At 69.6% G+C, this 230,686-nt stretch carries 180 protein-coding genes, 1 tRNA gene, 3 rRNA genes and 2 pseudogenes (2 of these 186 cut by a window edge); 98 read left to right on the top strand and 88 right to left on the bottom strand.

Annotation, left to right across the window (positions count from 1 at the left end; all coding sequences use genetic code 11):
- A protein-coding gene (locus VT85_RS10695; RefSeq protein WP_068414485.1) for an SAM-dependent methyltransferase crosses the window boundary here: on the bottom strand, positions 1-778 show its beginning. The gene continues 1,085 nt to the left of window position 1, outside the view; only the first 778 of its 1,863 coding nucleotides appear in the window; it begins with the start codon at positions 776-778; the stop codon falls past the left edge of the window.
- Between the two features lie 106 nt (positions 779-884).
- Positions 885-1,781: a decaprenyl-phosphate phosphoribosyltransferase gene (locus tag VT85_RS10690; RefSeq protein ID WP_068414482.1), complete on the bottom strand. Its 897-nt coding sequence runs from the start codon at positions 1,779-1,781 to the stop codon at positions 885-887.
- A gap of 417 nt (positions 1,782-2,198) precedes the next feature.
- Here VT85_RS10690 and VT85_RS10685 point away from each other — a divergent pair, with 417 nt between their 5' ends.
- A complete protein-coding gene (locus VT85_RS10685; protein ID WP_068421796.1) occupies positions 2,199-4,367 on the top strand; it encodes a prolyl oligopeptidase family serine peptidase in 2,169 nt (722 codons plus the stop codon).
- Between the two features lie 108 nt (positions 4,368-4,475).
- On the top strand, positions 4,476-5,069 hold the full coding sequence (locus VT85_RS10680; protein ID WP_068421793.1) for a DUF488 family protein: 594 nt from the start codon (positions 4,476-4,478) through the stop codon (positions 5,067-5,069).
- Between the two features lie 135 nt (positions 5,070-5,204).
- On the opposite strand, the gene rrf is transcribed toward VT85_RS10680, so the two are convergent.
- From rrf to VT85_RS10665, 3 genes are all read right to left on the bottom strand, one after another.
- Positions 5,205-5,312 (bottom strand): 5S ribosomal RNA (gene rrf, locus VT85_RS10675).
- 227 nt (positions 5,313-5,539) lie between these two features.
- Positions 5,540-8,343, bottom strand: a 23S ribosomal RNA gene (locus VT85_RS10670).
- Between the two features lie 789 nt (positions 8,344-9,132).
- Positions 9,133-10,655 (bottom strand): 16S ribosomal RNA (locus tag VT85_RS10665).
- Together the 16S, 23S and 5S rRNA genes form the textbook arrangement of a ribosomal RNA operon.
- A 1,243-nt stretch (positions 10,656-11,898) precedes the next feature.
- Between VT85_RS10665 and VT85_RS10660 the strand changes: the two genes are divergently transcribed.
- The gene (locus tag VT85_RS10660) at positions 11,899-12,216 is read left to right on the top strand and encodes a hypothetical protein (protein WP_197491207.1); all 318 of its coding nucleotides are present in this window, start codon (positions 11,899-11,901) and stop codon (positions 12,214-12,216) included.
- 88 nt (positions 12,217-12,304) lie between these two features.
- A complete protein-coding gene (locus VT85_RS10655) occupies positions 12,305-13,351 on the top strand; it encodes a helix-turn-helix domain-containing protein (RefSeq protein WP_068414479.1) in 1,047 nt (348 codons plus the stop codon).
- A 249-nt stretch (positions 13,352-13,600) separates the two neighbouring features.
- Here the strand turns inward: VT85_RS10655 and VT85_RS28395 are convergent, their stop codons facing one another.
- Positions 13,601-13,867, bottom strand: coding sequence for a hypothetical protein (locus VT85_RS28395; RefSeq protein WP_068414476.1), 267 nt, complete (start codon positions 13,865-13,867; stop codon positions 13,601-13,603).
- A 32-nt stretch (positions 13,868-13,899) separates the two neighbouring features.
- On the bottom strand, positions 13,900-15,120 hold the full coding sequence (locus tag VT85_RS10645) for a ParB/RepB/Spo0J family partition protein (RefSeq protein WP_197491206.1): 1,221 nt from the start codon (positions 15,118-15,120) through the stop codon (positions 13,900-13,902).
- 242 nt (positions 15,121-15,362) lie between these two features.
- On the opposite strand from VT85_RS10645, the gene VT85_RS27565 reads away from it, so the two are divergent.
- The 8 genes from VT85_RS27565 to VT85_RS10605 all read left to right on the top strand — a co-directional run bounded on the left by VT85_RS27565 (position 15,363) and on the right by VT85_RS10605 (position 20,961).
- Positions 15,363-15,833 carry a hypothetical protein gene (locus VT85_RS27565; protein WP_156512801.1) on the top strand — a complete coding sequence of 157 codons (471 nt, stop codon included), beginning with the start codon at positions 15,363-15,365 and terminating at the stop codon, positions 15,831-15,833.
- Positions 15,834-16,083: 250 nt separating this feature from the next.
- The gene (locus VT85_RS10635) at positions 16,084-16,794 is read left to right on the top strand and encodes a hypothetical protein (RefSeq protein ID WP_156512800.1); all 711 of its coding nucleotides are present in this window, start codon (positions 16,084-16,086) and stop codon (positions 16,792-16,794) included.
- 334 nt (positions 16,795-17,128) lie between these two features.
- Positions 17,129-17,515 carry a DUF2500 domain-containing protein gene (locus VT85_RS10630; RefSeq protein WP_068414464.1) on the top strand — a complete coding sequence of 129 codons (387 nt, stop codon included), beginning with the start codon at positions 17,129-17,131 and terminating at the stop codon, positions 17,513-17,515.
- Positions 17,516-17,595: 80 nt separating this feature from the next.
- Positions 17,596-18,228 (top strand): hypothetical protein, encoded by a 633-nt coding sequence (locus tag VT85_RS10625; RefSeq protein ID WP_068414461.1) that lies wholly within the window; start codon positions 17,596-17,598, stop codon positions 18,226-18,228.
- Positions 18,225-18,557 (top strand): hypothetical protein, encoded by a 333-nt coding sequence (locus VT85_RS10620; RefSeq protein WP_156512799.1) that lies wholly within the window; start codon positions 18,225-18,227, stop codon positions 18,555-18,557. The genes VT85_RS10625 and VT85_RS10620 overlap by 4 nt, the downstream gene beginning before the upstream one ends.
- A 66-nt stretch (positions 18,558-18,623) precedes the next feature.
- The gene (locus tag VT85_RS10615; protein WP_068414456.1) at positions 18,624-19,571 is read left to right on the top strand and encodes a DUF1559 domain-containing protein; all 948 of its coding nucleotides are present in this window, start codon (positions 18,624-18,626) and stop codon (positions 19,569-19,571) included.
- A 315-nt stretch (positions 19,572-19,886) separates the two neighbouring features.
- On the top strand, positions 19,887-20,381 hold the full coding sequence (locus tag VT85_RS10610; RefSeq protein ID WP_068414452.1) for a GNAT family N-acetyltransferase: 495 nt from the start codon (positions 19,887-19,889) through the stop codon (positions 20,379-20,381).
- Positions 20,382-20,517: 136 nt separating this feature from the next.
- A complete protein-coding gene (locus VT85_RS10605) occupies positions 20,518-20,961 on the top strand; it encodes a nucleoside deaminase (protein WP_068421785.1) in 444 nt (147 codons plus the stop codon).
- A gap of 120 nt (positions 20,962-21,081) precedes the next feature.
- On the opposite strand, the gene VT85_RS10600 is transcribed toward VT85_RS10605, so the two are convergent.
- The 4 genes and pseudogenes from VT85_RS10600 to VT85_RS10585 form a co-directional block, all read right to left on the bottom strand.
- Positions 21,082-23,235, bottom strand: coding sequence for a redoxin domain-containing protein (locus tag VT85_RS10600; RefSeq protein ID WP_068414448.1), 2,154 nt, complete (start codon positions 23,233-23,235; stop codon positions 21,082-21,084).
- 376 nt (positions 23,236-23,611) lie between these two features.
- A pseudogene (locus VT85_RS10595) lies at positions 23,612-23,812 on the bottom strand (alpha/beta fold hydrolase); the annotation flags it as partial.
- A 100-nt stretch (positions 23,813-23,912) separates the two neighbouring features.
- The gene (locus VT85_RS10590) at positions 23,913-24,560 is read right to left on the bottom strand and encodes a cysteine hydrolase (protein WP_068414442.1); all 648 of its coding nucleotides are present in this window, start codon (positions 24,558-24,560) and stop codon (positions 23,913-23,915) included.
- 19 nt (positions 24,561-24,579) lie between these two features.
- Positions 24,580-25,515, bottom strand: a complete 936-nt coding sequence (locus tag VT85_RS10585; RefSeq protein WP_068414439.1) for an alpha/beta fold hydrolase — start codon at positions 25,513-25,515, stop codon at positions 24,580-24,582.
- Between the two features lie 190 nt (positions 25,516-25,705).
- On the opposite strand from VT85_RS10585, the gene VT85_RS10580 reads away from it, so the two are divergent.
- The 3 genes from VT85_RS10580 (at position 25,706) to VT85_RS30005 (ending at position 28,838) form a co-directional block, all read left to right on the top strand.
- On the top strand, positions 25,706-26,350 hold the full coding sequence (locus tag VT85_RS10580; protein ID WP_068414436.1) for an MOSC domain-containing protein: 645 nt from the start codon (positions 25,706-25,708) through the stop codon (positions 26,348-26,350).
- 247 nt (positions 26,351-26,597) lie between these two features.
- Positions 26,598-28,196 carry a hypothetical protein gene (locus VT85_RS10575; RefSeq protein WP_156512798.1) on the top strand — a complete coding sequence of 533 codons (1,599 nt, stop codon included), beginning with the start codon at positions 26,598-26,600 and terminating at the stop codon, positions 28,194-28,196.
- A gap of 42 nt (positions 28,197-28,238) precedes the next feature.
- The gene (locus VT85_RS30005) at positions 28,239-28,838 is read left to right on the top strand and encodes a sugar O-acetyltransferase (RefSeq protein ID WP_068414430.1); all 600 of its coding nucleotides are present in this window, start codon (positions 28,239-28,241) and stop codon (positions 28,836-28,838) included.
- 226 nt (positions 28,839-29,064) lie between these two features.
- Here the strand turns inward: VT85_RS30005 and VT85_RS10565 are convergent, their stop codons facing one another.
- Complete coding sequence (locus tag VT85_RS10565) at positions 29,065-29,331, bottom strand: hypothetical protein (protein WP_068414427.1); 267 nt, start codon at positions 29,329-29,331, stop codon at positions 29,065-29,067.
- A 979-nt stretch (positions 29,332-30,310) separates the two neighbouring features.
- Between VT85_RS10565 and VT85_RS29095 the strand changes: the two genes are divergently transcribed.
- Entirely contained in the window at positions 30,311-30,823 is a 513-nt protein-coding gene (locus VT85_RS29095) for a thioredoxin family protein (RefSeq protein ID WP_068414421.1), read from the top strand.
- Positions 30,824-30,864: 41 nt separating this feature from the next.
- Positions 30,865-32,481, top strand: coding sequence for a bifunctional metallophosphatase/5'-nucleotidase (locus tag VT85_RS10550; protein WP_068414418.1), 1,617 nt, complete (start codon positions 30,865-30,867; stop codon positions 32,479-32,481).
- A 228-nt stretch (positions 32,482-32,709) separates the two neighbouring features.
- Here the strand turns inward: VT85_RS10550 and VT85_RS10545 are convergent, their stop codons facing one another.
- From VT85_RS10545 to VT85_RS10525, 5 genes are all read right to left on the bottom strand, one after another.
- A complete protein-coding gene (locus VT85_RS10545; RefSeq protein ID WP_068414415.1) occupies positions 32,710-33,051 on the bottom strand; it encodes a hypothetical protein in 342 nt (113 codons plus the stop codon).
- A 233-nt stretch (positions 33,052-33,284) separates the two neighbouring features.
- Positions 33,285-35,747 (bottom strand): choice-of-anchor Q domain-containing protein, encoded by a 2,463-nt coding sequence (locus VT85_RS10540; protein WP_068414412.1) that lies wholly within the window; start codon positions 35,745-35,747, stop codon positions 33,285-33,287.
- Positions 35,748-36,252: 505 nt separating this feature from the next.
- Entirely contained in the window at positions 36,253-38,109 is a 1,857-nt protein-coding gene (locus VT85_RS10535; RefSeq protein ID WP_068414409.1) for an ABC transporter permease, read from the bottom strand.
- Between the two features lie 702 nt (positions 38,110-38,811).
- The gene (locus tag VT85_RS10530) at positions 38,812-41,496 is read right to left on the bottom strand and encodes a caspase domain-containing protein (RefSeq protein WP_068414407.1); all 2,685 of its coding nucleotides are present in this window, start codon (positions 41,494-41,496) and stop codon (positions 38,812-38,814) included.
- A gap of 50 nt (positions 41,497-41,546) precedes the next feature.
- A complete protein-coding gene (locus tag VT85_RS10525) occupies positions 41,547-42,758 on the bottom strand; it encodes a M12 family metallopeptidase (protein ID WP_068414405.1) in 1,212 nt (403 codons plus the stop codon).
- A 1,226-nt stretch (positions 42,759-43,984) separates the two neighbouring features.
- Between VT85_RS10525 and VT85_RS10520 the strand changes: the two genes are divergently transcribed.
- From VT85_RS10520 to VT85_RS10510, 4 genes are all read left to right on the top strand, one after another.
- Complete coding sequence (locus tag VT85_RS10520; RefSeq protein ID WP_068414398.1) at positions 43,985-46,603, top strand: right-handed parallel beta-helix repeat-containing protein; 2,619 nt, start codon at positions 43,985-43,987, stop codon at positions 46,601-46,603.
- Positions 46,604-46,792: 189 nt separating this feature from the next.
- On the top strand, positions 46,793-47,206 hold the full coding sequence (locus VT85_RS10515) for a hypothetical protein (RefSeq protein WP_068414395.1): 414 nt from the start codon (positions 46,793-46,795) through the stop codon (positions 47,204-47,206).
- A 79-nt stretch (positions 47,207-47,285) separates the two neighbouring features.
- Complete coding sequence (locus VT85_RS29645; protein ID WP_255376994.1) at positions 47,286-47,414, top strand: hypothetical protein; 129 nt, start codon at positions 47,286-47,288, stop codon at positions 47,412-47,414.
- A gap of 458 nt (positions 47,415-47,872) precedes the next feature.
- Positions 47,873-48,445 carry a carboxymuconolactone decarboxylase family protein gene (locus VT85_RS10510; RefSeq protein ID WP_197491204.1) on the top strand — a complete coding sequence of 191 codons (573 nt, stop codon included), beginning with the start codon at positions 47,873-47,875 and terminating at the stop codon, positions 48,443-48,445.
- A 31-nt stretch (positions 48,446-48,476) separates the two neighbouring features.
- Here VT85_RS10510 and VT85_RS10505 read toward each other — a convergent pair whose 3' ends face one another.
- The gene (locus VT85_RS10505) at positions 48,477-49,493 is read right to left on the bottom strand and encodes an acyltransferase family protein (RefSeq protein ID WP_068414389.1); all 1,017 of its coding nucleotides are present in this window, start codon (positions 49,491-49,493) and stop codon (positions 48,477-48,479) included.
- 616 nt (positions 49,494-50,109) lie between these two features.
- On the opposite strand from VT85_RS10505, the gene VT85_RS10500 reads away from it, so the two are divergent.
- The 3 genes from VT85_RS10500 to VT85_RS10490 all read left to right on the top strand — a co-directional run bounded on the left by VT85_RS10500 (position 50,110) and on the right by VT85_RS10490 (position 53,674).
- A complete protein-coding gene (locus tag VT85_RS10500) occupies positions 50,110-51,399 on the top strand; it encodes an O-acetylhomoserine aminocarboxypropyltransferase/cysteine synthase family protein (RefSeq protein WP_068414387.1) in 1,290 nt (429 codons plus the stop codon).
- Positions 51,400-51,617: 218 nt separating this feature from the next.
- The gene (locus VT85_RS10495; RefSeq protein ID WP_068414385.1) at positions 51,618-52,781 is read left to right on the top strand and encodes a homoserine O-acetyltransferase; all 1,164 of its coding nucleotides are present in this window, start codon (positions 51,618-51,620) and stop codon (positions 52,779-52,781) included.
- Between the two features lie 62 nt (positions 52,782-52,843).
- Positions 52,844-53,674: a DUF1080 domain-containing protein gene (locus VT85_RS10490; RefSeq protein ID WP_068414382.1), complete on the top strand. Its 831-nt coding sequence runs from the start codon at positions 52,844-52,846 to the stop codon at positions 53,672-53,674.
- Positions 53,675-53,908: 234 nt separating this feature from the next.
- On the opposite strand, the gene VT85_RS29855 is transcribed toward VT85_RS10490, so the two are convergent.
- Both VT85_RS29855 and VT85_RS10480 read right to left on the bottom strand, forming a co-directional pair.
- On the bottom strand, positions 53,909-55,114 hold the full coding sequence (locus VT85_RS29855) for a fused response regulator/phosphatase (protein ID WP_068414379.1): 1,206 nt from the start codon (positions 55,112-55,114) through the stop codon (positions 53,909-53,911).
- Positions 55,115-55,185: 71 nt separating this feature from the next.
- The gene (locus VT85_RS10480; protein WP_068414376.1) at positions 55,186-56,241 is read right to left on the bottom strand and encodes a chemotaxis response regulator protein-glutamate methylesterase; all 1,056 of its coding nucleotides are present in this window, start codon (positions 56,239-56,241) and stop codon (positions 55,186-55,188) included.
- Between the two features lie 447 nt (positions 56,242-56,688).
- Between VT85_RS10480 and VT85_RS10475 the strand changes: the two genes are divergently transcribed.
- From VT85_RS10475 to VT85_RS10465, 3 genes are all read left to right on the top strand, one after another.
- Positions 56,689-57,252 carry an ECF-type sigma factor gene (locus VT85_RS10475; protein WP_068414374.1) on the top strand — a complete coding sequence of 188 codons (564 nt, stop codon included), beginning with the start codon at positions 56,689-56,691 and terminating at the stop codon, positions 57,250-57,252.
- A gap of 105 nt (positions 57,253-57,357) precedes the next feature.
- Positions 57,358-57,798, top strand: a complete 441-nt coding sequence (locus VT85_RS10470) for a hypothetical protein (RefSeq protein ID WP_068414370.1) — start codon at positions 57,358-57,360, stop codon at positions 57,796-57,798.
- Entirely contained in the window at positions 57,741-60,443 is a 2,703-nt protein-coding gene (locus VT85_RS10465; RefSeq protein WP_068414367.1) for a serine/threonine-protein kinase, read from the top strand. The genes VT85_RS10470 and VT85_RS10465 overlap by 58 nt, the downstream gene beginning before the upstream one ends.
- A 109-nt stretch (positions 60,444-60,552) precedes the next feature.
- On the opposite strand, the gene VT85_RS10460 is transcribed toward VT85_RS10465, so the two are convergent.
- The gene (locus VT85_RS10460; protein WP_068414364.1) at positions 60,553-62,379 is read right to left on the bottom strand and encodes a GTPase; all 1,827 of its coding nucleotides are present in this window, start codon (positions 62,377-62,379) and stop codon (positions 60,553-60,555) included.
- 446 nt (positions 62,380-62,825) lie between these two features.
- Between VT85_RS10460 and VT85_RS10455 the strand changes: the two genes are divergently transcribed.
- Together VT85_RS10455 and VT85_RS10450 are read left to right on the top strand one after the other, a co-directional pair.
- Entirely contained in the window at positions 62,826-63,356 is a 531-nt protein-coding gene (locus VT85_RS10455) for a hypothetical protein (RefSeq protein WP_068414361.1), read from the top strand.
- A 372-nt stretch (positions 63,357-63,728) separates the two neighbouring features.
- Complete coding sequence (locus VT85_RS10450) at positions 63,729-64,238, top strand: hypothetical protein (RefSeq protein WP_068414356.1); 510 nt, start codon at positions 63,729-63,731, stop codon at positions 64,236-64,238.
- Between the two features lie 85 nt (positions 64,239-64,323).
- Here the strand turns inward: VT85_RS10450 and VT85_RS10445 are convergent, their stop codons facing one another.
- From VT85_RS10445 to VT85_RS27555, 3 genes are all read right to left on the bottom strand, one after another.
- Positions 64,324-64,572 carry a hypothetical protein gene (locus VT85_RS10445; RefSeq protein WP_068414353.1) on the bottom strand — a complete coding sequence of 83 codons (249 nt, stop codon included), beginning with the start codon at positions 64,570-64,572 and terminating at the stop codon, positions 64,324-64,326.
- A 124-nt stretch (positions 64,573-64,696) separates the two neighbouring features.
- Positions 64,697-66,337, bottom strand: coding sequence for a DUF4838 domain-containing protein (locus VT85_RS10440; RefSeq protein WP_068414350.1), 1,641 nt, complete (start codon positions 66,335-66,337; stop codon positions 64,697-64,699).
- Entirely contained in the window at positions 66,304-66,570 is a 267-nt protein-coding gene (locus tag VT85_RS27555; protein ID WP_068414343.1) for a hypothetical protein, read from the bottom strand. Before VT85_RS27555 ends, VT85_RS10440 begins: the two co-directional genes overlap by 34 nt.
- A 208-nt stretch (positions 66,571-66,778) precedes the next feature.
- On the opposite strand from VT85_RS27555, the gene VT85_RS10430 reads away from it, so the two are divergent.
- The gene (locus VT85_RS10430) at positions 66,779-67,603 is read left to right on the top strand and encodes a J domain-containing protein (RefSeq protein WP_068414340.1); all 825 of its coding nucleotides are present in this window, start codon (positions 66,779-66,781) and stop codon (positions 67,601-67,603) included.
- Here the strand turns inward: VT85_RS10430 and VT85_RS10425 are convergent.
- Together VT85_RS10425 and VT85_RS10420 are read right to left on the bottom strand one after the other, a co-directional pair.
- Positions 67,578-67,985, bottom strand: coding sequence for a type II toxin-antitoxin system death-on-curing family toxin (locus VT85_RS10425; RefSeq protein WP_068414337.1), 408 nt, complete (start codon positions 67,983-67,985; stop codon positions 67,578-67,580). The genes VT85_RS10430 and VT85_RS10425 overlap by 26 nt on opposite strands.
- Positions 67,982-68,233, bottom strand: coding sequence for a hypothetical protein (locus tag VT85_RS10420; protein ID WP_068414335.1), 252 nt, complete (start codon positions 68,231-68,233; stop codon positions 67,982-67,984). The genes VT85_RS10425 and VT85_RS10420 overlap by 4 nt, the downstream gene beginning before the upstream one ends.
- A gap of 318 nt (positions 68,234-68,551) precedes the next feature.
- On the opposite strand from VT85_RS10420, the gene VT85_RS10415 reads away from it, so the two are divergent.
- The 8 genes from VT85_RS10415 (at position 68,552) to VT85_RS10380 (ending at position 80,173) form a co-directional block, all read left to right on the top strand.
- On the top strand, positions 68,552-70,069 hold the full coding sequence (locus VT85_RS10415) for an urea ABC transporter substrate-binding protein (RefSeq protein WP_082858510.1): 1,518 nt from the start codon (positions 68,552-68,554) through the stop codon (positions 70,067-70,069).
- Positions 70,066-72,123, top strand: a complete 2,058-nt coding sequence (locus VT85_RS10410; protein WP_197491203.1) for a methyl-accepting chemotaxis protein — start codon at positions 70,066-70,068, stop codon at positions 72,121-72,123. The genes VT85_RS10415 and VT85_RS10410 overlap by 4 nt, the downstream gene beginning before the upstream one ends.
- Positions 72,124-72,152: 29 nt before the next feature.
- A complete protein-coding gene (locus tag VT85_RS10405; protein WP_068414330.1) occupies positions 72,153-72,665 on the top strand; it encodes a chemotaxis protein CheW in 513 nt (170 codons plus the stop codon).
- A gap of 92 nt (positions 72,666-72,757) precedes the next feature.
- Entirely contained in the window at positions 72,758-73,624 is an 867-nt protein-coding gene (locus VT85_RS10400; protein ID WP_068414327.1) for an FkbM family methyltransferase, read from the top strand.
- A 22-nt stretch (positions 73,625-73,646) separates the two neighbouring features.
- Entirely contained in the window at positions 73,647-74,972 is a 1,326-nt protein-coding gene (locus VT85_RS10395; RefSeq protein WP_068414325.1) for a CheR family methyltransferase, read from the top strand.
- A complete protein-coding gene (locus VT85_RS10390) occupies positions 74,965-75,729 on the top strand; it encodes a chemotaxis protein CheW (protein WP_068414323.1) in 765 nt (254 codons plus the stop codon). The genes VT85_RS10395 and VT85_RS10390 overlap by 8 nt, the downstream gene beginning before the upstream one ends.
- Positions 75,726-78,119, top strand: a complete 2,394-nt coding sequence (locus tag VT85_RS10385; protein WP_068414321.1) for a hybrid sensor histidine kinase/response regulator — start codon at positions 75,726-75,728, stop codon at positions 78,117-78,119. The genes VT85_RS10390 and VT85_RS10385 overlap by 4 nt, the downstream gene beginning before the upstream one ends.
- 143 nt (positions 78,120-78,262) lie before the next feature.
- Positions 78,263-80,173 carry a GTPase domain-containing protein gene (locus VT85_RS10380; protein ID WP_068414319.1) on the top strand — a complete coding sequence of 637 codons (1,911 nt, stop codon included), beginning with the start codon at positions 78,263-78,265 and terminating at the stop codon, positions 80,171-80,173.
- A 17-nt stretch (positions 80,174-80,190) separates the two neighbouring features.
- Here VT85_RS10380 and VT85_RS27550 read toward each other — a convergent pair whose 3' ends face one another.
- Positions 80,191-81,180 (bottom strand): hypothetical protein, encoded by a 990-nt coding sequence (locus VT85_RS27550; protein WP_156512795.1) that lies wholly within the window; start codon positions 81,178-81,180, stop codon positions 80,191-80,193.
- A gap of 196 nt (positions 81,181-81,376) precedes the next feature.
- Between VT85_RS27550 and VT85_RS27545 the strand changes: the two genes are divergently transcribed.
- Positions 81,377-82,087 carry a hypothetical protein gene (locus VT85_RS27545; RefSeq protein ID WP_068414313.1) on the top strand — a complete coding sequence of 237 codons (711 nt, stop codon included), beginning with the start codon at positions 81,377-81,379 and terminating at the stop codon, positions 82,085-82,087.
- Positions 82,088-82,103: 16 nt separating this feature from the next.
- Here the strand turns inward: VT85_RS27545 and VT85_RS10365 are convergent, their stop codons facing one another.
- A complete protein-coding gene (locus VT85_RS10365; RefSeq protein ID WP_068414310.1) occupies positions 82,104-82,547 on the bottom strand; it encodes a hypothetical protein in 444 nt (147 codons plus the stop codon).
- Between the two features lie 89 nt (positions 82,548-82,636).
- A complete protein-coding gene (locus VT85_RS10360; RefSeq protein ID WP_068414307.1) occupies positions 82,637-83,506 on the bottom strand; it encodes a DUF1559 domain-containing protein in 870 nt (289 codons plus the stop codon).
- Positions 83,507-83,784: 278 nt separating this feature from the next.
- Here VT85_RS10360 and lon point away from each other — a divergent pair, with 278 nt between their 5' ends.
- The gene (lon, locus tag VT85_RS10355) at positions 83,785-86,325 is read left to right on the top strand and encodes an endopeptidase La (protein WP_068421779.1); all 2,541 of its coding nucleotides are present in this window, start codon (positions 83,785-83,787) and stop codon (positions 86,323-86,325) included.
- A 533-nt stretch (positions 86,326-86,858) separates the two neighbouring features.
- Here the strand turns inward: lon and VT85_RS30000 are convergent.
- The 7 genes and pseudogenes from VT85_RS30000 to trpC all read right to left on the bottom strand — a co-directional run bounded on the left by VT85_RS30000 (position 86,859) and on the right by trpC (position 91,777).
- Entirely contained in the window at positions 86,859-87,137 is a 279-nt protein-coding gene (locus VT85_RS30000; RefSeq protein WP_068414300.1) for a hypothetical protein, read from the bottom strand.
- A 264-nt stretch (positions 87,138-87,401) separates the two neighbouring features.
- Complete coding sequence (locus tag VT85_RS26690) at positions 87,402-87,857, bottom strand: SMI1/KNR4 family protein (protein ID WP_082858507.1); 456 nt, start codon at positions 87,855-87,857, stop codon at positions 87,402-87,404.
- 173 nt (positions 87,858-88,030) lie between these two features.
- Positions 88,031-88,803, bottom strand: a pseudogene (locus tag VT85_RS26685) (IS5 family transposase); the annotation flags it as partial.
- Positions 88,804-88,868: 65 nt separating this feature from the next.
- Positions 88,869-88,976: an HNH/ENDO VII family nuclease gene (locus VT85_RS29995; RefSeq protein WP_082858505.1), complete on the bottom strand. Its 108-nt coding sequence runs from the start codon at positions 88,974-88,976 to the stop codon at positions 88,869-88,871.
- Positions 88,977-89,640: 664 nt separating this feature from the next.
- Positions 89,641-90,378, bottom strand: coding sequence for a hypothetical protein (locus VT85_RS10335; RefSeq protein ID WP_068414293.1), 738 nt, complete (start codon positions 90,376-90,378; stop codon positions 89,641-89,643).
- A gap of 89 nt (positions 90,379-90,467) precedes the next feature.
- A complete protein-coding gene (locus tag VT85_RS27540) occupies positions 90,468-90,737 on the bottom strand; it encodes a hypothetical protein (RefSeq protein ID WP_156512793.1) in 270 nt (89 codons plus the stop codon).
- 251 nt (positions 90,738-90,988) lie between these two features.
- On the bottom strand, positions 90,989-91,777 hold the full coding sequence (gene trpC, locus VT85_RS10325) for an indole-3-glycerol phosphate synthase TrpC (protein ID WP_068414283.1): 789 nt from the start codon (positions 91,775-91,777) through the stop codon (positions 90,989-90,991).
- Positions 91,778-92,156: 379 nt separating this feature from the next.
- Between trpC and VT85_RS10320 the strand changes: the two genes are divergently transcribed.
- Both VT85_RS10320 and VT85_RS10315 read left to right on the top strand, forming a co-directional pair.
- Positions 92,157-93,527, top strand: a complete 1,371-nt coding sequence (locus VT85_RS10320) for a serine/threonine-protein kinase (protein WP_068414280.1) — start codon at positions 92,157-92,159, stop codon at positions 93,525-93,527.
- A gap of 133 nt (positions 93,528-93,660) precedes the next feature.
- Positions 93,661-94,632 (top strand): response regulator, encoded by a 972-nt coding sequence (locus VT85_RS10315; protein ID WP_068414279.1) that lies wholly within the window; start codon positions 93,661-93,663, stop codon positions 94,630-94,632.
- A 38-nt stretch (positions 94,633-94,670) separates the two neighbouring features.
- On the opposite strand, the gene VT85_RS10310 is transcribed toward VT85_RS10315, so the two are convergent.
- A complete protein-coding gene (locus tag VT85_RS10310; protein WP_068414275.1) occupies positions 94,671-95,186 on the bottom strand; it encodes a hypothetical protein in 516 nt (171 codons plus the stop codon).
- 357 nt (positions 95,187-95,543) lie between these two features.
- Here VT85_RS10310 and fdhD point away from each other — a divergent pair, with 357 nt between their 5' ends.
- The 6 genes from fdhD to VT85_RS10280 all read left to right on the top strand — a co-directional run bounded on the left by fdhD (position 95,544) and on the right by VT85_RS10280 (position 103,495).
- On the top strand, positions 95,544-96,389 hold the full coding sequence (fdhD, locus tag VT85_RS10305; RefSeq protein ID WP_068414269.1) for a formate dehydrogenase accessory sulfurtransferase FdhD: 846 nt from the start codon (positions 95,544-95,546) through the stop codon (positions 96,387-96,389).
- Positions 96,379-98,727: an FdhF/YdeP family oxidoreductase gene (locus VT85_RS10300; protein WP_082858504.1), complete on the top strand. Its 2,349-nt coding sequence runs from the start codon at positions 96,379-96,381 to the stop codon at positions 98,725-98,727. The genes fdhD and VT85_RS10300 overlap by 11 nt, the downstream gene beginning before the upstream one ends.
- A gap of 252 nt (positions 98,728-98,979) precedes the next feature.
- A complete protein-coding gene (locus VT85_RS10295) occupies positions 98,980-99,840 on the top strand; it encodes a leucine-rich repeat domain-containing protein (RefSeq protein WP_068414264.1) in 861 nt (286 codons plus the stop codon).
- Positions 99,841-100,015: 175 nt separating this feature from the next.
- Entirely contained in the window at positions 100,016-100,894 is an 879-nt protein-coding gene (locus VT85_RS10290; protein WP_068414261.1) for an alpha/beta fold hydrolase, read from the top strand.
- 268 nt (positions 100,895-101,162) lie between these two features.
- The gene (locus VT85_RS27535; protein WP_156512792.1) at positions 101,163-101,906 is read left to right on the top strand and encodes a hypothetical protein; all 744 of its coding nucleotides are present in this window, start codon (positions 101,163-101,165) and stop codon (positions 101,904-101,906) included.
- A gap of 239 nt (positions 101,907-102,145) precedes the next feature.
- Positions 102,146-103,495, top strand: coding sequence for an alpha/beta fold hydrolase (locus VT85_RS10280; protein ID WP_068414254.1), 1,350 nt, complete (start codon positions 102,146-102,148; stop codon positions 103,493-103,495).
- A gap of 603 nt (positions 103,496-104,098) precedes the next feature.
- On the opposite strand, the gene VT85_RS27530 is transcribed toward VT85_RS10280, so the two are convergent.
- Positions 104,099-104,854, bottom strand: coding sequence for a hypothetical protein (locus VT85_RS27530; RefSeq protein ID WP_156512791.1), 756 nt, complete (start codon positions 104,852-104,854; stop codon positions 104,099-104,101).
- Positions 104,855-105,427: 573 nt separating this feature from the next.
- Between VT85_RS27530 and VT85_RS27525 the strand changes: the two genes are divergently transcribed.
- Positions 105,428-105,973 (top strand): DnaJ domain-containing protein, encoded by a 546-nt coding sequence (locus VT85_RS27525; protein WP_068414249.1) that lies wholly within the window; start codon positions 105,428-105,430, stop codon positions 105,971-105,973.
- A 47-nt stretch (positions 105,974-106,020) separates the two neighbouring features.
- Here VT85_RS27525 and VT85_RS10265 read toward each other — a convergent pair whose 3' ends face one another.
- The gene (locus VT85_RS10265) at positions 106,021-106,440 is read right to left on the bottom strand and encodes an ankyrin repeat domain-containing protein (RefSeq protein WP_068414247.1); all 420 of its coding nucleotides are present in this window, start codon (positions 106,438-106,440) and stop codon (positions 106,021-106,023) included.
- Positions 106,441-106,610: 170 nt separating this feature from the next.
- Between VT85_RS10265 and VT85_RS10260 the strand changes: the two genes are divergently transcribed.
- A complete protein-coding gene (locus tag VT85_RS10260; protein WP_082858503.1) occupies positions 106,611-107,825 on the top strand; it encodes an FG-GAP repeat domain-containing protein in 1,215 nt (404 codons plus the stop codon).
- A 132-nt stretch (positions 107,826-107,957) separates the two neighbouring features.
- Here the strand turns inward: VT85_RS10260 and VT85_RS10255 are convergent, their stop codons facing one another.
- Positions 107,958-109,292, bottom strand: coding sequence for a PepSY-associated TM helix domain-containing protein (locus tag VT85_RS10255; RefSeq protein ID WP_068414246.1), 1,335 nt, complete (start codon positions 109,290-109,292; stop codon positions 107,958-107,960).
- 270 nt (positions 109,293-109,562) lie between these two features.
- On the opposite strand from VT85_RS10255, the gene VT85_RS10250 reads away from it, so the two are divergent.
- Positions 109,563-111,137: a carboxylesterase/lipase family protein gene (locus VT85_RS10250; RefSeq protein ID WP_068414244.1), complete on the top strand. Its 1,575-nt coding sequence runs from the start codon at positions 109,563-109,565 to the stop codon at positions 111,135-111,137.
- Between the two features lie 46 nt (positions 111,138-111,183).
- On the opposite strand, the gene VT85_RS10245 is transcribed toward VT85_RS10250, so the two are convergent.
- The 3 genes from VT85_RS10245 to VT85_RS10235 form a co-directional block, all read right to left on the bottom strand.
- On the bottom strand, positions 111,184-112,422 hold the full coding sequence (locus tag VT85_RS10245; protein WP_082858502.1) for a glutathionylspermidine synthase family protein: 1,239 nt from the start codon (positions 112,420-112,422) through the stop codon (positions 111,184-111,186).
- A 141-nt stretch (positions 112,423-112,563) separates the two neighbouring features.
- A complete protein-coding gene (locus VT85_RS10240; RefSeq protein WP_156512790.1) occupies positions 112,564-112,815 on the bottom strand; it encodes a hypothetical protein in 252 nt (83 codons plus the stop codon).
- Between the two features lie 196 nt (positions 112,816-113,011).
- Positions 113,012-113,464, bottom strand: coding sequence for a hypothetical protein (locus VT85_RS10235; RefSeq protein WP_156512789.1), 453 nt, complete (start codon positions 113,462-113,464; stop codon positions 113,012-113,014).
- 312 nt (positions 113,465-113,776) lie between these two features.
- Here VT85_RS10235 and VT85_RS10230 point away from each other — a divergent pair, with 312 nt between their 5' ends.
- The 3 genes from VT85_RS10230 to VT85_RS10220 all read left to right on the top strand — a co-directional run bounded on the left by VT85_RS10230 (position 113,777) and on the right by VT85_RS10220 (position 122,540).
- Positions 113,777-118,843, top strand: coding sequence for a PVC-type heme-binding CxxCH protein (locus VT85_RS10230; protein ID WP_197491201.1), 5,067 nt, complete (start codon positions 113,777-113,779; stop codon positions 118,841-118,843).
- 553 nt (positions 118,844-119,396) lie between these two features.
- On the top strand, positions 119,397-120,971 hold the full coding sequence (locus VT85_RS10225; protein WP_068414224.1) for a sigma-70 family RNA polymerase sigma factor: 1,575 nt from the start codon (positions 119,397-119,399) through the stop codon (positions 120,969-120,971).
- A gap of 117 nt (positions 120,972-121,088) precedes the next feature.
- Positions 121,089-122,540 carry a hypothetical protein gene (locus VT85_RS10220; protein WP_068414223.1) on the top strand — a complete coding sequence of 484 codons (1,452 nt, stop codon included), beginning with the start codon at positions 121,089-121,091 and terminating at the stop codon, positions 122,538-122,540.
- A 40-nt stretch (positions 122,541-122,580) separates the two neighbouring features.
- On the opposite strand, the gene VT85_RS10215 is transcribed toward VT85_RS10220, so the two are convergent.
- Positions 122,581-123,264, bottom strand: coding sequence for a peptidoglycan recognition family protein (locus tag VT85_RS10215; protein ID WP_068414222.1), 684 nt, complete (start codon positions 123,262-123,264; stop codon positions 122,581-122,583).
- Positions 123,265-123,440: 176 nt separating this feature from the next.
- Positions 123,441-124,838: an MATE family efflux transporter gene (locus tag VT85_RS10210; protein WP_082858501.1), complete on the bottom strand. Its 1,398-nt coding sequence runs from the start codon at positions 124,836-124,838 to the stop codon at positions 123,441-123,443.
- A 352-nt stretch (positions 124,839-125,190) separates the two neighbouring features.
- On the opposite strand from VT85_RS10210, the gene VT85_RS10205 reads away from it, so the two are divergent.
- Positions 125,191-125,655 (top strand): hypothetical protein, encoded by a 465-nt coding sequence (locus VT85_RS10205; RefSeq protein ID WP_068414216.1) that lies wholly within the window; start codon positions 125,191-125,193, stop codon positions 125,653-125,655.
- Between the two features lie 18 nt (positions 125,656-125,673).
- Here the strand turns inward: VT85_RS10205 and VT85_RS27520 are convergent, their stop codons facing one another.
- From VT85_RS27520 to VT85_RS10185, 4 genes are all read right to left on the bottom strand, one after another.
- Positions 125,674-126,132 (bottom strand): hypothetical protein, encoded by a 459-nt coding sequence (locus tag VT85_RS27520; RefSeq protein ID WP_156512788.1) that lies wholly within the window; start codon positions 126,130-126,132, stop codon positions 125,674-125,676.
- Positions 126,133-126,252: 120 nt separating this feature from the next.
- Positions 126,253-126,660, bottom strand: a complete 408-nt coding sequence (locus VT85_RS10195) for an SMI1/KNR4 family protein (protein ID WP_156512787.1) — start codon at positions 126,658-126,660, stop codon at positions 126,253-126,255.
- A 246-nt stretch (positions 126,661-126,906) separates the two neighbouring features.
- Positions 126,907-128,256 carry a DUF1501 domain-containing protein gene (locus VT85_RS10190; RefSeq protein WP_068414209.1) on the bottom strand — a complete coding sequence of 450 codons (1,350 nt, stop codon included), beginning with the start codon at positions 128,254-128,256 and terminating at the stop codon, positions 126,907-126,909.
- 647 nt (positions 128,257-128,903) lie between these two features.
- Positions 128,904-130,013, bottom strand: coding sequence for a tRNA adenylyltransferase (locus tag VT85_RS10185; protein ID WP_068414205.1), 1,110 nt, complete (start codon positions 130,011-130,013; stop codon positions 128,904-128,906).
- 287 nt (positions 130,014-130,300) lie between these two features.
- On the opposite strand from VT85_RS10185, the gene VT85_RS10180 reads away from it, so the two are divergent.
- Complete coding sequence (locus tag VT85_RS10180; RefSeq protein WP_068414201.1) at positions 130,301-133,117, top strand: hypothetical protein; 2,817 nt, start codon at positions 130,301-130,303, stop codon at positions 133,115-133,117.
- A gap of 26 nt (positions 133,118-133,143) precedes the next feature.
- Positions 133,144-134,211 carry an ankyrin repeat domain-containing protein gene (locus tag VT85_RS10175; RefSeq protein WP_068414198.1) on the top strand — a complete coding sequence of 356 codons (1,068 nt, stop codon included), beginning with the start codon at positions 133,144-133,146 and terminating at the stop codon, positions 134,209-134,211.
- Positions 134,212-134,284: 73 nt separating this feature from the next.
- Here the strand turns inward: VT85_RS10175 and nth are convergent, their stop codons facing one another.
- Complete coding sequence (gene nth / locus VT85_RS10170) at positions 134,285-134,974, bottom strand: endonuclease III domain-containing protein (RefSeq protein WP_068414195.1); 690 nt, start codon at positions 134,972-134,974, stop codon at positions 134,285-134,287.
- A 216-nt stretch (positions 134,975-135,190) separates the two neighbouring features.
- On the opposite strand from nth, the gene VT85_RS10165 reads away from it, so the two are divergent.
- The 4 genes from VT85_RS10165 (at position 135,191) to VT85_RS10155 (ending at position 138,230) form a co-directional block, all read left to right on the top strand.
- A complete protein-coding gene (locus VT85_RS10165) occupies positions 135,191-135,583 on the top strand; it encodes a DUF983 domain-containing protein (protein WP_197491200.1) in 393 nt (130 codons plus the stop codon).
- Between the two features lies 1 nt (position 135,584).
- Complete coding sequence (locus VT85_RS27515) at positions 135,585-135,755, top strand: hypothetical protein (RefSeq protein ID WP_156512785.1); 171 nt, start codon at positions 135,585-135,587, stop codon at positions 135,753-135,755.
- A gap of 75 nt (positions 135,756-135,830) precedes the next feature.
- Positions 135,831-137,000, top strand: a complete 1,170-nt coding sequence (locus VT85_RS10160) for a hypothetical protein (protein WP_409999945.1) — start codon at positions 135,831-135,833, stop codon at positions 136,998-137,000.
- 174 nt (positions 137,001-137,174) lie between these two features.
- A complete protein-coding gene (locus tag VT85_RS10155) occupies positions 137,175-138,230 on the top strand; it encodes an NAD(P)-dependent alcohol dehydrogenase (protein ID WP_068421768.1) in 1,056 nt (351 codons plus the stop codon).
- A gap of 18 nt (positions 138,231-138,248) precedes the next feature.
- On the opposite strand, the gene VT85_RS10150 is transcribed toward VT85_RS10155, so the two are convergent.
- From VT85_RS10150 to VT85_RS10125, 6 genes are read right to left on the bottom strand one after another with little or no spacing between them, the layout of a single operon-like run.
- Complete coding sequence (locus VT85_RS10150) at positions 138,249-139,475, bottom strand: MFS transporter (RefSeq protein WP_082858500.1); 1,227 nt, start codon at positions 139,473-139,475, stop codon at positions 138,249-138,251.
- A complete protein-coding gene (locus VT85_RS10145) occupies positions 139,472-139,699 on the bottom strand; it encodes a DUF6755 family protein (protein ID WP_068414193.1) in 228 nt (75 codons plus the stop codon). The genes VT85_RS10150 and VT85_RS10145 overlap by 4 nt, the downstream gene beginning before the upstream one ends.
- A gap of 55 nt (positions 139,700-139,754) precedes the next feature.
- Positions 139,755-140,240, bottom strand: a complete 486-nt coding sequence (locus VT85_RS10140) for a Rieske (2Fe-2S) protein (RefSeq protein WP_068414192.1) — start codon at positions 140,238-140,240, stop codon at positions 139,755-139,757.
- A complete protein-coding gene (locus VT85_RS10135) occupies positions 140,240-140,941 on the bottom strand; it encodes a 4Fe-4S dicluster domain-containing protein (protein WP_082858499.1) in 702 nt (233 codons plus the stop codon). The genes VT85_RS10140 and VT85_RS10135 overlap by 1 nt, the downstream gene beginning before the upstream one ends.
- A gap of 25 nt (positions 140,942-140,966) precedes the next feature.
- Positions 140,967-143,213, bottom strand: coding sequence for a molybdopterin oxidoreductase family protein (locus VT85_RS10130; RefSeq protein ID WP_068414191.1), 2,247 nt, complete (start codon positions 143,211-143,213; stop codon positions 140,967-140,969).
- Positions 143,214-143,233: 20 nt separating this feature from the next.
- Positions 143,234-144,304, bottom strand: a complete 1,071-nt coding sequence (locus tag VT85_RS10125; RefSeq protein ID WP_156512784.1) for an MFS transporter — start codon at positions 144,302-144,304, stop codon at positions 143,234-143,236.
- Between the two features lie 346 nt (positions 144,305-144,650).
- Here VT85_RS10125 and VT85_RS10120 point away from each other — a divergent pair, with 346 nt between their 5' ends.
- Together VT85_RS10120 and VT85_RS10115 are read left to right on the top strand one after the other, a co-directional pair.
- Positions 144,651-145,019 (top strand): DUF488 domain-containing protein, encoded by a 369-nt coding sequence (locus tag VT85_RS10120; RefSeq protein ID WP_068414186.1) that lies wholly within the window; start codon positions 144,651-144,653, stop codon positions 145,017-145,019.
- Positions 145,020-145,307: 288 nt separating this feature from the next.
- Positions 145,308-146,297: a YiiX/YebB-like N1pC/P60 family cysteine hydrolase gene (locus tag VT85_RS10115; protein ID WP_156512783.1), complete on the top strand. Its 990-nt coding sequence runs from the start codon at positions 145,308-145,310 to the stop codon at positions 146,295-146,297.
- A gap of 55 nt (positions 146,298-146,352) precedes the next feature.
- Here the strand turns inward: VT85_RS10115 and VT85_RS10110 are convergent, their stop codons facing one another.
- Entirely contained in the window at positions 146,353-147,459 is a 1,107-nt protein-coding gene (locus VT85_RS10110) for a DUF3500 domain-containing protein (RefSeq protein WP_082858498.1), read from the bottom strand.
- Between the two features lie 271 nt (positions 147,460-147,730).
- On the opposite strand from VT85_RS10110, the gene VT85_RS10105 reads away from it, so the two are divergent.
- Positions 147,731-148,735, top strand: coding sequence for a 6-bladed beta-propeller (locus VT85_RS10105; protein ID WP_068414184.1), 1,005 nt, complete (start codon positions 147,731-147,733; stop codon positions 148,733-148,735).
- 114 nt (positions 148,736-148,849) lie between these two features.
- Positions 148,850-149,314, top strand: coding sequence for a hypothetical protein (locus tag VT85_RS10100; RefSeq protein WP_068414178.1), 465 nt, complete (start codon positions 148,850-148,852; stop codon positions 149,312-149,314).
- A gap of 67 nt (positions 149,315-149,381) precedes the next feature.
- Here the strand turns inward: VT85_RS10100 and VT85_RS10095 are convergent, their stop codons facing one another.
- The 5 genes from VT85_RS10095 to VT85_RS10075 all read right to left on the bottom strand — a co-directional run bounded on the left by VT85_RS10095 (position 149,382) and on the right by VT85_RS10075 (position 155,607).
- Complete coding sequence (locus VT85_RS10095) at positions 149,382-150,269, bottom strand: isochorismatase family protein (protein WP_068414176.1); 888 nt, start codon at positions 150,267-150,269, stop codon at positions 149,382-149,384.
- Positions 150,270-150,438: 169 nt separating this feature from the next.
- Positions 150,439-150,921, bottom strand: coding sequence for a fasciclin domain-containing protein (locus tag VT85_RS10090; protein ID WP_068414173.1), 483 nt, complete (start codon positions 150,919-150,921; stop codon positions 150,439-150,441).
- A gap of 267 nt (positions 150,922-151,188) precedes the next feature.
- Positions 151,189-153,639, bottom strand: coding sequence for a prolyl oligopeptidase family serine peptidase (locus tag VT85_RS10085; protein WP_068414170.1), 2,451 nt, complete (start codon positions 153,637-153,639; stop codon positions 151,189-151,191).
- Positions 153,640-153,662: 23 nt separating this feature from the next.
- The gene (locus VT85_RS10080) at positions 153,663-155,126 is read right to left on the bottom strand and encodes an MFS transporter (RefSeq protein ID WP_068414167.1); all 1,464 of its coding nucleotides are present in this window, start codon (positions 155,124-155,126) and stop codon (positions 153,663-153,665) included.
- Between the two features lies 1 nt (position 155,127).
- Positions 155,128-155,607: a flavin reductase family protein gene (locus VT85_RS10075; protein WP_068414165.1), complete on the bottom strand. Its 480-nt coding sequence runs from the start codon at positions 155,605-155,607 to the stop codon at positions 155,128-155,130.
- Between the two features lie 301 nt (positions 155,608-155,908).
- On the opposite strand from VT85_RS10075, the gene VT85_RS10070 reads away from it, so the two are divergent.
- Complete coding sequence (locus tag VT85_RS10070; RefSeq protein WP_197491197.1) at positions 155,909-156,526, top strand: RNA polymerase sigma factor; 618 nt, start codon at positions 155,909-155,911, stop codon at positions 156,524-156,526.
- Positions 156,501-156,725 carry a hypothetical protein gene (locus VT85_RS10065; protein WP_068414159.1) on the top strand — a complete coding sequence of 75 codons (225 nt, stop codon included), beginning with the start codon at positions 156,501-156,503 and terminating at the stop codon, positions 156,723-156,725. The genes VT85_RS10070 and VT85_RS10065 overlap by 26 nt, the downstream gene beginning before the upstream one ends.
- A gap of 371 nt (positions 156,726-157,096) precedes the next feature.
- Here the strand turns inward: VT85_RS10065 and VT85_RS29850 are convergent, their stop codons facing one another.
- Complete coding sequence (locus VT85_RS29850; protein ID WP_197491196.1) at positions 157,097-158,566, bottom strand: collagen-like protein; 1,470 nt, start codon at positions 158,564-158,566, stop codon at positions 157,097-157,099.
- 285 nt (positions 158,567-158,851) lie between these two features.
- Here VT85_RS29850 and VT85_RS10055 point away from each other — a divergent pair, with 285 nt between their 5' ends.
- Positions 158,852-159,958, top strand: coding sequence for a glycosyltransferase (locus VT85_RS10055; RefSeq protein WP_068414156.1), 1,107 nt, complete (start codon positions 158,852-158,854; stop codon positions 159,956-159,958).
- A gap of 18 nt (positions 159,959-159,976) precedes the next feature.
- On the opposite strand, the gene VT85_RS10050 is transcribed toward VT85_RS10055, so the two are convergent.
- The 3 genes from VT85_RS10050 to VT85_RS10040 form a co-directional block, all read right to left on the bottom strand.
- Complete coding sequence (locus tag VT85_RS10050; RefSeq protein ID WP_082858496.1) at positions 159,977-161,317, bottom strand: MFS transporter; 1,341 nt, start codon at positions 161,315-161,317, stop codon at positions 159,977-159,979.
- 241 nt (positions 161,318-161,558) lie between these two features.
- A complete protein-coding gene (locus tag VT85_RS10045; protein ID WP_068414151.1) occupies positions 161,559-162,587 on the bottom strand; it encodes a Gfo/Idh/MocA family protein in 1,029 nt (342 codons plus the stop codon).
- 30 nt (positions 162,588-162,617) lie between these two features.
- Complete coding sequence (locus VT85_RS10040; protein ID WP_068414149.1) at positions 162,618-164,894, bottom strand: M48 family metallopeptidase; 2,277 nt, start codon at positions 164,892-164,894, stop codon at positions 162,618-162,620.
- Positions 164,895-165,148: 254 nt separating this feature from the next.
- On the opposite strand from VT85_RS10040, the gene VT85_RS10035 reads away from it, so the two are divergent.
- Positions 165,149-168,115 carry a sugar-binding protein gene (locus VT85_RS10035; RefSeq protein ID WP_156512782.1) on the top strand — a complete coding sequence of 989 codons (2,967 nt, stop codon included), beginning with the start codon at positions 165,149-165,151 and terminating at the stop codon, positions 168,113-168,115.
- A gap of 12 nt (positions 168,116-168,127) precedes the next feature.
- Here the strand turns inward: VT85_RS10035 and VT85_RS10030 are convergent, their stop codons facing one another.
- Complete coding sequence (locus tag VT85_RS10030; RefSeq protein WP_068414142.1) at positions 168,128-170,062, bottom strand: ABC transporter ATP-binding protein; 1,935 nt, start codon at positions 170,060-170,062, stop codon at positions 168,128-168,130.
- Positions 170,063-170,213: 151 nt separating this feature from the next.
- Between VT85_RS10030 and VT85_RS28380 the strand changes: the two genes are divergently transcribed.
- Together VT85_RS28380 and VT85_RS28375 are read left to right on the top strand one after the other, a co-directional pair.
- Entirely contained in the window at positions 170,214-171,626 is a 1,413-nt protein-coding gene (locus tag VT85_RS28380; RefSeq protein ID WP_068414139.1) for a hypothetical protein, read from the top strand.
- Positions 171,623-172,492: a spermidine synthase gene (locus VT85_RS28375; RefSeq protein ID WP_068414136.1), complete on the top strand. Its 870-nt coding sequence runs from the start codon at positions 171,623-171,625 to the stop codon at positions 172,490-172,492. The genes VT85_RS28380 and VT85_RS28375 overlap by 4 nt, the downstream gene beginning before the upstream one ends.
- Before the next feature lie 201 nt (positions 172,493-172,693).
- Here VT85_RS28375 and VT85_RS10015 read toward each other — a convergent pair whose 3' ends face one another.
- Positions 172,694-174,394, bottom strand: a complete 1,701-nt coding sequence (locus tag VT85_RS10015) for a porin (RefSeq protein WP_068414133.1) — start codon at positions 174,392-174,394, stop codon at positions 172,694-172,696.
- 350 nt (positions 174,395-174,744) lie between these two features.
- Here VT85_RS10015 and VT85_RS10010 point away from each other — a divergent pair, with 350 nt between their 5' ends.
- From VT85_RS10010 to VT85_RS09985, 6 genes are all read left to right on the top strand, one after another.
- Positions 174,745-177,273, top strand: coding sequence for a PSD1 and planctomycete cytochrome C domain-containing protein (locus VT85_RS10010; RefSeq protein ID WP_068414130.1), 2,529 nt, complete (start codon positions 174,745-174,747; stop codon positions 177,271-177,273).
- 57 nt (positions 177,274-177,330) lie between these two features.
- Entirely contained in the window at positions 177,331-178,788 is a 1,458-nt protein-coding gene (locus VT85_RS10005) for a DUF1501 domain-containing protein (protein ID WP_068414127.1), read from the top strand.
- Between the two features lie 71 nt (positions 178,789-178,859).
- Positions 178,860-180,104, top strand: a complete 1,245-nt coding sequence (locus tag VT85_RS10000) for an HAF repeat-containing PEP-CTERM protein (RefSeq protein WP_068414124.1) — start codon at positions 178,860-178,862, stop codon at positions 180,102-180,104.
- Positions 180,105-180,197: 93 nt separating this feature from the next.
- Positions 180,198-180,953, top strand: a complete 756-nt coding sequence (locus VT85_RS09995) for a hypothetical protein (protein ID WP_068414121.1) — start codon at positions 180,198-180,200, stop codon at positions 180,951-180,953.
- Positions 180,954-181,248: 295 nt separating this feature from the next.
- Positions 181,249-185,682, top strand: coding sequence for a PVC-type heme-binding CxxCH protein (locus VT85_RS09990; RefSeq protein WP_068414117.1), 4,434 nt, complete (start codon positions 181,249-181,251; stop codon positions 185,680-185,682).
- Between the two features lie 351 nt (positions 185,683-186,033).
- Positions 186,034-187,221: a transposase gene (locus VT85_RS09985; RefSeq protein ID WP_068414114.1), complete on the top strand. Its 1,188-nt coding sequence runs from the start codon at positions 186,034-186,036 to the stop codon at positions 187,219-187,221.
- A 57-nt stretch (positions 187,222-187,278) separates the two neighbouring features.
- Here VT85_RS09985 and VT85_RS09980 read toward each other — a convergent pair whose 3' ends face one another.
- Positions 187,279-188,043 carry a copper homeostasis protein CutC gene (locus VT85_RS09980; protein ID WP_068414113.1) on the bottom strand — a complete coding sequence of 255 codons (765 nt, stop codon included), beginning with the start codon at positions 188,041-188,043 and terminating at the stop codon, positions 187,279-187,281.
- 14 nt (positions 188,044-188,057) lie between these two features.
- Positions 188,058-189,788, bottom strand: a complete 1,731-nt coding sequence (poxB, locus tag VT85_RS09975) for a ubiquinone-dependent pyruvate dehydrogenase (protein WP_068414110.1) — start codon at positions 189,786-189,788, stop codon at positions 188,058-188,060.
- 392 nt (positions 189,789-190,180) lie between these two features.
- Here poxB and VT85_RS09970 point away from each other — a divergent pair, with 392 nt between their 5' ends.
- Positions 190,181-191,488, top strand: a complete 1,308-nt coding sequence (locus VT85_RS09970) for a Gfo/Idh/MocA family protein (RefSeq protein WP_068414105.1) — start codon at positions 190,181-190,183, stop codon at positions 191,486-191,488.
- A 364-nt stretch (positions 191,489-191,852) separates the two neighbouring features.
- On the opposite strand, the gene VT85_RS09965 is transcribed toward VT85_RS09970, so the two are convergent.
- Positions 191,853-192,554 carry a HEAT repeat domain-containing protein gene (locus tag VT85_RS09965; protein WP_156512781.1) on the bottom strand — a complete coding sequence of 234 codons (702 nt, stop codon included), beginning with the start codon at positions 192,552-192,554 and terminating at the stop codon, positions 191,853-191,855.
- Positions 192,555-192,778: 224 nt separating this feature from the next.
- On the opposite strand from VT85_RS09965, the gene VT85_RS09960 reads away from it, so the two are divergent.
- From VT85_RS09960 to VT85_RS09945, 4 genes are all read left to right on the top strand, one after another.
- Positions 192,779-193,435 (top strand): hypothetical protein, encoded by a 657-nt coding sequence (locus tag VT85_RS09960; protein ID WP_068414096.1) that lies wholly within the window; start codon positions 192,779-192,781, stop codon positions 193,433-193,435.
- Positions 193,432-193,668, top strand: coding sequence for a hypothetical protein (locus VT85_RS09955; RefSeq protein WP_156512780.1), 237 nt, complete (start codon positions 193,432-193,434; stop codon positions 193,666-193,668). Before VT85_RS09960 ends, VT85_RS09955 begins: the two co-directional genes overlap by 4 nt.
- 123 nt (positions 193,669-193,791) lie before the next feature.
- Positions 193,792-194,637: a hypothetical protein gene (locus VT85_RS09950; RefSeq protein ID WP_068414089.1), complete on the top strand. Its 846-nt coding sequence runs from the start codon at positions 193,792-193,794 to the stop codon at positions 194,635-194,637.
- A gap of 98 nt (positions 194,638-194,735) precedes the next feature.
- The gene (locus tag VT85_RS09945; protein ID WP_068414086.1) at positions 194,736-197,522 is read left to right on the top strand and encodes a M16 family metallopeptidase; all 2,787 of its coding nucleotides are present in this window, start codon (positions 194,736-194,738) and stop codon (positions 197,520-197,522) included.
- A gap of 76 nt (positions 197,523-197,598) precedes the next feature.
- Here the strand turns inward: VT85_RS09945 and VT85_RS09940 are convergent, their stop codons facing one another.
- Positions 197,599-198,270: a hypothetical protein gene (locus VT85_RS09940; protein WP_068414083.1), complete on the bottom strand. Its 672-nt coding sequence runs from the start codon at positions 198,268-198,270 to the stop codon at positions 197,599-197,601.
- Positions 198,271-198,600: 330 nt separating this feature from the next.
- Here VT85_RS09940 and VT85_RS09935 point away from each other — a divergent pair, with 330 nt between their 5' ends.
- Entirely contained in the window at positions 198,601-198,810 is a 210-nt protein-coding gene (locus VT85_RS09935; protein WP_068414080.1) for a hypothetical protein, read from the top strand.
- 143 nt (positions 198,811-198,953) lie between these two features.
- Here the strand turns inward: VT85_RS09935 and VT85_RS09930 are convergent, their stop codons facing one another.
- Positions 198,954-199,667, bottom strand: a complete 714-nt coding sequence (locus VT85_RS09930) for a hypothetical protein (RefSeq protein WP_068414077.1) — start codon at positions 199,665-199,667, stop codon at positions 198,954-198,956.
- A 232-nt stretch (positions 199,668-199,899) separates the two neighbouring features.
- Between VT85_RS09930 and VT85_RS09925 the strand changes: the two genes are divergently transcribed.
- The 4 genes from VT85_RS09925 to VT85_RS09910 all read left to right on the top strand — a co-directional run bounded on the left by VT85_RS09925 (position 199,900) and on the right by VT85_RS09910 (position 203,032).
- Positions 199,900-200,979, top strand: coding sequence for a twin-arginine translocation signal domain-containing protein (locus tag VT85_RS09925; protein WP_068414075.1), 1,080 nt, complete (start codon positions 199,900-199,902; stop codon positions 200,977-200,979).
- A gap of 118 nt (positions 200,980-201,097) precedes the next feature.
- On the top strand, positions 201,098-201,655 hold the full coding sequence (locus tag VT85_RS09920) for a YqgE/AlgH family protein (RefSeq protein WP_068414074.1): 558 nt from the start codon (positions 201,098-201,100) through the stop codon (positions 201,653-201,655).
- A gap of 103 nt (positions 201,656-201,758) precedes the next feature.
- The gene (locus VT85_RS09915) at positions 201,759-202,775 is read left to right on the top strand and encodes an LLM class flavin-dependent oxidoreductase (protein ID WP_082858493.1); all 1,017 of its coding nucleotides are present in this window, start codon (positions 201,759-201,761) and stop codon (positions 202,773-202,775) included.
- Positions 202,776-202,807: 32 nt separating this feature from the next.
- The gene (locus VT85_RS09910) at positions 202,808-203,032 is read left to right on the top strand and encodes a hypothetical protein (protein WP_156512779.1); all 225 of its coding nucleotides are present in this window, start codon (positions 202,808-202,810) and stop codon (positions 203,030-203,032) included.
- A gap of 12 nt (positions 203,033-203,044) precedes the next feature.
- Here VT85_RS09910 and VT85_RS09905 read toward each other — a convergent pair whose 3' ends face one another.
- Positions 203,045-204,481, bottom strand: a complete 1,437-nt coding sequence (locus tag VT85_RS09905) for a DUF1501 domain-containing protein (RefSeq protein WP_068414071.1) — start codon at positions 204,479-204,481, stop codon at positions 203,045-203,047.
- A gap of 31 nt (positions 204,482-204,512) precedes the next feature.
- Complete coding sequence (locus tag VT85_RS09900; RefSeq protein WP_068414068.1) at positions 204,513-207,326, bottom strand: PSD1 and planctomycete cytochrome C domain-containing protein; 2,814 nt, start codon at positions 207,324-207,326, stop codon at positions 204,513-204,515.
- A gap of 293 nt (positions 207,327-207,619) precedes the next feature.
- Here VT85_RS09900 and VT85_RS09895 point away from each other — a divergent pair, with 293 nt between their 5' ends.
- The 5 genes from VT85_RS09895 (at position 207,620) to VT85_RS09875 (ending at position 213,954) form a co-directional block, all read left to right on the top strand.
- Positions 207,620-208,729: a DUF1559 domain-containing protein gene (locus VT85_RS09895; protein WP_409999939.1), complete on the top strand. Its 1,110-nt coding sequence runs from the start codon at positions 207,620-207,622 to the stop codon at positions 208,727-208,729.
- A gap of 35 nt (positions 208,730-208,764) precedes the next feature.
- A complete protein-coding gene (locus tag VT85_RS09890; RefSeq protein WP_068414062.1) occupies positions 208,765-209,085 on the top strand; it encodes a hypothetical protein in 321 nt (106 codons plus the stop codon).
- Positions 209,086-209,336: 251 nt separating this feature from the next.
- Positions 209,337-211,472, top strand: a complete 2,136-nt coding sequence (locus VT85_RS09885; protein ID WP_068414059.1) for a S41 family peptidase — start codon at positions 209,337-209,339, stop codon at positions 211,470-211,472.
- Positions 211,473-211,495: 23 nt separating this feature from the next.
- Positions 211,496-212,707 (top strand): hypothetical protein, encoded by a 1,212-nt coding sequence (locus tag VT85_RS09880; RefSeq protein WP_068414056.1) that lies wholly within the window; start codon positions 211,496-211,498, stop codon positions 212,705-212,707.
- A gap of 80 nt (positions 212,708-212,787) precedes the next feature.
- The gene (locus VT85_RS09875) at positions 212,788-213,954 is read left to right on the top strand and encodes a hypothetical protein (protein WP_068414049.1); all 1,167 of its coding nucleotides are present in this window, start codon (positions 212,788-212,790) and stop codon (positions 213,952-213,954) included.
- 27 nt (positions 213,955-213,981) lie between these two features.
- On the opposite strand, the gene VT85_RS09870 is transcribed toward VT85_RS09875, so the two are convergent.
- The 5 genes from VT85_RS09870 to VT85_RS09850 form a co-directional block, all read right to left on the bottom strand.
- Positions 213,982-214,239, bottom strand: coding sequence for a hypothetical protein (locus tag VT85_RS09870; protein ID WP_068414046.1), 258 nt, complete (start codon positions 214,237-214,239; stop codon positions 213,982-213,984).
- 95 nt (positions 214,240-214,334) lie between these two features.
- Complete coding sequence (locus VT85_RS09865) at positions 214,335-215,693, bottom strand: DUF1501 domain-containing protein (RefSeq protein ID WP_231871487.1); 1,359 nt, start codon at positions 215,691-215,693, stop codon at positions 214,335-214,337.
- 144 nt (positions 215,694-215,837) lie between these two features.
- Positions 215,838-216,506: a hypothetical protein gene (locus VT85_RS09860; protein WP_068414039.1), complete on the bottom strand. Its 669-nt coding sequence runs from the start codon at positions 216,504-216,506 to the stop codon at positions 215,838-215,840.
- Positions 216,507-216,523: 17 nt separating this feature from the next.
- Positions 216,524-217,300 carry an amidohydrolase family protein gene (locus tag VT85_RS09855; protein WP_068414036.1) on the bottom strand — a complete coding sequence of 259 codons (777 nt, stop codon included), beginning with the start codon at positions 217,298-217,300 and terminating at the stop codon, positions 216,524-216,526.
- Positions 217,300-218,196, bottom strand: coding sequence for an amidohydrolase family protein (locus tag VT85_RS09850; protein ID WP_197491195.1), 897 nt, complete (start codon positions 218,194-218,196; stop codon positions 217,300-217,302). Before VT85_RS09850 ends, VT85_RS09855 begins: the two co-directional genes overlap by 1 nt.
- 131 nt (positions 218,197-218,327) lie before the next feature.
- On the opposite strand from VT85_RS09850, the gene VT85_RS09845 reads away from it, so the two are divergent.
- Positions 218,328-219,656 (top strand): DegT/DnrJ/EryC1/StrS family aminotransferase, encoded by a 1,329-nt coding sequence (locus VT85_RS09845; RefSeq protein WP_068414031.1) that lies wholly within the window; start codon positions 218,328-218,330, stop codon positions 219,654-219,656.
- Between the two features lie 450 nt (positions 219,657-220,106).
- Entirely contained in the window at positions 220,107-220,508 is a 402-nt protein-coding gene (locus VT85_RS09840; RefSeq protein WP_082858490.1) for a Dabb family protein, read from the top strand.
- Positions 220,509-220,584: 76 nt separating this feature from the next.
- Here VT85_RS09840 and VT85_RS09835 read toward each other — a convergent pair whose 3' ends face one another.
- A complete protein-coding gene (locus VT85_RS09835) occupies positions 220,585-221,046 on the bottom strand; it encodes an RrF2 family transcriptional regulator (protein ID WP_197491194.1) in 462 nt (153 codons plus the stop codon).
- A complete protein-coding gene (locus tag VT85_RS09830; protein ID WP_068414028.1) occupies positions 221,037-221,246 on the bottom strand; it encodes a hypothetical protein in 210 nt (69 codons plus the stop codon). The genes VT85_RS09835 and VT85_RS09830 overlap by 10 nt, the downstream gene beginning before the upstream one ends.
- Before the next feature lie 279 nt (positions 221,247-221,525).
- On the opposite strand from VT85_RS09830, the gene VT85_RS09825 reads away from it, so the two are divergent.
- Entirely contained in the window at positions 221,526-221,999 is a 474-nt protein-coding gene (locus VT85_RS09825) for a hypothetical protein (RefSeq protein ID WP_197491193.1), read from the top strand.
- Between the two features lie 86 nt (positions 222,000-222,085).
- On the opposite strand, the gene VT85_RS09820 is transcribed toward VT85_RS09825, so the two are convergent.
- On the bottom strand, positions 222,086-222,535 hold the full coding sequence (locus VT85_RS09820) for an RrF2 family transcriptional regulator (RefSeq protein WP_068414025.1): 450 nt from the start codon (positions 222,533-222,535) through the stop codon (positions 222,086-222,088).
- Positions 222,536-223,501: 966 nt separating this feature from the next.
- On the opposite strand from VT85_RS09820, the gene VT85_RS09815 reads away from it, so the two are divergent.
- Positions 223,502-224,347 (top strand): hypothetical protein, encoded by an 846-nt coding sequence (locus VT85_RS09815; RefSeq protein WP_197491192.1) that lies wholly within the window; start codon positions 223,502-223,504, stop codon positions 224,345-224,347.
- A 48-nt stretch (positions 224,348-224,395) separates the two neighbouring features.
- Here the strand turns inward: VT85_RS09815 and VT85_RS09810 are convergent, their stop codons facing one another.
- Positions 224,396-225,289, bottom strand: a complete 894-nt coding sequence (locus tag VT85_RS09810; protein ID WP_068414022.1) for a hypothetical protein — start codon at positions 225,287-225,289, stop codon at positions 224,396-224,398.
- 433 nt (positions 225,290-225,722) lie between these two features.
- Between VT85_RS09810 and VT85_RS09805 the strand changes: the two genes are divergently transcribed.
- Both VT85_RS09805 and VT85_RS29640 read left to right on the top strand, forming a co-directional pair.
- Positions 225,723-226,274 carry a hypothetical protein gene (locus VT85_RS09805; protein ID WP_068414018.1) on the top strand — a complete coding sequence of 184 codons (552 nt, stop codon included), beginning with the start codon at positions 225,723-225,725 and terminating at the stop codon, positions 226,272-226,274.
- 156 nt (positions 226,275-226,430) lie between these two features.
- Positions 226,431-226,559, top strand: coding sequence for a hypothetical protein (locus VT85_RS29640; RefSeq protein ID WP_255376993.1), 129 nt, complete (start codon positions 226,431-226,433; stop codon positions 226,557-226,559).
- A 118-nt stretch (positions 226,560-226,677) separates the two neighbouring features.
- Here VT85_RS29640 and VT85_RS09800 read toward each other — a convergent pair whose 3' ends face one another.
- From VT85_RS09800 to VT85_RS09785, 4 genes are all read right to left on the bottom strand, one after another.
- Positions 226,678-226,911, bottom strand: coding sequence for a PF20097 family protein (locus VT85_RS09800; protein ID WP_156512777.1), 234 nt, complete (start codon positions 226,909-226,911; stop codon positions 226,678-226,680).
- 325 nt (positions 226,912-227,236) lie between these two features.
- Positions 227,237-227,323, bottom strand: a tRNA-Ser gene (locus VT85_RS09795).
- Positions 227,324-227,498: 175 nt separating this feature from the next.
- Positions 227,499-230,042, bottom strand: coding sequence for a magnesium-translocating P-type ATPase (gene mgtA / locus VT85_RS09790; RefSeq protein ID WP_082858489.1), 2,544 nt, complete (start codon positions 230,040-230,042; stop codon positions 227,499-227,501).
- A gap of 82 nt (positions 230,043-230,124) precedes the next feature.
- A protein-coding gene (locus VT85_RS09785; protein ID WP_068414013.1) for an aldo/keto reductase crosses the window boundary here: on the bottom strand, positions 230,125-230,686 show its 3' portion. It continues 404 nt past the right edge of the window; only the last 562 of its 966 coding nucleotides appear in the window; its start codon lies off the right edge, out of view; its stop codon occupies positions 230,125-230,127.

Raw genomic sequence — 230,686 nt, 5'->3', positions numbered from 1 at the left:
AACCGATCGTGAGGAGGGCCAGCATCGCCCAGAAGGAAGGACGCCGCCACCTCTCCCAGCGCAGCAGGACGTAGGCCATGATCAGCAGGAGCGACGTCTCCTTGGAGTACACCGCCGCCGCGAACGCCAGCAGGAACCACCACCGCTCCAGGATGAGCGCGTTCAAGGCCAGCGAGAACACGAAGGCGTTCGGGATGTCGTACGGATACTGGCTCCATCGCCCGAATCCACCGAGCAGGGCGACCCCCATCAGGGCGCCGACGAGCGCGGCCGTCACGTCCGGCACGTCGTATAGGATCGAGGTCAGCTTCTTGGCCTGATACATGAACCCCAGGGTCGAAAGCCAGATGAGGAAGTAGCCCGAGAAGAGCAAGGGATAATTCTCGGGACGCCAGTTCAGGACCGTGCCGAGGTAGTGATTCACCGCGCGCCGCCACGGCTCCGGGCCCTCCAGGGATCGGGTGAGAGCGTCCCAGAAGGATGCGGGGACGAGCCGACTGAGCGCCAGGGACGCCTCCGGCAACAGACGCCGCTTCACGAACGGCGCCATCGCCGTCCCCTGGATGCTCTGCACCAGGTTCGGCTTGGTGGGGATGAACGGTTCCGGCGCGTTTCCCACCGCGCCTGCCGCCGGTCCCGATCCCGATCCCGATCCCGAAGGCCGAGCGTCGTCGCGAGGGATCACTTTCCTTTCGGTCTTCGCGAAGGTCGTCCAGAAGAAGAAGATCGCCAACGAGAGGACCACGTAGCAAAGGGCGACGACGCTGCGGTGTTTCATGAGGTTCGGCTCCGCGAATGACGGTCGGGCGGGCCGGGGCGGAATCGCTCCGAAACCGTCGCTTCAAATAACGAGGGCGGCTCGCCCTGCGGCGCCCGAGTCGAGATCAGATGAGGTAGAGGACCCCCGCGCTGATGGCCATCCACGACAGGCCGTTGAGGAGGAAGACCGGATCCTTCAACAGGACTTCCACCGGCCCGTCGTAACGCCCCTCCTGGATCTTGAAGATGTAGCGGAAGATCCCATAGACGACCGGCGGAATCGTGTAGATCAGCTTATCCGTCCGATGAATCTGGATCGTCGTCGGGGCCGTCGTATACATCGCGTACGAGATAAGGCAAAGCGCCGCGGAGACCGACAGGAGGACGTCGATCTTCTCGCGGGAATACGATTCCAGGGTCGCCCGGTACTCGACGGGGGCCGCAAGCTGGGTGAACTCCAGCCGGCGCTTTCCGAACCCCAGGAGCATCGCGAGCGAGAACCCGCACAGGACCATCCAGGACGACGCGACGACCCCGATCGCCTCGCAGCCGGCGATCAGCCGGAACACGAAGCCAAGGGCGATCGACATCACGTCCACGATCACCCGGTATTTCAGGAACAGGCAGTACCCCAGGCTGTTCGCCGCATAGAGCGCGACGAACAGGACGACTCCCCTGGAAAGGAAGACGCCCGCGATCCCCAACCCGAGCACGGCCAGCACGGCCGACAGGATGAAGGCAGATCGGACGGAAACCCGCCCCGAAGGGATCGGCCGCCGGCGTTTGCGAGGGTGTCGCGAATCCGCGCCCGCGTCCAGGGCGTCGTTCAGGCAATACACCGCGCTCGACATCAGGCAGAAGCAGGCCGTCGCGATCAAGGCCCGACCGATCGCCCACGGGTCCTCGCCCAGGCCGCTGAAGAGGAGGGGGAGAAGGACGAAAACGTTCTTCACCCACTGACGCGGGCGCATCAATTCGACCAAAGCCGCATGCGACTCCATCTGGGTCAGCCTCTCGTCCATGCGACATCGGCCCTCGCGCATGTGTCGTTCCGGCCTCAAACCAAATCAGAAGCACAGAATACCATACTTGCAATCAAAATCCACAATACCAAGACACGTTGTTTGTTTTCGGCCTCTTCTCGACCTTCTCGCGCATTCCTCGACAGGGCCCCTTGAATTCGCGACGAAACAGGGGGACCGAGACGCCGTATCGATCCCTCCGAGCCTCGAATCCTCCGTCCCCGTCGCCATGAAATGCGGGAAGCCCCGCGCCGAGGCCCGCCCCAGGCGGCCGGGATGGTGACGGGGCCCGAACCGGGCCTTATGATCGGGGGCGAGACGGACTCGGGCCGCGGCCCGGCCCCGCCCCTCCGGGCGCTCTCCCGATCATCCCCGGCCGGGACGACGCTCGTCGTCCCAGGAAAGGACGAACCGCCGATGTCCCACCGCCGCCCGCGCCTTGATCTCCGCCTGGGCCTTTGCTTCGGTCTCGGCCTCCTGCTCGCCGCGTCCTCGCCGGTGCGGGCCGAAAGTCCGGCCGAGAAGATCCGTCCGGTCCCTCCTCCGGGCGTCGCCGTCCCCGACGCCGACCGGGCGTCCCTCCAGGGCGACCTCGACGCGCTGGCCGGGCGGATCGAGGGGCTTCGCGAGGCCCTCAAGGATCGGCCGAAGCTCCTGGCGTTCCTCCCCGACGTCCAGATCTTCCACGCGGCGGTCGACTCGGCCCTGCGATACGGCGAGTTCTTCGACCTCAAGGAGGTGGAGTGGGCGCGTTCGCTCTTGAAGCAAGGCGTCGAACGCGCGGAGGCCCTGGATCGCGGCGAGACGCCATGGAATTCGGCGGCCGGCCTGGTCGTGCGGGGCTACACGTCGAAGATCGACGGCTCGATCCAGCCCTACGGCCTGGTCGTGCCCCGGTCCTACCGGGCGGATTCGCCGCATCGGTTCCGGCTCGACGTCTGGTGCCACGGCCGGGGCGAGACCCTCAGCGAGCTGAACTTCCTGCGGCAGCGGACCACGTCGATCGGCGAGTTCGCGCCGGCCGACGCCTTCGTGCTCCACCCCTACGGCCGGTTCTGCAACGCCAACAAGTTCGCCGGCGAGGTCGACCTGTTCGAGGCGCTTGAAGACGTGAAGGCCCACTATCCCATCGACGACGACCGCCTCGTCATGCGCGGGTTCTCGATGGGGGGCGCGGCCGCCTGGCAGTTCGCCACCCACTTCCCAAGCGTCTGGGCGGCGGCGGCCCCCGGCGCGGGCTTCGCCGAATCGGCCGACTTCCTGGGCGTCTTCCGCAAGGGCTCGACGTCAACGCCCCCGCCCTGGTACGAGCAAACCCTCTGGCGGCTCTACGACAGCACCGGCTACGCCGCCAACCTGTTCAACCTCCCGACCGTCGCCTACAGCGGGGAGAAGGACGGCCAGAAGCAGGCCGCCGACCTCATGGCCCGCACGCTCGCCGAGGAGAGCGGCCTGAAGGGCCTCCAGAAGCTGGCCGACGACCTCGCCGGCCAGGTGCTCCCCGAGGATGGAATCGACCTGGTCCACGTCATCGGCGCCGGGGCGGGCCACAAGTACACGCCCGAGGCCAAGGCCGAGATCGACCGCCGGATCGACGCGATCGCCCGCAAGGGCCGCGACCCCGTCCCTGCGGAGGTCGACTTCACCACCTACACCCTCCGCTACAACGAGTCGTCCTGGGTCCGGATCGACGGGCTGGCGCGGCACTGGGAGCGGGCCCGCGTCCGGGCGCGCCTCCGCTCCTGGTTCGACGGCTCCTTCTCCATGATCGGGGACGACCGCCTCGGGCCCGACGTCCACAGCGAGAACGTCACCGCCCTGACGCTGACGGTCCCCGCCGGCCACGCGCCGTTCGACCCCCGGAAGGCTTTCAAGGCCCGGATCGACGGCGACGTCGTGAAGGTTCCCAAGGCCGGCTCGGATCGGTCGTGGACCGCCAGCTTCCGCAAGGTGGACGGCCGCTGGACCCTCGCCGGCCCCGACGACGACGGCCGGCTCGTCAAGCGGCACGGCCTCCAGGGGCCGATCGACGACGCCTTCTACGACTCGTTCCTGATGGTCCGACCCACCGGCCCGGCGTCCAATGAGCAGGTCGGCGCCTGGACCCAGGCCGAGCTTTCCCGCGCCCTCGACCGCTGGCGCCGCCAGTTCCGGGGTCAAGCCCGCGTCAAGGATGATACGGACGTGACCGAGGCCGACATCGCCTCGTCCAACCTCGTCCTCTGGGGCGACCCGAGCAGCAACGCCGTGCTCGCAAAGGTCCTCGACAGGCTTCCCGTGAAGTGGAACGCCGACCGCGTCGAGCTGGCCGGCGAGTCGCACGATGCCAGGACGCACGCCCCGACCTTGATCTTTCCGAACCCGCTCAACCCTCGTCGCTACGTCGTGCTCAACAGCGGTTTCACTTACGGCGAGTTCGACGACCTCAATAACGCCCGACAGACCCCCAAACTCCCCGATTTCGCCGTCGTCGACGTCACCTCCCCTCCAACACCGCGCGAGCCCCGCAAGATCGTCCAGGCCGGCTTCTTCGACGAGGCCTGGCGGCCTCGCGCCGAAACACACCAGCCCAAATCTCACCCCTGAACCATCACCCGAAGGGCGGCGGACCGTCGGGACCGGTTGGGGGTGACGAGCCCACAGCCCCAGAAGATGGATGACCTGGGCCGATGGCGACGTCGAACCGAGACGCTCATGAAACTCGAGCCCGCCGAAGCCATCCTCTCGAAGACCGCCCCATTGACGCTATTCACCATCGGCCACTCGACCCATCCGCTCGACGAGTTCCTCAGACTCCTCGCCGAACATAACATTCAAGCCCTGGCGGACATACGGAGGTTCCCCGGATCGCGGAAATACCCGCACTTCAACCGGGAGAACCTCGCCTCCACCATGCCCCAGGCAGGCGTCGAGTACCGCTGGATCGAATCTCTGGGAGGGCGTCGCAAGCAACCAGGCGGATCGACCACGAATCTCGGCCTGCGAAACCAGAGCTTCCGGAATTACGCCGATTACATGGCCACCCCGGACTTCCACGAGGCGATCGAGAGTCTGCTAGAACTGGCCCGGCAAAAGCGAACCGCGTTCATGTGCTCCGAGGGCGTCTACTGGCGCTGCCATCGGCGGCTGGTCAGCGATTACCTGGGCGTCCGAGGTATCGAAATCCGCCACATCATGCCCTCCGGCACATTGCGGCCCCACATTTTGACCGAAGGGGCCCGGGTGGAGGGAGGCGAACTGAGCTATCCGTCGCCGCGAGAGGACGAAAGGGCGAGCCTGTTCGAGTGATCGAAGGCCAGATTCCAGTCTTAGCCCTCCCGGAATTGCGTCTGACGGCCGAGAGGAGTGGCCGGTTCGGAGGCGGGGCAGCGGGGTTCGAAACGAAGACGCCCCCGCCTTGGGGGCGGGGGCGTCTCTGGGGGATTCCGGCGATGACCGACTTTCGCGCCTGAGCACTATCATGGGCCCGTCGGGCTTAACGGCCGTGTTCGGAATGGGAACGGGTGTGGCCCCGACGGTATGGTCGCCGGAAAAACGGCCGGCGGGGGTTTCGCCCCGCCGGGCGTGGATCTCGGTGGGTCGGTCGATACGTCACGAGGCGAGCGGTTCGTCCACTCCAGCTTCCGATCTCGAGGATCACGGACCCGGGGTCCGGACCGGGAGTCGGCCGGTTTCACTTCGGCGAGGCTCGCCGTGCGGAGGATCTTGCAGCCGCCGCGACCCGGGCCCGGCTCCGCGTGCGGAGGGGACGGATCGGGGTGGTCAAGCCGCTCGGCTGTTAGGACCGGTCGGCTGAGGCGGTCGCCCGCCTTGCACTTCCGGCCTATCGACCTGGTCGTCTTCCAGGAGCCTGTGCGGGACATGCCCGCTGGAGACCTCATCTCGGAGAGGGCTTCGCGCTTAGATGCTTTCAGCGCTTATCCCGTCCCGACCTGGCTACCCGGCGGTGCCGCTAGCGCGACAGCCGGCACACCAGAGGTCGGTCCTCCCCAATCCTCTCGTACTAGGGGAGAAGCTCCTCAAGTCTCCTACGCCCACGGCAGATAGGGACCGACCTGTCTCACGACGGTCTGAACCCAGCTCGCGTACCGCTTTCATTGGCGAACAGCCAAACCCTTGGGACCTTCTCCAGCCCCAGGATGCGATGAGCCGACATCGAGGTGCCAAACCTCCCCGCCGCTAGGGACGCTCGGGGGAGATCAGCCTGTTATCCCCGGAGTACCTTTTATCTGTTGAGCGACGGCCTTTCCATCCAGCACCGCCGGATCACTAACGCCGACTTTCGTCCCTGCTCGACCCATCGGTCTCGCAGTCAGGCGCCCTTCTACGTTTGCGCTCGCGTTGCCCGATTGCCGACCGGGCTGAGGGCACCATTGCGCTCCTCCGTTACTCTTTGGGAGGAGACCGCCCCAGTCAAACTGCCCGATGAGCACGGTCCCGGTACGGGCTGCGTACCGGTGAGGGCCGACGATCATTCAGGGTGGTATTTCACCGTTGGCTCGCCGACGGCTGGCGCCGCCGGGTCGAAGCCTCCCACCTATCCTACACAGAACGAGCATCGGACCAGTGCCAACCTGCAGTAAAGGTTCACGGGGTCTTTCCGTCTAACCGCGGGTACGTGGCATCTTCACCACGACTACAGTTTCACCGGGTCCCTCGTGGAGACAGCGCTCCAGTCGTTACGCCATTCATGCAGGTCGGAACTTACCCGACAAGGAATTTCGCTACCTTAGGACCGTCATAGTTACGGCCGCCGTTTATCGGGGCTTCGGTCGCCGGCTTCGCTTGCGCTGACCGCCTTCCTCAACCTACCGACACCGAGCAGGCGTCAGACTCTATACGTCCTCTTGCGAGTTGGCAGAGTCCTGTGTTTTTGATAAACAGTCGCTAGAGCCGATTCTCTGCGGCTCCCCCCTCGCGGAGGGAGCACCCCTTGTACCGAAGGTACGGGGTCATTTTGCCGAGTTCCTTCACGAGGGTTCTCCCGAACGCCTTCGGATTCTCACCTGGCACACCTGTGTCGGATTGCGGTACGGGCCGGCGGATCGTCCCGAGGGGGCTTTTCGCGGCCGGATTCTCTCGAGCTTCCAGATCGAATGCTGTCGGCCTTGCGGCACGGGGGCGTCTACCACCCCGACTCGAGAATCCTCCGGCGTCCTCCCTCGTTCAACCTCCCCGCCGGGTGACGGAATATTAACCGTCTGCCCATCGACTACGCCTTTCGGCCTCGTCTTAGGACCCGACTGACCCTGGGCGGATTGACCTTCCCCAGGAAACCTTGTGCTTTCGGCGGACGGGCTTCCCACCCGTCTTGTCGTTACTCGTTCCGGCATGCGCACTCGACGCCGCTCCACGGCTCCTCACCGGTGCCGCTTCGACGCTGGCGTCGACGCTCTCCTACCATTCTTGCGAATCCGCGACTGCGGCACGACGCTTAGTCCCCGTCATTTTCGGCGCGGGATGGCTCGACCGGTAAGCTGTTACGCACTTTTGAAATGGTGGCTGCTTCTAAGCCAACATCCCGGCTGTCACGGCGATCCCACTTCCTTTGCCACTGAGCGTCGCTTTAGGGGCCTTGGTCGGCGGTCTGGGTTGTTTCCCTCTCGAGCATGAAGCTTATCCCCCACGCTCTGACTCCCGGGGTCCGACGCACGGTATTCGGAGTTGGGTTCCGATGGGTAGCCGGGGAGGCCCCCAAACGGATTCCGTCGCTCTACCCCCGTGCGTTACTTCCCGAGGCTGGCCCTAAAGCCATTTCGGAGAGAACGAGCTATCTCCAGGTTTGATTAGACTTTCACTCCTCCCCACGGGTCCTCCCCCAGTTTTTCAACACTGGTGGGTTCGGTCCTCCACGGCCGGTTAGGGCCGCTTCAACCTGCCCATGGGTAGTTCACCTGGTTTCGCGTCTATCGCGCCCGACTGAGTCGCCCTGTTCAGACTCGCTTTCGCTGCGGCTCCCCCCCTGAAGGGGTTAACCTGGCCGGACACGATAACTCGCCGGATCATTATGCAAAAGGCACGCGGTCAGCCCGACTTGCGTCAGAGGCCTCCCACCGCTTGTAGGCGCGGGGTTTCAGGTTCAGTATCCTCCCCTTGTCGGGGTTCTTCCCACCGTTCGGTCGCCCTACTGGGTTCGCTATCGGTCGTCGTCGAGTACTTAGCCTTGCGGGATGGTCCCCGCGAATTCAGGCCGGGTTTCCCGTGCCCGACCCTACTTGGGCGACCGGATGAGGAACCGCCGCTGCACCTACGGGGCTGTCACCCGCTCCGGCGCGATTTTCCAAACGGCTTCGGTTCGCGTTGGTTCCTCGTGATTCCGGGCCCTCGACCCCGGACGGTGACCCGTCCGGTTTGGGCTCTTCCCCGTTCGCTCGCCGCTACTGAGGGAGTCTCGGTTGATTTCCTTTCCTCCGGGTACTGAGATGTTTCAGTTCCCCGGGTGTTCCTCGGGCATTCCGGGATCGACGCTCGTTATGCAGCTCCCCCGGACTTATCGCAGCCTTCCACGCCCGAATTCCTGACGACGCCTAGGCATTCCCCCCGCGCCCTTAGGGGCTTGACCACGCCGATCGGGCCCCCGCGCCTGGGAAGGCGCGGGCCTCTCGACGGGCAGCCGCTCGATTCTTCGCTTCGCGATTCCTCGCCAAGCCGGACAGGGGATTCGACCCCGGCGTCTCGCGACGCGGAAGTCGGCCCCAGGCCCGATCCAGATCCTAAAGGGTTCGTGTTCTTCGAGCCGCCCCGACTCGCGTCGCGGCGGCGTGAAACTGTAGTGGAGTATGCCACTCGCCCTTCCCGCCGGCGCGTGCCGCCCGCGTCCGAGGACGCCGACCGCACGACCCGCGTTGGGGCTCGTGTCGAATCCGCCCCGCCTTCGACCCCCCCGCCCCGAGGGGCGAAGCGGCCGGCCGCGGCCGGATTCGTGTATCGACCAACCACCGAATTGTCAAAGAGGCTCGCGGCCGGCGGACCTGCGTCCGCCGTCCGGGCCCTGGCGCCTGGCCAGGGGGCGAGGCCGTCCCCGGGGGAGACGGCCCCGCCCCGCGTCCAGGAGGCGAGGGTCGGAACGTCGACCCGCCCGGCGGAGGCCGGGCGGGCGACGCGTATGCCGATCGATCGTGGCCCGGTCCGCCTTGCGGCGGATCCGGAGGGCCGGGCTCGGGGCCCGGCGTGGTCGGAGAGGCTCGATGCGTGAGCCGATTCCGGCGTTCAAACCCTCGGGGGGAGCAGGCGTACGGGCGTCTCCTCGGGGTCCGAGGCGGCGCCGACGAGCCGTGGGGGCCGACGAAGGAGGCCTGGCGGCAACCTTCGCGATCCGGCGTCCCCGGCTTGGTTTTCCAAGTTTCCTTAGAAAGGAGGTGATCCAACCGCAGGTTCCCCTACGGTTACCTTGTTACGACTTAGTCCCCATCACGGGTTTCATCTTCGGCGCCTGCCTTTCGGCTCCGACGACTTCGGATGCCCCCCGCTTTGGTGGCTTGACGGGCGGTGTGTACAAGGCTCAGGAACACATTCACCGCGGCAATGCTGATCCGCGATTACTAGCGATTCCAGCTTCATGCGGGCGAGTTGCAGCCCGCAATCCGAACTGAGGGACGGTTTTTGCGATTAGCGCGGCCTTGCGGCCTGGCGACGCTTTGTCCGCCCCATTGTAGCACGTGTGCAGCCCTGGGCATAAGGGCCATGATGACTTGACGTCGTCCCCGCCTTCCTCCGGCTTGACGCCGGCGGTCTGATCAGAGTCCCCGCCATGACGCGCTGGCAACTGATCACAGGGGTTTCGCTCGTTACGGGACTTAACCCAACACCTCACGGCACGAGCTGACGACAGCCATGCAGCACCTGCACAGGTTCCACCTTGCGGCGTCGCCGACGTTTCCGCCGGCTAATCCCTGCATGTCAAGCCCAGGATAAGGTTCTTCGCGTAGCCTCGAATTAAGCCACATGCTCCACCGCTTGTGTGAGCCCCCGTCAATTCCTTTGAGTTTCAGCCTTGCGACCATACTCCCCAGGCGGAGCACTTCACGGTTTCCCTGCGGCAGGGAGCCCATCGGCGAGCCCCCTACCCAGTGCTCATCGTTTACGGCTAGGACTACCGGGGTATCTAATCCCGTTCGCTCCCCTAGCTTTCGCGTCTCAGCGTCAGTAGACGTCCAGGGTCTCGCTTTCGCCACGGGCGTTCCTTCCGATCTCAACGCATTTCACCGCTCCACCGGAAGTTCCAGACCCCCCTACGTCCCTCCAGACCGGCCGTTTCGTGCCGCGTTCCCCGGTTGAGCCGGGGGATTTCAGGCGCCGACGCACCGATCCGCCTACACGCGCTTTAAGCCCAGTGATTCCGAATAACGTTCGCACGGTTCGTCTTACCGCGGCTGCTGGCACGAACTTAGCCCGTGCTTCCTCCAGGGATCGATCAAGCCCCTTGCAGGGCCTTTCTCCCCCTCGACAGGAGTTTACAACCCGAAGGCCTTCGTCCTCCACGCGGCGTCGCTCGGTCAGGCTTGCGCCCATTGCCGAAGATTCTCGACTGCAGCCTCCCGTAGGAGTCTGGGCAGTGTCTCAGTCCCAGTGTGCCGGGCCACGCTCGCACGCCCGGTAGGCATCGAAGGCTTGGTGGGCCGTTACCCCGCCAACGACCTAATACCACGACGGCCCGTCCCGAGGCGGACGGATCCTTTGGCGAAGCGTCGATGCCGACGCCCTCGCATCGCTGGGGATTACCCGCAGTTTCCCGCGGCTATACCCATCCTCGGGGTTGGTTGCCGTCGCCTTACTCACCCTTCCGCCACTGGCCCCTTGCGGGGCCCGTGCGACTTGCATGCCTAATCCACGCCGCCAACGTTCATTCTGAGCCAGGATCAAACCCTTCACAATGGTCCTCGGACCGTTCGCCCCCCCGAAGGAGGCCTTCCCGATCTCCGGTCCCCATCCTCGAAGAGGTCTGAGGAATGCTCGGCGATCCGTCCTTCATGACCCCCCGCCCCGCCCGAAGGCGTGACGGCTGGCCGCGAGTCCGGATGCGCCACCGGTCCTTGCGGCCGCCCCGACGTCGTTGCGAGGTCCAGGACCTGGGCCTCCGACGTCCCGATGGGACGATCCCGCACGCCGGCTCCCCTCAAGGGTTCGCCCGCGGTACGCGTTCCGAGGGGCTGGTGGCCCCTTCCCGCGTTCCGCACTCGCTACGCATCGTTCTCTCCGCCCCGCGTCCTGCGACGCGAGGCTCGTTCCACGATCGACCGGATTGTCAAAGAGCGGCGATCCGCTTCGCCCCGGCCCTGCGGCCGTCCCGAAGCCCCCGCCTTCCGAGCCTCCCCCCGCCGCGACTCGACGTTTTCGGCCGACCTGGTCGTTGTTGGCGACTCGGTCGGCCGTTCGTTTCGTCTCGGCGTCGTTCGTCTCGACAGGCAGATATTAAGGCATCCCCCCCACCGGGTCAACGGTCTGGTCCCGCGTGCCCCCCAACTCCGCATCTAATCTTCACTGAGTCAACATGTTACGACTTCCAACTTTCTCGAAGACGGCTTTGAGACGACTGCCGTTTTGCGGTCTTCCAGTCCTCCATTTCCGCTTTGAATCGGGCGGTGACGGCGTTTCACACGCTTCTCCGCTCGTTTCCCGTGTCCGCTGTTCTGCTCTATAGGGGATTCGATCCCCGTGGACGGCCTGGAGGTCCCCCCCTGCCCTGGCTCTTGGCGTCGGGAACCTCGCGATTCAGGCGCGGGCCTCGGGATCCTCTCACTTGATATAGAGAGCGGCGGGATGGTTGCCGGCGGAAGGACGGATCCGAGGAGCGGACGATCCGGGGAGGTAGAGGTGAGGAATGAGACCGATTCGGGCAGTCCCGGCCCACCGCGCCCAGTCGCAACGGTTTCGCCGGAATCCCGGGCGGCACCGCCTTCAATGAGGAGAATGCGTCCTGAGCGACTTGTAAATCGGGCGATCTGTATCCGATAAGCCAAGCTGAGGAAGCCAGGGAATGGCCGCAAGAACAGAAGGAGCGACATCGACCATGGACGTTGGCACGGCGGTCATGAGAGGAAGGCGGTCGAACGGACGCCGAGGGATGGTCGGCGGGCGGAGCGGGCCGAGGCGGCTCGAGACAACGGAGTGCCCCGCGATGATGACGGACGTGGACGAGTCGACCCAGCTCGACTGGGTGCAGAGCGTGCTCTTCGATCGCGGCTATCTTTCTCGGATCCGCGGCGAGGCCATCAAGGTCTATCTGGTGATCATCGAGGCGGTCGGCGGCGAGCCCGATCGCAGCGTGACGATCAGCCTGAGCCAACTCGTCGCCCGGACGAGGCTCTCCACGCCGACGGTGATCGACGGCCTCGCGCAGCTTGAGAAGCTGGGGCTGGTCGTTTCCACCACCGGGCCTCGCGGCAAGGTGAAGACCTATTACGTCGCCGATCCGCCGGCCGTCGAGTCGGACTGATCGCCCCGGCGCGTGCGGCGTCGCGGGCGAGGGCCGCTGGCGGGAGGGATTTTGTCAGGGCGATCTCGAGGCAAGGTGGCATCCGGCCATGGCATCGTATTTCTTCCGGGTCGAGCACGACCTGCTCCGGTCCGACGCCTTCCGATCGCTGGGAGGCTCGGCGATCAAGGTCTATCTCGTGATCGGCCTCTATACGGACTTCGGCACGGACTGGGGATATCCCAGCACGCGGACCATCGCGCGCCAATCGGGCCTGAGCCGGCAGACGGTCATCGACGCCATCGCCGAGCTGGTCCAGGCCGGGCTGTTGATCGCCAACAAGTCGAAGGGGAGGTCCACGGCGTACCGGGTCCTCCGTCAGGCGGCTCCCGAACATCGGCCGACGGGCGACCGGGCCAAGCCCCCCTCGTCCAAGAAAGCCAAGCCGGCCCCGCCGACCGGCCGAGATCTTTTAGACGAGCCCCGAGAAACTGGACTGGATTCTTTAGTCGACCCCTCGAAATCCGGTCTATTTTCTTTAGTCGAGCCGGTCCAGAAGTTGGACCGCGCCGGCCGTGAGGATGGGCCCAAACAAGAGACAGGAACGAAAGAAGACACAGCGTCCGTGCCGATCCCGGGCACTCCGTTCCGCCTGAGCGCCGACGGACGCCTTCTTGTTGCTGTCGATTTGCAGGGTTTGTTGACCAATCAGGGACTGCCCGAGAACCTCGCGAACCGCCTAGTTACGCAGAAGGATCCCGAGGCAGTCGCGAAGGTGCTCCTCAACGCCCTCTATTTGCAGAGCCAGGGTAAGCTGCAAAACGGTCCCGGCTATATCCGCGCGGGGATCGAGGACGGCTACGAACTGCTCCCCCAGGTGGCGAACCGGCTGGAGAGCCGTCGCCGCGAGCTGGCGGAGCGGCTGCGGCGCATCGAAACCGAGAAGAAGCAGGCCCGGGACGTCGACTCGCTGGCGTCCCAGGAGGCGGCGGTCTCATACGTCCTCGAGAAGCTCCATCCCGATGAGCTGAAGCGACTTACGGCCGCAGCCCTGGACTCTTTGCCGGAGCCGGTGGTCCGTCGGAACCCGACGCTCTCGAATCCCTTCGTGCGGGGGAAGGTCTACGAACTGGCGTGCGGCGAGCCGGTCGAGTAAGAGCAAGTCGTTCGCCGGAAATAGGTTGGGTCGATCGAAACGCGGCTTCGGGCCGCGTTTCTTTTTGCGCCCGCCGGGAGCCGAAATTCGGGAGTCGCGAGACGCGAATCGGCCTCCCGTTGACGCAAATGGCAGGCGAAGCCCGTATGCCAAAATGGCTGCTGTCGATTTGGCAGTATCTTGATTGCGAACTCGGGGCAGGCGAGGTTGATTCAAAGCGAGGCAAGGTCGCGTCTTGCGGCGTCCCGTTTACGGGAATTGCGTGTTCGGGATGCCTGTACTGGCCGTCTCGCCTTCGCACGGCTTCCGAAGGATGAGCAGGTCGCGCACCTGTCCCAGGAGTCGGCCTTCGACCCGGGCGCGGCGGACCTGCTGGGGGGTGTAGTCGCCACTCATCGGGCAGCTGATTCGGCGCTCGGGGAGGAAGCCGGCGTCCAGGCCCGCGCGATAACCGAGGAAGACGTGGTCGATGTAGCCGTGTCCGCGGGGCAGGTCCTTCTCGGTCTGAGTCGCCAATAAAAGCGCAAAATGGCCGCCGGGCCTGATCGTTAAAAAGGCGTTCTCGGCCAGCCGGGCGAGGAACCGGACCCAGTCCTCCAGGGGGCCGCCGCCACGCTCGATTTGGGGTACTTGCGGGCGAGCATGGAGTGGTAGGGCGGGTCGCAGAAGAGGAGGTCGCAGCCGAGGGCTTCCGGGGGGAGTCCGAGGCGGACGTCGTGGGGGGCGATCTCGGGGCGCGTCGGTTCGAGGTCGTAGGCGAGGCATCGTCGGCCCATGGCGAGGGCGACGTCGAGGGTGGTGCCGCCGCCGGCCATCGGGTCGACGACCAGGGCGCCGGGCTCGGTGAAGTAGTGGAGCGTGTGGGCGACGAGGGCCGGGGGGATGGAGCCGGGGTGGGGGATGCCGAAGGCCCGGTCGTGGCGGAACGACCAGACGTCGTACGGAGTGGGCTGGAAGTCGCGGGCGAACTTGTCGCGACGGCGGAGGTCCTTGTAGGCCGCGTGGATGGTCTTCGTCCCCGCGTCGAGCTGGGCGACCCCCGCCCTCGCCCGCGCGTCCCCCTCGCCGGCGACCTTCCAGACGGCCCGGGCCTGGCGGTACAGATCCTTGCCCCCCAGGCCGATCCGCTCGGCGACGGCGGCGTCGGTGCGGCCCGCTCGAGGGGGCGTCGCCTCCCCCTGCCCATCATCCTCTCGAGCGTCGGAATTCCGACGCTCGACCTGGCCCCCGTCCTCCAGCCACGACGGATGATCGGGAAAGGGGAGGGTTCGGGGGCCGGAGCCGACTGGCTGATGCGCCGCGGCGACGTTCCGCAGGTTGCCCCGGCTTCGCAGCTTCGCGTCGGCCGACCAAAGCCGTTCGAGCGCGTCGGCTTCCCGCATGAGTTGGCTGAACGTCTTGCGTCTCTGGCGGTTGTATTCCAGGATGGCGACCCGGCGATCGTCGTCCGAATCGAACCGGCGGATCGTGCAGGGGACCGTTGCGAACCCCAGTTCGATCGCGCAGGCCATTCGGCGATGTCCCGACACGACCTCCCAGCGTCCCCTCGCCAGCCCCGGCGCGACGACCAGGGGCACCAGGATCCCGTGTTCCCGCACGCTCCCGATCAGGTCGTCCACCTGGCTCGCCGGGTCGCCGTAGACTTCCAGGTTGAACAGGTTCTGATCGAGCGAACGGACGTCCAGCATCGCGTAAGGTGGGGGCGAGGCGGCGGGGGGGTCGCTTGGGGTCGGGCTCGGCCTGGCGGCTCGGCGCGCGGGAGAAGCCATGGGGGACGTCCTTGTCCGTGGGGCCGTTCGGTCGATGATCGCCGGGAATCTAGCAGAGGCGCCGAATCCTGTCGAGTCGTGGAGGCGGACGGCCGGGGGCCGCGGGAAGGTCGCCACCGTCACAGGGCGACGGCGAAGTCCGGGCGAAGCCGCTCGACGTCTTGACCGATCGGGGTGAAACGTCTAGGGTTCAGGAGTCGATAGATCACGTCCTGATCGAACCTCCGTATCGGAGACGCCCCTTGAACTCCGCCCTCGCACGCCGCCGAAGCCTCTGGGTCGCCTTGACGGCGATCCTCATGGCGTGGGCGGTCCCGACCGGGGCGAAGGCGTGCTCCCCGGCGAAGATGGCCATCGGGAGCTGCGTGGCCGCTTGCGGCTGTTGCGAGAAGGCCCCGGCCCACGTCGAGCCGTCCCGCGACTTCGCCGGGGCGGTGCTCGCCCCCGGGAGGGCCTCGGCCGCCGACGCGGAAGGCTCGTGCAGCCCGTACCGCGGCTGCGCCTGCCGCGCCGACCGATCCGAGGCCCTCGAACCCAACGGCTCGAATCGACGCACCACGAGCCCGAGGAAGACCGACCTCGGTCGCATCTCGCCCCAGGCCGCGACGGACTTCGATCCGTCCCCTCGGCCCCCTTCCCTCCCGGTCGGGCCTGCTGAGAGTCCGCCGCGAGGGTCCCCCCTCTACCTGCGGCACGCCCGACTCCTGATCTGAACCGGCCCTGCATCGAGGTCGCCGGTCCTCCTGCGCACCCCGTCCGTCCCCGAGCGACCCTCGGGCCGACGCGGTCGATGCGCGGTGAAGACCGATCGGTCCCGATGCCGGGGGCGAGGAGGACGGTCCGCGCCGCGCGGGTCGTCCTCCCCTTCCCTGTCAACGGGAGTGGGGGAATGCTCGTCCGCGTCGTGCGGGGGCCGCCATTCGGGTCATCGAGTTGGGAGAAGAACCTATGGATCGTCGTGGAATGCTAGGCTTGGTCGGGGCACTCGCGCTGGCCGTCGTGATGGGCGCCGCCGGGGCCGCCGAGGTGAAGAAGGCCGAATGTGACGCCAAGGCCGCCGCCTGCGAGAAGAAGGACGCCGCCTGCTGCGACGCCAAGGCCGCCGCCTGCGAGAAGAAGGCCGCGTGCGAGAAGAAGGCCGAGTGCGACAAGAAGGCCGCCGCGTGCTGCGACGCCAAGGCCGAGTGCTGCGACGCCAAGGCCGCCGCCTGCTGCGCCGCCAAGGCCGCCGCCTGCGAGAAGACCGCCGCGTGCGAGAAGAAGGCCGAGTGCGACAAGAAGGCCGCCGCGTGCTGCGACGCCAAGGCCGCCGCCTGCTGCGCCGCCAAGGCCGCCGCCTGCTGCGACGCCAAGGCCGCCGCCTGCTGCGCCGCCAAGGCCGCCGCCTGCGAGAAGACCGCCGCCTGCGAGAAGGACGCCAAGGCCGCGTGCGAGAAGAAGGCCGAGTGCGACAAGAAGGACGCCGCGTGCTGCGACGCCAAGGCCGCGTGCTGCGAGCAGAAGGACGCCGCGTGCTGCGCCGCCAAGGCCGCCGCCTGCGAGAAGACCGCCGCGTGCGAGAAGAAGGCCGAGTGCGACAAGAAGGCCGCCGCGTGCGAGAAGAAGGCCGAGTGCGACAAGAAGGACGCCGCGTGCGATAAGGACGCCAAGGCCGAGGCGGCGGACGCCCGCTGATCGCGGTCGGGAAGGGCCGAGCCCGGTGGCCTGGAGGCCGGCCGGTCGGGGCGCGAAGGTCGGACGCGGAAGAGGCGGGGCGACATCGCCCCGCCTCTTCCGCCATTGTGCGACCACAAGGCAAGGATGGGGGTGACGCAACGTCCGGGACCGGCGACGATCGAGGTCGACGACCGGCCGGGGGGCGGTCCCGGGCTCCGGATCGCGCGGGAGCCATCGGGCTCGTTTCGGCGGAATCCGGCCGGGAATCTCGCAAGAGAAGCGAACCGCCGACGAATGCCGTCCACTACCACGGCGCGGCGCGATCGCCGTCCCTCCCCGGGAGGACGACCCCATGGGCTTGATGTTCGTGATCGTGTCCGTCTTCCTCGCCGTCGGCTTCCTCGCCGTCTTCGCCACGCTCGCGGTTCAGGCGGCGTCCGGGATCGCGGAGTGGTCGCGCAACAACGCCTTGACGGTGCAGGAGTCCCCGGCCCGCGTCCTGGCCAAGCGGACCGAAATGCGCGGGGGCGGGCCTCGTCACGGCCACGGACGCGGTCGGGTCCGCACCTATTATTATGTCGCGTTCGACCTCCGATCGGGCGAGCGCCAGGAGTTCGAAGTCCCCGGCCCGGAGTACGGCGTCCTCGTCGAAGGCGACGAGGGGACGCTCACCCACCAGGGGACGCGCTACCACGGGTTCCGCCGGCCCGGTGCCAAGGGGATCGACCGGGATTTCTAAGAAGAGGAAGTGGGCGTCGCGGGATGATCGGGGGTTTCACCGGACGGCCTGCCCGCTCCGGGCGAGGACGGCGAGGAGCGATGGGCACCCGGATCAATCTCCTGCTCGACCACGACCTGGCCGACTTCCGAAACTCGGGTGAGATCCTCACAAGGCTCTCGCCCACCACCAGGGCCGCACGGGAGGTCCGCGCTGACTGGCTCGCGTCCGAACCCGATCGGTTGCACGACCCACTGCCCGTGTGGGAGGTCTATCCGGCGTCGCCCCGAGAACCGGACCTGCGGCGTTTCACCGGCCCCGGGAGCCTGCTCCTGAGCGTGACGGCCTCGGCGGCGCGTCTCCGCGCCGGCGGCCGGTGGCGGGGCTTCCTCGCCGTCGAACCGCTGCGTCGGGCCCACCTCCTCGCCTTCCGGGCGATCGCTGGCGCGCTAGGGGCCGGATTCATGGCCCTTTACGCCGACTCGGACGAGATGGACGACCTCTTCTTGAGCGGGGCCCCACCCTGGGAATGCGTGGAGCGGATGGAGCGGAAGTGGGGGTCGCCGCAGGGAGGCGTCGCTGACGTCGATCCGAGCCTCGCCGCCGCCGCGCGGCTGTACCTACCCAACTCGGTGTGGTTTCTGGAAGGAGTCCCGAAATCTCCGGCCGGTCCGGAACGTCCGCCGCCGGGACTCGACTCGAACGGCGACCTCCGGATAGGATGGCCGGCATGAAGTGGACCCCGGCCTGGCTGGTCCTGATCGCGGCGCTGACGGGGACGCCCCTCCGGCAGTCGGAGGCGTGGGGCGACTTCACGCGGTCGCTCGTCGAGTCGTCCCCGGCCGCCGTGCTGGAGGCGCCCGACGGCGGCGTGGGGGACGACGCCGACCTGGGCGTGCCGGTCGATTCGCCGGCCGACCCGGACGGAACCGCCGCGCCGGACTTCCACCCCTTCCATCTCCGACCCCCATTCGAGGGCCCGACGCGCCTTCGCGAGTCGATCGGGCCGCCGCCCGAGCCTCCCCCGCGCCGCCGGTCCCGGCTGCAAGTCTTCCTGTTCTGAGCCCGCGTCCGGACCCGCCTTTCGTGTCCCGGATACGGCTTCGAACATTCGAACAGGAGGATCCCCATGCGCCTTCCCGTACCCCCTCGGCCTCGTCGCGCGTTCACGTTGATCGAGTTGCTGGTGGTGATCGCGATCATCGCGGTTTTGATCGCCCTGCTCTTGCCGGCCGTGCAGTCGGCCCGCGAGGCGGCCCGACGCATGCAATGCGCGAATAACCTGAAGCAGATCGGCCTGGCGATGCATGCGTATCATGCGTCCTACGAGACGTTCCCGCCCGGCTACATCACCGGCGTCGAGAGTCCGGCTCCGAACAGCCCGGAGACCGGACCCGGCTGGGGATGGGGGGCGATGCTGTTGAGCGACCTGGAGCAGCGTTCCCTGACCGGCGCGGCCAACTTCAGCCTGCCGATCACCGCGCCGGGGTCGCGGACCGTCCGGACGACGAGCCTTTCGGTCTTCCTCTGCCCCAGCTCGACGGGCGCCGACGGCCCGATCCTCCTGAAGGACGCGGCGGGCGCCACGCTCGTCGCCGACCTCTCGCCGGGGCAGTACGTCGGCTCGGCGGGCCAGTGGGAGATCGAGGAGTTCCCCGCCCATAACAACGGCCTGTTCTACCGCAACAGCCGCAACGGCGTGCGCGACGTGACCGACGGAACCAGCACGACCCTGATGGCCGGCGAGCGCTCCCGAAACGTGGCCGACGCGACCTGGGTCGGCGTCATCCCCTACTCCCGGGTCTGCACGAACCCGAGGTGGCCGGTCCAGGACTGCGAGACGGCCAACGTGATGGTCCTCGGCCACACCGGCCCGTCGCCCGACCAGCGCTGGGTGGACGTGCCCAACTACAAGGGGGCGGGCGCGGACGATTTCTGGAGCCTCCACCGCGGCGGCTGCAACTTCCTCTTCGCCGACGGCTCCGTCCGCTTCCTCAAGGAGACCATCGACCCGCGCATCTTCAGCTTCCTCGCCACCCGCGCCGGCGGCGAAGTCGTCTCCTCCGATCAGTTCTGACTTGCACCGATGTCGGCCACGCCCCTAAGAGGCTCGTCGACATCTCGACATCGGCTAGGCACTCGATGCTCGGACGAAACCTATCCATTGGTCGGGTTTAAGGGTCTGGCCGACGTCTATTCGATCAATGTTCGTCTTTGTTTCAAATCATTCAAACGACCCTTCCTGAGTGCCTGGCCAACGTCTGGGCCCAAGGCAGGCGAGAGGACTGAACCTGACCCGTTCAAGGATTGTCCGCGAATCGAAGCGGCGTTCCGGCCTCTCACAGGTGGATTACTCCCCTGCTCGATCGACTAACAGACCCATGGACACCACATGCCCAGGCTTGTCATCCCCACCGCCCGGCTCGAACTCGTCCTTCAGACGCCTGACGAAGCGCTCGCGTGGGTCGAATCGTTGCCCCCTGAAGTCCAAGCGGAAGTCTCGCCGGACTGGGTGGCGCGGGTGCATTCGACGCTTCCCGGCGATCCGTGGTCGCTCAGCTACACCGTGAAAGAGCGAGCCGGTCAAACTTCGGTCGGAGGCTGTGCGTTCAAAGGTCCGCCGGACGCGAACGGCATGGTTGAACTGGCCTATGGCATCGACGAGGGATGCCGAGGACGCGGATACGCCACCGAGGTGGCTGCGGCTCTGACCGAGTTCGCCATCGCCGACGAGCGGGTCCGGATCGTGAGGGCCCATACCAAGCCTGAGAACGGAGCGTCGGCCCGCGTGCTGGAGAAGTGCGGCTTCACGAAACTCGGAGAGGTCGTCGACCCAGAGGACGGTCTGGTGTGGAGGTGGGAGCGGGTGCGTGTGTTGGATGCGTAGCGTCGGATCTCTTGCCAGGCGCTCAAGATAAAGGGTGTGGGAAGAGCGCGGCGGAGACATCGATCGCCTGACAACCCAGATCCTTCAAGCTGCCGTTTTTACGTGTTCGGCCGACGGCCAGGCCAGGGGGTTCGGGATGAACGTGGACCACGAGCCGTTCATGCGGCGGTGCCTGGAGCTCGCCACCGTGGCCCGCGATCGGGGCGACACTCCGGTCGGGAGCGTCGTCGTGCTCGACGACGCGATCATCGGGGAAGGGGTCGAGGCCCTGCCCACAGGCCCTTCCATCACCGGCCACGCCGAGACGCTCGCCTGCCAGGCGGCGCTCGACGCGACCGGACGCAGGGATCTCGCCGGGTCGATCCTCTACACCACGGCCGAGCCCTGCTTCATGTGCGCCTACGCGATCCGCCAACTGCGCATCGGCATCGTCGTCTACGGGATCGACACGCCGATCATCGGGGCCGTCACGTCGGCCCATCCCATCCTCACCGACCCCGTTCTCGACCGCTGGCGACCGGCTCCGACCGTGATCGGCGGGGTGTTGCGCGAGGAGTGCGAGCGGCTTATGGCAAGGTGAGCAGCTCGACCCCCGCTCCGTACGGGGTGGGCATGCTTCTGCTGGGAGCCTCAATCCCCGCAAAGGTCATCACGAAACCCGGCACGTTCCGACTTCCCGGCGTGGAGAGCGGTGCGACCCCTACCGCGACCCGCGCCTCCGTTGTCCGAGCCACTCGAACAGGTCGGCGCGCGTGTAGGCCCGATCCCAGCAGTTGTGGCCGACGCCGGGGAATTCGGTATAGATCGACCGGCCCCCCGCCTGGCGGAGGGCGCGGACCATCTCCCGCGAGAGGCTCGGGGGGATCATCCGGTCGTCAGCCCCCTGGAAGCTCCAGCACGGGACGCGGGCGAAGCGCGCGACGGTCTTCGGGTCTCCTCCCCCGCAGAGGGGGACGATCGCCGACCATCGCTCGGGATAGACGGCGGCGAGCGCCCACGTCCCCTCGCCGCCCATGGAGACGCCGGTCAACGCGACGCGGTCGGCATCGACCGAGTATTGCCGCAGCACGTCGTCCAGGACGGCGATCGCCAGGTCGCCGTGGCCGGAGCCCGGCCGCCAGTCCCCGGAAGGCGCCTGCGGGAACACGGTGACGAACGGGAACGGGCCGTCCCATCGGGCGATCGCCTTCGCCAGCGCGCCGATATGGCCCCGGCCGTCGGTCCCGATCGCGCCGGAGCCGTGCAGGAACAGGATCGCCGGTGACGGCCGGGCCGCGTCGTAATCGCCGGGGATGTAGACGACGTAGCGGGATTCCCCCCCATCGGTGCGACGCAGCACCTTCGCGACGAATCCGGTCGCGCCCGGGGAATCGGCGACGACCTCGACCGGGACGTTCGCCGCGGCGCTCCCGCCGTTCGTCGCGGTCTCGCGGGGGGCCGCCTCATCCGCCGCGGGGGGGTCGCGTTTCTCGCCGGGGCGCGCGATCCGGTTCTCGATCATCCCCGCGAGTTCGCTCTGCGCCGGCATCCCGAGCCACGTGCCCAGGATGACGCCGTCGGCGTCGATCAGATACAGGGTCGGGTAGCCCGCGACGTGCCAATCGTCGGCGATCGAGCCGCCGTCCGGCTTCTTGACGCGGAACGATCGCCACGGCACGTCGAGACTCGCGACGGCGTCCCTCGCGATCGCGGGGTCCTCGTCGGCGTTGACCCCGACGATCGCGAAGCGCTCAGGGCCGAAGCGCTCGAGCAACGCCTTCTCGTGCGGGATCGCCTTCATGCAGGGAAAGCACCACGTCGCCCAGAAGGTGACCAGCACGACCTTGCCGCGGTACTCCGAGAGCGAGAGGGGCCGGCCCTCCAGGTCGACGCCCGCGATCTCGGGCGCCGACGCCCCCAGCGCGTGGGTTCGGATGGTGTCCAGGATCTGTCGGGCCGTGTCGCCGTACACCTGCTCGATCCCGGAGGCGTGATAGGCGGCCTTCCCGTCGAATTCGGCCAGGAACCCCTCGAAGAGCCGCCGCGCCTCGGGTTGCCGCCCGACGCCCCCGGCCCGCACGACCGAAGCGAGCGCCAGGCTGGCCGAGCAGCGCACGAACCGATCGCGGTTCGCCGCGAGGATCGCGCGCAGGTGAGGCTCGAACGGCCGCCCCCAGCCCGGGGCCCGCGCCGACGGCAGGCCGCCGACCTGCTCGCAGAAATTGGCGATGTCCGGGCTCGCCGCGTAGTGCGACCGGATCAGGTCGGCGACCGCGACGAACTCCTCCGGCGCGGCCTCGGCGGCCTCATCGGGGGCGACGAGGTTTCCCGCCTGGCACGTGAGCCGCGCGGCATCGGGATGGCCGGCCTGCTCCCTGACGCGACCCGTCAGGCGGGCGATGATCGGGCGCCAGCGCCCGATGTCCGCGTCCGAGGCCCTGATCCCGCCGAGCGCCTGCGCCCAGGCGCCGATGTCGGCGGCCGGCGCGAGACGCAGCAGTCTGTCGCGGGCCGATCGTCCCTCGGCGGAGTCCGGCCAACGATCCGCGACGAAGAGCAAGCAGCCCACCTCCGCGCGCGTGCCCGGATTCTGGTCGGCGATCTCCAGGCAACGCCGGCTCGCCTCCTCCTGCCAGGCGGCGAGCCGCCTCTTCGCGGCCTCGCGGTCCGACGCGGACGAGAGACGCTGTCGCGCGTGCGATCGCCGGAGCCGGACGTCTTCCTCTTGGACCTCCTGGAATGCCCAGTCCGCCCGCGTCCCCCCGTAGAAGAATGTGAGGAAGATCGGCCCCCAGAGGAGGTATCCGCCGACGATCAGGAGGCCGGACCCGATCAGGACCCCGCTCAACCAGCGACGCTTCGACCGCTCGGGCATCGAGCACCTCCCGCTTTTTTGATCAAGCCCCGTCAGGGCTATTCGCCGCCGGGTTCGGGATCTTCGGCGGGGCGGTGAACCAGCATCCAGGCGTCGGCCAGGCACCCAGAAAAGGCGGGCCGGGAGGAGCGGGATTCAGGGCCGGGAGCGGCTGATCGAATACTCGCGACAGCGAGGCCGGACGTCCGTCCGCCGTTCCGGCGCGGGATCTGGCGCCCGGTCGATCGGGCGACTTCGCCGGGGTCGGGGCCTTCCCGGTGGTTTGTCGAAACGGGCGGGATTATCCTGGCGGTCTTCGCGGTCTGACGTTGGCCAGGCACCCAAGCAAGATCGTCCAAGAACTTCAGGTGTGGGTGCCTGGCCGATGTCAGCTCCCCATGTCCTGGCTGTCGGCCGCCTTGGTCGAGCGCCCGTGGCCACGACGGTCGTGGGCGATGACGCGGCAGCCATGATTGAGGAAGCAGGGTCGCTGCGCGTTCCAGTCATGGGCCGAGAGCGGCCAGCCGTGGCTGAACACGGTCGGCCGGCCCGAGCCTCGATCCTTGAAGGAGATTTCCGTCTCGTCCTTCACGGTGATCTTGTCTACGGCTTCACCTCGGGTGCGGGGTTGTTGGGCTCACTGGAAGAAGGCGGCGTTGTGGATGCACCGATGGTTTTCCAACGGGCAAGCACGAACTTTACCGCATCGCGCCGACCGCCTCGTTGGTGGTCATGACCGCGTTGGCGACGAAGTTGTAGTTGACGACGGCCGCCTTGTAACCGTCCCCAAGTTCGGGATGCCGGGGGCCGGCCGTCGCGTCCTTGACCACGGCGACCTCGAAGCCCTGCTCGATCAACTCGCGAAGGTGGCTCTCGACGCAGAGATTGGCGAGCATCCCGCAGAGTATGATCTTGTCGACCTGTCGTTTTCGAAGCTGGAGGACCAGGTCGTTGGTCTGCGGACCCCAGACCTTGTGGGTGCTCACCACCACCGTCTTGCCGTCCTCGATATACGGCTTGTAGCGGTCGAGCCAGTCGGCCCCCGAGCCCGTGAACCCTTCGAGGCTGAGCGGATCGGCTCGGAAGAATTCCTTGCTTTCAAGCATCATTTTCTCAACCGCTCCGCCGAACCCCCAGGCCTGGTCAGCCGGGTAGAGATAGTGGGGCGAGATGAAGACCCCGTAATCGCCCTCCTTCGCGGCCATGAAGAGGCGCTCGAGGTTCTCGACGGTGTTGTTCTCCCGGATGCTTTCGCCGACCAGCCCCCAGGAGACTCCCTTCTCGCTCAGGACGTCGTTCTGGGGGTCGATGACGACCAGTGCGGTATCGTTCTTGTTGAACACCATCGCGGTGCTCCTGTTCGGGTTATTTCGTCACATACTTGCCGAGGAAGTCCCGGATCAGCTTGGCGATCTCGTCGCCGTTGGTCTCCAGGGCGAAGTGGCCGGCGTCGAGGAGGTGGAATTCCAGCGTCTTCAGGTCGCGCTTGTACGGCTCGGCTCCGGCGGGCGGGAAGATCTGGTCGTTCTTCCCCCACACGATCAGCATCGGCGGCTGGTGCTTGCGGAAATACGCCTGCCAGCTCGGGTAGAGCGGCGGATTGCTGCCGTAGCTCAGGAACAGGTCGAGCTGGATCTCATCGTTGCCCTTTCGGTCGAGCAGGAACTGGTCGTGGGCCGCCCCGTCCGGGCTCACCAGCTCGGGGTTTTTCGCCCCGGTCATGTACTGCCATTTGGTCGCCTCGTAGGTGACCAGGTTACGGATGGCGTCTCGCTTCTCCTTACTCTTCGGCTCCTTCCAGTACGCCTTGATCGGCTTCCAGAAGTCGTTGTCGAGCCCCTCGTCGTAGGCGTTGCCGTTCTGGACCACGATGGCGGTGATCCGCTCCGGATGCTTGACCGCCAGCCGGTAGCCGACGGGTGCGCCGTAATCCTGGACGTAGAGGGCGTATTTGGTCAGGCCGACCTTCTCGGTGAACTCGTCAATCACCTTCGCCAGGTTGTCGAAGGTGTAGGCGAACTCGTCATGGGTCGGCATCGAGCTGTGGCCGTAGCCGGGGTAGTCGGGGGCGATGACGCGATACCGCTCGCCCAGCGCCGGGATCAGGTTGCGGAACATCTGCGAACTGGTGGGGAAGCCGTGCAGCAGCAGGATCGCCGGCGCGTCTTTCGGCCCGGACTCACGGTAGAAAAGATCCAGGTCGTCGATCTTCACGGTCTTGTGATATACGGCAGGATTCTGTGCGTAGGCCGGAACGCCGAGGGCGAACGCCAGAGCGGTGAGCAGGAGCAGGCGGATCATGAACGTGTCTCCTGAAAAGGGAACGGACCCGGCTCCGTTCTGGTTCCCCTGGCCGAACCAGGCTGATTCCCCCAAGATGATATGGCGGACGGTCAGGACGTCTCCAGTCTGGACCAATATTCGGAGTCCCATTGGGCCAGGCTGATACCAACTCCTCGGGAGCCTTGCCGTGCAACCGGAAGGAGGACCTATGAAAGTCGTGTCGCTGAGCGTTGGGCTCCCGCGCGAGATTGAAGTCGAGGGCGGGTCTGTGCTGACCTCGATCTTCAAGGCGCCGGTCGACCGCCGCCTACGGGTGACGACCCTCAACTTCGAGGGCGATGAGCAATCCGACCTGACGGTCCACGGCGGGGTCGACAAGGCCGTCTACGTGTATCCGTCCGAGCACTACGACAAGTGGGGGCGGGAGCTTCCGGGCGTGGAATTCCCCCAGGCCGTCTTCGGCGAGAACCTGACTACCGAGGGCCTCGACGAGGATGTGCGGATCGGCGACCGATTTCGCATCGGGACGGCCGAGTTCGTCGTCACACAGCCACGCCTGCCTTGCTACAAACTCGGCCTCCGTTTCGGCCGGATGGACATGCTCAAGCGGATGCTCAGGAACGGTCGGACGGGCTTCTACTTCGCGGTCACGACCGAGGGCGAGGTCGGCGCGGGCGACGCCATCGAGCCGATCGAGCGGTTGGACGAGGGATTGACCGTCGCGGACGTCGTCAGGCTCTACACGGTCGACGCGAAAAACCAGGAGCTCCTCCGCCGCGCGACGCAGACCTCCGGGCTTCCCGACACCTGGAAGGACTACTTCCGCAAGCGGCTCTGGGATCCCGACGCTTGAGGGAAGTGTTTCGCGTGCCTGGCCATTAATAGTTATAATGAAATTACATATATAAAACGATGTGAAATCAGCGACGTGGGGGGCGGACGTTCAGGCCGGGGATCTGGCGCCTGGTCGATCGGGCGACTTCGCCGGGGTCGGGGCCTTCCCGGTGGCTTGTCGAAACGGGCGGGGTTATCTTGGCGGTTTTCGTGGATGGATCTCCGCATTCGATTCGAGCGAAGCCTACCGGCACCGAGGTCATCGTATGACGATCGCGACTATTCGCATGTGGTCCTGGATGCGTCCCGCGCTCGCGGAGTCCGTCGTGCGAGGCTTCCAGGGACTGCTGTTCGCCTCGACGGTCGCGGCCGCCGCTGCGGCGGCCGGTCCCGATGACGTCGCGCCGACGCCTTCCGGCACGGCGGTCCGGCTGATCGGCGGCGAGGAGGTGGAGTTCGGGCCGGAGAGCGCGCCGGTGGCCGGCGTCAAACTGAACCGCCCGCTGGGGAAGTCCGACTTCACGATCGGGCTGTCGTTCCAAACGGAGGCTTCCGGCGTGCGGGATCTCGGCGACCTGGTGAGCCTCTGGGACGCGAGGCGGCGGATGGGGTTCACCCTGGGCCTTCGCGACAACACCGGCGTGACGACCAGCCAGGCCAATCGGCGCCAGCTCCAGTTCGGGATCGACGCCGGGACCACGCCGAGCTGGCGGGCCGAGGGCCGGCCGGGCGAGGCGCTGCTCGGGTTCTCCATCGCCGTGCACGAGGGCCGGCTCTACGTCGGGACGTGCGAGCCGGAACTCCCCCATCGGGGACAGGTCTATCGGTACGACGGGCCGGGCCGCTGGGAGCCGCTCGGCGCGCCGGACGGTTCGAATTCCGTGACGGCCATGGCCGTGCACGAGGGCCGGCTCTACGTGGCCACCGGCAAGTATCTCACGGCGGGCTCGGCGCTCCCGGCGTCGGACAACCTGGAGCGCGGGGGCCGGGTCTTCCGGTTCGTCGGGCCCGGGGTGTGGGAGCCGGCCGGCGACCTGGACCCCACGCCCGCGGTCGCCGCGCTGGTGTCGTTCGGCGGTCGGCTCTACGCCTCGTCGCTGTACCGTCCCGCCGGCTTCTTCCGATATGAGGGGGGCGAACGGTGGACCTCGATCCCCACCCCGGGCGGGCGTCGCGTCCAGTCGCTGGCCGTCTTCGACGGGGCCCTGTACGCCAGCAGCTACGACGGCGCGACCGTCTCCCGCTTCGACGGCGAGTCCTGGACCGACCTGAAGCCCGTGGCCGACGACGTCACCCAGACTTACTCCTTCGCCGTCTACAACGGGTCGCTCCACGTCGGGGCGTGGCCCACGGGGAAGGTCTACCGGCTGGAGGGCGACGGGAGCTGGGCCGACGCGGGCCGACTCGGCGCCGAGACCGAGGTGATGGGGATGCTCGTCCACAACGGCAGCCTCTACGCCGGCTCGCTCCCCCGCGCGGAGGTCTACCGTTACGAGGGGGACGCCTCCTGGTCGCTGCTGAAGCAGCTCGACGCCACCCCGGACGTGACGTACCGACGAGCCTGGACCATGGCCACCTATCAGGGCCGATTGTTCGTCACCACGCTCCCCTCCGGCGAGGTCTGGTCGATGTCGGCGGGACGACTCGTCACCCACGACCACGAGCTGTCCCCCGGCTGGCACGACGTCGTCGCCCAGCGAGCCTCCGGCGCCCTCCGACTCTTCCTCGACGGCCGCCTCGTCTCCCAGGCCGACGACGCCGACCTCGACCTGGCCACCGAAGGCCAGGAGCTGACGATCGGAAACGGCCCCCGCGGCCGATTCGTCGGCTCGATGAAGAACGCCTGGATTGAAACCGCGCCCTGACCCGACCCGACGCCCGGACGGACCTCATCCTGGACGCCGCCCATGGACCTGGCACGGCAACTCGCCCACATCCGCTCCGGGCGCATGTACGACGACCTGACGCCCGAGCTGGTCGCCGCCCGCGAGAGCGCCGTGCTGCTGGCGGATCGTTACAACGCGCTGTTCTCCGGCCCGACTCCTGGGCGCGAGGCGATCCTCCGGCAGCTCCTCGGCGGCGTCGGCGCCCGCGCCCACTTCGAGCCGACCTTCCGATGCGAGTTCGGCCGCCACATCTTCATCGGGAACAACTTCTACGCCAACTTCGACTGCGTCATGCTCGACGGCGGCGGCATCCACATCGGGGACGACGTGCTGCTCGGGCCTCGCGTCGGGATCTACACCTCCAACCACGCGATCCACCCCGACGAGCGAGCGGCCGGCGGCTGCTACGCGAAACCCGTCCGCATCGGCGACAAGGTCTGGATCGGGGCGGGCGTGCACATCAACCCGGGCGTCGCCATCGGCGACGGGGCCGTCATCGGCTCGGGCAGCGTCGTCACGAAAGACGTGCCGGCCCGGGTGATCGCCGCCGGCGTCCCCTGCAAGGTGATCCGCGCCATCACGGAGAGCGACCGGACCGGGTTCCCCGGCCCGAGCGCTTGAGCCTCGGGGAAGTCGGCCACTGTTTATTTTCCCGCTCGGGCTCCTCGCTCCCCACCGAGGGCAGGCGCCCGAGAAGGAGGGCCCGGGGATACCGGGGGATTTCAGAAGGGTTCACAGAGAGAGCCGTCCTTTCCGGGTGTTCATGGAGCCGAGGCTGGATCGAGCAGATGGCGAGCGCTCGCCCGAATCGACGATCTCTCGAGGGCGGGCCGGACGCCGTCGCATTTCATCCGACGATCCTGCGGACGCCGGCCTCGGCGATGTCGAGCCGAGCATCTGCCGGATAGATTCGGTCGCGCGCTGCGGCCAGCACTTCCGGCCAACGCCAATAGGGCGCCTCGTCGCCATTGAGGTGGAGACGGAGCTCGCCGGCATGCAGCATCGCCGCAACAGCCCGCGCGAAGCGCTCGCCGTCGTCGAACAACTCGCGAATGACGGCCAGGGGCATATCCCCGCAGAGTAGCTGGTCGAGCGTCTCGAGTTCCGGCGACATGGGGACCTGGCCGTTCCTACGGGGGTCGAGTGGACGGGGAGGCGGCCCGAGCGGGACGAGGGCCGTCGCCACACCAGGCCGTCAACCCGAGTGGAGCCGCCCCTCGATGTCATACCCGCATCCGACGCTCGCCCCTCGCCAGTGGTTCGTCCGCCTCTCCGGCTCGTTCGACGCATCCTGAGTGCCCGGCCAACCTCTGGCCCTTGGCCAATGCCTGAACTCGACGGCGAGGGCGAACGGCGGCCGTGGCGTCGATCGCCCGGGGCCGGCCTGGCGCCGCCCCAGAGGCCGTGTGCGGTCGGGATCTGCCAGACATGGGCCAGGCGCTTACAGGGTCGCGGCCCATCCCAGATCCTTTTGGTTACCCATCCAAATTTAAGTGTATGGCCGACATCTGACACCCGGGGAATCGCGGGAAAGCTCACCGCGTCGCGGGTTGGACGTAAGGAAAACCGCAGAGCCTCTCCGGCGGACACCGCAACGGGGGATGGTTTTTCTCGCCGCCCGCCCTTGCCCTGGCCCGTCTTTGTCTCTAATATGCCCATGCAAGAATAAAGGCGACTAGCGATATACTGGTCGACCGGATGACCGTCGCGTCGAGGTGCGATTGAAGGCGATCGCCGACGAGACCCGCGTGCGGCTCCTGCTTCGGCTCAAGCGCGGAGAGTGTAGCGTCACGACCCTGCCCGAGGAGCTCGAAGTCGCCGGGGCCTCGGCCTCGAAGCACCACTACGTCCTGAAACACCTGGGCCTCGTCTCCTCGCGGCGAGGAGGACCGGGCCATCCACGGCATCCGCGACAAGTCGGCCTTCGGGCCCTGCAAGCTCGTCTGCGACGGCGTCGTCCAGCACGCCCGCGAGGAGCATGCGGCCCTGGGCCGAAGCCCGGCCGCCCGGGTTCGCGCGCGCCGGGAGCCGGCCGCGAGCGATGCGTGAAAACGAAGACAAGACCTCGTCGCGCACGCGGAGGGAAAGGAAGCATGGCGACAGCGATGGCGTCGGAATCCGTCAACCAGCCCAACCGCCCAGGGAAACGGCTCGGCGGCGCTCTCTCCTGGGGGGCCCTCGTGCTCGCGGTCGCGGCCTTCCAGTGGCCGATGGTCAAGGGCACCTACTACAGGATTACAGACCCTCCCGCCCCCGCTTCGGGGATCCCGTGGCGTACCGACTTCGACCGGGCCCTGGCCGAGGCCTCGGGGTCCGGGAAGCCCCTGCTCGTAGACTTTAGCGCCTCCTGGTGCCCGCCGTGCCTCGTCATGAAGCACGACGTCTGGCCGGACCCGGCCGTGGGCGAGGCGGTGCGCGGGGGATACGTCCCGGTCCTCCTCGACGTCGACGACCCGAAGAATGCACCCGTCGCCGAGCGGTACGGCGTCGCCGGGGTCCCGGCGGTCCTCGTCGTCGACTCGGGCGGCCGCGTGCTGCGCCGCGGCGGGTACATGTCGAGCGGCGAGGCGATCGCGTTTCTGGGAGCGGAGAGCGGGTCGCGCTGACGGCCGCAGCACACAGGATGACAAGGACGAAGGAGAGAGCGATGACGAAGATGACCAGGAGGGAGTTCGTGGCCGGGGCCGCCGCCGCCGGCGCTGCGTGTCCGACCCTTGCGGGCGCGGCCCGCGCGGAAGGTCCGGGACCGGGGCGCAGGAGCCTCACGCTCCTGCACGTCACCGACACGCACGCCCAGCTCGAGACCCACCCGGAGTACCTGCCCGGCGAGACGCCGGAGCTCGTGATGATGGGCGGCTACGCCCGGCTCAAGACCGCGCTCGACCGTGAGCGGAAGGCTGCCGCCGGGCCCTGCTTCCTCCTCGACGGGGGCGACGAGTTCCAGGGCTCGGGGCCCGCGGCGTGGTCCGAGGGCGAGGTGATGATCGAACCCTTGAACGCCCTGGGGATCGACGTCTTCGTCCCCGGCAACTGGGAGCCGGCGTACGGGCCGAAACGTTTCCTGAGCCAGATGCAGCGGCTCAACGCGAAGGTCGCCTGCTACAACCTCCACGACACCCGGACGAACGAGCGCGTCTTCGCCCCATCGGTCACGTTCGAGCGGGGAGGCGTCAAGGTGGCGTTCGTCGGGGTCACCGACATCCTCGCGAGCAAGCGCCAGCCCCCCACGATGTTCGCCGGGATGGATACCACCCGGATCGAGGGGCTGCGCGACTTCGTGCGGGAGCTCAAGGCCCGCGAAAAGCCGGATCTGATCGTCGCCGTGACCCATACGGGGCTCACCATCGCGCGTCAGACCGCCCGCGAGATGCCCGAGGTCGACGTCGTGCTCTCGGGCCACTCCCACGAGCGGACCCCCGAGCCGATCCTCGAGGGGCGCGTGCTTGTCGTCGAGCCCGGCTCCATGGGCTCCTTCATCGGCCGCCTGGACGTGGAGCTTCGGCCCGAAGGCGGGGTCGCCTCCCACTCCTTCCGCCTCATCCCCGTGCGCGCCGAAGAATACGAGGAGGACCGCGAGATGAAGGGGATCGTCGACCGCGTGCTCGCCCCGCACCGGGCGCGGATGGACGCGGTGGTCGCCCGCGCAAGGACGACCATCATGCGCTACGACGTGCTCGAGACGACCGCCGACAACGTCATCTCCGACGCCGTGCGCGAGGCGGCCGGCGCCGACATCGGGTTCTCGAACGGCTTCCGCTTCGGGCTGCCCGTCCCCCCCGGCCCGGTGCGTGAGAAGGACCTCTGGGACCTGCTCCCCCTCGACGCCAGGCTCAAGGTCGGCTGGATCACGGGCGAAGAACTCAAGGCCTACCTCGAAAAGGAGCTCGAGCTCGTCTTCTCGAGCGACCCCTGGAAGCTCTCCGGCGGGTGGGGCCCCAGGGCCTCGGGGCTCGTCATGACCTACGTCGCGAAGGCGCCGGCCGGGAAGCGCCTGCGGTCGGTCAAGGTCCACGGCAAGGAGGTCGAGGACGCCGCCCGCTACACCATGGCGGGCTGCGAGCGGGACGGCGAGCCGATCGACGTCGTCTGCCGGCACCCGGGCACCCACGACGTAAAAGTGCTCCCCAAACGGCTCCACGAGACCCTCGCCGACAGCTGCCGCGAGCAGGGCGAGCTCTCGCCCCGGCGCGAGGGGCGGGCGGTCGCGCTCGACCTCCCGAAGACGGTGTTCAGCCAGGACCGCGTGCTCAGGACGCGCGCCTAACCCGGCGCGCGTGCCGTCGAGGCGAGAGGTTCGAGCCCAATTTAACCTGCGAGCCCAAATCGGCCAGGCACCGAAGAGGCTCCATCGCCCGGGGCCGGCCTGGCGCCGTCCCAGAGACCGTGTGCGGTCGGCGTCAGCCGGACGTCGGCCGGGCGCTCCAAAGGTCGCGGCCCATCCCAGGTCCTTTTGGTCACCCATCCAGGTGCCTGGCCGACGTCCCCCGGTTGCTTAATCGATCCGTCTCAAGAACTGCCCTCGCTGGCCCGGGGCCGGTCCGGGTCCGTAGAATTCGATGAACCCCGCCCCGCCCTGGGTGTACGCGCAGCCGATCCGAAGGCGCTCGCAGCCGCCCCCGTCGAAGAGGACGACCGCCGGCCCGAAATCGGTATGGGTCTGCAACAAGATTTGGCGTTGTCCGTTGATCGCCTCGATGAGAACCTCGCCCCGGAAGCGATCGTTGGCCGCGGCCATTCCGACGACCAGGGCGAGGCCGGCCCCGACGATCAGGACGGCGGCTTTCAGCCGTCGGTTCTGCCGCTCGATCCGCTCGATCCGTTCCTCCAGCGACATGATCCACCTCCCCTTGCGGCGGCCCCGAGAGCCGGGGGGCCGGTTTCGCGAAACGACATGGAACGCGGGAGAGATTGTAAGGGACGGCGCACGGTTTTACGCTGATTAAATCGCAAAAGGTTAAAAAGAGGCCGGTAAGGATGTGCGCCCATGATCCAGGGCCAGGGCGCCTCGGCGTAGCTGGCGGAGGTCGGCCCTGTGAGGCTCCGGCCTCCCACCCCTGGCGCGGGGGGTCAGCGTCCGATCCGAGACGCCCCCTGCCAGGCGTCGACCCTGCCTCCTGACATGGCCGGTCGGCCGATCCCGAGGCCGGCGTGCCGGCGGATCTGGGCGTGATGCTCGGGCGAACTCCAGATCCGGCGGGCGACGTCCTCCGCCCGCGAGCCGGCGTCCAGCCGCCCCAACCAGAAGCGGAGGCCGGCGGGCTCGGCGGAACGCCCGAGCGCACGCCGGTAGAGCGACGTCACGACGGCGACGCGCCGTCGCAGGTGCGGGCTCGTCGGCTGGGCCACCGTGAGCGCGCCGTCCACGAACGTGATCGCGTAGTCGGGCGACGCCGCGCCGGACGCCAGGATCGGGTAGCGGCCCGGCGTGCTGTAGGCGACGGCCGTTGTGGTCAAGGTCGCGGGCCGGGCCAGGCTCGCCGGGTCGTCGCCGTTCACGAACCCGAAGTATCGGGCCGTGAGCGCCGGCGGGTCGGCCCCGAAGGCCGCGACCTGGTCGTCGGCGACGACGGTCAGCGGCGCCGGGGCGACGGTCAGGACGCCGGCCGCGTCGGCGGCGAGGAACCCGACGGCCCCGGCGTAATGGTAGGCGACCGAGTACGGCGAGGACGAGGTGTGCAGGCCGGAGGTCGCGAAGACCGAGGTGAACGCCCCAGAGGTCGGGTCGATCGCCGCGGCCTGGGTCACGCCGTCCAGCGTGACGGCCACGTCGCCCGGCGGGACGAGGGCCCCGGCGGTGATGCGGCCGGAGACCGCCGTAGAGGCGGTCCCGTAGACGATCGTCGTCCCGGCCGGCACGTCGAAAGCCGTGGGCCAGCGGTCGGCCTCGAAGGCGCCGACGTCCGGCGCGGCCCCCCAGGGCCGAGCCACGCCGCGCTGGTCGGCCGTCACGCCGTCGACGGCGATCCCGGCGTCGACGGCCGGGCTGCCGGCCAGCAGGGCCATCGTCCACGTGGGCCCGCCGTTGTCGGCCAGCGGTCCCAGCAGCGGGTCGGTGTCGATCAGGTCGGTGGGGTCGAGGGCGACGCCGGGGGCGTCCGAGAAGAGGTTGCGCCCCAGCGAACGGAATGCCCCGCCGCCGCCGACGGCGACGTTTCCGCCGTCGGGGTTCCGGAGGAGGCTGACCCCGCACATCGTCACGGCCGGCCCCGCTGAGGTCCAGAGGCCGCCCCCCTCGTCGGCCGTGTTGTCGGCGATCGTCGCGAAGTCGAGAAGGAGCGTGCCGCTGTTGCTGATCCCGCCGCCGCGGCCCTTAGTCTCGCCCCAAGGGGCGGCCGCCGTATTGCCGGTGATCGTGACGTTGACGATCGTCATCGACCCACGGTTGTCAATTCCGCCGCCGCTGCAATCGCTCAGCTCGTTATATCTGTTGATCGTTGCACCGGAGATCTGGTTGTGGCTGATCGTGCCGCCCTGGATCGTCGCCGTGCCGGAATTGCTGACGCCGCCGCCGTCGGCGGCTCCTCCGCCCGCGATGAGGACGTCGAACAGGCTGAGCACGCCCGAACTGTAAATCCCCCCGCCGTCCCCGTTGGCCGCCACGCAGCCGGTGATGGACGACCGGAACAGGGTGAGCGTGCCCGAGTTGTAGATCGCGCCGCCGTCCCCGCGGCCCTGCCCGACGAACGAACCGGCCCCTCTGGCGGAATTGGCATCAAGGGCGACGTCCGCGATCGTCAGCATGCCGGAGTTGAAGATCGCTCCGCCAAAGCCGCCGCCGCCGCCGAACTCACCGCCCTCGCCATAGGCATGGTTATTCTCGAACCGGCCCCCCGTCATGGAGAGCGTCCCGGCGTTGTACACGGCGCCGCCAGAGCCGAGTCCGCCGCCGAATCCTTGTTGACGGCCTGTGGCCCCATTCTCCAGGAAAGCCGCATCGACGATCGTCAGTATGCCCCGGTTGTCGATCGCGCCGCCGGTCCCGGTGTAGCTGCCATCGGCACTGAAGACCTGATTCTCGCTGAGGATGACCTGGGCGATGCTCAGGTTCCCGGCGTTGTGGATCCCGCCGCCGCTGGCGTCGTGCCCGTGTGCGATCGTCAGGCCCGACATCGAGGCCGTCACGCCGGTATCGACGCGGAACACCTGGACGGCGTCATCGCCGCTGATGGTGAGCAGGTCGGTGCCGGGGCCCTCGATCGCGATCGGCCCGACCGTCCCGGTCAGCGCCAGCGTGGCCGTCAGCGTGATGGTCTGCGGCGAGGAGAAGACGGCGGGGTCGAACCGGATGACGCTGCCGTCCGGGTCGGCGTCGGCGTTCGCCCGGCCGACGACGTAGGCGAGGTCGCCGACGACGCCCGAGCCGGCGCCGACGGCGCTCGCGAGGTTGACCAGGTAGGCCGTGGGGTCGCCCGCGAGCAAGGCGCGACGCTCCAGGATTTCCAGGGCCAGGCGTCGCCGGGCCGACCGCGACCGGCCGCGGCGGTCGCGAGACGTTGCCCTCGAAAGCGGGGGGGAGAAGATGCGTGTCATGGTGGAAGGCCCTCGTGCGGGGAAGGGCGGCGGGCGTCTCGGCCTGATCGCGAGCGGTGGCGCTCGTCGCGGGGTCGTTTGGCAAGGCCCACGAATCCTGGGGGCGCGGCCGGTGGTCGGCGGCTGGGGGTTGGGGCCACGCCGCGGTCTGCCGCCCCGGGGGAGGATCGACTTCCCGTGATGGAGTCGCCCGCGCCGGGCGACGGCGGCTTCGAGGAGGACCGCATCCCGGAATCCCTCCACCAGCCGGGCCCGCGGCTTCGTCCGGAGACGAGGCGTTGCGTGCCGGCCGTCGCGGGTCGTCGAGCCGCTCTCATCTTCGCGCCTCCCTGGCCCAAAGCAAGGACCGATTCAGGAGATTTTGAAGCGATTCGCGCGTCGCGGGCCTGGGCGGTCCGAGACCTCCGAGTGCTGACCTTGGCCAGGTCGATGGTTGGTCAGGCATTCGTTTCGCGCCTGGCCACTCCTGTGCTGACCACCGGCCGCTCCCGAGGCCGTCGACGGCTCACGGTTCCGACGCCAACGGGTCTGCCGCCGTGGCTTTGTCGACCGAGGATGGGCCGCACGATGGGGAGGGGCCGACCTCGGCCGGTCCGGCCGTCTCCCCGTCGCGGGCGAAGTCGTCCTCGTCTCGGGTCGAGGGGCCGTCGATGCGCCCGAGGCAGCGGTTGAACGTCAGGAGCGTCGCCAGCAGCAAGGCGAGGGCGACGCCCCCGTAGGCGATCGTCCAGAAGAGGGTCCAGAGCGTCTGCGTCGCGAACTCGCGCGGCGCCCCCTTGCCGGCGAGCACCGAGCTGAAGGCGCCGACGCCCATGGGCGGGCTGCCCGCCGCGACGCCGTGGCCGGGGTCATCCGGCCCTTCCCCGAAGAGGATGAGGGACAGGGGGATCCAGGCGATACTCATGGACGTGTAGAGGCCGACGGTCAGCGCCACGGCGTGGTGCATCCGCGGTATCCAGGTCGCCAGGGCCAGCCCGAGGCTGGTGATCGCCGCGCCGTAGGCCAGGATCAGCGCCGCCATCAGGGCCACGCCCCAGTAGCGCCCCGTGTGGGACGACAGGACGGTGGCGAGCACCAGCGGCGGCACGAGCAATGGCGGCACGGCGCGGAAGGCGCCCCACCACTTGCCCCAGACGATCGCCCGGGTCGACAACGGCGTGGTCATCAGCACGTCGAGGCTCCCCCGCTGGCGCTCCTCGGCCAGGCTCGTCGCGGCCGAGACGCTGAGCAGCAGCAGCCCGGCCCCCACCTGGAGACCGTTGACCACGGCGCCAAGCTCGCGGCCCCAGCGGTTGCCGCCGATCATCCCGACGATGGCGTAGAGGCCGAAACCGCCGCAGAGCAGGACGTAGATCCCCCAGACCGCGAGGCTCCATCGCGACGGACGCCTCCGCCGGCACTCGCGCCAGAGCACCGGGTTGCGGTCCAGCGACGGCCCCGGCCACACCCGGCGCACCAGGAGACCCAACCGGACCGTCCCCGGGGCCCACCGGCCGAGCCGATCGAGGTCGACCCGCCCGAGCGACCACGCCGCCCGCTCTCCCCGGCCGAGCTGCCGGATCACCACCGCCCGGACCCGCCACGCCGCCGCGCCGATCAGCGCCGCCGAGGCCGCCAGGCCCATTCCAAGGAACGTCGCGTACGTGCCGAACGTCACCGGGACCGGGGGCGACCCCCCGAACGCCGCCAGCACCAGGAAGATCGGGTTGTACCGGAGGACGTCCCAGATCGAGGGCAGCCACGGCGCCCGCCACGCCGCGGGGAGCGTCGCTTGCAGGCCCGCGTAGACCGGTGCGCCCAGCAGGTAGAGGAGGCCGAGGACGTAGGTCGCCATCAGCACCTCGTGCGTCTTCCTCCCCCAGACCGACAGCGTCAGCGCCAGCGAGCAGCCGAAGACCGCGCAGGAGAGCACCACGAGCAAGGCCTCGACGAGCGAGACCGGGGCGACGCCGCCGAAGAGCGTCGAGATCGCCAGCACCGGGGCGACGCTGAGGATCATCCCGAGCACCGGGACCAGCCGCGCCGCGAGCTTCCCCAGGACGATCTCGGAGTCGGACAGGTCGGTGGCGAAGAGCAGGGCCAGGCTGCCCCGCGCCTTGTCCTGGCAGATCCCCCCGGCCGTCGCCGCCGGAGCCGCCAGGCCGACCAGCCCGAGCAGGAGCATCGCCGCCCACAGGTGGAAGACCTCGTTCATCTCCGCCTGCCGGGCGGGCGTCGCCGCCGGCCACGAGTACCAGACCGGCGTCATCACCCCGAGCATCAGCAGCACCGTCAGCGACCGCATCGCATAACCCGGCCACCGCCGCGACGCCATCCGCCACTCATACGCGAAGACCGGCCCCAGGCCCACTCGCCTCGCCATGCCCCGGCCTCCCGCTCGCTGGGATCGTTCGACCGCCTACGAGATCCCCCGGCCGCTCGCGCCCCGCAAAGGCGTCCAAACCTACGGCCGGTCCGTGCAGGTAGGGATGATCGCGGCTAACAAGATTTGCGATGCAAAGTATCGTAGCCCGGGGTGCATCCCTGTCAAGCGGGGCCTCCCTCGCCGACCCCATCGGCCGGCCCGTTTCACCCGAGATCATCCCCTGCGCCGCTGCCGGTGGCCCTCCGGATTGGTGCACAGTCACTCTGCGAAGCCCGTCCCGCGAGCTGACCCCCATGCGCGGCCGATGCTCCCAGGCTCTCGCGATCGTTTGAGCTGTGCCGCCGCGTGGCACTCGCAGGGATGATCGGGCCGCCGGAGCGTCCGGGGGGCCTGCGCCAATTCCTTCCCCCGGATCGCGTAAGGCGTTTAAGTTGGACAGGGACCCGACGAGGGGAATTCAGGCGACCTGGGCGGGCTTGAGATCGCCGCAGAATCCTCATCTATCCAAGATTTGGTGCCTGTCCAATATGACCAGCAACGCCCGCCCGGCGTCTGACGAGGTTCAACGTCCCTCGTACGCCGTCGCTAACCGTCGAGGCTGGGTGCCCTTCCTTCGGAGCTTTGCAAGGCCTGGCCGAGTTTGCCGCGATCGGGCTAACCTTCCAGGATCCTTGAAAAGGTGCGTTCCGACGGGATTCTTCAGCCTCGCGAGGCTCGCCAGGCGCTCCAGAGCATGCCGGGGATCCGGTTCGCCGCTGCATGTCGCAGGGCTTCCAGATGGCGATGGTCGGGGATTTCCAGACGCCGAATCCCGTCGTCGAGGCGTTCGAGGAACAGTTGGAGGATCGGAAGCCCCCGATCCAGGGCGGCGACATAGGCGGCGCGGGCCGCGTCGAGGTTGCCGGCCTTCTCGGCCTCCGTTCCCATGAGCACGTGCCCATCTGGCAATTCCGGGAACCTTTCGACGATTTCCCCGCCGATGGACCGCGGGGTTTCGAATCGCACCCCGGATTCCGTCAGTAAAGCCGCCAGGGCCAGGATCAGCGGGTCGAACTCGGCGGCGCCGATCAGCCTTCCTACCAGGGCGGGCGCCGAACGCTCGGGCCCCGTCTGCAACGCCGCCTCAAGTCGTTCGAGCTTGTAGAGGGTCGCGGCGTCGGCCGGCGTGCCGCGGCGCCTGAGCGGGGCGAACTGGGAGATGGCGACCCGGCCGGATTCCTGTCGCTCCAGGGTCACCTCGGTGACGCGGTCCTTGAGGACGACCAGAGCGAGGGTCACCGTCTCGCCGTTCGACTCCCGATCGATCCGGAGTCGCCAGGGACCCGGCTCCAGGACCTGGGCGATGACCCCCAGGCCCTCCAATTTGGAGGGTTCGACCCGGACTGCTTCCAGGCCCCCGTCCAGGCCGCCCAGCGAGAGCCTGAAGTCGTTCAGGGTGTCCGACGGGGCGGGCTGTCGTCCCGAGGAGGCCGCCAGCAAGACCCGGAGCCCCTGCGGGCCGCGGAAGGGCCCCATTCCGAGCCCGTCTCGGATGGTCTTCGCGACCCGCCGATCCTGCTCCGCCTCGCGCAATTGCTGCACCAGCATGGTTAGGGGGCTGAGCGGCTTGATGGGACGCTCGAGGGTCTGCTTGAGGATCGGGAGGTCGGCGCCGTCCTCGACCAGGCCCATCTCGATCCGATCGAAGTCGGTCGGGAAGGCGGCCGGGATCGCGACGTCCCTCTCGCCGAGGAATATCTCATTGTGCGTCCCCGGGGACACCTGCACCAGCTTCTCCCTATCGCCGTCCGACTGGGAGAGCAATCGCGCGCGATAGAGCCCTGCTTTGAGGTTGGTCGCCTTCAGTTCGCCGAGCGCCGTGCAAGCACGACCGTCCGGCCATCGAACCGCGGTCCCGCCGGCGTCGAGCAATTCGATCTGCCCGAACAGGTCGTCCGACTTCACGACGAGCGATGCAGGACCCTCTCCCAGCAGTTTGGGCGGCGATGGAGGCCCCTCTCCCAACGGTTTGGCCGGGGCGGCCATCGGGCCGTCGTCCGCCGGGAAGGCGACCAGGCCATGCAAGCCGGGGTCCACGAGGGGGGCCTCCGGGGCCAGGGCGATCACGGGCCTGGCGAAGTCGAACGGCGGTATCGTCTGATCCTCGACCAACGTCAAGAATGTCTTGAACAGGCGGTCCGCTCCCCCGTGGATCTCCGCAATCATTGCATAATTGCCGGGGAGGAGATAAATCTCGTAAAGGTCGTCTTCCCCGACGGGGACGTTGACGCGGTCGACGACGACCTCGTCGGTCGGGGGGCAGCCGGTCGCCTTTCGGATGATCGTGAGGCGGGTGTCCTGGCGGATCGCCGGCGGCTGCACGTCGACTGCGATCTTGACCTTGGACACGACCTCCGGGGCCAATTCGGCGAGGATGGGGCTGTCCCCGCCCAGGTCTCGGATGATATCGCGTTCCGGGGTCTGGTTGATGACCTTCCCGTCCTTCATGCCGAGATCCACGGGATTGCGCATGAAGCTGTCGGACAGGTAGCCGGTCAGCGATTCCCAGCGCACGAGGTATCTCTCGCGACACGAGTCGAACAGCGCGGACGAGCCCTTGGCCGAAGTCAGCGCCTCGATGAGTCGGGGGGAGAAGGCCCCCCCCTCCCGATCGGAGGCCTCCTCCCGCGGGGCCGTGGAGAATGCGATGTACTGGACGGGCACCCGGACGGCGCCCGAGCACTTGGGACGCACGCCCGCCGTCCCGTCGACCTTCGCGAGGCTCCGACAGGCGTCGAAGAAGAAGAACTGCTCGACGAAACTCGACGCGCGCAGCACGTCGAGGATCCAGTTGACCAGCAGGGGGGGCGGCTCGATCTCCCCGTAGTCGCTCGGGACGATCGCTTCTTGTTCGGCGAGCTTGCCCGGGCGGATGCTCCAGGGCTGGAAAGCCATCCCGTGCCCCGAGTAGAAGAAGTACAGCCGCTCGCGCTCGCCGGCCCGGCACGGGAAATCGAAGATCGTCTTCACGATGTCCGCCCGGGTGGCCGGCTGGGGGGTGATCCCGACCGGCACGCCGGCGCTCGCTCCGGCTTCGGGGCCGATCAGGAGCGCCACGTCCCCGGCCTGGACGCCCGCCCTCTCCACCAGCCATGCGGCGAACGAGCAGGCGTCCCGGACCGGGTTCTTCAAATGTTTGGCGTTGTCATATTTGTTGATGCCTATCACGATGGCTCGGGCCCGGAGAGGGGCGGGCGCCGCAGGTTGTTCGCCGGCCCCGACCCTCGGGCCCAGCACCCGGATGCTCAGGGTCGGCAGCCCGACCGACGCGAGCGAGGCGCCGAGGAATCGACGTCGGTCCAGGACGTTCGCCCACGCGCTCGGACCGTGATCGCTGCTGTTCATGGCCAGGCTCCTCTCCAGGTAGGGGCAACCGGGGCCGTCACGCCGACCGGTCAAGCGAGCTTGATTCGAAACGCCCCGTCCGACGGACTCCGCATGGGTTTCCGATGGCGGACCTCGACGAAATGCTGCTTGTTCGGCTCGAGGCCGGTGGCCCTGAGCGTCACGCCCGCCTCGCCCGGCCCGGGCTCCGCCGCGGCTGCGATGTTGGCAAGGCTGCCCCGCGAGTCGCGACCATTCCGGGTCTTCATCAAGCCGACCAGCGCGGGCATGGGACCTTCGACGACGATCGTCGCCGCGCCCGAGGCGTCGGACGTCAGGGAGAACGGAGCGACCTGGCCGGCCTCCGCGATCGCGCCGTCGCGCGCGTCGACGGTGAGGACTTCCTCGCCGATCCGCGGCGTCCCGGGCTTAGGATAGCTCACGGCGGCGGCGACCTTGTCCAGGGCGCTCAGGGCGGTGTTCCGGTTGGTGGAGAACGGTCTCGCGAAGTCCGGCGTATTCGGCGGGGCCCCCTCCTTCTGGTAGTAGGCGAGCGTCGGGCCGTATTCGTACATCATGATCGAATTCACGTCGAAAGCCGTCCCCGCCAAGTTGCCTCCCCCCGCCAGACGGAGGATCTGGTCGTCGACCGTCTGCCTGTCCCAGTTCCAGCGGCTCTTCGCGTAGGGGTAGAGCGCCTGCATCCACACGATCGGGCGGTCGGGCCTCTGGTGCTCATGGACCAGGCCCAGGGCGTGCCCGAACTCGTGCAGGATCAACCTGTCGAACTCCGAGTCCCGGAAGCCGGGATCCCACATGTCCATCTCGGGCGAGAACAGCAGGTTCATGGACTGGACGCTGGACTTGAACTCGAAGCAATCCGTGCCGATGAAGGAATTGAACAGGCCGTAGTCGTGCCTGCCGCGCTGGTCCACGAAGGGACGGAAATTGACCGTCATGTGGCATGGGCCGGCGTCCACGTATTCCAGCGTCACGTTCGCGTAATCACACCAGGTCTTCGCAATCTCGCGCACCTTCTGGTGGACGAAGAGGCCCCAGTGGTCGGTCCGCCCGTCCGGGAGCGTCTGGCCGTTCAGAAACTTGACGACGATCGGCTGGCCGATCGGCCAAGCCTTCTCCAGGTCGAACAGGGCCTTCGTGCCCTCGCCCGGCCCGAGGTCGTTCGGGCGGGAAACGCCGGGGATCCCGACGTAACTCGCGCCGCCGAAGGGGGTGTTGCCGCAGACGGAGGACTTCGGCGTCGGCACGTCCGCCCAGGGCAAGGCCGCCGTGTCCGATGGAGCAATGAGAGCTTCTCCATCCTGAGCCCAACCGCCCGAGATGAGACCGAGGCCCGCCAAGCTGCCGAGTTGGAGGACCCGCCTCCGATGGACGCCCCAGGCCACCGGCTGAAAGTCGCCCTCTTGTAGGCCCAACCTCTCCTCGCCATGACCCATCGGATGAACCTCCATTCCCACGTGTTTAGCAAATAGAATGTGAGTGGTTGTTATGGATAGTGTGATTTATGGCCATGGTCAAGCATGATTCGGCTCTGTTTGACGAAATTCGGCAGATTTGCCGAGTTCCCGATGATGGTGGCCTGGCTGCATCGGCGGGTCAGGGCTAGGGGTGGCTGTGGGGGTCTGGCGCGAGAGTCGACGGACAGTGCCCGGCGGTTTAGGGCCGGATCGTAGGTCCAGGAGGTGCTTCCGGCAGCCACGCCGCATTCGCTGATCATCCACGAAATCGGTTGTGCGCACGTGCCGTTATGGCGTCACGGGCCTGGATCTACGGGGAGGAGGGCTTCGGACGCTCGGGAGTTTCGCCGTCGACGGCGGCGGCTCGGCTGGCCCTGAGAGGGGGTGGGCCGCCGATCCGTTGCGTATGTGGGCGGGGATCCGAGGAGAAATTGACGTGGGATGACGGGCTCCGCGTTCGGAGTCTGCGAACGGGAGGCATCGTATTCTTGGGGCTTTGCGCGCCGGGACAGGGTTTTTGGTCATTCGTCGGTCGGTCGGGAAACGGGCAGAGGTCTGGATCGGCCTTCGGATGAGTCGACGGCGAGAGGTGAAAATGACCGAACGAAGCCAATTTTGGAGGCCGTTGGGTCGACGTTAAGGGTTTTGGGTTATCTGGTTGCATTGTTTGGGGCCGTCCCGGAGGGCGTGCGAACGAAGCCAATCGGGGGCGGGAGATCGCTTGGAGTGGGGAGCTTGACGCGGCGGCATGCGAAAATCGCCGAACAAAGCCAATTTGGGGAGTCGGTTGTTCGTCGTAAAGGCTTTGATTTGGGAGTAGTTGCGTCGGATGGGTTGGTTGTCGTCCGGGGTCGAACGAACCCAATTTGGGGCGGGGAAAGCGTGAGAGGAGTATCGGGACGGTCGAGGATGGTGCTAGGGGTGGCGGATCGGGCGCGTTAGAGTCGCAGCGAGATGGGCCGCCGGCCGGGGCTCCCGAGGGTGGGGGCCGCGCGGCGTCGGGCGGCCGGTTGTCGATGGAGGCCTTTCCCATGCTTCTCCGCCGATCCGTCTTGCTGGCCCTGGGGTCCTTGCTGGTCGCGACGCCCGCCGGGGCGCAGCCGGGGGCCGTGGTGCGCGTCGCGCCCGACGGCCCGGTCGCCTCGCTCCAGGCGGCGCGGGACCGCGTCCGGGAGATGAGGAAGGGGGTGCAGGGGAAGCGCGAGCCGGTCGTGGTCCGGTTCGCGGCGGGGACGTATCGGCTGACGGAGCCCGTCGCGTTCGGGCCCCAGGACGGGGCCGTCGCGTACGAGGCCGAGCCGGGGGCGGAGGTCGTCCTCGACGGCGGTCGGGAGATCGGCGGGTTTCGCGAGACGCCCGACGGCCTGTGGGTCGCCAGGGTCGCCGACGGGCGGCCGTTCGAGCAGCTGTACGTCAACGGCCGACGCGCCACGCGGGCGCGGACGCCCGACGAGGGATATCTTTATATGAGGAAGGCCGGGGCGCCCGACCCGAAGCGGTCGTTCGTGGGGCGTCGCGAGGACCTCAAGCCGCTGGCGGGGCTGTCGCCGGAGCAAATCCGCGACGTCAACGTCGTGGTCTACCACTCGTGGGAGGTCTCGCGGCACCGGGTCGCGGCGGTCGACGCCGCGACGGGCCAGGTCGACCTGACCGGCCCGGCCCCCTGGGATTTCCTGAAATGGGGAGCGAATCAGCGCTATCATCTGGAGAACCTCCGCGAGGCCCTCGACCAGCCCGGCGAGTGGTTCCTGGACCGCGACGGCACGCTGACCTACAAGCCGCTCCCGGGCGAGGAGATCGGCAAGTCTCGATTCGTCGCGCCCGTCGCCGAGGGCTTCCTGGCGATCCAGGGAGACCCGGACGGGGGGGCGTTCGTCGAGGACCTGGCGTTCCGGGGGCTGACGTTCCGGCACTCCGCCTACTCGCTCCCGCCCGAGGGCCACGGCGACCCCCAGGCCGCGGTGAGCATCCCGGCCGTGGTCATGGTGGACGGGGCGCGTCGGGTCGAATTGAAGGGATGCCGGATCGAACATATCGGGATCTATGGCGTCTGGTTCCGTCGCGGCTGCACCGATTCGAAGGTCGAGCACTGCGCGCTGGTGGACCTGGGCGCGGGGGGCGTGCGGATCGGCGAGACGGGGATGCCGGCGAAGCCCGGGCACGCGACGGGGAAGATCACGGTCGACGACTCCATCATCCGGGGGTTCGGCCGCTGGTTCCCGGGGGCGATCGGCGTCTGGATCGGCCAGTCCAGCGACAACGCGGTGACGCACAACGACATCGCGGACGGCTTTTATACGACCGTCTCCGTCGGCTGGTCGTGGGGCTACAGCCCGACGGCCTGCAAGCGGAACGCGATCGACGACAATCGGCTGCACCACCTCGGCCGCAACGTCCTCAGCGACATGGGGGGCGTCTACACGCTGGGGCTCTCCGAGGGGACGAGCGTCAGCCGCAACGTCATCCACGACGTCGATTCCTACAACAAGTCGGGCGCGGGGGGCTGGGGCCTGTACAACGACGAGGGGTCGACCGGGATCGTCCTGGAGGGGAACCTCGTCTGGAACACGACCACCGGCAGCTATCATCAGCACTACGGCCGCGAGAACGTCGTCCGCAACAACATCCTGGCGTTCAGCAAGTACGGCCAGGTCATGCGGAGCCGGATGGAGGACCACCTCTCGTTCACCTTCGAGCGCAACATCGTCTACTGGGAAGGGGGACCGCTCCTGACGGGCAACTGGTCGGACGGGAAGAACTTCCGGCTGGACTCGAACCTCTACTACGAGGCCTCGGGCGCGGAGGTGACGTTCGCCGGGAAGTCATTGGAGGAGTGGCGGAAGGCCACCGGGCAGGACGAGCATTCGCGGATCGCCGACCCCCTGTTCGTGGACCCGCGGGCGCATGACTTCCGGCTGAAGCCGGGGAGCCCCGCCCCGGCCCTGGGGTTCAAGCCGTTCGACGCCTCGAAGGCCGGCGTTCGCGGGAAGGGCGCCTGGCGGGCCGAGGCCGACGCCCCCCTGCCCCCGTCGAAGCCCGCGCCCGAGCCGCCGCCGCTCTCGGTCTCGGAGGACTTCGAGGCCGTCGCCCCGAGCGCGACCGGCTACTCGCCGGAGTCCGCGACGCTCTCGCACGGGGGCCGTCCCGAGCTGGTGACGGTGACCGAGGAGACGGCGGCGAGCGGTCGGCGGAGCCTGAAGATCGCCGACGCGGCGGGGCTGAAGAACGGCTTCGACCCGCACTTCTACTACGCGCCGCACTACGCGAGCGGCCTCGCCACCTGCTCCTTCGCCGTCCTGGCCGAGCCGGGCGCGGTCTTCTATCACGAGTGGCGCGACGGCGCGAGCCCGTACCGGGCGGGCCCGAGCGTCTGGATCGCCGACGGCAAGCTGAAGGTGGCGGGCCGCGAGGTGGCGGACGTCCCCGCCGGGACCTGGCTGCATGTCGAGATCCAGGCCCGCCTGCCCGAAGGGGACGCGGAGGCCACCTGGAGCCTGGCCGTCACCCGCCCCGGCGCGGAGCCCCTCCGGCTGGCCGACCTCCCCTGCCCTCCCGGCTGGAAGACGGTCGACTGGGTCGGCTTCGTCAGCCCGGCCGAGCATCCCACGGCCGTCCACCTGGACGACCTGGAACTGAACGTTCGTCCTTGAATTCCGGCGTCGCGCGGCGCGGCGGAGAAAATCGGCTTAAATCGGATCGTCGACTTGCGACGCGCGAGTCGGACTCGGTATATTGCCCTGCAAGCCGTGCATTTCTCCGCTCAGTCGTCGCCGTTCTCGGCATCTCACGATCGAATCGTCGGCGGGTATCGCCACTCGCCAGGATCGAGGTCGTCCCGTATGAAGCCGCCATCCGTCCAGGCTGGGAGACGCTCCGGACCGAGGTTCCTCCTCGCGTTCCTGGGCTTGCTCCTGCTCGCGCCTCGGGCCGTCGAGGCCAGGTGCGGGATGGCGGCGGCCCCGACCTCGCGGTCGCACGCGCTGGCGGCGCTGGAGATCCTGGGCTCGGCGGCGACGCCCGAACACGAGGACGGCGTCCCCCATTGTTCGGGGCCTTCCTGCTCCAACAACGTCCCTTCCTCGGCTCCCGCCGGCGGCTTCGAACCCCTCTCCGCGCGGAGCGAGGCTCTCCCCTCATCCGGATTCGTCGCCGCGCCCGCCCTCGGCCCTCGTCGCTTCCACCCTTCGGATGAGCGTCTCGACCCATCGGGCGAGGCCTCGCGCATGTTCCACCCCCCCCGACGTCCTTCCTGATCCGAGCGGGCTCCCCGCTCGCCGTCCCATCCCGATTCGCGCCCTGTGCCCGATGATCCCGGATGCATGGAGATCGATCATGAAGAACGCCGCGAAGCTGAACTCGTTCGAGTACGCCCTGCTCCTCCCCGACGACGCCGTGACCCGCCTGGGCAGCCTGGGCGTCATCGTCGGCGGCCTGCTGGCCCTCGTCGTCCTCCTGTTCTGAGCCGCGCGACCGCGGGGGACGCGAGCCTGAGAACCGTCGCCTCCAAGTTCGGCCCCTCACCGAAATCCTCCCCCCGCGAGGGGGGAAGACGAGCACGAAGACCGTCGGCGGACACTCGGGCTGAATTGCGATTTTCGACGGCTTCCCGGCTCGTCACCCCCTCATCTGACGGTCTTCGCCCGCGAGGGGGGAAGACCGTTGAGGAGGTCGCCCGAATCCGGGGCCGGACCACAACGCCCTTCCCTCCTCGCGGGGGAAGGTGGCCCGCAGGGCCGGACGAGGGGGAGCCGAGTACGCAAGCCGTCGCCTCTTCGGTTCGTCCGCGATCATGGTCCCCCTCATCCGACCTTCGGCCGCCCTCTCCCACCAGAGGAGAAGGGATGATTGCGTCAGCATGTCCTTCTCCATTGTGAAGGGGGCTGGGGCGGTCTTTGTTTCTGATGGAGGGCGTCGGCGAGATGGCCTGGATTCGGACGATCGGGCGGGAAGAAGCGGAGGCGGACGCGGAATTGGCGGGGGCGATGGCGGCGCAGCATGCGCTTTATCCGGCGGAGTACGACGGGCCGATCCGGGGGATCGACGAGGCGATGCCGGGGATCGTGGCCGCGCACACCCTGATCCCGCAGGCCCTGTATCACGCGTTCGCGACGTTCGGCTCGCTGATGGCGGCCGACCTGCCGCTCTCGCGTCGCGACCACGAGATGATCGCGCTGATGGTGTCGGTCACGAACCGCTGCCGGTATTGCTCGGCCTCCCATGCGGAGTTCCTCCGCCGGGTCGTGCTGGACGACGAGCTCGTCCGGCGGCTCCAGGAAGACTATGCGAACGCGGCGATCACCGAGGCCGAGCGGGCGATGCTCGACTATGCGGTCCAGGTCACCAGGGACGCGACCCGGATCACGCCCGCCTGGCACGACCGGCTCCGCGCCGTGGGCTTCGACGATCGGGGCATCCTCCAGATCACCCTGATCGCGTCCTGGTTCAACTCGATCAACCGCACGGCCGACGCGCTGGGGGTCGGCCGGGACTGAGCGGGACGACGCGCCCCGTTCGCCTCCCGACTCAGACGAACCGCTTGAGCGGCGATTGGGAGAGGGCCCAGACCGCGGCGAAGGAGAAGGCGATCACCACCACCGCGTGCGCGGCCGGCGAAAGGTCCGGGGTCGGCAGCCGGTTCGACACGGCGTAGACCAATCGGTGGATCGACATGTGGACGAGATAGACCCCCATCGCCATGCCGACCGCCGCGGCGACCCATCGCGGCGGCTCGAACCGCCAGGTCGAGGCGAGGGCGACGAGCAGCATCGCCAGCCCGTAGCGGACGGCCAGGGGGTCGTCGAACCGGATCGCGATCAGGGCGCAGGCCGCGCTGTTGACCAGGACGACTGCGATCACGCCCGAGCGCCGGAGGCTCGCGTGCCGGGTCGCCGTGCCGACGGCCAGGCCGAGGAAGACCGCGGGGAGGCACCTCAGCCACTGCGGCGCCGGCGTCCCGACGTCCCCCTCATACGGCCTGTCGATCGCGAGGACCGCCAGCGAGAGCACCGCCAGCAGCGCGGGGAGGAGGCAGGCGTACGTCGGCCGGACCCCGGCGGTCAGCCGTCGGGCCAGGTTGATGAAGAGGATCATCGCGAACGCGAAGGGGAGATACCAGAGGTGGACCGAGGTCCCGGTCAGGAAAACCCGGCCCCCCAACTCGTCGACGATGGAGGTGCCGTGCCGCAGGTAAGTCGCCAGCTCGACGACGCCGTAGACGCCGCACCAGAAGAGCCAGGGGAGCAGCAGCCTCGCGCCGGTCTTGCGAATCTGCTGGGGGAGCGGCCGGCGCTCGGCGCGGCCGGCGGCGAGGGTGGCGGAGATGATCGCCAGCGTCGGCAGCCGCCAGGCCGTGTACTCCGCGCCGGGCGCCCCGGTGTGGAACCAGACGATCGCCAGCAGCGCGCCCAGGCGGAGGACGTCGAAGCCCGCGACCCGCTCCCGAGCGTCCACGGCCGCCGTCGCCCGCTCGATCGAGTAGGCCCCCCGGATCTCCCGGGGCGCGGCGGAACGCCTGAGCGTGAACTCGTTGGAACTCATCATGAGTCCTCGTCCCTCTGATGAAAGGTCCGTTTTCAGGGGCGATGGAGCCTCGCCGGGCCGCCTCGGGGGGGGCCGCTCGCAAAGGGGAGGCTCGACGTCGGGCGGCGCCGTCCTGGTTCGGCGGCCGCGGTCGGGTTCCGAGGAACGCGAGAAATTGTGTTTGTTTGGTTATCGGTCGGCGCGAGTCTAGGCGGCTCCGAGCCGGGCGTCAATGCAAAAGCGTCGGGGCCCGTGACGCCGGTTCGGGCCCGTTTTCGATTGGCGAAGGCTCCAGCAAGTAGGCGTCGACCCGGATCGACCCGGCCGCCGGTCGGAGATTTTCCCCACGCCTCTTCCCACGCCTTCGGGGCGTGATCCACCCACGAATCGAGGGGCCCGGAGGGGCGGACGGCGTCCCGCCGAGGGCCCCGTCCGACCCCGGTCGCGCGGGTTCGGGCCGACGCTTCCGCCGGGAACGGTCTGGAATCGCGGGGGCGGTTGGGCTCTAATTCATGATCCGTGGTTTCCGGCGAGCGGCCGCGCCGCGGCGCGTTGGAGAGTCCCCGATCCAGGCCCCGGCGTCCGGACCTCGCCCCGTCGCGAGCCGTCCGGCGCCCATCCGCACCCGGTCGAATTCATGAAACTCGAGACGATTTGCCTCCACGGCGGCTCCGAGCCCGATCCCACCACGCTCTCGCGGGCGGTGCCGATCTATCGGACCAGCTCGTTCGTCTTCAAGAGCGCCGAGCACGCCCAGAACCTGTTCGCGCTCAAGGAACTGGGCAATATCTACACCCGGCTCATGAATCCCACGACCGACGTGCTGGAGAAGCGCGTGGCGATGCTCGAGGGGGCGCCGGCCCCCGCCGGCCTGGCGGTCGCCTCGGGGACCTCGGCCATCTTCTATTCGATCATCAACCTGGCGCAGGCGGGCGACAACATCGTCTCCGCCCGGAACCTCTACGGCGGCACTTACACCCAGTTCCACGACATCCTGCCCACGCTGGGCATCCAGGTGAAGTTCGTCGACTCGAACGACCCGGACGAATTCGCCAAGGCCATCGACGGCAACACGCGGGCCCTGTTCTGCGAGAGCGTGTCGAACCCGGCCCTGGAGGTCACCGACCTGGAGGCCGTCTCCAAGATCGCCCACGACCACGGCCTCCCCCTGATCGTCGACGCCACCTTCTCCACCCCGTACCTGACCCGGCCGATCGAGCACGGCGCCGACGTCGTGGTGCACTCGCTGACCAAGTGGTTCGGCGGCCACGGCACGGGCATCGGCGGCGTGGTGGTGGACTCCGGCAAGTTCAACTGGGCCGGCGGCAAGCACCCGCTGTTCACCATCCCGGACACCAGCTACCACGGCCTGCGCTGGGGCCTCGACCTCCCCGAGGCGCTCGCCCCGCTGGCCTACATCCTGCGGATGCGGACCGTGCCGCTGCGGAACCTCGGCGCGTGCATCGCGCCGGACAACTCCTGGATGTTCCTCCAGGGGATCGAGACCCTCCCGCTGCGGATGGAGCGGCACTGCGAGAACTCGCTGGCCGTCGCCAAGCACCTCAGCGCCCACCCCAAGGCCACCTGGGTCCGGTTCCCCGGCCTGGAAGGCGACCCGATGTACGACCTGAACAAGAAGTACCTCGCGGGCAAGGGGGGCTCGATGGTCGTCTTCGGCATCCGGGGCGGCGGCGAGGCCGGCCGGAAGTTCATCGACTCGCTCCGCCTGTTCTCCCACCTGGCGAACGTCGGCGACGCCAAGAGCCTGGCCATCCACCCGGCCTCCACCACCCACTCGCAGCTCGGGGAAGCCCAGCAGCGCGAGGGCGGCATCACCCCCGACCTCGTCCGCCTGTCGATCGGCCTGGAACACATCGACGACATCCTCGCCGACATCGACCAGGCCCTCGAGGCCGCCTGCCCCTGATCGCGGCCCCGAGTTCGGAACGTCGAGGCCCCCTCCCCCCCTCGCGAGAGGCGGGAGGGGGAACGAGCCGTCGCCGGGCGCTTCCCCACACTCGCGGGAGGCGGCGACTCCTCGATCCGCCCGCCTCGGCGACCCTCCTCGTCCGGCCTTTTCGGCCCCCTTCCTCCCGCCAAGGGGGGAGCAAGTCCGCCTGAGTCACCGTCCGCGACCCCATCTCCATGAGCCAAGCCCTCACCGAAACCCGGACGCAATTCTTCGAGTTCGACGACCCGGCGGCCCCGCTCCGCCTGTGCGTGGGCGACCCCCTGCCGCGATTCACGCTGGCGTACGAGACGTACGGGCGGATGAACGCGGACAGGTCGAACGTGATCCTGCTGTACCACGCGATGACCGGCAGCCAGCACGCGGCCGGCCGCAACCCCGACGTCCCCGGCCTCGACGGCCGCTGGACCGAGGAGATGCACGAGGGCTGGTGGGACCCCTTCATCGGCCCCGGCAAGGCGCTGGACACCGACAAGTTCTGCGTCATCTGCGCCAACTATCTGGGGGGCTGTTACGGCTCCACCGGCCCGGCCTCGATCGACCCGGCGACCGGACGGCCCTGGGGCTCGACGTTCCCCGTCCTCCGGATGCGCGACGTGGTCGAGTCCCAGATGAAGCTCCTGGACCACCTGGGGATCGGCAAGCTCCACGCGGTCGTCGGCCCGTCGCTCGGCGGGTTCATGGCGCTCCTGACGGCGGCGATCCACCCCGAGCGGGTCCACTTCGTCCTGCCGCTCAGCACGGGGGTCGAGACGACCATCGACCAGCGGCTCCTGAACTTCGAGCAGGTGACGGCCATCGAGGCCGACCCGTACTTCCGGGGCGGCGACTTCTACGCCGGCGCCCGCCCGGACGTCGGCCTCGCCCTGGCGCGGCGGATCGCCCACAAGACGTTCATCTCGCCCGACGCCCTCCGGATGCGCGCCCGCAGCGAGGTCGTCAGCCAGAAGCCCCCCCACGGCTGGTACGAGATGAACCACCCGGTCGAGTCGTACATGCTCCACCAGGGCCAGAAGTTCGTGAAGCGGTTCGACGCCAACAGCTACCTCCGCATCCTCGACGCCTGGCAGTGGTTCAACCTCGTCGGCGAGACCGGCGCCCGAGACCTCCGCGACGTCTTCCGGCGCTGCGGGAGCCAGGAGTTCCTGGTCTTCAGCATCGACAACGACCACACGTTCGAGCGCAAACACCAGGAGAAGCTCGTCCGGCTGCTCAAGCAGGCCGAGGTCCCGGTGATCTGGATCACCGTCCATTCCGACAAGGGCCACGACGCCTTCCTACTGGAACCGCGGCTGTTCACCCCTCATATTCAAGAGGTGCTCAACCACCGCGACGACTGACTAATCCCGGCCATCGCCGGATCCAGTCCCGCCCGATCGATCCAGCCCAGGGAGCCTCCTTCATGACCCTCCGCCGCCCCGCCCTCATGCTCGCCGCGACGCTCGTCGCGGGGGCCTCGGCCTTCGGCTACTACGCCGTCGTCGACGACGCCCACAAGCCCGGCTACAAGGACACGCCGTACCTCCCCGGGCACAAGTGGCGGGTCCACGACGCCGATCGGCCCCACCCGCCGGTCGTCACCCCCGGCTCCCCCAGCACCGACGACGCCCCCGGCAAGGCCCCGTCCGACGCCGTCGTCCTCTTCGACGGCAAGGACCTGTCGAAGTGGCGGGGCGACCATGGCGAGCCCCGCTGGGAGGTCGCCGACGGCGCGATCGTCGCCAAGGGAGGCGCGGGGACTCTCATCAGCCGCGAGGAGTTCGGCGACTGCCAGGTCCACATCGAATGGGCCGCCCCCAACCCCCCCAAGGGAAACGACCAGGGACGCGGCAACAGCGGCGTCATGCTCTTCGGCCGCTATGAGATCCAGGTCCTCGACAACTTCAACAACCCGACCTACGCCGACGGCCACGCCGGCGCGGTCTACGGCCAGCACCCCCCCCTGGTCAACGCCGTGCGGCCCCCCGGCCAGTGGCAGGCCTACGACATCCTCTTCACCGCCCCCAGGTTCAAGGGGGACGGCTCGGTCGAGACCCCGGCCTACGTGACCGTCCTGGTCAACGGCGTCGTCGTCCAGAACCACGCCGAGATCTACGGCGCGGTCGCCTTCCGCGACCTCGGCCGCTACCAGCAGCACGGCCCCAAGGGCCCGCTGGTCCTCCAGGACCACGGCGACCCCGTCCGCTTCCGCAACATCTGGATCCGCCCCCTCAAGGCCGAAGACCAGGACTGAACCCGCAGGCATCGATCCTTCGCGTCATGACGGTCTTCCCCCCTCGCGGGGGAAGACAGACCCCGCAGGGGTCAGACGAGGGGGTGACGAGCCGGGAAGCCGTCGGAGTTTGCGATCCGGCCGCTGGAAACGCCGACGGTCTTCGCGCTGGTCCTCCCCCTCATCCGGCGCTGCGGGCCACCTTCCCCCGCGAGGGGGGAAGTATGGATGGGACGACGTCGACGCCCTTCCTCCTCATTCGGGGAGGAAGGTCAGCTCGACCATGGAGAGGTCGTCGGCGAAGTCGTCCCGGCCCATGAGGGCGCGGGCGTGGGCGATGAGGGAGTCCATCTTGGGGGCGGCGGGGTCGTCGAAGGGGCCCTGGCCCATGAACTCCATGAACTCGCCGAAGGGCCAGAGGGTGTCGTCGGCCCGCTCGATCTCGTAGGCGCCGTCGCTGAAAAGGTAGACCTTCGCGAACGGGCTGAGGGTCGTCTCGGCCGAGGCGTATTCCATGTCGGTGATCGCGCCGATCATGGGGCCTCGAGACTCCAGCATCTCCAGCTTGACCTGATCGCGCGTGGGGCCGTCGATGAGGACGGCGGGGGGGTGGCCGCCGCCGGAATAGTGGACGCGGCGGGTCCCCTTGTGGAAGACGCCGTACCAGATGGTGAAGTACAGGCCGTTCTGCTGCTCCATCTGGAAGGCGTTGTTGAGCGCGTAGAGGACCTGGCTGGGGTCGCGGAAGTCCGTGTTGGGCAGGGCCTGCGAGCGCAGGGCGTTCATGGCCGAGACCGACAGCAGGGCCGCGCCGACGCCGTGGCCGCTGACGTCCAGCAGGTAGAAGGCGAAATGGTCGTCGTCGAGCCAGTGGTAGCCGAACGAGTCCCCCCCCAGCTCGGCGGAGGGGACGAACCGCCAGTCGGTGAGGATCGCCCCCTTCGTCAGCTTCTCGGGGAGGAGCGACTCGACGTAGCGTTCGGCCTGGCGGACCTCGTCGGCCAGCCGCTTCTGGCTCTCCTGCAGGGCCGAATAGGCCTCGTTCCGCTGGAGAAGCGCGATGTAGCCGCGGGAGTGGTAGCGGATCCGGGCGATCAGCTCGAGGCGGTCGGGGAGCTTGACCACGTAGTCGTTGGCGCCCAGGGCGAAGGCCTCGGCCTTGACGGCCGGCTCCTCCTTGGTCGACAGGACGATCATGGGGACGTCGCGGGTCTCCTCCTGGGCCCGGAAGTTCTTGACGAGGGTCAGGCCGTCGATGTCGGGCATGACCAGGTCCTGGAGGATCACGGTCGGCTTGATGCGGAGCGCCTCGTCGAGGGCCTTGGTGGCGTCGCGGCAGGAGTGGAACTCGATGTCGGCCTCGCCGGCGAGCATCCGGCGCACGGCCTCGCCGATCATCGCCTGGTCGTCGATCAGGAGGACGGTGATCTTGTGCTCGCTGAAGGGGGCTTCGGTGCTCATGGCGGTTCCGGGGCTCCGGTTCGGCGCGGACCTGACGCGTATCGTGGGTGGACGGACGACGTCCTATTGTTTCATCGTCGGGGGGCCTGCGTCTGCGCCCCGGTCGGATCGGCCGCGAGGAAGCCGCGGGCGATGGCGTCGGCGATGCGGCCGAGCGGCAGGACGAGCTCGGCGGCGCCCCGCTCGACGGCCGCGCGGGGCATGCCCCAGACGACCGAGGTGGCCTCGTCCTGGGCGATCGTGAGCCAGCCTCGACGGTGGAGCGCCAGCAGCCCTTCGGCGCCGTCGCGGCCCATGCCGGTGAGCAGGGCGGCCGCGCCGGGGCCGGGCCAGTGGCGGGCGACGCTCTGGAAGAAGACGTCGACCGAGGGCCGGTAGCAGGCCGACCGGGGCTCGGCCGAGTAGCGGAGCCGCCCGTCCCCGGACAGGACGAGATGGTCGTCGGTGGCCGCCAGGAAGGTCTGGCCGGGGGTGGGGAGGTCCCCTTCGCGGGCCAGCACGACGCGGCGGTCGGAATGCTCGCTCAGCCAGCCGGCCAGGCCGGCCACGAAGAAGGCGTCGACGTGCTGGACGATCACCGTGGCGACGTCCCAGCCCCGGGGCAGTCCCTTGAGGATCTCGGCCACCGCGAACGGCCCGCCGGTCGACGCGCCGACCACCAGCAAGGGGGCCCCGCCGAGGCTCGCCGGCGGCCTCGCCGGGGGCGCCCACGACTCCCGGCACGGCTGGTACTTGCCGATCAGCTTGCCGATGGTCTCGATCTTCCTGAGCAGGTCGCCCCCGCCCGAGCAGGCGCCGCAGGGCTTCAGGACGGGCGTATCCACCGCGTCGAGCGCGCCGAAGCCCATCGCCTGATAGACCTTGTCGATCTGGCCGCTGACCGTGGCCGTGACGACGAGGATCGGGCACGGGGTCTCCTTCATGATCCGGCGGGTGGACTCGACGCCGTCCATCTCGGGCATGAACAGGTCCATGAGGACCAGGTCCGGCCGATCGGCGCGGACCATGCGCACCCCTTCCGCGCCGTCGCGGGCCGTCCAGGCCACTTGCAGCCCGTCGGCCGACGCCACGACCCGCCGAAGCGCCTCGCGCGCCATCACCGAATCGTTGACGATGCCGATCCGCATGGATGGAGTCCCCGCACGACGTGGCCACGCCTCGACCTTCGAGACGCGACCTCTATTCTACGCTGCCTGTCCATCCGGGGCTTCAACCGAAATCGAGCGAGGTCCCGGCCGCCCCGTTCGCCGACGCCGCGCGTCGGGCCGAGAAGCCTGGGCCTGGTGCGCCGAGATCCTGGTGGACGAGCGAAGGGCGCCGCCGGCGTTGGAACGCGAGGCGGCCGCCGTCATGGTACGGCGGCAGCCCCGGCCTGGCGACGACAAGTGGCCCGGATTCTCGCCCAGGGGCTCGGGACGGTGCGAAATCGAGGGTTGCTCCCAGGGCACGCTGTCACGTCGTGCGGGCGGCGGTTAACCTGACGGTGTCATCCCATCCATGCGGGCCAGGCCGTGAGGCGGCGGCGGGGCGGCCGGGGCCGGTCCAGGGGTCGATGTCCCGAGCGGACCTACGCCATGTCCGACGTCACCCGAATCCTCGCGGCCCTCGAGCGGGGCGATCCGCAGGCCGCCGACCAACTCCTGCCGTTCGTCTACGACGAGCTGCGACGGCTGTCCGCACGCAAGCTGGCGCACGAGCGGCCCGGCCAGACCTTCCAGGCCACGGACCTGGTCCATGAGGCGTTCCTCCGACTGGTCGGTCCCGACGACGCCCGGGTTTGGGACGGCCGCGGCCACTTCTTCGCCGCGGCGGCCGAGGCGATGCGCCGGATCTTGATCGAGAACGCCCGCCGCAAGCTCGCCGCTCGACACGGCGGCGGCCGCGCGCGGGAGTCGATCGACCCGCTCGTACTCGCCGCCCCCGAGAACTGCGACCCGCTCGTCCTGCTCGACCTCGACGACGCCCTCGACCGGCTTGCCGAGGCCGATCCCGAGGCCGCCCGACTGGTCGAGCTGCGCTACTTCACCGGCCTGACGCTCCCCCAGGCGGCCGAGGTCCTCGGCGTCTCTCCGCGCTCCGCCGACCGCCTCTGGGCCTACGCCCGCGCCTTCCTCTTTCGAGCGCTCCACCCCGACTGACCGCGCCCCGCACGGTTATTCGAGCTTTCGTGGCGTGCCGCCGGGCCGCCCATCGCATGAAGGAATGGAGAGCGAGCCCGTCCCACAACCTGGGAGAGTCCGAAGATGATCGAGCGCGACCTCTTCCTCGAGGCCCTGGAACGTTCCGACCCGGCCGACCGCGCCGCCTACCTCGACCGGGCCTGCGGCGCCGACGCCGCGACGAGGAGTCGGGTCGAGGCCCTGCTGGCGGCCCTCGAAGCGGCCGGCGGCTTCCTCGCGACGCCCGTGCCGGCGGAAGACGACGCCGTCGCCGCCACCGAGGCCGTGGGCCCGGCCTCCGGCCCCTCCCCGGGCCTCACCACCGCGCCCGACCTCGCCGCCACCGCCGACCACGGCCCCGCCCCCGCCCCGCCCGGCCGTGACCAGGCCGGCCCCGGCCCCTCGCCGAAGGCCCCGGCTCGGTCATCGGCCCATACAAGCTCCTCCAGGCCATCGGCGAGGGCGGGATGGGCACCGTCTTCCTGGCCGAGCAGGAGCGGCCGGTGCGCCGCAAGGTGGCGCTGAAGGTCATCAAGGCCGGCATGGACACCACCCAGGTCATCGCCCGCTTCGAGGCCGAGCGGCAGGCGTTGGCGCTGATGGACCACCCGAACATCGCCCGCGTGCTCGACGCAGGCGCCACCGACGCCGGCCGTCCCTACTTCGTCATGGAGCTGGTCCAGGGCCTGCCGATCACGCGCTACTGCGACGAGCGGCGGCTTACGCCCCGCGAGCGGCTGGAGCTGATGATCCCGGTCTGCCAGGCCGTTCAACACGCCCACCAGAAGGGGATCATCCACCGCGACCTCAAGCCGTCCAACGTCCTTGTGACCGAGGTCGACGGCCGGCCGGTCCCCAAGGTCATCGACTTCGGCGTCGCCAAGGCGACCGACCATCGGCTCACCGTGGGGACGCTCTTCACCCAGCTCGGCTCGATCGTCGGCACCCCGGAATACATGAGCCCCGAGCAGGCCGGGCTGGGCTCGACGGACGTGGACACGCGCAGCGACGTCTACTCGCTCGGCGTCCTGCTCTACGAGCTGCTCACCGGCACGACGCCGCTGGGGCGCCGCCGGCTTCGCGAAGCCGGCTTCGAGGAGATGATGCGCCGCATCCGCGAGGAGGAGCCGCCGACGCCGTCAAGCCGGCTCTCGGCCTCGAGCGAGGAGCTGCCTTCGCTCTCGGCCGTCCGCTACACCCAGCTGGCGCGGCTGGCGCGACTGGTGCGGGGCGACCTCGACTGGATCGTGATGAAGGCCATCGAGAAGGACCGCACCCGCCGCTACGAGACGGCCAACGGCCTGGCCGCCGACCTGCGGCGCCACCTCGACGGCGACCCGGTGGAGGCCAGCCCGCCGTCGGCGACGTACCGGCTGCGGAAGTTCGCGCGCAAGCACCGCTCGGCGTTCGCCGTCGCGTCGGCCTTCGCGGCGTTGCTCCTGATCGCGTCGGCCGGCAGCACCATCCTGGCGATCCGCGCCCGCGACGCCGAGGCCGACGCCCGCCACGAGCGCGACGCGGCCCGCGACGCCCAGGCCGACGCCCGCCGCCGCGCCGAGGCGGCCGAGTCGGCCGCGAGGCGGGACCTGGCGAAGTTCGAGATGATCAACGCGTTCCTCACCCGCGACCTGCTCTCCCAGGCCGAACCCGAGAACAGCGACTTCGAAGACCATGTCACGCTCCTCGACGTGCTCGACCGCGCCGCCGGGTCGGTCGGCGATCGCTTCAAGGATCGCCCGGAGCTGGATTCCGAGCTGCGGCAGGTCCTCGCGAAGACGTATCACAACCTGGCTTCCTTCAAGAAGTCCGAGCGTCAGTGGCGCGAGGTGCGCGAGTCGGCGGAGCGTCGGCTCGGCCCCGGGTCGGCCGAGGCGCTGACGGCCTCCATCAGGTGGGCCCACATCCTGTGCGACGACGACCGGGCGGCGGAGGCGATTCCGACGTTGGAATCGGCGGTCGCGGGGCTGACGGGCGTATCCGGCCCCGACCACCCCGACACTCTGGACAGCCGGAGGCATCTCGCGGGCGCCTACCTCGCCGCCGGCCGGGCCGCCGAGGCGGTCGCGCTGCACGAGGAGGTGGCGCGGCGCCGCGAGGCGACGCTCGGCCCCGACCACCCCAACACCATCAGCAGTCGCGGCGGCCTCGCCGGCGCCTATGGGAGCATGGGCCGGACCGCGGAGGCGGTGGGAATGCTCGAGGAGGTGGTACGGCTCCGCACGGCGAAGTACGGCCCCGAGAGCCTCCCTACGCTGAACAGCCGTGTGTCGCTCGGCATCGCCTACCGGCGAGCCGGCCGGACCGCCGAGGCGGTCGCGCTGTACGAAGAGGTGCTGCGGCGGCGCGAGGCGAAGCTCGGCCCCGACCACCTCGACACGCTGACGAGCTTGCACCGGCGGGCGCACACCCTGCAAGCTTCGCGTCCGGCCGAGGCCGAACCGCTGTTCCGGCGCACCCTCGAGGGATACCGCCGCGTCCAGGGACCGCACGGGCCGCTCACGGCGGACTTGACGCGCGACATGGGAAACCTGCTCGGCCAGCTCGGACGCACGGCCGAGGCCGAGCCGTTCCTCCGCGACGCCGTCGACCAGGCCCGCGTCCTGTTCGGCCCCGACGGCCCTGAGACCGTGAACGTGGTCGTCGCGCTTGGCACGAACCTGTTCCGGCAGAACAAATGGGGCGAGGCCGAGCAGTTCCTCCGCGCCGGTCTCGACCGGTTTCGTCTCCTGGCCGGTCCGTCCCATCCCCATGTCGCCGGCCTCGAGTCCATGCACGGCCTCTGCCTGCTGCAGCAGCAGAGGTGGGCCGAGGCCGAACCTCTCCTGCGCCGGTGCCTGGCCTTCCGCCAGGCGCACGAGCCCGCCGCATGGAGCACCTTCAACACCCGCTCCATGTTGGGGGGAAGCCTCCTGGGCCAGAGTCGGACCGCCGAGGCCGAAGCGCTGATCCTCTCCGGCTACGAGGGGATGAAGGCTCGCGAGGCGGCGATCCCCCCGCAGGGCAAGCCCCGTCTGGGTGAGGCCGCCGCGCGGGTCGTCCGGCTCTACGAGTCGTGGGGCAAGCCCGAGGAGGCCGCCCGCTGGCGGGCGAAGCTCGCGGGCGACCTGCCCACCCCCACCGCCACCCCCGACTTCCCGGACGACCCCTTCGCGCCGTCGGCCCCCGAGTAGCGACGGACCAGGCCCCCGGAATCGGGGCGCAACCCCCTGGAAAACGGGGCGATTCCTCCGCCGTCGAGAACCGGGCCGAATCGGCTCGACCTCGCCCGAGCGGCGGGGCTCAATGGCGGACGGCCTGGACTTCCGGCTCGGCTTCCATGGCCGCCAGCTCCCGAGAGAGGTCGGCGGCGAGCTTGTAGGCCGTCTGGAAGTCCTGGCTGGTCCCGAGGTCGGCGAGGCGTTCGATGCGGTCGAGGTGGCGGCCGACGACGCAGTCGTCGATGACGCGGGCGAGCAACTCGGCGCGTTCGCGGTAGAAAGCGGCGAAGAGGTCGCCGATCAGGACCCGGGCCGGGCCGCTGAAGCGGGCGAAGGCCCCCTCGCCGCCGGCGGTCAGGGCGGAGCCGGCGGCGACGTCGAAGAAGATCTGGCCGATCGCGTGGCCGCCGGCGTCGAACAGCGGCCCCGCCGCGATGTCGGCCGCGCCGAACATGCCGATGGTCACCGCCGGCCGGGCCAGGGCCGTCGCCACCAGGCCCCACTCGATCGCGCGCATCATCCTCGGGTGCTCGTCCTCGAACGTCTCCAGCCGGCGGGCGATGGCGACGCGGTACGATTCGGTCGCCAGGGGGGCGGCGGCCAGTCGCCGCTGGAGTTCCTCGAAGGCCCGACGCCGCTGGTCGCCGGCGATCAGCGGCTGCAACTCCTGCCGCAGCGCGGCGGCGCCGACGCGGTGGACCTGCTCCAGGTCGTTGTACACGGCCTCCAGCGCCTTGTTGAGCTGGGTCCTCTCCTCGGCGAGGAACCGGGCCTCGTCCTCGGCCGGCTCGACGCTGCCGGGGAGCCACTTCGCGACCGTCCGCCCGAGCGCGCCGTAGGCGCCGTGGACCTTGCGGTCGAACCAGGTCCGCCGGGGTTCCAGCCAGCGCCAGATCTCGTCGCCGACGATGTGGCCGGGAGGGCGCGGGAGATCGATCCGGACCTGCACCTTCTGGTGGATCACGGCGCGGGCCTGGCGATTCTCGTCGGCCCGCCGCTCCAGGTCGCGGAGATACGCGGGGATCCCCTCGTCGGGGTCGAGCGCCTGGCGGAGCGAGCCCCGGAGCGAGCGGATCTTGATCTCGGCGAATTGCAGCTCGGCGAGGTCGGTCCTGGGGTCGGTGGCGCGCGGGGAGAGGGGGTGGAAGGCCAGGCGGTTGTCGCGGGCGGCGGCGCGGTCGCGGGGGACGGCGTAGGCGTGCAGGGGCTCGGCGCCGGTCCCCTTGCGGAAGGTGTCGAGCCATCCCCGGCAGTGCTCGCGGTCCTCGGGCCACTCGACCATGTTGACGACGGCGAGCACGGCCTTGTCGGCCTCGGCGGCGATCCGGAAGAAGCGGCGGATCTTCTCGTCGTTGTACTTCTGCTGGGTCAACAGGGCGATGAGGACGTCGGCGGCGTGGGTGATCGCCTCGGCGAGCTTCCAGTTGTTGGGGAGCGCGGCGTCGACGTCCGGGGTGTCCAGCAGGACGAGGTTCGCGGGCTGCGCGCCGGTGGGGTCCTCGCGATAGACGAGGCCGTCGGGATGCCCCTCGGCGACGGCGTCGTCCTCGGATTTCCAGGGCTGCAGCGCGAATCCGGGGAAGACCCGGGCCAGGTCGTGGCGGTCGGTGAAGCCGCGAGGGAGCATGCAGACCGGGTGCTTCGTCTCGGCCGCGTTGTGGTGGACCCGGCTGGCGGGGAATCCGACCAGGTGGTTGAACAGGGTGCTCTTGCCCATGTTCGCCCCCCCGGCCACGGCGACGATCAGGTACGGGGCGTCGGCCGCCTGGGGGACGAGCTTCTGGTGCAGGTTCGCGTGCCAGGCGGCGGCGGTCGGCGGCGTCAGTCCCGCAGCCCCGGCCTCCGCCTCCAGACGCGAGAGCGCCGACGCCAGGTCCACGACCCGACGCGACCAGGTCGAATATTCCATCAAGGACGACTGCTCCCCCGCATTCCGCGGCGTCTCGACCCGATCCCACCCCGAGCCTCCACAGGCCCCTCCAGTATATAAGGACGCGCCGTCGCAAGACATCGGTCCGCCTTCCCGGTTCATGGTCGGTTCGCTTCCCATCGCCGCGCACCTCGCCTCACCTCGGCACCGACCTGGCAGTCGAGATGGGTTCGGGTGATTCCGTCGCTTAAACCGATTTTTTCGCTCGGTGCTTTTGCTTAACCTGACTCCTGTTATGCTCTTGAGTGCCCCACGAGGTTCAAGATGGGAGAACTTGTGGGTTTGCGAGGGATTGGCATGGGGCTAGCGAATAGGCGGACGTACGCCTTCCGGCGAATTACGTCGCTTACCGAGACCCTCGTGGTCGCGGCTCGCCGGACGCCGGCCACCCTGGATTTACTTCGACAGCCTAGGAGCCGCATCAGATGAAGAAGCATGGTTTCGTCCCCTCGGTCGACGGCCGCCTGGAAGACCGCATCGTCCTCAGCGGCGCGCACGGCGCGGCCGGCATGATGGGCGGGCACGGCTCGGGCGGCGTCGTCGTCACCCTGCCGGGGGGCGAGCAGACCCTCGTGCCTCGTGAGGCGATCCTGACGACCCGGACGTACAACAACGTCCTGGTCAACATCCACCGGGCCACCCAGCAGTTCGGCCGGACCCAGGGCGTGCAGCGCGACTACGACGTGCTCAGCCGCCAGCTCGGCAAGCAGCTCGGCCGGCTCCCCTACGCCCGCCAGGACGGCCTGGTCGACTACGTGAACGACTCGCTGCAGTTCTACGCCCCGGGCGAGAATCAGCAGCTCTATTCCGACATCCGGTCGACGGCGGTGAGCTACCTGAGCTTCAAGGTGCTCAACGGCGAGGCGGCCATCCGCAAGTCGCCCGGCCACTTCTTCTCCGACGCCGACATCTACGGCCGTCACGCCGCCATCTACGACCAGGAGCCGGTCGTCTGAGCGATTCGCTCTACGGCATGACCAACTTCGACGAGGCCGGGCACCCCCCGGTCTCGTTTCGCGCGCAGAATCCCGTCTTAAGCCGGATTCGAACGACGGGGTGCCTGGTGAGTTCGGGACGGCTGGGGCGGAAATCGGGATTTTCGGGGTTTTTCCATCTTCGGCGCTTTCATTTCATCTCCCATGCGTTAACCTGATCCGGTCCCGAACGTTCAAGTTAGGGAATTCAGCGGGTCTTTGACTATCAGGGGGAAGTCGGCGGATTTTTGATCGTCGAGCCACAAACGGCGACTTCGATCCGTCGACCCCACCGGGGAGTCCCGCCGTCCGCGTCCCGATGCCACTTGTTCGACACCCAGGGAGTCACGCGAAATGAAGACGAAGAAGCACGGTTTCGTTCCTTCCCTCGACGGCCGCCTGGAAGACCGCATCGTCCTCAACGGCGCGCACGGCTCGGGCGGCGTCATCGTCACCTTGCCGGGGGGCGAGCGGACCCACGTCCCCCGCGAGGCGATCCTGACGACCCGGACGTACAACAACGTCCTGGTGAACGTCCACCGGGCCACCCAGCAGTTCGGCCGGACCCAGGGCGTGCAGCGCGACTACGACGTGCTCAGCCGCCAGCTCGGCAAGCAGCTCGGCCGGCTCCCCTACGCCCGCCAGGACGGCCTGGTCGACTACGTGAACGACTCGCTGCAGTTCTACGCGCCCTCAGAGTCCCGCCAGCTCTACCACGACATCCGCTCGACGGCGGTGAGCTTCCTGAGCTTCAAGGTGCTCAACGGCGAGGCGGCCATCCGCAAGTCGCCCGGCCACTTCTTCTCCGACGCCGACATCTACGGCCGTCACGCCGCCATCTTCAACCAGAATTCGATGGACTGAGCGAAGTCGAATTCGACGGCCGGAAATCCTCCGGGAGATCGGGGCGGGCCCACGGCCCGCCCCGATCTCGACGGGGCGTGGGGGATTACCGGTCGCTGACCCGGCCGCTCGCCCGGCCTCCCATGTGCTGGGCCTTGCCGATGTCCACCAGCCGGTCCTTGAGGTCGCCCTGGGCGGCCTGCGCCTGTGCGCCTTTCTCGGCCTCCCGCTGCTGCTCGGCGTCGGTCGCGTGGGTCGCCTCGGGGGGCCCGCCGGGGCCGGCGGAGTCAGGCCCTTTCGCGGGGTCGGGGATGGCGTCTGCCAGCTTGTACTCGTGATTGACGTCGTCCGGCATGTCTCGGGTCCTCCTGCTCGGGCCTTGGGAGACGCCGGCCCGGCGAGAAGCGCGGGCCGGCGGGGTTCCTGAAGCCAGAGGGGCAATCCTCATACCGCCGATTCAAAGTCCGGCCTCGGCCGGCTCACTTCGCCCCGTCGGCCGCCGCGAACAGCGAGGCGGGCAGCACGGCCTTCAACGGGGCGGCGGCGAGGCCCTCGGAGTAGCGGTCGACGCCGTGGCGCTCGTAGAGCCGGAACAGCTCGCGGAGGTCGGCCTCCATCCCCTGGTAGGCTTTCGGCGGGGCCTCCTTGAGCCGGCCGCCGGCGATCTCCCCCTGGTGGTCGCGGACCCAGGCCGCGAACGGCTCCAGCAGGATCGTGCGCGGGCCGATGGTCAGCTTCTCGACCCGGTCGCGGATCGTCGGGCTCTCGGCCCGGGCCATCCCCCGCTCCAGGATCGCCAGGGCTTCGCGGCCGAGGGACTCGTCGTAACCGTAATCGACGCCGATGCCGAAACAGTGGCGATGCACGCCCTTCTTGCGGGGCGTCTCGGCGATCAGACGGAGGTAGGCCTTCACGTCGCCGGCCGCCTCGCCGTAATACCGATCCGCGAATTCGTCGATGATCCGGGCGTCGTCGAGGATCGGGTCCCACAGCAGCCGCGAGATCAGGTGGTTCCGCAGGTCGCACAGCTCGGTGTTGCGGCCGTCGCCCGCGGCCTGCATGAACACGCCCCGGACCCCGTTCGACGCCAGATACCGGACGTTCGCGCCGATGATCTCGATGTTGGGACAGGGGAGGTTGTAGCTGGTGAAGTCGACGTTGTAGTTCCAGACGTAGACCCGGTCGCTGATCTTGCACCAGCCGTCCAGGTCGGAACAGAACGAGCGGTTCTGCTCGCACGCGGGGTCGTTCAGCGCGTGGACCTGGCAGGCCTCGATGCTGCAAAGCTGGATCGCGACGTTGGGCCGGGGCTTGAGAGCCTTCGGCGGCTTGCGGGTGTGCTGGTAGGCGAGCGTCCCCACGCAGACCCCCGGCCGGACCTTCGCCAGGGCGTCGCCCGCCTCATTCAGCAGGGTCAGCAGCGAGCCCATGTGCGAGCCTTCGCGATCGTCGATCGCCGCGCAGTCGGGGCATCGGCAGTACTCCTGGTTGTCGTTCTGGCTGATGGAGACCACGCCGTCGGTCAGGTTGCGGCGTTCCGCCTCGGCCAACACGCCGGCGATGATCCGCTTGCGGACCTCGGGGTTGGTGAAGCAGGGTTGCGTCCCCCCCTGGTCGAACTGGTCGTCTTGCATGAACGCCCGGCGCTTGCCGTCGACGAGGCTGAAGAACTCGGGGTTCGACCGGCCCAGCTTCGCCACCGGAATCCAGTTGTGGACCGAGTGCGAGATCAGGGACCAGGCGGAGCGGCCCCCCAGCTCGGGGGCGTCGACGACGGCGTTGTTCCGCAGCCGGGCGGCCAGCTCGGGATGGTCCTGGTTGGCCTTGTAATAGGAGTACCGCCAGGAGAACCGGGGGCGGAACGACCGCTGGCCGGCGGCCAGCGTCTTGTCGGGGGCGAGCTTGGGGATGCTCGTGCAGTCGGCCGCGAGGTAGCGGACGCCGAACTCGTCCTCCAGGAAGGAATAGACGCCGTAGAGCGTGCCGCGCGGGGCGTCGCCGGCGATCGCCACGCGGTCGTCCACGCGGATGGTGAACCCTTCCTCGCCGAGCCCTTCCGTCTCCAGCCCTGCCGCCTTGCCGACGATCACCGCCGGCTTCCCGGCCGGGACCTCGGCCACGATCTCGGGGGCCGGCCGGTCGCCTCGGCGAAGGCGTCGCGCAGCTCCTCGGCCGCGCGACGCTCCGCGGGCGCGGCGTCGGCCGCGACGACGATCGGCCACGAGGCGACGTCGGACGCCTTCACCCCCGCCTCGGCCCTGACGGGCGATTCCGCGGCCCAGGCGACGACGATCCCAATCGCGATGACCGCCGAAAACGATGGGGCGCGAAGGCCCCGCTGGTTACTCCACATATCGGAAATCCTCCACTGGAAACCGGATGCGACGCCACCGGGCGGTGGCCGTCGTCTTGCAGGATAACGCCCTTCCCCCCCGCGATCATGGGTGCGTCGAGACGTCTCCGAAAAGATTCGGCCGGAGCGGCGAGGATCGGCGTACGGATTGCGAGCAGGGGTATTCCGCCGTCGGTCCCGCCGCCTTGGTTTCGTGATGAAGGTCCCCATGATCCACCATTTCCCGTTCGATCCCCGCGTGATCCTGGGCGTGCCCGCCGAGGCGTCGCCGGATGAAGTCCGCGAGGCCTACCGCGAGAAGTCGAAGAAGCACCATCCCGACCTCGGCGGCGACGAGTGGGCGTTTCGGATGGTCGTCCGCGCGTACGAGGTGTTGAAGTCCACGGCGGGGGGCTTCGAGCCGGAGGCGAGCGCCACGTCCCCATTCGCCCCCACCCAGGCCGCCGGGGCCTCGACGTGGGCCGAGCCTCCCCCCTGGTCGCGGGCCGCGGCGGCCTCGGATTTCTTCAGTCAGGGCCGATTCCCGTTCGGGGGCGGCGGCGAGACGGCGACGTCCCCCCCCGAAACGACGCCCGAGTCGGAGTCGCCTCCGGAGCCGGCCCAGGCCGAGCCGCCGGGCGTCTTCCAGACCGTCGAGGTCGAGCTGGTCTGGATCCGCTTCGAGATGGCGGAGAAGTCCGAGCACGACCTCCCGGGGGCCGCGCCCGCCGACTCCTCCGAGGGGCCGACGCTCAGCGTCTGCATGGTCGTCTCGTGGCCCCTCCGCTCGCTGGTCTCGCGGACGGCCGAGTACGCCAACCTCGGCGAGACCCTGCGCCACGTCATCGACGCGTTCGACGGCCTCCCGGCGAGCCACACGCTGGCGGTCCGCTCGCGGATCGAGGACGGCCAGTTCGTCGGCTGGGCCAGCTTCCCCGACGTCGTCGCCGCCCAGGCCGGCTTCCTCGCCCTCCGCGAGAGCCTCCACACGCACGACCTGACCGTCCACCTCCAGACCCGCGACGAGATCATCCCCCCGAGCTGGGCGCGGTGAAGGGCAGCCCTCGCAGCACGTCGGCGAGCGCCGCCTTCCCCATCCGACCTTCGGCCACGGCCATCGTGGCCTCGTAGAGGCGCTCGGTGCTCGATTCGGGGAGCGTGAAGCCGTTGAGATCCAGGAACACGACGGCGGCGGCGAGGGCGGTCCGCTTGTTGCCGTCGACGAATGGATGGTTCATGGCGATATGAAAGAGATAGGCGGCCGCCATCGCGAACAGATCTTCATGAAGGAAGGTTCCACCGAAGGTGATGGACGCCTGCGCGACGGCCGACGCCAGGAGGTTGGCGTCGCGTATCCCCCGCGAGCCTCCGAAGGCTTCCACTTGATCGGCGTGGAGTTGGATCACGTCCGCGGGATTGAGGAAGACCGGGCTCATTCGGCCAGCTTCTTGAAGGCGGCCCCGTGCCGCGCGATGGCCCTTCGGGACGCCTCCCGCACGCGGGCTCGATGTTCCGCTTCCTCGTCGGCCGCTTCGATTTCGATGGGGGTCACCAGCAGGCGCTTGCCGTCGGGGGAGACGCTCACCTCGACGCGCGAACCGACCCCCAGCTTGAGGAGGTCCAGGGTGGCGGCGTCGAGGATGATCGCGCAACCCCCGTCGATCGATCTCAGCGTTTCGATCATCACAGCCCTTTCATCCCCGGATTCGGTCTCATCCCGGCGTCACCCTTGATTCTACCAGGCCGTCAAATCATGGAGCGAGGGCCGATCGGAAAGGTACGGTCGGGGGGCCGGGGCTCCGATCGGCCCGCCGGCGCGCGTCGAAGTCTCGAGGCCCTGGGCGATCCCGGTCGGATTCGTCGCGCCGCGAGAATAGGTCGAGATTGCGGGAGGGCGTCGGGCCGGAGGTTCGGGGATGGGCTATAATGGCAGTCGTGGCGGGTTCGGCGCGGGCCCGCGCGTCGTCGGCCCGCGATCGCGGCCGGGCCAGGTTCGGGGGTCATGCCGATGAGGCGTTGGTGGCTCGGTTTGCTGGGCGCGGCGTTGCTCGCGGCGGGTCTCTTCTACGGGCTCCCCCAACTGGTGCAGCGGGTGGAGGCTCCGATCGTGGTCGGGCTCTTGCACTCGCGGACCGGCCCGCTGGCGGTCGACGAGTCGCCCCTGCTCGACGCCGAGATCCTGGCCCTGGAGGAGATCAACGCGGCCGGCGGCCTGCTGGGGCGTCGACTGACCTGGGTGGTCGCCGACGGCCGGTCGGACCCCTCGACGTTCGGCCTGGAGGCGACGCGGCTGCTCGAATCGGAGCATGCGACCGTGCTGTTCGGCGGCCTGACGTCGTCCTGCCGCCGGCCCATGCAAGACGCGGCAGTGGCGGCCAAGCGACTGGCCTTCTTCCCCGGCGCTTACGAGGGGATGGAAGTCTCGATCGACCTGATCGGCGTCGGGCCGATGCCGAATCAGCAGGCGATCCCGGCCGTGTCCTGGTGCATCGAGTCGCTCAAGGCGAAGAAGTTCTTCCTGGCCGGGATCGCCGACGCCTCCTCGTACGCGATCCACGGGGTCGTCCGCGACCAGTTGAAGGCCCTGGGGGCGACGTACACGGGCGAAGCGTTCGTCGGGCTCGACGGGGCGAAAATGCCGGAGCTGGTCGCGGCGGCGAAGGCGTCGGGGGCGGACGTGGTGGTCAGCTCGGTGGTGGGCGACGCCAACAAGTCGTTCTTCAAGCAGATGGCGGCGGCCGGGCTGACGGCCGCGAAGCTGCCGATCGTCTCCCTCCGCGTCTCCGAGGACGACCTCCGCCAGCTCCCCGTCGACGAGACGGTCGGCCACTATGCGGGCTGGGCCTATTTCCAGTCGCTCGACGGCGAGGTGAACCAGGTTTTCGTCGAGAGGTTCCGGGCGAAATACGGGAGCGACCGCCCGACCAGCGATCCGGTCGTCTCGGCGTACCAGGCCGTCAAGCTGTGGGCGCAGGCGGTGGAGGACGGAGAGTCGCTCGAGACGGGCGAGGTCCGCGATCACCTCTCGCGCCAGAGCCTGGAAGGGGCCCAGGGCGTGGTTTCGATCGATCACGACCTGCTCCACGTCTGGCGGTCGTTCCACCTGGGCCGGATCCGTCGCGACGGCCAGTTCGACGTCGTCTGGAGCCTCCCCCGGCCGATCCGCCCCGAGGCGTATCCGGTCTTCCGGAGCCGAGCCGACTGGGAGGCCGCCCTCGTCCGATGGACGACCGACGGCGAGGCCGCCCGCGACGAGCCCCGGACCCGGCCCCGCCACGCCCCCCGCCCCCGCGCCGGGATTGAACTCGTCCGGGCCGTCGGCGGACGCGCGGCGGCCGGTGGTCTGGGGACCTCGGGGGACGGTCCGATCGCCCGGCCCGGACTCGGCCCACCCCGCCGACCGGGCCGCCGCCACGATCCCTCGCCAGGCGCGCTGACCTTTCGCGGAGCCGGCCCGGAAGCGCTCTCCCGAACCCACGGCCCCGATCACGATCCCTGGATGCTGGAACGCCGCCCATGATGAACACGATCCGGACCATGTCCTCGCGGCTCGGCATCACGGCCCGGCTGATGGCGGGCTTCCTGGCGATCTCGCTGATCCCCTGCATCGCGCTGACGTTCATCTCCAACCGTCTGGCGACGCGGTCTCTGGAGGCGGGCCTGCGCAACCAGCTCCGGTCGATCTCGGCGTCGAAGGCGTTGGAGCTGAACAGCTTCATCCGCGAGCGGCGGGGGAACCTCACGGTCCTGACCCAGATCGGGACGGTCCAGTCGGCCGTGGCGGAACTGATCCGCTTGCGGGACGCGGGCGACGCGCCGGCCGCCGCCGAGGTCTCCCGGCGCATCGGGCCGGCCATGCGGCTGTTTTGCGACACCTACGGATATGAGAACATCCTCCTGTTCGACCGCGACGGTCGGCTCCTCGACCGCTTGGACGACCGCCTGGAGATCGGCGAGGGGCTGCTCTCCGGCCCGCTCCGAGACAGCGAGCTGGCCGAGGTCTTCCGCCGCGCCAGGACGCTCCTGCAAGGGGTGGTCTCGGATTTCCAGCCCTATTCCGGCCTCGCCGAGCCGGCCCTTTTCCTGGCCCAGCCGGTGCTCAAGGACGGCGTTTTCATCGGCGTGGCGGCGCTGCAGGTCGGCAACCGGGATCTCTACCGGCTCTTCCAGGATTACAACGGCCTGGGCGAGACCGGCGAGACGCTGGTCGGCATGCTCAAGGGGGGCCAGGTCACGTTCGTCGCCCCCCTCCGCCACGACCCCGACGCCGCGTTCCGTCGCCGGGTGCCGATGGGGAGCGGCCTCACCCAGGCGGTGCAGCTGGCGGTCCTGGGGAATCATGGCTACGGCCGGGTGATCGACTACAGAGGAGAGCCCGCGATGGCGGCCTGGTCGTACATCCCGTCCTTCCGCTGGGGGCTGAACGTCAAACAGGACCACGCCGAGGCGTTCGCCATGATCGACCGCCAGCGCTGGGCGGTCGGGACCCTGCTGGCGACGACGACGGCGCTGGTCGTCCTGGCCGCCTGGAGCATGGCGAGGTCGATCACCCGGCCGATCCGCCAGGCGGCCCTGCTGGCCGACCGGGTGGCCGCCGGCGACCTGACCGCCACCTGCCAGGAACGGGCGCCGGGCGAGGTCGGTCTACTCCTGGTCGCGATCCGCAAGATGAACCACGACCTCCGCTCGCTGATCGGCCGGATCCAGAAGTCGAGCATCTCGCTCCTCTCCACCGCCACCGAGATCGCCGCGACCTCCCGGCAGCAGGAGCAGGCGGTCTACGAGTACGGCGCCTCCACCAACGAGGCCGCCGCCGCCGTCAATCAGATCTCGGCCACCAGCCAGGAGCTGCTCCGGACCATGACCGAGGTCAACGTGGTGGTCCGCGACGCGGCGCAGCAGGCGGCGACCGGCCGGGAAGGCCTCACGAGCATGGACCGGACCATGCGCCAGCTCGCCGAGTCGACCGGCTCGATCGGGTCCAAGCTCTCGGTGATCAGCGAGCGGGCGGCCAACATCAATATGGTCGTGACCACGATCACCAAGGTGGCCGACCAGACCAACCTGCTGTCGATCAACGCGGCCATCGAGGCCGAGAAGGCGGGCGAGTACGGCCTGGGCTTCCTGGTGGTCGCCCGCGAGATCCGCCGCCTGGCCGACCAGACGGCCGTCGCCACGCTCGACATCGAGCGCATGGTCAAGGAGATGCAATACAGCGTCTCGGCCGGCGTCATGGAGATGGACAAGTTCAGCGAACAGGTCCGCGCCGTGGTCTCCGAGGTCCAGCAGCTCGGCGGCCAATTGGGCGCGATCATCGCCGGCGTCCAGGGCCTCGACGAGCGGTTCGAGCAGGTGACCGAGGGGATGCGGGTCCAGTCCCAGGGCGCCGACCAGATCCGCGAGGCCATGCTCCGGCTGAGCGAGGTCGCCGGCCAGACCACGACCTCGCTCCGCGAGTTCAACGGCGCCACCGACCACCTCCGCGAAGCCGTCGGCGGCCTGAAGGAAGAGGTCTCCCGGTTCACCGTCGGGAACATCGACGTCTGCGCCCTGCCCCCCGCGCGGCCTTCCTGACCCGACCCGACCCGATCCGAGGCCGCCCCATGCTCCTGCTCACGTTCCAGGCCGCCGGTCAGCGCTACGCGGTGGACGCCTCGCGGGTCGTGGAGGTGGTCCCTCGGGTGCGGCTCCGCGCGTTGCCGCACGCGCCGGCCCACCTGGCGGGCGTGCTCGAATACCGGGGCGAGGTCGTCACGGTCCTCGACCTGGGGCTCCTCCTGGGAGCGGAGCCGGCGCCCGACCGCCTCGGCACCCGCATCATCCTCGTCGACCGCGCGGCCCCCTCGCCGCGGCGGCGACGCGACGCCGAAGCCCCGGAACCCGCCCCCGCCGCGGTCGCCGGCCCCCCCCGGCGCTCCCTCCTGGGCCTGATCGCCGAGAACGTCGACGACCTCGCCTCCGTCGATCCCGACGACCTCACGGCCTCTCCCGTCGCCATCCCCAACGCCCCCTATCTCGGCGGGATGGCCGAAATCGAGTCGACGATGGTCCAGTTGATCCTCGTCGAAAAGCTCCTGAATGTTTCGCCGAATCAACACCCGACGCCCGCCGATTGAATCCCCCCCCCCGCCCACTTTACACTGCGACCGCGTAAGCATCGGAGATTTCCAGATGTGTGGCGTTGCAGTATAATTTGGCGGGAGAGTGTATGGCGATCGCCGATTTCGCGCAGGTTCCCGGGGCGGACGTCTCGGCGAAGGGCTCGGCCTTCCTCCCCGTCCGCTGGGCGCGGAGCCTGAGACGCAAGGGGATCCGAGGGGTCCTCGACGGTCGACTCTACGTGGCCCGGCAGTGGTATCGGCGGAAGTATTTCTCGCTCATGGGCGATCGCATCCGGGCCTACGGCCTGACGTTCGCCGTGGACAACCCGCTGATCACGCCTAACCAGAAGCATTACCTGCGCAAGGAGATCCACGAGGCCGACGAGGTGCGGCTGACGACGGCCTATCTGGACCCGACCCGGCCGACGGTCGAGCTCGGCGGCTCGATCGGCGTGGTCGCCTGCCTGACCAGCCGGATGCTCAAGCGTCCCGAGGACCACGTCGTCGTCGAGGCCAACCCGCTCGTCGTCCCCACGCTCCAGAAGAACCGCGAGCTGAACGGCTGCCGGTTCGAGGTCGTGACCGCCGCCCTGGCCTACGGGGCCCCGATGGTCGAGTTCACCGTCGGCCCGGACTGCATGACGGGCGCGATGAAGTCGGCGGGCTCTCAGAGGATCCGCGTGCCGGCGGTCAGCCTTCGGGAGATCGTCGAGCCCCGGGGCTTCCGGGCGATCAACCTGATCGTGGACGTCGAGGGCGCCGAGATCGACCTCGTCGCCAACGAGCTGGACTTCCTGAAAGAGCGCGTCAAACTCTTCTTCCTGGAGACCCATGAGCGTATGCTTCAGGATGGCTCGACGCGCCGGATGATCGCCGACCTGGAGCGCGCCGGCTTCCGAATCCTTGAGGGGGACCGCGAGGACCCGTTCGTCTTCGCCTTCGTCAACCAGGCCCTCGCCGACGCCGCCCCCTGAGTCGTCGGCCCAGGCTCGCCCCATGTCCGACAGCCTCAGCGCCATCGACGCGATCTTGAACGAACGGCTGGGTTTGGATCGAGCGTCGATCGGTCCGGGACTGGTGCCGCGCGCGGTCAGGACGCGGATGCGGGCGACGGGGCTGGTGGAGGAGCGCGACTACGCCGAGTTGCTGACGCGGTCGGAGGCGGAGCGGCAGGCGCTGATCGACGAGGTCGTCGTCCCCGAGAGCTGGTTCTTCCGCGACCTCCTGCCGTTCGACTTCCTCCGCGATCACGCCCGCGAGGGCTGGACGGCCCGGCCCGCGCGGGGGCCTTTGCGGGTGCTGAGCCTCCCCTGCGCGGGGGGCGAGGAACCGTACTCGATCGCCGTGACGCTCGAAGAGGCCGGGCTGTCGCCGGGCCGGTTCCGCATCGACGCCGTCGACGTCAGCGAACGGCGGCTGGAATTCGCGAAGGCCGGCGTCTATTCCCGCAACGCCCTGCGGGGGATGGGGCCGGAGCGGGCGGCGAGGTGGTTCCGCGAACGACCGGACGGCTTCGAGGTCGCCGAGTCGATCCGGGGCCGCGTTCGGTTTCGCCTGGGCAACATCCTGGACCCCGGCCTCCTGGCCGACGAGCCGCCCTACGACGTGGTCTTCTGCCGGAACCTCCTGATCTACCTGGCGAGGGCCCCGCGCGCGCAGGCTGAGGAGAAGCTCGACCGGCTCCTGGCGCCCGACGGCATCCTCGTCATCGGCCACGCCGACGCACTGGGGGCCTCTCCCGCCGGCCGCCGGTTCGTCCCGGCCGCCGGGCTCGGGACGTTCGCCCTCCGAAGGCGCAGGCCCGATGAGGGTCCATCGCGACCGCAATCCCAACCGCGTCCCGCCACGGCCTCCCTCCCCGCGCCGCCGAGGACGCCCGAACGCCCGCGCCTGCCCGCGCCGGCGCCGGCGCCGATTTCGCGCCCGCCGACCCCGACGCCGATCCCTGCTCCTCCGGTCGCCGAGGACCCTCGGCCCTGGATCGAACGGGCGATGGAGCATGCCAACCAGGGGCGGAACGGCCAGGCGCTGGCCTCCTGCGAGGCGGAGATCCGCCGCGCCGGGCCCTCGGCGGAGGCCTATTTGCTCATGGCGGGCATCCACCAGGCGGCCGGGCGCCGCTCGGAGGCGGAAGGCTGTTATCATAAGGTGATCTACCTCGATCCCGCGCGCGACGAGGCGCTTCTGGCCCTGGCGCTGATCGCCGAGGGGCGTGGCGACCTGGGCGCGGCGGCCGGGTTCCGTCGTCGCGCCGAACGGGCCTTGAAGAACCGGCGGGCCGACGCCGATATCAACAAGACGGGAGGCCCGGCGCATGAATGAACCCCGCACCCTCGACATCGCCGCGGAACCGACCGCGAGCCGACTCGACGACTGCTGGAATCGAATCGGGATCGCCGGCGACCGGAGTTGCCCGGAGCTGAAGCTCCACGTCCACTGCCGCAACTGTCCGGTGTTCGCCAGGGCCGCCCGCTCGTTCTTCGACCGTCCCGCCCCCCCCGGCTACCTCGACGAATGGGCCCGATGGCTCAGCGACGAGGAGTACTGCGACGAGGAGCGGGCGGACGCCTCGGCCGCCGGCCGCGACGCCGAGGGCCGGCGCAACGAGCTGGGCGTCCTGATCTTCCGGCTGGGCCAGGAATGGCTGGCCTTCCGCACCCAGGCCGTCGTCGAGGCGACCCTCCCCAAGCCCGTGCACCGCGTCCCCCACCGTTCCAACGCCGTCCTCAAAGGACTCGTGAACCTTCGAGGCCAGCTCCAGCTCTGCTTCTCGTTGCACGGCCTGCTCGGCTCGGCCCCGCAGGAGGCCGCCGCCGGCGCGGAAGGGGGCCGCGACCACGGGGCCTCCCCTCGCGAGCGGCTCATCGTCCTCCGCGACCGCACCGAGATCTGGGCCTTCGCCGCCGACGAACTCCACGGCGTCGAGCACTTCGCCCGAGGCAGCCTCCAGGGCGTCCCCTCCACGCTCGCCAACACGGCCGTCAGCTACAGCCAGGCCGTCATCCCGTGGAACGACCGCAGCGTCGGGTTCCTGGACGAGAACCGCGTGTTCGCCGCCTTGCGGAGCATCGGCCAATGAGCGACGACCTCAGCGGATTCTCGCTGATGGACCTGTTCCGGATGGAGGCGGAGGAGCGGCTGGCGGTCCTCTCGCAAGGTCTGGTGGGCCTGGAGACCGACGCGACGAGCGGGGCGATCGAGCCCCTGATGCGGGCGGCGCACTCGATCAAGGGGGCGGCGCGGGTGGTGGGGCTGGACGCGGCGGTGCGGGTCGCCCACGCGATGGAGGACGTCCTGGTCGCCGCCCAGAAAGGGAATGTGGCGCTCGGCGCGGGGGCGATCGACGGCCTGCTGCGGGGCGTCGACTTCCTGACGGCCGTCGCCGAGGTCAAGGAGCCCGACCTGGAAGGCTGGCAGGCCGAGCACGCCGCCGAGGTCGATTCCCTCTGCGAAGCCTTCGCCGCAATCGAGGCCGGGAAGGCCCCGGAACCGGCTGCACCTGCGCCGGCTCCAGCGTCCACTCCCGTCGCCGTCTCGGCTCCCGCCGCGCCCGCGCCCGCTCCCGCGCCGGAAGCCCCTGCCGAGGACCACGAGGTCGAGGACGAGCCGGTGAAGGCCGCGTCGCCGTCGGCCACGCCGTCGCCGTCGCCGTCGGCCACGCCGTCGCCGTCGCCGTCGCCGCCGGTGGCTTCGGCCGAGGGGGCGGATCGGGTCGTGCGCGTGACGGCCGAGAGCCTCTCGCGGCTGATGGGGCTGGCGGGGGAGTCCCTGGTGCAGACGCGGCGGTTCCGGCCGTTCCTGGACGACCTGCTGGAACTCAAGCGGCGGCAGACGGGGCTCCTGGAGGGGCTCCAGAATCTCGAAGGTCGGATCGCGGGGGAAGCGGGGGCGGACGGCGACCGGGCCGTCGAGCTGGCGATGCTGGCCCAGGCGCGCGACCAGGCCTCGCGCTGCCAGGAGGGGCTGACGACGTTCCTGGAGACGATCGAGGCGTTCGCGCGCAGCGGCGAGGACATCTCGGGCCGCCTGCATCACGAGGTGCTGGCCAGCCGGATGCGCCCGCTGGCCGACGGCGCCCGGGGCTTCCCCCGGCTGGTGCGCGACGTGGCCCGGGGGATGGGCAAGCAGGCCCGGTTCGAGGTCGTCGGCGAGTCGACGGGCGTCGACCGCGACATCCTCGACGGCCTGGACGCCCCGCTCAATCACCTGATCCGCAACGCGCTGGACCACGGCGTCGAGTCGCCCGACGAGCGCCGGGCCGCCGGCAAGGACCCGACCGGGACGATCCGCCTGGAAGCTCGCCACATGGCCGGGATGCTCCAGATCGTCCTGGAGGACGACGGCCGGGGGATCGACGTCGATCGGCTGCGGGCGAAGGTGGTCGAGAAGGGGCTGACGACCCAGCCGATGGCCGCCCGGATGTCCGAGCCCGAGCTGCTTGATTTCCTGTTCCTCCCCGGGTTCTCGACCAAGGATCAGGTCACCGAGATTTCCGGCCGGGGGGTCGGCCTGGACGTCGTCCAGACGATGGTGCAGGCGGTGCGGGGGACGTTCCGGGTCTCCACCAAGCTCGGCCGGGGGACCCGGTTCACGCTCCAGCTCCCGCTCACGATGTCGATCATCCGGGCCCTGCTGGTCGAGGTCGGCGGCGAGCCGTTCGCCTTCCCGCTGAACCGGATCGACCGGATCACGACCGTCGCCGACGACGAGATCGTGGAGCTGGAGGGGAAGCCCCACATGCGGATCGACGGCCAGCCCGTGGGGCTGGTGGAGGCCTCGCGGATCTTCGACTGGGAGGGTTCGCCCCGCTCCAACGGCCGGATGCCGGTGGTCGTCGCCAGCGACCGCAGCCACCGTTTCGGCGTGGTCGTCGACAGGTTCCTGGGGGAGCGCGACCTCCGCGTCGCCCCGCTCGACCCTCGCCTGGGACGGGTCCCCAACTTCAACAGCTCGTCGGTCCTGGAGGACGGCTGGCCGGTCCTGATCCTCGACGTCGAGGACCTGATCCGCTCGATCGACAACCTGCTTAGCGGCCGTCGCATCGGCCGGCTGGCCTCCGAGGCGCTCGCCGCCGGCGCCGCCGAGCGCCGGGTCAAGCGGGTGCTCGTGGTGGACGACTCGATCACCGTCCGCGAGCTGGAGCGCCAGCTCCTGGAGAACCAGGGCTATCAGGTCGACGTGGCGGTCGACGGCGTCGACGGCTGGAACTCGGTGCGCACCGGCCGCTACGACCTGGTCGTCAGCGACGTCGACATGCCCCGCATGGACGGCGTCGAGCTGGTCTCGCTCATCAAGAAGGATCCCCGCCTCCGGCCGATCCCCGTCGTCATCGTCTCGTACAAGGACCGCGAGGAAGACCGCATCCGCGGCCTCGACGCCGGCGCCAACTTCTACCTCACCAAGAGCAGCTTCCACGACCAGACGTTCCTCTCCACCGTCGTCGACCTGATCGGCGAGGCGCGGGGATAGGCCGGGCGGTGAACGCCCCGCGGCGCCGGAGCGGGCTGCCTGAGAGCGTGCGGGGACGGTATCCTTGGGGAAGCGGGGCCTTCGAAGCCCCGGCCTGACGAGACCGCAAGGGCCGAAGAGGCGCCCCGGAAGGAACCCCCCGCATGGCGGAGCGATTCACCAAGGCCGACTGGGAGCGCGAGCACCTGCTCGCCGGCTTCGACCGCCTGCACGAGCGGCTCCTCGCCTGGGCGAAGGGGGCGCCGGCGTGGCCCCCGTTCCAGGAGGCGAAGGGGCTCGTGGGCCGGCTCGACTCGCGGCTGCGCGTGCCCGAGATCGACCTCGACCGCGCCCTGGTCGTCGGCTTCCTCGGCGGCTCGGGGACGGGCAAGAGCACGCTGTTCAACGCGCTTTTGGGGCGTCGGGTCAGCCGGGCGGGCAAGGAGTTCCGGCCGATGACCCGGCGCGCCGTGGTGGCCTGCCACCCCGACGTCGACCCGGCCTTCCTGGGCCTGGACGACGACGCGCTGGAGATCCATCGCCTGAACGTCCCCCTGCTCGAACAGATGATCCTGATCGACTGCCCCGACCCGGACACCCAGGACCCCGAGGACGGCGAGGAGGGGGGCCGCCACCTGGACATCCTCCGCTCCGTGCTCCCCCACTGCGACGTCATGGTCCACACCGTCACCTCGCAGAAGTACAAGTCGCACGTCGTCGGCCAGGAGGTGCGCCGGAACGCGCCGGGGCGGCAGATTTTGTTCGTCCAGACCCACGCCCGCATCGACCACGACAACCGGCCGGACCTCCGCCGCTACCTCGACTCGCTGGGCCTGCGGGTGCCGGAGATCTACCGGCTCGACGCCGCCGAGGCGATGGCGAGGCAGGAGGCCGGGGAGGCCGTCGACCCCGAGTTCGCGAAGTTCCGCGACCTGCTGGAGCACGAGCTGGCCAGCCGCGCCCGCCACCGGATCCGTCGCGCCAACCTGCTGGGCCTCTATGGCTGGCTCCTGGCCGCGATCCGGGGGCCGGTCGACGCCGGCCTGGAGGCGGTGGCGAAGCTGGAGTCGGCCTTGAACCAGGAGCGGGCCCGGATGGCCGCCCGGATCGCCGCCAAGATGTCCGAGCGGATCGACGCCAATCGCCGGCTCTGGCGGTCGCGAGTGCTCAGGCAGCTCAACCAGACCTGGGGCGCCGGGCCGCTCGCGTTCCTGATCGGGCTCTGGTCGGCGGCCGGGAGCCTGGTCCGCTCGCTGATCCTGCTCCGCGCCCGGACCCCCACACAGGCGATCCTCGCCGGCGGCTGGACGGCCGTGTCGCTCGTCGGCGAGAAGTGGCGCGAGAGCCGCGCCGCCGCCGCGCTCACCGCCGAGGCCGACCTCGGCCTGACCGAAGGGGACCTGGCCCACGCGCGGACGATCCTCCAGGGCTACCAGAACGAGGCCGGGATCCGCCCCTCCCCGAGCGAGGACGGTGGCGACTTCTCGGCCGAGCAGCTGGCCACGGTGGCCGTCGAGGTCTACCGCCGGCTCGACGCCGAGATCAACGAGGTCGTCGAGAAGCGCGTGGCCCGACGCGCCGGGAGGGCCGTCCACGTCGCCTTCGAGGCGCTCTTCTCCCTGCTCCCGGCCTGGCTCGTCCTCCACATGGCCAAGAACTTCTTTTATGACCACATGATCCAGGGCCGCCCCCTCCTGGGCCTGGACTTCGTCTTCCAGGCGGCCTTCTGGTGCCTGCTCTGGGGCGTCCTGGTCGGCGGGCTGCTCCTGCACCGGCTGAACCGGGGGCTCGACCAGGATCTGAAGGCCGTCGTCGACCGGCTCGCCCACGCCCCCCTGCTCGACGCCCTCTGTCGCGACGCCTCCGACGCCTGCGCGGCCGTCCGCGCCCACGCCGAGGCCCTCGCCGCCGTCGAGCGCGACCTCGCCGACCTCGAACGCCGGGTCGGCGGCGTCCTCGACCTCGGCCTCGGCGCCCTGCGGGTCGAGACCCCGCCCGAACTCCCGACCGTGGCGACGACGACGCTGAAGGCGGTGGAGCCGCCGGGGAAGTCGACCCTGGTCGCCAACCCCTGACGGCCCGCCCCGGGGGCTCACGAGGACATGAACAGTCCGAAGCTCAGGCCCACGACGGCCAGGTAGGCGGCCGGGTAGAGCAGGCGCAGGCGGCGCTGGGCCTTCAGGGCGGCGGGGACCGCCCCGACCGCGACGGAGCGGTGGATCACGGTCACCGCGATCGTCGCCGCCGTCGCGGCCAGGAAGCCGACCATCGCGTGGCGGTCGACGATGGTGAGGTAGGCGACCTTGGGGAGGGCGAAGTCGACCGAGTAACCGAAGGCGAGCATCGCGATCAGCGTCCCCATGCACGTGCTGATCTGGGGCTGGAGGTTCGTCGGCTCGAACCAGAAGACGAGCGTGGGGATGAGCGAGAGGAGCGTCAACGGCAGCAGCACCCGCCAGACGTAGAAGGTGGACCGGCGTTTCGCCCGCACCAGGTACGCCACCACGGAGTACTCCTCGCCGTCGGGCCGATATCGCCGCGAGTCGACCCGGTAGGTCTGCTCCAGGAGCGACCAGTCGGTGATGGAGGCGTCGTCGTGCATGTGCATCGCTTCGGGGATCGGCGCGAAGCGGACCTTCGAGCGGTCGTGGAACAGCGAGATCCGGACGACGAGGTCCTGGGCGTCGAACGGGAACTTCCGCAGGTCGAGCGGCGTCGAGAACTTGCCGCTGATGATCGACCGGCTGGTCACGCGGCCGTCGGGGTCGACTTCGATCTCGGGCTCGCCGTGGGGCCTGGGCGCCTCGGCGGCGTTGTCGAAATTGAGTCGGGGCGTCCACATCCCGCCCCCGACGACCCCGCCCGCGAGCCGAGGGTCGCGCCAGCGCAGCTCCAGGTGGGCGGTGACGTCGAAGGTCTCCTCGCGGGCCGTGATCCGGCCGAAATCGACGATGTGGAACCCGACGCCGACCTCCACCGGACCTCCATCCGGGGTCGGGGGCGGTCCCGGCCTTCCGACGGGCTGCGACCAGGCCGTCGCCGAGAGTCCGACCATCATCGCCGCCGTCCACAAGCCTCGCATCGTCCCGACCCTCGCTGGACCGCACCACCCCACCTCGTCGCCCCTGGGTATTTGTAGGACACGAACGCGGCCGCGTCCCGGCCGGCCGGCGTGATAGGATGAGGCGACGGCGGCCCGGTCGGCGCCGCGAAGGCACGCGCCCGGATCGTGCGGGGCGAGGCGACCGGGCCGACGTCCCGCTTCGAGAGGCCCCGCGATGATCCAGTTCCTGGAAGGCGGCACCGACGCCGCGGCCCTGCTCCTGTTCGATCCCGAGGCGCTGCCGGACGACTTCGACGACCGGACCCGCGACGACCCCTCGGGCGCGATCGAGGAGGCCGTCGGCCTCGGGCGCGCCTTCCTGCTGACGACGGACGGCGACGGGGATTTCGCGCTGGGCGTCTGCGTCGGCGAGGGGCCGCCCGAGGAGCTGGAAGCGTTCCTGCGTCCCATCGGCGAGGTCGACCGATTCCCCGTCGTCGGCGGCTCCCTCCAGTTCGCTGGGGTCGAATACGCGTTCCGCCGCGACGACGCCGCGCTGGCGAAACATCCCCACATGGGCGGCTCGGCCGACGTCCCGCCGGGCGTGTATCGGCTCCGCGTGCATGAGGCGGACTATCCAGAAAGCTTCCTGGAGGAACGCATGCGGGGCCGCAGCTCGGCCGCCGGGCTCCGGCTCCTGTCGCTCATGAACCGCCGCCTCCTCCCCCTCGGGAGCCTCGGCGCGATCGTCGGGGTCGTCTCCCTCCTCTTCCTCGGCTGGCGCGATTGGCGCGCCACCGCCCTGCCCGTCTGCCTGGCGATGGTCCTTCCCGCCGTCCTGGTCTCGCGTCTGCGGACCTACCGGGAAGCCCGCGACGCCGGTCGGGAGATCGCCCGGGAACTCCCGGACTACTGGGCCGTACTGGAGCCCGTCGAGCCCGCCTGACGAGGATCGGAGCCCGTCAGGCGAAGTCGTCGAGGGGCTTGGGCTTGGGCTGGGGCCTCGCGACGGCGCGACCGGCCGCCGCCCACCACAGGACGATCGCCGTCGAGGCCAGGCAGGCGGCGAGGAGCATCCAGTCGACCCACCTGGGCCTGGGGCCGGCTTGGGACATCGCCACGGGCAGGACGATCGGGGGAACCACGAACGCGGCCACGACGAGCACCGTCCTCGAACTGACGCGTCCCAGCAGCCCCCCGAGCCGCGTCGCCGCCCAGAGCGGCGGCCCGAGAATCGCGCAGACCAGCAGCCAGCCCAGCTTCCCCAGAATCAGGACAGCCAGGGCGGCGACCGCCGCGATCAGCTCCAGGACGCCGGCCAGGATCAGGAACGTCCCGTCGCGCAGGCGGGCGAGGGCCCGGCCAACGCGGGGGACGTTCCGGCTCGTATCGGTCTTCAGCTTCATCGCGCGATCCTCCCGCTGGTGGTTCGTCGCCGTGGCGGGATTCTTGCGGCGAGAGTTCGGATTTCTCGACGACTCGCCGCGGCCCCCGCTCAGTAGGCGTCCGCGCTGACGACCTCGCTCCCGGAGCGGCTGGACATGGCCCGGTAGACGTCGAGGTTGATCGAGGACTTGAGGAACCGCACCGAGCCGTCGCCCAGGAGGGTGTTGATCCCGCCCGGGTGACGGCAGGCGGCGTCCTGGTCGTTCATGTCGCGAGAGTTGGGGACGTGGCTGGACTGGAAGAGGGTCGTGTGAGCGTGGTCGTCGTCCGGCTCCTCTTTCACGGCACCCATCCAGACGGTCTCGGCGTCGAAGTGGTCGTGCGAGCCGATCTCCACCGAGAACGTCCCGTTATGCCGCTCGGAGCCGGCGAGGGTCGTCGAGAGGCCGTCGGTCACCTCCGCGAAGCTCACGGCGCTGTTGCGGTAAAAGAGGCCCCGGCGGTCGGTCGGGTCGGCGTCCATGTTCCCCGGACCGAACGATGCGACGTAGCTCGATTTCGCATGCCGGAAGCCGTCGCGCTCCAGGAACCGACCCGGCGATGTCTCGTCGGACGGGCAGAGGAAGAAGCTGATCGGCGTCGCCGACGTGGTCGAGTTCGCCGCGTTCCAGAGCGGCACGCTGAAATTCGCCGAGTCGAACAAGGGCCGCTGCTCCACGCCCGACAGGATCATCGCCCCCCAGCCGAACCCGCCCCGCACATACCCCGGCGCGAAGACGTAACCCATCGGCAGGCGGTTGTGGGCGTCGTGATAACCGTGGAACGCCAGCCCGATCTGCTTCAGATTGTTCGTGCACGAGATCCGGCGGGCCGCCTCACGCGCCGCTTGCACCGCCGGCAGCAAAAGCGCGATCAGGACCGCGATGATCGCGATCACCACCAGCAGCTCGATCAGCGTGAAGCCGCGACGTCGCCCCATGAGACCGCATCCTCGGAGAACCGCACTTCGATCGGTAGCACGAATTAATTATCATTCATACGCGGTCCGCCCCCGTGTTTCAACGCCCGCGAGCGGGATTCCGCGGCCGTCGCGCGAGGGATTTGCATGCGACGGCCTGTTCGGGCGTGCGTGCGAGCCTGCTCGTGGCCGATCCGCGTTCATGGGAATTCGCACACTTGACCGCGTCCGGGCGTACACCTACTAGATTAAAGGGAAGAGAAGACGCAACGGAGCGGATGGAGAGGGAGGAGGCGAGGATGGCGGAACGACAGACGCTGCCGGTGCTCCCCTTGCGGGGGACGGTGATGTATCCCGGGCTGACGGTCCCGATCGGGGTCGGTCGGCCGGGGACCTTGCATGCGATCGAGGCGGCGTTGAAGGAGAACCGCGAGGTCTTCGCGGTCGCCCAGCGCGAGAACGTGGACGAGCCGACGACGGACCAGCTCTACACGATGGGGGTGGTCGGCAAGATCGGCCAGGTCCAGCGCGGGCTGGGGGGCGTCCAGCTCTTGCTCCAGGGGGAGCACCGCGCGGCGGTTCTGAACTATCACGACGGGGAGGAGTACCTCACGGCCGACGTCATGCCGATCGCCGAGGTGCCGCCGCTCGACGAGGGCGACGCCGCGTTCGTCGCGCTCTACAAGGAGACCCGTGAGCGGGCGATGGAGCTGGGCGAGCGCCGGGGGCTGCCCGACGAGGTGCTGCATCAGGTGCTCGACTCCGTGACCGAGCCCGGCCGGTTCGCCGACCTGGTCGCGGGCTACGTCGAGCTTCCCGTGATCGACAAGCAGCTCTTGCTGGAGACCCTGGGGGTCGAGGAGCGTCTGCGGCGGGTCTTGATCCAGGTCCAGCGCCAGATCGGCATGCTCGCGGCCCAGGCCGAGATCAAGTCGCAGGTGCAGGAGGAGCTGGGGGAGCGCCAGCGCGAGATGTTCCTGCGCGAGCAGCTCAAGGCGATCCAGAAGGAGCTGGGCGACGACGACCAGTCCCGCGAGCTGATCGAGCTGCGCGAGAAGCTCGGCAAGCTGGAACTCCCTCGCGAGGCCCGCGTCGAGGTCGAGCGCGAGCTGGGCCGGCTGGAGCGCTCGGGCCGCGAGTCGATGGAGGCGCAGGTCATCCGCACCTATCTGGAGTGGATCGCCGAGCTTCCCTGGACCGTCCGCTCCGACGACGACCTGGACCTCAAGCGCGCCGCCGAGGTGCTCGACGAGGACCATTACGGCCTGGAGGACGTCAAGGACCGCGTGCTCGAATTCCTGGCCGTCCGCCAGCTCCGCGCCCGGAAGCTGGCCGAGGAGGTCGCGGCCTCGGGCGAGTGCGCCAAGTCGAAGCTGAAGGAAGCCAACGAGACGGTCACGACGTCGCTCAACGGGGCGAAGCCCGACGACGAGAGTTCGATCACCGACGGCAAGGAGGCCAAGGCCAAGGCGATGGCCCGCGGCCCGATCCTGCTGTTCGTCGGCCCGCCGGGCGTCGGCAAGACGTCGATCGCCAAGTCGATCGCCCGCGCCCTGGGCCGGAAGTACATCCGCGCCGCGCTCGGCGGCATCCGCGACGAGGCCGACGTCCGGGGCCACCGGCGGACCTACGTCGGCGCCATGCCCGGCCGGATCATCCAGGGCCTCAAGCAGGTCGGGACCAAGAACCCCGTCTTCCTGCTCGACGAGGTCGACAAGCTCGGCGTCTCGTACCAGGGGGACCCCGCCAGCGCGCTGCTGGAAGTCCTCGACCCGGCGCAGAACGACACCTTCACGGACAACTATCTGAACGTCCCGTTCGACCTCAGCGAGGTCCTGTTCGTGGCGACGGCGAACTTCATCCAGAACATCCCCGGCCCGCTCCTGGACCGGATGGAGGTGGTGGACTTCGCCGGCTACACCGAGCGCGAGAAGGCCGAGATCGCCAAGACCTACCTGATCCCTCGCCAGCTCGAGGAGTCGGGCCTGTCGAGCGAGGAGGTGACGTTCACCGACGACGCCGTGACGACCCTGGTGAGCGAGTACACCCGCGAGAGCGGCGTGCGCCAGCTCGAACGCCAGGTCGGCGCCGTCGCCCGCAAGCTGGCGCGGAAGCTCGCCGCGGGCGAGCCGGCGGCCGGGACCATCGGGCCGGAAGCCGTCCACGACCTGCTGGGCCGCCCCAAGGTCCATCCCGAGCAGGCCGGCGCGGGCCCCGAGGTCGGCGTGGCGACCGGCATGTATTACACGCCGGCCGGCGGCGACATCATGTTCGTCGAGGCCGCCGTGCGCCGCCTCCAGGGGGCCAGGCCCCACGAGGGGGCCGACGGGTACGCCGGCCCCGGCAGCGTCTCCCTGATCCTCACCGGCCAGCTCGGCGACGTCATGAAGGAATCGGCGCGGGCCGCCGTGACCTACGCGACGGCCAACGCGCGGGCCCTGGAGTTCCCCGACGACCTGGGCGCGATCGAGGTCCACATCCACGTCCCGGCGGGCGCGATCCCCAAGGACGGCCCCTCGGCGGGCGTGGCGATGGCCGTGGCCATCGTCTCGGCCCTGACCAACCGACCCGTCCGCAGCGACGTCGCCATGACCGGCGAGACCACCCTGCGAGGACGCGTCCTCCCCATCGGCGGGGTCAAGGAAAAAGTCCTCGGCGCCCATCGCGCCGGAATCCGGGAGATCATCATCCCCAAGAAGAACGAGGCCGACCTCGACGACATCCCCGCCGACGTCCGCGAGGCCCTCGTCTTCCACTGCGTCTCCACCCTCGACGAGGCCTTCGCCATCGCCCTCCAACCGGCGGCCGCCCGGACCCCGGTCCTCGAACCCGTGGGCTGACGCCGAAGGCGGCCGAAAAAAGCCGTCGGTCTCTACGCCGGATGGGGAGCCCGGCCGCCCCATCCGGCGTCCTCGCGCGCCCGGCGGGAAATTGGCTTCGTTCGTCCGGCCTGAGGACGAACCCGATCGACGGAAATTATTGGTGCGTATGGGCTTGGTGTTGGTTTTTCGCCCGGGGATTGGGTTCGTTCGGCGCGCTTTGATGTCTTCTCGTCAGCTCGCGTCAACCGCTCCGACCCGCTCGCAGGCCGCCTCGGCGGGCCGAGGAGCTCAAAGAGAGGATGCCCCAGGCCGGGCGATTGCGTACACCGATGCCGAGATTCCGTCGCCGCCCTCCCCCCTTCTCCATGCCCAGCGGCCTTCCGAACTCAGCGAAGCCAACTCGTCGAGCACCAGCTTCGCCCCCGGACGAAACGCTCGCGGCCGCCTTGCGCGACGTGATCGCCGCCCGCATTGCCTTTCCAGGAATCCAGGCTAAACATGACGGAAATTTGTGCGGCCCCCTGGCGACCGCCTCGGCCTCCAAACCGGGTTCATGAGTTTCCCCGGGCGGCCTCCTTGAGGATCGCCTTGTCCAGGGCCAACTCGGCGAACGATGCCTTGAGCCGGGCGTTTTCTTTCTCCAGTTCCTCGAGTCGCTTCGCCTCGTCGGCCTTGTTGCCGCCGAACTGGTTGCGCCGGCGGTGATCGGTGGCCTCGGAGGTGCCCAGGGCCTTGCAGATCTCGGGGAAGGCCGTCGCCCTGGCGAGTCCGGCGTGGGCCTCGGGGAATTTGCAGACGATGGGCTCGGGCGTGTGTCGGGGGCGCTTCATCGGGAGTCATCCCCGCCCTTGAGGGCGGGGATGACTCCCAGACCAGATGGACCAGCCTCCGGGGAGCAGGTCATCGGGACCTAATCTGCGGCCGGCAGTCGCTTCGTCGAGCGGATGCTGACGACGATCGATTCCTGCCGCCGCCAGTCCCGAGACCTGCTCAACTTTCTCTTCGTCGCCATACGGTCCCATCGCTCAGGCCGCAAGCCGCCCTTCGCTCGGTTCCGCAGGGCGTGTTCGCCCACAATGGACCGGCCAAGCGCTTTACGCTTCAATTTCGCGGACCATTTTTATAATATCCATAACCCAATGGAAAAAATCTTCGGACAGTTTGCGATTGTCCCCTCCATCCCAACCATGAACGAATTCGACGATCGGGCACTCGCCATTCGGCAGCACCGTCGACGTGTCAATGCAATCATAGTTGCCGAATCCATCGTTTCTGATCGGCACCAGATGTCTAGGGAACCGAGTCGTCGTCCGGGATCTCAGCTCTTTAGCCAGCCACACGACGTCGCTGTGCTGAGGTCCGCCCAGTCCGAAAATGTCTTCCGAGGACACGTGCCCCGCACCGAATTCCCGAAGGAAGGCCCTGTAGGACGGTGGAAATGAAACTTGCAGATCTGCCTCGGCTGAGGTGATTGCGTCCGCGGGAACGCCACCGACAAACTCCGCATCCGCAATCCGACTGATTTCATTCCGCAGGTCTTTGATATCCATGTTTCTATTGCCCCAGAAATTCCCTTGAGCGTGATACCCAGTAACGTGACCGTTCGCCCGCAAAAACCGATCGATCGATTGGGGAAGGTCTAATGGGGTGTGGAATTGTATCGTGATACCTGCTACGGCGTGTTGACGGATTGAGCGAGCTTGCGGACGTGGATGAAGCCGAAGACGAGGCGGGCCACGCCGAGGTAGACGTCCTTCAACTTCTCATACCTCGTGGCGAAGCGGCGGAACTGCTTCGCCTTGGCGAAGGCCCGCTCGACCCGGTTGCGTTGCTTGTAGACCTCCCGCAGCTCGTCGTCCCAGGGCCAGGGCTCCTTGCGGTTGCTCCGATTCGGGATCACCGGCAGGGCGTCGAGGTCGTCCAGGACGACGTCCCGCACCGCGTCGGAGTCGAAGCCCTTGTCGCCCAGGACCTCGCGGACCGCGCCGACCGCGTCGCGGGCCTCGATCAGTACGCCCTTCGCCAGGGGCGCGTCGTTCCGCTGCCCCTCGGCGACGTCCAGGGCCACGACGCCGTCCTCGTCGCAGGCGACGGCGATCACCTTCGTCGAGAAGCCGCCGCGCGACCGGCCGAGGGCCTGCGCCTCGCCCCCCCCTTTTTTCGCGACGCCCCGGCGGCGTGCTGATGGGCCCGGACGACCGTCGAGTCGATCATCAGCCGCCGGGCGTCCTCGCACTCCGATCGCTCGGCCATCAGGTCGAACAGCTTCTTCAGCCGCCCGGAGTGGATCCAGCGCCGGAGCCGGTTGTAGACGGCGTCCCAGGCCCCGAACTCGGCCGGCAGGTCGCGCCAGGGGATCCCCGTGCGGGCCCAGTAGAGCACGGCCTCGAAGAACATCCGGTCGGGCAACTCCGGCTCCGGGCCCAGCTTCGAGCGGCAGCGTTCGACCATCGGGCCGAGGACGGCCCAGACCTCGTCGGTGATCAGGTATCGCATGGCGGGCGGCTCCGTCCTGGGTCGTCGATCCGCCCTAAACCCTTACCGAAACAGCCTCCGGACAGTCAACAGGCCCTAGTCAACTCTTCAAATGGACCGTGTGGATTTTGGTTCTGATGGTGAAGCTCTGCACGCAATCCATCATTGCCGATTGGGGGCCTGCCTTGTTCCATTGGCCTGCCCCCGAATTTTGATCCAAGGGTGATGAGAGTGCGGGGTCAAGCGCACGAGCGTACCGGAACGACGCCGACTCGAGCGCGGGGCGGATTCGGACGGCCGCCTCATAGTCCGCCGCGGCCCCTTCTAGCCCCCTCGCCTCATATCGGGCGCGGGCGCGGCGGAGAAGGGCCTTCGGGTCGTCTAACGGATTTCCTCTCCGGGGGTCGTGCGGGTTGGTCATGATGGGGAAGGCTCGCTTCGGCACCGGCCGGCCCGTTCGCTCCTCGTGCGTCCGAAGGGCCCAAGGGGAGTTTGCTGAACGCCGGGGTTCTCCACGGAAATCGCCGCGCCGAACCCCGGCGGGAAATACGGCTGCTCGATCGCCTTAGGCCAGCTTCCCCTCGCCAGGGGCTCTGTCGAAAAGCCGTCACCGGGGAGCTGGGGGCATGCGGGCCCGGAAACGGCCTTCCCCCTGGCGGGGAAAGGGGCCGCGAAGCGACCGATGAGGGGGAGACGCCCGCGGGGAGTTGAGGAGTTTGAAGCCCGGCCCGCATGACCGACGGCTTGAGAAGACCTCCGAGAGTCCTCGCGCTCGCCACTCCCTCGTCCGGCCTTCGGCCACCTTCCCCCGCGAGGGGGGAAGGGGTTGAGATGTCGGCGGGTTTCGAGGAAACGCCGTCAGGCGACGGGGAGCGTCGGCGTGGTGTGAAGGCTCGTGTCGTCGTCCTTCTTCATCTCGCCTTCGTCCTTGTCGTCGTCGTCATCGTCGTCGTCCGGCTTGGCCTTCTCGGACTTGGAGCCTTTCAGCTCTTCGAGGAGGCGGTCCATCTTGGCTTCGAGGGCGTCGAGGCGGCGGTCGGTCTCGGCGGGGCGACGGCCGCCTCCGAGGTGCAGGCCGGGTCCGCCGGGGCCGCGCATCGCGCCGGGACCCATACGAGGGCCGGGGCCGCCGGGGCCGCGCATCGCGCCGGGACCCATACGAGGGCCGGGGCCGCCAGGGCCGCCGGGGCCGCGCATCGGGCCGGGCCTGCGGGCTTCGCGGCCTCCTCGTTCTTTTAGCTGGAGATCGCGCTGGGCCTCGCGAAGCTGCTGCTGAAGCTCGCGGACACGGTCGCGGGTCCTGGCCAGCTCGTCGCCTTCGGCCGCGGCTTCGTCGCGGTCGTTGTCGCCTTCGGGCCTGGCTTCGTCTCCGGGCATCTCGTCGTCGCCGCGGAGGCGTTCGCGTTCGGCTTCGTAGCGGTGGCGGAGGGCTTCGCGGGCCTCGCGGCGGGATTCTTCCAGGCTGTCGCGCAGCTCCTCCTGGGCCTGGCGGAGGGCTTGACGCGCCTCGCGGTCGACCGGGCCCCCCTCCTCGAAGGCGCGCTTCAGGTCCTCGCGGGCCTTCTCGATCGCGGCCTTGACGTCGTCCGCCGACACCTCGTCCTGCTTGAGGGTCTCGCCGATGGCCGTGGCGGCCTCGCCGAACGCCTTGCGGACCTCCTCGGCGACCGGCGCGGCCTCGTTGGTCAGGCGTTCGGTAAGCTCCTGGATGCGCCGGGCGAGTTCGTCGGCGGCGGCTTCGGGCTCGTCCTGGTCGTCGGGCGGCTCAGGGGGCTTCGGCGGTTTTGGGGGTTCGGGGCCGCCGGGGGGGCCGGGGCCTCGGGGTGCTCGCGGGGCGGGCCGGGGTCCTCGAACGACCGGGCGATGACCGCCGGGGCGAACAGGACGGCCAGACCGAGCAGCCCGAACCCTCCCATCTTCTTCAACTTGCTCGAAACCTTCGGACGGGCGTGCATGTTCGTCCTCTCCTGGATGGATGGGGTCGCTCCGATCCGGCCGCGCCGGGGCGCGGTCGTCGGACGTCGTCGCACGAATGGAAGCGTCGCGAAGGCGGGCGCGAGCCTGAAGGGCCGCGCGCCGTCTCCGTCCACGATGGAATTCCGGCGCGGCCGCGTCAAGGTCGTCCGGCCCCGACCGGGTGCTCCTCCACCCAAGGCATTCGCCGCGCCGCCGCCATTCTTCAGTTCGAATCGCCGACCGAGGGGCGTCAGGCGATCCCGAGGAGCTTCTCGACGGCCAGGCCGATGTCGGGCGAGCGCATCAGGGACTCGCCGACGAGGACGGCGTGGACGCCCGCCGCTTCCAGCCGCTCGACCTGGGCGCGGTCGTGGATGCCGCTCTCGCTGACCAGGAGCACGCCGTCGGGGACCTGATCGCGGACCCGCAAGGTCCGTTCGAGGTCGGTGGTGAAGGTGTGCAGGTCGCGATTGTTGACGCCGATCAGGTCGGCCCCGGCGGCCAGGACGCGGGGGAGGTTGGCCGGGTCGTGGAACTCCACGAGGGCCGCCATGCCCAGCTCGCGGGCCCGCTCCAGGAGCCGGGCCATGGTCGCGTCGTCGAGGATCTCGGCGATCAGCAGGATCGCGTCGGCCCCGGCCACGCGGGCCTCGACGACCTGATACTCGTCGATCAGGAAGTCCTTGCGCAGAAGGGGGATCGCCACCGAGGCCCGGATCCGCGCCAGGTACGACAGGTGGCCCTGGAAGTAGGGGACGTCGGTCAGCACGCTGAGGCAGGACGCGCCGTGGTCCTGATAGGCGCGGGCGATCGAGACCGGCTCGAAGTCCTCGCGGATCACCTTGACGGAAGGGCTGGCCTTCTTGACCTCGGCGATCAGCGAGATCGCCCCCCGGCCGTCCAGCGCCGCGCGGAAATCGCGGACCGGCGGGGCCTCGGCGGCCTGGGCTTCCAGCTCCTCCAGCGGCATCCGACGACGGTCGCGGGCCACCTCGCGGCGCTTCGATTCGACGATTTCATCCAGGATGCTTGCGGCCATTGGTTCGTCTTGCCGTCAAAAAGTCGTGATTGTTCGAGATGGGGTCCCGAGGCCTTGCGAGCGAAACCGCCGATTTGAGTCTGGCTAAAATGCGTGGACTGAGAGGCTTGTGTCGGTGCCGCGGGTTAATCGCGGAAAACTTCGACTTGACGTCTTGCGAAGCCGGTAATCATCCCGCTAAAGTCGGCGGCACCATCAAAGGCCGCAAGATCAGGGTGTTTTCCCTTTCCCCCAGGCCGTCGGCGCAAGCGACGCCTGGCCAGCTTAGCGAATCGCGAGGTTTCCAGCAAACACGGACGTACACGGAGCATCGGACGGATCAGGAACTTCGCGGGCCCGCGGAGCGCCCCCGACCGGAGCGCGAGATAAGGACATCAGGATGAGCACCATCGCGTATTGCCCGAACCCCTCGTGCGGCCGCCTCTCGCATCTGGGGGACGACCCGCTGGGCCGGATCTTCCGCTGCCCGCGCTGCCTGACGAAGCTCCGCGCCGGCGAGTCGGCGGCGTCCGATTCGGGATGGACCGTCGCGGCGACCCCGCCGCGGCGAGCCCGGGCCGCTTCGCGGTCGTTCTCGGCCGTCCCCCGAGGCGCGGGGTTCGGCTCCGGTTTCGGTTCGGGCGGGGTGGCCGTGCTGGCCCCGCCGGCCCCGCCGGCCGCTCGGGTTTCGTCGGAGAGCGGCGAGTTCCTGGCGGGGGCGTTCGACCCCGGCGACGACTTCGACGAGCCCTGGGACGACCTGGCCGAGGCGGCCTCGGGCTTCGGCTGGAATGAGAGCTCGTACTCGGTCCCGGCGGTGGGTCAGGCGGACGCTTCGCGGACGGGGGCGTTCGCGGCCCCGAGGCGGCTGGAGCGGGGGTTGGAGCGTCGGGCTTCGGCGGCGGGCGACGAGCGAGGCCTGGCCCGGTTCCGGATCATGAGCCTGCTGGGCGAGGGTCGCCACGCGACGGTCTATCGCGCGTTCGACCCGACCCTGGAGCGGCAGGTGGCGCTCAAGCTGATGCGCGACGAGGCCCCGCGGTCGTCTCGGGCCCAGGAGCGGTTCCTGGGCGAGGCCCGCGCGCTGGCGAGGCTGAAGCACCCGGGGATCGTCTCGATCTTCGAGGCGGGCCGCGACGGCGACCGGCTTTATCTGGCGCTCGACCTGATCGAGGGCCGGGGCCTGTCGGACGTGCTGGCCGAGGGCCGGCTCTCGCACCGTCGGGGGGCGGAGATCGTCGCCGACCTGGCCGAGGCCCTGGCGTACGCGCACGGCCTGGGGATCGTCCACCGCGACGTCAAGCCGGCCAACGTCCGGATCGACGCCCGGGGGGGCGTCCACCTGATGGACTTCGGGATCGCCCACCGCCCGGATTCGCCCGACGCCGCGTCGGCGACGACCTCGGCCTCCGGGGCGATCGTGGGGACTCCGGCCTATCTCGCCCCCGAGCAACTGGCGGGCGAGCGCCGGGAGGCCTTGCCGGCGAGCGACCAGTACAGCCTGGGCGCCGTGCTGTACGAGCTGCTCTGCGGCCGGCCGCCGTTCGACGGCCCGGCGTCGTCGGTGCTCGCCCGCACGGCGGCCCACGAGCCCCCCTGCCCGACCGCCGTCGACCTCCGGGTCCCCCGGCCGCTGGCCGAGATCTGCCGCCGGGCGACCGCCAAGAAGCCCGAGCGCCGGTACGCCTCGTGCCAGGACCTCGCCGCCGACCTCCGCCGCTGGCTCCGCGGCGAACGCCCCCAGGGCCGCCGCCTGGGCTGGTTCGCCTGACCGTCGGGCGTCGGCCCGATCCAGGTGCGACCCGGTCGGCGATTGACGTCTTTATGCGATTGACGTTTTTTCATGGGGCGAGTTGGCTCGACGGCCGGGGCGCACGATATTACGGGGGAGGAGGGACGCCCCCATGATGATCGACACCGAGACCAGTGCGACGCGGCCTTGTTCGGTCCCGTCGACCTGCGTGGAATCGAGGACGCCGAGGCTCCTGGTCGTGGACGACTCGGAGTTCGAGCGGCGCTGCATCGCGCGGCTGCTCCGGGGCTTCGAGGGCCTGGACGTCGCCTTCGCGACGGGGGCCGTCGCCGCGCTGGAGGCCATCGAGGGCGACCCGCCGGACCTCGTCTTGACCGACCTGGTCATGCCCGACATGGACGGCCTGGAGCTGGTGCGTCGGGTGCGCGAGTCGAACCCCGGGCTGCCGATGATCCTGATGACGGCGTTCGGCGGCGAGGACGCGGCCGTCGAGGCGCTCCGCGCCGGCGCGGCCGACTACCTCCCCAAGTCCCGGCTGGAGAAGGATCTGGCGACGACCCTGCGGCGCGCGCTGGACGTCTTCGCCTTCGACTCCCGCCGCCATCGCCTGATGCAGCGGCTGCGGAGCCGGACTTCGACGTTCGAGCTGGACAACGACCCCGAACAGATCGGGATGCTGGCCCACGTGCTCGTCGAAGACGTCGGCGCGCTCGGGTACCTGGACCGCTCGGCGCGGATCCGGCTGCGGGTCGCGCTCCAGGAGGCGCTGGTCAACGCCCTCTATCACGGCAATCTCGAGGTGGACTCGGAGCTGCGGCAGGAGGACGAAGCGATCTTCCACTCCCTGGCCGCCGTCCGTCGCGGCCAGGAGCCCTACCGGTCGCGCCGGCTGCTCGTGCGGATCGTGCTCGACCGTCGCGCGGCCGTCTTCGAGATCGCCGACGAAGGGCCCGGTTTCGACACCAGCCGAGCCGACCGCCAGATCGAGATCGAGGACCTGAATCGCATCGGCGGCCGGGGGCTGCTCCTGATGCGGACCTTCATGGACCAGGTGACGCACAACGCGCGGGGCAACGTCGTCACCATGACGATGCGGTTCGCCGCGGGCCGATCCGAGAGGTAAGCGGAGCGGAGCGGAGCGAGCCGGCCCGGGGCGGGCGTTCACGTCGAGAGCGGCTCGTCGGCCTGGGGCTCCAGGTCGGCCCCGGCGACCGAGAGCTCGGCGGCCGGGGACTCGGCCTCGATGAAGTCGTTGAAGGGCTCCTCGATGGATTCCCGGAGCCGCTGCCGGGTCGGGTCGCCCATGGCCTCGGGCCAGATGTAGAAGCCCCCCTTCCACGAAGGGGGGATCTCCCAGGTGCCCCAGATCCCCTTGCCCTCGTTGTAGCCCTGATAGAAGACGTCGTGCTTGCCGATGAACCGCTTGGTCCACCAGCACTTGCCGTCCTCGACCTGATACTTGCCCCGGATCAGGAAGTCGCCGATCAGGTCGCGCCCTTCGCCGGTCATCACGCCGTTCTTGAACGTCAGGCGGAGTTCCATCCCGTGCTTGCCGGGGGGGATCTCGGCCTGGAGGAAGTAGCCGACCCAGGGGCCGGACGGGAACCGCGAGTCGGGCTCCAGGTCGAGGTCGTCCTCCTCCGGAATGGGGTCCTTCGAACGCGGGTCGTTGCTCATGGCAATCCTCGGGGCAAGGCGAAGGCGAAAGCGGCGAGGGGACCGTCCCCGTCGGGCTCGGCATTCCGACGTCGCGCGGGGCTCTCGGAATTCGATCATGCAAGCGACGGGCCGCAGCGCGACGAAGCGCGGGCCGCCCGTCGATTGATGAGGTATTCCGGAACCTCCCGCCGACAAGAGGGAAAACCGCAAGGTTGCTCCGACGCCCCCGGCCCACCTATGATCTCAGGTGGGCTCTTCTTTCGCTTCGAAGCGCGACCGCGCGGGGCCTCTCGGGTCGGATAGGGTCTGGGCGTCGGGGCGGCGATGGACGAGGAACGGTCGAAAAGCCCGGAGGGCGCCGCGCGTCCCGGGGGGATGCGGCCCGCGCGCGAGGCGGCGCGGGTGGGGGTCCGGGTCGACGGGCCGGAAGGCCCTTGCGAGCGCGACGACTGGGTGGCCGTCGAGGAGCCCCTGGAGATCCGCGCGAGCGGTCCCGGCCAGGCGCCCACGAGCGTGGCGGTGACGATGCGGACGCCCGGCCGCGACTTCGAGCTGGCCGTGGGCTTCCTCCGCACCGAGGGGCTGCTCGGCCCCGAGGACGAATCCCCGCCCCCGGTCGAGGCCCCGTCGCGGGGCTGCAACCTCGTCCACGTCGCCCTGGCGCGGCCGTTCGACGCCTCGTCCCTGAAGCGGAACTTCTTCGCCACGTCGAGCTGCGGGATCTGCGGCAAGGCGGCCCTCGACCAGGTGGCGGTGCGCTGCGCCCCGGTCTCGCCGGGGCCGACGGTGGGGCGATCGGCGCTGCTGGGCCTGCCGGACGCCCTCCGCGGCTCGCAGCGGGCCTTCGACCGGACCGGGGGCCTGCACGCCGCCGGCCTGTTCGACGCCTCCGGGCGGCTGCTGGCGGCCCGCGAGGACGTGGGCCGGCACAACGCCGTCGACAAGCTCGTGGGCCGGACCTTCCTCGACGGCGAACTCCCCCTCTCCGGCCGGATCCTGCTCGTCTCCGGGCGGACCAGCTTCGAAATCTTGCAAAAGGCGGCCGTCGCCGGCCTGCCGATCGTCTGCGCCGTGTCGGCCCCGTCGAGCCTGGCGGTGTCGGTCGCCGACCGGCTGGGGATCACCCTGGTCGGCTTCCTGCGCGGCGATCGCTTCAACGTCTACACCCACCCCGGACGCATCGACTCGGGGAATGGAGAGGAGATCGCTCATGGCGGTTGACGAGACGAAGCCGAGGGATGCGATCGAGGAAACCGAGGAAACGTCCGCCCGGGGGCCCATCGAGCTGGCGAAGGTGGACGTCCGGCCCTATCACCACGCGGCGGCGGGCGTCGGGGCGATCGTCCACTCGACGGCGATGGCGCTGCCGCAACTGGGGGTGATCCGGTCGGTGGCGATGTCCCTGAAGATCAACCAGGTCGAGGGCTTCGACTGCCCGAGCTGCGCCTGGAGCGAGGCCGGCGCGGACCGCCGCGAGACCTTCGAGTTCTGCGAGAACGGGGTCAAGGCGGTCGCCGCCGAGGCCACCCGTCGCCGCGTCACGCCCGACTTCTTCCGCAAGCATTCCGTCGAGGAGCTTCGCGCCCGGAACGACCACTGGCTGGAGGACCAGGGGAGGCTGACGCACCCGATGCACCTGGCCCCCGGCGCCGATCACTACGCGCCGATTTCCTGGGAAGACGCCTTCGCCCTGATCGGCCGCGAACTGAAGGCGCTGGGCTCGCCCGACGACGCGGTCTTCTACACCTCGGGGAGGACCAGCAACGAGGCCGCCTTCCTGTACCAGCTCTTCGTCCGCCGGTTCGGCACCAACAACCTCCCCGACTGCTCGAACATGTGCCACGAGTCGACGAGCTTCGGCCTCCAGGAGCAGCTCGGCGTCGCCAAGGGGATGGTGACGCTCGACGACTTCGAGCTGGCCGACGCCATCTTCATGATCGGCCACAACCCGGGGACGAACCACCCCCGGATGCTGACGACCCTGGCGAACGCCGCCAAACGAGGCTGCCGGATCGTGGCCGTCAACCCGCTCCGCGAGCGCGGGCTGGAGCGGTTCGCGCACCCGCAGCACCCGATGGACATGCTCCACGGCGGCACGCCGATCGCCGAGATGTACCTGAGCGTCCGCGTCGGCGGCGACATCGCGCTCCTGAAGGGGATCATGAAGGAGGTCGTCGAGGCCGAGCGTCGGAACCCCGGCCAGGTGCTCGACCTGCCGTTCATCCGGGACCACGCGTCGGGCTTCGACGAGTTCCTGGCCGACCTCCACGCGACCCCCTGGGACGCGATCCTCGCCTCCTGCGGCGTCGACCGCGAGTCGATCCGCAAGGCGGCCGAGATCTACATCACGTCCGACCGCGTCATCGCCTGCTGGGGGATGGGGGTGACGCAGCACCGTCACGGCGTGGCGAACGTCCAGTCGATCGCGAACCTGCTGCTCCTCCGGGGCAACATCGGCCGCCCCGGCGCGGGGGCCTGCCCGATCCGGGGGCACAGCAACGTCCAGGGCGACCGGACGATGGGGATCTTCGAACGCCCCGCCGCCGGGTTCCTGGACCGCCTGGGCCAGAACTTCGGCTTCGAGCCCCCGCGCGAGCACGGCTACAGCGTAACCCAGGCGATCCGGGCGATGCACGAGGGCAAGGTGGGCGTCTTCTTCGCGATGGGGGGCAACTTCCCGGTCGCCTCGCCCGACACGGCCTACACCGCCGAGGCCCTCTCCCGGTGCCGGCTGACGGCCTACGTCGCCACCAAGCTGAACCGAGGGCACCTGACCACCGGCCGCGAGTCCCTGATCCTCCCCTGCCTCGGCCGCACCGAGCTGGACGAGCAGGCGGCCGGCCGCCAGTTCGTCACGGTCGAGGACTCGATGAGCGTCGTCCACGCCTCGCACGGGGGCCTGACGCCGGGCTCGCCGATGCTCCGCAGCGAGCCCTGGATCGTCGCGAAGCTGGCCCAATCCGTCCTGGGCAAATCGGACCCCGTCGACTGGGACGCGCTCGTCGCCGACTACGACCGCATCCGCGACCTGATCGAGAAGACGATCCCCGGTTTCCACGACTTCAACGCCCGGGTCCGCCGCCCCGGCGGCTTCACCCTGATCAACCCCGCCGCCGAGCGCCGGTTCGTCACCACGACCGGCAAGGCCCGGTTCATGACCCAGCCGATCCCCGCCGACGAGCGGACCCCCGGCCGGCTGCTGCTGGCGACGATCCGCAGCCACGACCAGTTCAACACCACGATCTACGGCTTCGACGACCGCTACCGGGGCGTCTACAACGCCCGCCGCGTCGTCTTCCTGAACGCCCTCGACGTCGCCCGCCTCGGCCTGGTCGACCGCCAGGTCGTCGACCTGATCGGCGAATACCAGGGCCAGACCCGCCTCGCCCCCCGCTTCGCCGTCGTCGTCCACGACATCCCCGAAGGCTGCGCCGCCGCCTACTACCCCGAGACCAACCCCCTGATCGCCGTCGACGACGTCGACCCCCACAGCCTGACCCCCTCCTCCAAATCCGTCGTCATCCGCGTCGTCCCCACCACCCACCCGGCGGAGGCGTGAGGGCGGGGCGTGACGGCGGAATCGTTCATCCCCCCGTTGGCCAAGCAGTCAAGAGGTTGATCGGGGGGAGAGACTGCGAGGGGGTGACCTTGGGTTTGTCGCGACGAGACTGTCACGGCCATGCGTAGACGACTGGGATGTCCGGATGATCGGGGTTGACTCGCTTTGCCACGACGGATTCGCCTATGCCTTTCAAGCCTTCCAAACGGAAGTTCCTGGCCAGGGAGAATTTCAACCCAGGAGTTCATTGAGATGATCATTCGAAGTTCGCTCCCGACAGCCGGCGTTCATTCCTTTTCTGTTCGCCTTGCGATCGTCCTTGCGTCGACTTTGCTGGTATATCAATCGGCGCTTGCGCAATCGAGGGATGAAATCGACCTGGTTCAACGTATTGAGAAGGCCGGCGGCACCATATTGCGCTCGGAGATAAAGCCGGGGAACCCGATCATCTCGGTGGATCTGAGATACACCGACGCCGTCGACGCCGATGTCAAGGGTATCTCGTCGCTGCCGGAATTGATATTACTCATCCTGGCCGGCACGAAGGTGACCGATCAGGTCGTGAACGAAATTCTGAGGTGCGAAAAGCTCGAGACCGTCGATCTGGGCGGATGCTCTGTCTCTCAACGAGCCGTCGTTCGATTGGCCGCCATGAAAAATTTGAGGGATCTCATGTTGGAGGGCGTCGACATCGACGATGATGGAGCGCGAAGCATTGCCGCTGCCAAGCAGATGACCTCATTGCTCCTGAGTCGAACCAAAATTGGCGACGATGGCTTGGATCATCTCACCTCGCTGCCGAACTTGGACAGCTTGAACGTCGCCGGCACGCGGATTTCCAATGAAGGCATCAAGAAGCTTTCGAAGTGCCGCATGCTGAACTACCTTGACGTCAGCGGCACTCCGATCAGCAACGTTGCTGTTGAATCGCTCAAGGAGTGCCGCCGTCTCACGACTTTGTATCTGGATGGAACTCGCATCGATGACCAGGGAATACGATTCGTGCAAGACATGAAGTCGCTCAAGGTGCTTGGCGTCAAGAATACGGACGTGACGGACAAGGCGATTTCAGAATTGAGAATACTTTTGCCGCAACTGCGAATTGAACGTTAGCATGCCATTGGTTGCGTCATCCGGTAGAGGAGAATTCGCGAGGAAACCGGACCGCCATCGGTCGGGCACTCAAGGAGGGTAGCCTGGGGCCTTCGGGGTGCTCGGGCGAAGGCGTGCCCTTCGACCTGCCGAAGCCGTCGGCGCTCGCCCTCGGCCGGGGCGGGCGGGAGAGACCATGAGCGACCTCGAACAGCGGCTCAGGCACACGGCGCAAGAGGTGGGCGGCGTCCGCCTGCACGTCGTCGAGGCGGGATCGACGGACGGCCCGCCCGTCGTCCTGCTGCACGGTTTCCCGGAGTTCTGGTACGGCTGGAGGCGGCAGATCGGCCCGATCGCCGATGCCGGCTTTCGAGTGATCGTCCCCGACCAGCGTGGCTACAACACGAGCGAGAAGCCGCGCCCGCGCTCGGCTTACAACCTCGACCTGCTGGCCCGCGACGTCGTCGGGTTGCTGGATTCGTTCGGCCTTGAGCGGGCTTCGCTCGTGGGCCATGACTGGGGAGGGGTCGTCGCCTGGTGGGTGGCCGCCCGGCATCCCGAGCGCGTCCGAAAACTGGCGATCCTCAACGCCCCGCATCCCATCGCGTTCCGACGATTCATCAAGAAGTCGCCACGGCAGGTACTCAAAAGCTGGTACGCGTTCTTCTTCCAGGTCCCGCGCCTGCCTGAGTCGCTGTTCGGGCTGAGGGACTGGGCGCTGCTGAAACGCGCGCTTCGCCGGACCAGCCGCCCCGGCGCGTTCACCGACGCCGACCTCGGCGAGTACGCCAGGGCGTGGTCGCAGCCCGGGGCCATGTCCGCCATGATCAACTGGTATCGGGCCCCGCCGCCCGACACTTCCCAGGACGCCGAAGCCCGCATCGCCGCGCCGACGCTGATCGTCTGGGGTGCCAGGGACCATGCCCTCGACCGCCGCCTGGCGGAGGAAAGCCTCGCCCGATGCGACCAGGGGCGCCTGGAATTCCTCGAGGAGGCGACGCACTGGGTGCAGCACGAGGAACCGGAACGCGTGAACCGACTGCTGCTGGACTTCCTCCGCAGCGAGACCGGTTGATTTGGCCGGGCACCCAAGCGGGCCGATCTGGGGGATTAAGAGGATCCAGGACGAGGGGGTGGCCTTGGGTGGACGCGACTTGACTGGCACAGCCAGGCTGGTCCATTCGTCCATTGACCAGGTGCTTAAACAGGGCAAGCATGGGGGTCTGATCGGTTTTGAATTCCCGTATGCCGCGTAAATCCTCCTGATTTGGTGCCTGGCCTCTGAGGATCCCGGCCTCTCGGCCTGAGGTTATGGCCGATGCCACTCTATAACTGAGGGCTAGATGTCTGAAGAGCTGAAAATGAATGTCCTGCGGCTCCTGGCCGACGCCACACGGCTTGGGACCTTGAAATGGAGGGCGATCGACCCGTACGAAAACGGCTTCCGCTCGAATGTACGAGGTCGAACCTATGAGGTCCGGTGGTTATATTGGTACGACGAGGATGGTTTTACTATCGACCGGCAATGCCTGTCGGTCTTGTCCAAAAAATGGCGGTGCACATCCGCCTGGGGCACCGAGAGCATGGACTCGGCGACCCGTCTTCTGGGGGAGATAAGCCCAGGAATGCAGGAGCACTTCCGCAGGATTGCGACTGGCTTGGATCCCTTTGGTTGCGACAAATGGTACGAGGAAGCTGAGGACAGTCCTATGCCTGAAAGTGGAAAACCCTCGGCCCTCGGCTTGGACGCGCTCTCTCTGCTCTTGAGACTAACGAGAGAGCGCAAGCTCCAGTGGGAGCGTTCTCAACCACCCGAGAGCCATATTTACTCGGCAAGCCTCGGCGGACGTTCGTTCATGATCGAAATGCTGAGCCCGGCCCTTGGTGAGGGTAACATCCTGGAGGGCTTGGTTGCGCGAGTCTCTACCGGCTCAGGAATCATATGCTTCGTTGCTGGAACACCGGGCATGGATTTCGTTCATGAAATCCTCGCCCTCTGTCAGCCAGAATGGGCAGAACGGCTTGAGACAGAACGAGAAGCGTTGGAGGCCGATCGCAAGTTCCTGCTAGCGTTGACCTCGGCTTGAAGCAGCAATCCGCCCCATAAAACGCCTTGAATGAGCCGTCATTCGCCGGTCGCCATCGGCCCGGCCGCCATTCGGCCGCAATTCGCCAGGCACCCAAGGAGGGTGGCCTGGGGGCATCAGACGATTCGAGCGAAGGGCGAGTGCGGGCTTCGGCACCGCGTTTGCCGTGCTGTCGGGCCCGGGTGCTAGGGGAGGCAGCTTTCGCCCCGCCCGTCTATCTCCACGATCGGGGTCGGATCATGCCGTTCATGCCGTTCAACATCCTCTGGATCTGGTTTCGCGGGCTTCTTTCGATCGCCATCCTGGGCGGGGGACTCTATCTGCTCTCTCGCTGGTACGACGATTCCCGGGTGGTCGAGCGCGTCTCGGTCCCCGCGACGGCCGCCGGGCCGGACGACGTGCGTCGCGATCCTGAAGGGAAGCCCATCGCGACGGAAACCCCCGCCCCGGCCGTTCGGGTCTTCCGGTTCGAGCCGGGATGGAATCGGCCCACGTACGAGCTGGCCGGGGCGCTGGCTTTGCTGGCCTGGGCCTCCCTGGGGCGTTGGATCGGGAGCGGCGTCCGGTCGCTCACTTTGAGGACTGGAGAGGCCCCTTCCGCCGCGCCGGAGGCGGCGCCGGCCCGGCGCGCCGGGGACGACCGCGCCGACGCCCCGCCCGAGCCCGACGTCGACCCGTACGGCGATCGGCACGGCGAGGTCCACAAGGTTCGCCGACCGGACGGGAGCGAGCTTCGCATCGAGTGCTACGGCCCGCCGGACGCCCCGCCGATCGTCTGGTCGCACGGTTGGGGCGCCGACTCCACGGAGTGGTTCTACCAGAAGCGCTTCCTGGCCGATCGGTTCCGGCTCATCGTCTGGGACATCCCCGGGATGGGCCTGTCCAAAAAGCCGGACGACGACGACTTCAGCCTGGAGAACTTGGCGGGCGCCCTGAAGGACGTGATCGCCTTCGCCGGCGAGCGTCCCGTGCTGCTCGCCGGCCATAGCATCGGCGGGATGATCACGCTGACGCTCGCCAGGGAGCATCCCGAGCTGCTGGGGACGCGGGTCGCCGGCCTGGCGCTCGTGCACACGACCTACACCAACCCGGTCCGCACCACGCGGATGGCGGCCTTCTACACGTCGATCGAGAAGCCGGTGATCGTCCCCCTGCTCTACCTGACCATCGGCCTCTGGCCGCTCGCCTGGGCGATGATGTGGCTGAGCTACCTCAACGGCTCCGCCCACCGATCCACCCACAAGTCCTCGTTCTCCGGGAACGAGACCCGCGGCCAGCTCGACTTCATCTCCCGGTTCGTGCCCATGTGTCGACCCGACGTGCTCGCCCGCGGCATGCTCGGGATGCTCGCCTACGACGCGACCGAGGCCCTCCCCAGGATCCCCGTGCCGACGCTGGTGGTGGTCGGCGACAAGGACACGACGACCCCGCCGGAGTGCGGCGACTTCATCGCCGAACACGTCCCCTCCGCCGAGCTGGTCAAGCTCGCGCCGGCCAAACACATGGGCCTGTTCGAGCACCACGGCCCCTTCAACCGAGCGATCGCCCGATTCGCCTCCCGGTGCCAGGCCGGCGAGCGGGTCGTGTGAGGGACGACCGTCCCGGAATTGGGTTCGTTCGCGCCCGTCGGAAACGAAGCCGTCGGACGTAAGGTGTGTTCAAAGGATGTGTTGCGTCTGAGAAGCGTGGGGCGGAATTGGGTTCGTATGGCGGTTTTCCTATCTCGCCTCCCGCCCGGCTCGCTCCCGGGCGGGCCCCTGTTCGGTGGCTGGACCGACTCACGGATTGTCAAAGAGCCTTGGTTCGGCGCGCATCGCCCCAAGGAGAGGATGGCTCCGGTTCGCCGATTGCGGATGTCGGGGGCGATGGAATGGAAACGTGGGCTCGGCGGGTCGGCGTCGATGACGCAACAGGTGTTGGCCAGGCACTTGAAATGGGTGGCCTGGAGGATCTGGGATCGCTCGCGAAACTCCTGAGTGGCCGGCCGGCGGACAACTTCCGATCGCTTCTGATTTCTGGGGAGACGTCAAGCCAGCCTCAGGCGACCGAAGGAACTCGGCCACCGTTCGCCCGATCTCTCTCTGTCGAGCGCCTGACCCCCATCCGGTCCCTCCCCTGAATCTCCTGAAGCCCTCGGACGAGCTTTCTCGGGTGCCTGGCCGATGTCAGCCGGCCGATGTCAGCCCCTTTACTCAGCGATACCGGTTCGCCCCCCGCAGGAGTTCGGCTCGAACTTTGGGGATGAGCATGACGACGTGGAAGGCGAGCAGCAGGCAGATGAAAATGCCGGTGATGATTCCGACCCCATATCCGGATGAAAAGCTTCCGACGATCGCGGCCGAGGCGATCAGGGCCGGGAAGACCTTCTGGCTTTGCGCCTTGAGGTGTCGAGGGTCGCGAATCGTCGCGAGGTAAGCAGAAGCCGCCAGGACCAGGTAGAAGGCGTTGGCGCTCATGGACGAGCCGATCCGCCAGGGGGGGAAGAACGCCAAAACCGACGCCGTGCAGCCGGCGAATGAGAGGGCCGTCATCGCGGTCCGCAGCGGGCTCCACACAAGCGGATTGGTGAAAGGGCCGATCGAGCCGAGGACGATGAGACAGCCCCAATAGGCCACGGTCAGGCCTGCGGCCATGAAACCGAAAGCCTGCTCACGAGCCCAATCTCCAGTGGCATGGACTTCTTCCCGAATGAAGTTCGATTGGCGTCGGGCCGGTGCTCCCCTGGAGCCATTCGAGGTCTCCAGAACGTAGGAGTATTCCCCCGTGCGGATGATGGACCGGCCCTGTCCCCATGACGCGTATCCGACCCCGAAGCACAAGGCCGCGATCAGGAGGCGCTGAAAGCCTTCCACCAAGAGCGAGCGATGGGTAGAGACTCTCACTCCGGTCGCCGGGCCCTTCCTGGGCGACGACTCATCATCCGCTTTCGGACGTCGCTGCACGCTCATGATCCGATCGCCCTTCTGGAGACAGGTATCGATTCGTTGGCCAGGCACTCAAGCAGGATAGTCTGGGGGTGCTAGGAGATTCTATTCAAGACGGGGCTGGAGATGTCCACGTCGAGATTCGCGTCCGCGGAAGCACTTCCTCGTGAAGCGTTTCGCCGATCGCGCGGCCGATCGGCGGGACGGCGTTTCTGGAACGCAAGTGGCCGGACCTGAGCCTCGGTGCCTATCCCGCAGTTGGGTTCGTTCGCGCCTCGTCGAAATGAATCCGTGGGACATAAGGCGTTTAATCAAGGCTTGTTGCGGCGGAAGAGCGTGGGCTGAAATCGGGTTCGTTCGGCGGTTTTCCTGCCTCGCCTCCCGCTCGGGGAGCGAGCTGGGCGGGGCGTTATTCGATGGCGGGACCGATTCACGAATTGTCCAGGAGCTTGGTTCGGCGCGCAGCGCCCCAGGGAGAGGATGGCTCCGGTTCGCCGATTGCGGACGGCGGTTCGGCAGGTCGACGTCGACGCCGTTCCCACCGATCGCTAACCTGGAGGTTTGCGGGGCGGTTGTGGGGACGAGGGGCGGGCCGCGATGTTGCTGATGGCGGAGGAGCAGGACGAGCGGGTCATCTGGGTGGTGGTGGAGCTGCACCGGCCCAAGGGGCGGATCCGAAGCCGGATCGTCTTGCACCTCGGCGAGTATCGGAACCGGGACGAGGCCGAGGCCGCCTTCCTGGAGCGGCTCCAGACCAACCCGGCGCTGCGCGCGGTCGCGGAGCGGTGGGCGGCGCATGCGGAGGACGTGCTCTCTGATCGCAAGGCCAGGGCCCGGTTCCTGCTCTGCGGGGCCCTGACCGGCGGGATCGCAGCGTACGCCGACGAGATGCTCCGCCGTCGCGACCGCGAGGCGGAGCAGGCGCGGATGCGGGCCCGCGCGGCGCTCTGGTCGCCGGGGGGCCCGTCCGCCGCGTTCAGCACGCTCGGCCTCTTCAGCGCCGCGTCGCTCGACGAGATCAAGGCCGCGTATCGTCGGAAGGCCGTCCAGCTCCATCCCGACCGGGGAGGCGACCACGCGGCGATGGTCCAGCTCAACGCCGCCTACGAAGCGGCCGTCGAGTACGCCGCCTGGCGCGGCTGACGGGCCGACTCCCCGCATCGGTATCGGGGAGGTCCGGCGAGACCGGATCACTCCGAAGCGGGCGAGTGTTGGATCGGGCCGGATCCGCGCGCGGCCAGCACGGCCTCGATCTCGGCCCGGTTCCGCTTGCCGCGACAGCGTTGCAGGTAGTCGAGGCCGGATCGGCCGTACCCGTCGAGGATGCTGAAGTCGGCGCCCTGTTCCGCCAGGAGCTTGACGACCCGCCATTTCCCGGCGCGGGCGGCCGAGGTCGTCGGCGTGAAGCCGTCGCGATCGGCATGGTCGACGTCCGCCCCCGCGGCCAGCAGCAATTTCACGATTTCGAGGTGTCCGCGCCCGGCGGCGATCTGGAGCGACCACTGGAGTCGGTCGCGGTCGACCCCCTCCGCCGGGACGCCCTGTTCGAGGAGGCGGCGGACGCCGACCTCGTCCCCCTGCTTCGCCAGCTTCGTAAGCTCGATCAACATCGAAGTGGATCTCCACGAGGAAGTCGCGTCCCGCCGTCAATTGTAGGCGGCCGTCCCCCGGGCGGCGCGGTCCCCCCTGGCATCCCGATCGGGTCGGAGTATCTTCGAGGAGTCGCCCTCCGGCGCGGGGGGCCGCCTTGTTTCCGTGACCCGCCGGGGCTGCATTCATCATGATGAGCGTGCGCAACTGGGCTGCGATCCTGGGGGCCTCGGCCCTTTTGTCGACCTGGGCCGACGCCTCGGAGCCGGGGAAGGCCGCCCCGATCTCGTGGAAGAAGACGACGATCGAGGGCAAGTTCCGCTCGGAGGGGGTCGCCACGGCCGACGTGAACAAGGACGGCAAGCTCGACATCCTCATCGGCGACTCGTGGTACGAGGCGCCCTCCTGGACCAAGGACGACATCCGCCAGCCCGGCGACCTCGGCGACGGCCTGCACTCCTACAGCGAGTGCATGACCTGCTGGGCCGACGACGTGAACAAGGACGGCTGGCCCGACCAGATCGTGATCGGCTTCCCCGGCAAGGCCGCCGCCTGGTATGAGAACCCCAGGGGGGTCCACGGCTTCTGGGAGCGCCACGAGATCTCGCCGAGCGCCTGCAACGAGACGCCCCTCTACACCGACCTGTTCGGCGACGGCCGCCGCGTGCTGGTCATGGGCTGGCAGCCCGAGGGCAAGGAAGACGCCGGCCGGATGGCCTGGTTCGCCCCGGGCGCCGACCCGAAGCAGCCCTGGGAGAAGCACGAGATCAGCCAGGGCGAAGGCGTCCCCGGCACCCAGCGGTTCGCCCACGGGCTCGGCGTCGGCGACCTGAACGGCGACGGCCGCAAGGACGTGATCTGCACCGGCGGCTGGTGGGAACAGCCCGAGCCGGGATCGAATGGCCCCTGGGCCTTCCACCCCGCGCAGCTCGGCGACGCCGTGGCCGACATGATCGCCTATGACGTCAACGGCGACGGCAAGGCCGACGTCGTCGCCAGCTCCGCGCACAGGTACGGCATCTGGTGGTTCGAGCAGGGCGAGGTCAAGGACGGCTCGCCCACGTTCACCCGCCACGACCTGTTCCCCGACCTCGTCTCCGAGACCCACGCCCTGATCGCCGCCGACATCGACGGCGACGGCCTGAAGGACCTGGTCACCGGCAAGCGGTTCTGGTCCCACGGCAAGAGCGAGCCCGGCTCCGACAAGCCCGCCCACCTCTACTGGTTCCGCGCCTCGAAGGGGCCGGACGGGAAGATCGCCTTCGAGCCCAAGGAGATCGACGACCAGAGCGGCATCGGCACCCAGTTCGAAGTCCTCGACTTCAACGGCGACGGCCTCCTCGACATCGTCACCGCCAACAAGAAGGGCGTGTTCCTCCTCGAACAGGTCCGCGACAAGGAGTAAGGCCCCGCGTCGAGCGATCAGGCCTTCTTCCCTAAAGGTGCTCCGTCGAAAACACTGGGCGTCGGCCGTTCCGAAGTGCTTTCGACGGAGCACCCTGTTGGGAGAAGGGATGCTCGCGACGACCGATCGGGGTCAGCGGCCGCCGTTGACGAAGTAGCCGTGCATGCCTATGCCGATCCAGACGGCGGCGGAGGTGCTCAGGACCAGGGCGGCGGCGCCGACGCGTCGGAGGCGCTTGATCTGCCACCACATGACGATCCCGGAGATCGCCCAGAAGACCATGAGGAAGGCCATCACGTCGACGAGGAACGACCAGATCCAGCGCTGGCCGAATTCGGACGGGTAGCCGTGGATCATGTGCAGGCGGAGGAGGAAGCGTCGCGTGGACAGCTCGGCCTGGGAAGCCGGATCGTCGACCGCCCGGCCCGAGACCGCGCCGGTTTGCAGGTTGTAGGTCACCAGCCACGGGCGGCCCTCGCCCTCCATCTGGAACGAGAGCGGCGCGGCGCGGACCTCGGACACGTTCGGATCGGCCAGCCCCGCGCGGGTCAGGACGGCCGGAAGCTCCCGGCGGATCGCGTCGAGCGAAGGCCCGTCGATCGTCACGCCGGAGGCCGCCGCGAACGGCGCGCGGGGCCCGCCGGCCGGGCCGCGACGCTCGCCGGCCTCGTTCTCGGTCGCGCCTACGCCATCGGGCGCGCCCTCGCCGCGTCCCCGTCGCATCCCTCTCTCGCCTTCGGGCGCGGCTTCGCCGCGTCCCCGTCGCATGCCGCCTTCGGCGGGGGCGGCTTCGCCGCGTCCCCGGCGCATGCCTCCCTGTTCGCCCGTCGGCCCGCCCTCGCCTCCGGGACCCCCGGCCCCGCCGGCCCCGGCTCCGGTCGTGGGGGCGGGACGGATCAGGCCGCCGTCGCGGTCCAGCGACACCGTGTAGGACTTGCCGCCGTCGGCCTGGACGGTCGCGGCGAGGCCGCCGCGTTCGAACCGGGCGAACTCGGGTTTGATCAACGTATAGGCGGGTTTTCCTTCGGCGCGGTCGTTGATCGCCGCGACCACCTTCGCCGCCAGGTCGGCGGGCGTCGGCAGGGTCTCCAGCGTCGTCCCCTTCATCGGCTCGCGACCGAACCGGATGATGGTCTGGTCCGGGAAGGCCGTCGGGTGGTTGAACAGGAAGGCGGTGACGCCGTAGAGCAGCACCCACGGATACAGCAGCAGGCCCGCGTACAGGTGCGAGCGGCGGACCACCATCAGCGCGTCCCGGCCCCAGGCCCGTCCCTTGGGCGTCGGGTCTTCCTCCTCCCTGACGGCCGCCCTCACCGCCGCCGCGTGCGCCATCGCCAGCGCCGGCCTGGCCTGGGGAGCCTCCGCGACGACCGAGGCCGAAACCGCACCCTCGTCGGACGCCTGGTCGACGAACTCCGTCGCTTCCTCGACGGCCTGGTCCGCAACGTCACGGAACTCGTGATCCATAAACACGCTCTCTCGGGGGGATGGAAGGCGAAGGATCATCGACGGCCACGCCGAACCCGCCGGGGAGAGGAGGCCCCGGAAGCGAACCAGGCGGCGGCCGCTGGGCATTGAGACTCAGTCTCAGTTGCGACGACTATAGCCGAATCGGGTTGGCCGGGTCAACGATCTTCCCCGGGGCTGGTCCGCCGATTCCCCGGTCCGCGGCCTTGCCGGATAGGATGGGAGTGCAGCGCCGGTCGACGTCTGGGAGCCTGGGAGTGGGGAGGGGTCATGCGACGCGAAGGGATGCGGATCTTGGCGGCGGTGGTCGTGGCGGGGGTGGCCGGGGGCGTGGCGGTCGCCGATCGGGTGGAGACGAGGAAGGGGGCGGTCGAGGGGACGGTGCGGGAGAACGGGGTGCGCGCCTTCCTGGCGATCCCGTTCGCCGAGCCCCCCGTGGGCGAGCTGCGCTGGAAGGGCCCGCGACCGGCGCCGAGGTGGGAGGGGGTCCGGGAGGCGAAGGCGTTCGCCCCGGGGCCGATCCAGAACGCCCTGGTCGCGGCGATGACCGGCGCCCCGTTGAACTTCAGCGAGGACTGCCTGTACCTCAACGTCTGGACGCCCGCCGGGACCGCCGACGAGCGGCTGCCGGTGATGGTCTGGATCTACGGCGGGGCCTTCGCGATGGGCTCGACCAACGTCCCGCTCTATGACGGCGCGAAGCTCGCCGAGAAGGGGGTCGTGGTGGTCTCGATCGCCTACCGAGTCGGCCCGCTCGGCTTCCTGGCGCACCCCGAGCTGAGCCGTGAGGGGGGCGGGGTCTCGGGCAATTACGGGCTCCGCGACCAGGTCGCCGGGCTGGAGTGGGTCCGCGACGAGATCGAGGCGTTCGGCGGCGACCCGGACCGGGTGACGATCTTCGGCGAGTCGGCCGGCGCGATCTCGGTGAGCATGCTGGCGGCCTCGCCCAGGGCGAAGGGGTTGTTCCACCGGGCGATCTCCCAGAGCGGCGGCTCGTTCGCCCCGGCCAAGCTCGCCGACGAGGGGGGGCTGAACGTCCGGCCCCTGAAGCTCGCCGAGGCCGAGGGCGAGCGGTTCCTCGACGACCTGGGCGTCGCCGACCTCGCCGCCGCCCGCGCCCTGCCGGCGGCCGACCTCCTGAAGCTCCCGCGCTGGTGGTGGCCGAACTTCGACGGCGACGTCCTCCCCGGCGACCAGTACGAGCTGTACCGGGCGGGCCGGTTCCACGATACGCCGATCCTGATCGGCGCGAACTCCGACGAGGGGGCGATGTTCGTCCGCCCCGGCCCGTCGACGAGCCCTGAGAGGTTCGCCGAGCTCGTCCGCGCCGGTTATGGGGAACACGCCGAGAAGGTCCTCGCCGCCTACCCTCACGCGACCCCCGACGAGGCGTTCAAGGCGACCAAGGACCTGTTCCGCGACTCGGTCTTCGGCTGGAACACCTGGGCCTGGGCCCGGCTCCAGGCCGAGAAGGGGGCGAATCCGGCGTTCGTCTACTACTTCGACCGCCGCTCGCCCAGCTCCCCCGACGGCTCCTCGCACGCGGCCGAGATCCCCTTCGTCTTCCGCAACCTCGACGCCCTCGGCGGCCTCTTCGGCCCCGCCCCCAAACCCGAGGACGTCGCCGCGTCCGACCTCATCAGCGCCTGCTGGGTCAACTTCGCGAAGACCGGCGACCCCAACGGCGAAGGCCTCCCCCCCTGGCCCCCCTTCGCCCCCGACGACCCGAAGGTCCTCCACCTCGACGCCGCCCCCTCCGCCCGGCCCGTCCCCAACCTCCCGCAATTGCAGGCCCTCGACGCCTACTACGCCTGGCGGCGCGAGCGGGCGAACGGGAAGCCCTGATGGAGCGACCGCGACCGCGTCGGCGCCGCCGAGGCGAAGATCCCATTCAGCGATCGAAGTCCGCATCCCAGAGCGGGTGATCCTCCGGCCTTGGCTTGGGTTTGGGGTTCAGGATCGGCGGCCTGGCGTAGCGGTCGGTGCGGAACAAGTGGGGGAGGAAGCGGCTCGTATTCCCGGTGATCGCCCCGTCGTCCTCGCGAACGCCCAGGCCGCAGGCGTGGCCGTCGACGATCCAGCTCCCCAGGACGGCCTGGCGGTCGCCGTCGCTCCAGAGGGGTCGGTACTCCTGGTAGATGCACGGGCCGTCCGCGTAGTCGCCGTCGGTCTCGGCGACGATGCGGCCGTCGCGCCGGATCGAGACGTTCGCCCCCTCGCGCGAGTAGAACGGCTTGACGACGTGGTCGCCCGCCATCGGTTCGAACGACGCCCGCAGGAGGTAGGGGCTCTCCGGGAACATCTCGTAGAGGATCGGCAGGATCGCCTTGTTGCTCAGGACCATCTTCCAGGGGGGCTCCAGCCAGCGCGTGGCCGCGGACGGGAGGTGGCGTCCGAACTCCTCGCGGAGCATCCACTCCCAGGGGTAGAGCTTGAAGAGGGCCTCGATGGGGCGTTCGGCCAGGTCCGTGAAGGTGCCGCGCCCCGCATGCCAGCCGATCTCCGCGACCGCCAGCGTCTGGGTCTTGAGCCCCGCCTGCATGGCCGTGTCGCGGAGGTAGGCGACCGTCATCACGTCCTCGATCGCATCGTCCTGGACCGCGAACGCGACCCGGGCGCCTCGTTCGCGTCGGAAGCGCCGCCAGGCCTCGATCAGGCGCTCGTGGATGCTGTTGAACTGGTCGAAACCCGCCGACTTCGAGTCGTCCTGAGCCGCCAGGAGGTCCTTCATCCAGAACCACTGGATGACGGCGGCCTCGAGCAGCGAAGTCGGCGTGTCGGCGTTGTACTCCAGCAGCTTCGGCGGCCCGCAGCCGTCGAAGGCCAGGTCGAACCGCCCGTAGATCGTGTGCTCGTCGCGTTCCCAGCTCTCCGCCACGAAGCGGTGGAAAGGAGACGGGACGTCGAACTCGCCGAGCCGGCCGTCAGCGATCACACGTTCGACGGCGGCCAGGCACATCTCGTTCAGGCGGTACGTGGCGGCCTCGATCTGGTCGATCTCGCCGGCCTCGAACAGATAGTAGCCGGTCTCGTCCCAGTACGGCCGGTCGTCGAGCGAATGGAAGAGCAGCCCCTTGGATTCCACCGCCGCTTTCCAGTCGGCGCGAGGGGGCGTGGCTATGCGGAGCATCGCGGCCTCTCGAATGGCGTCAAAGAACTTCGCCGACCGTCAAGGATTAGGGGGGAAGGCCGTTTTCGTTGGAGGCCCGCCGAAATCCGTGAGGGTCGGGTGCGACGAGGAACGGACGGGTCGCGGGGAAGGCGTCCGGCGTCAGGACGACGCGGAGGCCCCGCCGAAACCGCCGAAGCCGCCCCGGGCCGAAGACCCGACCGATGCGCCGGAGGTCCCGCGGCCCGCGCCGCCTCGGCCGATGAGGAGGGGGACCCGGCCCGCGTGCGAGGCCCCCCCCTGCGAGGTCTGCTCCCGCTCTTCTTCCTCGCGGTCGGTCCTCGACGAGCAACCGCCGAGCAGGAGCGTCGAGCCGATCAGGGCCAGGGAAATCGCCGTCGTGGACTTTCTCATCGAAATGGCCGCCATCGCTTTCCCAATAGATAGAAGGAGTCTGGGGGGCCCGTCGCTTCCGTCTCGAAACCGTTCGAGAATCCGCAGTGGGTGTTCGCCGGCCGCCGCAACAGATTAGGCGGAATTCGTCGAAACGTCTTCGATGCTTCCTCGACGCGCCGCGGGTCTTGAATTCCTGGTTGAAATCGGCCTGGGGTCATCGCTGATCCGCTCGATCAGCCCTGGCGATGAATCGGGCCAGGAGCGAGCCCGCGAACCCCGTGAGCATCACGTCCAACGCCTGCGACACGTGCCGGTAGTGAATGAGCGGACTTCCCCCCGACGCCGCTGGGTTGAGCTGAGGACGGAAATGCGCCGCGAGCAGGGCGAAGAATGGTCGGGGATGTCCATCGATATCCCCGACGGCCTGCGACGTCAGCAGCCAGACCAGCAAGGCCGCCCATCCGGCGAGGGCGAACCCCGCCCAGGCCGCTCGATCCTTGCGGACGGAGGCCGCCACGGCGCTCGTGCAGACGGAGAGGATCGCGAGCGTGAACGTCAGGCTCGCCCAGAGGTCATTGGCGTTCCCCAGGGCGGCCAGGACGAAGCACGACAGGAACACGAAGAGCATGGCCCCGGCGATGGAGAATTTGAAGTTGAAGGAAGGCATGTTGGAGTCCTGGAGAGAGATTCCGGTCCAGGCCAAGGTCTTGCCGGGCGGCTTCGCGAATCGTCGGAAACGGTCCGAACGGGTCGGCTCGCCTGGTCCCGACCGCCGTTCGGCCGATGGGGGTCGGCCCTTGGCTCTCGACCCTCCTCGCGACCCTGTTCGGTGCGGGTATTGAATTCTTGATTGAAATCGGCCTGGATGGGTCGGACAATCGAGGCTTGCGACGAAGATGGCGGCGCACGTGGTTCGCGGGGTCCGGAAGGGGCCCCGGCGGGGCGTCGCATTCGAATGGGATCGCGGGAGAAGCGCACGATGGAATCGACCCGTCACTTCAGGGAGCGAAGGCGGCCGGGGGCCTGGGGGCTCGCGCTCGCGATGGCCGCGGGCTGGGCCCTGTCGGCTTCGGCTTCGGCCGTGTTCGCCGCGGACGGAAGGGACGGACGGCTCCCCGACCCCAACCTCGACCTCCCCAAGGGGTCGCACATCAGCGTGATCGGCAACACCCTGGCCGACCGCATGCAGCACACCGGCTGGCTCGAAGCCATCATCCACGGCCGGTTCCCGGCGCACCACCTGACGATCCGCAACCTCGCCTTCTCGGGCGACGAGTTGACCACCCGGCTCCGCTCGGCCGCGTTCGGCACCCCCGACGAATGGCTCACGAAGAACCAGACCGACGTCGTCTGCGCGTTCTTCGGCTACAACGAGTCGTACGGCAACCTCGCCCAGTTCCGCACCGACCTTGACGCCTTCATCAAGCATACGCGGGAGCAGAAGTACAACGGCCGGACGGCCCCCAAGCTGGTGCTCTTCTCGCCGATCGCCTTCGAGGACCGGCACGACCCGTCGCTGCCCGACGGCAAGGACGTGAACCTCCGCCTGGAGCGGCTGACGGCCGTCATGCGAGACCTGGCCGAGGCCCGCGACGTCCGGTTCATCGACCTGTTCCAGCCCAGTCGGAAGCTCTACGAGGACGCCAAGACGCCGCTGACCATCAACGGCCTCCACCTCACCTCCGAGGGGGACCGCCTCGTCGCCGAGGTCGTCGAGCGCGCCCTCTTCGGAAGCAACAAGAAGCAGGACGCCGAGCGGTTCGCGAAGCTCCGCCAGGCCGTCCTGGACAAGAGCGACATCTGGTTCAACCGCTACCGGACCGTCGACGGCTACTCCATCTACGGCGGCCGGGCCGACCTCGCCTTCGTCGAGAACCAGACGAACCGCGTGGTCGCCCAGCGCGAGATGGAAGTCCTCGACGTGATGACCGCCAATCGCGACGAGCGGATCTGGGCGATCGCCGAGGGGGGGGACAAGCAGGTCGACGACTCCAACACCCCGCCGTTCATCCCGGTGGTCACCAACAAGCCGGGCGAGGGCCCCAACGGCGAGCACCTGTTCCTGAGCGGCGAGGAGGCCATCACCAAGATGACCCCCGGCAAGGACCTGAAGGTCAACCTGTTCGCCTCCGAGGAGACGTTCCCGGACCTCGCCAACCCGATGCAGATGACGTTCGACGCCAGGGGGCGGCTCTGGGTCGCCTGCTGGGTCACGTACCCCCACTGGAAGCCGAAGTCGCCCCGGAACGACAAGATCCTGATCCTGGAAGACACCGACGGCGACGGCAAGGCCGACAAGCAGACCACCTTCGCCGGCGACCTCCACTGCCCGACCGGCTTCGAGATCGTCCCCCAGGGGGTCCTCGTCGCCCAGGCGCCCGACCTCATGCTGTTGAAGGACACTGACGGCGACGACGTGGCCGACGTCCGCGTCCGCGTGCTCAGCGGCCTGGACTCGGCCGACACCCACCACACCTCGAACAGCTTCCGCACCGGACCCGGCGGCGACGTCTACTTCCAGGAGGGGACCTTCCACCACTCCCAGATCGAGACCCCGTTCGGCCCGCCGGTCCGCCTGGCGAACGCCGGCGTCTTCCGCTATGAGCCCCGCTCGCAGAAGATCGACGTCTACGTCACCTACCCGTTCGCCAACCCCCACGGCCACGTCTTCGACCGCTGGGGCCAGGACTTCGTCACCGACGGCACCGGCAACGTCAACTACTTCGCCGCCGCCTTCTCCGGCCACCTGGACTTCCCCGAGAAGCACCGGTCGATGAAGCCCTACTTCCAGCAGCGCACCCGGCCCTGCGGCGGCACCGAGATCCTCTCCAGCAAGCACTTCCCCGACGACTGGCAGGGGGACCTGCTGGTCGCCAACGTGATCGGCTTCCAGGGGATCCACCGCTACCGCTACCAGGACGAGGGCTCCGGGTTCACGGCCGTCGAGCAGGAGCCGCTGGTCTTCTCCAGCGACCCCAACTTCCGCCCGGTCGACATCGAGACCGGCCCCGACGGCGCGGTCTACTTCGTGGACTGGCAGAACCCGATCATCGGCCACATGCAGCACAACCTTCGCGACCCCAGCCGCGACGTCGTCCACGGCCGGGTCTACCGCGTGACCCACGAAGGTCGCCCGCTCTCGCCCCCCGCCGCCATCGCCGGCCGTCCGGTCGCCGAGCTGCTCGACCTGCTCAAGTCGTCCGAGGACCGCGTCCGCTACCGCACCAAGTTCGAGCTTTGCGCCCGAGACGCCGACGAGGTCCTCCCCGCGCTGGCCGCCTGGGTCGAGGCGCTCGACCCGGCCGACCCCGACCGCGAGCACCACGTCCTGGAGGCCCTCTGGGTCCACCAGACGTATGACGTCGTGAACCCGGACCTCCTGAACCGCTGCCTGGCGTCCCCCGACCCCCGCGCCCGCGCCGCGGCGGTCCGCGTCCTCTGCTGCTGGCGCGACCGGACGCCCGAGGCGCTCGACGTGCTCCGCAAGCTGGCCCGCGACGAGCACCCCCGGGTCCGCCTGGAAGTCGTCCGCGCCGCCAGCTTCTTCACCGACCCCGACGCCCTCGACGTGGCCCTGACCACCGCCGAGAGCGCGACCGACTACTACCTCGACTACGCCCGCGGCGAGACCCTCCGGGCGCTGGAGCCCCACGTCCGCAAGGCCCTCGGCGAAGGCCGGACGATCGAGTTCCGCAGCGACGCCGCCGCCCGCTACTTCCTCGACCGCGCGGCGCCGGAAGACCTCCTCCAGATGAAGCGGTCCCGGCCCGTCCTCCGCGAGATCCTCTTCCGTCCGGGGCTCCGCGAGGAAGACCGCCGTCAGGCCCTGGCCGACCTCGCCGCGCTCGTCGGCGAGACCCCGGCGAAGGTGCTGGTGGAAGACCTCGCCGCCAGGGACGCCGAAGGCGCCGGCGGCCTCGACGAGGCCGTGGCGATGGAGCTGGCCCGGATGCTCGGCGACCGCGACCGGGCCGAGCTGGCGGCCGTCCGCCCCCAGGCCGAGGCCCTCGCCTCCTCGGGCAAGGCCCCGATCGTCCGCCGGATCGGCTACGCGGCGATGATCGCGGCCGACGGCTCGGCCGACCCCGCCTGGGCCCTGGCCGTCCGCTCGATCGCCTCGCTCCGCGACTTCCTGGCCGCCACCCCCCTGATCCGCGACTCGCTCGTCCGGTCGGACCTCCACGCCCGGATCGAGCCGCTGCTCCGCGGCCTGCCGGACGGGCTCTCCGCCGAGGCGGGCAAGGGTGCCGTCGGCCGCTTCGTCCGCATCGCCCTGCCCCGCCGGGGGACGTTGACCCTGGCCGAAGTCGAGGTCTTCAGCGACGGCCGCAACGTCGCCCGCCAGGGCAAGGCTTCGCAGAAGACCACCGCCAATGGCGGCGACGCCGCCAGGGCCATCGACGGCAACGCCTCCCCCACATACGGCGGCGGCGGCCAGACCCACAGCCAGGAGGGGACCGACGACCCCTGGTGGGAAGTCGACCTCGGCGCCGAGGTCCCCATCGAGGCGATCGTCGTCTACAACCGCAACGAAGGGACGCTCGGCTCCCGGCTCCAGGGCTATGAGCTGACCGTCCTCGACGGCTCCCGCAACGTCGTCGACGAGCGCAAAGGCCTCCCCGCGCCCGAGACCCAGGCCCGCTTCGACTACGACGGCGACGGCCCGGCGGGCCTCGTCCGGCGCGCCGCGATGGACGCCCTGACCACCCTGCGCGGCCATGAGGCCGAGACCTTCAAGGCCCTCTCCGGGTTCATCCGCGAAGGGGTCGACCGCCGCGCCGCGATCCTGGCGATCCAGAAGCTGCCGCCGGCCTCATGGCCCGACGACGAGCTGAAGCCGCTGGCCGACTCCCTGCTCGCCGAGGTGGCCAAGATCCCCGTGGCCGACCGCCGCACCCCCGCCGCGCTCGACGCCTTGCAGCTCGGCGACCGGATCGCGGCGAGGCTCCCGGTCGACCAGGCCAAGGTCGTCCGCAAGGCCCTCGGCGACCTGGGCGTCCGCGCCATCCGCGTCGGCACCGTGCTCGAACAGATGCGGTACGACGTCGACCGGATCGTCGTCCAGGCCGGCAAGCCTGTCGAGTTCGTCTTCGAGAACGTCGACGTCATGCCCCACAACTTCGTCATCACCCAGGCCGGGGCCCTGGAGGAAGTCGGCCAGCTCGCCGAGGCCACGGGCCTCCAGCCCGACGCCATGAAGCGGCAGTACGTCCCCCCTTCGGACAAGATCCTGCTGGCCAGCAAGCTGCTCCAGCCCCGCGACGTGGAGCGGATCAGCTTCACCGCGCCGACGACCCCGGGCGTCCTCCCCTACGTCTGCACCTACCCCGGCCACTGGCGCCGGATGTACGGGGCGCTCTACGTGGTGGAAGACCTGGACGAGTACCTGGCCTCGCCCGAAGGCTACCTGGCCGCCCACCCGCTGCCGATCGCCGACGAGCTGTTGAAGTCGACCCGGCCGCGGACCGAATGGACGTTCGAGGACCTGCAACCCTCGATCGCCCAGCTCGACGCGGGCGCCGGCCGGTCGTTCCAGAACGGCCGCCAGCTCTTCCAGCTCGCCTCCTGCGCCACCTGCCACCAGCTCGGCGGCGTCGGCGCCGCGTTCGGCCCGGACCTCGCCGCGCTCGACCCCAAGCAAGGCCCGGCCGACCTGCTCAAGAACATCCTCGACCCCTCGGCGAACATCAATGAGAAGTACGCCGGGTACGCGATCGGCCTCGAATCCGGCCAGGTGCTCACCGGCCTGATCGTCGAGGAAACCCCCGAGACGATCAAGCTCGTCGAGAACCCCCTGGCCAGCGTCGTGCCTCGCGAGATCGCCAAGGCCGACGTCGCCGACCGCGCCAAATCCAGCGTCTCGATCATGCCCAAGGGCCTGCTCGACAAGCTGACCCGCGAGGAGATCGTCGATCTCGTCGCCTACATCGCCGCCGCCGGCGACCCCAACCACCCCCTCTTCCGCCACGACCACGCCGCCCACGGCCCAGACCACGGCCACGACAAGGGCCACGGCCAGGCCCATGCCGCCGGCTCCGGTCACTGACCTGGCCCGACCTCTCCCCCGCCGCCTTCCCCCCATTCGCGGGGGAAGGCGGCCCGAGAGCCCTCGGAGTCTCGCCATCCTTCCTTCCCCGCTCGCGGGGGAAGACCAGCGCGAGGGCCGTCGCATCCTCGGTCCGTCCGCGATGATGGTCCCCCGCATCCGGCCTTCGGCCGCCTTCCCCCACCAGGGGGGAAGGCTTGTCTGCGCGAACATCTCTTGCCCCCCGCTGCGCACGGGATTGGCTTCGATCGCGCCGGGTGGGAAGTCGATCCGTCGGGTGTATAGTCAAGAAGCGCATCGTGTTGTGTTGGTTTTTTGGATTTCGGGATTGGCTTCGTTCGGCCGTTTCGGCCTCGCTCGCCGCGAGGAGTTTTGCGCCGGCGTGGGGCGCGCTTCGAGGTTCGGGACGCCAGGGAGCGTGGGGCGGCTAAAGGGATGATGCGGCCGGATCGCCGATCGCGAGCGCCGGGCGTCTCGGGAAAACGACGGGGTCCGAGAATTCGGGACCTGCGGGGCGTGTCGATGCAGTAGCCTCTCATGAAGGGGGGGCGACATGTCGGCATCGCGATGGCGGACGGGGCGGGAGGTCGAGCGGCTGCTCCGGGACGGCGTGGACCAGCCCGGGGGGGACGCGCGGCTCTTGCATCGGTTCCTGGCGGAGCGGGACGAGTCCGCCTTCGGGGCGATCGTCGACCGCCACGGGCCGATGGTGCTGGCGCTTTGCCGTCGGTATCTCCGCGACCCGGCCGACGTGGACGACGCGTTCCAGGCCACGTTCCTGGTCCTGGTCCGCAAGGGGGGACGCCTGCGAGACGGCGCCGCCCTCTCCTGCTGGCTCCACGGCGTGGCCCGCCGGGTGGCGGTCCGGGCGCGGGCCGACCTGCTGAAGCGTCGGGCCCGCGAGGGGAGCCCGGCGCGGCTCGACGCGGCCGTCGCCTCGCCCGCGCGGGGGGGCGACGACGCGTTCGAAGCCCTGCATCGCGAGCTGGCCCGGCTGCCGGAGAAATACCGCGCCCCGCTGGTCCTCTGCCACCTGGAGGGTCGGACGTACGACCAGGCCGCCGCCGAGCTGGGCTGGCCCCCGGGCACGGTCCGGAGTCGGACGGCCAGGGCCCGCGCGCTGCTGCAAGGCCGCCTGACCCGGCTCGGCGTCGACGCCCCCGCGTGCCTCGCGCTGGCGAAGGCGGACCCCGCCGCCCCCCTCGTCCCGTCGTCGCTCGTCGCGGCGACGGTCGACGCCGCCGGCCGATTCGTCGGCCCGGCCTCGTCCCTCGCGACGTCAGCCCCCTGGCCCGCCGCGGCTCTGGCCCAAGGAGTGATCGCGACCATGTTCCCATCCCCGTGGAAGCTGCTCGGATTCGCGGGCGTCTCCGTCGGCCTGGCCGCCGGCGCGGTCGCCGTCGCCGCCGGTTCGCTCGCCCCGGCCGCCCAGGACGGAGCCCCGGAGCCCCAGCCCCCCACCGCGAAGCCCGCCGACCCGCCCGCCCCGATCCCGGTCGAACTGCGGATCGACGCGCTGGAGGCGAAGCTCGACCGGATCGCGGAGATGCTGGCGAAGCCAGCCACCCCCCTGCCCGCGAGGATCGTCCGACAGCCCCGGGCCGACGTCGCCTCGACGGACGATCAGGCCGCGCCCGGCCCGAGGAGCCTGCGCGAGATCGAGGCCCGACTCATCAACGGCTATCAGAGCCGCCAGCTCCGGCAGACCCTCTTCGAGCGAGCCCTCATCTCCTGGGACGAAGTGGAGGCCGTCGTCCAGCAGGTCCGCATCCTCCTGGGCCGGCTGCTGGACATGCAAGACGAGTACGAGTCGGCGCAGAGGGCCCTCGAAGCCGCGAAAAAGGAGGTCGACGAGCTGGATCAGGTGCGCGCGGTCCGCTGGGCCCAGCTCAAGGCCGTCAGGGGGGAGTCCTACAAGACGATCGAGGAGCAGGGTGAAAAGGTGGCCGCCGCATCTCGGGCCATCCAGGAGGCGGAAGACCGGCTCGCATCCGCGAGGCGGGACGTTGCGACGCTGCAACGCGAACTCCGACCGCTCGAGGAGCAATCGGGGACGGTGAGGAAGCTGATCGCCTGGACGAAGGAGCATTTCCCGGACGCGAAGTTGACCATAGAGGACCTTCCGTGAGCGGAGGTATGGAAAGCGCCCGGCTCCCTTGCCGGGTCGGCGCCCCCGCGATATCGTGATGCACGGATTTCATCGTTCAGGCATCCCCTCACCTCCGGTCGCTCGCGGAGCCTCTTCATGCGCCTGGCATCCCCGGCCTTGCTCGCCTTGCTCGCGGCCGTTCCAACCCTGGCGGCCGACGCCCCCATCCCGCAGGACGCCGCGCTGGCGGCGAAGCGTTCGGCCGAGCGGCTGGAGTGGAACCGGAAGACGCTGGTGGGGGCGTACGACAAGGTCGGCAAGAAGGACGCGCGATGGGACGCGAAGGCGCGAGAGGCGCTGGAGACGGCCGCGCGGGTGTTCAGCCAGCAGGTGGACCCGCCGGCGAACCCCGAGGAGATCCAGGCGCCGGCCAAGGCGGCCGTCTCCGCCGGCTGCGACGATCCAATCGTCGTCTATCTGCTCCGACGCACCCAGGACTACCAGCCGGACCTCGGGAGCTTCGCGGAGCCGGCGCGTCGGATGAAGGAAGCCGCGACGGCCCTCAACGCCAGCAAGTACCCCGCCATCCGCCGCGCGGCGGCCCTCGCCAACTCCGCCGACGGCCTGGCCTGGGTCGGCCGAGGCGGGAAAGACGAGGTGCTCCTGAAGCAGGCCCGGGACCAGTACGAGGCCGCCCTGGCGCTCCTGACGGAGAAGGCCGCCGACGACGATCGCGGCCCGATCTGCGAGGTGCTCTGGTACGCGACCCTCCAGCAGATCCTCAGGGGCCTCCGGGATACGGGGCTCGAACCCCTGCCCGCCTATGAGAAGGTGGACGCCGCGCTGGCCAAGGCCCCGGACCTGGAGGCCCTGCGTCTGAAGTTCCGCGGCAAGTTCTGGTTCGATTACGGCTGGGAGGCCCGCTCCACGGGGTTCGCCCCGGCCGTCCCCCAGGGGGGCTTCGCCAGGCTGGAGGAGCGGCTGAAGAAGGCGCGCGAGGCCCTGGAGAAGTCGTGGTCGCTCCGGCCCGACCCCCAGACGGCCGAGTTGATGATCGAGGTCGACAAGGCGGTCGGCGGCGATCGCAAGAACATGGAGATGTGGTTCGAGCGGGCCATGAAGCTGGACCCCGACCATCGCGGCGCCTGCTGGTCCAAGCTCGACTGGCTGGACCCCAAGTGGCACGGCTCGTGGGAGGATCTGATCGCCTTCGGCCGCGCCTGCGGCGCCACCAAGAACTGGCGGACCGGCATCACCCTGCTCGCCGGCGACGCCCACTACCGCCGCGTCGGCCGGATGGAACCGACGGCGATGACCGCCTACCTCTCCCCGGCGGCGGTCTGGTCGGACATCGGCCCGGCGTACGAGGAATACCTGAAGCACTTCCCTAAGGACGCCGGGGCGCGGAGCAAGTACGCCATGCTCCTCTACCGGGCCGACCGCTGGCCCGAGTCGCACGCCCAGTTCCAGATCCTCGGCGACGATCTCACCACCTGGTCGGAGTTCCCCTTCACGCCGCTCCAGAGCCTGCAAAAGATGCGCGCCCAGCTCGCTCAGTTGGCCGCCGAACTCCAGAAGAAGAAGGCGGAGGCCGACGCGAAGCCCTGACCGACCCTCCCGAAGGACCATCGGGCCTGGCGGCGTCGGCTCACTCTTTCGGAGCGGTCGCCGGGATCAGGTCGGTCGGGCCGTCGGGCAACGGCGGGCCGAGGTCGATCGCCGGGGTCTCGCCGTCGAGGGTTTCCCGGACCCAGCGGGGGAACTGGCCGTCTTTCAGGTAACGCTCGAAATCCTTGCCGGGGCAAGTCGTCTGGCCGGAGGCCGCATCCCTGTGCCCCCGGACCCGCGACAGGTCGATGTCGTACTGGTCGCAGAGCCACGCCGTCAGCTTCACGCAGGAGGCGACCTGCCGCGGGTCGGGACGCTGGGCTTCGAAGCTGCCCATCATCTCGACCCCGATGTTCCCCTGCAGCGGATACTTCGTGTTGGACTCGGGCTCGAAGCCCAGCGGACGGCCCTCGAAAATCCGGCCGTCCGGGGCGATGAGGAAATGATACGGGAGGTCGGGCCACCCCTTCTCCCTCTGCCCCCAGGACTGCATGTTTCGCACGAACACGTCCGGCGAAACCTTGGCGGTCCAGATCACTCCGGCGTGGTGGAGCGTCACGTACTTCGGAGTATGCTTGCGCGACTCCGGGATCGGCTGGGGCTTCGAACCCCATTCCGAAGCGGAGACGATCTCCGGTCGGGGCGAGGCGGTGGACTTCGGCCCGGGGGAGTCGGCCCCCAGGATCAACCCGGCGAGGACGGTGACGACGATCGGTGCTCTCATGGCGAAGCGACTTTCTCAGGACGAATCGAAAGGCGTCGCAAAGGAGAACGCCGTACCATTTCACACGATGCGATTATCGACCGAAGGCCGACGGCCGGCAAGATCCGACGACCGGGGCGAAGGGCCGGTGATGCAGCGAGGGCGGGCCGCTCCTTCGGGTGACGCGGCATCCCGCGTCAATGGCCGACGCCCGCGCCGGCCATGGAGAACTCGCCGCGCATGAGGGCCTGGGAGCGGCGGCGCCAGGCGAGGAGCAGGGCGAGGCCGGCGATGAAGAGGCCGACGGCCAGGCCGATCCAGAGGCCGAGGACGCCCCGGCCGGCGTTGAAGGTCAGGTGCCAGCCCAGCGGCAGGCCGATCAGCCAGTAGCAGATCAGGGTCAGGACCATCGGCGTGCGGGTGTCGCCCGCGCCCCGGAGCGCGCCGGTGGCGACCCCCTGCAAGCCGTCGAAGAGCTGGAAGGCCGCCGCCGCCAGCATCAGCGACGCCGCCGTCGCGATCACGCGCGGGTCGTCGGTGAACAGGGCGATCAGCGGCCTGGGGAACGTCACCATCACCAGGCCCGACGTCGCCATGAAGGCCGCGCCCAGGACCAGGGCGGTCCACCCCGCGCGGCCGGCCGCCGCCGGCTCTCCCCGGCCGATCGCCTGGCCCACGCGGATCGCGCCCGCCGAGGCCAGCCCCAGCGGGATCATGAACGTGACGCTGGCCATCTCCAGGACGATGTGGTGCGCCGCCAGCGAGGTCGCGTCGAGCCTCCCCGCCAGCATCGTCGCCAGCCCGAATACGCCGACTTCCAGCAGCAGGTGCGTCGCCGCCGGCAGGCCGAACGTGAACAGCCGACCGATCGCCGCCAGCCTCGGCGCGAGCTTCGTCCGGATCAGCCCGGAGCCGTTCCGCACGTCGTTCCAGATCGCATAGACGATCAGGAAGCCCGCCATGTAGCACCGCGAGATCGTCGTCGCCCAGCCCGCCCCCTCGACGCCCATCGCCGGGACGCCGAGCTTGCCGTAGACGAACATCCAGTCCATCAGGGCGTTGACGACGTTCGCCGACAGCAAGGCCGCCATCACCGGCTTGACCAGGCCCATCCCTTGCAAGTACCGCCGGAAGGCCGCGTAGACGAAGAGCGCGGGGGTCCCCCAGATCACCGAACTCAGGTAGAGCCTGGCCGGGCCCAGGACGGCCGGGTCGAACCCCATCCGTTCGGACAGCGGGCCGACCAGCCAGAGCAGCAGAATCGCCAGCGGACAGACGATCGCCGACAGGTACAGGCCCTGGACCAGCCAGTCGTGGCATTCGTGCAGGTCCCCCGCCCCGTACGCCTGCGAGACCAGGGCGTCCAGCCCCAGCAGCAGCCCCATCCCGAAGATGGCCACGACGAAGTAGAGCGCGTTCCCCAGGCTGACCGCCCCGATCGCCTCGGCCCCCAACCGGCCGACGACGATCGTGTCGACGATCCCCATCGTCATCCAGCCCAGCTCCGCCGACACCACCGGCCCCGCCAGCCGCAGCATCGGCCCCAGCTCCAGCCTCACGCCCCGCCGCAACAGGTCCCTCTGAAGACGATCCATGCATCCCTTCCGCGCTCAAACCGACGAACTTCCCCGACCATCGACGCTACAATAACCTGGCAGGTTCGCCGAACATCCTTCAAGCCCACATGGCGTGGGGGAGTTCCTCGCGGTCGTCGAGACGACGTCGGAAGCCGCGAAGCCTCGACCTGAAAGCAGGAGATTCCTCAGTCGACTCCACCGGGTTGCGGCGGAAAACCCTCGGGTGCCACGAGTTCGGAGAACCCGTGGCACCCGAGCGACGCCCCGCGACGAGATTGAGGCGGTGGAGTTGACTGAGGAGTCTCGAAAGGAGCGGCCCATTTCCACCACGACCGATCCGCAAGCCGATTTCAGACGACGGTTCGGGGTCTTGTTCTGGTCGTTATGCCTGGTGGCGCTGGTTCATCGCGGGGTCTTCGGGATTCGACCGGAGAAGACGATCGCCGAGCATCCCGGCCTGGTGGGGCTGGACGCCGTCCTGTTCGTGGTCGCCGCGATGCTGGCGACGGTCGTGCTGGTCCAGTGGACTTTCCTCCTCGGCCGCTGGGCGTCCAGCCCGGACCCCGTCCCCGTCGCCGATCCATCGGGCGAGGCCGGCCAGGTCCGACCGTACGCGTGGGCTTACATCGGCGTCCTCGGCTTGCCGCAACTGCTGACCATCCTGGAACGCCACCCCTGGGCGGCCTCGGTCTTCGGGGCCGCGACCGCGTCGCGTCTGTTCGCCACGTTCGTCATCGGGATCCGCGCGAACGCCGCCCGCAACCGTCGCGAGATCGAGAGGTATCGCGCCCGCCGGGGGTCGGAGATCGCGACGCTCGAGGCGAGCCAGGGGTGACGACGAGGCGCCCGACGCCTACGTCTGCTCGACCTCGTCGTCGATCGGCCAGACCGGGCGTCCCCACCTGTCGAACTCGGCGCCGCAGGTGCAGCAGGATTTGTGGGTCCAGGACGCGGGCAAGACGCCTCGGGACTTTCGGATGGCTCGCGGGCGGCTCTCGCCGCAACGCGGGCATCGGGGAGTGATCGGGACGAGCAGGCCGCCGCAGGCGGGGCAGTCGGGGACGGGGAGCAGGCATTCGCGGACGGTGTAAGTCCCCCCCGGCCAGGTTCGCCAACCGCAGGCCAAGCACGAGCGCGGGGAGGCCCAACGGTCGGGCCGGCGGATCGGGCCGTCGAGGCCGCCGGGGCCCAGCAGGCGGGCCGCGAGCCGGAGGATGAGATACGCCGCCTCGACCAGCGACGCCCCGCCGCGCCTCCCAGCGCTCCCCCAGGAAGGCCCCCCGAAGCGCGCCCGGCCAGCCTTCGTCCTCAAAGCCGACCCGGACGCCGATGAACGCCAGGCCGACCCCGCCGACCAGGGCCGCCGCGGCGAGCCGTTGCCAGGGGCTGCGGTCCAGGAGCACGTGCAGGGGGAGCGGGAGCATGGTCCGCATCAGGAGGAACCGGCCTGCTGATCTCCGGGCGCCCGGGCCTCGCGCTCGTCGGGCTCGCGCAAGAGCATCTCCAGGAAGCCGGCGAGGTCGTCGGCGCACCTGTACGGGGGGAACTCCGGGCCGAGGAGGATGTACACCGACGAGACCTCGGGGCTTTCGTAGTGCAGGCCGTAGTAATGTGATTCTAACATCCAATCCGCGAACAGCACGAACGGCCCCGCGGTCGCGCCCCCCTGCTCGCGAATCCGGTCGGGCGTCCAGAGCGACCAGACGCTGTGGTCGTGGCGGCACTCCGCGAACCCGCCCACGGCGGCGTAAAGCGCCAGCACGTCGGCCGAGATCGATCGGCCCAGGTCGGCGAAGACCCGCGAGATCGCGGCCGCCGAGACGGGTGGCGCCAGATCCACGCCCCGGCGTCGCCATTCGCAGGCGAATGATTCGAAGACGGTGGGTTGGGGCGGCAAGATCGAAGGGCCCTCGCGTGGGAAGACGTTCGTGCGACCCCCGAGCAAGGCTGGGGCGGGGGCCGGCCGTTCAACGACATCCGTGCGCGACCCTCCCGCCTTCCGGCCCCGACGAGGCCCGTCTCACCGCGAGAGGGAGAGACGGTCTGGAAGGCGGGTTCGACCTCGGGGCTCCCCCCTCGGATCAGATCAGATCAGCTCGGCGATCGGCTCGTGCTCGGCGGGGAGGATGGTGTTGGGGCGGCCGGCCTTGTCGTAGATGTAGGAGCGGGAGTCGATGCCGAGGTTGTGGTAGACGGTGGACAGGACGTCTCGGTAGTGGATGGGGCGGCTGGTCGCGTAGCCGCCGATCTTGTCGGTGGAGCCGATGACCTGGCCGACCTTCATGCCGCCGCCGGCGAGGATCGCCGAGTTGACCGGGGCCCAGTGGTCGCGGCCGGCGTCCTTGTTGATCTTCGGCGTGCGGCCGAACTCGCCCCAGACGACCAGCGTGCAGTCGCGGTCCAGGCCGCGCTGGTGGAGGTCTTCCACCAGGGCCGAGACCCCCTGGTCGAACAGCGGCATGACGTTGCGGAGGTGGCCGAAGTTGTTGCCGTGGGTGTCCCAGAAGCCGTACGAGAGCGTGACGCAGCGCGAGCCGGCCTCGACGAGCCGTCGGGCGACGAGGAACTGGTCGTTCCACATCGGGCCGCCGTCGCCCAGGTGCTTGGCCGAGCCCATCCCGTAGCGGGCGCGAAGCTCGGGGGCCTCGCGCTCGACGTCCAGGGCCTTCGCCAGCGCGTCGGAGGTCAGCACGTCGAACGCCTGCTTGTAGCAGGAGCCCATGCCGTCGACCGCCGCGCCGTCGACCGAGCGGCGGAAGCCGTCGAACTGGCCCAGGAGGTCGCGACGGCCCGCGAACCGCTCCGGGGCGACGTCGGCCGGGGGCCTGAGCAGGGCCAGGTCGTCCCCTTCCATCCTCGCCCCCTTGAACGACTGCCCGAGCATCCCCGCGCCCGGCGTGTTGTACGGGCGGTGCTGCATCACCGGGGCGAGGTCGACGAAGGGCGGCACCACCGGGTCCACCGGCCCTTGGATATGCGAGGCGACCGAGCCGAAGTGCGGCCTCCCCTCGCGCTGGGACGTCCCCATCGTGAAGCCGGTCATGCTCTGGAAGCTGGAGTGCTCGTCGACCTGGCCGACCAGCGACCGGATGATCGCGACCTTGTCCATGCACGCGGCCGTCCGGGGCATCAGCTCGCTGAGGAAGACGCCCGGGACGCTGGTGGCGATCGGCTTGAACTCGCCGCGGACCCCTTCGGGGGCGTCGGGCTTGGGGTCGACCGTGTCCTGATGGGCCAGCCCGCCCGTCAGGTAGATCATGATGACCGACTTGTGATTGTCCCGCGCCCCGGCCGAATCCCCCCGCGCCTGGGCTTGCAGCAGGCCGGGGAGCGACAGCCCCCCCATCGCCAGGCCGCCCACCCGGATGAACGAACGCCGAGAGACTCCGTCGCAATACCGTCCGCCACCGCCGCCCGGGCCCCAGAGTGTCAGCATATCCGTTCGCTCCGCGCGGTGACTGATGTAGGAAATTTGTTCAACAAGAGTCTAGCGTGCAGACCCGCCGGAGGCAAGGGGTGGCGCGACCGTCGCCGTCGGCCCTTCCCGCGTAGACCGAAGCCGCCGCGATCATGAGGCCCGCCGGGCGGGCGTGGTGGACCCATCGCCGACGCACCGAAGACGCCGACGGCGTACGTGCTCGATCACGGTCTTCCCCCGCGAGGGGCTTGTAGGGGGAGGTATTCTGCAAGATTCTGGGCTGAAACAGGTTGCGTGGACAAATCGCACGGAATCGCGGCCGTTACGGAAGTCGATTAATCATGTGCCAGAACGCCGCCGTGATCTGGCCCCGTAAATCACGGGGTTCTCCACGAACGGTGAACTCACGCGTCGATCCGAAGCCCCGAAATCACGATCAGCAACCTCTCTCAAAACCAGTAGTTGCGAAAATACCTCCCCTTGTAAGCCCGCGAGGGGGGAAGGACGTTATGACGGGGAGGACGAGCCGGAAAGCCGTCGGGATTCGCGATCCGGCCGCTTGAAAGGCCGACGGTCCTTGTGCTGGTCTTCCCCCTCATCCGGCCCTTCGGGCCACCTTCCCCCGCGAGGGGGGAAGGGCTTGATGGTGCGGGCCCGGATTCCCGTCATTCCTCGTTTTGCTCGGCGAGGTCGCGGAGGAAATCCAGGGCTTCTTCCAGCTCGCAGACGATGGCGCCGGGCTGTCGGCCGCGGGTGTCGAGTTCGCGGAGGAGCATCAGGTCGTCGAATTCCTCGGACTGTTCCAGGCGGGCTCGGGCGCGGGCGCCGAGGATGCCGCGGCGGTAGGCCAGGGCGTCCATGTGCAGGGCGATCAGCGTCTCGGTGCGTGGGGTGATCGTCCCTTCGAGCGCCTGGAGCCCCGCGCCGACGTGGTCGGACGGGTCGATGGCCTTGCCGACGTCGTGCAGGAGGGCGGCGAGGAGGAATTCCTCGTCGTAGACGCGTTCGTCGCGGGCCAGCTCGAACACCTGGAGGCTGTGGTAGAGGGCGTCCCCCTCGGGATGATACCTGGGGTCCTGTTTCACCGCTTCGAGCGGGCGGAGCAGCAGGCGGTAGATCTCGAAGCGGTCGACGTGGTCCTCGACGCGTTCGACCTCGAAGTCCAGGTCGATCTCCGGTTCCTCGGCCTTCAGAAACGCCTCCAGCTCGGCGATCGAGGCGCGCTCGATGGCCTTGCCGGTGATGGAGCTTTTGAAGACGTAGTGGGCCTTGTCCTCGGGGTAGAGGGTCAGCTCGAACGGGTGGCGGTCGTCGATGTGGACGTGGGTGAAGGTCCGTTCCTCGCCGTACTTGACGATCCGCTTGTGCTGGACCTCATAGGCCAGGCCGTGCTCGTCCAGGACGTCGGTGACCAGGGCCTGGGAGTCGCAGAAGAGGTGCAGGTCGATGTCGGAGCCCTGGCGGACGTGGCCCGTCCAGACGCTGCCGATCAGCCGGGGCCGGAACCGCGCGAGCTTGCGCATCATGCGGAGGGCCTCCAGCCGCATGGCGCGGAGGTCGTCGAGCCGCTTGGGGCCCTCGTGCATCCGGGCCATGGCCTGGATCTGGTCGCGGATCTCGGCGTTGGAAGGGAGGTCGCCGGGCCGGAATCGGTATTCGACCCCGAGCTGCTTGGCGGCCTTGCGCTTGGCGGTGAAGTATTCGGATTCGGTCCGATTGTACATCAACTGGGCGGCGAGGAAGGCGATCTGCCGCCGGAGGCGTTCGTCGGCCATGGGAGGAGGGTGCGTCGATTCAGGCCCATCGAGGCGACGCCGGGCTGACGCGCCGACTCCCTCGTTTTGGAGGAGGCGACGCGTCTCGAACGAGTGGAGAGATTCCTGAGGGATCGTATCCCCGGCGAGGCGGCGGGTCAAGGCGATCCGGGCTCGCGCGGGCCGCGATCGCTCTTGATTTCCCCGGCCGGCTGACGCATTGTGAGGGTCCATTCGAATACGAACTCGGCAGGACGCCGACGTCTCGGGGCGGGGTTTGCTCGCAGCTAGTTAAGGACGGCCGGAACATGACCGACGCGGCAGAGACGACTCGGGCGCGCCCGTGGCGCGGGGACGGCTGGGGCCTGCGCATGGCGGGCCTCGCCTGGATCATCGTGGCGGCGACTCCCTTCTACCTGGCGTACTGCCTGTCGTTCGCCCGCGACCCCTCCGCGAGCCTCGAGGCCGGGACCCCCGCGGCGGCGGTCGACGCCCAGAAGCTCCTGTCGGTGGCGCGGGGCGGGGCGAGCGGGGCCGACTCGAACCTGCCGACGGTGGCGCGGATCTTCCTGGACTCGCAGTGGACGATCCTCACCCTGGTCCTGGGCCTGACGGCGGTCTCGACGTGGCGGCTGTATCCGATCCTCTGGCGGGTCGTCCACACGGGGCTGGCGAACCACGTGCTGCTGTTGGAAGTGGCGCTGGTGCTCTGGCTGGTCTACGGCGGGCTCTCCGGGATGGGGATGCCGGGCCTGTTCTGGAGCCCCGAGCCGAGCGACCAGTTCACGGCGGGGATGGGGGTGACGCTGTTCATCTTCTGGATGCTCTACCTGCTGTTCGTCAGCGATTACGAGGCGCATCGGGAGGACCCGGAGCATCGGGCGTGGAGCAGCCTGGCGCCGGTGCTCCGGCGGTTCCTCCCCCCCGCGCTCGATCGGCTGGTGCCGACGGCGCCGCCGGCCAGCGAGCAGATGGGCTGGTTCGTCTTCTTCGCCGCCTCGCCGATCCTGACGATGCTGGCCTTGCCGGCCGTCCTGCCGACCATCCGCTCCGGGGCCGTGCAGGAGATCGTGGCCGGTCCCTGGCTGATGGGGCTGGCCGGCGGGGCGGTGATCGCCGTCGTGGTCGTCCTCACCCGGATCCCGACCCGGCTGAACGAGCTGCGGCGGCAGGCCCTCGGCCGACGGCTGGACCTCGGCCAGCTCTGGCGGCTGGACTCCGACCGGCTCGATCCCGAGGGGAACGCCAAGAACATGCTGATCATCGTCGGGATCCTCTATCTGGTGGCGTGGGTCTTCCCCAACGCGACCCAGAGGATGTTCCCGCCGGCGTTCTCGCTCTGCATCCTGCTGGGCGTGCTGGCGACGTTCTCGGTCTGGCTGGGGGTCCGGCAGCATCGGAAGTCGCGGGTGATCGCCGCGGTCGCGGTCCTGACGCTGGTGGCGGGGTCCGGCATGCTGGACTACGACGTGGTCGTCCGCGACCTGGCCGGCAAGACCCCCGGCGCGCCCGACCTCTACCCGACGGTCCTGGAGCAGTACCGCTACCACCTGAGCCTCAGCCAGTCCAAGCCGCGGACGTATGGCGAGGTCGTCGACCTGGCGAAGTTCCAGAAGTCGCGAGAGCTGTCCGACGGGGCGGCCGACTTCGCGGCCCGGCAGAAGCTGCTGGACCGCTGGCTGGCCGGGATGCGCTGGGGCGGGTCGGAATCCGCGGCGGGCGCGGCGGGCCGGGGCAAGCCGATCGTGGTGGTGGTGACGACCAGCGGCGGCGCCCTCCGCGCCGGGGTCTGGACCCAGGCGGTCCTCCGTCGGCTCGACGAGACCTTCCCCGGCTTCCACCGCCACACCCGCCTGATCACCGGGGCCTCCGGCGGCATGCTCGGCGCGGCGCGATACGTGGCGCTGCACGCCGAACACGGCGCGGACCGGGTCATGCCCCAGGGGGGCCGCCATCCCGACTTCCTCGCCCCCATCGCCTGGCAGATCGCCTTCCACGACTTCCTCCCCAACGCCCTGACCCCGTTCCCGGTCTACAACCGGGGCGACAAGCTGGAGGACGTCTGGCTCGACTACGCGCCGGAGCTGGGGCGCACCTTCGGCGAGCTGGCGGAGAAGGAGAAGGCCGGGGAGATCCCCTCGATCGTCTTCTCGCCGATGCTCGTCGAGGACGGCCGGCGGGTGATCATCGCCAACCTGCCGATGGCCGACATGACCGTCCACCTCAACGGCGTCTTGCTCGACGAGAGTCGCGACGCCCTCCTCCAGCGCTACCTGAAGGGCAAGCCCAAGGACAAGAACGGCCGCCTCAAGACCGCCGCCGACGTCGACGACTACGACCTGGAATACCCGGCCCTCAGCTCGTTCTCGGCGATGGAGTTCTCCAAGCTGTTCGCCGAGCACGAGGCGCTGGACCACCTCCGCCTGGCCTCGGCCGTCCGGATGAGCGCCACGTTCCCCTTCATCACCTCGGTCGTCACGCTCCCCACGTTCCCGGCGCGGCACGTGGTCGACGCCGGCTACTACGACAACTACGGCGTGAACCTGGGCGCGGCCTGGATCAACAGCCACAAGGACTGGCTCCGCAAGAACGCCGCCGGCGTGCTCGTCGTCCAGGTCCGCGCCTTCCGCAACGAGAAGCGGCTGAAGATCCTCGACCAGGAGGTCTACGCCCCGGCCAAGCCCCCGGCGGAGACGACCATCGGGCTCTACGAGTGGGTCGCCTGGGGCGTCGGCCTGGTCCCCCAGTTCCTGACCCTGATCCACGAGGGCGCCCGCTCGGTCGCCATCCCGGCCCAGGGGGTCGCCATGGCCCGCGAATCGTCCATGTTCTTCCGCAACGACGAGAACCTGGAGGTCCTCCACGACGTCTTCAAGCGGCTCACCGGCGACGACGAGTTCTTCCGCACGGTCGTCTTCACCTGCGACACCATCCAGGTCGGCCAGGCGGCGCAGAACGTCGAGACCCTCAACTGGTACATCGACCCCGTCGAGTACCGCCAGATCGAGGGCAACATGAACCGCTTCGACCCCGCGACCCAGACCGGCCGCGACCGCAACCACCTCCGCCTCGAACGCCTCAAGCAATGGTGGCGCTCGCGCGGCGGCGAGGTCGCGCCCGACTGAGCCTCTGAGCCTCCACGGGATGATTCATGGATGAAAACGAGCATCGCCATTTCCGATGGATCGAGGCCGCCCGCCGCGGCGACGTGGCTGCGGTCGCCGCCTTTATCGACCAGGGAATGGACGTCGACGCCGGCAGCGCGTCCGGCATTACCGCGTTGATGCAGGCCGTGGGGTGGGGACAATTCGACGTGGTTCGGCTCTTGTTGGACCGGGGAGCGGACCCGAACCTGACAGACGCCCAGGGCTACTCGGCGACGACCTGCGCGATCGCCGCCCCAAGGAACGGGCACGAGATGCTGCCGATCCTGCTCGCAGCCGGCGGCCGACGCCAGACCCTCCCGGACGCGGTCTGGTCGGGCGACGTCGAACTCGCCCGAACCCTCCTCGACGAGGGAGCCGACGTCGACTTCGGCAAGGGGTGGACGTATCACGGGACGATGCTCCAGGTCGCCAGCCTCCTGGGCGACCTCGCGATGGTCGACCTGTTTCTCGCCCGGGGGGCCGACACCGAAGAGGAGAGCGACATCCACGAACGCCCCCTGACGGTCGCGTCGGAGCGAGGCCACGTGGAAGTCGTCCGGCGACTCCTGGATTATGGTGCCGACGTCGACGTCGTCGACCAGTACGGCATGAGCGCCCTGTCGCACGCGAGCGAGAAGGGAAATCGGCCCCTGTACAAGTTGCTGCTCGCGAGGGGGGCGAAGATCAGGATGTTCGATGCCCTGAATGAAGGCGACTTGATCATGTTTGAGAGTCTCCTCGACGCGCAACTGCGGGAGGACGCGGATGTCGACCACATCAGCCGATGGGGCGGTGGTCGCCTGGCGGCCTATGCGGCGGAGGTAGGAAACGTCGTGGTCCTTCAGATGGCGCTCGATCGCGGGGCCGTTCTCCATCACGATGCCTATGACGGCACCCCGCCGCTCGCGCTGGCCGCGAAGGGGGGGAACATCGAAGCGATGGAGTTGCTGATCGCGCGGGGAGCCGATCCGAATCGGTCCGGGGGAGATGGCCTCACTCCGCTGGCCTGGGCGTTGAAGGAAGGTCAAGCCGAGGCCGCCGCCCTGCTAAGACATGCCGGCGCGGTGCTCTGACTCAGATGTCGACGTGTATCTTTCTCGCCTCGTGCAAACCGCACAAGTCGAGCTGAGCCCGCCGCCGGGCCGCTCACCGGCTCCGCGTCACCCCGACGCGCCGGCACATCGAGAGCAGGAGGCAGGTCGAGCAAAACGGCGCGACGCCCGTGCAGATGAACTTGCCGAACGGCACCAGGCGTTCGTTGGTCTCGATCCAGTAGCGCCTGGGAAGGACGGCCTCCAGGGCCTTCATGGTCGCCTCCGGCGTGCGGGTGGCGACCAGGCCCCAGCGGTTGGCGACCCGGTGGACGTGGACGTCGACCGGGATCGTCGCCGCGCCGAACGCCACGGCCCGCGTCAGGGCCGCGATCTTCGGGCCGACCCCGCGGAAGGCCGTCAGCTCCTCGACCGTCTCCGGGACCTCCCCGCCGTGCTCCGCGAGGATCCGCCGCGACAGCTCCAGGATGTCCCGCGCCTTGGGCTCGGGGAAGGTCGCCGGCCGGATCAGCTCGACCAGCCGGGCTTCCCCCAGGTCGATCATCGCCTGGGGCGAGGCCGCGATCGGGAACAGCCGGAGGCCGACCGCAAGCGTCGTCTCGTCGCGGGTCCGGGCCGAGATCAGGCTGGCGACGAGGACCTCGAACGGGCTGCCGAACCCGCGGTCGCGGAGGTCGAACACCGCCGCCTTGGGGAGCCCCCGCACGGCCTCGCGCAGCCGCCGGAACGCCTCATCGGCGTCCCAGGGCTCGGTCCCCCCCCGCCCTTCGGTCCCTTCGCCCATCGCCGGCCCTCCCCTGCGGACGGTGCGACGCCGACGGTCAGTCTAGCGGCCGCCCCGGGCCGCCTCAAGGCTCCGTCCCGCGGCGCCGGACGGTCCGCCAGGTCGGCCCTCGCGAACAGAAAGGATTGTGGTTTCCGACGGGACAGGCCCAAAATGGATATCCAGGAGATGGATCGAGCCGGATCCGTCGCGGCGAGGCCAGGATGGGGGTGGACGTTGAGAGTCCAGGAGAGGCGGCGCGGGGGGGGCGGGGGACGCCTGAAGCCCCGGGCCGTGCTGTCGCAGAGGTGTGCGGAGTGCGGCGAGGGGCGGGTCTTCCGGTCTTCGCTGGGGATGAACGAGACCTGTCCGTGCTGCGGCTGCCGGTTCGAGCGCGGGCCGGGATACTTCACCGGGGCCATGTATTTCAGCTACGCGCTGGGCATCCCGATCATCGCGGCCGGGACGGCGATCGGCCGGTTCTGGCTCGCCCCGTCCTGGCCCATGACCTGGGTGATCGTCGCGGCCTGGGCCGCGTTCCTGCCGCTGGCGCCGGCGGTGTTCCGCTATTCGCGGGTGCTGTTCATCCACCTCGACCGCTATCTGGACCCCGAGGGGTCGGGAGACTGACATGGATTTTCTCTGGGTGATTCTGCTCCTCGGCCTGTGCGTCAACTCGGCGGCGTTCCTGATCATCTGGAACCTCCGGGGTCGCGGATTCGGCGAACTCGCGTTCTGGCGCCGTTCGTCGACCGCCGTCGATCCTTCGGCCGATCGCCCCGAAACCCGACCGGGACGCTGACGGGGCCTTTCTCCCTCGCTCCCCCCTGGGTTCTCCGCCCCCGGCGCTTTACCGTCTTGGGATGGGCCGGGCGGGATCGACGCCCGCCGTTTCAAGACGATCCGGGATGACAGGGGGACTGCGATCCATGTTCGCTTTCGCGATGCTGCCGACGGCGTTGACGCTCGCCGCGAGCTTGCTGGGACTCGTCGGGGACGACGCCGGCGCCGGCGCGGCCCGGATCGAGACGATCGTCGGGACGGGCGAGGCCGGGTTCTCGGGGGACGGCGGGCCGGCGGCGCAAGCCCGGCTGGATCAGCCGTTCGACGTGGTGTACGACCGCGCGGGGAACCTGTATCTCTCGGACACGGGGAACCATCGCATCCGGCGGGTGGACGCCGCGACGGGCGTCATCACGACGGTGGCCGGCGACGGCGGGAAGGGGTTCTCCGGAGACGGCGGCCCGGCGACCTCGGCCCGACTGGACGAGCCCTACGGGATGGCGATCGACGCCGACGGGACGATCTACTTCGCCGACCGGCTCAACCGCCGGGTGCGACGGGTCGACGGCGGCACCGGGGTCATCACGACGGTGGCCGGCGACGGCGGCGAGGAGACCTCGGGCGACGGCGGGCCGGGGCCGGAGGCGGGGATCGTCGAGCCCAACGACGTGGCCCTCGACGGCCGGGGCCGGCTGTTCATCGCCGACGTCTCCGGCCACCGGGTCCGCGTGGTCGACCTCGCCTCGGGCCGGATCGCCACCTTCGCCGGCGACGGCCGGGGCCGACGCGCGGGGGACGGCGGCCCCGCCGCGACGGCCTCGTTCTTCGGCCCGCGCGCCGTCGAGGCCCTCCCCGACGGCTCGCTCCTGATCCTCGAACGCAACGGCCACTCGCTCCGCGCGGTCGCCGCCGACGGGACTGTCTCCACGCTGGCCGGCGGCGGGAAGGGCTATCGCGGCGACGGCGGCCCGGCCCGCGACGCGGCCTTCGACGGCCCGAAGGAACTCGACGCCGCCCCGAACGGCGACCTCCTCATCGTCGACACCGAGAACCACGCGATCCGACGCCTCGACGCCGCCACGGGGCTCGTCTCCACCGTCGCCGGTCATGGCGTCAAGGGGGGGCCGGGGACGGCGGCCCGGCCGTCGCCGCGGGCCTCGACCGGCCCCACGGCGTCGCCTTCGCCCCCGACGGCCGCTCGTTCGTGATCGGCGACACCGGCAACCACCGCATCCGCCGCGTCGCGCCCGCCGCCCCGCGCTGAGCCGCCGGCCGCGGCCGGCGTTTCTTCCGTGCCACGTCGGCCGGGGGCGCGATGGCGGAGGCGTCCGGGCGCGGCTACGCTGGTCGATAGGCCGACGAGTCCGCTCCCGGTCGGCGCACCCTCGCCTCGCCGGGGGCGGCGAGCGGCGATCGGAGGACGATCATGGCCGCGACGATGAAGTGTTTCGTGATGAAGGGGCTCGGCGAGGTCGGGTTCATGGACAAGCCCGTCCCGACGCCCGGGCCCAACGACGCCGTCGTCAAGACGACGCGCGCCCTGGTCTGCACGTCCGACGTCCACACCCTGCGGGGCGGCGTCGGCGAGCGGCGCGACCTGACGCTGGGCCACGAGGCCGTCGGGGTCGTCGCCGAGCTGGGGGGCGAGGTGAAGGGCTTCCGGGTCGGGGATCGGGTGCTGGTCGGGGCCATCACCCCCGACTTCTCGTGCGAGAACTGCCAGCGGGGCTACACCTCGCAGTGCCGGGGTCTGCTCGGCGGCTGGCGGTACGCCAACGACAAGGACGGCGTCTTCGCCGAGTTCTTCCACGTCAACGACGCCCGGGCCAACCTGACGCCGATCCCGGACGCGATCCCCGACGAGGCGGCGGTCTACTGCGCCGACATGATGTCCACCGGGCTGATGGGGGCCGAGCACGCCGCCATCCCGCCCGGGGGCGTGGTGGCGGTCTTCGCCCAGGGGCCGGTGGGCCTGATGGCGACGGCCTGCGCCCGGCTGCTGGGGGCGGGCCTGGTCATCGCGGTCGAGGGCGTCCCCAAGCGCCGGGAGCTGGCCCGGCATTTCGGGGCCGACGTGGTCGTGGACCCCTCGCGGGGGGACGCGGTCGAGGAGATCCTGCGGCTGACGGACGGGGTCGGGGTCGATTCGGCGATCGAGTGCCTGGGGGCCCAGGCGACCTTCGAGGCGTGCGTCGAGGCGACCCGGCCGGGCGGGACGATCTCGGTGGCCGGCTACTTCGGCCACGGCGATTCCGTGGCGATCCCCCGGCTGGCCTGGGGCGTCGGGATGGGCGACAAGACGATCCGCACCGGCCTCTGCCCGGGCGGGAGCCTGCGGATGCGGCGCCTGCTCCGGCTGCTGGAGACCGGCCGGATCGACCCGACCCCGCTGACGACCCATCGGTTCCGGTTCGAGGAGGTGGGCGAGGCCCTCCGGCTGATGGAGACGAAGGCGGACGGGGTCGTCAAGCCGTTGATCACCTTCGACGCGTGAGCCGGCGGCCCGTCGGGGTCAGACCCGGGCCGGGACCGGCTCGCGCCGGGTGGACCGGGAGCCGGTCAGGGCCAGGACGAGCAGGCAGGCCGCGCTGAAGAGGCTGAGCAGGACGAACCCCCAGGTGTAGGACCCGGTGGAGTGGCGGATGGCGCCCAGGACGAGGGGGGGGAAGAACCCCCCGAGCCCGCCGGCGGCGCCGACGAGGCCGGTGACGCTGCCGACCGCCCTGGGGAAGTCTTCCGGCACGAGCTTGAAGACGGCGCCGTTGCCCAGGCCGATGGCCAGGGCCATCCCCAGGGCGCCGATGGTGAAGGTGGTCATCATCGGGCAGGCCAGGAACAGCGCCATGACGGCGGTCGCGGGGAAGACCCACGCGAGGATGCGACGGCCGCCGACCCTGTCCGCCAGCCAGCCGCCGATCGGCCTGGCGAGCGTGGCCAGGACGACGAACCCGGCCGTCCGGCGGCCGGCGTCGGACGGCTCCAGCTCGAAGATCTCGGTCAGGAAGGTCGGCAGGTAGACGGCCATCGCCACGAACCCGCCGAAGGTCAGGAAATAGTAGAGGCTGAGGACCCAGCTCCGCGAGTCCGCCAGCGGGTGCAGGAACTCCGAGAGCCGACGGTCGACGCGCGGGCCGGGTGCGTCCCGGGCCAGCAGGACGTAGAGGACGAGCCAGCCGAACGTCAGGGCGGCGAAGGTCCAGAAACCCCAGACGTAGCCGAGCCACCCCGCCAGCACCGGCGCGCCGAACGAGGCGAGCGACTGGCCGACGTTGCCGGCCCCATAGACGCCGATCGCCGTCCCCTGGCGATGCGGCGGATACCATCGGCTGACGGACCCGACCCCCACCGAGAAGCTCGCCAGGGCCAGCCCGATGAAGAACCCGCAGGCGATCAGTTGCGGATAGGTCTCCACCCAGCCCATCAGGACGGCCGGGATGATCGACCCGAGCATCACCAGCGAGAAGACCAGCCGCCCCCCGTAGCGGTCCGAGAGGATGCCCAGCGGGATGCGCCCCAGGCTCCCCAGCAGCACCGGGACGGCCAGGGCCAGGCTCACCTGCAAGGGTTCGAGGCCGAGCCGCTTCTTGAGGATCGGCATCATCGCCGAGACCGAGCCGAAGACGGCGAAGCAGACCAGGAACGCGCCGGTGTTGAGCACCAGTTGCAGCGTGTTCCCGGCGGGAGGCCTGGTCTTCACCCCGGCTTCGTCGCCGGGGGTGGTCGAAACGGGAGCGGTCATGAATGACTCTCCAGGGCGTAGACGTATCTCAGGAGCCCGGCGTTGAGCAGCAGGCAGACGAGGCTTGCCGCGAGGGCGGGCCAGACGACGGCGACGTCGCCGCCGAGGAAGGCGTTCATCGTCGCCGTCAGCAGCCAGAGCTGGAGGACGACGAGGATGAGGACCATGCACAGGACGCCGTAGACGATGGTCGTCTTCTGGTCTCGGGTGAAGGGACGCTTCATGTCGTCCGCTCCTCGACGTCGACGGCGTACACGACGCCGTCGCGGACGTCCAGCTTCACCAGGGGCAAGGGGCGTCGGGGGGCCCGGCCAGGGGGCGGCCGGTCGCCACGTCGAACGAGCCGACGTGGCAGGGGCAGTGGAGGCGGTCGTGTTCCAGCTCCGGGACGACGGCGCAGGAGAGGTGTGTGCACTTCTGCCCGTACGCCAGGAGCGTGCCGTCGGCCGTGCGCAGGAGGAGGCAAGGGTCGGTGGGGCCGGGGTAGTTGAAGCCGATCGCCCCGCCGAGGGGGATCTCGTCGACGGTCGCGATCCGCTGCGAGGGGGGCGCGCCGCGGCCCCGGACGAGGCTCTTGGCGGCGATCCAGATCTGGCCGACGACGAACGCGAAGCTCGTCAGGACGAGGAACTTCACCGAGTCCCGGCGGGCGATGTAGTTGTCCTGGGGCACGTCGATCGGGAAGTCGAGCCGCCAGGGGGGCTGTTCGCTCTCGGGCCGGGAGTCGGGGAACCGGGTTCCCGGTTCGGGCTGGTCGCCGATCATCAGGATCCTCCCTCTTCATACATGGACGCCAGCAGCGCGTCGAGCGGGACGAAGCCCGCCCCCGGGTCGGGGCCGGCGTGCGCCGACGGGGACGCCCCCCGCCCTCCCCCTTCGATCTCGCCTTCCCCCTCCAGGACCGACAGGACGTCGACGATCTCGGGGGCCCGGTCGCGCGGGACCATCATGTGGACCTTGGTGGTGACTTCCTGCCGACCGAACTGGAATCGGTTCATCGGCTGGGAGCGGGGGCGGAGGTGCTCCATCTGCTCGAAGGTCGAGAAGAAGAGCGCCCCGCTGGGGCAGACGGTGGCGCACATCGGCTTCAGGCCGGCCGACGTCCGGTCGTAGCACATGTCGCACTTCATCATCAATTCGAGGCCCGGGTTGGACTTCGGCACGCCGAAGGGGCAGCCCAGGACGCAGTTGTTGCAGGCGATGCAGCGCGGCTTGCGGGCGCTCTGCACCACGCCGTCGGCCGTCCGCTTGATGGCGTCGGCCGGGCAGACCTCGGCGCAGGTCGGCGAATGGCAGTGCATGCAGACCATCGGCGTGGTCTGGACCGAGTGCGGCCGGTCGATGAAATCCAGGTGGATCATCGACGTCCCCTTGTGCGTGTCGCACTCGGCGCAGGCGTGTACGCAGGCCTGGCAGCCGATGCAACGATTGGGGTCGATGAAGAAAATATGATGGTCCGGAACCATGGCCCCTCCGAGTCGGCTCGGTTGATCATTGCTGGGGTTCGAGTCGGCCTTCGTAATCGGGAGGGGCCGGGGCCCTCGCCACGCGGACCGCGCAGACCTTGTATTCGGGTATCCGGGAGATCGGGTCCTGGGCCGAGATGGTCAGGCGGTTGATGCTCTTGGGCCCCGCCCAGTGGTAGGGGACGAAGACGGTGTCCGGGCGGATCGTGGTCACCACCATCGCCCGCAGGGTGCACGTCCCGCGGCGCGACTCGACGACCGTCCAGTCGCCGTCGGCGACGCCGAGCTCGGCGGCGAGCCTCGGGTGGAGCTCGACCCGGGGCTCGGGGTACTGGTCCACCAGCGGCCCGATCCGTCGCGTCTGGGTCCCGGAGAGGAACTGGCTGACGACCCGGCCGGTGGTGAGCATCAGGGGGAACTCGGCGTCCACGTCCTCGGCGGGGGGCGTGTATTCGGCGGCGTGGAACTTCGCCCTGCCGTCGAGGAAATAGAACGGCCCGGCCCCCTTCGCGATCGGGTTCCACGACCCTTCCTCGAAGAGTCTCGGCGTGCCGGGGTGGTCGTCGCTCGGGCAGGGCCAGAAGACCCCCCCCTGGCGCTCGACCTTCTCATAAGTGACGCCCGAGTAGTCGGCCGTGCCGCCGGCGCTGGCGCGCCGAAGCTCGTCGAGGATCTCGCGGGGCTCCTGGAAGGTGAACCCCCTGGGGCGGCCCAGGGCGGCGGCGACGTCCTGGATGATCTTCCAGTCCTGCCGGGCGTCGCCGGGAGAATCCACCACCTTGTTGATCTTGATGATCCGGCCTTCGACCTGGGTGACGATCCCCTCGTCCTCCTCCTGGAGCGAGCCGGGGAGCACGACGTCGGCGTGGCGGGCGGTCTCGTTGAGGAAGAAGTCGATGGCGACGTAGAAGTCCAGCTTGTCCAGCATCCGGGCGATGAAGTCGCTGTCCGGGAGCGAGATCTTGGGGTTGAAGCAGATCGAGAGCAGGCCCTTGATGCGCCCGCGGTCGACCTCCCGGAAGATCTCGTAGGCGTCGACGCCGGGGCCGGGGAGGGAGTCGGGGTCGACGTCCCAGACCTTGGCGACGAAGGCGCGATGCTCGGGGTCGGAGATGTCGCGGCCGCCGGGGAGCTGGTCGCACTTCTGGCCGTGCTCGCGGCCCCCCTGGCCGTTGGCCTGGCCGGTGATGGTGGCGTAGCCGCACCCTTCGCGGCCGATCCGGCCGGAGGCCAGCACCAGGTTGATCGCCCCCAGCACGTTCTGGACGCCGTGGCTGTGGTGCTCGATCCCCCGCGCGTGCAGCAGGAAGCTGGAGCCGGCCGTCCCCCACATCTCGGCGGCCTGGCGGATGGCGCGCTCGGCGACGCCGGTCACCTCGGCGGTGCGCCGGGGCGTCCATTCGCGGACGTGCTCCGCCGTCTTCTCGAACCCGTTGGTGCGGTCGCGGATGAAGTCGTGGTCGAGCCAGTCGTGCTCGATCATCAGGTGCAGGACGCCGTTGAACAGGGCCACGTCGCGGCCCGGCTTGACGGGGAGGAACAGGTCGCAGGTGCGGGCGATCGGCGTGAGCCGGGGGTCGACGACGATGATCTTCGCGCCGTTCTCGCGGGCCTGCCAGATGTAGTTCGTGGTGATCGGGGCGCACTCGGCGATGTTGGCCCCGCTGACCCAGACCAGGTCGGTCTTGGGGATGTCGGACCAGGGGTTCGCCGCCCGATCGACGCCGAACGCCTTCTTGTTCCCCGCCGCGGCGCTGACCATGCAGAGCCGGCCGTTGTAGTCGATGTTGGCCGTCTTCAGGCAGACCCGGGCGAACTTGCCCATCAGGTACGCCTTCTCGGTCGTCAGGCTCGCCCCGGTGAGCACCGCGAAGGCGTCCGGGCCGTGCTCCTTCTGGATCCGGTCGATCTCGGCGGCCACCCGCGCGATCGCCTCTTCATACCCCATCGGCGCGAAGCCGCCGGGCGCCGTCGGGTCGCGCTTCAGCGCCGTCAGCAGGCGGTCGGGGTGGCTCCCCTGGAGGTAGCGGCGGACCCCCTTGGGGCAGAGCATCCCCTTGCTGAACGGGGCGTCGGCCCAGGGCTCGAAGCCGATGACCTTCTCGTCCTTCACCTTCAACTGGATGCCGCACTGCTGGCCGCAGAAGCAGCAGTGGGTCTTCACCAGGCGGTCCGGCTCGACGCCCGTGTCCAGCCTCGCGCCCGAGGGGTAGCTCCGGTGCGGGCCGTAGACGTCGATGATCTCGAGAGCGTCGAGGGGTGTGCTGGCCATCGGTCCTTTCCTCGCGTCAGTCAGTCCAGGGTGGGGGCGCCGGCGGGACGACCCGCGGCGCCGCCCCAGAGGCGTCCCTGCGCCAGGGCGAACATCCGACGTCGGCACCCCGGGCAGATCCACTGGTAATGTTCGATCCCGGGGATGTCCGACTCGTACTGGAAGCCCAGCCGACGTTCGACGTCCATCAGGTCCTCGACGTGCATCCGGGACGCGTATTCCTCCCCGCAGCGCCGGCACCGCGCCGGCTCGGTCCTCGCGCCTACGTCCTTGTAGAAGCTCACCCCGAGCTGCGCCGGCCGCATGAAGATGTGGAACAGCTTGCCGAAGGGGAGCCACAGGAGCGTGAAGATCACGGTCGCCGCGTGCAGGATCGCCAGGAAGTCGTAGGCGTAGCCCTTCATCCAGGTGTAGCTGGCCGTCAGCATCAGGCCGGTCGCGCTGATCGCGAACAGCAGGATCAGCGGCAGGAAGTCCTCGCCGAACTGCTGCACCGCTGCGGCCCCGTGCTCGCGCATCCGCCGCCGCATCGCCAGCATCACCCCCGCGATCACCAAAAACGAGGCCCACACCAGGGCGTGGAAGACGAGGAAGGCGAAGAACGACTCGACCGGGAACGTCTGCGTCGGGAAGCCGAAGACGTGCGCCTGGTACAGGTCGAACCGCCCCGGCACGGTGGCGAAGTGGACCCAGCCGAACACCAGCGGGAACGTGACCGCCGAAGCGAGCACGCAGCCCCACATGATCAGCATGTGGGCCGCGCCCCGGCCCCAGTTCCGCTTCCAGATGAACCGATTCACCGCGAAGCCGCCGACCAGCCTCGCCGCGAGTTGGGCCAGGTTCCGCCCCATCCATCGGGGCTGGAAGAAGAGCTGCCAGCCCCTCCTCCAGTAGAGGGCCGTCGGCGGACGCTGGAGCCACATCGCGTACCGATAGACGATCCCGAACGCGGCGAACAGCACGGCGAACGTATAGCCGACCAGCGCCGCGTCGAAATGGGCCAGATTCCGCGAGCCCATCACGATCAGGATCGCCAGGATCACGGTCGCCAGCGTCCCGTAGATCGCCGCCTTCACCTTCGCCCCGGACATGGCGCCGCCCTCGGATGGGAGAACGAGAAGGGGCCGATCCTTACGTTCGATCGGCATTCCCGATGTTTCCGTGGTTTTCGTCGTTCCTGTGTCGTCGGAATCGACGGGTTCTATTCTGGACCAGAAGGTCTAGTTTGTCGAGCCGTCTTCGAGGAATCTCAGAGGAAGGGGTGCGGCCCGCGGACTCCCGATCCGTCGAGGTGACGAGCGGTCATGCCGCGAAACGGGCCGCTCGGGCGTTCCGGAGTTCGACAAGCCCTTATGCTGGTCTTGTCGGGATGCCAGGTCAACGGGTTGCACCAGACATTCCGATCTTCTTGCGGACCCGAAGAAAGGCGTCGAAGAGATGGCCGAGAAACCGAGGATTCGGCTCAAGCGGGCTTACGAGGCGCCATCGCAGGAGGACGGCGCGCGGATCCTGGTCGAGCGGCTTTGGCCTCGCGGCGTGACCAAGCAGGACGCGGCGATCGACGCCTGGCCGAAGGAAGTCGCGCCCAGCACCGAGCTCCGCAAGTGGTACGGTCACGACCCGGATCGCTGGGAGGAGTTCCGCGACCGCTACAAGGCGGAACTCGACGCCAAGGGCGAGGTGCTCGACGACCTCCGCAGGCGGGTCGGCGAGGGGCCGGTCACGTTCGTCTACGCCGCCAGGGACGAGGCGCGGAACGGCGCCGTCGTCCTCAAGGACTACCTGGAGCAGCGCCCGCGATCCTGAGCCCGGCCCGCTTCGTCCCCGGCCGGTCCGGGGCAGTCCGCCGGGGATGAAAGATTCAAGATGTGTCGCAAAAATTGTGCTAAAATGAAAGAAGAGGATGAACGCGAGGCGAGATCGGCTGGAACCCTGGGTGTTTCGGCTCGGCGAAAGTTCCTTCCGAGGTCGCGCGATCGCGCGTCGCATTCCGGTTCTCCCCATCGACTCCTGAAGGCCCCTGGCCGGCCTGGCCGATTCGCGTCCTTCGGCCCGACCCGGGGCGGCTCCTGAATACCGGCGCTGGCCATCTCGATGCTCTATTTCATCTGCTGGATGGTCGCCTTGGCGTCTTACGAGCAGAGCGCGGCGGAGCCGACCGATTGGATGGAGCCGCCCGGCTGGACCGGCAATTTCTGGGGCCCGGCCGCGACCCTCGCCCGCACGGACGGGCGACTGCCTCCGCTGCCGACGACCCCGGCGATGGCCCACTGGCGGGACTGGGGGCAGGGGGTCCTTCGCGAGGGGGACGTCGTCTTCCGGATGGGGGATGCGCGGGCCCTTCGCGGCCTATTCCCCCTGAGCCGGTTCATCGCCAAGGCGACGAACAGCGCGTTCTCGCACACCGGGATCGTCGCGATCGAGGACGGCTCGCCCGTGGTCTACGACTCCTCTTCCGCGGGCGTCCAGCGCCAGTCGTTCGAGGTCTGGATGCTCGACTGCTTCGGGTCCCTGGGCGTGAGGCGGCTGAGGCCCGAACATCGACGTCACATCCCCGGCGTACTCGCTTACTGCCGCTGGGCGTTCGAGTCGCAGGTGCCGTTCGACTTCGAGTTCCGCATGGACGACGCCAGCCTGTATTGCCTCGAACTCACCGAGAAGGCCTTCCGTTCGCAGGGCCTGGCCCTCTCGGAAGCGGTCCGCATCGGAGACTGGGAGAACCTGGCCGACTTCCCGCTCACCGCCCTCTGCTTCGTCCGGTTCTCGGGGCTGATCCTGGATCGGCCGATCTCCCTCGACCAGCCCGTCTACGTGCCCGGCAACGAGCGCGAGGGGGTCTGGGCCTCGCCCTTGCTGGAGCAGGTCTTCGGCCCGGAGCCCAGGTGCGAGTGGACGACTCCGGCGCCGCGGGCGGGCGGCGTCAGCTTCCGGGGCGACGTCGAGATGCTGGGCCTCGTCTTCGGCGAACTCCGCCGCTCCTACGCCGAGCTTCCCGCCCGTTGGTCGTCCGAGCGTCTGGCGCCGCGGGTCCTGGCGATTCTCGGCCCGAATTCAGAGGGTGGTGGGCGACGAGAGCCTCGATGAGGAAGCGGGGCCGACCGGCCGTGGCGACGACCGCGGCCGGCCCCACTTCCGACCCTCACTTCGCGTGGCCGTGCGCGGCGGTGGCCGTCTCATAGTGCTTCTTGAGCAGGTCCTCGCCGAAGTCGTCGGCGAAGTCGCGCCAGACGCTGTGGACGTGGTTGGCGTTGTTCTGGGTGTTGTCGTATTCGATCAGGAAGGTCGGACCCTGGATGCGGTAGTAGTGGGGCAGCCCCCGCTCCAGGCCGCCGGCCCAGGCGAAGCCGACCTTGTCGACGCCCGCCTTGAGGATCTTGCCCAGGTCGTCGCCGGCCAGTTCCGGGCGGAGCCGCTCCGCGTAAAGGACGACGATCGAGTTCAGGAGTTCCTTCTGCTCGGCGTTGAGTTCCGGCGTCAGGATCCCGGCCGGATGGATCGGCTCGGCCTTGCGGGCGGCGAGCGAGAGGATGTCACCCGGGGCGACTTCCTGGACGATCGCCTTCTTGCGCTGGGCGTCGTCCAGCGACTTGACGAGCTTCCGCGCCAGCTCCTCTTCCTCGCCCAGGACCCGAAGGCCCTCGCGAGGCCCGGAGCGGACCTCGGCGGGGTTGGTCCCCATGAACGTCGGCCCGCCGGCCACGCCCTGATCGCCGACGATCGTGAAGTTCAGCGCCAGGTGATGGCCCTCGAAGCGCCAGCCCCAGGGCTCCTGGGAGTCGCCCGAATTCGGGTCGCCGAACAGGTTGAAGAAGTAGAGCTCCGGATCGCGGACCGGGCCCTTGCCCTGTTCGAGATCCGCCAGGATCTGCTCCAGGCTGACGATCGTCTCCGCCTTGATGAAGCCGCTCTGGCTCAGGCCGCTGGCGAGCAGGGCCTGCCCCAGCGCCTTTTGCCCGCCGGTCATCTCCTTCAAGGGAAGGCCCTTGCGAGGCCTCGGGACGAAGTGCCAGTCGTGACGGAGCGCGTCCTTGAACTCGAAGCCGATCTTGGATTTCTGCTCGGGCGTGAGCGACGCCCAGAGGTTCCTGGCCGCCGCCGCCATCTCGCGGCCGGCCTTCGCGGTCGACGCTTCGTGCGTGTGGGCCCCCGGGCCGTCGTGGGCCGAGGCGAGGGGCGGACGGCCGTGGATCGCCGCGACCGCGAAGGCGATCGCGATCGCGAAGGAGAGTCTGCTGGCGCGTGGCATCGCGAGGGTTCCTGAGAGGGATGGCTTGTTAAACATTTCAGGAGCCCATGATACCAGCCCTCCGACCGAAAGCATCAAGCTCGCGGTCGACCCGAGGCGAAGTTCCCGGGCCGCCCGACGGCGATCGACCGGGCGGAATCCCTCCCGGCGCGCGAGCGGGGCGCGGCCTGTCTCTGGCCTGCCGGGGCTGTTACCCTTTTTCGATGGCACCGATTCCGAGGGCGGCGTCTCCCGCCCCGACATCCTCTCCGTCCCGTCAGGAGCCCTGATCGTGAAGCTTCGATCGACCTCCCTCGCCTTGATCCTCGCCTTCGGGCTCGCGCCGCAGGCGCTCGCGGAGGGCGAGGCCCGGCCCGTCCGCATGGGGTGCGGCCAGATGACGTTCGACACCGCGCCGGGCTGGGGCCTGGCCCCCGACGGCAAGTCCGCCATCGGGCCGACCCACGGCGGCGTGGCCGTCGGCAAGGACGGCAGCATCTACACGAGCGCCCACGCCGGCGTCTTCGTCTTCTCGCCCGAGGGGGCGGTGATCCGCAGCTTCCTCGACGACCGCCATTCCGACATCCACGACATCAAGATCCGCGAGGAAGACGGCGTCGAGTTCCTCTACGGCGCCCGCAACAACAACGCCGAGGGGATCAAGTTCGACGCCCGCACCGGCGAGATCGTCCTGACCCTGCCGTTCCCGAAAGAGTCGGGGCTGGACCTCAAGGCGTTCAACCCCACGGCGATCACCGTCGCCCCCAACGGCGACATCTTCCTGGCCGACGGCTACGCCAGCGACCACATCTTCAAGTTCGACAAGGCCGGCAAGTACCTGATGCACTTCGGGACCAAGGGGAACGGCCTGAAGGAGTTCAACACCGCCCACGGCATGACCCTGGACACCCGGTATGACCCCCCCCGCCTGCTGATCTGCGACCGCAACCACCAGCCCAAGGGCCGCCTGGTCCACTACGACCTGGACGGGAACTTCATCGAGGAGGTCGTCACCGGCCTGGGGATGCCCACCTCGGCCTGCGTCCAGGGGGAGTTCGTCTCCATCCCGGACCTGCACGGGCGGCTGGTGGTCCTGGACAAGACCAACACCATCATCTCGGTACTGGGCAACAACCCCGACCGCGCCAAGGGGGGGAGCTACAACATCCCCCAGGATCAGTGGATCGAGGGGATCTTCAGCGGCACCCACGGCTCGTCCTGGGACCAGCTCGGAAACCTCTACATCCAGGACTGGAACGTCTCCGGCCGCATCATGAAGCTCGTGCGGGCGAAGTGAAAGCCGGGCGTGGGGCCGTCGCTCGATCGGCCGGGCCCACGCCCACTCCATGCGTCTGATCGCGATGGGAGGTGAGGAACGGGCGGGGATTTCCTGAACTGGGAGGACTGCGAGATGACGGAAGAGGCAAGCAAACTGAGCGAGGACCAGAAGGAGTTCCTCCTGGCGGAGTACTCCGAGGTGAAAAGCGACATCCTCAGCCGGGTCGAACGCATCGAGAACGACATGAGTTACGGCCTGCTGGCGGCCGGGGGCATCTGGGCCTGGGTCCTGGCGTCGGACAATAATCGATATCGGCAAGTTTCGATCCTGATCCCCGCCGCTATCACAGGCTTTCTAGGGATCAAATACCTTTACCACAGCCATGCCTTGAGGACGCTCTCCGAGTACGCAAGAGAGCTTGAGGGACGATTCGACGTGGCTCGGTACGGTCTCGGATTCGAGACGTATCGATTCGCGAGCAAAACTCACCGCTTCGACGGCATGTGGCTCATGCTGGGAGTGTTCTTCTGGCTGGCCTTTGCCGGCGTCAACATCGCGACCGCCGTTTACGTCGACTCACTCGGCGGCGGCCCGTGAATCCGGCTCGGTCCGCCGATCGATGGGCACCGCTGATCGGTCGGGAGCGAGCTTGCCCCAGTCTCGTTCACCGGGGGTCGGCCGGGAACCGGAAGGCGGGGGCGCCGGTGAGGTCGGTGCTGAGGAACGTGGGGCACCAGTAGCGTTCGACGTGCTCGACCACGAGGTCGGTGCCGGCGAAGTGGCCGACGCCGGGAGGGCGCTCGGGATTGTACATGGTGTCGGTCATGTCGCGCATCAGGGCGACCTGCTTGCCGAGGACGGTCAGCTGGCGGATGGCGAACGGCCGCCCCAGGACGCACATGTTGAGGTGGACGCCGCAGAGGATCACGTGGTCGATCCCGCGCTCGGCGAGGAGGTTCCAGGTTTCCTGGCCGTCGTCGGTGATCGCGTCGGCGTCGTCGATGTCGATGGCGGCGGTCTGCCGCGTCCAGGGGGCGGTGATCTCGCACTTCTCCGCGCAGTCGCAGCCCATGTCGGAGTCGTCGATGGGGAGGACCCCTTCGCGGCTGGCGTCGGTCCAGTACCAGGCGGTGCCCCATCGGAGGCTGTCGGCGAGGGGGGCGGGCGTTGGCGAGTGCGGGGCCTTCTGGGCGCGCAGGCGCTGCGGGGAGCCGTCGTAGAAGCCGGTGGTGGTGCTGGGGGCGTGGATGATGAACGCGCCGCGGTCGCGGGCCGCCTTGAGGGTCGCGTTCAGCGGCCCGGCCATCTCCCCCACGCGACGCGCGGCCGACTTGCACCAGTGCTGGTCCCACATGTCGCAGACGATGATCGCCGTCTTCCTCGGCTCCCACGTCGCGGCCGATTCGACCACCGAGACCCGGCCGTCGGCCACGCTCCGCGAGCGGAGGTTGAGCTTGAAGGGCTCGTCGGCCAGGGCGGCGAGCGGCAGGAACGCCAGGAGGCAGGCCGGGACGAGGCGCGAGGCGCGGATTCGCGAGGAAGGCCGGTTCATCGGAGGGTCCTGTCCGGGACGAAGGGGGATCGACGCGTCCCCGCCATGATCGCGGCCCCGACGTCGCGACGGAAGGGGGGATCGCCCGAACGAACCCGGCCCGCCCCGCCCCGCGAGGGGACGGAGCGGGCCGGTTGCGCTCAGGGGCCGCCGGGCGTGGGCCGGACGGTCACTTCTTGGGCGGCATGATCACCGTGTCGATGACGTGGATGACGCCGTTGCTGCACTTGACGTCGGTCTTGACGACCTTGGCGTCGTTCACCTTCACGTCGTCGCCGTCGACCGTGACCTTGATCTCCCCCCCCTGTACGCTCTTGACCGACTTGCCGTCGAGCTTGACGACGTCGGCGGCCATGGCCTTCGAAGGGATGACGTGGTAGGTCAGGATCTGGATCAGCTTGGCCTTGTTCTCAGGCTTCAGCAGCGACTCGACCGTCCCCTCGGGGAGCTTGGCGAACGCCTCGTCCGTGGGGGCCAGGACCGTGAACGGACCGTCGCCCTTGAGGGTGTCGACGAGCCCGGCGGCCTTGACCGCCGCGACCAGCGTCTTGAAATCGCCGGCCCCGACGGCCGTGTCGACGATGTCCTTCTCGGCGGCGAAGGCCGGTACGGCCAGGGCGAAGAGGGCGACCGATGCAAAGAACTTGTTCATAAAATTCCCTTTGAATGGTGTCGAGCGGGACGGGTTGTTCGGAGGAACTATAGAGTTCAGTCGAGACAAGAAAAGGGGGTTTGACGAAAAAGACTGAAATTTCTGTATTAACAAGCATATTGGATACGGATTAACTCTGTTTATTGTATGGATGTCCCTTGCAGAGTTGTGTTTGCGGCGAATTTTGTGGTCGCCGTCCGCGGCGCGCAAGATGCACGGGAGCCGCGCTGGCCGGCCAGTGCGGTGCGGGGAGGGGGACGCCGGAAATCAGTCGCGGTGGGCGAATTCGCCCGAATCCACGCCCCAATCGTCGCCGAAGTAGCCGGCGGCGACGGCGCGCGGAGGCCGGGCGCCGTCGCCGGCGCGGAGGACGGTCAGGTCCGGGAAGCCGACGCCGGAGACGAAGTACGGCGGCGCGGCGCTGAGGCGGAGCCCCGCCGGTCCGGTCCCCGAGACGACGCCGACCGAGGCGACGGCGCTCCCCGGCCGGGGTCGGACGAACAGGCAGGCCAGGTCGTCCCCCCTGATCTCGCGGTCGCCGACCCGGACGACGCCGCGATCGACGCGCACGGGGCCGTCGCCGAGGAGCGGGCCCCAGGCCGCGTGGCTCCCGGCGTGGCCGTAGAGGATCACGCTCCGGTCGCGGAACTCGTCGGCCCGCGCCGGGTCGAGGAAGGCCGCGTCGGAGACGACGTCGACCGAGCCGTTGCCGCGATACCAGAAGACCTCGGCGTCGTATCGCGCGCGGGCCAGCGCCCAGGCCCGTTCCTCGGGAGTCCCCGTCGTCCCGTGGACGAGCACGAAGCGATGGTTGAACGCCTCCTTGAACGGCCCGTCGCGGCGCGGCCCCTTCTGGTCGGGGGGCGTGGGACCGGCCAGGGCCGACCAGGCGCCGTCCGTGGACCGCGCCAGCCGGATCGAGCCCCCCTCGGGGACGACGCCGTTCAGGGCCTGGCCGTCGAGCGTCACATCGAGCGGGCCGGGAGCCGTGGAGACCTCAATCGCCAGCCGGGCGACGTTCTCCGTCGTCCCCTCGATCTGCCGCTTCTCCGGGGCGGACGCCAGGTGGACGGCGCTGGGGGCCAGGGACTTCGCCTGCGACTCGATCGTCGCCCAGGCCGACCGGGCCGAGACGCCCGGGCTCATCGTGACGAAGTCGACCCGTCGGACCTGGTCGATCGGCGGCGACTCATGCTCGCGCAGGAATGCGATCAGGGGAGGCCAGTCGACGCATTCGTTCCCCCACCAGTGGCCCGCGCCGGGGCGTTCGTAGTAGGCGAAGTCGGGATGGAACGCGCCGAGCTGCTCGCGCATGGAGCGGGCCTGGGAGACGGGCACGTTGTCGTCGGCGTCGCCGTGCAGGACGTAGACCCCCCGCCCCGCCACGTTGCGGACGAGCGCCAGGGTGTCGCTGGGGTTCGTCGCGCGGGCGATCAGCTCGTCGACCGGATCGGGGGACTCGGCCCGCGAGGCGCCGGCGTAGCTGAACATGCTGACCCACCCGGCGCTGGGGGCGATCGCGGCGAAGCGGTCGGGGAAGGTCACGCCCAGGTGCCAGGTCCCGTGGCCCCCCATCGAGTGCCCCGTCAGGTACGTCCGCCGGGAGTCGACGCCCAGCTCCGCCGAGGTCTTCTCCAGCACCTCGATCGCGTCCTTGCGGCCCCAGTCCTCCCAGTCGAACCCGTAGGGCCGGCGGTTCGTCGGGGCGACGATGTGCAGGCCGGGCTTGGGCCGGTACGCCGCCGCCTGGCCGATCGCCTCGACCGACGCGCCGTGGAGCGTGAGGATCAGGCCGGGCCGATCGCCCCCGGGCGCGGGTGCGGCCGAGACCCAGCCGTAATACTGGACGCTTCCGTCGATGTCGCTCAGGAAGGTCCGCTTGCGCTCCTGGTCGGGGCGTCGGTTCCTCAGCGGGATCGTCGCCTCGTCGAGCTTCGAGCCGTCGCCGTCGCCGTCGACCAGCCGGATTTCCAGCGGCCGGTCGGCCGCGCCGGGCTTCGGCTCGGCCCGGATCGCGAAGCGGACCTTTCGGATCGCGAGCGGGGGGATCGCGGGGACGGGCGTGCGGACCTCGGGGCCGCCGTCGACCCGCGCGACGATCGCCAGGCCCTCGCGGGGGGCGTCCGAGGCGTTCAGGACGACGACGGCCGCGTCGGCCTCCAGGGCCTCCCCTTCCACGAGGTCGGGCGTCGTGACGTCGCCCGCGTTCAGCTCGGCCGACGCCCGAGGCGGTGCGAGTTTCACCGGGATCGGCCGCCCCCGGCCCCCCAGGAACAGGATCGGGTTCGACCCTTTGCGGAGCTTGATCGGGAGGCGGACGTACCCCGTGGCGTACGGGTCGCCCACGCGGGGCTCGTCGCCGACGTAGGCCGCGCCGTGGCCGGAGGCCTCCAGGATCATCACCCGGTCCTCGGGGGATTCGGCGTCGACCGCGAGGTATGACCCTGGCGGGGCGTGGAAGCCGTCGTCCTGCGACGGGATCGGCTCCCACTTGCGGTCGCGGCCCTCGCCGAAGTCCATCGCTTCGCCGGCCTTCGGCGGGGTCCACGTCCCGGCGACGATCCGAGCGACGACCGGGTCGGCGGGGATCGCCTCGCGACGGCCGCGACGCCCGCCGGGGAGCACGAGGCCCTCGCGGAGGACGAGGGGCTCGGCGGGGGTCGCCGTCGCGGTGATCAGCAGCAGCAGGAGCACCGTCGCGAATCGTCGGCGGAGCATGGGGCGACTCCTCGATCAGTCAATCAATCGGGAAGGGGCTGTCCGCGGGTCTCGGGGGCGAAGGGGACGACGATCAGCCCGAGGACGTAGATGGACGACATGATGAGCGCCGCGCGGGAGTATCCGCCGGCGCCGAGCGCCAGGCGTCCCAGCAGGACCGGCCCGGCGGCGGTGAGGTATCGGGCCATGTTGTAGCAGAAGCCCATGCCGGTCGTCCGCAGTCGGGTCGGGTAAAGTTCAGGGAGGTAGACGACGATCACGCCGAAGATCCCGCAGGTGCAGAAGCCCAGCAGCGGCAGCATCCAGTAGACGTCCGGGCCCTTGGAGAGGCCGAGGAAGACGAGCCAGACCGACGCCAGGGCCATCGCGTAGGCCGTCGCGAACGCGCGTCGGCGTCCGAAGCGGATCGCGATCCAGGTGCAGAACGGCGCGCCGAAGAGCGAGCCGACGTCTTGCAGGAGCGTCCCCCAGCCGACGTAGCCGTCGGCCTCGGCCTTCCACCCGGCGAGCCGGGGCGCGGGGTCGGCCTGCTCCCGCGAGGCCCACTCGTGGGCCAGCTGGTCGACGTTCGAGGCCGCGGCGATCGCCGAGGCGTCCCAGCCCCGGTCGCGGAACTCGGCCAGGACTTCGGTCCGACGCTCCTGGAACAGGGCGTCGCGGACCAGCTCGGGCGTGTAGAGGCCGATGCTCCAGAGGCCGACCTGTCCGACCATCCCCAGGGTCATGCCGATCAGGGTGCGGCGCCGGAGGACCGGGTCGGCGAAGATCTCCCGGACGTCCCCCATCTTACGGCCGGGCCGGGGGTCGCGGCGGGCCTCGTCGCGGGCGCGGAGCCAGCGGTCGGGCTCGGGGACCCGGAGGCGGAGCAGGACCAACAGGACGCTGGGGAACACGCCGAAGAAGAAGAGGAGGCGCCATCCCGCATAGCCGCCGACGCGCGACTGCGGGCCGATCAGCACGCTCAGCCCCGAGCCGATCATCGCGCCGATCGACGAGGCCGCCTGGACCATGCCCAGCGCCAGCGCCCGCCACCGCGTCGGCATGGCCTCGGCGACCAAGGCGACGCCCGCGGCGTACTCGCCGCCGATGCCCATGCCGCAGAGGAAGCGATAAGCGGCGAACTCCGGCCAGGACTGAGCCAGGCCCGAGAGGCCGGTGAACACGGAGTACATCAGGATCGTCAGCCCCATCGTCCGCACCCGGCCGTAGCGGTCGCCGATCAGGCCGAAGACGAGGCCGCCGGTGGCCCAGCCGGCGATGAACAGCGCCGTGGCCCAGCCGGCGAGCGTCGGCAGGTCGGCGGGGGCGGTCGCCGGCGAGAGGTCGCGGAGGGCGGGCGTCCGCGCCAGGATGAACAGGCGCTGGTCCATGGCGTCGAACAGCCAGCCGAGCGCGGCGGCGGCCAGGATCCACCAGTGGGCCGAGGAGAGGCCGAGCCCTCCCGACGGGGCCGCCTCCGGCGATTCGGGAGAGGTCGTCGAGCCCATGTCAGTCGGCGAGCCTCCGGTAGCCGCCGGCGAAGTAGAGCAGCGGATCGCCCTCCTCCTCCTGGACCGATCCGCCGACGACCTCGCCGACGAAGATCTCGTGGTCGCCGCCGGGGAGGACGTCGTACAGCCGGCAGTCCAGATAGGCGAGGCCGCCGGCGATGATCGGCGCGTCGGTGGCGTCGGTGGTCAGGTCCAGGCCGAGGAAATCCTTGGGGCCGGGCCGGGCGAACCGCCGGGAGATCTCCTCCTGGTCGACCCGCAGGATGTTGACGGCGAAGCAGCGGTTGGCCTTGATGAACTCCAGGCTGTGCGCCCGCCTGTCCACCGCGACCAGGATCAGCGGCGGGTCGAGCGAGAGCGAGGTCACGGCGTTGGCCGTCAGCCCGTGGAGGCCCATCGAGCCGCCGGTCGTCACCACGGTCACCCCGGTCGCGAACCGCCCCATCACCTTGCGCTGGATCAACGCGTCGATCGCCATGTTCGGTCTCCGACTCCCTCATGCATCCGCCGCCGCGCCGCCCAGGAAGGGGCGATCCGCCCGGCGTCCCATTCTACTACGATCGCCGAGGATTCCGACCCCGCGGTGTAAGCTCGATCCGCCGTCGACGTATCTGTGGAGTAAGGCTGGGGGGGAGGCCCCGCGACGTTTCCGAAAAGGAACGGCGGATTCCGGTTTTTTCGTGCCGCACGCAATGATTGTTGGTAACTTGTCGGCTGGATCAGCACGTCGTACCAAGGGAATGCGTCGGACCTTCTCCTGTTACAGCCGGACCTATACCATGGCCAGCACTGAAGCAGACACGAGGGCCTCGATCATCGAGGGCGTTCGGGATCAAGAGCCGGACCGCTGGCGGGAATTCTACGAGATCTACAAGCCCATGCTGCTGGCGTACTTCCGCAAGCAGGGGCTCCCCGAGGGGGACGCGTCGGATCTCGTCCAGGAGGTCTTCCTCAAGCTGCTCAAGAAGATCCAGACCTACGACCGCTCCCGGACGCGGTTCCGGACTTGGCTGTTCACGGTCGCTCGCCACACCCTGATCGACCAGGCGCGGCGGCGGAACTCGCAGAAGAAGGCGCTCGACGGTTGGGTGAGCCAGGTGCTGGCGACCCGTGAGGACGAAGAGGAACGGCAGCGCCGGGAGTTCGAGTACAGCCACCATCGGCGGATCCTCCAGTTCGCCTTCGCGGAGGTCCGGCGGCGGAAGTCGGAGCGGGTCTGGGCCTGCTTCGAACTCTCGGTGGTCCACGGCCGCACCGGCGCCCAGGTGGCCGAGGAGCTGGGACTGAAGACGGATGCCGTCTATGTCAATTCGTGGCGGGTGCTCCAGGACGTCAAGGAACTATGCCGGCGCTACGACGAGGAGCTCAAACATGACCCGGACGATCGCCTGCCCTGAGAACTGCGATCTCTTGGCCTGCGCCGCCGGGGACGACTCGTCCCCGGGCGTGCGCTCCCACGTCGAGGCTTGCCCTCGCTGCCGCCGCGCCGTCCAGCGGCTCAGGCGCGAGATCAGCTACATCCGATCCGCCCTCGCGCCCGACCTCCGGCCCGCCTCCACGGCTCTCGTCTTGCGGACGGGGACTTCGGGGGTCTGAGCCCGAACCGATCCCCGACGGCGCAGGTTGCTCGGCGGGCGAGGGAAGGACCCCGCGCCGATCTTGACCGTCGGCGCCAGGGGCGTCGCGTCGACGAAGGACGCGGCGATGCAGTCGGCGTCGTCGGCCGGCGCAACATCTCGGAGTCCGCGTCGACGTCGGAAAGGGCGCAGGCCCTCCCGATCGAGAACGCGTCGCCGATCCGTGGCCGGACCGGACGATCTCCCTCGAAATCCGGTCGCGAAGGCCCAAGGACGGCAAAAAAAATTCGGGACGGGGGCGATGGATTCGCCCCCGTCCTGATTCTCAAGACTCGGCGTTCTCACATCCGAGAGGTCGAGATCTGGTTCTCGCGACGCCCTCCGAACGCATCAGGGGAGCGGCGCGGCGGAGATGAGAATCGCCGTGGACATCCCGTTCCCGAAGCTGATCGATGTCCCGATCAGCGCCATCGCAGTGGTGTTGGCGAGGTAGACCTTGACGACGTCGCCAGGGAGGAAGCCGCCGACCACGCCGTTCAACGAGACATTGTATGAGCCTACGTTGGTGAGAGCCACGATCGTCTGGATGCCGTTGGGTACCGCCTCAACGACGCCGTTGACCTCGACGACGAACGCCAGCTCGAGACTCACCGAAGGGGCAACGCCCGAAAGCGTAATGTTGTTGAGGTCGCCGATGACGAAAATCTTGTCGTCGGTCGAAGTGATCGTGAAACCGGGGCCTGCGGCAGCTGCCCCGTCCACGGGGGTATAGACCGCCACTATCCCCGTATAAACCGCACCCGAGGTCGCTGAGAAGACGACGTTGCTGGGATCGATCCCGCTTGCCCCGGTGGCGCCCGTGGCCCCGGTGGCGCCCGTGGCTCCGGTGTCCCCGACGTCTCCGGTGGCCCCGGTGGCGCCCGTCGCTCCGGTGGCGCCCGTGGCTCCGGTGTCCCCGGTGGCTCCCGTGGCTCCCGTGGCCCCGGTGGCCCCGGTGGCCCCGGTGGCCCCGACGTCCCCGATGGCTCCGGTGGCTCCCGTGGCTCCCGTGGCCCCGGTGGCGCCCGTGGCCCCATCAATCCCAGTGGCTCCGGTGGCTCCGGTGGCTCCGGTGGCACCCGCACCGGTCTCGCCCGTTGCCCCGGTGGCCCCGGTGGCGCCCGTGGCTCCGATCGGGCCGGCGGCCCCGGTGGCCCCGGTCTCTCCCGCGCCGGTGGCCCCGGTGGCGCCCGTCGCCCCGTTCAGGCCGTCGACGCCCGGATCACCCTGGGCACCCGTGGCCCCGGTCGCCCCGTCGGTCCCGTTGGCGCCGGTGGCGCCGGTGGCGCCGGTTTCGCCCTGGGGGCCGGGGACGTTCATGTACGACAGGCCGACCGGCTGGAGCCGGCCGGTCCCGCCGAGGCGGGTCGAGCCGGCCCGCGTGTAGGTGACGAATCGCGCGGCGCCGCTGGCGAAGAGGTCGGCGGGCACGCCGCCCGGGGTGGCGGCGCCCAGCGAGACGTTGAACGTCCGGCGGCTGACCGCCACCGTCTGCGTCTCCTCGAACAGGACCGTGGTCCGGTTGCGGTCGTAGACCCGGAAGGTCAGCGTCACCTCGCCGTTGGCCACGCCGGCGATCCGGCCCCGGAACGCCACGACCGGGACGCCCGAGGCGGGCGGCGTCGCCGACAGGGCGGCCGTCTCGACGCCGGGCTGGGCCTGCAACAGCTTGCCGAACTGTTGATGGCGAGCCATCCACGGCCGGACCTCGGCCGCGTTCATCGCCGCGTCGGCGAGCGGGTTCGAGGCGTTCAGCATCGAACGCTGTTCGAGGATGTCCTGGAAGTTCGCACGATACTTGACGCTGGGCCGCTTCTTCATCGTGTGGGTTCTCAAGTGCGCGGATGCGGAGTTTCGGGGGGCCGGTCCATCAGGCCGGATCAACTGTTGAGAACCTTAGAACGTCGGGCGACGATGTCTGACGGCGAAGCGGCCGAATGGGCGGTTTTCGTCGATCGGCCCGGCGGAGACGGGAAATCTCGCGGATCGGTCCTGATCGGCGCGGGGCCGTCGTATGATCATGTCCGGCATGGAAACGCGTCCGCGCGGGCTGGCGAAGGGTCGGGCGAGGCGAGGCGAGGCTTGAGGATCGGAACGGAGAGGCTGATGAACGCGCGAGAATCGACCATCTGTCTCGGGATGATCGTGAAGGACGAGGCCCCGGTGATCCGTCGCTGCCTGGAGTCGGTCCGGCCCTTCATCGATACCTGGGTGATCGCCGACACCGGATCGACCGACGGCACCCAGGATCTGATCCGGGACGCGCTCGGCGGCCTCCCCGGCACGCTCCTCCAGCGCCCCTGGGTCGACTTCGCCCACAATCGCAACGAGGTGCTCGACGCGGCCCGCGACCGTGCGGCGTACACCTTCACCATCGACGCCGACGAGACCCTGGCGTTCGACGACGGCTTCGAGCGGCCGAAGCTCGAGGCCGACTCCTACGACGTGACCGTCCACTACGGCTCGACCTGCTACCACCGCAAGCAGCTCGTCCGCGGCGCCCTGCCGTGGAAGTACCGGGGCGTGCTCCACGAGTACCTGACCTGCCCCGAGGCCCGCACCGAGGCCCACCTGCCCGGCCTCCGCACGATCGTCACCCACGACGGCGCCCGCGCGCACGATCCCCTGACCTATCGCCGCGACGCCCTCCTGCTGGAGAAGGCGCTGGTCGACGAGCCGGCCAACGAGCGGTACGTCTTCTATCTCGCCCAGAGCTATCGCGACGCCGGCGAGCTGGACCTGGCCATCCGGAACTACCGGCGTCGGCTGGCGATGGGCGGGTGGTCCGAGGAGGTCTGGTACGCCCTCTTCCAGATCGCCGTCCTCCGGGAGCGCCGGGGCGACGCCTGGCCCGAGGTCCTGGCGGATTACCTGACCGCCTTCGAGCATTCGCCCGACCGCGCCGAGCCCCTGTACAAGGCCGGCATGCACCACCAGGCCGCCCGCGAGTTCCACACGGCCCAGCTGTTCTTCCGACGCGCCCTGGACGTCCCCCGCCCCGATCCCCGGCGGCTGTTCGTCTGGCGGACGGTCTATGACTACCTGCTGGAGCTGGAGTACGGCGTCTCGCTGTATTACACCGGAGGCCACGCCGAGGCGATCGCCGTCGCCGACCGCCTCCTGACGCGCGGGAACCTCCCGCCCGATCTTGCGAAGCAGGTCGCCGTCAACCGCCGCCTCAGCGTCGAGAAGCTTCCCGCCGTTCGCGTCTGAGGCGCCGCGGTCTCGACCTTACGCCCCCGCCGCCTGCGGGTGAGGCTCGTCGGCGCGTCCCTCGGCCTCGACGACCCGGCGCGGGTCGATCAGCAGCCAGAAGACCAGGCCGACGAGGGCCACGCCGACGTAGATCCAGAAGCCGGGGTCCCACTGGGCGCGGCCGGTGCGGCCGGACTCCTTCATCGCGTCGACGAACCAGCCCAGGAACGAGGGGGAGACGATCCCCCCCACGTTGCCGATCATGTTCATGAGTCCGAACAACGCCCCGACGTGCCGGCCGCTGACCTGGGTGGCGGCGGCCCACCAGGCGGGGACCTGGATCTGCACCCCGAAGAGCGCCAGCGCCACCAGCAGGGCCGAGGCCGTCGGCGAGTCGACCGAGAGGCTCCCGGCCAGCGCCCCGGCCGCGACCGCCGCGCCCAGGACGCACTGGAGCGTCCGCCCCCAGCGCATCCCGGCGGGGCCGTTCGAGAGGCGGTCGGTCAGCCAGCCGCCGAGCAGGCAGCCGACGGCCCCCGCGCCCAGCACCAGGCTGGCGAGGTTCGCCGAGTCCCCCGTCGAGACCCCGCGCGCCTGCTGGAGATACTTGGGATACCACGAGATCAAGAGGTTGTAGATCGCCGCCATCGTGATCATGGCCCCGCCCAGCAGCCAGACGTCGGGCGAGCGGAAGACCAGGGGCCAGGGGATCGGCGCGTGGGTGTTCGACACGTCCTCCCCCCCCCTCCCCTCGGTGATCAGTCGGCGCTCGGCCTCGTTCGCCGCCGGGTGGGAGTCGGGGTCGTCGCGGAACCAGAGGTAGAAGGCCGCCGCCCACGCCAGGCCGACCAGGCCGAAGGCCCAGAACGTCCCCCGCCAGCCGAGGACGTCGATCAGCCGCTGGCTGACCATCGGCGCGAAGGTCCCTCCCAGCATCATCGAGGTCGCCACGATCCCCTGCGCCCGGCCCCGATCCGAGTCCGAGAACCAGACCCGCAGCACCCGGGCCGAGTTCGGCAAGGCCCCCGCCTCCCCCGCGCCGAACAGGAACCGGATCGCCAGCAGGCTCATGAGCCCCCCGGCCGCCCCCGTCAGCATCGTGAACACCGACCACCAGACCACGATCCGCGTCAGCACCCCGCGCGAGCCGTAGCGGTCGCCCCAGCGTCCCGTCGGGATCTCGAACAGCACGTACGACAGGCTGAACGCCGAGAACACCCACCCCATCCTCGTATCCGAGATCCCCAACTCCCGCTGGATCGCAGGAGCCGCCTGCCCGATGCAGACCCGGTCCAGATACAGGACGAACGTCATCGCCGCCAGGAAGGCCAGCACCCCATACCGGACTCGCGTCGTGGCCTCGGAAGTTTCCGTCATCGGATCAGAGGCTCCGCGGGAAGGATTCGCATCAAGGAATGCCGACGATTTCTCGCCTCCCCCCCTGGTGGGGGAAGGCGGCCGAAGGCCGGAAGAGGGGGGCCGTCATCGCGGACGGACCGATGATGCGACGGCTTTCACGCTCGCCGCCCGCTCATCCGGTCGTCGGACTCGCGCCTTCCCCCGCGAAGGGGGAAGGGGTCGCGAGCGCGGCCTTTGCGATCATGTCGTCCGGCTCGGATCACTTGCCGCGGGAGGCGACCTCGGCGCGGGCCTTGGCGACGACGCTCTCGATCGTCACCGGGCGGCCGTCCTGACGCTTGCTCTCGTCGGCGGCTTCCATGAAGGCGAAGATCTCCAGCGTCTCCTCGGGGGAGACGGGGGCCTGGCCGGTCTTGAAGAACTTGACGATCTCGACGACCAGCGGCTGATAGCCGACGTAGCCGCCGCTCTGGCCGATGCCCTTGGCCCCGAAGACCGTGGCCCCGAAGTCGTGCGGGGCGCCGTCGCGGATGCCGCGGAAGGTGCCGATCCGGCCCCCTTTCCAGACGCCGACGGCCACGTCGGAGCCGGGCGTGGAGGTTCGCGAGACGGCCTCGCAGCCGGTCCCCATGATGGTGAAGAGGGTCTCGACGCCGTGGACGCCGTACCAGAACAGGTCGGGGTGGTGCTCCTCGAGCTCGCAGGGGCTGTAGGCGTCGCAGCCGGCCACCGCGCCGAGCTTGCCCTCGCGCATCGCGGCGATGCCGGGGGCGAACCGCAGGGCCGAGCTGGAGAAGACCGGCGTCCCCGTCTCCTTCGCCATGTCATAGATCGCGATCGCGTCGGCCACGCTGCCGGCGACCGGCTTGTCGATGAAGACCGGCTTACGGGCCTTGAAGACCGGCCTGGCCTGCTCCAGGTGGGGGCGGCCGTCGACGCTCTCCAGCAGGACCACGTCGACCTTCTCCAGCAGGGCCTCGATCGAGTCGACCAGCTCGACTCCGTAGGTCTCCGTCAGCGTCTTGGTGTATTCCGGCACCCGGTCGCGGCTGGACGGGATGTCCTGGCTCCCTCCGGCGAAGGCCGCGACGACGCGGACGCCGGCGACCTCGGGGGGGGCCTTGGGGTCGTTCAACAGCTTGGTGAAGGCCACCGTGTGCGAGGTGTCGAGCCCGATGATCCCCGCACGCAGCGGCTTCTCCGCCGGGGCGGCCTCCTGCGCGACCGACGCCGTCGCGAGGAGGTACGAGAGGGACAGGGCGACCGACGAGGCGATCCGAACGTTCATGGTGCTTCCTTTGGGCCGAATCAGGCGGACTCATTCGAGGGCGCGATTATCCCCCGATTCGTCGTCGAAGGCCAGCGCCGGGAGCCCGAGATGCGCCTCGACCCGCTCGACGGCCGTCGCCAGCCGGCTGAGAATCCGCATGTACAACGACCCGAGCCGGTCGCCCGCCTGCTCGGCGGCGCCCAGCAGGCCGCCGATTTCGTCGGCGTCGGGGACGGCGGGGAGGGCGAACTCCGCGATCGAGAGCCCCTTCTGGGCGTGGTCGAACGGGTACGCGAGGTCGTCGACCATCGCCCCTTTCAGCTCGTCGAGCCGGGCGTGGAGCGCGGCCCCGGCGTCGCGGATGGCCCGGTGCAGCTTCTCGTTCTTCTCGTTCCCCTGGAAGTCGGACAGGACGGCCAGCATCACGCCCCGGGCCTGGATGGCGGAGTTGAGGGCCGGCCAGACCCGGCCCGCCAGCGTCGAGGCGATCGGCAGGAGGGTGCGGGCCTCGTCGCGGAGCGCCTCGCCGCCGTCGAGGGCCGCCGCCACGTCGTCGCGGTCGAGCACGCCGAGCGCCGCGGCCGTCCGCCGGCCGCAGAGGGCGTCGAACTCGTCGAGGGCCGGCGAACGCTCCTCGCCCCCCAGGTCGACCTCGCCGAGGATCGAGCGGGCGGAGTCGACCGTGGCGGCCTTCAGCCCGAAGGCGTCGGGCCTGATGCGGTAGCCTGCGGTGAGGAGCAACACCGCCGCCTCCGCCTGGATGCGACGGCCGAGGTCCTCCCCTTCCGGCTCCAGCAGGGCGTCGTGCTCGGCCCTCGCCGCCGCCTGCTCGCCTCGAAGACGCTCCAACTCCCCGCGCGCCGCGTCGAGGTCGTCGGCGGCCGTCGGGGGCTCGGCGGGGAGCGGCACGACCCGGTGGAAGCTGGGGGTCCCGGCGTAGACCCGCTTGAGGGCCTTGTACCCCGCCTGGAGGTTCTCGGTCTTGCGCACGATCTCGCGGTACGGCTGGAGCTTCTCGGGCTCGACCGGCTCGCCCAGCAGGCCCTGGTAGTGCTCGGCGGTCGCCTCGCGCGAGAGGGCGTCGAAGTCGCGGAAGAAGGCCGTCGCCGGCCCTTCCATGTGGAACACGCCGGGGGCGTCGAGCCGCTGGACGGCCGCGATCCGGTCCTTGTCGGCGGGGTGGGTGTCGAAGACGCCGGTCCGCTCCGAGGCGAGCGCCTCGTCGATCGAGAGGACCGCGGCCTCCGGGATCTGGGGGATGTTGGCCTCGATCAGCCGGGGCAGGTCGTCCGGGAGCCTCCCCTCCTTCCAGCACATCGAGAGGTCGCCCATCGCCCCGCCGTGCGCCATGCCGGCGAGCCGGAGCCGCCGCGTCGCGCCCACCGAGGTCGTCGAGCCGGCCAGGAACGCCTCGCAGCGGTCGGCGTCGAACTCCATCTGCCGGGCCATCGTGCAGCTCACCGCGTGGCCCGCGTACATCAGGACCCACAGGATCCGCCGCGAGGCCCAGACCAGGAGCCGGGCGATGTTCGCCAGGATGATCGAATAGATGTTCCCCGAGCTCGACCACTCGTTGAGGCCCTCGTCCCAGGCGTCGCGCTCGTAGACCACCCGCGCGAACCAGGCGTTGACCGATCGGATGACGTAGGTCAGCTTCATCCCGGCCGACTGGGCGAAGTGGCCGAACTCGTGGGCCAGCACGCCGGCGAACTGGTCGGCCTCGAACACCGACACCAGCGGCAGGCCGATCGTCAGCACCAGCCGCCTGCGCATCAGCGAGAACAGGCCGGATTCCGGCCCGGCCGAGGCGTTGACCTCGCAGTCGACGTCGATCCGCACCGGCTTCGGGGCGCCCACCGACTTGCACACGCCGTCCACCAGCGCGAAGAGCGCCGGCTCCTCCTCCCGCGTGACCGACCGCTTGGCGGGCGGCCGCGCACGGCGGGCGAACAGCGGTTTCGCCAGGAAGAAGAGGACCGTCCCCAGCACGACCAGGGGGCCGAAGTAGCCCAGCACGGCCGCCTTGCCGCGCGCGTTCTGGAAGATGACGTGGTTGTGGGTGGCGTGCCAGTACATGACGTAGCCGACCGCCCCCACGATCGCCACGTAGATCAACGGGAGCGCCACCATGACGCAGGCCACGACCAGCGTCCAGAGCCGATACGCCGTCGGCAGCCGCTTGGCCGGGATCGCCCCCCGGAACGCCGCGCGGACCTCCTCGGGCGTGAACCCGCCGTCCCCCTCGGCCAGGGTCGCCGTCGCCGTGGTGATCGTGGCGGCGACGCCGTCTGACGCGCCCGGACGAACCTCTTCCCCATCGCCCATCGAAGGCCCCCCTCTCGGCCCGAGACGTCCGCGACGCCGTCTCCCCGACGCTGTCCCACGTCTCGAATCGGCATGTTAACGATCGACCGCTCCCACCTCAATATGGCATGCCCTCATGTCGCCGAGAAGTTTCACGAGTCCGAAATCGCGTCCCCGGCGCCCCCTCTCCTCGGCCGGATGATTCTTATACGATGGGGCGTCCCCGCGCGTCCGGGCGCGGGCCTGTCGCGACATCCTGGGGGGCGTCCATGTCCTTGATCGAGCATCCATACCACGGCGGCGGGCGGCGGGCGGCGGGCTGGCTGGCGGCGCTGGGGCTGGTCCTCGCGACGGCCGCGACCAGGGCCGACGAGCCGACGATGACGGCCGAGATCGACCTCCGCGACCTGCCGAAGCGGATCGTCCGCGCGACGATCGACGTGCCGTGCAAGCCGGGCGCGGAGCTGGCGCTGTGGCATCCCAAGTGGATCCCCGGCACGCACGCCCCCTGCGGGGCGAACGAGGACGTCGCGGGCCTCCGTATCGCCACGCCCGACGGCGCGGCCGTCCCCTGGCGTCGCGACGACCTGGAGCTTTATCGGATCGTCTGCCAGGTTCCCGAGGGGGTCTCCCGCGTCCGCGTCTCGCTGGACACGATCTGCAACGAGGCGACCGTCGAGGCCAGCGGCCACCTGACGTTCGGCAACGCCAAGGTCGGCGTCGTCAACTGGTCGACCTGCATCCTCTACCCCGAAGGACCCACCGCCGCCGAGACGATCGTCGCGTCGTCGATCCGGCTCCCGGCCGGCTGGAAATACGCCACGGCGCTGAAGACGAAGGGGAGCGAGGACGGCCTGATCCGCTTCGAGCCCGTCTCGCTCGTCGACCTGATCGACTCCCCGCTGATCGGCGGCGAGCACCTCAAGTCGACGAAGCTCGACACCGGGCCGTACCCGCCGGCCACGTTCCACGTCGCGTCCGAGAACCCCGAGGCGATGGAGCTGTCGCCCGAGACGATCGCCAGGTACAGCCGCGTGGTCCGCGAGGCCGGCGCGATGTTCGGGTCGTTCCATTACGACGACTTCCAGTTCCTGACGACCCTCAGCGACGACCTCGGCTATCTGGGCCTGGAGCACCTGTCTTCCAGCATCAACGGCGTCCGGGAGCGAGACCTGATCGACGACGCCCGCCGCGTCGGCTGGGTCGCGAACCTGCTCCCGCACGAGTACGCCCATTCCTGGTGCGGCAAGTATCGGCGCCCGGCCGCGATGGCGACCGACAGCTTCCATCAACCGATGGCCACGCGTCTGCTCTGGGTCTACGAGGGCCTGACCCAGTACCTCGGCGAAGTCTTGATGGTCCGCGCGGGCCTGGTCAGCCCCGACGACTACCGCAAGACGCTCACGCAGACGATCGAGAACCTGATGTTCCAGTCCGGCCGGAGCTGGCGTCCGCTGGACGACACGGCCGTCGCCTCGACGTTCCTGCGCTCCCCCAGCCCCAACTGGAACGCCCTCCGGCGCAGCCAGGACTACTACCAGGAGGGGGGCCTCCTCTGGATGGAGATCGACGCCCTGATCCGCGAGAAGACCGCCGGCGCGAAGTCGCTCGACGACTTCTGCAAGGCGTTCCTCGGCGGCCCGACGAAGCCCGAGAAGGTCGACCCGTACACATTCGAGGACGTCGTCGCATGCCTGGACGGCGTCGTCGAGCATGACTGGAAGACGCTCCTGCTGGACCGCGTGTCGAAGCCGCTCGACGCGCTCCCGATCGATTTCGTGGCCAAGCTGGGCTACCGGATCGAGTACGGCGCGGGGCCGCCGGCGACCTCGCCGGGGCGTCGCGCGGCGCCCGCGGGACCGTTCGCGAAGCACTCGCTCGGCCTCGTGGTCGTCAACGGAGGCGAGATCGCCGAGGTCGTGATCGGCTCGATCGCCGACAAGGCGGGGCTCGCCAAGGGCGACAAGATCGTCGGGATCAACGACCGCCTCTTCAGCGCCGAGGCCCTCCGCGACGCGCTGACGGCGAGCGTGGAGCGCGGCAAGGTGGACCTGCTGCTGGCCGACGGCGACCGCCTCAAGCCGTTGTCGCTGGCCTACCGCGACGGCGTGAAGAACCTCGCGCTGGTCCGCGACGAGTCCAGGCCCGACGTCCTGGGCGAGATCCTCAAGCCCCGCGACAAGAGCGCCGAGGTCAAGCCGGAAGCGGCGCCCGCCGAGGCGGCCAAGGCCGCCGCGAGCGGCGCGGAACATCCCAGGGGCTACGTCGCCTACCGCGCGCCTCGGCCGATCGTCGTCGACGGCAAGCTCGACGACGAGGCGTGGACGGCCGCCCCCTGGACCGACGCGTTCGTCGACATCGAGGGGGACCGCAAGCCCCGCCCCCGGTTCGAGACCCGCGCCAAGATGCTCTGGGACGACGAGTTCTTCTACGTCGCCGCCAGGCTGGAGGAGCCCCACGTCTGGGGGACTCTGACCGAGCACGACGCGGTCATCTTCCAGGACGACGACTTCGAGGTCTTCATCGACCCCGACGGCGACAACCACGAGTACTACGAGTTCGAGATCAACGCCCTGAACACCGGCTGGGACCTGTTCCTGCCCAAACCCTACCGCGACGGCGGCCCGGCCGACAACTCCTGGGAGATCCCCGGCCTTCGCAAAGGGGTGGCGATCCAGGGGACCCTCAACGCCCCCGGCGACGTCGACGAGTCGTGGACGGTCGAGCTGGCCTTCCCCTGGAAGGTCCTCGCCGAGCGGGCCAACCGCCCCGCGCCCCCGGCCGACGGCGACCAGTGGCGGGTGAACTTCTCGCGCGTCGAGTGGCTCCACGAGGTCGTCGACGGCCGATATCGGAAGGTGCCGAAGACCCCCGAGGACAACTGGGTCTGGTCGCCGCAGGGGGTGGTCGACATGCACCGGCCCGAGACCTGGGGCTACGTCCAGTTCTCGAAGGCGGAGCCCGGCGGCGAGCCCGTCGCCTTCCGCCCGGACCCCGCCGAGCCGGTCCGTCGTCGGCTCATGCAGGTCTACCACGCCCAGGGGGCGTACCGGCGGAACAACGGCCGATACGCCGACCGCCTCGACCCGCTGGACCTCCCCGCCGCGCCCGCCGGGGTCCCCGACGTCGCCCTTGCGGGGACGCCGGAGGGCTACGAGGCCGCGATCACCTTCACGCCCGAGGGGGGCGCCCCCCAGACCTGGACGGTGCGGCAGGACTCGCGGATCGCGCGGAGGCCGTGAGGCGGCCCGCGGTCACGGCTGGCCGCTGAGGCTCTGGAGCTCGACCATGTCGCGATAGGGGCCGGCGGCGGCCATGAGGTCGTCATGGGCGCCGGCCTCGACGACGACGCCGTTCTCCATCACGAGGATGCGGTCGGCGCTCTTGATGGTGCTGAGGCGGTGGGCGATGACGAACGAGGTCCGGCCCTTGAGGAGCTGGCCCAGGCTCTGCTGGATCAGGCGTTCGCTCTCGCTGTCGAGGTTGCTGGTGGCCTCGTCGAGGATGAAGATGCGGGGGTCGGTGAGGATCGCCCGGGCGATCGCCAGCCGCTGGCGCTGGCCGCCGCTGAGCAGGACGCCGCGCTCGCCGATGAAGGTGTCGTAGCCGTCCGGGAGGCGTTCGATGAACTCGGCGGCGTTGGCGGCCTCGGCGGCCTCCATGATCTGCGCCAGCGAGGCCGAACGGTCGCCGTAGCTGATGTTCTCGGCGATGGTGCCGTCGAACAGGAAGACGTCCTGCTCGACCACGCCCAGGAGCCGTCGGTAGCTCTCGACGTCGTACTCCGGCAGCGGCACGCCGTCGAGCCGGACCACGCCGGAGGTCGGGTCGTAGAACCGCGCGACGAGGTTGCACAGGGTCGTCTTGCCCGACCCGCTCCGGCCCACCAGCGCGATCGTCTCCCCCGGCTTGACGTCCAGGTTCACCTGGCTCAGGACCATCCGGTCCGATCCGGGGTAGGAGAACGAGACGTCTTGCAAGGTGATCCGGCCGGCGATCCGGCCCTTCACGACCTTGCGCTCGCCGGGCTGGTCGGTCATCTCGCGGGGTTCCGCCAGGATGTCGAGCACCCGGTCGAAGCCCGAGAGCTGGTTCTGGAACAGGGTGACGCTCGTCGCCAGGACGGCCATCGGTTCCAGAAGCATCGTCAGGTAGACCAGGAACATCATCATGTCGCCCAGCGAGAGCCGGCCCGAGAGGACCTGCGACCCGCCGTAGTAGAGCAGGACGACCGAGCCCAGCGGCACCAGCAGCTCCCAGGTCACCTCGGCGACCCGCGAGATCCACCAGGCGAAGAGCTCCAGGCGGACCATCACGTGGCTCTCGATCGTGTACCGGATCGACTCGCTCCGCTGCCTCCCGAACGCGCGGACGATCCGCATGCCGCCGAACACCTCGGTCGCCGCGGCGTCCATCTGCTGGCGCTTCTTGCGGATCTCGCGGTAGGTCGGCCGGATGGTGCGGTTCCAGAAGCGGTCGGCGAGGTAGAAGCCCGGCAGCAGCGGGAGCGCGCCGGCCAGAAGCCGCCAGTCGACCCAGGCCAGCACGATCAGCCCGCCGGCGAACTGGATGACGGCCCGCCAGGGGTTGAAGACCATGCTGAACAGCAGTTCGCCGATCGCCCCGGCGTCCTCGCGAAGCAGGCTCGACGCCCCGCCCGACTTCAGCGCGTAGACCCGGTGCAGCGGCAGCCTCATGGCGTGGTCGTAGACCGTGCGGCGGACGTCGACCTGGACCCGCTTGCTGACCCTGGTGGCGATCCAGCGGGCCCAGACGTTGGCGAACGTCCCCAGCAACGTCACCGCGGCCACGGCCACGACCAGGATGCGGAGCAGGGCCTGGGGCGATTCCGGCAGGGGCGCCGGCGACCACCGCAGGATCGACGCCGGGATCGGGTGGCCCAGCAGGACGTAGTCGATCGCGAACTTGGTCGCCGCCGGGGGGACCAGCTTCAGGAACGTCGCCAACGACAGCGTCAACAGCGCCGTCGCGAACGTCGCGCGTCGGCCTTTGAGCAGCCCGTACAGCTCGCGATAGAGTTCCAGCAGTGGTCGGTGCCGCAGGGCCGGGTGATTCCGGTTCCGATCGTCGAGCGGAGCCTCCTCGGGCCGTCGCTTGAGGGCTTCTCGCTGGGCGCGGAGGAACGACCGGAATCCTATACGGCTGCCGGGCCAATGGTGATGGGACAACTTCGGGGGGATCCTTAACCGAGATCGAGCCGACGCGACCTGCCGATCCCGGCATGGCCTCGGGACAATTCTAGCCGCACTGTTCGACTTCGCACGATTGTATTGTAGGATCCGAAGGGTCGTCTATGAGGGGGTAATGAAAAAAACGGGTTTGATCGGGATTTTCGGGCTGGCGACCCTGGCGGCCTCGTCCCTGCTGTTCGCCATCCAGCCGATGGTGGGCAAGATGTCGCTGCCGGCGTTCGGCGGGACGCCGGGGGTCTGGAATGCATGCCTGTTGTTCTTCCAGGCGGTGCTCCTGGCCGGCTACGCCTATGCGCACGCCACCTCCGCCCGGCTGGGGCTGCGGGGCCAGGCGGCGCTGCACGGCCTGCTGTCGATCGCGGCCCTCGCCGTCCTGCCGATCCGGCCGCCCGCCGATCCGGCCTCGACGGCCGCCGGCGTCGGGCCGGGGCTCTGGCTGTTCGCGAGCCTGGCCGTCACGGCCGGGCCGCCGCTGCTCCTGATCGCGGCGACCTCCCCCCTGCTCCAGCGCTGGTACTTCCTGGCCGGGGGGGGCGGGAGCGATCGGCCGGCCCGCGATCCCTTCTTCCTCTACGCCGCGAGCTGCGCCGGGAATCTGGCGGCGCTGGCGGCGTACCCCCTCCTGATCGAGCCCCGTTCGACGCTCGCCTGGCAGTCGCGGGCCTGGGCGGTCGGCTTCGCCGCGTCGTCGGCGTTGACGCTGCTCTGCGCCGCGGCGGCCTGGCGAGGGCCGGGCTCGGGCGCGATCCGGGAGGAAGCGGCGGCCGGCGACGCCCCGGTCGCCCCCGGCGACGCCCCGGTCGCCCCCGGCGACGCCCTCCGCTGGGTCTGGCTGGCGGCGCTCCCCTCGCTCTGGCTCCTGGGGCTGACGACCCACCTGACGACCGACCTGGCCCCGATGCCCCTGCTCTGGACGATCCCGCTGGGGGTGTACCTGATCACCTACATCCTGGCCTTCGCGGGCGTCGGCGGGCGCTGGGTGCGGGGGCTGGCCCCGGCGTTCCCCTGGCTGGCGGCGGCGCTGGCGATGGTGCTGGCCGCGGGGTTCGTGCACCTATCCTGGGCCCCACTGCACCTGGCCACCTTCTTCGTCGGGGCCCTGATCTGTCACCATCGGCTGGCGGAGTCGCGGCCGTCGGCCCGGCGATTGACCTCGTTCTACCTGGCGATCGGCGCGGGCGGGGTGCTGGGGAGCCTCTGCTGCGCGATCCTGGCGCCCTTGGTGTTCGACCGGATGGTCGAGTATCCGGCGGCGGTCTTCCTCGCCTGCCTGGCGTTCGCGGCGGGCGCGCGACCGCGAGGGGCTAAGGAGTTTGCGCGCGAGGCGGCGATCCCGGCGGCGGTCCTGGGGACGGCCTGGCTGCTGCTGACCCGGCCGGGCCTGGGCGATTCCACCCCCGGGGCGCTCGCGCTGGTGCTGGCGACGGGGCTGGGCGTGCTGGCGGTCTGGAAGGCCCGCCCGCGCCCCTTGCGGTTCGCGCTGACGATCGGGGCCGTGCTGCTGGCCGGGGGGCTCGCGCCCGACCGGGGGGCGAGGTGATCCTCCGTGGGCGGAACTTCTTCGGGGCGTTCCGGGTCCTGGAAGACGCCGGGACGCACTCCCGACGCCTGATGCACGGCAGCACCTTGCACGGCCAGCAGAGCCTCGACCCGACGCTCCGCCGCGAGCCCACGACCTACTTCACCCGCTCGGGGCCGATCGGCGGCCTGTTCGCCGCGAAGGGGGCCGAACTGGGGAGGCCCGGGACGAGGGTGGCCGTCGTGGGGTTGGGGACGGGGACCCTGGCCTGCTACGCCCAGGCGCGCCAGGCGTGGACGTTCCACGAAATCGACCCCGCCGTCGTCCGGGTCGCCGAGGACGAATCCCTCTTCACCTACCTGGCCGACGCCCGCCGAGGCGGCGCCGAGGTCGCGATCGTCGAGGGGGACGCCCGCCTCCGACTGGCCGACGCGCCGGACGGCGGCTTCGCCCTGATCGTCCTGGACGCCTTCAGCTCGGACGCCGTCCCCGTCCACCTCCTCTCCCGCGAGGCGATCGCCCTTTACCGCCGCAAGCTCGGTCCCGGCGGCCTCCTGGCGTTCAACATCACCAACCGCTACCTCGACCTCGACCCCCTGATGGCCCGGCAAGCCCGAGACGCCGGCCTCGCCTGCCGGGTCCGGTACGACCTGGACGTCCCCCCCGAAGCCCGCGTCGGCGGCTGGCAACCCTCCATCTGGGCGGTCATGGCCGGGAACGAGGCCGACCTGGCCCCCCTCGCCGACGGCTGGCATCCCCCCGGCGCCCGCCCCGGCGCCTCCCCCTGGACGGACGACTATTCCGACCTCGCCTCCTACCTGATCCTCGGCCGTCGCCGCCCCCCGCCGGACGTGCCCGAGAAATCGGCTTCGCTCGCCGCCCCCTGAAAACGAAGCCGTCGGCTGTAAGGCTTTTTGGTGTCTGTTTTTGCGTCTTGTTTTCGGGGTCCGTGATTGGGTTCGTTCGGCGCTTTCGACATCGAAGGTCACGGTGCCGGCGGAGTTTTGCGAGTCGGAACGCCGAGGCGCGCGGGGAATCCCCCACCTTGATCATGGAACAGCCTGCGCGGTTTCGGCGTCGGAGTCGGATCAGAAGTAGATCTGGCCGCGGATCCAGAACAGGTCGCTGTTCTTCTGGAACTTGCCCGGGGCGTACAGGACGGGCTGGCCGAACTCGGCGTGCTGCCAGTCGAGGTAGATCTTGACGTACTCGTTCAGATACCAGTTGAGGCCGAGGTCGACGGTCTGGGCCCGGTTGGTCCAGAGGTTGGGGTCTGCGAAGCCCTGGGTGAAGACTTCCTCGCCCATCGTCAGGACGCTGTATCGGGTTTCGAGCTCGAACGCGCCGAGGCCGAACGACTTGCGACGGAGGTCGAACGGCTTCTTGGGCCGGACCTGGGAGCGTCGGTTCACCTCCTCGCCGGTGAGGAAGTAGCCGCCGGCGACGTAGAAGCCGCCGAGGGGGACGCGGCCGGGGCGGGCGCCGGTGCGGTTGGCGACGGCGTAGCTGGCGAAGCCCGACTGCCATTCGCCGATCAGGCTGAGGCTCTTGTAGAAGTACGCGAGGTGGGCGCCCCAGAGCGCCCGGTCGCCGCGCTCGACGACGTTGGGGTTCCACTCGAAGAACGAGGGGGCGGCGTTGAAGGCCCCCGGGTTGTTCGTGCCGCCGACCGACGTCCGCATCGCCATGGGATAAAGCGGGTTGTTCTGGTTGCCGAAGGCGACCGAGCCGCCGACGTTGAAGTACTTCAGGGCGGGGAGGTCGGGGTTCTCCTGGAACGGGCGGTAGTTGGCGTAGGCGATGACGTCCTTGGCGGCGTTGAAGTCGAGCTGCTGGTTGCGCGGGCCGTCGAACAGGCCGACGGCGTAGTCCAGCCGCTTGGCGAAGAGCTGGCCCCAGGCCTGGGCGCCCGCGCCTCGGTTCAGGCCGAAGTTGGCACCGAAGACCGAGCGCTCGGGCTGGAGCAGGTCGGCGTTGGAGATCGCGTAGTACTCGTAGAGGTAGGGGACCTTGAAGCGGCCGAACTTGACCATCAGCCGGTCGTCGTAGTGGAAGTTCACGAAGGCGTTCAGGAGGTTCACGGTCCCGTAGGACGACTCCAGCGAGGCGTCGTACTCGATCGGCTTGGAGAGCCGGCCGGCGATGATGAACCGCTGGCGGGGGACGTCGAACCCCCCCGCGGCGGTCTGGTCGGTCTGGGTGTAGAACCGCCCCTCGACCTGGGTCTGGTTGTGGATCTGGAACTGGTATTCTTCGTTTTCGGTCTCGAATTCCACGCCGGGGCCGAAGTTGACCCGGAACGGGATCCGGGTCACGCCGCCGGGGGTCCGGGGGTTGACGAGCTGCGCGGGGTTGTCGCGGGCGCCGGCCCCCCCCTCGTCCGATCGGCTGCTCCGCGGCGGCTGGTCGCCCGCCGTCCCGCCCAGGTCGATCGTCCCCCCCGCCGGGCCTTCCGCCGGATTGTCGCGGGCGCCGGCCCCCCCCTCGTCCGAGACGTCGCTGCGCGGGGGTTGCTCCTGCGCCGTCCGCACCACCGCCTGGTCGAGCTGCTTGTTCAGCGATCGGAGCTGCTCATCGACCTGGCCGTACTTCTCGCTCACCTCGCCCAGGCGCTCCATGAGCAGGCGGTTCTGCTCCAGCAGGGCCCGGTTGGCGTCCTCCAGCGAGCGGAGGCGATCCTCGACGCTGGGGCTCTGCCCGTACGCCGACGCGACCCCCAGGACCCCCAGGACGAGCGCCCAGCCGAGCCGCCGAATCCCTCGCCGTTCGCCCGCGTACGATCTACGCATCTTCGATCCGCCACTTCCCGACGGGAATCCGAGCCGCCCGACAGCCCTCCACAGTCTCCCTTATCGGCGCGCGATTCCGGCGGATGAAACGATTTGCATGAAGTTTCCGATTATGCGGCCCGCCTGGTGCGTGAGGCCCGCGAATCCCGGCCGCGCGGGATCGGTCTGGATCGGGAGCGGGCCGGAGGAACGAAGTAGCCCTGGGCCGGCGGAAGATGTAGGATGAATCCTCCTTGAACAGATGTTGGATCGCGAAAGCCCCGCCGCACGGTCGCTCCGACCGGCCGCCTCTCTCCGGTTTTCGCGGTCGCGATGCGATCGTCTGGAACCTCCCCGGAGATCGAAGCCGCATGGGTGACGTTTCGAGGATCTGGGCGGGTCGAGTCCTGGCCCTGGGGATCGCGGCGGCGCTGGCGTCGATCGGCGCCACGGCGCGCGCAGGCGAAGGAGACGCGACGGACCTGCGCGCGGAGGCTGAGCGAGTCCGGCTCTTCGAGCAGGAGGTCCGGCCGCTCCTGATCGCGAAGTGCCAGTCCTGCCACGGGGCCGAGAAGCAGAAGGGGGGCCTGCGGCTGGATTCGCGGGAAGCCCTGCTGCGCGGCGGCGAGACCGGCGCGGTGGTGGAGCCGGGGAAGCCGGCCGAGAGCCCGCTGGTCGAGGCGGTGCGGTATGAGGGGCTGGAGATGCCCCCCTCGGGCCGCCTCGAAGACGCCGAGGTCGCCGCGCTGGTGCGATGGGTCGAGGCCGGCGCCTTCTGGCCCGGCGGCGAGGCCGAGTCGACGGCCGAGGCCCCCCGCCCCGCCGTCGAGAAGGCCGACGCCTCGTTCTGGTCGTTCCAGCCCTTGCAGGATGTCGCCCCTCCCGATCCGGGCGCCGTCGCCGGTTCCCCCTGGGAGGGCTGGGCGCGGAACCCGATCGACGGGTTCGTCCTCAAGGGGCTGCTCGACGCCGGGCTGACCCCCGCGCCCGAGGCGGGCAAAACCGCCCTGATCCGTCGCCTGACGTTCGACCTGCACGGCCTGCCGCCGACGCCCGAGGAGGTCGACGCGTTCCTCGCCGACGAGGCCGACGACGCTTTCGAGCAACTGGTCGACCGCCTGCTGGCCTCGCCGCGATACGGCGAGCGCTGGGGCCGACACTGGCTGGACGTGGTCCGCTACGCCGAGTCCGACGGCCACAACGCCGACAGCTACCGCCCCGACGCCTACCGCTATCGCGACTACGTCGTCCGCTCGTTCGACGAGGACAAGCCGTACGATCGCTTCCTGGCCGAGCAGCTCGCCGGCGACGAGCTGGCGCCCGGCGATCCCGACGCCGCGATCGCCACCGGCTTCCTCCGGCTCGGCCCTTACGAGAACAACCAGCGGAACGTCCGCGGCCAGTGGTCCGACATCCTCAACGAGATCACCGACGTCGTGGGCGAGGCGTTCCTGGGCCTGAGCGTGGGCTGCGCCCGCTGCCACGACCACAAGTTCGACCCGATCGCCCAGGCCGACTACTACCGCCTCCAGGCCTTCTTCACGCCGATCCTGCCGATCGACGACCTGCCGCTGGCGACCCCGGCCCGGACGGCCGAGCACGACGCGAAGCTCGCCGCCTGGGAGCGGGCGACTGCCGACGTCCGCGCGAAGCTCGCGGGGGTGGAGAAGCCGGCCCGCGACAGGCTCGAGCGCGACATCGTCGCCAAGTTCACGCCCGACCTCCAGGCGATGCTCTTCCGGCCCGACGCCGAGATGTCTCCCTACGACCGCCAGATCAAGGCGCTCGCGTACCGCCAGGTGGCCCTGGAGCACACGAGGGTGACCGAGGCCACGATCGCCCCGGGCGACCGCCCGCGCTGGAAGGAGCTGACGGCCGAGCTGAAGACGTTCGACGCGATCAAGCCCGCGCCCCTGCCCGTGGCTCTGGGCGTGCGGGACGTGGGGGCCGAGGCCCCGCCGACCGCGATCCCGGGGGGTCGCAAGGCGCCGACCCCGGTGGAGCCGGGCTTCCCGTCCGTGCTCGACCCGTCGCCGGCGGCGATCCCGCCCGTCGCCGTCGCGCCGGATTCGACCGGCAGGCGGCTGGCGCTGGCGGCGTGGATGAACCGGCCGGACAACCCGCTGACGACTCGGGTGGTCGTGAATCGGGCCTGGCAGGACCACTTCGGCCGGGGCCTGGTGGCGACCTCGAACGACTTCGGCAAGCTCGGCGAGGCCCCGTCGCACCCCGAACTGCTGGACTGGCTGGCCCGCCGGTTCGTCGCCGACGGCCGCCGGTTCAAGGCCCTGAACCGGCTGATCGTCACGTCGGCCGCATACCGACAGTCGACCTTCCGGCCCGAGAGCGAGGTCGAGGAGGCCCGGCTGATCGACCCGGCCGACCGCCTGCTCTGGAAACGCCCCGTGATGCGGCTGGAGGCCGAGGAGATCCGCGACGCCATGCTCGCCGTCTCCGGCGAGCTGGCCCCCGCGCGCGGCGGCCCGGCCGTCGACGCGACGACCCCCCGGCGCTCGATCGACTGCAAGGTGGTCCGCAACCGCCGCGACCCGATCCTCGACGCCTTCGACGCGCCCGACGGCTTCAACAGCACGGGCCTCCGCAACACGACCACGACCGTCACCCAGACGCTCCAGATGATCAACGGCCCCTGGACCCTCGCCCGCGCGAAGGCCTTCGCCGCCCGGCTCGATCGCCTCACCGCCGACGTGAAGGAACAGGGGGAGGCCCGCGACAGCGCCCGGATCGCCCTGGCCTACCGCCTGACCGCCGGTCGCGATCCCGACGACGACGAGAAGGCCGCCGGCCTGGCGTTCCTCGACCGCCCCGACGAGGCCGAGGCGCTCGTCGATTACTGCCACGTCCTCCTGAATTCCAGCGAGTTTCTGTATGTGGATTGAGGCGGGGCCCCGCGGCTCCCGTCCATCGTCATCGAGCGCCAAGGAGGCGGAACCATCATGACCCCTCGCGATCCGAGCCCGATCGTCCCGCACAGCACGACGCCCCATTCGCGTCGGGAATGGCTGCTCAAGGCCGCCGGCGGGTTCGGCTCGCTGCCGCTGCTGGATCTGCTCTCGCGCGAGGCGGGCGCGGGCGCGGCGAACGTCGCGATCCCCGGCGCGCCCGCGAACGCCCCCTGGACGCACGCGCCGAGGGCGAAGAGCGTCATCTTCCTGTTCATGGAAGGGGGGCCGAGCCAGATCGACCTGTTCGATCCCAAGCCGCTCCTGAACGAGCTGGCCGGCAAGCCGATCCCCGCCAGCTTCAAGCCGGTCATCACGCCGATGGGCGAGTTCTACTCGCCGATCCTCCCCTCGAAGCGGAAGTGGGGCCGCCACGGCGAGAGCGGCGCGTGGGTCTCCGACTGGCTGCCGCACACGGCGGAATGCGTCGACGACCTGGCGATCATCCGGTCGTGCTGGGCCGACGGCCTCAACCACGTCAACGGCGTCTGCCAGATGAACACCGGGTCGACCCGGAGCGGCCGGCCCTCGCTGGGGAGCTGGGTGAGCTACGGCCTGGGGACCGAGAACCAGGACCTCCCCGCGTTCGTCGTCCTCCAGGACTATCCCAAGTCGCTCGTCGCCGGCGGCCCCCGCAACTGGGGCACCGGCTTCATGCCCGCGCTCCATCAGGGGACCCGGATCGACGGCGGCGACGAGCCGATCGCCCACCTCCGCCCCCCGGCCTCGATCGGCGACGACCGCCAGCGCGCCAAGCTCGGCCTCCTGGAGCGGCTCAACCGTCGCCACCTCGACGACCGTCGCGATCAGACCGAGCTGGACGCCCGCATCAAGAGCTATGAACTCGCCTTCCGCATGCAGGCCGAGGCGCCCGAGGCCGTCGACCTTGCGCGCGAGACGGCCGAGACCCTGGCGCTCTACGGCGTGGACGACCCCGTGACCGAGAGCATGGGCCGCAACTGCCTGCTCGCCCGCCGCCTCGTCGAGCGCGGGGTGCGGTTCGTGCAGCTCTATTGCGGCGCGGGCTCCAAGTGGGATTCGCACCAGGACCTCGAAGGGAACCACGGCCGCTGCTGCCGCTCCAGCGACAAGCCCGTCGCCGGCCTGCTCAAGGACCTCAAGCGCCGGGGGCTGCTCGACGAGACCCTGGTCGTCTGGGGAGGCGAATTCGGCCGCACGCCGATGTCCGAGAAGGGGGACGGCCGCGACCACAACGCCAACGGCTTCACCATGTGGATGGCCGGCGGCGGGATCAAGCCCGGCCTCACCCTGGGCCGGACCGACGAGGCCGGACTCCACGCGATCGAGGACCGGCTCCACGTCCACGACCTCCACGCCACGATCCTCCACTGCCTCGGCGCCGACCACACGAAGCTGATCTACCGCCACCAGGGCCGCCCCGAACGCCCCACCGTCAACGAGGGCCAGGTCTGCATGAAACTCCTGGCCTGAGCGCCGCGGCCGATCGGCCTTGACGGGGGCGGCCGCGCCGGCAAAGATCCGCGCGGCATGAAGTCGCTTTCATGATTCTGCTCCAAATCCGCGCCAGGGAGGGCGTCGTCGTGCGTCGATTCGCAACGGGTCGGGCGTTTCTGCTGCTGCTGAGCGGCCTCTGGACGTCGATCGCGCCGGCGGAGGCTTCCCCTTACAAGATCACCGATCTCGGCGGGCCCGACGGCCGTATCGCTTCCACCGTGGGGCTGTCGCTCAACGAGCGCGGGCAGGTGGCGGGGGCCTGGGCCGAGGACAGGCCGTCGAGCCCGTCGGCCGCGTACGAGTCCCACCCGTATTTCTACGACCCGACGGCCGGGGGGAAGGTGACGCTGCCGGCCGTCGTCTCCCCGAGCGGGGGCGACCCGGGCGGCTACGACGGGCGTTACCTCGGCCACGCCTTCAGCGGCCTGGACGACGCCGGCCGCGCGGTCGCCGGCTCCCGCGACGGCGCGGTGAGCTTCGACTCCGCCACCGGTCGGTTCACCGACGTCGCCGGGCCGGCCGGGTTCCTGTCGAACTCTGGCGTGATGATCGGCACGAAGGAAGTGGAGCCGATCGGCGGCTGGGGGAATTTCGTCCCCGTCTCCTCCCAGGACGGCCGGGTGAGCGACCTGGGGCTCCCGCCGGGGGCCGTCGGGGCGCAGGTCCAGGGGATCAACGACGTGGGCGACGTGCTCGTCCGCGCCGCGATGTCGCCCGGCGAGTTCAACCGCTATTTCGTCCTGAGCGGGAGCGGCGGGACCTGGACCGACCTGGGCTCCTCCACCGGGACGGCGATCAACGACCAGGGGGTCGTCGCCGGGAACCTCGGCTTCGACGCCCAGGGTCGGCCGTCGCACGCGGCCCTGATCGCGCCCGGCGGAGCGACGACCGATCTCGGGACGCTGCCGGGCGACGCCTTCAGCTACGCCTACGGGATCAACAACCTGGGGCACGCCGTGGGGCTGTCCTACGCGGAGAACGCCAACTGGCTGTATCGGGGGTTCCTGTATCGGGACGGGACGATGACCAACCTGAACGACCTGATCGACCCCGCCAGCGGCTGGTCGATCCGGTGGGGGCTGGCGATCAACGACCGCGGCCAGATCCTCGCCCTGGGCGTCCACGACGACCGCGAAGGCGTGGTGCTGCTGACTCCCGACGGCCTCGCCACGTCCCCAGACCCGGTCTTCCCGGAAATGCCTGAGACGCCCGTCCCCGAACCCTCTTCCCTCCTCGTCTTCGGCGGCCTGGCCCTCGGACTCGGCGTCGCTCAGCGACGACGAAGGGCCTGATTCTCCGCCCTCGCAGTGACCTGTCCTCCTTGGATCAAAGGCTGTTCGGCGCGTCGTCGATCTCGCGGGACGCGGCGGCTGGGGAGCGAGACGATGGACGAGCCCAGGACCGTCTCGAAAACGACCTTCGGGTGTTTGAGCCTGTTGATCAGTCTCGTCCTCTGTTTCGCCGTGTGCTTCGGCACCATGTACATCGCGTGGATCTGGAGAATCAGCTTTGAGCCCGGCGTGCTGGGGGGCCTGTCGGTGCTGTATCTGGCCCTTTCACGGGTCGCGGCCGACACGATCCTCCGCCGATTCGGCCTGTCTCGCAGCGGGATGGCCGTCGAGATCCACGGCCGCCCTCCCTTCGGGGCGTACGACGACGGCCCGCCGGAGGATGTGGCCGAGGCCCACGTCCCCCGCGGGCTGGTCGCCTTCATTCTGATCGGCGCACCGATCATGGGCCTGTTCTTCCTCGCCTCTTCGTGGGTCTTCGAGAGGAACGCCTGGATGTGGTGGCTCGTGATCGGCATGGGCTGCTTTTTCCTGGTCATCTTCGTCGTGAACCTCCTGGACCTCGGAAAGCCGCAGGCCAGGGTCGACTTGGACGGCGTGACCGGCTACCCGTCCCACCGGGCCATGGTGCGGCGGTTCGTCCCCTGGATCGACGTGTTCAGCTGCGAGGTCCAGACGATCTACGACACCTTCGGCAAGCCGGTGCTGCTGCGGCCGATCCTCAAGGGGCGTGACGGCGAGACGCTCATGAAACTGGCGCTGCAATATACGCCGATGGTGGAGCAGGACCGGATCGTCAAGGCCATCAAGGCGAGGCTGCCGGAGTCCGAGGTCGAGTCCTGGCCCATGTGATCGGGGGCAGGCCGCAAGGTCGTGGACAGGCTCGGCCGGTCCGTCTCCTCCCCAGTCGGGAACGAAGGCCGAAGCCTTTCGGAGCATTGACGCGACCGTGGTTGGGGCCGAGAATCTCCGGAGACTCTCCTCTTCCAGAGGCTGTTTCGGAAGGTCGCGGGACCGGTGTTTCGACGCCTTCCCCCGCCAGGGGGGGAGGCCGTCGTGAGAAGCTTCCGGAACAGTCTCTCAATCCGCATCCTGAGCCCTGCGCGGGCCGTCCCGACGAGACCGCACACCCCTGGAGACATCCCCGATGCGGCCCTTCCTCCTCGCCCTGGCGACCCTCGCGACGACCCTCGGCGCGGTGGTCGCCGACGACGCGCCGTTGAACTTGCACAAGCGAGTGCGCGTTCCTTCCGTCGTCGAGCCCGCCGCCTACGAGACGGTCGAGACGACGGCCCGCTGGGAGCCCTCGAAGACGGCCCTGATCGTCTGCGACATGTGGGACGACCATTGGTGCAAGGGGGCGACCCGACGCTGCGGCGAGCTGGCGCCGGTGCTGAATCAGGTCGTCGCCGACGCCCGCGCGAAGGGCGTCCTGATCGTCCACTCGCCCAGCGGCTGCATGGACTTCTACAAGGACCACCCGGCGCGGCTGCGGGCGAAGTCGGCCCCGAAGGCGGCGGATCTGCCGAAGGACATCGGCTCCTGGTGCTACAAGATCCCCGCCGAGGAGCGCGGGACGTATCCCATCGACCAGTCGGACGGCGGCTGCGACTGCGGGCCCCGCTGCACCGAGCGGAACGCCTGGACGTCCCAGGACCCGAGGATCGAGATCCGCGACGAGGACGCGATCAGCGACTCCGGCGAGGAGGTCTGGAACCTGCTCGCGAGCCGGGGGATCGAGCACGTCATGCTGACGGGCGTTCACACGAACATGTGCGTGCTCGGGCGTCCGTTCGGGCTCCGCAACCTGGCGAAGAACGGCAAGGACGTGGTCCTGGTCCGTGACCTGACCGACACCATGTACAACTCGCGACGGCCCCCCTACGTCTCCCACTTCGAGGGGACGAACCGGATCGTCGAGCACATCGAGAAGTTCGTCTGCCCGACGATCGTCTCGACCGACCTGACCGGCCGACCGGCCTTCGCGTTCCGGCCCGACGACCGCCCCCGCGCCGTGTTCGTGATCGGCGACGACGAGTACAGGACCGCCGAGACCCTCCCCGCCTTCGCCCAGGCCGAGCTGGAGCCGAACGGCGTGCGCTGCACGTTCGTCGTCGCCGACCCGAAGGCGCCGAACGACTTCCCGGGCGTCGAGGCGCTCGACGACGCCGACCTGCTGTTCGTCAGCGCCCGCCGCCGCGCGCCCACGGATGAGCAGATGAAGATCATTCGGCGGTACGTCGAATCCGGCAAGCCGGTCGTCGGCATCCGCACGGCGAGCCACGCCTTCGACGCGAAGGGCCAGGCCCCGGCCGGGCACGCCGAATGGACGACGTTCGATCCCGACGTCCTCGGCGGCCACTACACGGGCCACCACCAGAACGGCGTCGAGCCGACCATCGCCCTGGCCCCGGAGGCGAAGGGGCACGCGATCCTCGACAGCGTGGAGCCCGGCTTCCGCAGCCCCGGCTCGCTCTACAAGGCGAGCCCGCTCGCCCCGACGACGATCCCCCTGCTCACCGGCGCGATCGACGGCCACCCCGCCGAGCCGGTCGCCTGGATCAACCTGAAGGGCCGCTCGCGCGTCTTCTACACGTCGCTCGGCGACCCCGGCGACTTCGAGACCCCCGCCTTCCGCCGCCTCCTCCTCAACGCGGTCTTCTGGGCGCTCGACCGCCCCGCCCCCGGGGCCAAGGCCCCCGCTCCCACGTCGTTCCAGGTCCCCGACGACCTGGCCGTCGACCTGGCGGCGGCGGAGCCGATCGTCCGCCAGCCGCTCCACCTGAGCTTCGACGAGCGGGGAAGGCTCTGGGTGGTGCAGTACGCCCAGTACCCCCACCCCGCCGGCCTGAAGATGCTCAGCCGCGACGGCGTCTGGCGGGTGGCCTACGACAAGGTCCCCGTCCCCCCGCCCAACCACGTCCGCGGCCTGGATCGGATCACGATCCACGAGGACGTCGACGGCGACGGCGCGTACGACCGCCACAAGACGTTCGTCGAGGGGCTGAACCTGGCGACCTCGGTCGCGCGCGGCCGGGGGGGCGTCTGGGTCCTCAACCCCCCCTACCTCCTCTTTTATCCCGACCGGGACGGCGACGACGTCCCCGACGGCGACCCCGAGGTCCACCTGCAAGGCTTCGGCCTGGAAGACACCCACTCGATCGCCAACAGCCTGACCTGGGGCCCGGACGGCTGGCTCTATGCGGCGCAGGGGAGCACGGTCTCGGGCCGGGTCTCGCGCCCGGGCCTGGACGACGGCCGCGAGCCGGTGCGCTCGCTGGGCCAGCTCATCTGGCGATACCACCCCGAGCAGCGGCGGTACGAGATCTTCGCCGAGGGGGGCGGCAACGCGTTCGGCGTCGAGGTCGACGCCAAGGGGCGGATCTACTCCGGCCACAACGGCGGCGACACGCGGGGCTTCGCCTACGTCCAGGGGGGCTACTTCCAGAAGGGCTTCGACAAGCACGGGCCCCTCTCCAACCCCTACACCTTCGGCTACTTCCCGGCCATGACCCACGGCCGGACGCCTCGCTTCACCCACGATTTCGCGATCTATGAAGGGGGCCGCTTCCCCGAGAAATACCAGGGCGCGCTCTTCGGCGTGGCGCCGCTCCTCAATCACGTCGTCATCAGCGAACTCTCGCCCGAAGGCTCGACGTTCCGCACCCGAGACGTCGGCCTCGCCATGAGCACGACCGAGCCGCAGTTTCGGCCGGTCGACGTGACGCTCGGCCCGGACGGCTTCCTCCACGTCGCCGACTGGTACGACGAATACGTCAGCCACCTCCGGAATAATGCGGGCCTGGTGAGCGTCGACACCGGTCGCATCTACCGCATCCGCCCGCGCGACGCCAAGCCGACGGGGCCGCTCCTGGACCTGGGGCGGCTCTCCTCGCCAGAACTGGTCGACCGCCTGGACGACCCGAACCGATGGGTCCGCCAGACGGCGCTCCGACTGATCGGCGACCGGAAAGACGCCGGCCTCGCGCCCCTGCTCCGGCGTCGCATCGAGTCGACCACCGGCCAGTCGGCGCTCGAATCGCTCTGGGCGTTGAACCTCGTCGGCGGCCTCGACGAGCCGAGCACGCTGGCGGCGATCCGTCACGACGACCCGTACGTCCGGTCGTGGGCGATCCGGCTGGCCTGCGACGACGGCGAGGTCTCGCGCGAGATCGCCTCGGGCCTGGTCGCGACGGCCGAAACCGAGCCCCGCGTGGAGGTCCGCAGCCAGCTCGCCTCCTCCGCCCGCCGACTCCCCACGCCCGACGCCCTGGCGATCGTGGATCGGTTGATGACTCGCGGGGAGGACGCGACCGACCCGCACGTCCCGCTGCTGATCTGGTGGGCCGTCGAGGCGAAGGTGGGGACCGACCCGGAAGCGGTGCTGGCGATGTTCCGCGACCGCGAGGCGTGGGAGGCCCCGATCGCCGTCTCGACGATCCAGGAACGGTTGATGCGTCGGTTCGCCGCCGCCGGCGGCCGGAAGGACCTGGACGCCTGCGTCCGGTTGCTGGAGGCCGCCCCCGGCCCCGAGCACGTCGCCCGGCTCATGACCGGGCTGGAGGCGGCGTACCTCGGCCGGTCGACGGCCGGCCTGCCCCCCCGGCTGGCGGACGCGCTCGAACAGCACGGCGGCTCCTCGATCGTCCTGGGCCTTCGCCGCGCCAAGCCCGAGGCGGTCGCCGAGGCCCTCCGCGCGCTGGGCGATCCGGGGGGCGACCGCGAGAAGCCGTTGCAGTACCTCCGCGTGCTCGGCGAGGTCCGCATCGACGCCTGCCGCCCGGCGATCCTCGAACTCGCCCGCACGTCGCCCGTCAACCCGCTGCGGTCGGCCGCCCTGTCGGCGCTGGCGGTCTACGACGACCCGGAGATCGCCGATGAAGTCATGAAGATGTACACGAGCCTTCCCGACGACGTGCTCGCCTCCGCGTGGAGCCTGCTGGCGAGTCGGCGAGCGTGGGCCGCGACGTTCCTCGACGCGGCGGTCGACGGCCGCGTCGACGCCCGCGCCGTCCCCCGCGAGGTCGTCGATCGGTTCCGCGCCCTGAAGGACCCGAAGGTCGACGAGCTGGCCGTCCGCGCCTTCGGCCCGGCCCCGTCCGACGCCCCGGCGGACCTGAAGGAGCGGATGGCGAAGTTCGCCGGAGTCGCCCGCTCCGGCGGCGGCACCCCCAAGGCGGGGCGGGCCATCTTCCAGGAACGTTGCGAGCGCTGCCACACCCTGTTCGGCAAGGGGGGGAACGTCGGCCCCGAGCTGACCACCTTCCGCCGCGACGACCTGGACTCCCTGCTCCTGGCCGTCGTCGACCCGTCGGCCGAGGTCCGCGAGGGGTACGTCGCCTACACCCTCGCCACGACCGACGGCCGCGTCCTGACCGGCGTCCGCGCCGACGAGGACCCCCACGTCGTCGTCCTCCGCTGCCCCGACGGCGAGGAACGCACGATCGCCCGCGAGGACGTCGAGGCCTTCGAACCCTCCAAAACCTCGATCATGCCCCCCGGACTCCTGGACGACCTGACCGACGATCAGGTCCGCGACCTCTTCTCCTACCTCCGCGTCAGCCAGCCGATCATCGACTGATGAAGATGTCGGTCGATCGGTCCTAACCGGGTGATCCGTCGAAGTCGCACAGGCCGTCGGCGTTGAACGTCCTTCCCCCCTCGCGGGGGAAGGTGGCCCGCAGGGCCGCATGAGGGGGAAGACGAGCACGAGAATCCGTCGGTGTTACGGTCGGCTGGATCGCGAATCCCGACGCCTCGTGTGCCGGTCTTCCCCCTCATCTGACCCCTTCGGGGTCTGTCTTCCCCCGCGAGGGGCTTTCAGGGGGAGGTATTTCGTCCGGCTTATGGGAGAGGGGTATGGAACGGGGCACGGTCCCGGTTTATAGCGGACGGCTTACCAGGGCTGACCGCTGTTCGACCGGGAGGAGCCATGCCCCGCCCCGAACTACTGTACCGCTGGTCCGACCGCGTCGCGACTCGGTTCCCCACGCTGTCGCGATGCCAGGCCCGGGTCCTGGCCTGGTACAGCCTCGGGATGATCCTGGCACGCGGCGGCGGGCTGGACCGGGTGGCCGTCCACCTGGCGGCCCTGCTGGACGTGGGGCCCGGCACGGTCCGCCAGCGGCTCCGCGAGTTCTACCGCCCGGCCGCCTCGAAGCGGGGCCGGTCCCGCCGCGAGCTCGATCCCGAGGCCTGCTTCGGCCCGCTGCTGGGCTGGGTCCTCTCGAGCTGGGGCGACGGCCCCCTGGCCCTGGCCGTCGACGCCACCGCGCTGGGCGATCGGATGACGGTCCTGTGCGTCGCGGCGCTCTACCGGTCGTGCGCCGTGCCGGTCGCCTGGGCGGTCCTGCCGGGGAACGAGCCGGGGGCCTGGAACCCGCACTGGAAGCGGCTCCTGGGCCTGCTCCGCGAGCACGTCGGGCCGGACCGACGCGTGTTCGTCCTGTCGGACCGGGGGATCGAGTCGTCGGGCCTGTTCCGGGCGATCGTCGAGCTGGGCTGGCACCCGCTGATGCGGGCCAAGGCCCGGGGCTGCTTCCGGCCCCAGGGGGGCCGATGGGCGCGGATGCCCGAGCTGGCCCCGCGGCACGGGGCCCGGTTCCGGGCCCGCGGCCAGGCCTTCAAGACGAAGGAGGCGCGGCTGGACTGCACGCTGCTGGCGCGGTGGGACGAGGGCCGCGCCGACCCCTGGCTGATCCTCACCGACCTGCCGCCGGAACAGGCCGACGCGTCCTGGTACGCCGTGCGGGCCTGGATCGAGTGCTCGTTCAAGAAGATCAAGAGCGACGGCTGGCGGTGGGAGCGGAGCCGGATGGCCGACCCGGCGCGGGCGGCCCGGCTGTGGGCCGCGATGGCCCTGGCGACCCTGTGGACGCTGGAGGTCGGCGGCGCGGCCGACGCCGCCGATCGACCCGAGCCCGAGCCGGGGCCGGGGCCGGCCGCCGCCCCCAAGCCCCGGCGCTGGTCGACCTTCCTGCTGGGGGGCGCCGCCGTCCTGCGGGCCTGGATCGGGGGGGCCGACCCCGCCGGCCGCTTCCTCCCGGAGCCCTGGCCCGGCCCGCCGCGCGACGCCGCCCCGCCCCCCGAAGTATTGATGAAAATCGATACCTCCCCCTGAAAGCCCGCGAGGGGGGAAGACCGTGATTGAGCACGGAAGCCGCACAGGGGCAGAATTTCAGGTCGCCAGGCTGGCGACGGTCTCCATGATCCGCCGGACGTTCTCGGCGCGGACGCCGGTCCAGTCGAGGGAGGAGCCGTCGCGGGGCGTGAAGGCGCAAGGGCTCCGAACGGAGCCGACGGCCGCCGAGCCGAGGTGGATTTCGCGGGCTCGGGTGCGGCCGACGATTGCGGGGAGGTTCTCGACGGAGAGGCGGCCGGCGACGAGGATGCCGATCCGGTCTCCGGCGGTCGTCACGAGCCGGGCCAGCGCGTCGGCCCCTTCCTCGGCCGAGGGGCGGCCTCCCGAAGTCAGCACGCGGTCGACGCCCAAGGCGACGAGGGTCTCCAGCGCCTCGTCGAGGTCGGGGGTCTGGTCGAACGCCTTGTGGAAGGTCACGCTCATGGGCCGGGCCAGATCGGCGAGGCCCGCGGTCGCCTCGCGGTCGATCGTCCCGTCGCGATGGAGGACGCCCAGGACCACGCCCGAGGCGCCGAGGCGGCGGGCCGCGTCGACGTCGTCGCGCATCGCCGCCATCTCGGGTTCGTCGGGCGCGAAGTCGCCGGCGCGGGGCCGGATCAGGACGTGGACGGGGATCGCCAGCCGTCGGCAGGCCTCGGCGATCGTCCCCGCGCTCGGGGTCGTGCCGCCGACCTCCAGGCGGTCGCAGAGTTCGACGCGGTCGGCCCCCCCCTCGCCCGCCGCGAGCGCGGAGCGCAGGTCGCCGACGCAGATCTCGACGAGCGGGCGGGAAGGTCCGGCCGTCCCCGGCGGTTCGTCCACGGAGTCCTCCCCGATCAGCCTCGCGGCAGGAAGTTGGTCTTGGCCAGGTCGACGATCTCGCCGCCCCGGCCGTCGATGACGGCGCGGAGGAGGTACAGGCTGAAGCCGAGCGCCTGGGCCGCCGAGATCGTCGGCGGCATCGCCAGCTCCTGGCGATTGACGACGACGTCGACGAGCGCCGGGCCGTCGTGCGCGAAGGCCCGTTGCAAGGCCGGGCGGACCTCGCCGGGGTCCTCGACGCGGATCCCCAGGATGTCGGCCGATTCGGCGAGCTTCGCGAAGTCCGGGTTGACCAGCGAGGTGCCGTAGTCGACCAGGCCTGCGGCCTTCATCTCCAACTCGACGAAGCCGAGCGAGCCGTTGTTGAAGACCACCACCTTGGCCGGGAGCTTGAGCTGGCGGAGCGTCAGCAGGTCGCCCAGGAGCATCGCCAGGCCGCCGTCGCCGCTCAGGCTGACCACCTGCCGGCCGGGGCTCGCCGCCTGCGCGCCGATCGCCTGCGACAGCGCGTTCGCCATCGAGCCGTGGCTGAACGAGCCGAGCAGGCGCCGGCGTCCATTCATATGAAGATAGCGCGCCGCCCAGATCGTGGGCGTGCCGACGTCGCAGGTGAAGACGGCGTCGTCGGCCGCCAGGGCGTCGATTTCCCGCGCCAGGAACTGGGGGTGGATCGGTTTGCGGCCGGGCTCGCCCACGGCCAGGTCGTCGAGGCCCTCGCGGGCCTTCGCGTAGTTCTCCAGGCAGTCGTCCAGGTAGCGGCGGTCGGCCTTCGCGGCGAGCTTCGGCGAGAGGGCCGCGAGGGTCTCCTTCACGCCCCCCACCAGCCCCAGGTCCACGCGGGTCCGGCGGCCGATCTGCTCCCCCCGAACGTCCACCTGGATGATCTTCGCCTTCGGGGGGTAGAACTGCGGGTAGGGGAAGTCGGTGCCCAGCATGAGCAGGGCGTCGCAGCTCATCATCGCGTGGTAGCCGGAGGCGAAGCCCAGGAGCCCGGTCATGCCCACGTCGAACGGGTTGTCGGGCTCGATGAACTCCTTGCCGCGCATGGCGTGGACGATGGGCGCCTTGAGCTTCCCCGCGACCTCCATCAGCTCGTCGTGGGCGCCGGCGCAGCCCGCGCCGCCGAGGATCGCCACCCGCTTCGAGTCGTCGAGGATCGCGGCCGCGCCGTCGAGCGAGTCGGCCGGCGGGGTTGTCGTCGAGGGGGCGTAGTCGAGCGCCAGGAACGCGGGCGCCGAGGAGCAGGCGCGGAGCGCCACGTCCCCCGGCAGGATGACGACGGCCACCCCCTTCCGGGCGATCGCCGTCCGCATGGCGATCCCCAGGACGCGGATCGCATGCTCGGGTTGCGAGATGAACTCGCAATAATGGCTGCAATCCTTGAACAGAAGCTGGGGGTTGGTCTCCTGGAAATAGTTGCTCCCCAGCTCGCTGGTGGGGATCTGCGCGGCAATGGCCAGGACGGGGACGCGGCTGCGGTGGCAGTCGTACAGGCCGTTGATGAGGTGCAGATTGCCCGGCCCGCAGCTCCCGGCGCAGACGGCCAGCTCGCCCGTCAAGTGGGCCTCGGCCCCGGCGGCGAAGGCGGCGACCTCCTCGTGCCGGACGTGCATCCAGTCGATCCCCTCGCGGCGGCGGATCACGTCCGTCAGTCCGTTGAGCGAATCGCCCACCACCCCGTACACCCGCTTCACCCCCGCGGCGAGGAGCGTGTCGATGAAGACCTCGCTGACGGTCTGCGCCATCTGGATTCTCCCCGCGGCGCCCCGCCGCCCCGTCGTCCCCTCGGCGCGCCTTCGAGACGCTCGCCGGGAGAGCCCCCGCAAATGCCGAGCCGAGGCCGACCGGCCGATCCCATCCCTCCTTATATCAAGAGCAGGGACGCCTGGGGACGGACGAGGATCGAATTCCGGTCGCCGACGCTTGCGGGTCGGGCCGCCGGTCGATTTTTTTCTTGGTTGGAAATCCGATGGGCCAGGGTTAAGATGGGAGGCGTCTCAGGCCGCCCCCCGACCGTCCGCGAGCGCGGGCCGTCGGGAGGCGTCCCGGCTCCCTCCTCCCCGCCATCGCGACGCCGTCGTGTCCTCGTCGACCCGGACGGCCTCCGATACCCATCCACGCATCAGGAGATTTTCTCGTGACCGAGCGACCCTGCGCGAACGAGGCGACCAGCCGACGGCGGTTCTTGAAGGAGACGACGACCGCGGCGGCGGGGGCCGCGGCGCTGGCCTCCTGGGCGCCGATGGTCCACGCGGCCGGCAGCGATACGATCAAGATCGGCCTGGTGGGCTCGGGCGGTCGCGGCACCGGCGCGGCGGAGCAGGCCCTGACGGCCGACTCCGGCACGCAGCTGGTGGCCGTGGGCGACCTGTTCGGCGACCGCCTGCAAGAGAGCCTCTCGGCCCTGAAGGGCTCGGCCGTGGGCTCTCGGGTGGTGGTCGACAAGGACCGCTGCTACACCGGGTTCGACGCCTACAAGCAGGTCATCGACCAGGTCGACGTGGTCGTCCTGGCGACGACGCCCCACTTCCGGCCGATCCACACGGCGTACGCGGTCGAGAAGGGCGTGCACGCGTTCGTCGAGAAGCCGATGGCCGTCGACGGCCCCGGCCTCCGCAAGTTCCTCAAGGCGGTCCAGGACGCCAAGGCCAAGGACCTCTCGATCGTCAACGGCTTCTGCTGGCGGTACCACCCGGCCCGCCGCGAGACCATGAAGCAGGTCTTCGACGGCCGGATCGGCGACATCCGCAGCATCGAGACCACCTACAACTCCTCGGGCGTCTGGGAGCCCCGCAAGACCCGCGAGGAGTGCGGCTCGGACATGGAGTACCAGCAGCGCAACTGGTACTACTACAACTGGCTCTCCGGCGACCACATCGTCGAGCAGGCCATCCACGGCCTGGACACGATGGGCTGGGCGATGGGCGACAAGCTCCCCGAACGCTGCTTCGGCGTCGGCGGCCGGCAGTCGCGCACCGACGCGAAGTACGGCAACATCTACGACCACTTCTCGCTGGTCTTCGAGTACCCGAACGACGTCCGCGGCTACCACCAGTGCCGCCACTGGGTCAACACCGCGAACCGCGTGAAGGACTACATCCTGGGGAGCGAGGGGACGGCCGACGTCTTCGCCAACTCGATCTCCGGCAAGAACAAGTGGCGGTATCGCGACACCGGCGACACCAAGAAGTACGACATGTACCAGGTCGAGCACGACGAGATGTACGCCGCGCTCCGCGCCGGGAAGACCATCAACAACGGCGAGCAGGCCGCCCACTCCACGCTCCTGGGCATCATGGGCCGCCAGGCCGCCTACACCGGCGAGATCATCACCCCGGAGCAGATCCTCGAATCGACCGAGGACCTGAGCCCGCCGGCCTACACCTTCGGCCCCGACCCGCTCCCGGTCGCCCCGATCCCGATCCCGGGCTTCAAGGCGAGCTGAAGGAGGGCCCTTCACAACCTTCCCCCCTGGCGGGGGAAGGTGGCCCGTCAGGGCCGGATGAGGGGGAAGACGAGCACGAACCCCGTCTGACAACCAAGTGGGGCGGCTCTTGCCGAGGCGTCGCGGCATCGCCTCCCCGCGGTCCCCCGGCGGGCGGGCCGCCCATCCCACGGGTTGAGCGATGGAAGCCGACCCCTTGCGGATCGGAGACGTACCTCCGCCTCCGCCTACCTCGGCGAGGCGGCGAGCCGGGCTCGACGTGGGTCCTCCGGCAGCGTCGGGTGGCCGTTTTGCCGAGTCGTCCTTGCTCGGCAACCCGCTGCGCATGGGCCCGCGCCCTTGAAGCCTTCAAAGCAAGGTTGAGTCAAGCGTCCGGATTCGACGTGAGCCATTCACGCGCTGAAGCTGGGGGATCCTGGCTCTCGCCGAAGGGAAGGTCGAGGACGATGCCGAGGATGAGGGCTGATTGCCAGATTAAGTCGTCCTGTTCCCATTCCGGCGACGTCAGGATTCGGCGGAGCGTCGGGACGATCTTTGGTCCACCGATCTTGCTCAACGCGACAAGTGCCAGTGCGTTCGCCTGGACTTCTTTGGTGTCCTCTTCGATCGGGCGGGTCGCCAGGTCCGATAGCTCGCCGATGACTGCATCAACCTCATCGTCAAGAGGATGCTTGCTGCACAGTTCGCCGACCAGCCAGGCGGCACCTTCCCGGGCTAAGTGGCAGGAATGCCGCAATCGGCTACGGGCCCAAGGAAGCGCCTGGAGGCCTCTGCTCGCCAATTCCTCAATGGCCGCATTGTGGACGTTCGGATCCGTAACGACAGTTGCCTCCATGGTGTCCTCCTCGAAACCTGGGGAGAAGCTGTTCCAAAAGTCGTCGCACAACTCCTCAAGGGCTTCCGTCGACGCGCCTGGAAGTAGGCTCGAATCAGGTCGAGTTTCGAAGAGGTTGTTGGTGGAGTCCGACCACAAACCTGGCAGCTTCTCCGACGACGGGACGAACCGAACCGGTATCTCGCAATCCGTTCGGGCCGATCGACGAAACAGACGGCTCATCCAACTCATGGCTGCGCCTGCTCAAGATGTTCTCATAATCGTCTCATGGGGTCGCCCCTGACATCCTAACCCACGCGAGGCCTGCGAGAGACACGCCCACCTTGACTCCGACAGTTTGATCCGTCCATCAGGCGGTGTCCCTTGAGTCGGCGCGTGCTTTACCTGGTGGTCCCGGCGCGTTGTAATCTGGTGGGGATGTCTCCACCAGCCGCGCCGCGCCAGGAGCGACGACCATGCCGGACACGCCCGTCGATGAACATTCGCCCGCCATGGACTCGACCGAGGGCCTGGCGAGGGAGTCTCCCCCGCCGGAGGTGATCGCGGCGGCCGAGCCGACGCCGCCGTCGGCCGTGGACCTGCATTTGAAGCTCGGGCCGCTCCAGGATCGGGGCGTCGCCCGGCCGCGCTCGGCGCAGGTCTGGGCGTGGGCGTTGGCGGGCGGCGGCCTGGCCGGCCTGGCGTCGTTCATGATCGGCGAGTCGCTCGTGGGCTGGTTCGTCGCCCAGCCGCCCCCGCCGCCGCCGGCCGGGGCGGGCCCGAGCGGGCTCAGCGAGGCGGACTACACGGCGACGACCAGGGCGCTGGTCGGCAACGCGGCCCTGGCGTTCGGCCTGCTGGGGGGCCTGTTGGGCCTGCTGCTGGGGGCCGCCGGAGGGATGGTCCGGTCGTCGCTCCGTTCGGCGGTCGGGGCCGGCCTGATCGGGGCGTTGCTCGGCGCGGCGGCGGGCGTCGGCGCCTCGGCGGCGGTCGTGCCGACGTATGCGCGGATCCTGAACCGACCCGACACGATGGACTTCGACCTGGCTTACGCCGTGGTCGCCCTGGGGGCGATCTGGGGGGCGTGGGGGCCGCGGGCGGGGCGGCGTTCGGGATCGGGATGGGGGGCTTGAGGCGTGCGGGCCTGGGTCTCGCGGGGGGCCTGCTGGGGGGGATCCTGGGCGCGGCGGCCTTCGAGATGCTGGCCGCGATGGCCTTCCCGCTCGACGGCGCCACCCAGGCCGTCTCCAACAGCCGGGAATCGCGACTGATGGCGCGGGCCCTGTCGGCCCTGTTCATCTCGGCGGGGGTCGCGGCGCTCCTCGTCCCGACCCGCTTCGAGGAGCCGTCCGGGCCCGTCGCCTGATCCCCGGCGCGACCCCGGCCCCTTTCCTTTCGCGTGGCGTTCGGGATAATCGGGGACCGAGGCCCGCCGGAGGGCCGCGTCACGCGGCGGGCCATCACGACGAGTTCCCGGCATCGAGGGACCATGGCAAGCTACGATCCCGACTTCCGCGCCGTCGACCCGGACAAGAGCTTCCCCGGGTACGACCCCGAACCGCGCCGTCGCGGCTGCCTGTTCTACGGCTGCGTCGTCGTCGTCGTCCTGTCGGTCCTGCTGATGCTGGCCCTGGCGCTGGGGGCGTTCCTGGCCTATCGGACCGCCATCCGCTATCGCGACCTCTACACCGCCACCGCGCCGGTCGAGCTCCCCAAGCTCGGTCTGACCGAGGCCGACCGCGAGCGCGCCGTGGCCCGGATGACCGCCTTCCGCGACGCCGTCGAGGCCGGCGAGGACGTCATGCCCCTGGTCCTCACGAGCGACGACCTGAACGCCCTGATCCAGGAGTCCCCCCGGCTCAAGGATCGCATCTACCTCACGCTCGAAGGCGACAAGATCAGGGCCAAGGTCAGCTTCCCGCTGGCCGAGATCCAGGATCTCAGCTTCACCCGCGGCCGCTACCTCAACGGCGAGGCCGACCTCAAGGCCGTCGTGAAGGACGGGGTCCTCTCGCTGGAGTTCGACTCGATGGTCGCCGACGGCAAGGAACTGCCCGAGGTCGTCTGCGACACCCTCAGCCAGTCCGACATCATCCTGGACGACGACGACGACTCGAACGACACCGATGAGGAGCGCCGGGTCCGCTCCTTCATCCGCCGGATCGCGTCCCTGGAAGTCGAGGACGGCCAGATGATCGTCACGCCCGAATCCGGCGACAAGAAGCCGGAGCCGGAGCCGAAGCCGGGCGAAGACGAACCGGAAGACCAGGGCGAGCCCGGCGCGGGGCCGATCCCCGAGCCCCCCTCCCCCCCTCCTCCGCCGCCGGCCCCCTGATCTCGCGGCGCGATCCGGGGTCGGATCGCGACTGACCAAAGAAGCCTCACGACGAAGGATCTCGGGAACGTCATCTCCATTCAGATCAAGGAAAGCGAATGAGAATCACGTCGATGTGCAAGGCGATCCCGGCGGCCGCGGCCCTGGGCTTGCTCGTCTCGCTCTCGGGGACGGCCTTCGCCCAGGCCAAGGGGCCGCTGGAGCAGGTCGCCTCGGTCGAGGGGATCACCGAGTACCGGCTCGCCAACGGCATGCGGGTCCTGCTTTTCCCCGACCAGTCGAAGCCCAAGGTCACGGTGGCCGTGACCTACTTCGTGGGCTCTCGGCATGAGGGCTACGGCGAGACCGGCATGGCCCACCTGCTCGAGCACATGGTCTTCAAGGGGACCCCGGACCACCCCAACATCCCGGGCGTCTTCAAGGAGCGCGGGGCCCAGTTCAACGGCACCACGAGCGACGACCGCACCAACTACTTCGAGACCCTCACGGCGACCGACGACAACCTGGAGTTCGCCCTCCGGCTCGAGGCCGACCGCATGGTCAACAGCCCGATCAAGGCCGAGGACCTGGCGACCGAGTTCTCCGTCGTCCGCAACGAATTCGAGCGCGGCGAGAACAACCCGATGGGGGTGCTGTTCCAGCGGATCGCCTCGGCGGCCTACGACTGGCACAACTACGGCAAGTCGACCATCGGCAACCGCACCGACATCGAGCGCGTGCCGGTCGACAACCTCCGGGCCTTCTACAAGAAGTTCTACCAGCCCGACAACGCCATGCTCGTCGTCGCCGGCCAGTTCGACGAGGAGAAGGCCAAGAAGCTGATCGTCGAGACCTTCGGTGCCATTCCCAAGCCGGACCGCGAGCTGCCGAAGACCTACACCGAGGAACCCCCGCAGGACGGCGAGCGCGTCGTCACCCTGCGTCGGGTCGGCGACGTCGGCGTGGTCGGCCTGGCCTACCACGTCCCGTCGGGGCCGCACCCGGACTTCCCGGCGCTCGAGGTCCTCTCCGACGTCCTCACGTCGCAGCCCTCGGGGCGGCTCTACAAGGCCCTGGTCGAGACCCGCAAGGCGGCCAACGTCTTCGCCATGGCCTCGCCGTCGCACGATCCCGGCCTGTTCATGATCATGGCCCGGGTCAACACCAAGGATCGGGCCGAGCTGGAGCAGGTCCGCGACGTGATCTATGAGGAGCTGGCCAAGGTCGCCAAGGACGGGGTGACGGCCGAGGAAGTCGACCGCGCCGTCCGCCGCTATGCCAAGAACTTCGAGATGGAGGCGTCCGACCCCAACTCGATCGCCACCGAGCTGAGCGAGTGGGCCGCGCAGGGGGACTGGCGGCTCTACTTCCTGGCCCGCGACCGCATGGAGAAGGTGAAGCCCGACGACGTCAAGCGGGCCGCCGCCGACTACTTCGAGGCCAGCAACCGCACGATCGGCTACTTCATCCCGTCGGAGAAGCCCGAGCGCACGCCGATCCCGGCCAACCCGGACGTCCTGGCCCTCGTCAACGACTACAAGGGCCGCGAGGCCAAGTCCACCGGCGAGTCGTTCGACGTCCGCCCCGAGGCCATCGAGGCCCGCGTCCAGCGGCCCGGGGCCATCGAAGGGGTCAAGGTCGCGCTCCTTCCCAAGAAGACCCGCGGCGAGTCCGTCAACCTCGTGCTCACGCTCCGCTACGGGGACGCCGAGAACCTCAAGGGCCTGAACGCCGCCGCCGACTTCCTCCCCAACCTGATGCTCCGGGGCGGGACCAAGAACCTGACCAAGCAGCAGGTGCAGGACGAGCTGGACAAGAACTTCGCCCGGCTCTCCCCCCGAGGCTCCGGCCTGGGGACCATCGGCTTCGCGCTGGAGACGAAGCGGGCCAACCTCCCCGCCGCGCTGGAGATCCTCCGGCAGGTCCTCCGCGAGCCGCTCCTCCCGGCCGACGAGTTCGAGGTCCAGAAGACCGGCCGGCTCGCCGCCCTGGAATCCTCGAAGACCGAGCCCACGACGCTCGCCTCCAACCGCCTCCAGCGGCTGATGTCGTCTTACCCGGCCGACGACGTGCGCTACACGCCGACCCCGGACGAGAGCATCGCCCGCGTCAAGGAGGCCTCGATCGACCAGGTCAAGGCGCTCTATGCGGAGTACCTCGGCGCGAACGTCGGCGAGCTGGCGGTCGTCGGCGACTTCGAGCCCTCGGAGGTCCTGCCGATCCTCCAGAAGACCCTGGAAGGCTGGAAGGCCGCCAAGCCCTACGCCCGCATCGAGCGGCCTTTCCAGGAGGGCCTGAAGCCGGCGATCGAGACGATCGAGACGCCCGACAAGGAGAACGCCATGTACCTGGCCGGGACCGTCTTCCCCCTCAAGGACGACTCCCCCGACTACCCCGCGCTCTCGGTCGGCGACTTCATCCTGGGCGGCGGCTCGATCTCGTCGCGGATCGCCGACCGGCTCCGCGGCAAGGGGGGCCTGTCGTACTCGGCGGCCTCGATGTTCAACGCCTCGTCGCTTGACCCCCGTGCCTCGATCATGATCATGGCGATCTACAACCCCCGGAACCTCGCCAAGGTCGAGGCCGGCGTGAGCGAGGAAGTCGCGCGGATCGTCAAGGAAGGGGTCACCCCGGACGAGCTGAAGCAGGCCAAGGAGGGCTGGCTCCGCCGCGAGGAGATCGGCCGGGCCGAGGACGGCTCGCTCGCCTCGTCCCTCGCCTCGAACCTCTTCCTCGGTCGGACCCTCCAGTTCGACGCCGACGTCGAGGCCAAGGTCAAGGAACTGGACGCCGCCGCCGTCGACGCCGCCCTGAAGAAGTACGTCGACTTCTCCAGGTTCTCCGTCGTCACCGCCGGCGACTTCAAGGGCAAGGGCGCCGAAACCGAGCCCGAACCCAAGAAGTAACCCGAACCGGCCGTCCCCCGCGGGCGTCGCGCGCCGAGATCCCTCGGCGCGCGACGCCCGATCGCGTTTCGAAGGCTCAGTAGAACAGCGGGAAAACCTGAAGCTTCGGCCTGGGCGTCGCGGCGTCCGAGTCGATCAGCTCGAACGCCTCCCCCTCCACCCGATAAGTCTCTTCGACGTAATCCAGGAGGAGCGTCTTGAGGCCGCCGTCCGAGTGGAGGTTCGGCTTCAGCTGGATCCTGACGATCCAGGATCCGTCGCCGCGCCGCTCGGTCCGACTGATCTCGCCCAGCCATCCCACGTGCCAGACGGGGTGGCCGTCGTAGTGCGGCAGCCAGTCGAAATGGGCCGTCCGCTCCGCCGGGCTGGGATCGGCCCTGGCGAAGGCGGCCGCGAACCCCTCCTGGAAGCGTAGCGACCCTCCGCCCGCGTCGGGATCGGGCGTGATCGTCGTCCCCAGGTCATCAAAACTGCGTTCGAGTCGCGGCGGGGACGACCGCGGCCCGAAGGCCTCATCATCCTCGGGCCGCGTCTGAGGCTCCGCTCCAGGCGAAGCCGTCGCGCGGCCCCCGGGGTGTTTCGTCAGCCCGCGCCGAATCCGGGCCTCAGGCAGGACGATGTCGAGGGATCCGGGCCCGACGACGATCCTGGCGCCGGCGGGCGGACCGACGACCTCGTCGTCGCCGGCCCGCGTCGACGACGACGCGACGAGGGCCGCGACCGTCGCGAACTTGATGAGCGATCTCATGACGCGTCGCCTCTCCGCGGTTCGGGGCTCAAGGAATGACCGGCTCGGATTCGCATGCTGCTTCGGGTTCGAAAATTCGTCAAGGGAAACCTCGCCCTCGACGAGCCTCCGGCCGCCGTTCGGCTGAACGAGAACTTCATCGAACCGGACATCGAATCCACTCGACGGCCCGGATACTGATCCTCGACCCTCGAACAAGCGCGAGAGGCGCGGCCCGGCGTCGGGCGAAAGTCCGGCGTCGGGTCGTCCGCTCGTGCTCCCCGGTCGAAGCGGCGTCCCGATGCCAAGGCTTGCGCGACGCCCCGTCCGACCCCCCACCGGAGTGACGACGTGCTGCACCCTCGCCCGAGGCGGCCCTCCCCGCTCGCCCTGCTCGTCCTGATCCTGTCGGTGGCCTTCGGGCTCGCCTCAAGCTTCGGCGACGAGGCGCCTCCGGCCCGGCTCGCGACCACGGCCCGGCCCCCGTCGGCCGAGGTGGATCCCTTCGACGCGGACGAATGCGCGGTCGACGCTCCTCGCCTGTCGAACCTCCTCGATTGATCCGGCCGCCCGGGGTCGGGTCGCGCGACGGCGTCCGAGGCCCGACTCCGGTCGCGAACACGGCGAGTTTGATGAGCGTTCTCATGGGCCGTCGTTCCCGTCGCCGACGCCGCCTCTCCGAGGTCGGCGGCGTCCGCGCGCCGTCAAGGAAACGCCTCTTGCATCTCCTCGGTCGCCGATTTGCTCTTCCCGGCTTCCTTCGGGCGGACGCAGGCCCACAGCGCCACGGGGATGGACAGCCAGGCCGCCAGCACGAGGCCGTTCGGCCAGTTCAGCCACGACTCGCGCTCGGCCCCCTCGTCCAGCAGCCTGGCCAGCTCCGCGCCCCGCCGCGCCGAGCCCGAACGTCGGTCCAGCTCGGCGACCGCCAGCGGGCGCAAGGCCGCGGCCTCGTCGTCCGGCAGCCACCAGGTCTCGGAGGGCGAGGATTTCGCCCCCTCGTCGTACCGGACCGCCGTGAGCGCGTATCGCCACACGTCGCGGCGGCGGAAGAACCCGAGGCCCGGGAAGGACGAGCCGGGCGACCAGCCGAAAGGACGCTGGATGGACGCGTGCTCGGTCGTCCTGAGCGCGAGGGCGAAGACCGGCCCCGTCCCTTCGTGCCGGCCGTAGGGGACGACCCGGTCCCCCAGCAGCCGGGAGGTTGTCAGGTCCAGCTCGCCGGGCGTCTCCGCCGGGGGGATCGACCCGACCGCCGCGGGCGTGTGCGCCACCAGCAGCGGTTCGCGGAACAACCCCGCCGCGGGGTCCTCGGGCGCGCCGGGCCACGGCGCCAGGGCGGCCGCCGCGATCAACGCCGGAGAGATCACGAACCAGGATCGGCGGGGAAGGCCGAGCAGGCGTTTCGAATGCGACATGGAGGCAGCCCATCGTGCGACGGCGGAAGATCCGGGACGCACCAGATTCTTCGCTCGGGGCGGACGGGTATTGGAGGCGGGCGTCGGCCCGGGCGGTCGGGGCGAGAATCATGGAACCGGAGTACTCCGTTCACCCGGCCCTCGGCGCGGGGTATAGTGCCGGGATCGGGTCGCGCGGGAATGCGTCGGGCCCGGAATCGGGATCGCGACGACACCCCGGGGACGCAACGACATGGACCGACGCGGTTTCCTCAAGCAAGGCGCGGTCGCGGCGCTGGCCGCCTCGGCCTCCTCGCCGGCCGGGCCGTTCATCCACGCCGCCGACAAGGCCGGGACGAAGGCCCCGATCGTCGGCGAGGGCGAGCACCGCTACGAGTGCCGTCACGACTTCTTCCAGGCCCCCGGATCGATCCGATGGTTTGAGACCCACGGCGTCGCCGTGGATTCCCAGGGGTTCATCTACGTCACGCATCGCGGCGGTCCGACGAAGCCCAGGACGGCCGCCGAGGCGCAGGATACGATCGCCGTCTACGACCCCGAGGGGAAGTTCGTCCGCTCGTTCGGCAAGGCGTACCACGGCGGCGGCCACGGCATCGACGTCCGCATCGAGGACGGCGTCGAGTACCTGTACCTCGCCTGCATGATGCCCGTCGACATTGTGGTCAAGACCGACCTGAAGGGGGAGGTCGTCTGGCTCAAGGAAGCCCCGCCCGAGCCCCACGTCTACGACAAGCCCGACGCCAAATTCGCCCCCACGAACGTCGCCTTCGCGCCCGACGGCGGGTTCTTCGTCGCCGACGGCTACGGCTCGAACTACATCCACAAGTACGACAAGGACGCCCGCTGGGTGAAGACGTTCGGCGGGACCGGCGAGTCCGAGGGGAAGTTCAAGACCCCCCACGGCGTCTGGCTGGACGACCGCCCCGGGCGCGAGCCGGGCCTCGTCGTCGCCGACCGCGCCAACGCCCGGCTCCAGCGGTTCACGCTCGACGGCGATCACGTCGGGCAGGACAACCACGAGGTCTCGTTCCCGGCCCACTTCGACATCCGGGGCGACGTGCTGCTGGTCCCCGACCTGCACGCCCGGATCACCCTGATGGGCCGCGACGACAAGGTCCTCACGCACCTGGGCTACGATCCCGAGTGGACCCGGCAGGTTCTCGACGGGTTCAAGATCCGCAGTCAGCCCGACCGCTGGCCGGCCGGGAAGTTCATCCATCCCCACGACGCCTGCTTCGACCGCGACGGGAACATCCTCGTCGCCGAATGGGTCGCGACCGGCCGGGTGTCATTCCTGAAGCGGGTGGGCTGACGCCGGAGGGGGATCGCCTCGCGCGGCGGCGCCGGACCGCCTCGCCGAGCCCCCGCCGCCGCCGGTCCCCTCCCACCGCCCCCTCGGCGCGGCCCTTCGCGGGTCGTGATGAGTCTCCATGAAATCACTGCGAGGACGACTGCTGATCGCCGCGCCCGGCCTGATCGACCCGAACTTCGCCCGTTCGGTCATCCTGGTCGCGTCCCACGGCGACTCCGGGGCGCTAGGGCTGATCCTCAACCGAGAGTTGGAATCGGACGTCTCCGACGTCTGGCGCCAGATCAGCTCGGAGCCCTGCGTCCGGTTCGAGAAGCTGCACCACGGCGGGCCGATCTCCGGCACCCTCATGGCCGTGCACGACCGCCGCCCCCTGGCGAACATGCTGGTCGCCGACGACCTGTACGTCGCGACCGAGCTCAACGCGATGGAGTCGCTCGCCGCCTCGACCGACGGCCGGGTCCTGTTCTTCGCCGGCCACGCCGGCTGGGGGCCGGGCCAGCTCGAGGACGAGATCCGCGAAGGGAGCTGGTTCGTCGCCCCGGCGTCGCCCGACCACGTCTTCGGCGGGCACGACGCCAACGCCCTCTGGAAAGACGCCGCGACCCTCGCCGGGCGTCGCGAGATCCAGTCCCTCATCGGCCCCCGCCACATCCCCGAAGACCCCCGGTCCAACTGAACCGCGGCGCCTGCCTCACGGCCGGGGCATTCGCCTTTTCGACCCCCCGCCTCTACAATTCCAGGGACGAGGGATCAGGACGGCGGACGGGAGGGAGAGTCGCGTGAAGCAGCTGGACGACGTGAAGATCTCGGTGCTGGACCTCTGCCCGATCGTCGAGGGGGGCACGGCGGCCGACGCGTTCCGCGATTCGCTCGACCTGGTGCGGCACGCGGAACGGTTGGGCTATGAGCGGTACTGGGTCGCCGAGCACCACAACATCCCGGGAGTTGCGAGCGCGGCGACCTCGGTGGTGATCGGCCAGCTGGCGGCGGCGACCTCGCGGATTCGCGTGGGCGCCGGCGGGATCATGCTGCCGAACCACGCGCCGCTGGTGATCGCCGAGCAGTTCGGCACGCTCGCCTCGCTCTTCCCCGGCCGGATCGACCTCGGCCTGGGCCGCGCGCCCGGCGGCGACCAGGCCACCGCGAAGGCCCTCCGGCGCTACTTCCAGGAGGTCGACTCCTTTCCCGTCGACGTGCGCGAACTTCAGGGCTACTTCCGCCCCGCGAAGCCCGGCCGGCTGGTCCGCGCGATCCCCGGCGAAGGCCTGGACGTGCCGATCTGGCTGCTCGGCTCCAGCGACTTCGGCGCCCGGCTCGCGGCCGACATGGGCCTGCCCTACGCCTTCGCCTCGCACTTCGCCCCCGACCACCTGTTCGACTCGCTGGCGATCTACCGCGAGTCCTTCGTCCCCTCGGAAACCCTCGACCGGCCCCACGCCATGATCGGCGTCAATGCGTTCGTCGCCGACACCGACGAGGCCGCCGCCAGGCTCTTCACGTCGCATCAGCAGATGATCCTGCATCTCGTCCGGGGCCGTCCCGGCCTCCTGCCCCCCCCCGTCGACGACCTCGAACGCCTCTGGACCCCCCCCGAGCGCGCGGCCGTCGAGCGCATGACCCGCGTCACCGTCGTCGGCGCCCCCGAGACCGTCCGCGCCCGCCTCCAATCCCTCGTCAACGCCGCCCAGCCCGACGAGATGATCTTCTCCGGCCACATCTACGATCACGCCGCGCGGCTGCGATCGTACGAGCTGCTGATGCAAGCCTGCCGGACGACGCCCGTCGCGGCGGGATGACCCGTTTCGTCGGATCGGTCGGAGTCGGTTCGATGTCCCCTGATCTCCTTGGTTCGCTCGTCAACAGCTCCATCATGGTCTTCGTCGGCCTGTACTCCTGGCTCCTGGGTACGCGTCGAATCGGCAAGCCGGCCGGCCTCGACGCCGCCTACGACGCCTGGCACGAGCGATTCGGCAAACTCCTTCGCCTGGCCGGGCCGCTCGCCATTCTGGGGGGCGTTGCGTCGTTCCTGATGGGGCTGGCTCGGGGCCGCTGAGGGGCCCCGGCCTCACGCCAGGACGTCCTTCACGACGTTGCCGTGGACGTCGGTCAGGCGGAAGTCGCGGCCGGCGTGGCGGTAGGTGAGCCTGGTGTGGTCGAAGCCCAGGAGGTGGAGGATGGTGGCGTGGAGGTCGTGGACGTGGACGACGTCCTCGACGGCCTTGTAGCCGAAGTCGTCGGTCGCGCCGTGGATCGTGCCGCCTTTCACGCCGCCGCCGGCGAGCCAGACGGAGAAGCCCCAGTGGTTGTGGTCGCGGCCCATGCCGGGCTTGCCGTTGACCAGCTCGACCGACGGGGTGCGGCCGAACTCGCCGCCGCAGAGGACCAGGGTGTCTTCGAACAGCCCGCGCTGCTTGAGGTCGGTGAGCAAGGCGGCGATGCCCTGATCGCACTGGCCGGCGAGGTCGCGGTGGGCGGCGGGGAGGTTGTCGTGGCTGTCCCACGGCTGGACGTCGCCGTGGAAGAGCTGGACGAACCGGACGCCGCGTTCGACGAGCCGGCGGGCGATCAACAACTGCCGGGCCTGGACGCCGGGGCCGTACATGTCGCGGACGTGCTGCGGCTCCTGCGAGACGTCGAAGGCGTCGGTCGCCTCCATCTGCATGCGGTAGGCCAGCTCGAAGCTGGCGATGCGGGCGTCGAGCGCGTCGTCCTCGGCGCGGGCCTTCTGGTGGCGGTGGTTCATCTCGGCGAGGAGGTCGAGCTGCTTGCGCTGTTCGCGGGGGGAGACGAAGCCGTTGCGGATGTTCTCGATGAGGTCTTCGGCCTTCTCCTTGCGGGTGTCGATGTAGGTCCCCTGGAAGACGCCCGGGAGGAACGCCGACCGCCAGTTGGAGACGTCGGCGACGGGGAGGCCGGGGCAGAGCGAGACGTAGCCCGGCAGGTTCTCGTTCTCCGAGCCCAGCCCGTAGGTCAGCCAGGCGCCCATGCTGGGGCGGGAGAGCCGCTCGTCGCCGCAGTTCATCAGCCGCATCGACTGCTCGTGGTTGGGCGTGTCGGCCTGCATCGAGCGGATGACGCAGAGGTCGTCGACGTGCGCGGCGGTGCGTTCGAAGATCTCGCTGACGGGGATGCCGCTCTCGCCGTACCGCCGGAACTTGAACGGCGAGCCCATCGCCGCGCCGGTCTTGCGCTCGGTGGAGAGGTTCCCCTGCGGCAGCGGCTTGCCGTCGAACTTCGTGAGGATGGGCTTGGGGTCGAACGTATCGACCTGGCTGGGGCCGCCGTTCAGGTAGATGTGGATCACCCGCTTCGCCCTGGGGGCGAAGTGCGGGGCCCTGGGGGCGAGCGGGTTGAGCGCCGCGCCAGGCGAGCCCGCGCGGGCCTCGCCGCCGAGCAGGCCGGTCTCGCGCAGGAGGGCCGCCAGGCCGAGCATCCCGAAGCCCGTTCCGGCCTGCTGGATCGCCTCGCGTCGGGAGAGGGGGCGTCGGAAGTCGGGGGTCATGGCGTCCGCCTTGCGTGAAAGAGTCGTTGAATCAGTCGACGAACATCATCTCATTCGTGATCAGCAAGACCTGCGCGAGCTGGGCGCGGGGGGCGAGCGTCGACCCGTCGGGCTCGTCGGCCAGGCTTCGCAGGAACCTCGCGGCCGTCTCGACCTCGTCGGGCTCGGCGGGGCGGGCGAGGATCAGGCGGTAGAGGGCCTGGATCGCCTCGGGCGGGGCGGTCGCGCCGCCGACGTCGGGCCGGTCGGCGAGGGCGCGGGCCTGCTCGACGACCAGGGGGGCGTTCATGCCGAAGAGGGCCTGCTGGGGGACCGTGGTGAGGGGCCTGCGCTCGGCCGAGGCGTCGGGGCTGGCGAAATCGAACGCGCGGAAGACGGCCGGCAGGCTCTGGCGGTCGACCAGGCCGTAGACGGTGCGGCGGGCGTTCCTGGGGTCGTTCGCCACGTCGACCGGCTTGCCGTGCATCGTCGCGTCGAGCCGGCCGGAGACGAACAGGAGCGTGTCGCGCATGGCCTCGAAGTCGAGCCGGCGGCGGTTCGCCCGCCAGATCAGCTTGTTCTCCGGGTCGACCTTCCGGCAGTCGGGGCGGTCGGCGCTCGCCTGCCGATAGGTCGCGGAGAGGACGATCAGGCGATGGAGGTTCTTGAGAGACCAGCCCTCCTCGACGAAGCGGGCGGCGAGGTCGTCGAGCAGCTCGGGGTGGCTGGGCGGGTTGCTCCGCTCGCCGAAGTCGCTGGGGGTGGAGACGAGGGGCTCGCCGAAGTGGTGCATCCAGACGCGGTTGACGATCACCCGGCCGGTGAGCGGATTGGCGGGGTCGGCGATCGCGTTCGCCAGGTCCAGCCGGCCGCCGCCGTTGGCGAACGGCTTCGCCTCGTCGCCGGCCAGCACCCGGAGGAACCGTCGAGGGACGACGTCGCCCGGCTGCGCGGGGTTGCCGCGGACGAAGATGCGGGGCGTATAGGGCTCGTCGGCGTCGACCAGGACCATCGCCCGAGGCGCGGCGTCGGCCGCCTTGACGGTCATCCGGTCCAGTTCGACGGTCTTGCCGCCGAACGCGTCCTTCTCCCCTCGCGACATGTAGGCGCGGGTCTGGCTCCGGGGGAAGTACGACGGGCTTTCGCGGTCTTGCAGGATGTCGAGCACTTGCCGCCGGGCCTCGTCGGACGGGTCGGGGGGCGAGGACTTCGACTCCTCGTAGACGCGCCGGAGGAGGTCGGCGTAGGCCCTGGCGACGTCGGCCTTCGTGCGGATCGTCGCGGCGTTCAGGGCCGAGGCGACCAGCGGATTGAGGCTGCCGGGGTCGGTCCCGACGGGGCGTTCGGCCCAGGCCGCGAGAATGGCGGGCGCCTCGGCGGCGAGAGCCTCCTCGTCGCGCTTCATGAGGTCCGACCAGGGACCGAAGACGGGGTCGGACGGGACCGCTCGCTGCTTGAGATAGCGACGCCAGCGGGCGACGATCGGCGGGCGGAGATCCTCGGGCGCCAGCGACATGAAGAAGACGGCCGTCTCCAGCGGGTCGGCCGGCGTCGTGCCGGCTCGCTCCAGGTAGTCGCCCCCGCGCTTGCGGGCTTCCTCGGAGAGCAAGGCGTACTGGTCGTCCAGGAACTTGCGGATCTCGGCGCGTTTGGCGGCGGCCTGGTCCTCGAACGTCTTGCGGTCCGGGGTCTTCGCGGGGTCGTCGATCAGGGGGAGTTCCAGCGGGGCCTCGGCGCCGGCGAAGACGCCGTAGAGGGCGTAATAATCGGCCGTCGGGATCGCGTCGTACTTGTGGTCGTGGCACCGGGCGCAGGCGATCGTCAGGCCGAGCAGGCCGCGGCTGACGACGTCGATCTTGTCGTCGATCTGGTCGTGGACGTTGTTGTCGAACGCCCGGCCCAGCGTCAGGAAGCCCATCGCCGCCAGCCGCCAGGGCTCGTCCCCGGGCGCGACCACGTCCGCCGCGAGCTGCTCGCGGATCATCTGGTCGAACGGCGTATCCTCGTTGAACGACCGGACGACGTAGTCGCGATAGGTGTAGGCGTAGGGGCGGATTCGATCGTCCCCATACATGAGCACGCCGTCTTTCGTGTCGGCGTACCGGGCCACGTCCAGCCAGTGCCGTCCCCAGCGCTCGCCGTATCGGGGGGAGGCGAGGAGCCGGTCGACGACCTTCGCGTAGGCGTCGTCGGATCGATCGGCCTCGAACGCGGCGATCTCCTCGGCGGTCGGCGGCAGGCCGATCAGGTCGTAATAGACCCGACGCAGCAGGGTGCGGCGGTCGGCCGGGGGCGACGGGGAGAGGCCGGAGGCCTCCAGCTTCGCCAGCACGAACGGGTCGATCGGCGTCTTCGACCATGAGGCGTCCGCGACCGGCGGCGGCTCTCGGCGGGCGACCGGGAGGTACGACCAGTGCCGGCGGGCCTCGTCGAAGTCGATCCCCTGGACCCTGGCGACGGGTTCGGCCGCGGTCTTCGGGAACGTCGCGCCGCCGGTCACCCACTGCCGCAGGACGGCGATCTCGGCGTCGGGCAGCTTCTGCTTCGGCGGCATCTTCACCGAGTCGTCTTCATAGCCGACCGCCTGGATCAAGAGGCTCTCGTCGGGCTTGCCCGGCTCGACCGCCGGCCCCAGATCGCCCCCCTTGAGGAGCCCCTCGAGCGAGTCGACCGCAAGGCTCCCCTTGAGTCTCTCCGCCTGCGCCGAGTGGCAGCCGAAACAGCGCTCGACCAGGATCGGCCGGACCTTCGCCTCGAAGAACTCGGCCCGCGCCGCGTCGGGGTCGTCGGCCCGCGCCGATCCGGCGAGGAGCACCAGCCAGCCCGCGATGAATCGCGACGTTCGAACAAGATTCCGCGCGGCCATCGGCGTCGTCCCCCGCCCCGGTTGTTTTAACATTCCTTTGATAATTCGCGCATGGCGGGGGCCGGCTGTCAAGCGGTTCTCCCGGGGGACGAGCCGGGGCGCCGGAATCAGCGGCCCGGGCGGCGCGGTCGCCGAACGACGCAAACCCCCGTGTCCGCCGGGCCGCTCGACGAGCCCACGATCGATCTCACCTGGCTTTGGGACGGTGGGGCACCGAAGTTTTGGGCGACCAAAAAATTGAATTGGCGCGCAGGGTTTCCTGTTTTAAGATCTGCATCATTCGGAAGACGGGGATGTTGAATTTGGTTTTGGATGAGCAAGTCGGAGGACTTATGGTTCCCATACGGCGCTGGGCGGCTGGTAGGCGGTCGGGGTTCACCTTGATCGAGCTGTTGGTGGTGATCAGCATCATCGCGGTGTTGATCAGCCTGCTGCTGCCGGCGGTGCAGGCCGCGCGGTCGGCGGCGAGGCGGACGCAGTGCGTGAACAACCTGAAGCAGATCGGGCTGGCGATCGCGAATTACGAGTCGGCGATCGGCGCGTTCCCGCCGGCGTACGTGGGGAACCCCAGGGCGGTCGGTTCGGCGTACGGGGTGAGCTATCCCGACGACAACATCAACACGACGCCCGGCTTCGCCTGGGGGATGCTGATCCTCCCCTTCCTGGAGCAGTCGACGGTCCACGCCAGCTTCAACACGAACCTGCCGTGCTGGGCGCCCGACAACTCGACCGGCGCGAGGGTGCAACTGACGGTCTTCCTCTGCCCGTCGGCGACGGACGGCACGGAGCCGTTCGCGCTGCACCACTACAGCAACGGCGATTCGGGCGCGCCCAACGACGCCGGCGAGTTCACGCCCCGGATCGTCTTCTCGCGGAGCCATTACGTCACGAACGCCGGGATCAACCAGCCGTGGGGACGGACGAAGGCCTATTCGTACGACTTCGACGCCCCCGAGCCGATCCCCGGCGCCCCGACCCCGCACGTCATCGACGGGCCGTTCTACCGGAACTCGCGGACCCGCGCCGCGTCGGTGACCGACGGGCTGTCGAACACGATCTTCATCGGCGAGAAGTCGTCCTACCTCTGCGACTCGACCTGGGTGGGCGTGGTCCCGTTCGCCTCCACCCCCCAGCGCCCCCGGTGGCCGTCCGACCCCAACAGCGGCGGCAACCTCGTGGGCGCGCACAGCGGGCCCGACATCCGCGACCATCCCCAGGTCATCATCCACGCCCCGAACCACCCGTTCGGCCACACCGACGAGATGTACTCCGAGGACGGCGACGGCTCCAACGTGCTGATGGGCGACGGCTCCGTCCGCTGGGTCAAGGAAACCATCAACCCCTACACCTGGGTCGCCCTCTCCACCCGCAACGGCGGCGAGATCGTCCCCGGCGACTATTGAGCCTCGCCGCGCGAGCGAAATCGGGAAACTTCCAAATGAACATGCGAAAACTAACGAGGACGTGGGCCCTGCTCGCGGCGCTCGCCCTCGCGGGCTGCGGCGCCCCCCCGCAGATGGGCGCCGACGCCGAGACCTTCAAGACCGTCGACGCCCTCTACACGGCCGTCTCGCTCCACAAGCCCGAACTGGTCGACGGGTGCCTGGCGACCTTGAAGTCGCAACGCGAGGCCGGCAAGCTCGACCAGGCCCCCTATGACGCCCTTGAAGCCATCACCACCGAGGCCAAGTCCGGCTCCTGGGAGTCCGCCCAGACCCGCCTCGCCCAGTTCATGCGCGGCCAGCGCCGGGGCCGGTAGCCGGGCTCCGGCCCCCGCCCCGGCCGCCGGCCGGACGATGACGAAATGTTAATCGGAGTTGCGTGGAAATCAGGCGTGAATGTCTTGACTGGCCGGAAAAGGGTGGAATACTAATAAAGCGTTGACGATTGGGAGGGGCGGCGCCTGCGGGCCTGGAATCACGAAGGCCCGCTTTTCCCGTCCCTCCGCCGAGCGAGCCGCGCCCGAGGTCGGGCGGCGGTCGCGGCGCGCCCTGAGCCTGGGGGACGAAGATGGCCGAGCCCAAGAAGCGGACCCGGACCAGAGTTGCGGGGGGGCCGCCCACGGGGGCGCGGCCGGCGGCGTCGTCCTCGGCGCGGGCGACGCCGAAAGCCCGCGAGGAGGAGCCCCCCGTCGCGTCTGGAGGGGGGGCGACGGCCGACTCGACGCTGGAGCAGCGCCTCGAATGGCTCCAGCGGGGGCTGCGAGAGATCGGCGCGATGTGCCTGCAGCTCGGCGGGGAGTCGGGCGGGACGAAGGGCCTCCGGACGCCCCCCCCGGACGCCGCGCCTGGCCCTCCGCCGGTCGCTGCGCCGCCCCCACCGCCGACCGGCGACGTCACCCTGAAGCAGTTCCTCGAGGGCGTCCAGGACCTGACGCATGAAGAACGCCTGACGGTCGTCGACGCCGCGGCGACCATGCTCGGCCAGGTCTACGTGCACCTCCCCCTGAAGCGGGCGATGCACGGGATCGACCCGCTCCAGCGACTTCGACTGCTGAGGCGGAAGCTGGCCTTGCAGATCAAGCTGGGCGAGCGGGACGAGAGCGCCCGGCAGTTCCACGACGAGATGATCGAGATCTTCCACTCGCTGCGCGACCTGCACACCAATTACATCCTCCCGTTCGACTTTCAGGGGAAGACGGCCTACCTCCCGTTCCTGGCGGAGGAGTACTTCGAAGGCTCCCCGCCGAGGCGGCGATTCCTGGTGACCCGGGTCCTGCCCGGGTTCTCCCACCCGACCTTCGGCGTCGGCGCGACGCTGACGAGCTGGAACGGCATCCCCATCGACCGGGCCGTGGAGCGGAACGCGGCTCGCGAAGCGGGGAGCAATGCCGACGCGCGGCACGCCCGGGGCCTGGAGGCCCTCACGCTGCGGCCGATGGCGCTCACCGCCCCGCCCGACGAGGAGTGGGTCGTCATCGGTTACGAGTCCGGCGGGCGGGCGTTCAAAGCTCAATTCGACTGGATGGTGACGACGCCGGCCGCGGCGATCAGCGGCGCCGACGTCCACGACCCGGGCGACATGGCCGACGACGTCGCCCGGGTGATGGGCTACGACGCCGAGACCGAGGCCTTCCGTCGCTCCCGGAAATCGCTCTTCTTCCCGGAGGAAGTCGACAAGGAGCGGCACATGGCGCTGGTCGTCGCCAGCGTGACGACGCCCGCCGACCCGTTCGCCGCCGCCGCTCCCGTCGACGGCCCGCGATTCGGGGCCTCGGCCCTGGGCTTCGACGTGAAGGGGGAGGCGTTGCGGCGGATGAAGCAGGCGATGCGGCCTCCCGACATGCCGGAGGCCCAGCGCCGCATGGCCGCCGCCGCGGCCTCGACGACCGGCGCGCCCCCATCGGTCGCGGCCGACGCGACGAGCCTCCTCCCCGACTTCTTCGCCTTCCGAACCGTCGAGACCCCATCCGGGACCTTCGGCTACATCCGCATCTCCTCCTTCATGACGTTCGACGCCGACTCGTTCGCGGCCGAGTTCGTCCGCCTGGCGAAACTCCTGCCGCAGAACGGCCTGATCGTGGACGTCCGCGGCAACGGCGGGGGGAACATCAACGCGGGCGAGCTGCTCTTGCAGGCCCTCACCTCCCGCCCGATCGAGCCGGAGCGGTTCCATTTCATCAACTCCCCGGCGACGCTGAGGCTCTGCCAGGGCCATCCCAGCCTCGCCGAATGGGTCGAGTCGATCGACCTGGCCGTCGAGACGGGCGAGACGTACTCCCAGGGGTTCCCCCTCACGTCGGAGGCCCGCGCGAACGCCGGCCTGGGCTACCATTATCCGGGCCCCGTCACGCTGGTGGTCGACGCGCTCTGCTACAGCACCACCGACATCTTCACCGCCGGCTTCCAGGACCACGGCGTCGGCCGGGTCCTGGGCACGAGCGGGCGCACCGGGGCCGGCGGGGCCAACGTCTGGACCTATGACTTCTTCACCCACCTCGACGGCTTCATCCCGCCGCCCAGGGGGGTGAGCTTCCGCACGGCGATTCGGCGGTCGACCCGCGTCGGGGCCAGGACGGGCGTGCCGCTGGAAGACCTCGGCGTTAAGCCCGACGCCGTCCATCTCATGACCCGCCGCGACATCCTGGAACGCAACGTCGATCTGATCGCCGCCGCGGCGCAGATGCTCAACCCCGGCACCCTCTGAATTCCACCCTCGCGAGGCCGACCATGTCGAATGAACCGGACGACGTCCGTCGTGAGATGATCGCCCTGCTGGGTCGCATCGTCGGGAGCGGGCCCCTGCCGGCCGACCTCCAGCGCACGGCGCTGGAGATGTACGCGAGCCTGGCGGGGCCGCCGCCCGAACCGACCGCCGACCTCTCGACGGACGAGATCCCGACGGCCGACACGGCCGCCCTCTTCCCCGAGGTATTGGACGGCGGAGCCGCCGCCGCCGCATCCGTCGCCGCGCCCGCCGCGGTCGGTAGCCGCCGCCTCGTCTACGTGCACGGCATCTGCCGCCACGACCGGGGCTATTCCGACCCCTGGTGGGCCGCGCTGCAGCCCTTCGTGCCGACGGCCTTCGGGCCCGGGACGCGGGGCGAGACGCGGTTGGAGGTGCTCTGGAGCGACATCGTGAATCAGGCGTCCGGCTCCCTCCGGGGGGCAGTCTTCGGCGCGGCGTCGGCCGACGCGCTGCCCGACCCGGTCGCCCGGCGCGAACGGGCCCGCGCCGCCGCCGCCGAGGAGATCAAGGAGACGCTCCGCGATCGCGCCGACCAGCAGACCATGGCCGCCGCCGCCGCGCAGGCCGACGGCCTCGCCGGGGCGGCCGGGGCCGGGCTCCTCGGGGCCGGGGCCGCCGCCGCCGCTCCCGCCGGGGCCGGGCTCGCCGGGGCCGAGATGGCCGGACTGATCTCCATCCCCGGGGCGTCGTGCATCGACGACTTCTCGATCTACCTCGTCGACGACGCGGTCCGCAAGGCCATCGTCGATCGCTTTCTCGCCGTGGTCCGGCCCGAGCTGGCCGCGGGTCGCGGGCTGGACGTCATCGCGCATAGCTGGGGCACGGTCGTCGCCTACGAGGGCCTCCGCCAGCTCGAGGACGACGGGCTCCGCACGCCGCTCGTCCGCAACTTCTTCACCGTCGGCGCCGCGCTCTCCATCGGCGCCGTGAAGCTGCGGCTCCGCCCCGCCAACAAGGACGGCCGGAAGCCGGCGAACGTCCGCAACTGGGTCAACCTCGACGCCCGGGGCGACGTCGTCGGCGGGCCCCTCAAGGGGCGCCCGTACGCCGTCGATGCGGATTTCGTCAACCTGGCGCCCTCCGGCTGCGGCAGCTTCCTGGGGCTCGTCAATCCGCAGTGCTCCCACAGCTCCTACTTCCGCCCCGCCAACGCGACGGTCAACCGCGACGTCTTCGCGCGGTTCATCAACTGAACCAGGCGCGTGCAAGGCGGGCGCGGGCCGCGATAGAATGGACCTCGCTTCCGGGTTTCAGGGACCGAAGGGAGGACGCCATGCGGATCGGGACGTTCGTCTTGCTACTGGCGGCTTGGACGGTCGGCGCGAGGGCGGGGGACGACGCCGCAACTTTCGCGAAGGGCCTGCCGGATCGGCCCGATCATTTCCCGATCGCCGTCTGGTTGCAGGACGTGGCGAACGCGGAGAAGTATCGGGCGATCGGCGTGAACGTGTACGTCGGCCTTTGGCGGGGGCCGACGGTCGAGCAGCTCGACGCCCTCGACGCGGCCGGCATCCGCGTGATCGCCGGCCAGAGCCCCCGTTCCCTGGCGTTCCGCGACCGGCCGACGATCGTCGGCTGGATGCACGACGACGAGCCCGACAACGCCCAGGCGCTGCCGAACGGCAAGGGGTACGGCCCCCCCGTCACGCCCGAGACGATCCTCGAACGCTATCGCGCGATGAAGGCCGCCGATCCCGACCGCCCGGTGCTGCTCAATCTGGGCCAGGGGGTCGCGTGGGACGGCTGGTACGGCCGGGGGACGCGGACCAACCACCCCGAGGACTACCCGGAGTACCTCAAGGGCTGCGACATCGCCTCGTTCGACATCTACCCGGCGTGCAGCACCGACGCGGCCGTCGCCGGCAAGCTCTGGTACGTCCCCCAGGGCGTCGACCGGCTCCGCGAGTGGACCGGCGGCCGCAAGCCCGTCTGGTGCTGCATCGAGACGACCCGGATCAGCAACGAGGACCGGAAGGCCACCCCCCAGGAGATCCGCTCCGAGGTCTGGATGGCCCTGATCCGGGGCGCGAAGGGGCTGATCTACTTCTGCCACCAGTTCAAGCCCACGTTCATCGAGGCCGGACTGCTCGCCGACGACGCGGTGGCGCGCGAGGTCGCGGCGACCAACGCCCGCATCCACGAACTCGCCCCGGTCCTCAACAGCCCCGACGTCCCCGACGGCGCGACCGTCTCCTCCTCGGACGAATCGATCCCGATCGCCTGGGTCGTCAAGCGCCTGGGGGACGAGACGTACCTCTTCGCCGCCTCGCTCCGCGAGGGCGAGACCACCGCGACGTTCCAGCTCCCCGGCCAGGCCGACGCGAAGCTGGCGGTGGAGGTCCTCGACGAGTCCCGGACCCTCGAAGCCCCCGCCGGCGCCTGGTCCGACCGCTTCACCGCCTATCAGGTCCACCTGTATCGGATCCGCCCTCGCGACTGACGCGCGGCCTGGTTCGGCGCGTGGCCTTCAGCGCGTGGCCTTGGCGTGCGGCGGGGCCTCGGCCGAGCCCGCCGCCCGAGCCGGCTCGCCGGCCATGAAGTGGTTGCAGCCGCTGAGCCCCGAGACCCTCAGGTTGTACGGCAACAGGTCCTCGTCGATGCAGAGCCCGAGCGTCGGGTCCTCGACCTTCGCCTCGGGCTCGATCTGCCACCACTTGCAGTCCTTGCAGAGGCCCCATTCGGAATCGTCGTGATCGTCGTGCGCGGGGGACTTGAAGGCGGCCATGATCGGAGTCTCCCTCGGTTGATGACAGGATGGATCACCCTTCACCGGGATGATCCTTCAAGTCGTCTCCGATGCAAGCGGTGGGCCGAACGCGCTCAGATCAGCTCGGAGATCGGGTCGCCGTGGGGGAGCAGCGCGATGGGGCGGCCGGCGACGTCCGGGTAGTACTGGGTGTGGTCGATGCCGAGGTAGCGATACCAGGTGGCGAGGAGGTCGTTGGGGGTGAACCGCCGCTCCTTGGGCTCCTCGCCCCTGGCGGTCGTCGCGCCGATGACCTGGCCCATGGGCATTCCGCCGCCCGACATCAGGACGGACATCGCTTTGCCCCAGTGCTCGCGGCCGGGCTGGCCCTGGTGGTTGGAGAGCTTGGGCGTGCGGCCCATCTCGCCCATGACGACGATCAGGGTCTCCTTGTCCAGCCCTCGGGCGTGGACGTCCTCGATCAGCGCCGAGACGGCCTGGTCGAGCACCGGCAGGCGGATCTCCATCTGTTCGAAGATGTTCCAGACGCTCGCGTGGTCGTCCCAGGAGAAGGCCTTCTGGCCGGGGACGCAGGGGAAGTCGATCGTCACCAGCCTCACGCCCGACTCCACCAGCCGACGCGCCAGCAGGCAGCGCTGGCCGACGACGTTGCGGCCGTAGCGGTCGCGGAGGACGTCGGGCTCGCGGGCCAGGTCGAAGGCGTCGCGCGCCGAGGGGCTGGTCAAAACGTCGAGCGCCCGCCGCTGGAAGACGTCGAACGAGCGGGTCGCGGCGGTTTCCTCCAACGCCCGACGCGCGCCGTCGAACCCGGCGAGCAGCCGACTCCGGCCGCCGAGCCGGGCGCGACGCGCCTCGTCCAGGACCAGCTCCGGGACCTTGAAATCGGGCTTGTTCGGGTCGGCCGCGACCTTGAACGGCCCGTACGTCCGGCCCAGCGCGCCGCCGCCCTCGTAGGGCAGGTTCGGCAGCGCGACCCACTTGGGGAGCGAGTCCGCGCGATCGGGCAGGAACTTGTTGGCGGCGTGGAAGACGTAGGGCTGCTTGGGCGTGAACGGCGCCTGCTCCACCAGGTCGCCGGTGTAGCCGGTCAGGACGGTGTGCGTGCTGTTGGCGTGCCCCGGGCTGTCGTGGGTGATCGACCGGACGATCGCGAGCTTGTCGGCGATCTCGGCCAGCCGGGGGAGCTTCTCGCAGATCTCGATCCCCGGCACGCTCGTCGGGATCGGCTTGAACAGGCCGCGATACGCCTCGGGCGCATCGGGCTTCATGTCGAACGTCTCCATGTGGCTGGGCCCGCCCCAGAGCCACACCACGATCATCGACGGGCCCCCCGACGCGCCGCCGGTCGAAGCCGCCGCTTGCAGCCGCATGAGGTCCGAGACCCCCAGCGCCGAGAACCCGGTCAGCGAGGCCCGCAGGAACGCCCGCCGGGGCATCGTGCCGAGGCAGGCCGGAGAATCGGACTGGGACACGGCGTCGCCCTCATCGTCTTGGTGGGTGGAGTCGCCCCCGACGGGACGAGGCTCGTCCCCGACCGGCGACGCCCGATTCTAGCATCGACAGCAAATGTTCAACAACCGTGTAATGAGGATGGATTCGTCGTCGGCGCTCAAGACTCAGGAGAGGAGCCGGCGGCAGGCGCGGGCGAGGAGGTCGGCGAAGCTCTCGCGGAAGGTTTCAACCGTGAACGACCGGGCCACGCATTCGAAGGTCGAGTTGCAGAACCAGAAGACGTAATGGTTGCGATCCCGCCATCGGGCCTGGTCGTAGCAGGGGTGGACGCGGTTGATCGCCTCCAGCTCCGTGAGCCACCGCGAATTCACGACCCGCTGGGGCATGTAGCCGTCCAGCCCCCTGCCGTTCAGGGGATGTCCCTCGTGGACCTCGTTGTTCGGGTCGCCCAGCCGGGCCGAGGAGCAGTCGAGGAATTCCACGAGGGCCAGCGGCACGATCGAACCGTCGCCGGGGTCGACGAGTCGGACGTAGGTCCCATCCCAATCGGGGTCCTGTTCGTCCAGGCGGAAGATCAAGAACGTCTTGCGATCGCTCTGGAGGACGTGCGGCGTCGGAACGCCCAGGTTCCAGTGCACGGGGAAATCAAGCGGGACGGCGTGCTCCTCGCCCTTCGCCGCGGCCAGCTCGCGTTCGGCTTGCAAAACGGCTTCGGCGGCGGCCAGGTCATCCTCCCAGGTCCGGTCACGGTTCGCAGGGTCCATGTTCTGGTAGACGGCCTGCTCCCGTTCGCGGGCGGCGGCCAGCCGGCGTTCGATCGCGTCGATGTCCATGGCCGTTCGATCCTCATTCAGCCCAGCTTGAGCCATTCGGCGGCGTTGCTCCAGGCGATCCGCCGCCGGTCGGCGTCGTCGACGCGGAGGACTTCGAGCTTCAGCAGCGCCAGGTCCGGGTAATGGAACGGCATCCCGGTGCCGAAGGCCAGGCGATCGGCGCCCAGGCCGGCGACCAGGCGGCCGATCTCGTCGGTGAGGACCGAGTCCATCCGGGAGATCTCGATCAGGTAGTTGGCGGGGAGCCCGGAGTCCTTCCGCCCCAGCGGTCCGTTCGCATACCCCGCCCCGTTGAGGAGCAGGAACCGCGCGTCCGGCCGAGCCGCGACCAGGGCGGCGACCTCGGCCAGCGGGACCTCGGGGACCTCCACCAGCCAGCTCCGGTTGCGCACGTCCTCGACCCGGATCGGGATCGAGATCGGCATCCCCATCGCGGTCGCGGCGTCGACCAGTTCCAGGCAGGCCGGATCGGGAAGCGCGTAGCCGTGCCACTTCGGGTAGAGGCGGAGGCCCCGGAAGCCCAGGTCGCGGCAGGCGTGCAGGTCGTCCCGCCAGCCGGCGTAGGACGGGTTGATCACGGCGAAGGGGATCAGCCGATCGCCCCGTCCGACGACCTCGGCCGCGACCTCCTCATTGCCCGCCTGGGTGTTGCGGTAGGTGATGGCGCTTGCGCTGGAGACGACCGCCCGGTCGATCCCCTTCGCGTCCATCAGGGCGACCAGGGCCGGGCCGGTGTTGTGGCGGAGCGGGCGGAAGGCGAAGGGGCCGAGGTAGGCGTTGACGTCCAGGATCATCAAACCCGACCCCCCAGGAGCTTCGCCATGTTGCCGCCGAAGATCCGGGCCTTCTCGTCGTCGGTCAGGTCGGCGCCCCGGATTCGGCCGACGCCGTTGGTCATCGACATGTCGCAGCCGAACAGCAGGCGGTCGACGCCGAGCGTCTTCGCGGCCATCTCCACCACGCCGTCGTCGGGGACGCTGCCGCTGGTGTCCAGGAAGACCGAGGGGGCGTGCCGCAGGGCCTTGATCGTCCACTCCCAGTCGCCGCCGCCGCAGACGTGGGCGCAGATCAACCGGGCCTCGGGATAGCGCGCCGCCAGCTCGGCGATCCGCGCGCCATCGGAGATGCGTGGCTGGTCTTCCAGGAAGTAGTGGATATGGCCGGCGTGTTGCAGGATCGGCACGCCCAGCTCGATCGCCGCCTCGACGATCGGGAAGACGATGGGATCGGTGCAGAAGTGCTCATTATAGAGTTTAACGCCGATGAACCCGTGGTCCAGCACGCACCGCCGGACCTCGTCGACGGCCTCCGCGCCGCATCCCGGATTGACGTAGGCGTAGCCGAGGACCCGGCCGGGGAACCGCTTTGCGCCGTCGAGCACCCAGCGGTTGCACTCGCGGAAGCCGTCGGCCGTCGCCGGCCGTCGGGGCGTCAGCATGGAGCAGCAGAGGACGTCGATCCCCAGCCGGTCGGCCGCGTCGATCAGGGCGCGGTCGTCGGCCTCCCACGAAGCCCGGCCGCGATGGTGCAGGTGGGCGTGGCAGTCGATGACCTTCGGCCTGGCGGGCGTCTCGGCTTTCCCGGCCGTTTGCGCGGCGGGCGCGCGGCCGGCGGCGGCCGTCGCGGCCAGAGCGCCGGCGCGTTTCAGGAACGAGCGTCGGGAGCCTGATTCCTGGGGAGGTTCGGTCACGTCCACCTCCGGCGGGGTTTGCGGGTGCGGCGCGAGACGCCGTCTCGTAGGATGAGCAGGGTAAGCGATCCACCCCGGCCGATCAAGCGCCGAGCCTCCCCCTCGATCCATCAAAAGGAGTCCAAGGGACCATGCGACGCGACGAACCGAACGGCGGCGTGGGGGCCTCGCGGCGCGCCCTGCTGGGGACGGCGGCGGCGATGGCGGCGGGGCGGCTCGCCGGGGCGGACGCGGGCGTCGTCGTCGGCGAGCCGCTGGCGATCGACGGCGGCAGGCCGGCCGTCACGCTCGCGGCGGCCCGGCAGGTCGAGGCCTCCCGATGGCCGCTGTACGGCCCCGAGGACGAGGCCGCGGTGCTCGACGTCCTGCGGAACCCCGGCTACGGTCCCATCGACGATCTCGAGCGCGACTGGCGGGACTACTTCGGCGCCCCCTTCGCGAAGGCCCATTGCAACGGCACGAGCGCCATCGCGGCGATGTTCTTCGCCCTGGGCCTCCCCCCCGGCTCCGGGGTGATGGTCCCCAGCTACACGTTCTTCGCCTCGATCGTGCCGATGCGGCTCTTCGGCCTGGTCCCGGTCTTCGTCGACGTGGACCCGCGCACGCTCAACTTCGACGTGGACGACGCCCGCAAGCGACTGACGAAGGACGTCAAGGCGCTGATGCCGGTCCACTGGATGGGCCTCCCCTGCCCGATGGACGACGTCTCGGCGTTCGCCCGCGAGAAGGGCCTGATCCTGCTGGAAGACGTCGCCCACGCCCCCGGCGCCTCGTACCGGGGCAAGCTTTTGGGGGGCTGGGGGCGGATGTCCATCTTCAGCTATCAGAGCAGCAAGCCCCTCCCCGCGCTCGAAGGGGGGATGGGGATGTACCAGGAGCGCGCCGACTTCGAGCGCGCGACGGCCTTCGGCCATTCCGACGTCCCGGCCCGGTTCCCGGCCGACAGCCCCTACAAGCGATACGCCGGCACCGGCCTGGGCCTGAAGCTCCGCATGAACCCGATGGCCGCCGCGCTGGCCCGCGCGCAGCTCGGTCGGCTCGCCCCCCGCAACGCCTCCGGCGCGGCGCAGGTCCGCCGCCTCAACGACCGTCTCGCGCAGCTCCCCGGCCTGATCGAGCCCCCCTGCCCGGCCGACGCCGGCCGGATCTACTACGCGAACAACATCCTGTTCCTCGACGAAGCCAGGGCCGGCGCGACCCGCGCCGCGATCGTCAAGGCCCTCCGCGCCGAGGGGGTGCAGGCCCGCGAGCACCGCTATCCCCTCCAGCACAAGCTCCCCCTCTACGCCGAGGCCGAGTGGTGGAGCCGCAAGCCCGAGATCCCCGAACTCCCCGGCTCCGAACAGGCTAACCGCACCGCCATCGCCCTCCCCTACTTCACCTCCGAAGCCCCCGAACTGATCGACCAGTACGCCCAGGCCTTCGAAAAAGTCTGGGCCCACCGCTCGAAGCTCTCCTGACCCCCGACCGAGCCTCGGAGACCGTCTCTCGACGGAAAATGGCGAGGGGGTCGACCACTTCCACCGCGTCCGGTTTCGCGATCATCCGATCCGCGATGCGATCGAGTCGTTCAGTCCGGCGTCTCGGTCTCGGCCGGCTTCTTCCTGGCCCGCTCGCCGGCCGGTCGCGGCCCATCGGGCGATGAAGTCGGCGACGGGGGGCGCCGCTGGGGGTGGAGTATCCTTTATGAGACTCGACCGCCTTGCCTGGACACCGAGGACTTCGCGTCGTCGTCGTCGCCCCTGGGGACGCACCTGGATTCTAGGATTGCATGGATTCGGGTGCAAGCGAGTCGGGGAGGGGCGCGCGGGGGGCGCGGCTTGCGGTGGAGGCGCGGGGGGGGCATCATGGCGGCCGGGAATTTCCGCATTTCCTCGAATCGATCGAGACGACCCGGAGGCGATTGTCTGATGAAACTGTTGCATGTCGCGCCGCTGATTCTCGTCGGGGCCGTCCTGGCTTATCCGGCGTTCGCGGTCTCGGGCAAGGCCGACGGCCCTGCGCTGGCCCACATGGTCTTCTTCACGCTCAAGGACCACTCGCCGGAGGCGGTCGACGCCTTCGTCAAGGATTGCGAGAAGTACCTGACGAAGCACGAGGGGGTCGTGTACTTCTCCGTCGGCAAGCGCGCCGAGGACGTGGAGGAGCCGCCCAGCGTCAAGGATTTCGACGTGGCCCTGCACGTCGTCTTCGCCGCCAAGGAGCACCGCGACACGTACCTGGCCAGCCCCCGCCACGACGACTTCGTCGCCGCGATCAAGACGAAGCTCGACAAGGTGCGGGTCTTCGACTCGTACCTGACCAAGTCCTGAGCCCGGCCCAGGACGCGGCGACGCGAGGGGGAGGCCCGCCAGCCTCCCCGGACTGCTTCGAGGGCGACGGACGGGCTCAGATGGTCCAGTCGGGCGACCGGTCCAGGGCGGCGAGGTTGGCGACCGTCGTGCCGTCCAGGATGTTCACCTGGGAGGCCTGGATCCGCTCCCAGAGTTCGGCGAGGGCGTTGAAGGAAGACCGGCGCTGGGGACGTTCCTGGAAGCCCTCGCCGTCGATGACGCGGAGCACGTCCCCCATCGAGATCGTCATCGGATCGCGGGCCAGGCGGTAGCCGCCCGAGGACCCCCGAGTGCTGACCACCAGCCCCGCCCCCTTGAGGCGGATCAGGATCTGGGTGAGGAACGTCTCGGGGATCTCATGCGCCTCGGCGATCTCCCGGATGGGCACCGGTCGGCCCCCTTCATGGCGGTGAGCCAGGGCGATCACCGCCAGGCACGCGTATTCCGCCTTGGCCGAGAGCTTCACGGGCCCCACCTCCTGCAATCGGTCCGCGACGGTCGTCGGGGTCAGTTCCAACAGGGTTCCATCATCTTCTGGAACCGCGAGGGCTCCCTCGCCGCCAGCGCCTGCTGATAGGCCAGGCGATAGATCGACGCCCAGGGCCCAGCCACCGTGAACCCGCCGGCCGCCGGGGCGAACCAGGTCGCCGCGCCGGGGGCCGTGCTCGAAGGGACCGACGCCGACGGAGAGGAGACCGACCAGTTGATCCGAGACATCGCTTCCAACCTCTTCGTAAGGAGGACGACCTTGAAGACGTCGTCATTGTCACTATCCCTATCGGCTAAGTCAAGACTGATCCTGAGTATTCCTACTGAGTTTGTCTGGAATGCCTCGCCCGATACCTGATTTGGCCGGTCTCCTTGATCTGAATAGTCATGATGCATCAAAGTTCTTTGATGAATTTTCTTGCGGCGCGGCCCCGCTTCCGTTACTAGAGTAGGGGGTCGGGGCGGAGCACGCCCCAGGGATCGGCGGGCTTCAGCGGGGGGTGTACGATGAACGGCGCGATGATGATGGAGCGGAGCGGGATGGCCATGGGGATGAACATGGGCATGGGGAGCCCGGCGGGGATGTCGGCGGGGACGTCGATGCCCGCCGCCGCCCAGTGGATGATGGTCCCCCGCTGCACGATCATGATGGAGAAGTGCGACGGCGGGATGATGATGACCTGCAAGGCCGAGGACAAGATGGCCGCGAGCATGATGCAGAACCTCTGCAACATGATGGCCGGCGGCCTGTGCAGCTGCTGCATGATGATGAACGGTATGATGATGTGTCAGTGCAACATGGCGATGGCCGCTTGCAAGTGCGAGATGACCGACGACGGCGTCCGCATGACCTGCACCAGCGGCGACGTCGCGTGCTGCGCGATGATTCAGGCCTGCTGCGACTGCATGACGGCCATGATGAAGTCGGGCTGCGTCTGCTGCATTTGCATGAACGGCATGCCGGTCTGCTGCTCCTGCTGAGCGCGGAGCCGGATCGCGGACGCCGCCGCGAGGCCCTTTCTCGGGCGTCGCGGCGGCGTCGTTCGAAGCTCACGGGTCGGAGGGCTTCAGATGGTCCAGTCGGCCACGTAGGGGTAGCCGGGATTGCGGTTCTCGGCGATCATGTCGGCGAACGTGGTCTCGTCGACGACGTCGGCGATGGCCTGTCGGACGCGTCCCCAGAAGCCGAAGAAGGGGCACTGGCCGGGGTATTCGCAGGGCTTGGGCCGAGACTGGCTGACGCAGTCGACCGGAGCCACGGGGCCGTCGATGAATCGGATGATCTGGCCCACGGTCAGTTCCTCGGGCTGCCTGGCGAGCCGGTAGCCCCCCTCGGCGCCTCGTCGGCTGTTGACGAACCCGCCCCCCTTGAGCTGGCTGAGGATCGCCTCCAGGAACTTGATCGGGATATGCTGCCGTTCGGCGATCTCGTTCGCCTTCATCGGCGCCGGGCCGGGGTGCTCGGAGAGGGCGTAAATCGCCCGCAACGCATAGTAGCACTTGGCCGAGACGGTCATTCGCACACTCTTTGTTGGTTTGGCGTGTTCCCCGCGCCGATCGATCTTCGGCCCGCGCCTCGGCCTCGCCCGAAGCCCGCCCTTCCATTCTACTTCCTCGGCGCTCCGCCGAGAATCCCTCGATCCCGGTCGGGACGACGGGTAATCCGACGGGCCGGGGGCGGGGGCCGCCCCTACCTGGCGAGGCTCGAGACGGCCGCAGGTTTCACGGCGGCCTGTGGCGCACGAGTCTCACCTCACGCAGGTTCCTCCCCCATCCCTCCGTGCCCTGCTTCACCTTCGCCCCTCCTGGCGAGGCTTTTCGACCCCGGGTCGAAATGATCGTCCCAAATGATAGTACCGTCTCTTCAGGGAGGCGGCACCCGATCGCCGGGTTCACGGCGGACGCGGAGCCTGCGACGACTCGGCCTGCGACGAGCAGCGAAAAATCGCCGAACGAAGCCAATTTCGAGGCTTGGGTATCGTGTTTAACGATCTACACAGTAGAAAGTTGCGGCGATCGGATTCGTTGTCCAGGGGCTCCGAACAAAGCCAATTCAGGCCACGGTTGCGGTCAGGACCGTAGGCCGGGAACGAGGCCGCGAAAACCGCCGAACGAACCCAAATCACACGGCGTTCCCGTCGACTTAAAGCATTTTAAATGAATGACTTGAGTCTGGATATCGCGGGTCGTTCGGTCGGAATCGAAGCCAAATCGGGTCGATGCGCGGGGGGGGGGGCGGCCCGGGACTGGAGTGGACGGACCGGAGAGGCCGATACAGGGGGATGTACGGACTGGGGAGGGGCTGTCGGGCCGGGCTTTCCGGGTCCTTCGGCTTCCCACCCGGGGGGTTTTGTTGTAGCCTCCGGGCCTTGATACGCGGTCGTCGAGAGCCGACGCCGCCGTGGGGGCCGGGCGATTGACCTCGCCGGGGACTTCCCGAAAGCCGTCCGCCTTCCTTACGTCGTCTTGAGCGAGGTGCATGGATGCACGAGCCGAAGGGACGATACCTGTCGCCGACCGGCCCCCGCGGGTTCATCGGCGACCTGGTTCATTTCGCCCACAAGATCCCCTCGGCGCCGGTGAGCCGGGCGTTCGACGTCTCGGCGCTGGCGGGGCCTCGGGCCCGGCACCCGATGAGGCCGTCGTGGTCGTGCCTTTTCATGAAGGCCTACGCGCTGGTGGGGGCCGAGCACGCGCCGTTGCGGCGATCGTACCTGGAGTTCCCCTGGCCCCGGATCTATGAGCACCCCTGGATGAACTGCGCGCTGGCCATCGAGCGCCAGTACCTGGGCGAGGAGGGGGTGTTCGTGGGCCTCTTCCGGGCGCCCGAGCGGCAGTCGCTGGTGCAGCTCCAGGGGGCGCTCCGGGAGTACAAGGATCGGCCGCTGGAGGAGGTGGGCTTCTTCCGCCAGGCCCTGCGGTTCAGCCGGGTGCCGAGGCCGGTCCGGCGGTTCCTGTGGTGGAGCACCCTGAACATCTCGGGCTTCAAGCGCTGCAAGCGGTTCGGGACGTTCGGCCTGAGCAGCTACGGGGCGCTGGGGGCGGAGCAGATCCACCCGATCTCCCCCCTGACCACGACCCTGACGTTCGGGCCGATCGACCCCGAGGCGGGCCGGGTGATGGTCAAGCTGATCTACGACCACCGGGTCCTCGACGGCGCGTTCGTGGCCCGCCGGCTCCGGGACATCGAGGACGTCCTCAACGGGCCCATCCTCCGGGAGCTGCTCGAAGACCCGGTCGAGGCCCCGCTGGCGGCGGCCCCCGCGGCGGTGCGACGGCCCTACCTGTCGTCCGCCATCGCCCCGGCGCGAGTCCCCCATCCCGAGTGATCGGGCGGGGGCCTCGGCCTCGCGACGAGTCGGCCGGATCGGGTCAGGTCAGATCAGCGGGGTTTCCTGATCGGTGGTGATCCGGACGTCGAGCCGGCTCATCAGGCGCTTCAGGGCCTCTTCCTTGGAGTTGATGAACAGGACGTTCTCCAGGATGATCGCCCGGTCGACGTTGGGGACCCGCAGGACCAGCCGGCCCGAGCCGAGCATCAGGTATTCCAGGACGTCCGGGATCTCCTTGTCGAACTTCAGGTTCAGGGTCGGGAACCGTTCGAGGTCGCTGAGCGGCCCGTGGTGGTGGAGGATCTCATTGGGGAGGACCTCCCAGTAGTCCAGCCACCGGGTGATGTACACGATGAACATCACCCCGATGACGGCCAGGGCGTACATCAGGTAGAAGCCGGCGTTGGCGAACGTGTAGATCGATCCCAACAGCGTGTTGATCGGCCGCATCAGGTCGAGGTCGAAGAACGCCCCCAGCCAGAGGATGAAGAAGATCGAGAAGAGGATCGCCAGGATCATCCCGACCAGCTCGAACCGGGGGAAATCCAGCCCCATCACCACCAGGTTGAACGCCAGCATGATCAGGAACAGGATCCCCAGCAGGTTCTGGGGGGTGTTGAACCGCTCGCGGCGGGTCATCGACGGCCCCGCGGCGATCGCGGTGACGGGGGCCGGCGCGTTCGGGTCGATGGTGGCCGTCGGCGCGTTCGCATTCGGAGCGGCCGTCCCCGTCGGCGAGTCGACGATCACCGGCGTGGGGGGCACGCTGGCGTCATAGGTCTTGTTCGGCAGGAACCACATCCCCAGCGAGCAGATCAACGCCACGATCGCCGAGGGGAAGACGTAGATGACCTTCGGCCACATGAAAATCTTGATCCCCCTCTCGCGACGGCGCGATGCGGGAATCGGGGAGACCGGGCTCTTCTCGTCTGTGGACATGACGTAAGTACTCCATGCGGCAAGATCATGACGGCGCCGACCCGGACGTCGCCCGGAGGCGCGGGCCGCCGGACGTCCGACGGCGTGGGGCCCGAGGCCGGCCAGCGAAGATCGTAACGCCCGTCCAGATCAGGGTAAAGACTCAGCCCCCCCACCTCGGGAGGGCGTCCGGACGGGTCCGCGCCAGCCCTGCGATTCACGGGTCGGGAAGCTGTTCGTCGCGGGCGACCCGGTTCTTGGCAACGACGCCTCGATTACCGGTCGACGCTCATTCCGCACGTTAGCGAATCCTGTGCCTTGTTGTGAAAAATCTGCATTCAATCAAGATTGCGGGCTGCAGGATTGCGATCGTGGGGGACCTTGAACTAGCTTTGGGGAAAGGTGGCGGCTCAACGCCTGACCTGTCATTCCCGCTCTGCTGAGGTCGATCCCCATGACGACTCTGATTCGGAAGTCGACGACCCTGACGGCCGTCGCGGCGGCGTGGACGTTCGCGCTGGCGGCCCTGATCCCCCCCCTCCCCGCCCAGGACGCCGCGCCCGGCGAGGCCCAGGCCCCGAAGGCCAAGGCCAAGGCGTCCCGGAAGGCCGAGTCCAGGAAGGCCGCCGCGACGGCCGACGAGGACGAGGCGCCGAAGCCCCGATCCGCCCGTTCCACCCCTCCCGACGCCATCCGCCGCGTCCCCATCTACTTCGGAGGCCTGGGCCTGACCAACGAACAGAAGGAGTCGATCTACAAGATCGAGGGGAAGTATCAGCCCGAGATCCAGGACCTTGAGCAGCAGGCCGACGCCCTCCGCGAACGCTTGATGGCCGACTGCGAAGACGTGCTGACGCCCGCCCAGAAGCGAGCCTTGACCGACGCCCGCAAGTCCGCCGCCGAACGCCGCAAGTCGGCCTCCGATCGTCGCAAGGCCGAGGAGAAGCCCGCGCCGGAGACCGTCGAGGCCGACGCGCCCGCGAGCAAGCCCGCCACCATCGACTGACCTCGCCGATCCGGAGCCTGGGGACGCTCTTGGCACGAGGCTTGCGTTGACCATCCCACCGGTAGCAAGTCTCCGTTCCGGGCCTCGCGTCAGCTTGAAGCGATCCGTCGCGACGAGCGGCAGGCGGCCCCAACGTCCATCCGGGAGGTCACTCCGATGTCGATCCTGACGCAAATCCCCGCGCTCCATGCGGCGATCGAATACTCATTGCTCTATATGCTCCTCGGCGGCGGCGTCGTCGGGGCCGTGGTGGTCTACGGCGTCGCCAAGGCCTTCAACCGTTGAGCCCGACGTCTGATCCATGCCGAGTTGAACGAGGACGCCGCGTCCCGGCCTGATCCAGGGACCCGGCGTCCTCGTCGCGATCCCGCCCGCCACGCGCCCGCCGACTCATCGCCGACGCTCAGCGCCGCGCGGACTCGTCGGGCTTCGCATAGGATTCAAGGAACCCGCAGCGGCCGCAACAGTAAGTGGCGACCGGCCGCTTCCCACGTCCCCTGATCGCGAGCCCCGCCCACCAGGAACGCTGGGGAGCCCCTTCGATCCACTGGGACTGGGTGTATCCCCCCTGCGTGTTGTCGAGGATGAACCCCTCGTCCATCGTGTGCGAGCACTTCGGACATTTCGGCGTGGTCATGAAGCCTCCCGGAGCCGGTCCGGCGTCCCGGCGACCCGCCCGCCTGTGGAAACGATCGAGCGAGCCTCGCCGGACGACGTCGGTTCCAACGTCCGGTCATTCGCTCGATGGATCTGAATCTTATCCCACCCTCGGCCTTTCCGACCGACGAGGCCGACGGCCCGTCCATCCAGAAACTCCCACCCCCCATCCGCGAAGTTCTCTTCGTCGCCCTCGCACCGACGGCGCAGGGGTCGTGAAACTGCACAAGCCGAGCTTAGTAGGCGCATGAAAAAAGGGTTTGCGTCCTCTCGGACGCAAACCCTTTGATTGACCGTATTTTCAGCGGAGAGGGAGGGATTCGAACCCTCGGTACGTGTTACCGTACACGGCATTTCCAGTGCCGCACCTTCGGCCTCTCGGTCACCTCTCCGTCGCTAAATCGCTCGCGATACCTTACTTGCGCGCCGGGCTCCTGTAAAGCCTCTTGTGGAGGTTCCCTCGGGAGGGGGTGCCGTGCGGTGATCGAGGACCGAGTGTACGGCATGGCCCGGAGCGGACGCAAGGTCTGTACGCGTGGCGATTCGCGACTGCCGCCGGCCGGGTGCTCAACGGGCCTTGGTACGGCCCGCGGACGCGGCTTCGCGGCGGTAGAAGACCGCCTTCACGGCTTCCGCCGACGCCAGGTAGAGCCCGACGATCAGCGCCAGGGCCAGGAGGAACCTCGCCGGCAGCGGCTCGAAGCCGAGCAAGGGGGCCAGTGGGGTGTAGGGGATCGACGCGGCGGTCGCGGCGACCAGGGCGGTGGCCAGCGTGAGCGGCCGGGCGGGACGGCTGCGGTGGGCAGGGCGGCGAGTCCGCACCACCAGCACGATCAAGGAGGCCGAGACGACCGACTCCATGAACCAGCCGGTGCGGAACTGACCCGGCGAGGCCCCCAGCAGGTGGATCAGGACCGCGAACGTCAAAAAGTCGAAGGCCGAGCTGACGGCGCCGAAGACGAACATGAACCGCCGGATGAAGTCCAGGTCCCAGCGCCGGGGACGGTCGACCATCTCCGGGTCGACGCGGTCGCCCGCGATGGTCATCTCGGGGAGGTCGGTGAGCAGGTTCGTCAGGAGGACCTGCTTGGGAAGGAGAGGCAAAAACGGCAGGAACAGCGAGGCGGCGGCCATGCTGGACATGTTGCCGAAGTTGGCGCTGGTGGCCATGAAGACGTACTTCATGGTGTTGGCGAAGGTCCGGCGGCCCTCGCGGACGCCGGCCTCCAGCACCCTCAGGTCCTTTTCCAGCAGGACGATCTGGGCCGCCTCGCGGGCGACGTCCACGGCGTCGGCGACCGAGACGCCCACGTCGGCGGCGTGCAGGGCCGGCGCGTCGTTGATGCCGTCGCCGAGGTAGCCGACGACGTGGCCGGCCTTCTTCAAGGCCAGGATGATCCGCTCTTTCTGGTTGGGCTCGACCTCGGCGAAGACGGCGACTCTGCCGACCCGGCGGATCAGGGCCTCGTCGCTCATCCGTCGCAGGTCGCCCCCGGTGAGGAGTTCGGTGGTCGGCAGCCCGGCCAGGCGGGCGGCGTGGGCGGCGGTCAGGCGGTTGTCGCCGCTGATGACCTTGGTGGCGACGCCCAGGGCTGCGAGCCGGCCGAGCGTCTCGGCGATCTCCGGCCGGAGGGGGTCGTCGAAGACCAGCAGGCCCCGGAAAGTCATCCCCGACTCGTCGCTTCGCTCGATCCCCGTCGCGGGCCCCAGGTCGCGGCTCGCGAGCCCCAGGAGGCGGTCGCCTCGGCCGCCGTACTCGGCGGCGAGCCGGTCGATCCCGGGACGCACGGCGGCCATCTCCACCATCTCGCCCGAGGCCGTCTCGGCGGTCGTGCAGATTTCCAGGACGCGGTCGAGCGCCCCTTTCGTCACCATCAGGGTGCGGCCGTCGCGACGGACCAGCACGCTGAGCCGCTTGCGGACGAAGTCGTAGGGGATCTCGTCGAGCTTCTCGGAGCCGTCGAGCTCCGGGCCGCCGGCGGCGACGACCGCCCGGTCGATCGGGTCGGCGTAGCCGGACTGGAGGGCGGCGTTGAGATAGGCGAGCCGGCCGATCGGCTCGCTCGGGGCGCCTTCGACGTCGAGCGTCGCGCGGAGCCGGACCTTCCCCTCGGTCAGTGTACCGGTCTTGTCCGAGCAGAAGACGTCCATCCCGCCCAGGCTCTCGATCGCGGCCAGCCGGCGGACGATGACCCGCCGCCGGGCCATCCGGCGCGCCCCGTGGGCCAGGTTGACGCTGATGATCGCCGGCAGGAGCTGGGGGGTCAGCCCGACGGCGATCGCCAGGGCGAAGAGGAACGATTCCAGGGCCGGCCGATGCAGAACGACGTTGATGGCGAAGATGGCCAGGACCAGCAGGAGCGTGAGTTCCAGCAGCAGGTAGCCGAATCGCCGGATGCCGTGCTCGAACTCGTTCTCCGGGGGCCTGAGCCGCAGCGAGCCGGAGATCCGGCCGAACTCGGTCTCCTCCCCGGTGTGGACGACCAGGAGCCGGGCCGCGCCGCTGACGACGTCGGTCCCCTGGAACAGCCCGTCGGCCGCGGCCTTCTCGACGGGGAAGGTCTCGCCGGTCAGGGCCGCCTCGTTCACGAACAGGTCGCGGGCTTCCAGCAGGCGGCCGTCGCCGGGGATCAGGTCGCCGGCGTTGAGCAGCGCCACGTCTCCCGGCACGACCTCCTCGATCGGGATCTCGGCGGGACGGCCGTCCCGCAGGATCGTCGCCCGGATCCGGATGAGGGCGAGCAGCCCCGCCACGGCGTCGGCGGCCACCCACTCCTGCCGGAATCCGAGCAGGCCGCTGGCCAGCACGATGGCCGAAATGATCAGGGTGTCGGTCGAATCTCCGAGGGAGGCGGAGAGGGCGGCCGAGACGAGCAGCAGCAGGATGATGGGGCTCTTGAATTGGCCGATCAGGAGCGTCAACGCCCGGGCCCCTCGCCCCGCCTCCCGCCGCCGCGAGGGCCGGGCCGCCAGCCGGCGCGACGCCTCCACGCCGGCGAGCCCCGCCGGCGTGGTCCCCAACGACTCCAGCAGCGTCTCGATGGGCGGGAGCGGCTCGCCCGATCGCGGACGATCGGCCTCGGGGCGCTCCCCCCCGGTCGTGGAATCCATGACGTCGAGCTCCCGACGGCCCGGCCGTCGTCGGACGCACCGCCCTGCCCCGCCCCGCCCCGTCCCCCTCGGCGGGGTTCGCTCAGGCGTCCCGGTGGTCGCGGAAGAAGTCGAGGACGGCGGCCTTGCGCTCGGCGGTGATGGAGTCGCTGAGGCGTTCGCGCTCGTCGGCCGGCATGGGGACGAAGGTGCGGGCGAGCTCGACGTTGCGGTCGATGAATTCGAGCTTGGGCATCCCCAGGCTCGCCAGGCTGACGGGGAGCGAAAGCGAGTAGGCCAGCAGCTTCTCGACCGGGGCGGCGTCGAGGATCTGCTCCTGGGCGAAGACTTTCATGGCGATGATCCCCATCTCCTTGCGGACGGCGACGGGGAGGGCGAGCGCCTCGAAGCCTCCCTCGGCCATCGGCGTCGCCTTCATCCCCCCCTTGGCGTCGGCCATGCGGGCCGTCGCGGCGTTGAGGGCCATCTGGGTCGCGTCGAAGTCGTGACGCTCCAGCGCCGTCTTCAGGGCGGCCGGCGCGGCGTGGCAGGTGATCCCCACGGCGCGGACGATCTTCTGATCGCGGGCCTGGTGGAGCGCCTTCAGCACGCCGTCGGGCGCCTCGATCCTGGCGAGGTCCTCCGGCCCGGAGAGGGCGTGGATG

This window comes from Planctomyces sp. SH-PL62, assembly GCF_001610895.1.
In the GTDB taxonomy this organism is placed as follows: domain Bacteria; phylum Planctomycetota; class Planctomycetia; order Isosphaerales; family Isosphaeraceae; genus Paludisphaera.
This window is presented reverse-complemented; position numbering and strand designations above follow the sequence as displayed.

Bases quoted from the DNA above. Each gene is read 5' to 3' on its own strand.
- VT85_RS10615 (WP_068414456.1), top strand. From the start codon at position 18,624: ATGCGCCTTCCCGTACCCCCTCGGCCTCGTCGCGCGTTCACGTTGATC.
- VT85_RS10185 (WP_068414205.1), bottom strand. From the start codon at position 130,013: ATGGCCGACGAACGCCTCCGGCGGCAGATCGCCTTCCTCGCCGCCCAG.
- mgtA (WP_082858489.1), bottom strand. From the start codon at position 230,042: ATGGATTCCACGACCGGGGGGGAGCGCCCCGAGGCCGATCGTCCGCGA.
- VT85_RS10505 (WP_068414389.1), bottom strand. From the start codon at position 49,493: ATGATGAGTTCCAACGAGTTCACGCTCAGGCGTTCCGCCGCGCCCCGG.
- VT85_RS10280 (WP_068414254.1), top strand. From the start codon at position 102,146: ATGCCGTTCATGCCGTTCAACATCCTCTGGATCTGGTTTCGCGGGCTT.
- VT85_RS10580 (WP_068414436.1), top strand. From the start codon at position 25,706: ATGAAAGTCGTGTCGCTGAGCGTTGGGCTCCCGCGCGAGATTGAAGTC.
- VT85_RS10495 (WP_068414385.1), top strand. From the start codon at position 51,618: ATGAGCCAAGCCCTCACCGAAACCCGGACGCAATTCTTCGAGTTCGAC.
- VT85_RS09855 (WP_068414036.1), bottom strand. From the start codon at position 217,300: ATGATCCTGGACGTCAACGCCTACCTCGGCCCCTTCGCCTTCCGCCCG.
- VT85_RS10545 (WP_068414415.1), bottom strand. From the start codon at position 33,051: ATGTCGCTGGAGGAACGGATCGAGCGGATCGAGCGGCAGAACCGACGG.
- VT85_RS10455 (WP_068414361.1), top strand. From the start codon at position 62,826: ATGAAGAAGCATGGTTTCGTCCCCTCGGTCGACGGCCGCCTGGAAGAC.
- VT85_RS27555 (WP_068414343.1), bottom strand. From the start codon at position 66,570: ATGTGGAGTAACCAGCGGGGCCTTCGCGCCCCATCGTTTTCGGCGGTC.
- VT85_RS09825 (WP_197491193.1), top strand. From the start codon at position 221,526: ATGAACGGCGCGATGATGATGGAGCGGAGCGGGATGGCCATGGGGATG.
- VT85_RS29645 (WP_255376994.1), top strand. From the start codon at position 47,286: ATGAAGAACGCCGCGAAGCTGAACTCGTTCGAGTACGCCCTGCTCCTC.
- VT85_RS09890 (WP_068414062.1), top strand. From the start codon at position 208,765: ATGAACATGCGAAAACTAACGAGGACGTGGGCCCTGCTCGCGGCGCTC.
- VT85_RS10510 (WP_197491204.1), top strand. From the start codon at position 47,873: ATGGCCTGGATTCGGACGATCGGGCGGGAAGAAGCGGAGGCGGACGCG.
- fdhD (WP_068414269.1), top strand. From the start codon at position 95,544: ATGCGGCCCGCGCGCGAGGCGGCGCGGGTGGGGGTCCGGGTCGACGGG.
- VT85_RS10445 (WP_068414353.1), bottom strand. From the start codon at position 64,572: ATGCCGGACGACGTCAATCACGAGTACAAGCTGGCAGACGCCATCCCC.
- VT85_RS10190 (WP_068414209.1), bottom strand. From the start codon at position 128,256: ATGCTGACACTCTGGGGCCCGGGCGGCGGTGGCGGACGGTATTGCGAC.
- VT85_RS10000 (WP_068414124.1), top strand. From the start codon at position 178,860: ATGATTCTGCTCCAAATCCGCGCCAGGGAGGGCGTCGTCGTGCGTCGA.
- VT85_RS10240 (WP_156512790.1), bottom strand. From the start codon at position 112,815: ATGAGAAAGTCCACGACGGCGATTTCCCTGGCCCTGATCGGCTCGACG.
- VT85_RS10380 (WP_068414319.1), top strand. From the start codon at position 78,263: ATGGCGGAGCGATTCACCAAGGCCGACTGGGAGCGCGAGCACCTGCTC.
- trpC (WP_068414283.1), bottom strand. From the start codon at position 91,777: ATGGCCGCAAGCATCCTGGATGAAATCGTCGAATCGAAGCGCCGCGAG.
- VT85_RS10450 (WP_068414356.1), top strand. From the start codon at position 63,729: ATGAAGACGAAGAAGCACGGTTTCGTTCCTTCCCTCGACGGCCGCCTG.
- VT85_RS10210 (WP_082858501.1), bottom strand. From the start codon at position 124,838: ATGGATCGTCTTCAGAGGGACCTGTTGCGGCGGGGCGTGAGGCTGGAG.
- VT85_RS10115 (WP_156512783.1), top strand. From the start codon at position 145,308: ATGCTCTATTTCATCTGCTGGATGGTCGCCTTGGCGTCTTACGAGCAG.
- VT85_RS27515 (WP_156512785.1), top strand. From the start codon at position 135,585: ATGGATTTTCTCTGGGTGATTCTGCTCCTCGGCCTGTGCGTCAACTCG.
- VT85_RS10410 (WP_197491203.1), top strand. From the start codon at position 70,066: ATGATGAACACGATCCGGACCATGTCCTCGCGGCTCGGCATCACGGCC.
- VT85_RS09900 (WP_068414068.1), bottom strand. From the start codon at position 207,326: ATGGCCGCGCGGAATCTTGTTCGAACGTCGCGATTCATCGCGGGCTGG.
- VT85_RS10365 (WP_068414310.1), bottom strand. From the start codon at position 82,547: ATGAAGCTGAAGACCGATACGAGCCGGAACGTCCCCCGCGTTGGCCGG.
- VT85_RS10685 (WP_068421796.1), top strand. From the start codon at position 2,199: ATGTCCCACCGCCGCCCGCGCCTTGATCTCCGCCTGGGCCTTTGCTTC.
- VT85_RS09870 (WP_068414046.1), bottom strand. From the start codon at position 214,239: ATGGCCGCCTTCAAGTCCCCCGCGCACGACGATCACGACGATTCCGAA.
- VT85_RS10015 (WP_068414133.1), bottom strand. From the start codon at position 174,394: ATGCGTAGATCGTACGCGGGCGAACGGCGAGGGATTCGGCGGCTCGGC.
- VT85_RS27535 (WP_156512792.1), top strand. From the start codon at position 101,163: ATGTCTGAAGAGCTGAAAATGAATGTCCTGCGGCTCCTGGCCGACGCC.
- VT85_RS10660 (WP_197491207.1), top strand. From the start codon at position 11,899: ATGATGACGGACGTGGACGAGTCGACCCAGCTCGACTGGGTGCAGAGC.
- VT85_RS10460 (WP_068414364.1), bottom strand. From the start codon at position 62,379: ATGGAATATTCGACCTGGTCGCGTCGGGTCGTGGACCTGGCGTCGGCG.
- VT85_RS10295 (WP_068414264.1), top strand. From the start codon at position 98,980: ATGATCATTCGAAGTTCGCTCCCGACAGCCGGCGTTCATTCCTTTTCT.
- VT85_RS09880 (WP_068414056.1), top strand. From the start codon at position 211,496: ATGTCGAATGAACCGGACGACGTCCGTCGTGAGATGATCGCCCTGCTG.
- VT85_RS10655 (WP_068414479.1), top strand. From the start codon at position 12,305: ATGGCATCGTATTTCTTCCGGGTCGAGCACGACCTGCTCCGGTCCGAC.
- VT85_RS27540 (WP_156512793.1), bottom strand. From the start codon at position 90,737: ATGCACGCCCGTCCGAAGGTTTCGAGCAAGTTGAAGAAGATGGGAGGG.
- VT85_RS10520 (WP_068414398.1), top strand. From the start codon at position 43,985: ATGCTTCTCCGCCGATCCGTCTTGCTGGCCCTGGGGTCCTTGCTGGTC.
- VT85_RS09940 (WP_068414083.1), bottom strand. From the start codon at position 198,270: ATGAGATCGCTCATCAAGTTCGCGACGGTCGCGGCCCTCGTCGCGTCG.
- VT85_RS10230 (WP_197491201.1), top strand. From the start codon at position 113,777: ATGGAATCGACCCGTCACTTCAGGGAGCGAAGGCGGCCGGGGGCCTGG.
- VT85_RS10500 (WP_068414387.1), top strand. From the start codon at position 50,110: ATGAAACTCGAGACGATTTGCCTCCACGGCGGCTCCGAGCCCGATCCC.
- VT85_RS29855 (WP_068414379.1), bottom strand. From the start codon at position 55,114: ATGAGCACCGAAGCCCCCTTCAGCGAGCACAAGATCACCGTCCTCCTG.
- VT85_RS10645 (WP_197491206.1), bottom strand. From the start codon at position 15,120: ATGGCTTCTCCCGCGCGCCGAGCCGCCAGGCCGAGCCCGACCCCAAGC.
- VT85_RS27545 (WP_068414313.1), top strand. From the start codon at position 81,377: ATGATCCAGTTCCTGGAAGGCGGCACCGACGCCGCGGCCCTGCTCCTG.
- VT85_RS10065 (WP_068414159.1), top strand. From the start codon at position 156,501: ATGACCCGGACGATCGCCTGCCCTGAGAACTGCGATCTCTTGGCCTGC.
- nth (WP_068414195.1), bottom strand. From the start codon at position 134,974: ATGGGCGAAGGGACCGAAGGGCGGGGGGGGACCGAGCCCTGGGACGCC.
- VT85_RS10255 (WP_068414246.1), bottom strand. From the start codon at position 109,292: ATGGATCACGAGTTCCGTGACGTTGCGGACCAGGCCGTCGAGGAAGCG.
- VT85_RS10135 (WP_082858499.1), bottom strand. From the start codon at position 140,941: ATGGTTCCGGACCATCATATTTTCTTCATCGACCCCAATCGTTGCATC.
- VT85_RS10540 (WP_068414412.1), bottom strand. From the start codon at position 35,747: ATGACACGCATCTTCTCCCCCCCGCTTTCGAGGGCAACGTCTCGCGAC.
- VT85_RS10235 (WP_156512789.1), bottom strand. From the start codon at position 113,464: ATGCCTTCCTTCAACTTCAAATTCTCCATCGCCGGGGCCATGCTCTTC.
- VT85_RS10565 (WP_068414427.1), bottom strand. From the start codon at position 29,331: ATGTCGCCGGAACTCGAGACGCTCGACCAGCTACTCTGCGGGGATATG.
- VT85_RS09815 (WP_197491192.1), top strand. From the start codon at position 223,502: ATGCACGAGCCGAAGGGACGATACCTGTCGCCGACCGGCCCCCGCGGG.
- VT85_RS10320 (WP_068414280.1), top strand. From the start codon at position 92,157: ATGAGCACCATCGCGTATTGCCCGAACCCCTCGTGCGGCCGCCTCTCG.
- VT85_RS10480 (WP_068414376.1), bottom strand. From the start codon at position 56,241: ATGCGGATCGGCATCGTCAACGATTCGGTGATGGCGCGCGAGGCGCTT.
- VT85_RS10300 (WP_082858504.1), top strand. From the start codon at position 96,379: ATGGCGGTTGACGAGACGAAGCCGAGGGATGCGATCGAGGAAACCGAG.
- poxB (WP_068414110.1), bottom strand. From the start codon at position 189,788: ATGGCGCAGACCGTCAGCGAGGTCTTCATCGACACGCTCCTCGCCGCG.
- VT85_RS10005 (WP_068414127.1), top strand. From the start codon at position 177,331: ATGACCCCTCGCGATCCGAGCCCGATCGTCCCGCACAGCACGACGCCC.
- VT85_RS29640 (WP_255376993.1), top strand. From the start codon at position 226,431: ATGTCGATCCTGACGCAAATCCCCGCGCTCCATGCGGCGATCGAATAC.
- VT85_RS29095 (WP_068414421.1), top strand. From the start codon at position 30,311: ATGGCGACAGCGATGGCGTCGGAATCCGTCAACCAGCCCAACCGCCCA.
- VT85_RS10515 (WP_068414395.1), top strand. From the start codon at position 46,793: ATGAAGCCGCCATCCGTCCAGGCTGGGAGACGCTCCGGACCGAGGTTC.
- VT85_RS30005 (WP_068414430.1), top strand. From the start codon at position 28,239: ATGGACCTGGCACGGCAACTCGCCCACATCCGCTCCGGGCGCATGTAC.
- VT85_RS09845 (WP_068414031.1), top strand. From the start codon at position 218,328: ATGCGACGCGACGAACCGAACGGCGGCGTGGGGGCCTCGCGGCGCGCC.
- VT85_RS09875 (WP_068414049.1), top strand. From the start codon at position 212,788: ATGCGGATCGGGACGTTCGTCTTGCTACTGGCGGCTTGGACGGTCGGC.
- VT85_RS10260 (WP_082858503.1), top strand. From the start codon at position 106,611: ATGATGAGCGTGCGCAACTGGGCTGCGATCCTGGGGGCCTCGGCCCTT.
- VT85_RS26690 (WP_082858507.1), bottom strand. From the start codon at position 87,857: ATGGATATCAAAGACCTGCGGAATGAAATCAGTCGGATTGCGGATGCG.
- VT85_RS10040 (WP_068414149.1), bottom strand. From the start codon at position 164,894: ATGGGCGATGGGGAAGAGGTTCGTCCGGGCGCGTCAGACGGCGTCGCC.
- VT85_RS10535 (WP_068414409.1), bottom strand. From the start codon at position 38,109: ATGGCGAGGCGAGTGGGCCTGGGGCCGGTCTTCGCGTATGAGTGGCGG.
- VT85_RS10090 (WP_068414173.1), bottom strand. From the start codon at position 150,921: ATGAACAAGTTCTTTGCATCGGTCGCCCTCTTCGCCCTGGCCGTACCG.
- VT85_RS10085 (WP_068414170.1), bottom strand. From the start codon at position 153,639: ATGCTCCGCCGACGATTCGCGACGGTGCTCCTGCTGCTGCTGATCACC.
- VT85_RS10315 (WP_068414279.1), top strand. From the start codon at position 93,661: ATGATGATCGACACCGAGACCAGTGCGACGCGGCCTTGTTCGGTCCCG.
- VT85_RS10180 (WP_068414201.1), top strand. From the start codon at position 130,301: ATGACCGACGCGGCAGAGACGACTCGGGCGCGCCCGTGGCGCGGGGAC.
- VT85_RS10490 (WP_068414382.1), top strand. From the start codon at position 52,844: ATGACCCTCCGCCGCCCCGCCCTCATGCTCGCCGCGACGCTCGTCGCG.
- VT85_RS09995 (WP_068414121.1), top strand. From the start codon at position 180,198: ATGGACGAGCCCAGGACCGTCTCGAAAACGACCTTCGGGTGTTTGAGC.
- VT85_RS10290 (WP_068414261.1), top strand. From the start codon at position 100,016: ATGAGCGACCTCGAACAGCGGCTCAGGCACACGGCGCAAGAGGTGGGC.
- VT85_RS30000 (WP_068414300.1), bottom strand. From the start codon at position 87,137: ATGAAGCGCCCCCGACACACGCCCGAGCCCATCGTCTGCAAATTCCCC.
- VT85_RS10390 (WP_068414323.1), top strand. From the start codon at position 74,965: ATGAATGAACCCCGCACCCTCGACATCGCCGCGGAACCGACCGCGAGC.
- VT85_RS10095 (WP_068414176.1), bottom strand. From the start codon at position 150,269: ATGAACCGGCCTTCCTCGCGAATCCGCGCCTCGCGCCTCGTCCCGGCC.
- VT85_RS10310 (WP_068414275.1), bottom strand. From the start codon at position 95,186: ATGAGCAACGACCCGCGTTCGAAGGACCCCATTCCGGAGGAGGACGAC.
- VT85_RS10475 (WP_068414374.1), top strand. From the start codon at position 56,689: ATGTCCGACGTCACCCGAATCCTCGCGGCCCTCGAGCGGGGCGATCCG.
- VT85_RS09860 (WP_068414039.1), bottom strand. From the start codon at position 216,506: ATGGACATCGACGCGATCGAACGCCGGCTGGCCGCCGCCCGCGAACGG.
- VT85_RS29850 (WP_197491196.1), bottom strand. From the start codon at position 158,566: ATGAAGAAGCGGCCCAGCGTCAAGTATCGTGCGAACTTCCAGGACATC.
- VT85_RS10120 (WP_068414186.1), top strand. From the start codon at position 144,651: ATGGCCGAGAAACCGAGGATTCGGCTCAAGCGGGCTTACGAGGCGCCA.
- VT85_RS10430 (WP_068414340.1), top strand. From the start codon at position 66,779: ATGATCCACCATTTCCCGTTCGATCCCCGCGTGATCCTGGGCGTGCCC.
- VT85_RS10130 (WP_068414191.1), bottom strand. From the start codon at position 143,213: ATGGCCAGCACACCCCTCGACGCTCTCGAGATCATCGACGTCTACGGC.
- VT85_RS09920 (WP_068414074.1), top strand. From the start codon at position 201,098: ATGAAATCACTGCGAGGACGACTGCTGATCGCCGCGCCCGGCCTGATC.
- VT85_RS10385 (WP_068414321.1), top strand. From the start codon at position 75,726: ATGAGCGACGACCTCAGCGGATTCTCGCTGATGGACCTGTTCCGGATG.
- VT85_RS10045 (WP_068414151.1), bottom strand. From the start codon at position 162,587: ATGAACGTTCGGATCGCCTCGTCGGTCGCCCTGTCCCTCTCGTACCTC.
- VT85_RS10575 (WP_156512798.1), top strand. From the start codon at position 26,598: ATGACGATCGCGACTATTCGCATGTGGTCCTGGATGCGTCCCGCGCTC.
- VT85_RS10425 (WP_068414337.1), bottom strand. From the start codon at position 67,985: ATGAGCCCGGTCTTCCTCAATCCCGCGGACGTGATCCAACTCCACGCC.
- VT85_RS09840 (WP_082858490.1), top strand. From the start codon at position 220,107: ATGAAACTGTTGCATGTCGCGCCGCTGATTCTCGTCGGGGCCGTCCTG.
- VT85_RS10625 (WP_068414461.1), top strand. From the start codon at position 17,596: ATGGGCACCCGGATCAATCTCCTGCTCGACCACGACCTGGCCGACTTC.
- VT85_RS10175 (WP_068414198.1), top strand. From the start codon at position 133,144: ATGGATGAAAACGAGCATCGCCATTTCCGATGGATCGAGGCCGCCCGC.
- VT85_RS09960 (WP_068414096.1), top strand. From the start codon at position 192,779: ATGCCGGACACGCCCGTCGATGAACATTCGCCCGCCATGGACTCGACC.
- VT85_RS10680 (WP_068421793.1), top strand. From the start codon at position 4,476: ATGAAACTCGAGCCCGCCGAAGCCATCCTCTCGAAGACCGCCCCATTG.
- VT85_RS09885 (WP_068414059.1), top strand. From the start codon at position 209,337: ATGGCCGAGCCCAAGAAGCGGACCCGGACCAGAGTTGCGGGGGGGCCG.
- VT85_RS10400 (WP_068414327.1), top strand. From the start codon at position 72,758: ATGGCGATCGCCGATTTCGCGCAGGTTCCCGGGGCGGACGTCTCGGCG.
- VT85_RS27525 (WP_068414249.1), top strand. From the start codon at position 105,428: ATGTTGCTGATGGCGGAGGAGCAGGACGAGCGGGTCATCTGGGTGGTG.
- VT85_RS10420 (WP_068414335.1), bottom strand. From the start codon at position 68,233: ATGATCGAAACGCTGAGATCGATCGACGGGGGTTGCGCGATCATCCTC.
- VT85_RS09805 (WP_068414018.1), top strand. From the start codon at position 225,723: ATGACGACTCTGATTCGGAAGTCGACGACCCTGACGGCCGTCGCGGCG.
- VT85_RS09895 (WP_409999939.1), top strand. From the start codon at position 207,620: ATGTTGAATTTGGTTTTGGATGAGCAAGTCGGAGGACTTATGGTTCCC.
- VT85_RS10155 (WP_068421768.1), top strand. From the start codon at position 137,175: ATGAAGTGTTTCGTGATGAAGGGGCTCGGCGAGGTCGGGTTCATGGAC.
- VT85_RS10265 (WP_068414247.1), bottom strand. From the start codon at position 106,440: ATGTTGATCGAGCTTACGAAGCTGGCGAAGCAGGGGGACGAGGTCGGC.
- VT85_RS09945 (WP_068414086.1), top strand. From the start codon at position 194,736: ATGAGAATCACGTCGATGTGCAAGGCGATCCCGGCGGCCGCGGCCCTG.
- VT85_RS10465 (WP_068414367.1), top strand. From the start codon at position 57,741: ATGGGCACCGTCTTCCTGGCCGAGCAGGAGCGGCCGGTGCGCCGCAAG.
- VT85_RS09905 (WP_068414071.1), bottom strand. From the start codon at position 204,481: ATGACCCCCGACTTCCGACGCCCCCTCTCCCGACGCGAGGCGATCCAG.
- VT85_RS09820 (WP_068414025.1), bottom strand. From the start codon at position 222,535: ATGACCGTCTCGGCCAAGTGCTACTATGCGTTGCGGGCGATTTACGCC.
- VT85_RS09990 (WP_068414117.1), top strand. From the start codon at position 181,249: ATGCGGCCCTTCCTCCTCGCCCTGGCGACCCTCGCGACGACCCTCGGC.
- VT85_RS10220 (WP_068414223.1), top strand. From the start codon at position 121,089: ATGCGCCTGGCATCCCCGGCCTTGCTCGCCTTGCTCGCGGCCGTTCCA.
- VT85_RS10635 (WP_156512800.1), top strand. From the start codon at position 16,084: ATGCTAGGCTTGGTCGGGGCACTCGCGCTGGCCGTCGTGATGGGCGCC.
- VT85_RS10550 (WP_068414418.1), top strand. From the start codon at position 30,865: ATGACGAAGATGACCAGGAGGGAGTTCGTGGCCGGGGCCGCCGCCGCC.
- VT85_RS10075 (WP_068414165.1), bottom strand. From the start codon at position 155,607: ATGGCGATCGACGCGTTGATCCAGCGCAAGGTGATGGGGCGGTTCGCG.
- VT85_RS10585 (WP_068414439.1), bottom strand. From the start codon at position 25,515: ATGATCCGCCTGCTCCTGCTCACCGCTCTGGCGTTCGCCCTCGGCGTT.
- lon (WP_068421779.1), top strand. From the start codon at position 83,785: ATGGCGGAACGACAGACGCTGCCGGTGCTCCCCTTGCGGGGGACGGTG.
- VT85_RS27550 (WP_156512795.1), bottom strand. From the start codon at position 81,180: ATGCGAGGCTTGTGGACGGCGGCGATGATGGTCGGACTCTCGGCGACG.
- VT85_RS29995 (WP_082858505.1), bottom strand. From the start codon at position 88,976: ATGGAACAAGGCAGGCCCCCAATCGGCAATGATGGATTGCGTGCAGAG.
- VT85_RS10590 (WP_068414442.1), bottom strand. From the start codon at position 24,560: ATGGTGTTCAACAAGAACGATACCGCACTGGTCGTCATCGACCCCCAG.
- VT85_RS10630 (WP_068414464.1), top strand. From the start codon at position 17,129: ATGGGCTTGATGTTCGTGATCGTGTCCGTCTTCCTCGCCGTCGGCTTC.
- VT85_RS09930 (WP_068414077.1), bottom strand. From the start codon at position 199,667: ATGTCGCATTCGAAACGCCTGCTCGGCCTTCCCCGCCGATCCTGGTTC.
- VT85_RS10110 (WP_082858498.1), bottom strand. From the start codon at position 147,459: ATGCCACGCGCCAGCAGACTCTCCTTCGCGATCGCGATCGCCTTCGCG.
- VT85_RS10215 (WP_068414222.1), bottom strand. From the start codon at position 123,264: ATGAGAGCACCGATCGTCGTCACCGTCCTCGCCGGGTTGATCCTGGGG.
- VT85_RS10225 (WP_068414224.1), top strand. From the start codon at position 119,397: ATGTCGGCATCGCGATGGCGGACGGGGCGGGAGGTCGAGCGGCTGCTC.
- VT85_RS09950 (WP_068414089.1), top strand. From the start codon at position 193,792: ATGGCAAGCTACGATCCCGACTTCCGCGCCGTCGACCCGGACAAGAGC.
- VT85_RS10620 (WP_156512799.1), top strand. From the start codon at position 18,225: ATGAAGTGGACCCCGGCCTGGCTGGTCCTGATCGCGGCGCTGACGGGG.
- VT85_RS10070 (WP_197491197.1), top strand. From the start codon at position 155,909: ATGGCCAGCACTGAAGCAGACACGAGGGCCTCGATCATCGAGGGCGTT.
- VT85_RS27530 (WP_156512791.1), bottom strand. From the start codon at position 104,854: ATGAGCGTGCAGCGACGTCCGAAAGCGGATGATGAGTCGTCGCCCAGG.
- VT85_RS09925 (WP_068414075.1), top strand. From the start codon at position 199,900: ATGGACCGACGCGGTTTCCTCAAGCAAGGCGCGGTCGCGGCGCTGGCC.
- VT85_RS10245 (WP_082858502.1), bottom strand. From the start codon at position 112,422: ATGCTCCGCATAGCCACGCCCCCTCGCGCCGACTGGAAAGCGGCGGTG.
- VT85_RS10250 (WP_068414244.1), top strand. From the start codon at position 109,563: ATGCGACGCGAAGGGATGCGGATCTTGGCGGCGGTGGTCGTGGCGGGG.
- VT85_RS10010 (WP_068414130.1), top strand. From the start codon at position 174,745: ATGGGTGACGTTTCGAGGATCTGGGCGGGTCGAGTCCTGGCCCTGGGG.
- VT85_RS09910 (WP_156512779.1), top strand. From the start codon at position 202,808: ATGTCCCCTGATCTCCTTGGTTCGCTCGTCAACAGCTCCATCATGGTC.
- VT85_RS10395 (WP_068414325.1), top strand. From the start codon at position 73,647: ATGTCCGACAGCCTCAGCGCCATCGACGCGATCTTGAACGAACGGCTG.
- VT85_RS10100 (WP_068414178.1), top strand. From the start codon at position 148,850: ATGACGGAAGAGGCAAGCAAACTGAGCGAGGACCAGAAGGAGTTCCTC.
- VT85_RS10605 (WP_068421785.1), top strand. From the start codon at position 20,518: ATGAACGTGGACCACGAGCCGTTCATGCGGCGGTGCCTGGAGCTCGCC.
- VT85_RS10690 (WP_068414482.1), bottom strand. From the start codon at position 1,781: ATGGACGAGAGGCTGACCCAGATGGAGTCGCATGCGGCTTTGGTCGAA.
- VT85_RS10125 (WP_156512784.1), bottom strand. From the start codon at position 144,304: ATGTCCGGGGCGAAGGTGAAGGCGGCGATCTACGGGACGCTGGCGACC.
- VT85_RS09830 (WP_068414028.1), bottom strand. From the start codon at position 221,246: ATGTCTCGGATCAACTGGTCGGTCTCCTCTCCGTCGGCGTCGGTCCCT.
- VT85_RS10470 (WP_068414370.1), top strand. From the start codon at position 57,358: ATGATCGAGCGCGACCTCTTCCTCGAGGCCCTGGAACGTTCCGACCCG.
- VT85_RS09965 (WP_156512781.1), bottom strand. From the start codon at position 192,554: ATGAGTTGGATGAGCCGTCTGTTTCGTCGATCGGCCCGAACGGATTGC.
- VT85_RS10145 (WP_068414193.1), bottom strand. From the start codon at position 139,699: ATGAAGCGTCCCTTCACCCGAGACCAGAAGACGACCATCGTCTACGGC.
- VT85_RS10405 (WP_068414330.1), top strand. From the start codon at position 72,153: ATGCTCCTGCTCACGTTCCAGGCCGCCGGTCAGCGCTACGCGGTGGAC.
- VT85_RS10150 (WP_082858500.1), bottom strand. From the start codon at position 139,475: ATGACCGCTCCCGTTTCGACCACCCCCGGCGACGAAGCCGGGGTGAAG.
- VT85_RS10530 (WP_068414407.1), bottom strand. From the start codon at position 41,496: ATGAACAGCAGCGATCACGGTCCGAGCGCGTGGGCGAACGTCCTGGAC.
- VT85_RS10055 (WP_068414156.1), top strand. From the start codon at position 158,852: ATGAACGCGCGAGAATCGACCATCTGTCTCGGGATGATCGTGAAGGAC.
- VT85_RS10600 (WP_068414448.1), bottom strand. From the start codon at position 23,235: ATGCCCGAGCGGTCGAAGCGTCGCTGGTTGAGCGGGGTCCTGATCGGG.
- VT85_RS10080 (WP_068414167.1), bottom strand. From the start codon at position 155,126: ATGGGCTCGACGACCTCTCCCGAATCGCCGGAGGCGGCCCCGTCGGGA.
- VT85_RS09810 (WP_068414022.1), bottom strand. From the start codon at position 225,289: ATGTCCACAGACGAGAAGAGCCCGGTCTCCCCGATTCCCGCATCGCGC.
- VT85_RS10610 (WP_068414452.1), top strand. From the start codon at position 19,887: ATGCCCAGGCTTGTCATCCCCACCGCCCGGCTCGAACTCGTCCTTCAG.
- VT85_RS09985 (WP_068414114.1), top strand. From the start codon at position 186,034: ATGCCCCGCCCCGAACTACTGTACCGCTGGTCCGACCGCGTCGCGACT.
- VT85_RS10360 (WP_068414307.1), bottom strand. From the start codon at position 83,506: ATGGGGCGACGTCGCGGCTTCACGCTGATCGAGCTGCTGGTGGTGATC.
- VT85_RS10140 (WP_068414192.1), bottom strand. From the start codon at position 140,240: ATGATCGGCGACCAGCCCGAACCGGGAACCCGGTTCCCCGACTCCCGG.
- VT85_RS10050 (WP_082858496.1), bottom strand. From the start codon at position 161,317: ATGACGGAAACTTCCGAGGCCACGACGCGAGTCCGGTATGGGGTGCTG.
- VT85_RS09800 (WP_156512777.1), bottom strand. From the start codon at position 226,911: ATGACCACGCCGAAATGTCCGAAGTGCTCGCACACGATGGACGAGGGG.
- VT85_RS10415 (WP_082858510.1), top strand. From the start codon at position 68,552: ATGCCGATGAGGCGTTGGTGGCTCGGTTTGCTGGGCGCGGCGTTGCTC.